This window comes from Paenibacillus algorifonticola (genome assembly GCF_000971975.1).
In the GTDB taxonomy this organism is placed as follows: Bacteria; Bacillota; Bacilli; order Paenibacillales; family Paenibacillaceae; genus Pristimantibacillus; species Pristimantibacillus algorifonticola.
The window spans coordinates 1-204,892 of sequence record NZ_LAQO01000015.1 but is presented as its reverse complement, the minus strand read 5'-3'; the positions used below and the strand labels follow the sequence as shown (position 1 = coordinate 204,892).

Genomic DNA, 204,892 nt, shown 5'->3' with positions numbered 1-204,892 from the left:
ACACTGAATGGTTATTTGAGTCTAACTTCATTGATAACACAACCTTTTATCGTATACGACTGAATACTAAAATTATATTATTTTAAGTTGTAAGGGTCAATGTAAATCAGACCGTTGCCATTCATCCCCCACTTTAGAAGCTATGCTTGACCCACATTGAATACAAAAAATGGGCATTTTTCTTTGATTCTTGCGGATGACATTCATCCTACTCATCTATGCTACGAAACGTTATGATGATATCAAAACGATTTCTATGGCGAGGAGAGTTTAAGATGTCATTAACTATGAAACATGAGGATGCGAATCATTGGGCTTATAACGAATTCAAACATTTAGGGATATCCTGTGGAAGAACTATAAAACGGTTTGTGCGATCTATGATAACTCTCTCCAGAAATATCGGCGAATCCATTGCGGGAGCCAGCGACAATAAAGCAGAAGCCAAAGCCATCTATCGCCTCATTGACAACGAAAAGTTAACAGAAGAAGTTGTATTGCATGCTCATAGGAAAGCCACGATACAGCACATAAAGGAACGTGGCGAGCCCGTCATTTTAGCGGTTCAGGACACCAGTATGCTGAACTACACTTCACACGAAAAAACCAAGGGGCTAGGCGATTTTGGCGCAGGTGTCCATCACAAAGGATTAATCGTACATTCTGCACTAGCTGTTACTCCTGACGGAATTGCGCTCGGATTGTTGGATCAATTTGTGTGGACACGCGCCCTTGAGGAGCGCGGAAAACGGGCAACCAAACGGCAGAGACCGATTGAAGAAAAAGAAAGCTTCAAATGGCTTAAGAGTATGGATAATAGTCGCACGGGAATGCCAACTGACGTTCGCTTGGTTCACGTTGGTGACCGGGAAGCGGATATCTTTGAGTTTTTCGATCATGCGCTCGCTTGCGAGCAAGATTTTTTGGTACGCGTTGTTCAAAATCGAATGACGACGGAAGCCTGCAAACTGTTTGGTCAAGTCAAACAGGAGCTGTCAGCGGGCCACATCGTCGTTGAGGTTCCCCGGGATACACGCAGGAACTTGTCCAAGAGAGAGGTGACATTGGAACTCCGGCATAGCCGGGTCGAGATCGAAACCCCTGTGAACATGCCTAAAAAATGGATTAAATCAGTACTTAGTTACCAGTATGGACGTCACCAATCTGGATGAAGCTGTAGAAAAAGTGCAAGGGTACATCCACAGATGGAAGATTGAGCGATTCCATTACATTTTGAAAAGTGGCTGTGAAGTTGAGAAGTTACAAAGTCGCACAGCCGAACGTCTTGAAAAATTAATTCTGTTCTACTCGATCATATCCGTGCGTATTCTGGGTATGACTTACCTGGCTAGGAAACATCCAGACGAATCATGCACCACGTTTCTGGAGGAAGAGGAGTGGAGAGTGTTATACTGCATTTCCAATCGAACTTCTCTCGCTCCCTCTATCCCACCAACGATCAAAGAGGCTGTATCTTATTTAGCAAAGCTTGGAGGTTTCTTGGGACGCAAGGGTGACGGTGAACCTGGTGCTAAGGTGATTTGGAAAGGGTTGAATCAACTCCATACGGTACTCAAGCATTATAAGTATTTATCCCCATAATTAGGTTGTGTTGTGGGTCAAGCATAGCTTTAGAAGAGGGGGATGAATGGCAACTAACGGTTAAAATTTTATTTCTTTGTCAAAAGGTAGCATAACATGATTTTAGCAGGAATCCAGTCTGAAAATAAAACGGCGGAGGCTCCCGGGCAAACATTCGGGAGCTTCCGCCGTATTTTTATTTCGCTGGTTTCTCAGCTCATTCCCATTGCTTATTCTACGAATGCCGCCAAAATCGTCGCGACTTCCGCTCGAGTAATGCTTCCCTGCGGTTTGAGCGTGCCATCATCGTAGCCGCTCAGTACATTTGCTGCGGACAAGGCAGCTATCGCCTCCTTCGCCCAGTCTGAAATCACTGCATCGTCAGTGAATGAAGGTTCATCGCTATCACCACTTAGCGCAAGCTTTTCCTTCACGATGCGATATACGAGCACAAAAGCTTCCTCCCGCGTAATCGCATCGCTTGGCCTGAATGTGCCTGCGGCATCGCCGCTAACGATACCCGCTTCATGCAAGGCATGAACCGCCCCGCTGTACCAAGCATCCGTCCCCACATCGCTGAAGGCTGCCGTTGTTCCAGCAGCAGTATCCAGACCAAGCATGCGATAAATGACCGTCACAAATTCAGCGCGGCTCATCGCGGCATTCGGCTTGAAGCTGCTGTCCGGATAACCCTTCATTAGTCCTTTTTCCGTCAGCTTTGCAATCGAAGCACTTGCCCAATGGTTCGCTGTATCGCTAAAAGGGCCAGATGGCGGTGTGCTAGGTGCTATACTCGGCGTTGGACTCGATGTTGTTGGTATCGAACCCGGTGCTGTCGACGGAATCGATATGATCGGCGTCGGTGTTGGACTTGTCGTTGAGCCCGGTATTGTCGGTGTTGGACTCGGGTTCGATGTTGTCGGTGTCGGTTGTGCTGGTGTTGGACTAGGTGTCGGTGTTGGTGTCGTACCTGGCGTCGGTGTCGGTGTCGGCGTCGTTCCCCCACCGTTATCTTCGCCTGCCGTTACCGTTACTGCCGACACGGCGATAAATCCGCCATCTACCGTTGCTACGCTAATGTAGGCTGCACCTTCTCCAACCCCGTGCACATAACCTGCTGCATCCACCGTTGCCACAGCCAAATTGCTGCTCGACCAAACGACAGACTTATTCGTCGCGGCCACAGGCGTGACATCTGCCGCAAGCTGCGCTCCTTCCCCTGCTTTCAGTGCAAGCGCTGAAGGCGCGAGCTGCACACCGGTTACTTTCGTTCCAGCCTCAGACTGACCTGCCTGCGGCACGCTTACAAGCAGGCGGTCATATTCCGCTTGTGTCACTGGAATGACCGTGCCGTGGCGCGGCCTTGACGGCAGCTCATAGTTCGTCGATATCTTCCACTCACCCGAATCGAGATCTGTTGTCTCAAACGGCACATAACCTCTGCCGCCGAATTCATCGATGAACATATACCATTTTTCCTCAGTATTGGACTTGAATACGGTCGGACCTTCGCCTTGTGCAATTTGTCCGCGCCCAATACCCTCCTTGATCATCTTAAAGCTGCTGTCAAAGACGCTGCTGCCTGACTCCTGATAAATAAACTTCCCATTCGGCGTCGCATTGGTATTGCTGCGCTCATCCTTCGTAAAACGATAAACTTTGCCATCATGTCCAATCATCGTCGTATCAATAATCGAGTAGCCATTATTCATATACTCGACCGGCTCCGAGAACGTATAGAAGTCGCGTGTTTTCGCCACCATCATGCGCTGATGCGTGCCTGTGCTGTGGCTCTCGTCGGCATACATTTTCGATGCCCAAAATACGGCATATTCACCTGTCTCTTCGTCATAAAATGCTTCCGGAGCCCAAGTATTCCCAGCCTCTGGCGGAGATACCTCTACCATTCGCTGGTTCGACCAATTCACAAGATCCGTCGATTCCCAAACCATAATCGAACGGCTTCCACTCGTTTGGGCGGCACCCCAATCGCCATTGCCGTAAATTTTCAAATCGGTCGCGATCAGATAAAATTTGTCGCCCTCCGGTGAACGGATGATGAACGGATCACGCAACCCTTTTTCACCCAAATTCGACGTAATCGCTGGCAGCCCGCCATTCAGCTCCTGCCAATGCAGCGCATCGTTTCCTTTGCTGAGTGCAAAATAAATTTGCTCGCCGCTTGCCGAACCTTCTCCTGTAAAATAAGTGAACGCATAGCCCTTATAATCGGCTGGCGCAGGCAGCGGCTTCACTGTAGCTATGAACGCCTTCGATATCGAGGTTGCACCATTCGTAATGATGGCGGTCAGCTTAACGGTTACGTCCTGAGTGCCATGCGCGGGACGTGTAACCTCCCCTGTTGCCGTGATGACATTAGGCTGCTCGCTGGCCCATGCAATGGCCGATCCGTTTACACCCTTCACAGGCAGTGTCAAATGCCCGCGAACATCGGCCAAGTTGTGGACGATTAGACTTTGCGCATCCAGCAGCGCCTTCTCCATGAGACTGGCATCCTTCTCCACGATGACCGTAAAGCTGCGGGTCACTGATTTGGCTCCATCTGTTATCGTGGCTGTTAGCATGACGCTCTGATTGCCTGCCTCATAGGCAGGACGGGTCACAATACCCGTGTTCGAAATCACGTTCGGAGTGCCCGAAATCCAAGTTATCGTCGTGCCATGTCCGCCGCTTGCCGGAAGCTTCAAATTCGTGCGAATGCTGTCCTTGCTCGCATTGCCATTCAGAAAAGCGCTGTAATCCAGCCGGTTCGCCGCATATTCCAGCGTGAGCCCATCCAGCGCAGCGACCTTCGTCGCAGCCTCCCGTTGAAGCGCACCGACCTCGGCCCCGCTCAAGGCGCCGTTGAACAGTTTAAAATCGGCGACCATGCCGCCAAAATAAGGATCAGACGCATAAAAGGATTTGCCGATATAGCCGCTGATGCCGCCGGCATTTTGAATTTGAGCCATGGTCATGCCGCCCGTTGCTGTTGCTCCTACCATTACGCCATCCACATAGAGCGTTAGCGTCTGCTCCTTTTCGGATAAAACCGCCGTCACCAGCTTCCACTGATTGGTCGAAAGACCCGTTGCATGCTGCGCGGCTACTTCGTTGTTCCATGAATTTGTCGCAATGCCCGCGCGCGCATTCGCCGCCGATGTATTATAGCGCGGTGTAAAATACATATATTTGGTGCTGTTCTGCCCTAAAGCGAAAGCCCATTCTGCCCCGGCCTTACCGCTCCAGTTCATCAGCATGGACACCGTCGTATCGGTAAGGCCATCGGTCACCCCTTTTGGCAGCTCGATATAGGAGCTGGTCGTGCCCCCTGCGAAGCTGATAACGCCCGTCTGTCCGGCATGAATTCGCTCTGCATTTTGCGGATTGACCCAAGTGCCGTTAAAGCTTCCGGCCAAATCCTTCACCGTCGTGCCGTCTATTTGGCCCATATCATAATGGACGATCGCCTTCGGAGTTTCCGGCTGCTCGCCGCCTCCCGGCGTTTCCGGCAAGTCCGCTGCAAGCGCAGCAACCTGCTCCTTCGTCAGCGCCCGATTGTAAATGCGGAAATCGTCAAGCTTGCCGTCAAACAAGCCGTGGCTCGCATTCCGAGATTTCCCAATATCGTTCATCGACGTTTGCAGCAGCATGCGTGGCTCGACGTTAAAGGTGCTGCTGCGCGACACTTCTTTCCCATCCACGTACATGACCGCCTCGAAGCCGTCGATGGATACAGCTACATGATGCCAAACGCTTGCCGCTGGCGTCGCTGCGCGAAGCGCATATTTATAGCTCGCACCGAGCAGCGTCGATTCGCTTGCGAACTTCTCCGTGAATGGCGTCACGATAGCAAACTCAAGGCCGCCAGTATCGCCTGTGGTGCTCAAATACATCGTATTGCGGTTAGCGGCTCTGCCCGTGTCTGAAGCAAAGTCAAAAATCCGCTGGTTCAGCTTGTTCTGGTCCGCCTTCACCCAAGTGGCGATGGTCGTCTTCTCCAAATTCAAGTCGCGCACCAGATTGTCTGGCAGCTTTACATAACCTGTTGCGCCGTCCAGCTCCACCGAGCTGCCAGAGCTGCCTATTTTATCCGTCTCGTTAATGGAGGCTCCGCCAACTAGCGTCGCATGATGCCCCTGCCCGGACAGATCCTGCACAAGCGTGCCGGTTACGCTGCTGCTGTCGAATGTATAATGCACCACTGGCTGCTCCTTCTCCACTGGACCGGATAAGCCGTATTTCGCTTGCAGCGCATCATATTCCGCCCGCGTCACCGGAATGACCGTGCCATGGCGCGGCCCAGGCGGCAGTGCATATTGATCAGCAGCGAGCAGATTATCCCTAAACTGCGCTCCGTCCTCCAGATTGCTCGACACGCGCACATGATACGGCCAGGAATCGAGGAACATATACCATTTATCCTCCCGAATATCCTTGAATACGGTCGGCCCTTCATTGTTGCCGCCATGGCCAATTCGTCCCTGGTTGCCATTTTTCGTCCCGGCAATCGCCGCAAACTGGTAGCCATTGGCCGCAATGCCGTCAACATCGTCAAAGACGTTAGCTGCCTTCTCATAAAATACTTTGTAGCCGATTTCCGATTTCGTAAAACGATACAGGTCATTGCCCTCCTGCAGCATCGTCGTATCGATCGTCGGGAACGCTTCATCCATATACACCTTCGGCTCGGAGAATGTATAAAAATCCCGCGTCGTCGCGTAATACATCACGTTGTATTGCCCCGATGGGCGACCGCTTGCGTATTTGCCATACGTATCGGCAGCCTTCATCGAAGAAGCCCAGAATACGACGTATTGTCCCGTCTTCTCATCGTAGACCGCTTCCGGCGCCCAGGTGTTGCCGCCGTTTTTCGGCGCAACCTCAACCATGCGCTGCTCGCTCCAGTTGACGAGATCGTCGGATTCCCAAATCATAATGGAATGGCTGCCCGTTATTTGCGCCTGATCAAAATTCGTGCTTTCGCCCATGCGCAAATCCGTCGCCAGCAAATAAAACTTATCCCCCTCATGCGAGCGCATAATGAAAGGGTCGCGCAGCCCCTTCTCACCGAGTGTCGATTGAATAATCGACTGGCCGTTATTCAGCGCACGCCACTTCAGCGGGTCCTCGGCTGTCGCAAAGGAAATTTCTTCTCCGCCCTCATATTCCCCGGTAAAATAAGCAAAAAAATACGCGTCATAATCAAGGCTCGGCGGAGCCTGCTTCACGGTCAGCTCGAACAGCCGCTCCGCGCTTGCGCTGCCTTTTTTCACCGTGGCCTTCAGCGTAACGACAGCATCCTTGTCCGCAGGACGCACCACTCTGCCCAGCTGCGCCGCATCGCCCGCTGCCTGCGCCGAGCCTTTCACTACCGCCGGGTCGCTCGACTCCCACTCGATGCTGGAGCCATTCAATCCAAGCTGCGGCAGCGTCAGATTGCCCTTCACCTGATCTATACCATGGATGACCAACGCCTCCGCATCCGCCTGGGTGATAGCGCTTTCAGAAAACTCCTTCAATACCTTAAAGCTCAGCACTCGCTGCATGGAAAGCCCCTGATACGTCAGGCTCGCAGTTAGCTGTACCGACTTATCCGCTTCCGATGCCGCTGGACGTGTCACCTTTCCATCCGCGGCAATGACCGCCGCATCGCTGGAGCTCCATGCAATCGCTACGCCGTTTCGCCCCGTTGCCGGCAGCGTCAGATTTTTCGTAACCGCATCAGCGCTCGCATCGCCTACAGCAAGCATAGCTGCTGGAGCAAGCGCATCCGCTGCCGCTGTCAGCACAAGCTGCTTGAGATCCGCAATCGTGCTGGAAGCTTGCGTATAAAGCTCAGCTGCCTGCTGATCGTCCAGCGCATAATTGTAGACGCGGAAGTCGCCTACCAGACCGCGATAGAACGCATCGCCCGAGAAAATAGACTTGCCTATATAGCCGGAATAGTTCGTCCCCGTATTGATAATATCGGCAAGCTTAATGCCCTTCGCCGAGCCGGAGGCCGCCTTCACGCCGTCTATATAGAGCGTTATCGTATCGGCTGTGCCCGAAAATACGACCGTCACTTGCTTCCATGCTCCTGCTGCAAGCGTGGACGTTCCTTTCCAAAGCGCTTCATTGCGCCAGCCGCTCTTCGATAGGCCAGCAGCCGCATAATTGCCCGTGCTGCCATGGCGCGGTGTAGCAAACAAATATTTGTTGCCGTTCTCGGCATCGCTCGTCGTCGTTCCGAACCCGAATATCCAGCGGTTCGTGCCGTCATTTTCCCAATTGACGAGCGAGGAAATCGTGACATCGGTTAAGCCGCTCAGCAGATCCTCGCCGCCTGCGCCTTTCGGTATTTCAATATAGCCGCTGCTTGCGGAAGCGGCGCCTCCATTAAAGCCAGCAAAACCGGTAGAGCCACCAGCTACCAGCTGACCGTTCGACGGATTGCGGAAAATGCCGTCATACGCGCCTGTTCCGCCAGCTACATTTTTGACAATGGTCTGCCCTGCATCGGTCGCCATCGTTTTCATATCATAGTGCAAAATCAAGCCGGATTGGTAAACCGACTCCGCTGCCGACATACCTTCATTCGAATTTACAGGCTCCTCCTCAATTGCCCACACCGCGCGCGGTGCAAGCCCCGTCAGCGTACTGAGCAGCATAGCTGCAACCAGCAGCACCGCTGCTATTTTTCTTCGCTTCATGTTCCCCCTCCTAAATGTATGCGTTTTCATTGTTTCGTAATAATTAAATAGCATAGCGCCCCTCACCTCAATGGGATTATTTATGCCAGTCGTTTAATTTTTTGTTCAATTTAAGACGATCGATATCCGAGTTAGAATAAGCAGGCTGAAAAGTACGTTTTTCGCCTTTATCGCACGGCAAGCGCGGCGCAAAAGACCCCATTCCCCTGCTGCGTTCGGCTCAAAGGGGATCCGCTCTTTTTGTCATGGCTATGAAATGAATTGAATAATTTAATTTAACAAGGTAAAATTTTCATATTGCTAACTATACAATTTCATCATTTTCCGGAGGAGACCTGCGCAATGAAAAAAATGCTGCTCAGCCTGCTGGTCATGTGCCTGCTGCTGACGGGCTGCATGTCAGATGCCGCCAATGGCTTCAACGCCAGCATTAAACTGCTTAAGTATGCTTGGCAGACGCCGGAGAAGCTGTCCGTGCAGCACTTAAAGCAAAAATACGGTGAAGACCGCAGCAAACAAATTATGCCGCTCTACAATGTAGCCAAAGATATGAAATTTGAGTTCAATTTTCAATCCGATCTGTCGCAAATCGACATTTTAAAGTGGGAAGAAATGATTACCGTTCATACGGACCGGCAGGCGCTGCCTTCCAGCCAAATGGCTTCATTCAACCGGGTCGCTGCTGCGCCTGACAGCAAAAGCATCGTTACGGTCGAGCCGCTGGATTCCGGCGTGCTGCCGCTTCCTTCCGCTTCCTCCAATGATCAATTAAGCTGGGGAAATGCGCCGATTTATTATCTCCGCATTAATTATGACATGGCGTCCGCTACGCCCCAGAAGCTGGAGAAGCCGTTCATTATCCCGTTTACGGTGGAGTCCAAGCTGCCCGTTCCGAATCTCAGCTATGAAATTAGCGAGGATGGCAGGCTAAAGCTCGTCTGGGACAAAATAACCGGGATCAGCGAATACAAGGTGTACCAGACCTTCCCCGAAGCTCGGGTAAAAGATGGCACAACAAGCGCCGCTGGCAAAAAATCCGCTTTTTATTTGGAAAACCCTGTCCTCATTGAGCGGGTAAAAGGGACGGCGCTCGTTGATTTTGGCGATACCGCCTATGACCAATTAGAGCTGGATAGCGGTGAGAGCTTTACACTCGCGCAAAATACCGGGGTGCAGGGCAATTTTTATGTTACCGCCGTTGCAAACGGCAAGGAATCCAACTTCAGCGCTCCCGTCGTGACGGCCGATCTGTCGAGCCAGCTCCCGACGGAGGTTTCCGACGAATATGAAGGGGATTTGTTCGGCAACACCTACGAATACGTGGATGATCTGCCGTACAGCGTCGAGGTGAAGCATACGGATGGCTCTATCAGCTTTAAGGACATTATGTATGAAACGGAACAGCTTGTCCTTGAGCCATCCAGCCCCCTGCGCATTCCTTATTCCATTAAAGGCACGGCGCTGACAGGCGTCGTCTGGGTTGAAGACGTTACCCTTGAGGATATCGATTATGTCGCCTCCTGGTATGAGGACGAGGATGGGGAATCCGAGGGTACAGCTAATACCGGCTACGTCCAGCCGGAAAATACGACCTATTTTATACCGGATGCCAACGTGCCGACGATTATTACTCGCTTCACCAAAGCGACTTCGGCTACCGACAACCTGATTGATCAGCAAATCGAAAATACGCGCCGCGTCGTCGCCAAGGGCGATAAAGCAACGGTTCCAACCGATAAGCTGATGGAGAAGCTGCATATTTCCGCCGACTCGGCACTGGAGGAATATTTGGCCCGCAGCTTGATGACCGGAGAGGAAGACATTTCGCTGATGTCTTTTCCCGAAGCGCAAAATACCGAGGTTCTCATTGATGTAGTCGAAAAGGTGATGTACCAAAATCCTTATATTATCGGGCTTGCAAGCTACGGCTACGATTATCGTACACTTACGCTTTATGTGTCTTACGAAAATCCGGTTAAAGAGATGCGTGCGAAGCAGCGGGAAATTATGCTGGAGGCTCAGCGCATTGTTGCAGCCACGATTACACCTGAAATGAGCGATGAAGAAAAACGGTTGGCGATTTATGATTATTTGAACGATACGACGGTGTACGATGATGATGCGCTGGATAATGCGTATAAATATGATTTTCGCAAGGTGGACCCGGCGTTTTATGATGCTTACAGCACCTACGGCATTATGATTAATAAACTCGGCGTCTGCATGAGCTATGCCTACACCTACAAGCTGCTGAACGATCTCGCTGGCGTGGAGACCATAGTCGTAACCGGCTATTTGGATGGCGTTCCCCATGCGTGGAACAAGGTCAAGATTGGCGGAGAATGGCTGAACGTCGATCCGACCAACAATGCGACCAATTCAGACGTTCCTTATTTGCTCTATAACGCCAACGATGCGACAGCCATCAACGAGGAATATGTAGAGGATGTCTCTTATTGGCTGGACGATGAGCTGAACCAATATACCGGCGACAGCAATAAATACGACTACTATGTGAAAAATGGTCTCGAAGTAACCTCCAATAAGCAGTTCCGCATTGAAATGAAGAAGCTCGTGCAAAGCGGGCAGGATCAGATTATTTTACGCCTCTCCCCTGAGGTCGATTATTCGGAAATGCTGGATGACACCTGGGATATTGTGTGGGAGGAAGCACGCGATCAATATGACGATGCCGAAATGTATTATATGGGCAGCTACGTGCTGCTGGAATTATAAAGCATGGCGAAACACGGCCTTGAAAAATAGTGCCCAAGGTGAAACGGCTGTCGCCGTCCTTTGGCGGCGCAGCGCGTTTCATTCCGAGAAATATAGAGAAAGGATAGAACAATCATATACTTTCCTATATTTGCAGCAAAGCCCGCTCCTTCAGCTATCGTTGAAGGGCGGGCTTTTGTTGATTTACTGACGTTTACCGCTCTTCCGCGACTGAACTTTGCATCGTATGATGCGTCAGCTTCATGAAGGGCTGGAGCCCCAGCGATTCCGCGAGGCGGATCGAGGCGGCGTTCGTTTCCAGCACATGGTACCTCGGCCTCAGCCCTCCCTGCCGCAAATGCTCCAAGGCGGCGGCCACAAGCTGCCGCGCCAAACCTTGCCCACGCCAGCGTTCTCGCGTATGGACGCCCGCCACTTCCCAAATTTCATTATAATTGCAAAAAATAAAGCAGCCGGCAGCAGCTTCATCTTCCCGGTATATCACGAAGGCATAGGCGCCTACGGCAAAATAGCCGCGCAGCTCCTCCGGCGTATAACCGTTGCTGCAAAGCAGCGGCAGCAGTTCCTCTGCCAGCGCCTCTTGCTTCACAACGTCCTCATTCCTAAGCCCCTTATGCTGCTGCGCGTTGCTGCTGGTAAGCTCGTTTTGGCTCGTATAGGAAATATAAGCTCTCGCCTGCTCCAGCTCGTAATAGTGGGCAAGCTGTTCCCGGTACTCATCCTTCTGCAGCTTGAACACAAGGCGGGCGCCTGCGGGAACCGCCTTAAGCAGCTCGGGCAGCAGCGACTGCTCCGTATACGCGACAAAAGCGATAAAGTCGGCATCGGGATAAGTTTGCTGATCATAAGGATACGCTTCGACTGGCAGCAGCAAAAGCAGCCCCCATTGCGTGGGTTCAGAGCCCTTGATGAGCTTGCTGATGATGGCTGCCTCATAAGCCTCGATCATTTTCAGCAGCGTAATGTTCGTAAGCGTGTCCCGTTCCAGAAGCGGCACGATTTGATCCAGATGCTGCATGATTGCTCTCCCCTTTTATACGAACCATACCATAGCTGCACAGGGGCTTCAAACTATCCTTTTAGATGAAGCCGCCATTCTACCCGCATCGTCTGCCCCGTTACCCACTGCGACTCCCTGCTTGCCAGAAACAGCACCACTTGAGAAATGTCTTCCGGCTCGCCTAGCCGTCCAAAGGAGTTGGCATTGCTGATTGCCGTTATCTGCTCCTCCGTCTTTCCAACTTTAAACAGCTCCTTATTAACGGGTCCTGGTGCGATGGCATTAATCGTAATGCCTTTCGATGCGCCTGTAACTAAAGCCACTTTACTCGTTAAACTTTTCTCCATTTGCGTTCCCATCCTTTGTAGCTAGGAGCTATGCCTTGTTGTTATTGATTAGAGTATAGGCTTGACGGATGGCTCGTAACTCCTACGCTATCTCACGGCCCATCAGACTTACTGGGTTTGCTACGCGGCAATCGATAGGTGCAGAAGGCGCGTCCCATGAGTTTCACCCTACTAGGGGGACAGAAGGGAAATTCCTAACAGGATCATGCATGCTTGGCAATGATCTGTATCTTGCCGTGGGGGATCTGACAGTTCTCAACGGCTAGCCTGTGAACTTTATGCTGCCCTATGGATCTGTGTGCGGCCCGTCTGTTTTTGCATACCGGGTTTGGGAGACTGGCTGCACTGTAATTGGCTGGACGTTTTTAGTCTGGAAGCGTTTCAAAAAAATTTTATGAAAGTATTGAGAGAGAATTTCCAATTTAATTTGAAAAAATTAAATTAATTGCAACTATTTACTAATTAGCTGTGTCTATATAGTGAATGGATTTTGTATGCTTCCATAGCAGCAGAATAGAAAGGGGGAGGAAATCAATTGAATGGTTAATGAGAATTAGTAAGAGGCAGAGCAAGATTATATTTATAACAATATAATTGGGAGGTTGGGCTGTGAAGAATCATAAAATGAGATATGTATATTCGATGACATTGTCTTTTTTGGCTGTATTTTTATTTGGAAGCGTAGTCAGTGCGGATTATTTTTCGGGGAATAGAAAAAACGGTGCAAAGCCACTTGCATATTATCATTCATCTGTAGCTGATAATGGTTATACAAGTCACTATGATGCGGGTAGAGCATATTGGAATGGTAATTCAAAGGTCAATATCGTTAAAACCGAGACCAATTCCGTTGTAAGCCGTCCCGATGTCTATTATATAGGAAATACTTCTATAGCTGGTTTCTTTGGGCAAACTATTGCATATACTAGCTCTGGGGATATTACTACAGCGGATAGTTACTGGGATTATACAACAGTATTTATGTATGATAATACAATGAGGGCAAAGGGTTCTGACTATTCAGCCCCTACTGTAAAGTATAATGCTGCACATGAAATTGGACACTCTATTAAAATGGCTCATGTACCGTTCCCATATAATTCAGTAATGGTGCAAGGTTGGAGATCCGTTCCTTCTGCAATAACAACATATGATTCCGAGCAGGTTGACAGTAAATGGGCTTCGTTTCCATAAAGATGAGAAAAATGGGCTGTAAAATGAGTTGTTCTTTTTTAAACAGTTTTGTATCTACTTAAATAACGAAATTTTTAGGAGGGTTCACATGAGAAATGTTAAGCTTTTGCTTTTGCTTGCATCGTTCTCTTTGTTTCTTTTTGCGTGCAGTAATGGTTCACCTGTGGACAATGCCGGTAAAGAAGTTAGCAAAGAAGACACTGTAGTGACAGTTGTAACTCATGGTAATTATCAGGAGTTTGATAAAGAAAACCGATTGTTTGATGATGCAGAGCTGGTTGTGATAGCAGAGACGGATACCAATTTCTTTGATCGCGAACATGTTGTCAAGTATGCTGAACAGGATGCTGCTGGAGCAGACTTACCACAAGCATTGGAAGATTTTTACACTAGAACTCCGATTAAGATCCTCAAAGTGTTGAAAAAACCAGAATCCGCGTCGGTCATTGAGAATGAAGAAATGAATATTATTGAACCTATTTCTCTTATCAAAGAAGACACTAAGTCAAAGATACTTTCCATTGAAAATTATAATGAAATAAACGAGGGCGAACAGTATGTTTTATACCTCAAACAGAATGCATATGGAGAATATAGCGTTATCAATATGAATAACGGCAGATTTAGTTTAGATTCTGATGCATTGAAAATACAATCATTAGATCATGGTCATGAAAACGATCAAGATAAACATAATGAAATCAAACAAGCTGTTGAAGAAAGATTCAAGGCTGAAATTGAAGAAGTTAAAAATATGTGAGGTATTACCCTACACTTAGATACCAAACCGAGAGCGGCCCGTATTATAGGGGCCGCTTTTTGAGACGCACAAAATCCCAACTTATATTCAACGAACGTTATATTTATAATCAACATGCCAGTAGCATTTAAAACCCGAATAATCCATAGTAACAGGGGGTTATCCTATCAAATACGATTAGGTATTATTATATAATGAGGTGAAAAATAGGGTAGGCTTTATACTAATCCTTCTCCTGTTGCTGAAGCATGAGCAGCAGGTCCCCCATTTTAAACGCAAAAAAATACGCCTGTTAGAAACGGCCGCCGGAGTAATCCGATCTGTTTCTAAAGGCGTATTTATTGTAATCCGGCAAGCAGCAAGCTCCATACGGCATCAAAATCCTGATCTATGTCCTTACTCGACCATTCGCGTACAAAAGCCGGATGATGAAATTTCGTCGTCGCGAGAAAAATAGCCCTTGCCATCGCATCCGCCTCACCCGGCTTAAACTCGCCGCTGTGCATGCCGCGTTCTACAATGACGGCGATCTGCTTGACCAGGTGGTCGATATGCGCCGCAATTAAATCAACGGCTTCCAGCGTTACCGCTGAGTACATCGCAAACATCTCTGCATCCTCCAACGCATACAACCGCTTCTTCTGGATGAGCGCCTCAAGCCATGAACGCAATTGTACAGCAGCGCTGCCGTCCGTTGCAGCCGCAATGCCTTCCAGAGGCTCAGATACGCATTTATCCAGCCATCTCTCCGTAACTGTCTCTCGAAGAGCTGCTTTGCTCGCAAAATGCCGATATAAGGTGCCATGACTGACCTGTAGAAACTTCGCAATGTCCGTAACCGACGTTTTATCCGGGCCGTATCGCCGAAGCACCTGTTCCGCGGCGTCCAATATTGCTTCTTTCGTGAGTGGTGTTTCATTCGCCATTGCTATCTCTCCTTTGCTGCTTCAACCATAACATACGGCCTGAGCCAATACAAATGTCAATATCTCAACTTTGTCAGTTGATCTTTTTTGCCTCTTAAATAATTAAAGCCGATAACGATGCAGCGCGGTTGCTTGGAGGAGCGCTTTGCTTGGTGCGCCCTTCCCGCTACGTTTGCTGATCGCAATCGGCTCTACCTGTTATTTCCGCGCAGGCTGCACCTTAAGCAGCTTGCCTTTGACCGTCGTGTTTTTCATCGCTTGCAGCACAAGGTCGCCTTTGCCATTCAAAATCTCCACATAGGTCTTATTGTCCTCAATCGTAATAATACCGATATCGACAGCTGTCATGCCTTCGATCTTCGCAATCGTGCCAACGAAATCAACCGCTCTGAGCTTATTTTTCTTGCCTCCGTTGAAATGCAGCTTGAGGATGTCCGCGCTCAGCTGTGACTTCTTGTCCTGTTTCAATTCGGGACTTGCTTTCAGCTTCAGCTCAAAGCTTTCCCTGCGGCTGTCCACAACATCTTCGGGCGGGGCTTCCGCTTGCCGGATTTTAAACCCAATGTACGCCTCAACATTCGCGAGAAAAGAATCCTCATTTGGCGTCACGAACGAGATTGCCTTGCCTTTGTTGCCTGCTCGTCCAGTTCGGCCTGCGCGGTGGACATAGCTTTCCTTCTCCATCGGAAAATCATAGTTGATCACATGGGAAATCCGATCAATATCAATGCCTCGCGCCGCTACGTCAGTCGCCACCAAATAACGGAACTCGCCTCTGCGGAACTCGCCCATTACCCGATTGCGGTCATCCTGCTCCATGCCGCCATGGATTTTGCCAATCGGATAACCGAGCTGGGTCAGCTCATCGTGCACCTCATCGACATTCACCTGCGTCCGGCAAAAAATGATGCAGCTGTCCGGGTTTTCCATTACCGTCACATCTTGCAGCAATTGCAGCTTGCGGTTATCCCGTACGATAAACAGCGAATGGTCGATTTCGGCCTTCGTGCTGCCCTCTCCTTTAATCTCAATATCAACGGGATCGTTCATGTAGCGATGGCACAGCCGCTCTACATCCTTCGGCAGCGTAGCCGAGAACAGCAGCGTCACCCGATCCTTGGGCAGCTCCTGAATAATCATTTCCAGCTGCTCAATGAAGCCCATGCTCAGCATTTCGTCCGCCTCGTCAATGACGAGAAAGCGCAGCTTCTCCAGATCAATCGTATCCTTTTCGATATGATCCATAATGCGGCCTGGCGTACCGACGACCACATGATTTTTTTGCGTCAGCTGCATGCGCTGCGGTGCAAAGGGCTGCTTGCCATAAATCGCGGTCGCTTTAATTCTTTTGTAACGGCCAATGTTCGTTATGTCCTCGGTTACTTGATCGGCAAGCTCCCGGGTCGGTGTTAGAACAAGCGCCTGCGGGCGATTTTCGTCCCAATCAACCATTTCACAGATCGGAATGCCATAGGCCGCGGTCTTGCCGCTGCCGGTGTGCGACTTGACTGTAAGATCGCGCTTGCCCAGCGCAATCGGAATCACTTCGCGTTGTACAACGGTCGGCTGCTTGTAGCCTAAGCTGTCCAGCGCCCGGGTAATGTCTTCACTTAATTGATAATCGTTAAAGCTTGCTTCACTCATCATAGAGCTCCTTTGGTGACTGTTAAGCTAGTCAATTAAATATCGTTCTTTCAATACGTTCAAATGGTGCAGCTCGTGACCGGCGATAATGTAAGCCAGAGCCAATGCCGTTACCTCGGAGCTGCTTGCGTTGCCGCGCCGTGCCAGCTCCTCATCGGAAAGCTTGCTAATCAGCTTAAGCGTCGATTGCCTGATCGCCCGATACTCGTCAGCAAGCTCCGCAATCGTATACTCATTAAACCTCGCACCCGCTATAAACAAATCCTGTTCAAACCCAGGCAGCGGCGTCGAATCGCCCCGCGAAATCCGCAGCAGGCGATAGCTCATGACGCGCTCGGTATCATTAATATGTCCAATGACTTCCTTAATGCTCCATTTGCCTTCTGCGTATTTATAACTGCCGCGCTCCTCCGGAATGCTTGCCAGCAGCCCGCTTGTCGTATCATACGCCTCAAGCAGCAGATCCTTAATGCTGCCTTCCGGCACTTTGCTAATGTACGTTTCAGAGAAAGTACTATAATCATTAATCGTAGGTCGATTGCTCATATTCGTTACCCGCCTCTCCTTATTTTCTGAACCTTAGTTTCAGAGATTGTAGCATTCCCGCCCCCGTTTGAAAAGGGTGCTGCCGCTTTTGCCCATCCCGCAAAGCTTCAAGCGCAAAGCAGGCTGCCCTGCCCAGACCGATGTTTCGGTCTGGGAGAACAGCCTTCGCTTCGCTGGCGGATGCTAACGTCCATCCACCCTCTTTTTCGCTACTCTAAATCTTATTATACGCTACTTCTCGGCTACAAACGGTTTATCTTGCGATACAGCCAGCTGATGCAAATAAATGCCGGTGCCATCGCCGATTGCATAGTTCATAATGCGCTTATTCACCGGAACAAGCTCGGAGCGGTACAAGGTCGGGAATACCGGAACCTGATCAACCATATACTGCTGCCATTCTTTATAAATGCCTTGGCGTACCGACACATCGAAAGCTTTCTCCGAGACACCCTCGGCAAGCAGCCTGCTATTCTCCTCCGTCTCAAAACGCGGGAAGTTATAAATCGCATCTTTGCCATATAAGCCAGCCGGGTCAACGTCGATCCCCACCTGCCATGCCGCTTGATACACATCGACCGCAGGATCATCATCGCCATTGGAGCCTACCCGGTCATAGAAGGAGTTGAACTCGACCATTTCCAGGTTCACATTGAGACCGATTGCCGCCCAGGATTGCACATAATAGCGGGCCAGCGGCTCAGCAATATCTCCGCCAGTCATCGAAATAAAGTTAATGACCAGCTCGCTGCCATCTGGATTGGTGCGGAATTCGCCGTTTAATTTGTAGCCTGCGTCATCCAGCAGCTTTTTCGCCGCTTCCGGATCGTAGGTTACACCTTTGTTCGTAGAATCATGGAACTCTGGGTGGGACGGCGGGATTAGCGTCGTTGCATTCCAGCGCAGGCCGTGATAGAACTTTTTGCCGACCGCATCATTGTCCACCGCCTGCCACATCGCCTTGCGCAAATTCACATCGCCCATTTTCGCCTTGTCATTCGGCTTAACCACTTTTGCTTCTTTATCCCATGTACCAAGCTTAAAGCCGATATACGTATAGGCACGGTCGATCATGCCGAGAAACTCGACGTTCGACATACCCGCATTGTCCGGATATTGGTCAACCGGGAAGGAATCGACGAGATCAACGCCGCCGCTCTCAAGCTGCTGCACGACCGTCGTCGGGTTGATGACCTTCAGCATAACCTCATCCAAAGCAGGTTCGCCGCGCCAGTAATCGGCATTTTTCTCAAATACGACCGACTCGCCTGGTACGATTGATTTAACTTTAAAAGGTCCGAAGCCGATCGGCTTCTCGCGCACTTCCTTGGAAGACGAAATTTTAGCAACATCCATATCTCCAAAAATATGCTTCGCCAGCGGATACGTCCAAACGCCGCCCGTCAGTAGGGACGGAGTAGATTGGATATACGTAATTTGCAGCTGCTTGTCTCCAAGCACCTTAATGCCGGAAATTGTTTTGGCTTTGCCATCATGATATTCCTGCATGCCTTCAATGTTCGTAAAATTGGAGTCGTAACGCGGACCGTCATAGTCCTTGTGACCGATTATTTCATGCGCAAACAGCCAATCCTCCGCTGTCACCGGCTGGCCATCCTGCCAATTGACATTGTCGCGAATGGTGAAGGTGAACGTTCGTCCATCCTCTGATACCTCATAGGTCGCTGCGCCATCATTCGTGTAGACGTAGTTTGCATCCCAAGTCAGCAGTCCCTCGTCGAACCACTGCAAGACCATCGCATCCGGGTTGCTCGAATAGAAATTGAAGTTCAGCGTACCTTCAAATGGCGTATCGGACACCAAGCCGTAAGTGACGGAGCCACCCTTCAGCGCCGTTCCTTCATTAATTTTAACCTTGTTGAAATCCTCAATTGAATAAAGACCATCATCTTCAGCTGGTGCTGCACTTGCACTAGCCGTAGGTTCAGCGCTGGCTCCAGGACTTGCGCTTTCTGCCGCCCCATTTCCGCCATTTGATGTACATGCCCCCAGCATTAGCGCGAGCACAAGCATCAGCGAAACGAATACATACCTTGACCCCATAACCTTTCTCATTACACCATCTCCTCCTTTTATTAGCCTTTTCTTTGCCTTGCGTCCGTCGCGCGCTTCAGCGCTTGACCAACATTATTTATACTCAACATCAATACCAAAATCAGCACTGACGCGGGTAACCAGATCCACCATCTGCTCTCCAGGGTTTGCGGGTTTCTCGCATAGCTGACTAAGGTACCGAGGCTCGGCGTGCTTTCGGGAAAGCCAAAGCCAAGAAAGGAAAGGCCGGATTCAAGGCCGATGTTCGCTGCCAGATTCAGCGTCATGGTCACAATAATAATGGAGCTGAGATTCGGCAGCAGCTGTGTAAACATAATTTTCAGATGGGAGGAGCCCAGCGTTCTGGACGCCTGAATGTAATCTAGCTCGCGCTCCTGCAGCGCCTTTGAGCGAATCAGCCGGGCAATGCCCATCCACAGGAATGCCGTCATAATGAGTGAAAATGAAATAATGCTGTATTTGGGCACGGCGGTGACGAACGCAATAACGATCATGAGCGTCGGCAAAATCATAAAAAAATCAACGAAGCGCATAAATACATTGTCTACGCTGCCGCCAAAATAACCCGACAGCAGCCCGATTAGAATGCCGATGATCCCGGTCATCAGCGTCACAATAATGCCGATGGACAAGGAGTTGCGCGTGCCAATAATGAGCTGACCGAACACGTCGCGCCCGCCATAGTCTGTCCCCAGCCAAAACTCGGCGGAAGGCGGCTTGTACAGCGAAAACAAATCGACGGTCACGATCTGCTTCTGATCCAGCACAAGCGAAATGCCATACACAAAGACGATAATGAGTCCTAGAAAAAGAAAGGAAGCAAACGCCACCTTGTCGCGGACAATTTCCCGCCAGATGATTTTCCAGCCGGAGGGGCTTCGGTCCGCCTCGGCGGTTGCAAGCTTGCTCATATTTAAAGCCTCCCTGCGTGCTTATTTGATTCGAATCCGGGGATCGACGATGCTCAAAATCAAATCAGAAATTAAAGCTCCCAAAATCGATGCGAGCCCATACAGCAGCACCAGCGCCGTCACGACGCTGAAATCCCGCAAGGAGATGGAGCTGAGGAACAGCTGGCCCATGCCAGGATAGCTGAAAATGCTCTCAATAAATACGGTGCCGCCGATCAAGCCCGTAATCTCATAGCCGAAAAAAGCAGCAATCGGCAGCAGCGAGTTGCGCAATATATGGCGGTTGTAGACGCGGGACTCCGAAGCCCCCTTAGCCCTTGCGGTCAAAATAAAATCGCGCTGCTTCGTATCAATAATTTCGCTGCGCAGCAGCTGCACCGTCGTCACTGTCGTGATTAGCGCCATCGATAGCGCCGGGAGCAGCAAATGATAGATTTTGCTGAAGACATACGCAGCCGTGCCAGGCTCTACCCCCGGCTTCACGCTGCCGCCTGTCGGGAACCAATCAAAGTGGAAGCCGAACAGCCACAGCATGACCAAGCCAAAAATAAACAGCGGCGCAGCAAAGCCCAAATAGGTATAGCCCGTAATCAGGCGGTCCGCCCAAGTATCGTTGTAGCGGCCGCTCGTAATACCGAGCGGAATCGCGATTAAATAAGTCAAAATCAGCGTCGCGACAGACAGCCAGATCGTATTAAAAATGCGCTGGCCAATGAGCTCGGACACGGGCATTTTGAAGCGGAACGATTGTCCAAAGTCGCCCTGCAGCGCATGGATCATCCAGTTCCAGTACTGCACATGCCACGGATCGTTCAGACCAAGCCGCTCTCGCTGCGCTTCAAGCGCCGCTGGATCAAGACTCGGATCAACAAGACCTGTGAGCGCATCGCCGGGCATCGCTTTAGCGAGCAAAAAGACGAGAATGCTAAGTAAAAATAATTGCGGAATCATAATGAATATACGGCGAACAATCGTTTTCCACATCGCTATCCACCTTTCCCAGGCAGAGCTACTAGATGCGTGCTTGAGATAGGCCTTAGAGAATAGGCCAGGCCCTCTTCGTCAAAATAGTCTCTGTAGGCTTGATCATATTCAGCTTTTACCGCTGCTCTAAACTGTCGCTGTTTTTCTCGCTCGGTAGGGTCGATATCAGGAATGGCTGCAAGGAGCCTCTTGGTGTAAATATGCTGAGGGTTATGAAAAATATCTGAGGTTGTGCCTTGCTCAACATGTCTTCCCTTGTACATAATGCCGATGTGATCGCACATATGCCGGATAATGCCAAGGTCATGGCTGATAAACAAGTACGTGAGGTTTAATTCCTTCTGGATGTCCTGCATAAAATTGAGCACCTGCGCCTGCACGGATACGTCCAGCGCCGATACAGGCTCGTCGGCAATAATCAGCTTCGGCTTTAAGGCAATCGCCCTCGCGATGCCGATCCGCTGCCGCTGCCCGCCGGAAAACTCATGCGGATATTTATAAATCGTCTCCGCGCTTAAGCCCACCTGCTCCAGCAGCTCGCGCACGCGCCGCTTCTCCTCCTGCGCAGACAGCCGCTCGAAGTTGCGCAGCGGCTCCGCCACAATGTCGATGACGCGCTTCTTCGGATTAAGTGAGGAATACGGATCTTGAAAAATCATTTGGACATCGCGGCGGGCATTCAGCAAGCTGCGCTTGCCTCCTTCGTTCAAGTCCTTTCCTTCAAACATAACGCGGCCGGACGTAATCGCATTGAGGCCGATGATCGCCCGCCCCGTCGTCGTCTTGCCCGAGCCGGACTCTCCAACAAGCCCGTAGGTGCTGCCCTGCTCAATGGACAAGCTTACGCCGTCAACCGCTTTAACCTCGCCAACCGCTCTTCCGAATAAGCCGCCGCGAATCGGGAAATGCACCTTTAAATCCTTAATATCAAGAAGCGCCATAGTCAGCCCCCTTCCCGTCCACTTTAGGAAAATAAAAAGTCCGATAACAGGTGCAGCGGACGAAATGACCGGGACTTACTTCATGCATAGCTGGCACCGGCTCATGCGCTGCTTCCTGAATCCACGGAATGCGGGAGCGGAAGCGGCAGCCCTCGCGGGGCAGCTTTTGCAAGGACGGCACGATGCCCTGAATGACATGCAGCCTGGACTTTTCAGCGCTGGCCGCCGGAATCGAGCTGAGAAGCGACTTCGTATAAGGATGCTGCGCATTCGAAATGAGTGTATAAATATCGGCGATTTCCACGATCTGTCCCGCATACATTACCGCCACACGATCGGCCATTTCCGCCACAACGCCAAGGTCATGGGTGATGAGGATAATGCCTGCACCGATATCACTCTTCAGCTTGCGGATCAGCTCCAAAATTTGCAGCTGAATCGTCACATCAAGCGCCGTTGTCGGTTCATCGGCAATAAGCAGCTCTGGCTCATTGGCAATCGCAATGGCAATGACGACGCGCTGCCTCATCCCGCCGGACAGCTCATGCGGATATTGCTGATACGTATGCTCTGGGCGCGGGATGCCTACCTTATCGAGCAATTCCAGTACCTTCGCCTTGCGCCGCTCCGCCGTCAGCATGTCATTATGCAGCAGCAGCGCCTCCTCAATCTGGCTGCCAATAATCATAAGCGGATTAAGCGCCGACAGCGGGTCCTGAAAAATCATGCCCATCTCCTTGCCCCGCAGCTTGTTTAATTTGCTTGGAGGCAGATGAGCCAAATCCTGCCCCTTATAATAAATATGCCCCTCGATTTTCGCCCGCGTATGGAGCCCCATAATCGAAAAGGCCAATGCGCTTTTTCCCGAGCCCGATTCGCCAACTATCGCTAAAATTTCATTTTTTCTGACCGTCAGCGTAACGTCATCCACTGCTGCATAATAGCGGTCAGCAATACGAAAGGACGTCGTTAAATGCTCCATTCTCAGCAATTCCTCACTCACATTTAATCACCCTAACGAATTATAATTTCGAGCGTTAATTAAATTGATAATTCTGAAAATAATAACGAGCTGTGCCTAGCGTTTTCATGCGAATCTAGCCGTTCGAATGTGACATCATGAGACTCAATCTATGTCACATTTTATATCATTAAGAATAGAGTTACAATACTTTTTATTTATCTTTCTCTCTTTTTTTAACATCTAGTTCTATAATAGAGGTAATGTTAGTCAAGTATTAACAAATAAGAGTTGAATATATTTATTTAAAATTGTAAATATATATTCATGGATATAAATTAATTATAAATTTAATTTAATATATTTTTTAATTATAATTCTTCCTGAATTTAGATATTGTGAGGTTTTCATAAAAAATAACGAATTTCCAATTTGCGACGTCAGTAAAAAATTGTAAATTTAGCTGAAACAATCGTATTTAATCATTCACGGTATACTGATCTTTATTCGCAGACATGTATAAATACAGCAAGCCAGCCCACGCAGCGCAAAAAAAACCGGCATCCATCTTCGGATACCAGCCTGCTAGAAGCCTATTTGTGCCATCTGCACCTTGTCTACTCCTCTCTCCCTCCAGATATAGCCTAGAGGAAAATCAGCAGCAAGATGCCAGCTATGAAGCAATAATACGAAAAATATTTTAAATTGCCGCGCGCCATAATGTTCATGAACCAGCGCATCGAGAAATACGTTACGATTAACGTTGCCAGAAAGGCAATTATATATGGGATCGCCAGCGAGGAGCGATTCGGATCATTCGCAATATCCGAGATGCCCAGCACCAAGCCGCCCAGGCTGATCGGTATGTACAGCATAAAAGAAAACCGCAGCGCCGTCTCCTGCTTCATCCCGACTGCGATCGAAGTAATAACCGTCGAGCCGGAGCGGCTAATGCCGGGAATGAGCGCTACTGCCTGCGCCAAGCCTACAATTAAGGCGTCCTTGACCGTTAGGTCGCCATCCCGCTTGCGCCCCTGCAAATTGCGGATGAGCCAGAGCGCCACACCCGTTATGAGCAGCGATATTGCAACTGTACGAACAGAGGAGAAATACGCTTCAATCTGATCCTTGAACAGCAGCCCGATGATAACGGCTGGCACCGTTCCAATGACGACATACATGGCGAACAGGAAGTCGCTTTTGTAAGCTTTGTCCCGTGTTCTCATGTATTTGATGGTGTTTACAATCAGCCGATTAATATCCTGGCGAAAAATGTAGCCAATCGCAATAAGCGATGCCGTGTTCGTTAAAATCTCGAATGCCAGCCCTCGCTGATCTACTCCCAGAAGCTGCTGGGCAATTATTAAATGTCCGCTTGATGATACGGGAATCGGCTCCGTAAAGCCTTGAATGATACCGAGAATCAAATACTTCAACCATAAGATTAGATTATCCATTTCGTCTCCTTTTTCATTTATTTACCGATTCTATCATAACGCACTCTAGCAAATATGATCAAATCGCCTCGGTTGCCCGCCTCCGGCAATCATGGTATAGTGACCATAATTTCCAGTGAGAACGTGTGAATAACATGAACGGCATTCGCCAAAATCATCAACAAGGAGGCTACCTTGGCTGCTATGAAAATCGAGCGAATACTTCCCGAACCTCTTGAAAGCTTCCCCTATCAAACAGCGTCGGCCGGCGGTGGTATCGCACAAGCCCCCTACCTGTCTGGCTCGCTTTCCGTGAAGCATTCGGCTGGGTCGCAGGCGTAGCGGGCAACCATGATATAATAGAGTCTACGGATATGGAGCTGCTGGCTAGAAGCGATTGTATGCATTTGATAGAACCACTAGTTCTGGCCGAGATTTGTGGGCTTCGCCTTGCTGGTCTTGGCGGCATTATCGGGCATCGCGCTGCGCTCGAACAACTGCCCGAGACGCTCGTATTTTGCGGGCATTCGCATTGGGAGCTTCCCTATACTACGCTTAGCAATGGAACCCAGATTATGAACGCTGACGGTAAAGCCTTCATCCTGCTGCCCGCTTAGCAGAAACACTATTAATAACGTTTTTATTATAAATGACAACATGAGGAGATGGACCGCATTGAAGCTGGTTTCATGGAATGTTAATGGGCTGAGAGCCTGTGTAACCAAAGGATTTATGGACTATTTTACAGAGATGGATGCGGATATTTTCTGCCTTCAGGAGACGAAGCTGCAGGAGGGGCAAATTACGTTGGAGCTTGGCGAGACGTATTCGGATTACTGGAACTACGCCGTAAAGAAAGGTTATTCCGGTACTGCTGTGTTCACGAAAATCCCGCCGCTTTCCGTTCGGTATGGCATCGAAGAAAATGAAGAGCCGGAAGGACGCATTTTGACGCTGGAATTTGAAGGCTTTTATTTGGTTAATGTGTATACGCCCAATGCCAAACGCGATTTGCTGCGGCTGGATTATCGACTGGAGTGGGAGAATCGTTTCCGCACTTATTTGCAGCAGCTTGATGCGGTGAAGCCCGTCATCGTCTGCGGCGATCTCAACGTCGCCCATCAGGAAATCGACCTCAAAAATGCCAAAGCCAACCATGGCAATTCCGGTTTCACCCCAGAAGAACGCGGCAAAATGACCGAGCTGCTGGCTGCTGGTTTTATTGACAGCTTTCGCCATCTCTACCCCGATCGCACGGATGCGTATACGTGGTGGTCCTACATGCCTAAAGTACGCGAGCGGAACGTCGGCTGGCGCATTGACTATTTTCTGATTTCAGAGCGACTCGCCCCAGTGTTGAAGGATGCAGCCATTGATTCCGCCATACTAGGAAGCGATCATTGTCCGGTGCTGCTCGATATCAACCTTTGATAATGAAGAAATAACGATTTGAGCCGTCAAATTCTGTTCGCAGAAATTGACGGTTTATTTGTATATAAGCTTTCATTTTCAACTATATTTGACGTTTATCGATGACTTTCTCCACCATTTGACATCTCCGTTCAGAATCGGTTCAGCCATGTTCAGTAGAATAGAGAAAAGTATCTCATATTCAGAAACGAAGGAGACTCAGACAAATGAATAACTATTTGCGTAAAATGGCTGTTTTTTCCCGCAGCAAAGGTCCCTCGCTATTGTTGTGCACTGCTGTACTAGGAACAACCTTGTCATTTTCAACTATGGCGGAGGCTGCATCTGGGCCATCGAACTACTTCCTGCCTGTCGTGAACAACGATATGCAATGGGTCAAGCCTTCTTCTAATTACGGCCCTGGCTCGGGGTCAGAGATTATCACTTCCGACTCCTCCATCAAGCTGGATACGACGAAGCTGTTCACTCAAGCAACAGTCGTCATTCTGTCCGCATCGTCCAGCGATGCTAATGTTGCATCGGTTAATGTGCAGCTGCCTTACATAGACATCGAAATTTTAGCTGCTGGAACAACCGAAATTAAAATTGAAGGTGTTACAACCGGAAATGAAAAGCTGATCGAGCATTTTCGCGTGACGGTTGACCGCTTCGCGGATACGAACAGGGACGGCATGGTTACATCTGCGGATGCGCTTCTGATCGCAAGAGCCGTGGACCGGAATACCGTATTAACCCCTGGCGAGGCCAATTTGTTCGATATTAATCGCGACGGTGCCGTCACTGCGGCTGATGCCACTGCTTTGATGAATCTCTATACCGGCAAAACCGCCCTTAACTCAACTGAAAAATACATCGTCACTTTAAGCTCCATTGACGATGCTCCCGCCGTATACAACACTTCCTTAAGTGCCGACTCATGGGCGCCAGGCGAGACGGCGACAGCACAATACAGCTATTTTGACGCTGAAAATCATCCTGAAGGCAATACCCGCATTAAATGGTTCCGCGGCACGCTGGCTGATGGCTCCGACCGTACGGAAATCAATGGCGAAATGGCACATGTCTACAGCCTTCAGCTAGCCGACGTGAATCATTATGTCTTCGCAGAAGTGACGCCGGTTGCCGCATCGGGCGATCTGCTGACAGGCCAGACCGTTCTCATAAAGTCCGATTCTATCGTAATGAGCGCTAATCCTATCATTGTTAGCCGTACACCTGAAAATGAAAGTGTAAATGTCAATAGAAATAACGATATTGTTTTCACTTTTGATAGAGAGGTCACTGCCGTTCCCGGAAAACTTATTCAGTTTTATTATGTGGGACCGAATAGCCCTGGGCTAAATTATTTAGCCAATGATACATCTAACATTGAGGTTAACGGAAAAACCGTTACGATCAAAAATTTAACAGGGAAATTGCCATGGGAGACACAATTTAGCCTCGTCATTAGCGCGGGTGCCTTTGAAGATGCAAGCGGAAATGAATTTGCAGGCATCGCATTTTCCGAATGGGTATTCACTACTGGCGTACCGGATTAACGCTGTAACGGCTTTCGGACTTAAAAAAAGATCAAGCTTCGCACATCTATCCTTACATTCATGGAGGTTATTATGCAAACATTATTGAAGCAAGCTCCTGCAAGACGCCTTCTGCTGCTCATGTTGAGCTGCCTGCTCGTTTTGCCAGCCGTTCTTCTGCCAGCTGCCGCACACGCTGAATCAAGCGCCCCTGCGCAGGTTACGATTACGAACACCAATGTTACAGCCGGACAATCGGCAACTGTGCCTGTCATGCTGACAAGTCCGGGAGACGGCGTTGGCGCATACAATATGCAAATCGACTTTGATCCTTCCATTCTGAGCATCGTCAGCATTACGCCTACGCATGGAGAAGCTGCTCCGGAAGACGGCGCTCCGTCGGCTACAGGCTATTTTCAGTCTAATTTTGACAACACGGCGGGATGGGCACGCGTCATCTGGATTGACTCTACGGGCGGAAGCTCGCGTATTATTGAGCCTGTCCAGCTGTTCGCCATTGAGGTTAAATCGCTCAGCAGCGAAACGACAGGAACCTATCACCTGACTGTAGATACCTCGAACGATGAGAATTGGGCGTTCTACCGAAGCTCATCGTATACGATCCCGTCTACCGTTGATGGAGGAGAAATTGTCATTTCGAAGGAGCCTGTAGCAACACCAACACCAACACCGACACCAACGCCAACGCCAGGCGGATCAGGAGGCGGTTCAACAACGACTCCTGTAGCAACACCAAGTGCTACACCAACCGCAACATCGACACCTGTCATCGTCTACATCGATGGCAAGGAACAACCGCAATTTGCGACTTCCAAAACCTCTGAGCAAAATGGACGTAAATCCATCCTGCTTGAAGTGGACAACGATAAAGTAATCAAGCAAATCAGCACTTCCGGCATTAATGAACTGGTGCTTCCGGTTCAAGATACAACTGCCGCTATTGTGACTGGCGAACTGAATGGTCAGCTCGTGAAAGAACTGGAAGGCCGCGGCGCATCCGTTAAAATCCAAACGCCAACGGCTGCCTACACGCTGCCTGCCATCGACATCAACATTGACAGCATTTCCGCACAGGTCGGAGCTTCGGTTGCCCTGTCGGATATTAAAATCACGATTTCCGTCAAAACAGCGGACAGTGCAGCGGCAAGCGCCATCCAAGCCCAAGCTTCCAAGCAAGGCTTGAACGTTGTTGGTGCTCCAGTAGACTTTGAAGTTATCGCACATTACAACGGAAAAAGCGTAGTTGTTAGCCAATTTAATCATTATGTAGAGCGTACGATCGCTCTGCCTGCTGGCTCTAACGGCAAAGCGATTACAACAGGCGTTGTATTTGGCTCAGATGGTACGCTGCACCATGTACCGACATATATTTCCGTGACAGGCTCCACGTACTGGGCTAACATCAACAGCTTGACGAACAGCAGCTACGCGGTCGTTTATGCTCCTGCTTCGTTCAAGGATGTTGAAAATCACTGGAGCAAAAATGACGTCAACGATCTGGGCTCCCGCCTGATCATGAAAGGCGTATCGAGCACTGAGTTCGCACCGAACGCTTCCATTACACGCGCTGAATTTACAGCGACACTGCTTCGCGCTCTTGGTATTCACAAGGCTTCCGGCAGCACTTCGGTTTCCTTCTCCGATGTGTTGGCAGGCAGCTGGTACGAAAATGAAGTGAAGCTCGCTGTATCGAACAAGCTCATTAGCGGTTACGCGGATGGCACATTCCGTCCAAACGGTTTGATTACCCGTGAAGAAGCGATGATTATTTTGAACCGCGCTCTTGCACTTACAACTTTGGCACAAGTCAGCGATGCCGCTGAAATCGACAGCCTGCTGGCTGCTTACGGGGACAGCGCATCCGTATCAGCTTCGGCGAAAGCCGCAGTGGCTGCTGCCTTGAAAAACGGCATTGTGCAAGGCGCTGACGGCGCTCTGAACCCGGACTCCAATATCACCCGGGCGGAGACAGCTGCTATCGTGAAACGCCTGCTTGTCAAAGCTGGGCTAATCAACGGCTAAGCCTCATAGAATGATTTCAAAAAGGCTCTTCGGAAAATTCAAAGCGATAAAGCGATTCTCCATACTGCTTCACACGCCATAACGAACAATAAGAAAGTAGTTTGAACAAGCCCCATATGCTTTGCTTGCATCAGGCTGGAGTCCGTTCTGCGAACGGCTCCGGCCTATTTTTTCATCTGTCTGAAAAAAAGCTTGCCATCCTCTGCCGAACTCGGTAGAATCGACAAGGATTATAGACATAGAACACGTGGGAGGTTCAATGGTTTATGGAAAAACGCAATACAATTGGAATTATGGATCGCCCTCCGCTGGGGCAGAGCCTGATGCTGAGCTTGCAGCATCTATTCGCCATGTTCGGCTCCACCGTACTGGTACCGAATTTGCTTGGCGTCGATCCGGCTGTCTGCCTGCTCATGAACGGAATCGGCACCTTGCTTTATTTATGGATTTGTAAAGGAAAAATCCCGGCCTATCTCGGCTCCAGCTTTGCCTTTATTGCGCCTGCCGGAGCGGTTATCGGCGAGCGCGCCGCAGGTGATCCGGACAATTACGCCGCGGCTTTGGGCGGCTTTATTGCCGCAGGCGTTATTTTCACACTTGTCGCCTTGATTATTCATTATGCGGGAACGGGCTGGATTAATATTGTTTTCCCTCCTGCAGCGATGGGTGCGATTGTAGCGATTATCGGGCTTGAGCTCATTCCGGTGGCAGCGAAAATGGCTGGCTGGATTATGCCGGATAACTATGCGGAACCAGCGAACTGGAAGATGGACGGCCCTACGGTTGCGCTGTCTACAATTACGCTCGCCGTAACGGTATTCGGCTCGGTGCTTTTCCGTGGTTTTATGAAGATTATCCCGATATTAATCGGAATCGTGACTGGCTATATCATCGCTCACTTCATGGGCCTGACCGACTTCGCCAATGTTGGGGAAAACGGCTGGCTGCAATTGCCCGAATTTACGGCGCCTGTGTTCCAATGGGCGGCCATTCTGGCCATCGCTCCAGCAGCGCTTGTCGTCATTGCCGAGCATATTGGACATCTGGTCGTCACAAGCAACATCGTGGACAAAGATTTATCCAAGGACCCTGGGCTGAGCCGCTCTATGCTCGGCAACGGAATCTCGACGATGATTTCCGGCTTTGTCGGCTCCACACCAAATACAACGTATGGTGAAAATATCGGCGTACTCGCCATTACGAAAGTGTACTCGACCTTTGTAATTGGCGGTGCTGCTGTTATCGCCATCCTGCTTTCTTTTTCAGGAAAATTCTCGGCGCTGATCTCCGGCATCCCCGTTCCTGTCATGGGCGGCGTGTCGCTGCTCCTGTTCGGCGTTATCGCCGCATCCGGCTTCCGGATGCTCGTGGAATCGAAGGTCGATTACAGCAAGCCGACCAATCTGTTTCTGACCACCGTTGTCATGGTGACCGGACTCAGTGGGGTCACCATCAAGCTCGGCGAGTTCTCGCTGTCTGGCATGGCGCTCGCTACAGTCGTTGCGATTTTGCTAAGCCTGCTGTTCAAGCTGTTTGATGTGCTGAAGCTGTCCAACGATCATGAGGCATCGGGACACTAATCGCCCAATGACAAGCAGAATCAACAGCAGATTGTTTTTAAAAAATAGAGGGCTGCCGTTTATTCGGCGGCCTTCTTCCATTTTTGGAGCGCAATAAGCCTGGGACCCTCCGTATTTTGTGCATTTATTCCTGAGAAATGGAGTGCTACAATAAATGTTGTCCACTTCAACCAATAGCCTTATCCGATAGAAAAGAGGTTTAACATGACTTTCCAACAGCTTGCCACGATAATGCCCTATCCCGAGCAAGTGACGCTCCATCACAGCAGCCAGCAGCTCAACTGCCCATCCGGGCACCATGCTATTATCGTGGTAAGAAGAGGGCATATCACACTGACATCTGCCAACAACAGCTCCCCCATCATTTGCTCACAGGGCTTCGCCTGCCATCCCCAATTTAGCCCCTATAGCATTGAGGTGCCCAAGACGAAGGAAGCCGAATATGCCATCATTGAATACCGTGCCCTGCCAGAAGACAGCAGTTGGCTGCTGGAAGGGCTGCTCACCACCTACAGTGAAGTCAAAATTCACTATATGGTCGATGAGCTTCTTCGAGGGGAAAATCAGACGAATGGGCTGCTCTCACAGGATGCCGAGCAAACCGCCGAGCAGGCTGCCGCCCAAAGGGTTAGGGAGCGTATGATGCTTGAGCGGATATTATATATTTTTTTGCGTGAAACACTGATGAAGGAAGCTGATCAATCCACCATACGATCGATTACGGAATCCATTTCCTATATAAATGAGCATTATATGCTCCCCTTGTCGCTCCCGATGTTAGCCAAGCGGGCCGGAATGAGCGAGGGGCATTATACCGTGTTGTTCAAAAAAGAAACGGGACGAACGATGACCAGCTATTTGCGCAGCCTGCGAATTGAGAAAGCCAAGCTGCTACTGCTGCAAGTCAAACTCCCTGCCAAAGAGGTGGCGCAAAAGGTCGGCTTTGCTGATTATTTCTATTTCAGCCGCATGTTCAAGCAGGAGGTCGGCTGTTCTCCCACGTTGTTCAAGAAACAAGCGATGAATGAAAAATAAGCAGCCGCAGCCTCCCGTCCGGGTTGTATACGGACTCAATGTCTAATAATAAGACATGTACATTCTTAATATTAGATATGTTCGAACAGCCACTCAGCTATTACAATGTGATTGATAATAATTATCATACTCATTATTTGCGGGAGGAACCTTACATTATGAAGCAGCACCAGCTTACAAAAGCACTACTCTTTACTATCATTGGATTGATTACGCTTATCCTTTCGGCATGCGGCAATTCCAATAGCACGACCGAGGCGGTGGCATCACCGACTGCTACTGCGGCAGCAGCGTCACCATCTCCATCAGCAGAGGCTGCGTCCCCTATCGTTATCGAGCATCAGCTTGGAACGGTCACGCTGGATAAGACGCCTGAACGCATCATTGTGCTTGAGTTCAGCTACACCGATGCGCTAATGACGCTTGGCGTACAACCGGTCGGCGTTGCCGATGACAGCGATCCAACGCTGTTCATGGATGCCGTTAAGGCACAGCTCGGCGAATATACATCGATCGGCTCGCGCTATGAGCCTAATATTGAACTTATCAGCTCCCTCCAGCCTGATCTCATCATCGCTGATCTAAATCATCACAAAAGCGTATATGAGCAGTTGAACGCCATCGCCCCGACTCTCGTGCTGAATGATCACCAAGCAGATTACAATGAAATGCTGAGCAACTACAGCATCATTGCTAAAGCCGTAGGCAAAGAAGCAGAGGGCAAGCAGCGTCTGGAGGAGCATGAAGCGAAGATCAAGGCAGCACAGCAAAAAATAACGGATACGAATTTGACGATACTGCCAGCAGTCGTCAATCCAAAAGGCTTTTTCGCTCATTCGGATCATTCCTACGCCGGTTCCTTCCTAACGGCGCTTGGCTTCACAGATCCCGTTGCTAATGAAGAGTCCTATCCGCAGCTTAGTCTAGAGCAGCTGGTTGAAACGAATCCCCAAGCCATCTTCCTGCTTCCGACAGAGGAGATCACGATTATTAAGGAATGGGAGAAAAACCCGCTTTGGCAGCAGCTCGATGCTGTCACGAACAGCAAAGTATTCACTGTAGAGCGCAAAGATTGGGCATTATCACGCGGGCTTATCGGATCTGAGAAAATTATTGAGGATCTAGTGAAATACTTGGGAGCGTAAGCCATATGATGAAAAAAATCTTTAAAATGAAGCAGAAACCTCATACGTTTCTGCTCTTTCTATTTCTTTTTATTCTGATTATTGTGAGCATCGTCAGCAATCTGAAATGGGGACAGGCGCCTATATCCTGGCGCGTCCTGTATGAGGCTGTTGCCTATCAAGGCGACAGCAAAGCGCATCTCTATATTCAGACGCTGCGTCTGCCGCGTACCTTGACAGCCTTCACCGTCGGCGTTCAGCTTGCGCTTGCCGGATTGCTTACACAGTTGATTACGCGCAATCCGCTGGCCTCGCCGCATATTTTCGGCATTAACGCCGGCGCTTCACTGGCGGTTGTCCTTGGACTCGTCGCTTTCGCCGGACTTTCGCTAATCCAGTCCATGCTGCTAGCCTTTGCAGGCGCGGCCTTCGGGGCTCTGCTTGTCTGGTCACTTGCCGGGTCGCAGCAGAAGCAGCATGTGCAGCTGGCACTTGCGGGCATCGCTGTACATTTTCTGCTTTCATCGCTGACGGAAGGAATTATCATATTAAACCAGCATTCAACCGACAGCATGATGTTTTGGCTTGTAGGCTCGGTGAATAGCGCCGGATGGGCAGAGCTGAGGGCTCTGCTGCCTTTCACTATTACAGGCTTAATTGCAACGCTGCTAATGCTTCCGTCATTTAAGCTGCTGCTGCTTGATGATGCGGTAGCCACAGGACTCGGGTCACGCATCATGCTCGTGCGTTCACTCGGCGTTCTGCTGGTCATTTTGCTAGCCGGTTCAGCTGTGGCTGTATGCGGCCCCATCGGCTTTCTATGCTTGATCGTGCCTCATGTCGCCCGCGCCCTAATGGGTGGCAAGCTTCCGCTGCTCATACCGTTTACCGCCTTGGCTGGAGGCTGCCTGCTCGTTAGCGCCGATTTTCTCAGCAAATTCATCGCATTTCCATTTGAATCACCTGTTGGCATTATAACCGCAGCCATTGGCGGCCCCTTCTTCATTTATTTGGCCCGCAGGCAAGGAGGAAAAGCTAGATGAGAAAATGGTATTCGCTATTTATCGCCCTGCTGCTGCTCCTGTTTCTAATCGTCATGTCACTTCGGACCGGAGCGGTTCCCGTTCCTTTCCGCGAGCTGTGGGCGAGCCTGCTGCTGCAGGATTCCCCCTCGGCCTATATTGTGCTGCAATATCGCTTGCCTCGTATCCTTACCGGCATTCTTGCAGGCTGCGGACTCGCAGCAGCTGGTGTCATTCTGCAAAGCATCATTCGCAATCCGCTGGCGAGCCCTGACGTTATCGGGATAACGAAAGGGGCAGGCTTTACAGCCGCGGCGGTTATTTTTCTGTTTCCTGGAGCACCGGGCTACGTATTGCCGATGGCCGCTTTCACCGGAGCGCTTGCCGCGCTGCTGCTCTTGCTGCTGCTGAGCAAGCGCATGACCCTTCCACCCGCTACCTTCGCTTTAGTCGGCGTGGCGATCGGTGCCATTTTTCAAGCGGGCATTCAATATTTGCTGGTGAAGCATCCTTCCGACATCAATATGGCGCTTCTTTGGATGTCTGGCAGTCTTTGGGGGCGCGGATGGGATGATGCCCTCTCACTGCTGCCGTGGATGGCTCTGCTGCTGCCTGTTGCCTGGATTCAATTTGCCAAGCTGAACGTGCTTCAGCTCGGTGATGAAGGAGGCACTGCTCTTGGACTGCGCATGGGACGCGAGCGCCTCGTTCTGCTCTTGCTCGCCGTAGCACTCACCGGAAGCTCCGTCGCTGCGGTAGGCTCGATCGGCTTTATTGGCCTCATTTCGCCGCATATTGCCAGACTCATTGTAGGTGGCCGCCATCAATGGCTCGTTCCGCTTGCCGCCTTAATCGGCGCAGATTTAATTTTACTCGGCGACTGCCTCGGACGAATCCTCATTATTCCGCGTGAAGTCCCGGTAGGAATTATGACGGCTGTCCTTGGCGCTCCGTATTTCATCTACCTGCTGCGCCGGGAACGAATTAAGGCACGATAAAGATGTTAGGATGATAAGAATTTAAGGATTACGACAAAGAAGGCCGTTCCGATAAGCAGATGCCTCTGCGAAGGAGCGGCCTTCTTCTAATTACTGTTTTCTCAGTCACCTCCCATTAACCCCCCGGCTATAATAGAAGCAAAGGAGGGAAACCTTTTATGGCTTCATACCGCATTATCGTTGATTTATCTGACCGCAGGCTGTATTTGCTGGATGGTAATACCGTCATACGCGCCTATCCGGTTGGCATCGGCAAAATGCTGACGCAATCACCCGTCGGGGAATTTACGATTATTAACAAGCAAGCCAATCCCGGCGGACCGTTCGGCGCTTTCTGGATGGGATTATCCAAGCCGCATTACGGCATTCATGGCAATAATGATCCTTCTTCCATTGGACGCATGGTGTCCCACGGCTGCATTCGCATGTACAACGACGATGTTGTAGCACTCGCTGCTATGGTTCCGATTCATACTCGTGTGACCATTCGGGAATAACGATTGCCGAGCCTTCTTTTGCCGATATGGATGTGTATTTCATTAATGCCAAGAACCCTGCACAGTCAGAAGCTCTCGCCCAGGATTTGAATACACGCTATAAAGATTCGGCTAAGGTTGTGATGCAGCAAACGCTGCTCGACTCGGTGTTCAAAGAAGCAACCGCTTTTCTCATCTATCCGATGAGCCTTATGGGTCTCTTGTTTTTAGTGGTCACCTTTCTAATTACGCACAGCACCTGCCGCATCCATATGCGAAAAGAAAGCAAAACCTACGGGATTTATAAATCCCTCGGCCTGACCTCATTCCGCATTCGGCTCTCCATCGCCATGGGAATCGGGATTTTATCAGCGCTAGGTGCTTTGATCGGATTACTCGCGGGCGTTTATGCGCTGCCGCTGCTGCTTGAAACGATTTTGTCCGGCTATGGCATTGTCGCTTTGCCGCTAACCTTCAGCTGGGGTGGCGTGCTCGTCGTCTCCTGCCTGAGTATTTTCTCAGCCGTGCTTGGCTCATGGGCCTCGTCGAAAGCGATTAAACAAGCTACGCCGCGTATTCTCGTGACGGAGTAGACGTTTGGGCATAGATAGGCATAGATGCATCAAAGCTGTAGGCTTACCCGTTTGGATATGTATGCAGAGACTATATTAAGTGGCTTAAAAAACAAGAAAAGTCGGCAGCGGAAATTTGGCGGATACAGAAGACGCTATTTGAACCAGATTAGGGTTTTTGGCGGTACTTGCGGACTCAGGAGCCGTTAATGAACGCCTCTTATTGAATTTAACGCAATTACGGGGACAATAACGGATTTCCTGTCCGCTCACAAGCTAAAATCGCATAAAATGCTAAAATAGCGGAACCTCAGTCCTCCAAAATGAAGGATCCCCTACCCGCGCTGCCAAAATCAAACTCCCCCTGCTCGACCACTTCATTTAAATAGGAGAAAAAGGGGTTGCCCTAGTAGCTTTTAACTACAGAGGGCAACCCTCCTTTTGCTTAAAAGCGGTGATTTTCAGCTTGTCATCAATAAAGTCTAGCACCTGCTGCAAATCTGCCATTTGCTGCTGCATTTGCTGCTTGTGATTCAGCATTAATTGCATCAGTTCGGAGTAATCCGACGGTTTATCGTCGAAAGATACGCCTATAAATGGCCTTATCTCGTCAAGCGACATACCTGTTTTCTTCAGGCAGACCAGCATCTTCATCGTTTCAACATCCTTCATCCGATAAAAACGATGGGTATTATTTTTGCGCTCCGCCTGCGGCAAAACGCCAATTTTCTCATAATAACGAATCGTATCCTCCGACAAGCCGCCAAGCTCGGCTGCTTCCTTAATCGTGTATATCTCTCCACTATCTTGTACACCTTGCATTTCCCGTGTTTCCTTTAATTCCGTCATCACGATTCCCCCTGTTTCAACATGGATATAGAGAGAGTAACAAGGTTTCGGGGAAATTGCCCGTTCACAAGATGGGCTGAGATATACATGTCTATCGTCCGTCGGACGTTCGTTTGTCTTATGTTGGTTTCCAGCATGCTTGGGGGAAGCATCGCTGCTGCCGATACGCACCTACCTAGTGACCACTGGTCAGATACATTAATGCAATGGGCCAGCGATAATGGAATCATTGAAGGTTATTCGGATGGAAGCTTTCAGCCGGATCGTCTTATAAGCGAGGCAGAGTTTTTGAAAATATTGTATGAGGCGTTCGATAATGGGTTGTTGAGGAACGCTGAGACGGATGGAACAATTAAAAGTCGATCTCATCATGTCTTTTTGGCTGCCTGTAATCAGCGGGAATGATTCATAGCGTATTTGTTCACATCTAATTACAAAAAATCCCCTCTGGTTTATCCCTCTTCCCTACGATTTGTATGGGAAACGGATAAACCAGAAGGGATTTCTGTTTGTGATTGTAAAGCTTAGTAAGCCGTCCAGCCCGCATCCGCGGTTACAACAGTGCCGTTGACGAAGCTTGCGTCATCCGAAGCCAGGAATAGAGCAACCTTCGCAATTTCCTCAGGCTCCCCCGTACGCGGGTTGAGACCCATGCCTGCCATGACGCGCGATGCTCCGAAAGGGTTAGGCTCATTAATCGTCGCCGAAATATTCGTTTTCACACCGCCTGGTGCAATCGCATTGCAGCGAATGCCGAGGTCGGCATATTGGAACCCGATATTTTTCGTAAGACCCACGACTGCATGCTTGGAAGCTGTATAAGCAGCGCCCGCTCTAGAGCCTTGCAGACCTCCAGCAGAAGCGACATTGACGATAACGCCACTCTTTTTCTCGGTAAAGAGAGGCAGCACTTTCCGGATGGTACGCATCGGTCCCGTTGTATTAATAGCGAAAACACGCTCCCATAGCTCGTCCGTTAGGTCCCCCGCTGGAACAAAGTTGTCCATAATGCCCGCATTATTTATTAAAATATCCACTGTCCCGTAAGTCGCTACGGTCGTATCGATTAATTGCTGGACGTCCTCTTCTTTCGCTACATTGGCAGCGATTGCAATCGCTTGTCCACCACTTGCTTCAATAGTCGCAACAACCGTTTGCGCCGCGTCTACGCGAAGATCCGAGACGACAACCTTAGCTCCTTCTGCTGCGAACAGCTCCGCAATCGCTTTACCCATACCTGATGCTGCGCCAGTTACGACAGCCACTTTTCCTGTTAGTCTCACGGTTCATTCCTCCATCTTGAATCAGGGATAAAATAAACACATGCTCATTACAGAACATCTGTTACTTCGAGTATAATAAATTGTAGAAACCGCTGACAATCAGCAAAAAAACCGCATTTGCCCGTTAACGAACAAAAGACGGTTTTTTGTATACTAACTGGTAGAAGGAGCGGATACTTATGTCCGAAAACCATTTAAAAATCGACCGCCGCATCGTTCGAAGCAGATACGCCTTGCGGGAAGCTCTCCTCGCCTTGATGGCGGATAAGCCCTTCCAAGCCATATCCATTACCGAGATTGTGGAGCATGCAGGCTACAACCGGGGAACCTTTTATGCCAACTATGAAAATAAAGAAGCGCTGCTGGATGAGATTACGACCGAGCTGCTCGACAAACTGCTGCAATCGTTCCGAGCACCCTACGAGCATGTAGAGGTCTTTAACGTTAGTGAGCTGCCTGCCCATGCAGTCACGATTTTCAATCATATTTACGAGCATTCCAACATCTACACGATTCTGATGAAAAATGATGTGCTGCCCAATATGAAGGAAAAAATGCTTCATGTCCTCAAGCAAATTTCAATGGCGGAGCTGCTTTTTCCTACGGATGATATTGATCGGGAGCTGCTAGCCACCTATAGTATGAGTGCCGTACTAGGCCTCGTATGGCACTGGATTGAAACCGGCTTTAAGCATCCGCCCGCTTATATGCAGGAACAGCTTGTTAAGATCATTCATTTATATCCCAATATTGCCGATGCGGCGCGTACAGGCAAGCCGCTTTAATTGCTGCTCTTAACATATAACGCAGCTCCACTTAAAAACCGCTGTATAGGCTTGTCTGAGATTGCCCTAGGCAGCGGTTATTACGTCGTTCTCCGAACCCAGACATCCTTATAATTGATGTTGCCCCAGGCATTCAAGGCAATGCCCTGCAAAGACTGGTGATGGCCGACCAACTGCCTGCTATGATGCAAAAATAATAGGCTGAATTGCTGTTTGAGCCGCTCTTGAATACGCATTAAAATGTCCAATCGGGCCTCCTGCTGCTGCTCCCGCAAACATAATGAAATATGCTCATCGACAAATGCGCGGTCTTCAGGGCGGAGACCGCTAGCTACGAAGCTCGTATCCGACTTATACAGTTCAATAAGCGTCATATCCGGCTGCTCTCCAAGCACCTCTCCGCCCAAAATAATATCGGCTTCCTTCCTATGCTCAGCGCACGCCACCAGCTCCTCAATTGGAAACACCCCAATCTCGATTCGAATACCCAGCTTCTCGCATGCCTGCCGGGTCCATTCCGCACTTTGCTCATTGCTGGGCATTTCATACGTGTACAGCTTGAGCATTTCGCCTGCGTAACCCGATTCGCTTACCAGCTGTACAGCATAGGAGAAATCATAGCTGGAGCCATAGTCAGTATCCATCTCATCTTCCAAGAAGCCCGTTGACGCCTGCTCGCGAATGCCGCCCAGGTCGGCAATCATCTGCTGACGGTTCAAGCCGTAATGAATCGCTTGGCGCAGCTTAAGCGACTGCAGCGTTCCTTTTTTGGCAAGATTAAAGGCTAAATAGGTACTCCCCTGCTCCAACTGCTCTAATTGTTCCAACTGCTCCCGCTTCCCATCCGCCTGCTGCTTTAGCTGCGCTTCAAAATAGGCAAGCTGTGAATCCTGTGCTGGAACAGACCACTCCCCGCTTGACTCATAGTTCGGCCACACCCACATTTCAATACGATTCAGATGGGGGCAGCCTTCGAAATACAGCTCATTCGCCTCAGCAATGAGCATCGATTCATCATTTCGAGTCAGGCGGAAGGGGCCTGTTCCGATTGGCATCCTGGAAAAATCGTCCGCTCCCCCCAGCTCGACCGCATGCTCTGGCACAATGCTGAAGCGTTCCGTGCACAAGCTGTGAATAAACAAAGCGTTCGGCTCCTTCAACGTAATGGTGAGGCTATATGTTCCGGTTATCGTAACCGATTCAATCATCGAGGTCTGCCAATTCGCAGGAGAGCTTGCCATCAGTCTCTTAAAAGTAAAAGCAACATCACGCGCCGTCATCCGCTTCCCATGATGAAAACGCACGCCCTTGCGCAGAAAAAATGACCACTGCGTATGCTCCTCATTGCTCTCCCAATAGTGGGCCAGCTGCGGCTGAAACGCCCCCTGCGTAAATTTCACCAGCGTATTAAATATTTGCTCGACCCAATGCGATTCCGTGCGCCGGGATACATAGGCAGGGTCCAGCCGTAGGACAGGCCGATAAAAGGGGAACCGCAGCACATCCTTCTCCTCCGTATCCTGCCGCAAGCCAAACTGCCGGGTCAGCCATGCCATGAACTCGGCTTTAACCGCTTGATCCTCAAACTGCTCCATGAGCTTCCATGCCTCATTGATTTTTTCCTTTTCAACCAGCTCCTGCGCTTTCGCAAACGCCAGCTCCCTATAGGATTTCAGAAAAGCCAGCTGCGATAGATTTCCCCGCCCGCGCCCCGGAATCCATTCCACCAGCCCAAGCTCCGTCATTTTATGCAAAAGCATTTGCGTGTTGCGGCGTGTGCATGAAAGCAGCTCGCTCAGCTCCTCCATCGATACAGCAAACCGCTGCCGTTTCGGCACGGCAATATAATGCTTCCTTAATTGGCCGTAATAGTCGTGGACGTCCATTTAGACTCCTTTTCCAATAGGCAAAAGCTAAAAGGCGAAAAACAAAATCAACACCTTTCGCTTTTCCTTCGTCTTTTTCGAAAGTATACTTTGATCCATAAATACGGTCAAGAGGAGCAGCCCTGCATGATCATAAAAACCAATCGTCTTCCCCTATCGCAGCAGCAATCGCACACGACGATATGGGGCCATCGGAACTTCCTTATCCTTTTCTTTACTAGCGGTATCATTGCCTTCGGCAATAAAATCTATGAGCTGGCGCTGCCGCTCATTTTATATGATTTGACGCAGTCGGCCGTCGCCATGTCTACGATGAGAGGCATCGAGTTTCTGCCGAACTTATTGCTGGCCGTGTTCATTGGCGTATTAGTGGATCGGGTGCATAAAAAGAACTGGTCGCTCGCTTCGATTTTGCTGCAAATGCTCGTTCTGCTCGGCTTGTATGCCGCACTTGCCTATAGCGAGCCTTCGCTGTATGTTCTGTACGCAGGCGGCTTCCTGCTGATGAGCTTCGGCTATGCCTTCTCCAATGCACGGGTAGCGATCGTCAAGCAGGCGATCCCTACAGAGCTGCTGACCTCCGCCAACGTCTCGCTCAATTTCATTACGACGCTGATCGGCATTATTGGGCCAGTACTGACGGGGCTTATGCTCATGCTCCCGCGGCTTCATGACGGTTTGTTCGTGACGGCGGTGGCGTTCGGCTTTGCTTTCATCTTGCTATTATTTCTAAAATCCAATGAACAGCCGCGGGCTCAGCGGCATACAAGCTTTTGGAAAGAGCTGCTGGAGGGCTGGCGCGAGCTGCGCCGCAACCGCTTATTGTGGCTGATTACGTTAACGGTTATTTTCCTCAATTGCGCCTCAGGCATGGTCGATACAACGGTCATTTTTTATGCCAAGGATGCTTTGCTGCTGAGCAATTTTGAGCTGGGACTCGTATGGTCGGCGGCCGGGGTTGGCGGCCTTCTCGGCAGCTTCATCATTAGCTGGCTGCGCCGCAGGCTTAAGGTGGGAACGCTAATTACGCTAACGACCTTATGTTTAGCTCTCACCTATTTAATGATGTATCTTTCCCACTCTGCCATCATGCTAGGCGCGTCGCTTTTTCTAAACGGCTGGTTCGAGACCATCAGCGTCGTCTGCATCTGGACCTTCCGCCAGGAAACGACGCCGCAGCATTTGATCGGGAGGATTAGCGGCATTACCGGGTCGCTGTTCAAGCTTGGCATGCCCTTCGCCATCGCGGCGGCTGGATGGATTTCCGTTTTCACCGCGCCATCCATCGTCTTTCTTGTGGCTATGCTCATTAACTTGATTTTGTTCGTCTGCTGCCGCTTTAGCCCGCTATGGGAAAAGCAGCAAAGCGTGCTTTAAAAGCTGAATATACTTGTGAGGATCAAGCCTTTATAATAAAATTAAATATAATTAGATATAAAAAAATATATTTAGTCACATTAGGAAATGGGGAAATCATGTGATACAAAAAGCAACGTTTGCCGGAGGCTGCTTCTGGTGTATGGTCAATCCGTTTGAAGAGCAGCCCGGTAAAGGCAGCCCGCATTTAGGGGCTGCCTTTGCTTTTGAACGCGAACTTCCCCATTGTCGCGCGGCATACGTCCGTGACAGCTGTTCTATTTTTTCAATGCTTGTCTAATATTTAGTAAATCTTAACAATTCAAAAATCACCTGTTATATATTTATTAAATTCCTGTATCATTACTTTTTTCTTGTAAAGGCTTACATATTGAAATTGAAAATAAATCAAAAATACGAGCAAAACGTGAGAAAAGCAGTAATAAAATAGCATGTATCAACCGATATTAATAGGACACACACTTTATATAAAGGAGAATAGTAATGCCATTGAAGAATTCACGTTTTATTAGCAATTTGCTCATTCTTGGCTCGATTCGTCAGACCGCAGGTAGAATTGTATTGTCCACGCTGCTCATTATCGTCGTTTGTGTCTCCGTGCTCTCTTACACCTTCTACGTTCCAACCTCCAGGGAAGTCCAAAACCAAGCCGAAAAACAAATGGAGCTATACTCCAGCTTGCTAGCTAAAGAAATTGATGCCAATTTAGTAGAAAAGCAGGCTATTATGAAGGTCATCGCTGAGCAAGGCTCCAATGTGGAAGCAGATCGGCAGCAGCAGCTTGATTTTATCATTCAAGCCCATAATCAGCATCCTGAATTTGAATCGCTTTATTTCTCGCTTGATTTAATCGGCGCCAACGCCGTTAACGTCAAAAATACGGACGTCGATCTATCCGATCGGCCTTACATCAAGCTTGCCCAGGAAGGCAAACCGTTCATTTCTGATCCGGTTATTTCCAAAACGAGGGGCACCATGGTTGTTATTGTCGGCGCTCCCTTAATAAAAGACGGCAAAGCCTATGGATTTTACGGAGCCTCCTATTCGATTAGCGAAGCGGTGCAGGGTGTCAGCACGGCTCAATTCGGCGAGACCGGAAAAGCTTACATGACGTTAGCTGACGGAACGTTCCTTTCGCACCCTGATGAAACGTATCTATTAAGCAAAAAACTGTCCGACCTGGGCATCGCCCCACTTGATCAGGCTCTCGCAAATGCGACCCAAGGCAATACCAGCGCGATTCATTTTACGGAAAATGGCGCTAAAAAAATTGGGTTTATGAGTGTGACCGGCCTCAACTGGGTCATTACGATGTTCGCGGAAGAAAGTGAAATTTTAAAACCAGTCAATACTTTGCTAAATTTGATCGTCTTGGTCGGTTCAGGCATTATCATCCTTGCCCTGATCATGACAATTCTGATTGCTCTGCGGATTGTGTATCCGATTCGTCAATTAACACATGGCATTGATGTTTTGGCGCAAGGCGATTTAACGTATCGCATTCCGGTTAAAGGCAAAACCGATATTAGCAAGGCGCTGCATTCCTTTAATGCCGCTGGCGACCAAATACAGCTGTTGATGAAGGAGGTTAACGGCTTATCCGAGCAGCTAACGGATTCGGCGAAGCAGCTTGCTGAGGGAGCGGATCAAGGCGCGCGTGCCGCGCAAAGCATTTCCGAAGCCATTCTCGTCGTAGCCGAAAGCTCGGAACGCCAAACATCCAGCTTGCAGGATGGAAGCCAAGCAGCCGACAGCATCGCTGTACAAATTGATGGTATTGCTTCTTATAGTACAAATGCGGCTGATATCGCTTCCGAAGCATCCAATCTTTCCGATGATGGAGCGGCTTCCATGGATCAGCTTAATGGAAAAATGGTCGAGATGGAGCAAGGCATCGGAGAGCTTGCCCAAACGATTCATGCGCTCAGCGGTTTGTCCGGCAAAATCGGCGATGTCGTGGGCAGCATCAGCCAAATCGCCCGCCAAACGAATATTTTATCGTTGAATGCAGCGATTGAGGCTTCACGCTCCGGAGAAGCGGGACGCGGCTTTGCCGTCGTAGCGGATGAAATTCGCAAGCTTGCAGGGCAGTCGATGGAGTCAGCGGAGCAAATTGCTGGATTTATCGGAAGTATCCGCTTGGAAATTGATCGGACGCTGCAAGCCTCCGAACAGACCGTCACCCAAGCGGCTGAAGGAAGACATACGGGTGAAGAAGCCCGCGAGCTATTTACCCGCATTCGTTCTTCTATCCAAGAGGTAGCCGCGAGCATTCAAGGCGTATCAACAGCATCCAGTGAAATGGTGTCCGGCACAGCCACATTGGTGGAATCCATTCGCCTCATCTCCGACTCAGCCAGTGAAACTGCAGCAGAATCACAAAATGTTTCCGCTGCGGCAGAGCAGCAAATGGCTTCGATGGAGGAAGTGGCCTCGTCCTCCGCAGAGCTGGCTAATATGGCAGAGAAGCTGCGTATTCAAATTAATAAATTCAAGCTGTAGCATTGAGTTGAAAGAACAGTCCCGGTGCATCGTCAAAAACAGCAAAAGCCTCGTGCTCTTGCTGCTGACGATTCATCGGGATTTTTTTGCTGCTTATTTTTTTTAGGAGCCAGCCAGCTGCTTGCTTAGCGCTTATTCGAGGTCAATCTCATCTGATGATTCAACGCTGGTGAATCGCAACCTGCGATTGTTGCTGAAACCCTACAGCTGGCGACGCTAACTGCTTTTTTGGAGGACTGAGGTTCCGCTATTCTGGCTTTTGACCCGATTTCAGGCTGTAAGCGGACAGGAGATCCGTTATCGCCCTGTGTCCACCAAGTCTATCTTTGCGGAGGAAGTAAACCCTTGAAACGAAGAGCATGAAGCTGCCTTTCGGTACGTAGGTCTACATTCATGAGGTGTGATATTCCCGGTAGGAGAGGCGATACGTTTGACGCTGGCTTCTATCAGGATTTGGTTCACTTACATTTGCTACACGCCCTAGCATACCAAAAAACCTCTTCCGATGGAGGAGGTTTCATGAGCAAGCCAGTCCCTTTGAAGGGGATGGTCACTCTCTTTTAGAGTCGTGCTTATACCATTTCGACGGTACAATTTTTATAAGCCTGCTGCTGCTTTGATATGTGCCCGTTGCTCCATAATTAATGTCTTCAGGCTTTCTGTTCCGAATGCCCCGGCAGTAAAGCCGTTCCCCTCGGGATAATAAACGAGCCGGAAAGAGGTGCCGTCCAGCAAGTATACCCTTAGAAAAATACCGGATTCATGCTTGGTTTTTTCATAAACCTGATTAAACCCCACATGTTGTAGAGGAAGCAGCTCCTGAATAAATTGTGCGGACGCTTCTGCACTAAAGTCGCCGATCGGACTGCCATCCTGGGCACTTTCCAGACCAACTTTATCAACTTTGCCTTCGATATCGAATAATTGTCCCAGCGTTGCTGCATTTGGATTATCGCTCACTTCATAAATTTTGCTGTTCGCTATGACACGAAATTCCGGTTTGTAGCCCTTCATCGCATAGATCGCTGTACCGATTGGCAGAAAGGCGGCATCCCCATCCTTCTCCTCATAATCCGTGCAAGCATGATCGTTCAGCATATAAGATACCTCGCCTAATTTTTCTCCAAGCTGATCGTCAGATACCTTCCCAGACCCCTCGTAGTTGTAATGATATTTGATGCCATTAATCATCAGAAAATCGACCCAATCGATAATCGCGTTACATGATTCGGCCGGTTCCTCGGTTTCTGGCCCCGCAGCCTTAACCTGAACCTCGGGTACCTCGGGCGATCCCCTTTCTATCGCGATACTCCCACCGCCGCAGCCGACAGCTGTCAGTATAAGGAGCATCAGGATTAATGTCTGGCTCATTCGTCTAATCCCATTCATTGTCTATCACCTCAATTCCATAGACGCACCCGCAAATCACAATGTTTCAGAAATCTGGGAACGGCTGCGCTGTCCTCTAGCTTCATGCCCTATTATTTAAGTCTGTACACTTCTCCATAAAAATAAAATAGGGCTGCCCTCAGCCATCAATCATGGCTTCGGGACAACCCTCGCAGCATAGTGCACTCAGCTTAGCGCTCTATTATCGACCTAATTTAATTAATTGATCAAATCCTGCCTAAGCGGCGTGAAGGTGTCGAGCAGCTTGCTTGCTTTCAAGGCGCGGCAGCCATGCTCGGCATTGCTAGGAATGAAGATCGTCTCGCCCGCCGAAATGACGGTCTTTTCCCCATTTATCGAAAACTCCAGCTGTCCTTCCAGGCAGTAGGAAAACTGCTCATGTACATGGCTGTGCAAATAACCTTCCGCTCCTTCCTCAAAATGCACCTCCATCATCATAATCGTATCGCCCGGTGTGAAAATCTTCCGTTTTACGCCCGGCTCGGCATTTTCCCAATTGTTCAATCTGCTCATGATTCGTCATTCCTCTCAACTATTATCGTATTGGTTTACACATATTGTGGTTAAACATATTGCGTTTTGTTGCTGCTGCGGACGAAGCTCAGCTCATAATCATCCGCTGCGGTCAGCTTGAGGGCAGCGGAATCGAAGGCAGGAGCAAGCTGGTAGCATGCCGCTTTAAACTCATCCCAGCTGCCGAACTCCTGCTCCGAGCCCAGCTTGCAGAAATACGCGTTCTTGCGGCTGTATGCCCGGTATTCGCAGTGGAACAGGCGGTCGTGATGGGGAACCATCTGCTCGCTGCACCAGATCGCGGCGTAGCCGCTTCCTTTTTGCCCAAACAGCCAGTGTCCGTCCTGGTCAAACTCATCAAACTTCGCTTCCGGGAAAAAGAGATGCGTAAACGTTACCGGATGGTCCTCCCCGATTTCATAAATCGCGCCCAGCGCGCTGCCCTGCTGCTTGACCGCCGGCATGATGCCATTTCCATACCAGTAGCCTGGTCGCATGCCGCCATCGTCGGTCAGCTCTCCTGGATGGTTCGTATACAGCACCGTATCGTTGTCCAGCGCCGCATACCACATATGCTGCTGATACCCGTACACGCCCGGCTCAAAACGCGATGTGCCGTGAAAACGCTCATTAAACGATTTAACATAATCGCCCGATTCGATGTCAGCAGACTCGTCAAAGCTAATATTTTGCCAGAAGGACGGGTTAGCATCATATCTCGGTGATTGAACCGAGGTCAGCATATAATTCGGCTGCTTGTTGAGCTTCACCCATGCATTCCCGGTCTGGTACTCCAGCTCCAAAGACTCATTCATCAAGCTTGTGAAATGCTGCGGCATCACGTATTTGCTGTTCATCAGAAAAACGATCCATTCGCTGTTGCCCATAGGGGATTCAGGATTCAGCAGATGAATTAAAGACTGGGCCGACTGGGTAAACGGCAAAATGACAGAGCGATAAATGCGTGCTTGCGGCGCAATAATTGAGCCGCGGAACGTATGATAAGCAAAGGATTTCAGCATCTCGTCAATTAATCGGCTTGCCCGAGCTGATTCCTCTTCCTCCATATAATCGACGACATTGAGCAGCGCCCCCAGTGTCACGCACATATAATCCGCGCTGAGAAACTCCTCAAAGCCGTATTCCTCGACATCATCCAGCCACTCGCGGATTCGGCCTATCGCCACTTCACTGACCTGAACGCCCGTACGGCCCGATCTAGCGAATAGCTGATCCGGGTACTCGCGGCCCGCCATGTAAGCGCAAATATAGAACATCAGCGCGTGATTTTCGCTCCAGAAGCACATACCGTCTGAGCCGTTCTCTGTCATCCAGAAGCGGTAATTTAAAATAGCCTGCTCGGTGCGTTCCGTTAAATGGGCCGGAAGCTTATGCTGCTGCATGAAGCGCAGTAAGCCCGCGAGGATAAAGTCCGAGCAATCCTCGCGCCGCTCAATTTGTCCAAGCGCGTGCAAAATATGCTGTTCATCATTAACGCCGGGTTGTCCCAAGTTCCAGCGCGCCAGCACGTAAAATAAACCAAAGCGCAGCGGTTGAAACGCCTTCTCTGTGCCTATTGTGGCAATCTCCTCAAACATAGCGACTTTAACCTCGGCTGCCGCTGCTCCTTTGCGGTAAATCGGCTTTTTGTTTTGCAGCAGCTCGATTTTGCGAATCAGCTTTCTTGGTCCGATTTCACCGTATACAATTACCATTGGCGCACCCTCGTCAAGCTTCACGCTGCTCTTGCCGCTAATGTCCTCGCCAATCAGACGATCATTCACTTCTTCACCGTACGCTAGATAGATGCTGCACGGCGCTTCCGCCGGGAAGCAAAGCTCGCTGCCCTTCAGCGTAATGCCCGACAGGAAGCGGTCCAGCGCAAGAAACGGCTCGGCCTGCTCCGCATCTGGCAGCGTCACCGTAATCCGGTCCAAATGCTCCAATAATTGAATGCCGAAAATATTCCGCGTATCACGTACCGCCAAATTTTGCATGCGGATGACCATCGTGTTGCTGCCTTTGCGCAAAGGCAGCTGCATTTCCTGTTTATTAATCGGCTTATATACAGGCTCGGCGACGGAGCTGACCTTCTCCCCATTGAGCCATACTTCTATCGCTGTATACGTCCATAGATTTGCCAAGACGACAAGGTCTTCTTCCGCAACAAGCACGGTAGCGGCAAGCAGCTCTACTTTCTGGGGGGTAAACGAAAACTGGCTGAAATTAACGAAGCCGCTGCACGGGTAAAGATATTCCCAAGGCAGCCCCAGCTCGCTCTCGGCGCCGATTTGGATGGCTTCTGAAGCCACAGGTGCCGGAAGATCCCTGTCCGCGACAATCGAGCGTAAATATTGCTCATAGCGTATTTGGTTTTTATCGGTTTTGTCAGATATAAAGTCACTCAACCGCATTCCTGAAGTCAGATAATGAGTAATAAATCCGTTTTGCTTATCCACATGCTTCACTCCAATCGTTTCATTCAGGCATAGCGAACACGGTAAGGTGCCCGTCACGGTTTAAACTCAGAACAGGGCGACCATGCTCGCCTATGCTGACGCTCCATTCCGAGGTCTGCATCTGTTCCGTGCCAAGTGATGGCTTCATCACGGTAATAAACCATGCACCATCATTTTCTGTTGTCAGTAAGCCCTGAAGCACCTTCAGCGGCTGCATCTTCATTTGGTGCACCGATTCCCAGCTGTCCTCCACATCAAACTCCAGCTCCGGTGGGCCAAATACGAGCAGCTCGCAAGTCAGTGGCGAAGTGGAAGCAGCTTCTACTCCGTTGAACAAGCCGCTGCCTTTAGCATAGTAGCAGGCAGGCTCATCATTGGAGCCCGTTTGATTAGCCGCAACAGCGCTGCCCGCTACCCGTTTTTGCGTCTCCCACTCCAGCAGCCTAGTGTGCAGCCGATGTTGATACGTATGCTCGCCAGCAGAAGTCAGGCGGTCATAAATGACCCATTCCCCACTGTCCAAAAACCATAAAGCGCGCCTGTGCGTTACGCCGCGGGAAGCATAACCGTCATGCTCCGCGCAGATCATTTGCTGATTCGGCTCCCAAGCAATTAGGGAAACGGCAGCCTCCGGCAAGCCCCATCTTTGCGTACGCAAATAAGGCGTCTGATCTTGCCCGTCTACGAGAACGGTGTTGTGGGCGGATGTGCTTTTGAAATAACGGCGCCAAGGATTTTCCATATACGTGTACGTGCCTGGATCGACGAACAGCGCTTCGCCATAGGCGCACCATTCGAAGGACAGCGCATCGGCATGACCATGAGGTCCGCCAAGTGCAGCCGCATCGAAAATGAGCTGCTGCTCCGTATCGCCAAGCCCGTAATAGCCCGCCGCCGGAAAAGCAAACGGCAGCTGCTCCTGTGCATGAGCACCGGGCACTTCTGCTATGCTTGCCGTTGAATCCGACTGCGATGCTGCTGCTGGCGACTTAGCTGCCGCTGCCAGCAGGCGGTCGATGGCCTCAGGTCCGACCGTCCAAAACTGCTCATACAGCTGATCCTCCAGCAGCAGCCCCGGACGATCATAATACAGCGCCGCCGCATTCAAATCAGGCGGCTGGTTCGCGAAGGAATCGGCAAATGGCGCCATGCTGCCGTCCTGCCTGATCATCAGGCTTGCGAAACGCGTCATGCCGGCTACAATGCGCTCGTATTCTCCTGAGAACGCAAGCCCGCGCTTTTTCGCCATAACGGCACAATCGACGAATAGCTCCAGCGATACCATATGGTAGTGCGGCGTAAGCTCCGAATGGACGCCATCTGGCAGCACCTGCACGCGTATGCATTCCTCAAGCCGCTTCATCGCTATGCTGCGCCACTGCGCGCTTTCCTCCCACGTCACAAAGGTCAGCCCCGCGCCCAGCAGCCCGATCATATGCATAATCGAATGATTGATTTCAATACTCGCTTTGTAGGTAGAGAGAAACCAGGCATGCTCTTTCACCGATTGGAGAAACCGTTCCTTCGCCTCGCCATTCCAGCTGTCCGATTCATCGAAAAAATGATACGCATAAATCCATTGGCGCAGCCGGAGCCCTGTTTCGAGCAGCCGCCATGGACCCGGTCTTTGAAAATAGGTCAGTTCCACTGCCGGTACGTCCCGCGGACATGGCTGCGTATCGATCCAGCCTAAAATATGCTCCAGCGCTTTAGCTGCATATTTCTCGTCCCCGGTGCACGCATAGGCGGTGCCTAAGGAGCGAAGATGCTTAAAGCGGTTAATGCCCCATGTAAACTCCTTGTCCCCGGTTGGATTGTAAAGCCAATTGATAGGCTGGCCCAAATTGATTTCAATGCCTTTCCAAATCATAGGCCTATTCTCGCACCAGCGATCCGCCTGGGTAATCGCAGCGGCAGCCTGCTGCGGAAAATACTGCTGAAAGCTTTTTCCCCACTCGCTTCGCTGCTTCGGCCTAAAATACAAATGATCCATTTAAGCACTCGCTCCTCCCTCTGTTCATCCCCATCCACAAGGTGAAACGGCTGTCGCCGTCCTTTGGCGGCGCGGCGCGTTTCATTCCGAGAAATATAGAGAAAGGATGGAAAAATCATATTCTTTCCTATATTTCAAGGTGAAACGGCTGTCGCCGTCCTCTGGCGGCGCGGCGCGTTTCATTCCGAGAAATATAGAGAAAGGATGGAAAAATCATATTCTTTCCTATATTTTAAAAGCAGAGGCTGCCCGCAGGCAGCCCCTCTTTTCCTTCAGCTATACGGCTACTGGCCGAGCGAGCCTTGCAGGCTCTTGGCGCTGAACGACGGATTAGCCTGAATATTTGTCAGCCCTTCCGTACGAGCCGCTGCTAGCGCTTTGTTGTATCTCGTATTCAAATCTTTAATCGCTGCTTCCAAGTCTTGATTGCTGGTCAAAATGTATTCAATAAATACGTCGCTTGCTTTTTTGCCTTCCAGCTTCGTTTCTGTAACTGAAATCGGAGTTGCTGGATAGATGCCGTCATATTTCGTTGGAAGGAAGCCTTCGATGCCTTTCAGTTCAGGCTTGCCTGCCGCCTCATTTACATAAGGCAGAACGGAAAGTCCAAGACCCTTCTCTTGATATTCCGTACGAAGCTCCGTGTTGTACAAGTATTCTAAAAACTTCACAGCTGCTGCTTGCTTGTCGGATTGTGCATTGATTCCGATATAACCGCCTGCATTAACCCAAGTTACGCCGTTGATTTGGCCATCCTTCGTCGGCACAAGCGTCGATGCCCAGTTGATGTCCGTCGGGAATTGCGAAGTGTAGACTGCCGGCTCACTGGAGTGGTTCACATACATCGCGATTTTGCCTTGTGCAAACTGTGCGCGAAGCGGATCAATATCCAGTGATTCAGCGCCTGGAATCATGCTGCCATCCGTTTTCATTTGGTGAAGCGCCTCTGCAATATCACGGTACATGCCGAAATCAAATTCTCCGGTTTGGTAGTTAAAGCCCTCGTGGCTTGTTTCCGAGCTGAGCGAGCCCGATGCAAATGCCGGACGCGTAAAGCCGGAGCCATTTTTGAAATTGCTGGCGAAGCCGTAAATGCCTTCAGCCTTGCCTTGCTCGGTCACTTTTTTCGCGATCTCTACCATTTCGTCAAGCGTCTTTGGTGGCTCCATGTAGCCCGCCTTCTCCAGCAGGTCTACATTGTACAGCAGACGCCAGAACTGGCCTGTATTTGGAAGCGTATACACATGCCCGTCTTTTGTATATACATCCTCTACCAGCAAACCATCGAATTTCGCCAGAAACTCTTTGCTGAGCAGCGTATCGAGTGGGGCAAAGTAGCCTTTATTTACATAAGTCTGGAAGTCGCCGCTGCGGAAAATGTCAGGAGCCTGGTTGCTTGCAAACGCAACCTCTACCGCCTGATTGTAGTTATCCGCCATAACCTTCATTTCCACTTCGATGTTATCTGTATTCGTTGCGTTATATTTGTCCACCTGCTCCTGCATATAATCCATGTCATGACGATCTATCGTCCAATAGGAAATTTTCGTCTTTGCTGCGCTGCTTGCACCGTTTGTGCCTGCGCTTGCTTCTGGTGCGGCATTCGTTCCGTTACCCGTTGAGCATGCCCCTAGCATCAAAGCCATTACCAGCAAGCTGCAAAGCAAAAACGAGCGTTTCGTTGCGAATCTTTTTTTCATCTGTCGTACCTCCCCTTTGTTTGGCAAGCGGCGTTATAGCGGCGTCTACCGCCCAGCTCCTCCTGCTGACCCCATTGTAGCACCGTTGCACGCTTGCCCATGAAGGACAAAAACACGATTCTGGGAGGGCAAAATCACTATCATTCCGCTTCCGTTGTCCGGCTTTCGTATTTGCTGCGAAATTCCGTAGGCGTCAGCCCGGTATGCTTTTTGAACAGCTCGGTGAAATAAGGACGGTCCCGATAACCAAGCTCATACGTAATATCCTGCACCTGCATCCCTTCCAGCAGCAGTCCCTTCGCCTTGTCCATCCGTGCGGAGGTGACGTATTGCATAAACGTCATGCCTGTCTCTTTTTTAAACAAATTGGAAAAATAGCTCGGGCTCAAATGCACAACATTCGCACATTCCTGTACCGTCAAATCGGTGCCGAGCCGTCCGCCCACATAATTCATAGCCTGATGGATGAGCTGGCCGACATTATTTTTCTGGCGCTTCTGGAGCCAATCACAGCCGGTCAGTCCCAGCTCCTTCACGTCATTAATCAGCTCGGAGGTGGATAAATACCGGCCTTTCTTAATGATGCTCAGCCGTTCATCGAGCCACATGAGCTGCTTGCTGTCTGCCTTCTCGGCAATGACGCGGTAGATGGAGAAGGCTAGTCCATAAAATAAATTCGTCATCACATCAGGATCAGGCGGCGTCGGATAACGAAGGCATTCCTCAGAAATGCTCACCAGCAGCTTTTCTGTCCCTTCCCGGTTGCCTGAGCGCAAGCAATAGAGCAGCTCCACTTCCTTATCTGCGGAATAATGCGGTGAAATATGGTTTTGCCGTTCAATATCGCTATACGAAATGACGCAGCCGCTGCCGGAATAAAACTGGTAGCTGAGCGCTGTTTTCGCCTGATTATAGGAAAGCGCGATTTCGTCGATTCCTTCCACGCAGCTTCCGACGCCGATGGAAATGTCCCGCTTCGCGTAGCGATTCACATTATCCCGGCACGCCTCTGCCAGCGCCAGCATCTCTTCCTCCTCATTCGGATTGAGCAAAATGACAAATTGGTCCAGATGCTCTCGAAATACGACACCCTTTGCCTGCTTTTTAATCGTTTCCTCCATAATGTTTTGCACGGCGAAGCGGGTTAGCTCCACTTCCCGTACGGACAGGGAATGCTCATCCATTAGGCCCTCAATCAGCACGGACATCGCAACGAAACGGCGGGTATCCATATCGATGCTGAGAAACTCCCATTTGTCATAAGCCCGCTCGGGCAGCTCATCATGCCGGATCAGCAGCCGAAAATACTCTTGACGCAAATAAGGCAGACTTTCCCTCACTTTGCGCTCCAGCGTCAACCGGTCCAGCTGCTCCAGCCGCTGCGTTTCAATCTGCGCTTTAGCGCGCAGCACAACCTCTACAATTTGCTGCGTCGTAAACGGCTTAACCAAATAATCGAATGCCCCAAGCCTGACGGATTCCTGGGCATAGGTAAAATCGGTAAAGCCGCTGAAAAAAATAACCTTCGCCTCCGGCTCACCGCTCTCCTTCAGCTCACGAACCATATCAATGCCGCTGCGCATCGGCATCCGAATGTCAGTCAGCACAATATGCGGATGCTTCTCTTTAATGAGCTGCAAGCCATCATTGCCATTAGCGGCGGTTCCCACAATTTTGATTCCATGCTCTCCCCAGGGAATTTTGGACACTATGCCATCGATAACCGTCTTTACATCGTCTATAATGCACATCGTAATTTCGCTCATTCGTTTATCACCTCTTGAATAGGAATGATTAGCTTAACGGAGGTCTGCACGCCCGGCTCGCTTTCAAGCTCCATGGAAGCCTTGTATCCATAATACAGAGACAGCCTTGTTCGTACGTTCGCCAGCGCGTAGCTCGTCCGTTCCACCTCTGGACCGCTCAGCATTTTTTCCACTCGCTCGGCATCCATGCCAATACCATTGTCAGAAACGGTTAGCATCAGCAAGCCCATGGCAGCATCGGCTTCCACCTCAATGCGGATAACCCCCTCATGGGGCAGCTCCTGAAAGCCGTGCAATATCGAGTTTTCCACGAGCGGCTGCAGCAAAATTTTGAGCACGGGAGTATCCAGCAGCTTCTCATCGACCGTCTGTATGCTGTAACGGAATAAATCCGGATAGCACATTTCCTGCAAATTCAAATATTGCGCCACATGCTCCAGCTCCTGCCGCAGCGTCGTAATTTCCCGGCCATTGTTAAGGCCAAGCCGGAACAATAGGGAAAGCGACACAATCATGCCGCTGACCGCCTGCTGCTCCTCCATCTCGCTTTTCCAATAAATCGTATTTAACGTATTGTACAAAAAATGGGGATCAATCTGCGCCTGCAGCGCTTTGATTTCTGATTTACGCTTGTCCTGCTCGGATGCTTTAACCTCCTCGATTAATTCGCCGATTTGCTCCAGCATCCGGTTAAACTTGTAGCCAACCTGGCTGATTTCATCCTCAAATACGCTCTCGAACCTGACGTCCAGCTTATTCCGCTCGACCTTCACCATTAGATTACGCAGCTTGAATAGCGGCTGAAGCAGCAGCTCCGACAGCATGCTGGACATAACCAGTGCCAGTACAACGCAGCCGCCCATAATCGTAAGAATCGTCCAGCGCATGCGCTGAACAGGCTCCAGCAGCTCCGACTTGGATTGATACCCAATCAATACCCAATCTGGATTCATCCCAAGCGCCGCGTAATTAAGCAGATAAGCGTCTCCACTCTCGGTTGTAAATTCGAAGTTTCCTCTCGTGCTAGACCCGACACGCTCATAAATTTGCTGATTGCTTTGCGGCATGCCTCCTGTGGAAGCAAAAACGTTCTTTCCAGTGCGGTCAATGACAAGCTGACTGAGGCTGGCGCTCTGCATATCCGCCTGAATTAAATCCAGCAGGTGATCCTCACGGATGTTGACAACGACATACACACCCGGCAGCTGGATATCAAAAAACGGTTTAATAATTAATGTAATAACGGAGCTTCTCCGGCTGAACAGCTCATCGGCATGCCCAGGCACCCACAGCTTGCTCCATCTTTCCTGCGTATCCGTTATTTTCTGATTAATAATCGTGCTCTCAAAATTGCTGTTCAAGCTGCGCCGATTTCCCGTCGGATAAAAATCGCCGATCGGCGTATGCACCAGCACGGAGTCAATCGACTGCTCGGCCAGCATCAACTGGACAAACGGCGTCTGCAGCCCAGAGAGCCGATTATAATATTCCTTTTTGCTGCTCGACTGCACATCCTTCAGCGTGCGCTGGAAAGGTTCGCCCATCATGAGGGTGGAGACCAGCACGACGATATTTTTCAAGCGCTCATCCAGCACCCTCGCCGACTTATTGAGCGTATCCTGGCTAGTCTTCGTCGCCTGTGATTCCATTTCACGAGAAAAAAACACGGAAACATAAGTTCCCGTGACAGAAATACAAACGACGGTCAATAAAACGAACGAAACCCACAGCCGTCTTTTAAGCGACATTTTTCGAAATAAACGTTTCATGTTGTTCATCGCCTCAATGCATATGGAGTTTGTTAGCCTTTAACCGAGCCAACCGTAACCTGCATAAACGAACGGTTCGCGAAAATATAAACGATGAGCAGAGGGAAAATGGAAATACATGCGCCAGCGAGCATCAGCTGGTTTTCAACTGCGGCTCCCGCCCCGTAGCGCAAATTCGCGAGTCCCACGGGCAAGGTCTGAAGATCGGGCCGCGAAAGTGAAAAGACGAGCGGCAAAATATATTCATTCCATGCGTTACGGAAGGTAAATAGCGATACGACTGCCAGCGCCGGACGAAGGAGCGGCAATATAATGAGCCAGAAGGTGGAGTAGAAATTACAGCCGTCAATGAGCGCCGCTTCATCCAGCTCCCGCGGAATGCCGCGGAAAAAGCCGATTACCATAAAAAAGGCAGTCGCATGCGCGCTAATTAAAATGATTATGACGCCCCATAATGATTTTTGCAAACCAATGGATACCATTAGATCGAACTGCGGACGCAGCACGACGGCGCCGATGGAAATAAACAACGTAAACGATTGAAGCAAAATAAATAGTTTCTTTCCTCTAAAAGCAACGCGGTCGACCGCATAGGCCGCCATTGAAGAAACGAGCAAGGTACCAACCGTAGCGAACACGGCTACATATAAGCTATTGAAGGTATAAGCGGAGAAATCAGCTTGATTCCACGCCTGCAAATAGTTTTTAAATTGCCATGTGGAAGGGAGAAACGTCGCTCCCGTCGTCAGCTCCAGGTTCGTCTTGAAGGAGCCGAATAGCGCGATTACGATTGGAAAAAGCATCAGTGCTCCCGTAACAAGCAGCAGCAGCCATACTGGCGTACGAAGTAGTATTTTGCGAATGGTCATGATCGTTCCCCCTTTTTAATAAACGTTATTAAGCTTTTTCGACATCCAGAAATACAGCCATGTGACGATACCGACGATAACAGCCGTTGTGAAGCCGACCGCGCTACCGTAGCCGATATTTTGCACGGAGGTGCCTGACGTCGTTAGCGGGAAGAACAGCTTGTACAGGTATAAATACATAACCTCGGTTTTGCCGAAAGGACCGCCCTCCGTCAATACCATAATGCTCTCATAGCCTTTAAGCGAAGTTGTAATCGCCAGCATAATAATCATTTGCAGGACGGGGCCGAGCATTGGAATCGTAATGTACCACATCCGCTGCACCGGGTTTACACCATCCAGCGACGCCGCTTCATACACATCCTCTGGAATGTTCTGAAGACCCGCGATAAATAGCAGCATATAGTTGCCGACTGCTCCCCACACCGCAATAATGACGATCGTCGTCATTGCATGTGCAGCGCCCAGCCAGTCTACTGGAGCGGATACGATATTCAGCTTCATCAAGTACTGATTAATAATGCCGTTGTAGGAGTTGAACACAATATAGAAAACGATGGACATAACAGAGGCGCTGAAAATCGTTGGCAGGAAAAAAATCGCCCGAAACGCATGGCGTCCCCGCAGCTTCCGATTCAATATAACCGCCAATATGAGCGATAGCGGCAGCGTAATTATTAATTTTCCACCCGCATAGATGAAAGTATTCAGAACCGAGTGCCAAAATTCGGCATCCCTTCCCACTCGCGCAAAGTTCTCAAGTCCGATAAACTTCGGCGTCCCAAACCCTTGATATTCGAAAAACATATATCGAAGCGCCCATACAACCGGATAAATGCCGAGCGCCATGGTTAGAAAAAAGCTTGGAAAGCTGAACAAATACGCCCCGATTCGATTTTTATGCATGCCTTCATCTCCCCTTCTTTTGTAGCTTCATTGTATAGGATGCCGACTTCCATACGGGATGGGGCAATCAATGATGCTGGGGGGACGAAACGACTATTGTCGTTGTTGACTTGCGGACAATTGTCCGATAAAATGGTTTTCAGCAGTGCGGACAACTGTCCGCACGTAATGGGCGGCATGCGCTGCCTGAACGGAGGCTGAGTGAACCGATGGGAGCGGGGACATACTGATTTTAAAGAGAGACAGAAGCCTAGAGGAGGAACGATTTTGAACACAGCAAGTCTAGATACAGCACCCAAGGATTTGAGTGGAATAAAAAGAGGACCTATTGTAGCGGCACTTATTATTGGCGCGTTTGTCGCGATACTGAACGAAACACTGCTTAATATTGCGTTCCCCGATTTAATGAAGGAATTTGATATCAGCTACGCAACCATTCAATGGTTGTCGACCGCTTATATGCTCGTAGTCGGCATATTGGTTCCTATTACGGCACTGCTTCAGCAGTGGTTTACGACCCGGCAAATGTTTCTGTCGGCGATGATTTTATTTCTTGTCGGAACCATCGTCTGCGGCACGGCAACCGTCTTTCCTGCGCTGCTTGTAGGCCGAGTTATTCAGGCGCTTGGCACCGGGTTAATGCTTCCGGTCATGATGAATACGATTTTGGTCATCTTCCCGCCGGAAAAGCGTGGCGGCGCTATGGGCATGATCGGCCTCGTTATTATGAGCGCGCCCGCTATCGGCCCGACGCTGTCGGGATTGATTATTGAATCCTTCAACTGGCGCTGGTTGTTTTTCTTAGTTATTCCGCTCGCCATTTTTTCCATTTTGTTTGCGGCGGTTTATTTGAAAAATGTTTCGGATATCACTCGTCCAAAGGTTGACCTGTTATCGATTTTATTGTCATCAATCGGCTTTGGCGGCCTGATTTATGGCTTCAGCAAAGCTGGCGAGGATGGCTGGGACAGTCCAGTCGTCATTTGGTCTATCGTCGTCGGCGCAATCGCCTTGCTGCTGTTTATTGTGAAGCAGCTCATGTCGAGCCAGCCGCTGCTGGATTTGCGCGCCTTTAAATATCCGATGTTCAGCCTTGTCGCCCTGCTGATGCTGGTGATGATGATGACGCTGTTCTCCACGATGATATTGCTGCCGCTTTTCCTGCAAAACGCGCTTGGCAAAACCGCTCTGGCAGCCGGACTTATTTTGCTGCCTGGCGGCATAATCAACGGCTTGATGGCTCCGGTTTCCGGCGTGCTGTTCGACAAGTTTGGGCCAAGGGTGCTCGTCATTCCGGGGCTCGCTATTACGGCGGCATCGGTATGGATGTTTACTGGCATCGACGAGCTGACAAGTATAGGTTATATTATCTTTATCCATATCGTGCTGCTAATCGGCGTTTCTATGGTGATGATGCCGGCGCAGACGACAGCACTCAATCAGCTGCCCCGCCCGCTGTATCCGCATGGCACAGCGATCATGAACACGTTGCAGCAGGTTGCCGGCGCAATCGGCACCGCCTTATTCATCAGCATTATGTCATCCGGCTCAAAAAAATATTTGGAAAGCTCTGCTGATCCGGCCTCCCCGCTTGAGCAGGTCAAAGGCTTCGTATCAGGCATGCACAGCGCGTTCCTGGTTGGACTTATTATTGCCTTTATCGCCCTTGGGCTGGGCTTGTTCATCCGGCGCACCAAAGCACCTGATGTGGAGGAGAAAAGAGCGGCTTAGGGAGTAAAATAAAACCGGGTTTTTCGGTTTTATTTTACGACCAGGGATTAACAAAAAAACGGGCTTTTTCGGTTTTTTGTTAATCCCACGTCGAAGCATAATGCTGAGAAAGTTAGTTTTGTGTTTCGACCTCAGAGCAGCCTCACAGTGAGCTTAAAGGAAGTGAAGGTTAGTTGAATTTTGAAACGGATGTGGTGGGCCGGGATATTATCGAGAAGGCCCGCCAGCTGTTTAACGAGCATGGCGTTGAAGCAGTCAATATGCATCAGATTGCGAAAGGAGCAGGAATCGGACAGGGCACGCTTTATCGGCGTTTTCCGAATAAAGGCACGCTTTGCGTGTGCGTGCTGCACACCCAATTCGAGCAGTTCAAAGCGATTACGACGCAGGAATTAATAGAAAATGCCGCGCAGCCCGTCGTCAGACGCCTCTCGGCCTTTATACGTAGCCTGCTGTTTTTCGCCCTTGAGCTGCGAGAATATATACGTCCTATTCTTTCCGCTATTTGTGCCGACGAGAAGAACATTCAGGGCTGGTTCCAAGCTGAGCCATATGCCTTCATGCATGCGACGGTCAGCAAACTGCTGGAGGAAGCCGCAGCAGCAGGGCAGCTGCGGCCACAAATTTTGCCGACCATCGCCGCCTCCCTGCTGATTTCCTCGTTTTCACCGGAGCTGATGGCTCATTTCAAAGAACAGGGCTACAGCAAGGAATTCATTTCCGAGCAATACAGCGTGACTTTTATTGAGCCTTTGTTTATAGAAGCGCCAAAGGCGGAGAATGACGGGAACTGATAGCCTGATTGCAAAGAAGAGGGTGTCCTATCGGCTTTAATGGCCGTGGACACCCTCTTTCTGTTATATAAGACGGTTTATATGTGCTTATTGTATTTTATGTGCTTGCTCCGTTCGTACCCGCCGAAGCTCTTCTATACAGTTCTAGGCTCGTAGAAGCTGTTGTAAAAGCATGGTTAGCCCTGCCACTGGAATAGTAGATGTAGCACGTTTTTTCGTCAAACCTGTGAATCCGGGCGGCTAGAGCATGAAAAACAGCTGGGCAGGGAATTATTTTTAATAAAAGAGGTGATCTCCTGCGCTGCGAAAAAAAAGCCGTGGGCACGATTACAAATTCAGTATTCCGCTTTATATGGACAGCACATAGTAGCAACAGATTGGAAGGATGGGACGTCATGGATCGCCAAGTGAGCACCATGCAAGTAGGTGAATATGTGCTTGAATACTCCATTGTGGGCGAAGGACCGCCGCTGCTGCTTTTTCATGGCGGGCACTCCAACTGCTATGAAGAGTTCGGCTACCAGAACCTTGTCGCTTCGGGGTATTCCATTATTACCCCCTCCCGATCAGGCTATAGTCAGACCTTCCCTATTCCCGAGCTGCAGCAAGCCTGTGATCTATACTTGGCTCTGCTGGATCACCTGCATATTGCAAAAGTACATGTTATTGCAGCTTCAGCGGGAGGTCCAACAGGTATCCTTTTTTGTGCACAATTTCCTGAACGAGTGGCAAGCCTGACCTTACAATGCGCAATCTCCATGCCCTGGCTCTCTTCAAACGATAAAGCCTATCGCATGGGAAGGCTGATTTTCAAACCCGGGGTGGAAAAAGGAACTTGGCTCATACTAGCTGGGATGAATAACCTTCTGCCGCGACTCATGTTTAGGATGTTGCTTTCTTCCTTTTCTACCCTATCACCAGCTGAGGCGTATGCCAGGCTGGATAATCTTGCTATTGAATTATTTCGCGAAATGAACAACAGACAGCGTTCACATAAAGGCTTTCTTATTGATCTCGAGCAAACCCAGAAAGATTATACGAGAGAGTTATGTTCCATCAAAGCTCCTACGCTAATTATGCACAGCAAAAATGATCGTTCCGTTGCTCCCAGCCATGCTGAGTATGCCAAAGCCCATATTGTGCATTCGGAAGCCTTTATTCTGGATTCATGGGGCCACCTGATATGGATAGGCAAGCACGCTGCCGAATTTGATCGTAAGCAGATTGCCTTTTTAGCTGAAAATCAATAGCAGCCCTCTTCCTCCTTAAGACAGGTGGATTAAGACGGAAGAGGGCTGTTCGGGCAGCTTTTAGAAGCTAAGACAGCGACCCTTGGCTCCCGTGGGCTGCCATCATCTTAAGCTGCTCCCGGTACTGCTTTGGCGTAATGCCTTCATATTTTTTGAAAATCCGGATGAAATAGCTCGCCGTCTGCAGGCCGATTTGCTCAGAAATACCGTCCAAGCTAAGCGGAGAATGATAGAGCAGCTCCTTAGCCCGTTTCATTCGAAGCCGGATGACATAATCGCTGAAGCTTACGCCCGTCTCCTCTTTGAACAACACGCTGAAATAGCTTGGATTCAGATGGACATGCTGGGCGACCTCCTTGATCGACAAAGGCATGCCGATACTTTCATGGATATACTTAACGGCACTAAGAATATAAGCATTGGTGGAAGGCACGCCATAGGAAAGCCCGTTTGCCGCTTCCTCCGACTTGGACTGAATAACTTTTCCGACCGCCCGAATCAGCTGCTCCTGCCGAATCGGCTTCAGCAAATAATCGACGGCACCAAGCTTCAGCCCTTTCTGGGCATACTCAAATTCCGCAAAGCCGGTGAGTAAAATCGTGTTTATGCCATTCTGCTCGCCGCGCAGCGTCTCAAGCAGCTCGATGCCCGTCATGAGCGGCATCCGGATATCGGTAATGAGCAGATCATATGGCTTCTCCCGAAGCAGCCGAATAGCCTGCTTTCCATTGTCAGCCATATCGATCTGCACCTTGTCCTCCCCCCACTGCTCCAGGGTGAATGCCACCCCCATGCGCGAGTTGTACTCATCATCAACGACCAGTATGCTGTGATTCATCGTCAGAAGCTCCCTTCTCCGGCTCGGGCTTTAGCGGAATTTTCAATACAATCGTCGTTCCGGCGCCCGGCGCGCTGTCAATGGTTAGGCCGTATTGCTTCCCGTAGTGAAGCTGGATCAGCTTGCACACATTGAACAGGCCGATCCCGTTTTTGCCCGTTACAAAAGCAATGCTCAAATCATTCTGTAAGCGTTCTCTTATTTGATGCAGCTGATCTGGCTCTATGCCAATGCCGTTATCGTGCACCGTAAAGGAAATGACTCCTGCTTCCTCCCTTACGCGCAGCTTGATGGTGCCGCCATGCTCCATAGGCTCTATGCCATGCACAATGGCATTTTCAACCAGCGGCTGAATCGAGAGCTTGGGAATTCGCACGCCGCCAAGCCGCTGCTCGCAGTCTATTTCAATGGCGAGCCTGTCGCGCCAGCGCATTTTCATAATATCGCCATACCGCTTGACCTGCTCCAGCTCCTCATCGATCGTGACAAATCCGTCCTGGGTGCTTGAATGAATCGTATACCGGAACAGGTCGGCAAGCTGAATGACGGTCTGCGCCAGCTCCTGCTCTCCTTTGCGGATATGATCCCAGTAGAGCGAATCGAGTGTGTTGAATAAAAAATGCGGATTGATTTGTGAATGAAGCGCTTTAATTTCGCTTTTGCTCTTCACAATTTCAATCTCGTACACCGATTTAATCAAATAATTAATTTGCTTAACCATCTGGTTATACGTCAAATTCAGCTGATTAACCTCGCGGTTGAAATACTGATCGGGGTTTTCCCGCGGACTGCCGTGCTTGCCGCCCTGAATAATGCGCGTCAGGCTTCTGATTGGCGATGTAATAAACTTGGATAAATAATAAGACAGCAGGCCAAATACGAAAATGCTTAGCACGCTCGCCCAAAGCAGCACATCGCGCAAAAAGTAAATATCAGCGGTCAGCGTTTGCTTGGGAATCATAATTTGCAGCTTCCAGCCTGTCGATCGGATGGCCCGCTCTACCGTTACATAATCGCCGCTCTCTCCTTCAACCGCGCCGACAGACAGGAGCAGTCCGCTGTCTTCCCCCACGTTCATGCTGTTATTGTTCTCATCAAGAAGCCGCATCACACGGCCTTTGTCCTTCGCCTTGTCCGTAGTGGCCAGCTCGATAATCGAAGGCTTAAGCCGGATGAGCAAATAGCCGCCCTTCGCATATTTCTCCTTCTCCAGCTTTACCTGCCTGACGGCCAGCAAATATTCCGGATTGTCTGGATCGCGTCCGATCCATATAATCGCTCCGGCCTGATGAATTTCATCCGTCTGCTGCAAATAACGCTCCTCTATCCGCTCTCCAATACTCTTCTCCACGATGGGGTAGAGGCTTCGAGACAAGCTATAAAGCTCAATATCCTTTATCGTATCTGAGTAAGCCGTCTTCTCAATGAGCAGCTTCCTCAGCTTCATTCGTTCGTCATAGACCGCCCAATGCCCCTGCTTCTCCAAGCCGAGTGCTTCTTGTATCCGGTCATCCATTGCCAGCTGCAGCGTTAGAACGTTAACCTCGTTAAGCTGCGATTCCAGCCTCCCGCTTGCTTGCAGCGCAATCTCGTCAATATACAGTGCCGCATTTTCCCGCTGCACCTTGGACAGCAGCACATAGAGGCTGCTTACCGTAATCAGCAGGACAAGCGACATGGTCAAAATAAAGCCAACAAAAATTTGACCTCTCGTCTGATCCAGTCCCATTTTTTTGAAATATCCCACTTCTTCTTCCTCCAGTAAAACTTGCACAAAACCTACCCTCTCGTCGTTCATGAAAGGATAGGCTTTGTCCGCATACGGTTATTTATTAGGGTAGATCATTATTTTTATACTAGTGTCCTTCTGCGTGCGGGCCATTTCAACCGCTTCCTTCGTATCCCGCAGCGCATATTTATGGGTAATGACCTTCTCGATGTCAACGCTGGACTGGCTGAGTGCTTGAATGGCGCCCGGGTAGGTGTTGGCATAACGGAACAATCCGAGCACATCCACCTCTGCATCGATGATCGCGTTCACATCAACCGGAATTTCAGAGGCCGCCGGCATCCCGACAAGCACGATGCGTCCGCCGCGCTTGACGGTACGTACCGCATCGGCGATAGCCCGCCCGTTTCCAGATGTCTCGACGATAACGGTAACGCCTTTTCCGCTGGTCAATTCGGCAATGCGCGCCTGCACATCCTCCTTCATCGGATCGATAACCGCCGTAACGCCCATTTCCTTCGCCAGCTCCTGGCGGAACGGCACAACGTCCGTCGCATAAATTTCACTAACGCCAAACACCTTTGCTGCCTGAATCGCAAGCAGGCCGATCGGGCCAAGACCCGTTACGAGCAAACGGTCTGCCGGAGTAACCTTTGCGCGATTCATCGCGTGAAGGCCTACGGACAATGGCTCCAGAAGCGCCCCCTGCTCAAAGCTGATTTCATCTGGCAGCTTGAATAAGAAATCGCTGCGTACCGCTACATACTCGGCCCATGCGCCGTCAACTGGCGGCGTTGCCATAAAAACAACGTCCGGGCACAAATTATAACGGCCCGATTTGCAATATTCACAGCGGCCGCATGCTACGCCCGGCTCTACGGCTACCCGGTCGCCAATCGCGACATTGGATACGCCCGCGCCGACAGCAACTACCTCGCCAGCCAGCTCGTGGCCAAGAATAATCGGCTTTTCCACGACATACCGGCCAATTCTTCCGTGCTCATAATAATGAACGTCCGAGCCGCATACGCCAATACAGTATACTTTGACGAGCGCCTCATCGTCTTTCGGCGTCGGAACGGGTACTTTTTGAATCTCGATATCCAGCGGTTTGTTCATTACGGCCGCATCCATTACGTTCATGCTCATCATCAGCTCACCTTTCAGAATACTTGAAATAATCAAAGTCCGCATACTTGCCTCGTCCGCTTAAATCCTGTACGCAAATGCCGATAAATGCCCCGGTGAAGCCTTGATCCAGCGCAATGCCATCCTTCACCAGCTCGGCGTTCTCATCCGATATTTTGCTGGCGTCCAGCACAGGGCCAATCGGCTGCCAAGCCGCTCCATCCACCGAATAGTGGAATTGCAGCGCCTCATGGCGGATTTCCGCCTTCAAATAGCAGCGCTCTACCCCATCAATCGATACGGGCTGCTCAAGCGGCTCATCATATACAGCGCGGTCGCTCGACATAATGCCGAGGCATTTGCCCAACTGCTCATCATGACTGATCCATAAGTAATAATAATTCTTTGTATTGTAATAGTATACAAGCCCAGCAAGCTGCTGATAAGTGTCTGGTTCAAATTCTACCACCGTTTCAGCATCCACTGTGAACGACTGCTGGCGGCGTGCAATCAGGCTCTGCCGGTGAGAGGAATACAGCGACTCTCTTCCCTTCAGCCTCATATGGCCGGGACGCTCCTTCAGCGTTGCCCATTGATCGGCCCGTGGCTCGCGCAGCGTATGAAGATGAATGCTGATCGCATCCCCGTCAAAATGCTCGACTTCCGGCTCCGCCTCAAAACGATGCTCCGGCAGCGCAGGCGCGCTCACTTGAACTTCCGGCGAGTGGCTCCCGCCGATTAGCCGCAGCCAGCCGTCCTCCGTCCAAACGCACCGCTGAATGGCGGTTTCCCGTCCAAGCGTGCAGCTTCCCGAAGGGCTGAGCGGCCGCGCGCACAGATGGACAATGTATAACTGTCCATCCTGCGTCTCCACCAGGCTGGCATGGCCCGCCTTTTGCAGCGCTAGCTCTGGGTGGTCCGCCGACGTAAGGAGCGGGCCCGCCGGATCGGCCTCATAGGTGCCGAGCAGCGTCCGTGAGCGGGCCACCGTAGCCGCATGACCAAAACGCGTGCCGCCCTCGGCAGTGATCAAATAATAATAGCCGTCATGACGGTAAATATGAGGACCTTCCGTCAAACCAAGCGGCGTGCCGTCGAATATCGTTTGAATCGGTCCCGTTAGCGCCTTTAGCTCCTCAGAATACTGCTGAATGACGATGCCGCCGAACGGATTTTTCCCTTTCCGGTGATCCCATGTTAAATTGACCAGCCATTTGGTGCCATCCTCATCATGGAACAGGGAAGGGTCAAAGCCGCTGCTGTTCAAATAAATCGGCTCTGACCACGGCCCCATAATATCAGTTGCCGTAACGACATAGTTATGCGTGTCCTTGAATGGGCCCATATGGCTTTTCACATCGGTAAACACCAGATAGAAGGTGCCGTTATCGTAGCTCAGGCACGGCGCCCATACTCCGCCGGAGTCGGGATTGCCGATCATATCAAGCTGGCTGGCCCGGGCAAGCGGATGCGTAAGCACCCGCCAGTTTTTCAAATCGCGAGAATGATGAATTTGGATACCGGGAAACCATTCGAAAGTCGAGGTCGCAATATAATAATCGTCTCCGACACGAATAATCGAAGGATCGGGGTTAAACCCCCGCAATATCGGATTGTTAATTACGTTAATCGTAAACGCCTCCTGTCTCGTATGCTCTTGCTGCTGTTACTTAATTTTCGCCAGCTCGTCTTTAACACTGCTTGAATTTTGGCCAACAATCGCACCGACCGAGTTCAGGAACTGCTCGGCACGCTTCGCGTCAAGCGCTTGGTCGTAGTAGCTGAAGAAGCCTTCCAAGCTGCTGCTGATAGAGCTGTCGTATGCAAACGCGAGCGGATTCATCTTCGCCTCGTCTAGTCCTGGGTTTTTCATCGGGCTGATGTTCGCGCCTTCGTTAATTTCCTTCCGTTGCAGGGAGTCAGTTAGGAAACGGATCGCTTCATAAGCAGCTTCTTGATTCGTCTTGGAAGAAATCGCCATGCCTGCGCCGAAGCCGCCTTGGTAAATGTTAATGCCGCCTTGGCCGCCATCTACTGTCGGGAATGGTACGAAGCCTACTTTATCGGCAAAATCACCATCCAGGAAGGAGTTCATTGCCCATTCACCCTGCAGATACATCGCAGCTTTGCCGTTCGTAAACAGCGATTCCGCAGCTGCATAATCAAGACCAAGGAAACCATTGATGAAGCCTTTATGATCGACGGCAAGCTCACGCAGCATTTCGCCCGCTTTCACAAAGCTGTTTTGTGTAAAATCGGCTTCGCCTTTTTTCGCTTTCTCGAACGGCTCCATGCCGCCGATACGCTGTGCCAGATAAGAGAACCAGTGCAGAACCGGCCAACGATCTTTGCCTGCAACTGTAATTGGAACGATATTTTTAGCATTCAGTTGATCCACAACACTTAGCAGTTCCGCGTAGGTTGTCGGAGGAGTCAGACCATTTTCATCAAAAATTTGTTTGTTGTACCATAGGGATACTCCGCTGAACAGAACGGGAATACCGTAGTTTTTGCCGTCGTAAGAGAACGTTTCCAATCCGCCGTTAAGCACATCGTTTTTGAACGCTTCATCCTTGCTAAGCGGCTCGGTAATATCGCCCAGCATGCTGTTGGATACAAGCGTGTCGAAGGTTTCACCGCTCCAGTACGTAATAATATCCGGTACTTGGTTGCCTGTAATCGCTACTTTCATTTTTGTTTTCAAAGCTTCGTCTTCAAAAAACTCGGCCGTAAGCTCCACATTCGGATGCTCGTCGTTGAATTGCTTGATCGACTTTTCAATAATATCCTTGTTTCTCGTTTCCATGCTCCACATGGTCAGCTTCGTTACATCGCCCGATGATGCCTCCGTCGATCCGCCTTCCGCCTTGTTTCCGGCGTTTGAGCAGCCTGCCATTACTACCATCATCATTGCCAACAATAAGATAAGACCCTTTTTCATGTTTGTTTCCCCCTTGGATAGTGTCGAATGCCGCAGCTCATAAATAGATGTTTCTATTAGCCTTTAACCGCGCCCGCTACAACCCCCTTTTGAATATACTTTTGCAGAAACATGTATAAAATAATGATAGGAGCTGTCGTGATGACCAATGCCGCGCTAATCAGCGAATAATCGGCACTGAAGTTGCCTTTGAACATCATGAGGCCGAGCGGCAGCGTTTTGAGTGATTCTTTGGATACCATGACTAGCGGAAAGACGAAATCATTCATAATGTTGAAAAAGGAAAGAATCGTAATCGTCGCCAGCACAGGCTTCGCAATCGGAAAATACACTTTGAAAAACGTCTGATAAATCGAGCAGCCATCAATCATGGCCGCCTCCTCCAGCTCCTTCGGCACGCCCTGAAAGAAGCCATGGGCAATAAAGACAGCGACCGGCAGGTTAAAGGCGATATACGGGAAAAACAAAGCCCAGAACGAATCATACACGCCAAGCTTGTTCGCCATCGTAAACAACGGAATCAAGGTGCTGTGGATTGGGATAAGCATGCCGAGAAAAAATGCTCCCAGCAGCAGCTTCGAGCCTTTAAACGGCCGAATCGATAAATAAAAGCCAATCAGTGTCGATACGATCAGCAGCCCGACAACCGAGAAAAAGGTAATGTACAGGCTGTTGAACAAATAGCCGTTGATGCCTTGGTTCCAGGCCTGCACAAAATTATCAAAATGCCACGATTCCGGCAACCCCCAAGGGTTCGCGAAATACTCCTTGTTGGTTTTAAATGACGAAATGACCATCCATACGAACGGATATCCTGTAAATACGAGATGCACCAGTAGCAGCACATACAGCAGCAATCGGGAAAAACCTTTGCCGCGCGTCCCCGCCGGCTGCATCGTTTGAGTCGCGCTCACCTTCATCTCTCCTTTCTCTTATTGGAATCTGGCGCCAGTGCGGCCCAGAAGCTTTGAAATAATAAATGCGAGACAGAGCCCGAACAGCAGCAGGAAGGTGGAGATGGTGCTGCCATAACCGAAATCCATCATGCGAAATGCATTTTTCATCATATAGCTTGCTAGCACTTCGCTGCTATTATTCGGCCCGCCGCCCGTCATAATATAGATCAGGTCGAAATATTTCAAAGAATTGATCACACAGTTCAGCACCGTGAACGTAATCGTCGGCCAGATCAGCGGGATTTGAATGCTGAAAATAATTCTCCACTCTCCGGCGCCTTCTACTCGTGCCGACTCCAGCACCTCTTCAGAAATGCCCTGAAGCGCACCGATATAGACGATAATATAAAAGCCGATAAACTGCCAAGCGACAACCGCGATAACCGACCCTAGCGCCGTTGCTTCCTCTCCCAGCCAGGCATGTGCAAAGCTGTCGAGTCCAAGCTGCATAAGCAAATTATTCAGCAGCCCGAAATTCGGGTCGTAAATTTGCCCCCACAAAATGCCAAGCACAGCTGTAGACAGCATAACCGGTGTGAAATAAATCGTTTTCAAAAAATTTGATCCTCTCAGCTTGTAGCCAAGCACAATGGCAAAAAACAAACCGACCGGCAGCTGAATTAAAAGCGCTCCCAAAGTTAAATACACCGAATTTTTGAGCGAGGTCCATAGAACCGGATCATGAAGCAGCCGATTGAAATTGTCCCCTCCGTTGAAAATCTTTGCCGAAACTCCGTCCCATTGGAAGAAGCTATAATAAATACTCATACTGATCGGCACAATAATGACTGCCAAAAAAATCAACAGCGCAGGTCCCATGAAAAATAGCCTGCTGCCCAAGCGTCCGACGCCTGTCTCGTTCATCCGTAACACCCTCTCCTAGCTTAATGCGCATGATGCCTTATTGCGTTGTATCCGTTTTCATTATTTTATCAATGACATAAATCAATGTAATGACACGATGATTAGGTAAAATAGCACTTTCATTGGTTCATCCGGCAGGGCGAGGGAATATAACAAAAAACCGCATTCGTCTGAATGCAGTTCTTTGGGATGATGCTTTTAGTTGGTGCTGACTATTGTAGGCCGTGTATGGAAACGTAATCCCGCCAAATCCTGATCGAAGCCAGCGTCAAACATATTCCCGATAGGCTTGGTGGACACAGCAGACCCTATTTCAACCGAATCACGGGTTATGGTATAGTTCGCGGACTCAGGAGCAGCTATTGCGCTCCCAATCGCTATTTTAACCGGATAATGAGGGCAATAACGGATTTCCTGTCCGCTTACGGCCTAGAATCGGATCAAAGGCTAGAATAGCGGAACCTCAGTCCTCAAAAAAAGGAGAGAGTGTTGCGATCTGCGAGGCCTCGGCAACAGCGGTCTTAGACACAACCACCTGCTACGTTTTCTAAAGCCTTGAATCGTCAGATGAGTTTTGCCTCGAATAAGCGCTGTGCAAGGCGCAGCGGGCCGACTCCACTTTGCATAGACACCCCGGTTCCTTTAGCTTTCAGTTTGAATGCTGGACGGTGCATATTCCTCTCTATAATTATAATCCTGATCAATATCAAGGTCAGTTCTATAGTTCCAATGACCATTTGCATACTCTAAGTAAATGAGGGCTTCAAACACCACATCACCTTCCGCTACGCCTTCCGTTGAATCACTCCAATCCAGCATACCTTGCACGACTGCATCCTTTTCTCCAATGAAGACCACGCGTTCTTTAGAGAGCTTGTACCTTGTTTCTGAATTGTCAAAGTTAAACCTCAAATACTTCTCCCACGTTGAATCTATCTTCATCATTTTTGCATCCCAACGTCTAATAAATGAAGGGGACGTATATTGAAGCGTGAGATCCAGGTTTTCTTCGTTATATGCTTTATAATAGGTTTTTAAATCAGACAAAACGGCGAGCTGTGCTTTATTTTGTTTTTCTACTATGTTTGATGCTGTATTATCGATGTCCGTTGGAAGATCCATTTGTTGCGACATCCAAATAGAATGCGAAATCTTCCACTCTCCACCTTCATTTCGGATTTCGAATAACATTTCATCTTTTTGATTTAATACTTGTGAATTTTGAGTATAAGTAACTTGTAGGGACGCTTCATAAGCAGAAGTATATTTAATACTATCGATCTTTACGATGAATTCCCTATCAGGAACTTCACTGACATATCGGTATGCATCATAATCAAATTCGTGATCAAGATACAGCCACTCACGATTGTCCCCTGTTAGTAATTTTGGGCTATGAGTTTTGTAATATTTTTCAAGAAGCTCATTAATGGCCTGTTCTTGACCATAACCATATTTCGTCATATGTATCGTTTTCTTTTGTTGAATGCTTGGTAAGTTGACCCACAAGTCGAATAGGCAGATAAACTTGTCCATTCATTATAGAAATAGGTTTATCTAATAGGTAGGATCCTTCGTTAGATTCTACGATATCCTCACCCGCCCAGAAAAAAATCTCAGAATCATTATTTGATGCAGATATCTCCTCAGTGTCCGAATCATAAGCAACCTTATAACCTAGTACATTAAAGAGCTTGCGGTACGGTACATACATGACACCTGCTTCTAAAACAGGATTAATCCCAATAAGCTTTTCATTATTCAAATACAATTCAAAAGTCTTGTCATCAGCAAAAGCAGGGACAGGTATACTTAAACCTAAGCAAAGAACAAGCAAAATACCGATAAACCTTTTAATCATATAACACTTCCTATTCGCAGGTTAAAAGCAATGCAATAGCATTGCAACATCGTCATTCAGTCCCAATCATCCTTAAATTCTTCTGGACCAACATCCATTTTAAAATCGCCTTTTTCATAAAGAAGCGGACTGCGCTCCACCCCATCATTGGAGTATTTTTCTACGTGGCTGACTCGCATTTGCTTGGCATCTGTGAAATCGATATGGACAATTGCTACCCAATAGGCATAATTGTTTTCTTCAAGCAGTGGTGCTGTTACGGTATGGCCCTGATGATTTTCAACAACTGCGCGAACCTCCATCGATCTAAAGCTGCCCGATCCATTGCTTATTGCGCTATAGGCAGCAAATAAAACGAAGCTTAACGCTTCTGGCCGATGAATAACTATCGTTTCTTTACCCTGCCCCATAGCATCCCCATCCAGTTGAATGTACGGTGCAATATGTTTCGATCCAAGGTTGCGATAATAGACTTTGCCAACCTCCCTGTCCTTTGTTACATAAAAACAGTATAGATCCAAATCCCTGTCTGTTTGCCATTCCAGAGTCGCCGTAACCTTGGCTGACTTTTGAATATTAATGCTCTCTTTCTTCTTGAGCTCCACTTTTAGCAGTTGGCTCGGCTTGGCAGGGACAGCGGCAGGTTCAGCAGCGGCTGCTGCTTCCACATGTGATTCGCTCGATACCTTGAGTCCAAAATTTCTAACAAGATCGGCGAGCCCTCCCTCAAATCCGCTTCCGACAGCGTTAAACTTCCACTCCCCTTTATGGAGATAAAACTCCCCAACAACGATAGCTGTTTCTATGCTAAGACCTTCACCGAAATTGAATCTTCCTATCTCCTCGCCGTTGATTGGGTTATAGATTCGTCCTACGGCGCCACGAACCTGGGAAAAGGCTTGGCCGTGCAGTTCCCCCTCATGAATGGTGAGTGTTACCGCGATTTTGTGTATATCACTCGGTACCTTCCCTACCGAAATTTTTATATGCTCTTGATCTCCATTCACCGGGCCTGCGTGCGTAACGGCATGCTGCCGGCTGAATGGTTGATTGTAGAAGATCATATCTTCATCTTGGGCACATACACCTGCTTGATTTAAGAGAAAAGCTGATGCATTTATATCGATTGCTGCATCTGCCGTCTGCCAAGAAAGCCCAATGACAACATCAGAAATCCCGCGACCTTTTGTAACATCGATTTTTTGACCTTTTGTTAGGATCATTGAAAACCACCCTTTATTGATCTCATATTTTACAAAATGACACATTTTTAGTATATCATACGAATCAAAGACTATAGGCCAGTAACATCTTCTTAGATTTCTCTTCACCCAAGTCATGCAAAATCAATGAACCAAAACACAAAAAAATAAAATAACAGGATTGACATTACGCTTAGAAGTAACTATGATAGTTACAACGGTGGTGATAACAATGAAACAATTCAGCAGCCGCTTCTCGATGGGCGTCCATATTCTTACGTTGATTGCTGTTATGCCGGGAGATTGCACAGGGGATATTATTGCTGGCAGCGTGAATACGAATCCCGTCGTCATCCGAAGAATTATGGCCCAGCTGAAAAAAGCCGGTTTGATTAGCGTCCGGCCCGGTGTCGGTGGTGCTACTCTATTGAAGGACCCCGCATCTATTAGCTTATTGGAAGTGTATGATGCAGTTGAAGTCATTGATGAGGGACCCTTGTTCAATTTTCATCAAAATCCTAGCCCGCGATGCCCTGTAGGCAGAACCATTGAAGCCTCGCTTACGGCAGAACTGGCTGAAGCTCAAGCCGCTATGGAGCAGAGATTGAGCAGCGTGAGCATTGCGAAGATACTGGGACAAGTCTGTTAAAAAAAGCTCTTGCAACGGCTTTTTTTTACGCCCTCGTTGTAACTACTTAGGTTATAACAGTGAAAGTTTCAAAAGTAACTAAAGCTAGGCTACAAGGGGAATTCAATAGTTGAATCCCGTTTTATTTCACACAAACCCAACCAATGGAGGAATGAATCATGAAAATTTTAGTAACTGGCGCAACTGGACAATTTGGCTCCCTCGTAATCGATACACTATTAAAAAAACTGCCCGCTGAACAGCTTGCAGTAAGTGTGCGTACGCCAGAAAAAGCCGCGCATTTGCAAGCACAAGGCATTGACGTACGCCACGGTGACTTTGATCAGCCCGAAACCCTCGATACAGCATTTGCTGGTGTGGACCGTTTGCTGATCGTTTCCGCTGATGCAGATAATGCTACACGTATTCGCCAGCATCAAGCCGCTATCGACGCCGCCAAAAAAGCAGGCGTAGGCTTCATTGCTTACACAAGTGTTGCCAAAGCAGATAAGAGCACGCTCTCCCTCGCAGAAGTCCACCGCGCTGCGGAAGAAGCGATTCTTGCAACGGGAATTCCATATTCTCTGCTGCGGAACAACTGGTATGCTGAAAACGAAGCTGGCAGCGTGCAAGGCGCCATCCACGGAGCACCTTGGCTGAATGCCGCTGGCACTGCGCGTGCAGGCTGGGCATTACGCAGCGATTATGCCGAAGCGGCAGCAGCAGTTCTGGCTGGCGAAGGACACGACAATACCGTCTACGAGCTGTCGGGCAAGCCTCGCACGCAAGCTGAGCTCGCAGCTATCACTGGTGAAGCATTGGGCAAAGAAATCAACGTTGTGGATGTAGACGACGCTGCACTCGGTCAAGCTTTGGCTCAAGCAGGCCTGCCTGATTTTGTCGTAGCGATGTTTGTTGATATGCAAGGCCCAATCCGTGAAGGCTCCCTCGATGTGGAAAGCAATGATCTGGAAACGCTGCTTGGACGTCCAGCTACCCCATTGAGCGCATTTGTTACCGCTCTTTCTGAACGTTAAGCTATCGTCGCCAATAGAATAGTCAGGACAGGAAAATGAACGAGGCTGTCTCGAAAGGTCAGAAATGATCTCCGGGACAGCCTCGTTTTAAATTTTGATAGTTGGCAAATGGAAGCTTCATGCTCTTCGTTTCAGGGGTTCACCCTTAACAAAGCTAGACTTGGCGGACACAGCAGCAGCTATTTCAACAGGATCAAGGGTTATGGCACAGGCTGCGGACTCAGGAGACGCTAATGCTCCGCAAATGGTCATTTTGACGGGATGAGGAGGACGATAACGGATTTCCTGTCCGCTTACGGCCTGAAATCGGGTCAAAAGCCAGAATAGCGGAACCTCAGTCCTCCAAAAAAGGAGTGACCGTCCCGAGCTTTGAGATCTCAGCAACAGTGCTCTCAGCTACAGAGCTCTCAGCAAAAATCACAAACTGCGGTTCCTCGGCCTTGAATCGTCCGATAAGATTGGCCTTGAATAAGCGCTAAGCAAGGAGTTGCACCCCGGCTCCGGATTGCATACACACCCTAGTCGCTCCTGCTTGGCAGTTCATGATCCTGCCTTCAGCCGATCGAAGGCTTCTTGATTGATGCTGATCTTCACTGCTTTTACCTTTTCCGCAACGTAACGCTCGAATTTATGATGAAGCACTTCGCTTTGCAGCTGGGATTCAAGAGTCGCAATGGGAACCGCATACTGTTCATTTTTGTTAATCATTTGAATAATGGAGAAGCTGCTGCCTCTGTCAATAATGGCAGAATGCTCGCCAGCCTTTAATTTTTCGGCGGCTTGCTTCAGCATGGAGTCGGCCTTAAGCGGGGAGGCTTGCTCGTTTAGAACGAGCGTGCTCTGACGTATGCCGTCTTTGCCGTACTTCCTTCCTACTTCTTCAAAAGGAGTACCGGAGTCTAGCAGCTTAAGAGCCAGCTTTATTTTTTCGCCTGCTGCTTCCCTTTCTTCATTGCTGTAGGAGACGGACAGTTCATTGAAGGTGATTTGGGTTTGATTTTCAAACTTTGCAGCATGGAATTGATAACGGTCCTTCACTTCCTCCTTCGTCACCTTCAGTGCCTCTTCTCCCAGCTGCTCCTCAAGGTCCAGCCTTAATTGGCTTAATGAATAGAAGTAATACTGGCTGAGATCGTATTGCGCCAAACCAAAAATCGCCTGCCCCTGATCTAAACTTTCGCCCCGCTCTGTATTATTTTTTTCCCATTGGTTAACAAAGCTTTGAAAGGAGCTGTCTGTTACAAGCCCCTTTTCTACTGCCAGCAGCTGCAATGTTTTTCCTTTGACAGCCTCGTTCATTGCTTGCTGTTTAAGCTTATCAATCGGGCGCTCTGCTCCGAATGTTTCCGTCCAATAGGCTTCACTATCTTCGGCCCCATAAGTTACGTTGAAATAGTTGGTAACGGCTCCTCTTTCCTTATCCATATAAAGCAGAAACTCGGCTTCGGTTACCGGCAAGCCCCCGACCTCCATGATGACTGGCTCTTCTTGCGGCTCGGAGGGCAAAAAGGCCGCCATACCTACAGCGGAAATAGCCGCTAATAACCCAACAACGGCAGCGATTAGCACCATTCGAAACTTAGCCCTGCGGAAAACCGTCTTATTAGCCCCTGTCCGGTTCATTTTTCTCCTCCATTCGGAATCATTATCCCCTAAGCAGCCCTAAGTCCCTAATTCTCCTATCGCTTATATTAGCCCGAATCAGCTTATCGGTTAAAGCTGCACCTAGCCTTTTACTCCACCAAGCGACATGCCGTTTGTTAATTTTTTCTGCAGCAGCGCATAGACGATAATAGTTGGCGCAAGCACAATGACCAAGCCGGCGAAAAGGGCGCCCCAATCTGTAGCAAATTGCTGGATTTGCATCAAATTAGACAAACCAACCGGTATCGTCTTCTTGCTGTCGCTGGTAATGAAGGTCATCGCCAGCACATATTCATTCCAGAAGTCAAAGAAGCTGAAGACAGTCAGCGTAATAATCCCCGGCCGTGCCATCGGTACAATAATGCGCAGCAAAATCCCGAAATAGCCGCAGCCATCCATCATGGCCGCTTCTTCGTAATCTTGCGGGATCGACTTCATGAAGCCGGTAAGCAAATAAATAGAGAACGGCAAGCTTCCTGTCGCATAAACGGTGCTTAACCAAAAGCGATTATCGAGCATCTGCCATTCATTCATTAAAATGAACAGCGGCACGATAATGTAGACGCCTCCGATAAACAGCCCAGCCATATAAAATTGCGATATAAATCCACGCAAGCGGAATTTCATCCGCCCCAGCACGTAAGCAGAGGGAACCGCCGCAATCAACAGCACAGCCATCGATAATATAACGATGATAACGGAGTTGATCATGTAATCGCCCATTTTCGCCGTCGAAAAAGCATGAACATAGTTGCTCCAATTTAGGCTCGACGGCAGCCTCCAAGGATTTTCCATAACCTCTGTATTGGTTTTGAAGGACGCCAGTACATTCCACACAAGAGGATAGACGACTAATAGGGCCTGCACGAGTAAAAAGAGGCGAAGAACGGTTTTTCCCGTAATGGATGTTAAAGAGGACATGTTAATACGATCCCCTTTCGGTTAATTTATTGCTTACAAGCGCGAGCAGCATCGAAATCATAAATACGACAACCCCGATCGCCATCGCATAGCCAAAATTCGAGTTGGTGAAGGCTTGGGCATACAAATAAGTCATAACGACTTCCGAATGCCGGTCAGGCCCGCCCCCTGTCATAATCGAAACAATGATAAAGCTAATGCTAAGGACACCGTTAATGCTGAAAATAATCGTGACGCGAATAATCTCCCAAAGCATCGGAATCGTAATGCGGAAAAATTGCTGTATGCGGGTTGCCCCATCAAGGTCGGCAGCTTCATAAAGCTCCGGTGAAATGCTGTCGATCCCTGCCATATACATGACCATGTAATACCCGGCCGCCTGCCAAATTAACGTAATCGCCAATGCCCAAAGGACGGTGCGCTGATCGCCCAGCCACGGCTTCGCCCACTCTTCAAGTCCAACCATCTCCAGGCCAGTGTTTACAAATCCCATCGTAGGATGATAAATAAAGGACCAAAGGATTGCGATGACAACGAACGACAGAATGCTTGGAAAAAAGAAAACCGTTCGGTAAAAGCCACGTTCCTTGAGCTTCGATTGCGTTAAAATGGATGCATTAACTAAAGCGATCATAATCGTAACAATCGGCACGACCAGCATTAAAAAGCCCGTATTGCGCATGGACAGCAGAAACGTCTCATCGTGAAGCATATCGGCAAAATTTTTAAACCCGATATATTTCGGCTCATCACTTAACCCCGTCCACAGGTACAGCGACTTTTGAAAAATTTGAAACGTAGGATACACCTTAAACAAGGAGAACAGCAATAGTCCTGGCAATAAACATACGAGGATGAAAAAGGTTCTTTTCGTTTTCATGGTCATCGTTTTCATTCCTTCCCCCTGCCGCAGGTGATGCGATCATGCTTGCCGGCTTTTTGCAGCACAATGGTCTATAATGGGCTTATTATTTATTTGCAGGAGCCGCCGTGCCAAGCGTAAACGGCTGTCGCCGTCCTCTGGCGGCAAAGCTACCGTTTCGAGGGTGGAATATAGAGAAAGGATAGAAAAATCATATACTTTCCTATATTTGAACGATAAACGGCGGCCCCTGCCTTCCTTTTTACGTGAACAAACCAATTTCAGCGAGCTGGAGCTGTGCTGCACCGCCGCTATTCGCCGTTACGTTCAGGCGATAATACGAGTAAGCAGTTGAATTGCTGAACGTATACGTTTTGGTTAAGAAACGGGTGGCAAATGCTTCATTCGTGCGCGTATCCAGCGTCGTCCAGCTCGTTCCGTCGTTTGAGCCCTGCAGCGTCCAATTTTTCGGGTCCCTCGCCGGCACATCGTTAGCGGACGTTATCGCATACGAGGTTACGGTATGAGAGACACCGGTTACAAATTTGTACTGAATCCAGCCTGTTCCCGTTGTGATTAGCCATTTGGTCGAAATATTGGCATCGAAGGCTTTTTCCTTCTCTTCTCCTGTCGGGCTGCTTGTAGAGCTTGCCGTTACCGTTCCGCCTACCGTGACCGATGTCGGGCCTCCTCCACCCCCGCCTGTAACGGTCGATTCAAAGGCACCAATATCCGGAGCCGCCCCATTAAATAATGCATTTCCATAAAAATCGGTCGTTCCTAATTGCGGCACATTATAACCGGCATTAATGAGTGGAGAAGTGGCCTGCAGCTTGTAGCCATCCCATACGGTGGCGCCACTTGTGAAGCCATTGGCCCCTAAAGTTGGCGCCTGCCCAGGGCTGACCATTTGAGGAGGTGCGATCACTTTCGCCGGATCATTCGGTTCGCCAGCCGCATGGCTGCCATTGGTCACATAAAACGCATTATTTCTAAATACAGCCGTTCCATAGCTGCCGGAGCTGCTCGGCCAAAAGCTGGAGGAAGGGGTATTTTTGTCATAAAAAACGTTATTGTAAAAATAATACGGCACACTTTTGAAATAAGTGGAGGCCAGATTAGCGTTGGAATTCGTGAATTTAGTTACACTGCCGTTATAAATAAAGACGTTATTCAGGAAATACGTAGCCGAGCTATCGACGTCGAACCAACCAAACTTGATCAAATAGGCAGCGTTATCGTCGCTGATATTATATCTCGCAATATTATTGCTGCTTCTTCCCAGATAGGACATCCATCCCATTGGGTTGTTATGGGTATAGTTGAATTGATAGACGATATTGCTATTGGGCGAATCAAAATCAAAGGCTGTTCCATCTCCATTGTTAGCACCCGTCGTCGTCGGTCCGCCATAAACCTCGTTATTTTGGAACGTTACATTTTGAGATTTCCACGGGTAAATGCCTGCGCTTTCCGCGTTATAGCGCTTGGACCAGCCGTCTACGACGTTGTATTCGACGATTGCATCCTTCGCATCGCATACGTCAATGGCGCCTTGGCCAATATTACGCATGTAATTGTGACCGATATAAATGTTCGTTTGCCACAAGTTATAAGGTTCAATTTCATCTTGGAAGGCCGTTGTCGTCGTGTAATTAAAATTGGCAATGGCGAGCAAATCGACTTTCTCGATTGTGTTATTTTCAATCCTTACGTCATTGAACGTCATGTTGGCCTTTAAAGCGCCAATGACATAAAACATAATGCCGCCATTGAACGAGGCGTTGCCATACTGGTTCGGCCATTCGTTCGGGCTATCGACATCATGCACATAATTATCATGAATATAAATATGATCCATGATCGTGTCGCCGCCTGCCGCCACTTGATTCGTATCCAGCACAACCAGAATGCCGTCTCTTATGTTGGTAGGCTTGCCGTTTGCATAAGTAGTCGTTACCAAATCTACGTTAAAGTTGTCGTCATTCGTGACTTCAAGATTGCTAATTTCCCAATACTGTTGATTTCGCAGCATAACGGCGCCGGTCGCTTGATAATCCCTTTGCGTTCCGCCGCCATTGATAATGGGCTTTGCCGTTCCGCCATATTTATCGATTGTGATGGGAGCGCCCGCTGCTCCTGAGCCCTTAGGCCACAGCTGGCCGTTCCATACCCCGCCCGACTTAAACAAAATTTGGTCACCTGGCTGGAACGTCGTGGCATTCACTTTCGTTAACGTTTTCCAAGCGGTGGCTGTGGAGGTGCCGTTATTTGCATCGTTCCCTCCGGAAGAATCAATATAATACGTCGTATTTGCTGCACTTACCGCTACAGGCCCAATCATAAAAATAGAGGAACATAAAAACAGCAATACCAATAAGCTTGACATGCGTTTTTTCATTTCATTGCTTCCTCCCACATTTATTTGATTCAGACGCAAAGCTGAGCAATGGATTGCCTACGATCTTTCAGCCTTTTGGTCCCAGATATCGCTACATGCTAATCAGCCCCTCTCCAATCGATAACCTGTCGATCATTGAATGAGACGGTGAAACCCTGCATTTGGAGCGTATGCTGCTTTACCAGCTGAGCTTCATTATAAAATCATAAGAGCGTTAACCAAATGAACAAAACGGCAGATTTATATAGAGGATTTTTAGGTGTTCATCGGAAAATGCAGGGAATCATAAAATCCTTCAGGTTTATGAATCTGCAATCATGAAAAAAGGATGAGGCTGAGGTAAAAACCTCATCTCATCCCGTTTTTAGAGTTATGCGCCATGCAACGCATTCCCGTCGTTCAGCCTCACAGCTTACTTCCTACTGTGCCCCAGCAGCCTCCAGCTCCTTCTGAATTTCCGAATACACCTTATACAGCTTTTCAGCATATTGATCCAAAGTCATCTGCTTGCTCATAATCGAGGAAAATGGCTTGTAGACTTCATCACTAGGGTTGAATTTGCTGCCCTTGGCCACAGGCTTAAATGCGCCATTAACCGCAATCATGCCGTCATCCGCAGCCTTATAAACGTTGTAAGTCGTCTCCGTAATATACGCTTTAACGAGATCTGGCGCGCCTTTTACCGCCATAACCGCTTTTGCCTTGTCGCCATTGAGCTGAACGATTTTATCCGTGTACAAATACTTTAGGAATTCTTTGGCAAGCTCTGGATTTTTAGCTTTCGCTGGAATGACTACCGTTTCCACATTCGTCAGGGCCGATACCGGTTTGTCTGCTCCGAACGAAGGAACACCCAGATAACCGAAGCTGAATCCATCCTCGCGCGGCGCATCCTTCATTTCATCCTCAAACCAGCTGCCGTTTGGAATAAACATGGCTTTGCCTTGAAGGAAAGCCGTCTGCGATTGCGTGTGGTTAAGTGCAACGGTGCCCGTCATCAAAGCATTGTCTTCCGTTGCGATTTTTTCCATGAGGCCCCATACCTGCTTAAACGTGTCGCTTTTCCAAAACTCAGGATCGTAGTCGAAAAATTGCTTCAGCGCCTCTTGGCCGCCCGCTGCATAAATGGCAGGAACAATCATTTCCTCCAAGTAGCCTGGATAAATGCCTTGGTACGTCAATAATGCGCGTCCATTCTCTTTCGCCGCCGCATTTGCAGCAAAGAAATCATCCCATGTTTTAGGCGGGGTAATCCCTTTCGCCTCGAACAGCGCTTTGTTATACCACAGGCCCATGACGCCGAAGTTATAAGGTGCCAAATACACTTTGCCATCATCATACGGGGACGTTGCCCGTGAATTCAAAACACCATCGAGAATTTTATCCTTGAGAGGCGCACCCTCTGGCGTTAATTCCTCGAACACCTCCGTCAAATCAAGCAGCGCTTTGTCTTTAATCAACCCATTTACGAGCGGGGTATTGTCGCTGCCGGAAATGTACATAAAATCGGGCGGATTGCCCGCAACGATTTTTGGTCGAATGAGCTCGCCGATTTTCGGGCTGGCGGTGATGTTGATTTTGGTGCCAGGGTAATCCTGCATAAAGGCCTCAGCGGCGCTATCCCAAAATTCCCTTCCATAGCCGCCTTGGAAGACCGCAACGTCCAGCTCTGGGTTTTCAAATGTTTTGCCTGCTGGCGAAGCACCTTCAGACGGGGATGCAGCAGCTGTATCCGAAGCCGATGGGGATGCAGAGGATGGCGGTGTCGATTCATTGCTCGGGCTGTTGCCCGACCCACAACCGGCTAACGTCGTAGTAAGCGCAATAGCTACAGCTGCAAAAGTAAACCAATTCTTTTTTTTCATTGATTTAGTGACCCCTTTCGTTGGTAATGAACTTTATTATAAGTTCGCAAGGAGCATCGCTAAATGAACAAAAGAGCGGATGATTATGGACAATTTTAAGATTTTTATTTTTAAACGGGCGGAGTTTTTTTTATGTTTTTAGGGGCATGGCCGAAGCGCTTTCGAAATAGGCGATTAAAATAAAAAGGATCTGGAATGCCCACCTCGATGGCAACCTGCTTCACTAGATACTTGCCAGATAGGAGCATTTCATAGGCTCTGTTCATACGAATTTCATTGAGCCTGGTCAAAATGCTGCTTCCTGTCTCTGCTTTGAAAAGCTGGCATAGATAAGGTTCAGAAAGTGCTACATAGGAGGCTACATCTGAAATCGACACTCGATCAGCAAAATGTTTATCTAAGTAGGCTAGAGCTAGCCGTATTTCCTGGCGTAAAGTAGAAGTAGAAAGCTGCGTTCCTTTCCCTAAAGAGCCCAAAATCTCATCCGAAATCTCTTTAATGAGCAGCTTGAGGCTGGAATCCGAGTCCGCTGCTTCGACTTTTTCGAGCCAGCCCTTTTCGTCCCAAGGCATGTCCATTTGCAAGGCTGCCACATTAGAAAGCCCCCAAATGCCCCCTGCTAATATGCGCTTCAGCGATTTCGAATGAATACGATGCTTGGCGGCAGATTCCATCAATAAAAATGCGCTTTCCACCCAACGTTCAATTGCACTGTCGCCAGAGCCGCGCAGACTCTCCCGCAGTTTAGCTTCAGCTGTACGAAATCCCTCATTAGTATCTACGGCAAGCCTGGCATTAGACTGGCAGCCTTCTTGATACGCCGCATAAAATCGAAGCGCCTCTGCCTCCCTATTTAAGCTCATTTGCTCGATGAGATTTTTAAATGATGTTGCGGCTTGCCCATAAATGACGCTAATATCTAGGCCATAATACATTTCCGATAGTTTGATCAAACGTTGAGCTATTTCTTCGGGATCGACCATGTTTTGGATCAAGGGAGTAGCGATGATTATTATGTAACGGTTCGGACGGGGATGAAATACAAATAAAAAATGTTTGTTCGGGAACAGCCCTTCGGCTAGCTTTTCTAACGTTTCATGAAAGTCTATCGTCTGATGATTTTGGTGCTCGCCATCTGGCATATATAACGTAAATGTATAACAGCATAAGCCTTTAAGCAGGGAGATTGCTTGCCGTTCCTTTTGATTTAAAATATTCGGACTAAGCTGAAGCTCTTCCCCTAGATCATGCTTTTTCAATAAATCATACAGCTGCTCCAGCTCTCCATCGGCCTGCTCTACCGTTGTTGTTTGAGGTTTAAAATGGCTCCTCTTGGCATCCAGCTTTGCTGCCATTTCTTCAAGGGTTTGCATGAAGGTTTCGGTCTTCAATGTGAGCTTGAGCATATAATCGTAGGCGCCGAACTTAAGTGCCTCGCGTACTAGATCGAAATCATTATAGTTGCTGAGAACGAGAACTTCGCCTTTAAATCCGTCCGCCATCAAGCCTTTAATCAGTTTAAGGCCATCCATTTCAGCCATTTTAATATCGGTAATGACGATATCCGCATTGGTTCTTCTTACAAGCTCCATGGCCGACACCCCGCTCGAAGCAGAGCCCGCGTATTCGAACCGGCTATCCTCCCATTTAATGATGGTTTTGACGGCATGACGAACGATCATTTCATCATCTACGATAATGACTTTATACATGTCTTTCCCCTTCCTTCATCGTCATTGGCAAGCTGATTAAGGTTTGCGTCCCAAGGCCCAGCTGGCTTGAGATTTCAATCCCGTATTGCTTTCCTACATGAAGGCGAATTCTCTCCTCCACATTGCTCATCCCTATCCCTGACAGCTTCTCATGGGAATACTTCCGCTCTTGAACCTCTGCCATATCGAAGCCTTTGCCATCATCGGAAATTTGAAGCAGCAGCCTTCCCTCGTTAATAGAGCCGTCTACGGTAATGTGCACTCTGCGACCTTCCCCGCTGCCCGCGTGCAAAATCGAATTTTCTACAATAGGCTGAAGGATGAATCGCGGAACAAGACATCGATAAAGCTGATCATCACTCATGCGGCATACGAGTTTAAACGAGTCGCCATATCTAATCCGCTGAATGACGGCATAGTGCATTAAATTGTCGATTTCCTTTTCCAGCGTAATCATTTCTTCGGTGTCCAAAATCGTATTATGAAGCAGCTCGGATAAAGACGCGATCCCTTGCTCCACATTTTCGTTCCCGCTCATCATCGCGCTCCACTTCAAGGAGTTTAAGGTATTGAACAGAAAATGAGGGTTGATTTGAGCCTGAAGCATCTTAAGCTCCGCCTCTCGCTTCGCCTGCTGCTCCTCCTCCACCTGATAAATAAGCATTTTGAGCCGAGCGACCATTTGATTGATCGTTTCAGATAACCGCCCCATTTCGTCAGAATGAGTAAGACCGAGTCTAGTTTCCAGCCTTCCAAGCTTAATTTGGGTCGCGTATTGGAGCAAATCGCGCATTGGTCTATTAATACTGCGATAAATCCACATGGCAAGCAGCCCAGCCAACAGAAGAATGAACAAGCAAATATACAGCAAGCTTCCTCTAATCGCCGAAAGCTCCGAAATAATATACGAGTGCGGAATAAGTCCAATCATGTGCCAGTCTGCTGATCGGATATAAGCGCTGCCTACGAGTACGCGTTCCCCATCGACATTCGCATAAAAGGTTTTGTTAGGCGCATTCGAAATCATGGTGCTAAACACCTCTTGTTGGTTATACGTTTGCCCATGGGGAATCGAAGGAGATACGGAGGACACGACAACTCCGCTATTATCCGTAATATAGAGCCTGCCTCCTTTTCCGAGGTCCACATGTTCAAATGTATTGCGCGAAAAAACCTTCTCATCAATAACGATAACGAGGTAGCCTAATGTTTGATTCAGATTATCTTGGGAAAAAATAATCCGGCTCAAAGCAATTTTATCCGAGCCCCGGTTGGAATGCAGATATGTCCACTTTATGTTGCCGGCCGTACCCGTTATGCCTTGCAGCGAATCAGCGATTTGGTTTTGCGGATACCATTCATACCCCAGATCAAAAAAGATATGGCCCTCATTTGTCAAAATCACGACATTCGAAATATTGCTTAGGCGAAAGACTTGCTCCCCCAGAGCATCTTTAATATCGGTCTGCAAGCCGTATTTCTCAAAATCAGTCATGCTGTTCATATGCTGGAGCCCGCTTTGTATCAGGCTATTAATAATAATGGATTCACTAAGGGTCTCGTATTGCGCAAGTTCTCTGGAAGCATTCGTCGCGGATTCGGACAGCACTTGAAGGGTGGACGTGCTTAGCTTTTCTGAAATAGACGTCTCATATCTAATGTTCGAATAAAGCGCTACGGAGAAGACAGGCAGGAGAGAGGTGATCAGGAAGGCAATTAACAGTCGATGCTTAATGGACAATTTTCGTAAAAACGTTGAAGCCCGTATATTTCTCAGCTTAAAATTTCCGTTCATCCTACACCCCCGTTTGTTGCTCAAAGCGTGCATCCGATTAGGAATAGCTTTATCTTAAGGGCAAATGAAACAGCCGTCTATACAACCAAACAACAATAACCATTTTGGGAGTGCCATGAAAGGTAATGACTAAAAAAAGGCGACCGACTTGATCGTCGACCACCTCAATGGATATGGATTCAGCTCTAATGAGCCGCATTTACTTTTTTTCCATGACAGCGAAGTAATTTTCTTCATTATCCGCAAAGTTAAATACTCTGCCAGACGGCATTTCTACCACTTGTCCGACTGTGACCTGTTTATTGGACAAGTCGCTATATAATTGATCGAGATTATCTGAGAAAAACATTAGCGAAGGCGTACCCAAATTTAACCCGGGAGACATTTTTTCGACGAATTCCTTATTGTGGAGAATGATCGTTGTGTCTGCACCCTCGGCCGGAGCAATTTCAATCCATCGCATGCCTTGACCATTGTCTTCTTCAGAAACGACATGAAACCCAACCTTTTCTGTCCAAAAATCCCGTGCCGCATCTTGGTTATTTACATACAGCATAATTTGCCCGACCTTGCTAATCATTGATTTCTCCACTCCTTTGTATAAGTCATTGCCAAGTTCGATGGTGCCATAAAAGTCGATCAGCAGCATGCAATATGTGCATAATCCTCATAATAGCTTGTCCTCGCAACTTGGTTTTATTATAGCATGTGGAAAAAGAATAAGGCTGCCCGCAGGCAGCCTAGAAATAATAGCATGTTGTTTGTTCCTAATGTCGAAGCTTTAAAATTAGATAGACAGCGGAAGTTCTTTAACTCCGCGTACAAGCATGCCTGGTCTCCATTCCAAATCGGCAATATTAGCCTGAAGCTCAAGCTTGGGAAAACGCCGAAGCAGCGTATTGATCGCGATTTCTCCTTCCAATCGGGCGAGAGGTGCCCCCAGACAGAGATGAATTCCTTTACCAAACGCTAGATGCTGGCTTTTGCCCCGTGATATATCGAATACATCTGGCTGGCTAAAACGCTCTGGATCACGGTTCGCGGAATCAAGCGCTACGATGACCAGATCATTTTTTTGTATCATATGGCCTTTGAATGCCAGATCTTCGCTTGCCCAGCGGGCCGTACTGAATTCTACAGGGCCGTTGTAACGCAGCATTTCTTCAATGGCGCCATGAATATATTCAGGATGCTGAATCAACTGCTCGCGCTGCTCCGGGTGTTCTAATAGCGCAAGCACGCCATTGCCGATCAAATTGACCGTTGTTTCATGACCGGCAATGATGAGCAGGGTAACTACCCCGTACAGCTCCCCTTCCGATAACTGATCTCCCGTTTCATCTGCAACTACCAGTTGGCTAATTAGGTCATCTCCGGGGTTTTCCCGCACAATGGCGAAGCGCTCACGAAGATACTCTACGAATTCATCCTGGGCTTGCAAAGATGCTTCCCGACTGCGCTCCTCAAAGGAGGCTTCGATAATGGAGTTTGACCAGCTTCGAAATTTCTCACGATCTTCAGTAGGAATCCCCAGTATTTCACAAATAACAATAATGGGAAGGTGGAACGCGTAATCGTCTATCAGATTCATTGTATGCCCAGCGGATACCGCATCGAGAAGATCATCGGCAATTTTCTGAATGTGCTCTCGCTTTCCCGCAATGATCTGTGGAGTGAATCCTTTTTGCACAAATCCACGTAATCGTTTATGATCCGGCAGGTCGGAGAACAGCATGTTTTTGCCTATTACACTCGTTTGCTCGATGCTGCTGACTTTGGCTATGTCTTTAATAAAACGCTGGTCCTTGAGCACTTCCACAGCGTCTTCATATTTGCTTATAATCCAGCCATAATGGCCATTCGGGAAAAACTGCTTAAAAATAGGATTGCTTGCTCGTAATTTTTCATAGACGGGGTAGGGGTTCTGCTTAAACTCCGGTGTAAACATCATCTGCTCTAGCGTGTCTCTTGAATTCAATGCCACCATCTCCTTCCAACATATAGAATACGTGTGGTAATCTACGATTAGGCTGGGGACAAAACTAGTGAAAATTGATGAAGAGCAACTCATTTATTCCGACAGCAACCCAAACCCTTTTAATCCAAATTTTAATAAAAAATCCTTTTTCTGATTCACGAAAAGTATACCTCACCCGTTGAATCAAAGTCAATTGATGCCACAAACGACAAAATAATAGGCTGGACTGCCGATGTGCTGTTGAACGATTGTATCCCGTTAACGTAACAAAAAAGCTGATCGGCAAATTATGCCGGTCAGCTTTTTTTTGATGCTCATTCTTCTCGAATGACTAATAGTACACCAGTAAAAATGAATATAGTACCCATCCAAAAAGACAAGCCAATTTGTTCACCTAGCAATAACCACCCTAAAAAAGTACCGACTATAGGCTGAAAAAAGAAAAATAATCCGCCACTTGAAGCATTAAGCATTTGCAGTCCACGATTCCACAGTAAAAAGGCACATGCTGTCGAAATAACGCCCAAGTACAAAAGACCGCCCCAAATAGATGGATGCATCATGGCTTGAACATCAAGCTCAGGTAATCGGCTAATTGTAAAAGGGGTAAGTAAAACAATGGCTACAAGGGTTGTATAGAACGTTACGACAATTTGTGAATATTGCCCGGGTACCCGTTTAATAAGAACAGACATAAGCGCCCAAGTAAGTGCTGCAATAAGCAGTGATACACCACCAAGTTGAAGAGTTGGATCGATATCGGCATTTCCGACAATAATGCCGACACCGATTGTTGCTAAAATAATAGAAGTTGCTTTTTTAAACGTGATTTTTTCTTTTAAGATGATGCGCGCAAATAACACCATGAATGCAGGTGTCGTTGAAGTAATAATGGCACCCATTTGTGCAGTAGAAAGCATCGTACCAACTTCTTGGGTTATGATAGAAATAGTATTTCCAATAAGTCCAATCATGAAAATTAATAGCAAGTCTCGTTTTTCAATACGCCATGATTGTTTTGTTACAACGCCAATAATTAGCAATGCAAGAAACGCAATTACATAGCGAATCCATACTAATTCAAGTGGTGGCACAAAGTCTACCACGTGTTTTACCACAACGTACATCCCGCCCCAAATACTAGCAGCGAGTGATAAATACAAAGAACCTAATAAGGTGTTTTTCATTTTGTACCCTCCGTTTTTCTAGACCATTCCTGTCCTTAACGGAGATGTAGTTTTTCAACCGTTAAGGGAGAATAACTACAGGTACATCATTTTCAAATAGAGGTGACCACATCATCAGTTTTCAGCTCACTTTCAAAAGAATACTTTTATTTTATACGAATTTTGTTGTTTAGGGTATAAACTGTTTTAACCATAACTAGCCTGCCCTAATTCTATCATTTCCTTTAGCGTTTTTCCTAAAGCATAATGATTTTAATAAGTGTATTTACTTTCCCCAAGCACGAAAATCTTCACTGCACTTTGTGAGGGTAATGGTCAGATCGTTATGTCTTGTGATGCTTGAACCAATCTCGGATGAACCATTTCCTCTGACATGGACGCAACGTTCATCTATCGGAGTTCGCCGTCCGTCATGGTCATGGCTGACATAAAAATATTGGTCTGTCACTAGCCCGTATTCCATATCAGGTTTTGAGGTATCGTAAGTCCCATCGACTCTAATTGGAATGACATCATATTTACCATCCTTCTCAAGTGCCGGTGCACCTTGAACGTTATAATTCACCCTAATGTCACCCTCAAAGCCCTCAGGGATTAAATAAATATCATTCGTTGAAGAAGTTCTGGTGAAAAACAAGCTTGTAATAAACCACAACACAGCTGCGATTCCAATTAATACTGCGACCATTTTCTTGTCACTCATCAACTTGCTCCCATCTCCTCCATCTTATCTAAAATTATATTCCTTTTCTCTGTTCTTAATCAGTTCTAACATATGTAGTACCCCCACAGAATCCAAAATAGCCATCGCCGGCTTTGAAGGCCGGCGATGGCTGTTGGAATTATCCTGGTTTACTTGTCAATCAGATCCGTTGTCTTGAGAAGTCTTGCCACGAGCGCCGCCACTTCGGCACGCGTAATGTTCGCTTTCGGGTTAAGCTGCATTTGCCCTTGTCCCTGCAAAATGTCGGCTTCGATCAAACGCGCTACATCCTGTCTTGCCCATCCGGCTACGCTTGCCGCATCGCCGTAACCGGCGAGCAGCGAATCGATCCGCTCCTCACTCAGTGCAGGCTGCGGGTTAATCAGATTATATGCGCGGGCAATCATCACGATGCCCTGTTCACGCGTAATTTCCTGATTGCCGTTGAACAAACCGTTGCTATAGCCGCGAACAATACCAAATTCGCTCGCAATCGCTACCGAATTTTCGTACCAAGCCGATGCCGGAACGTCGGAGAAGTTGTTTTCTGGGATGTCCAGACCCATCAGACCAAGACCCACTACAACAATTTCCGAGAACTCGGATCGCGTAATGTCGCGATTCGGAGAGAACGTGTTATCGCCCGTTCCTTTCAAATCCAGCCTCGCCGCAATTTCAGCGTATCACGGCTAGTGACGCTTCATGCATCCATGCAGGGCAATTCGTCTATGCCCTAAAAAAACTGCAAAGAACGCATCTGGATGAATCTGTGCGATCTTGCAGTTTTTCACTCTCTACTTTAGCTTTCATCGTCATTTTTACCATTCCGCATACTAAACGCCAGCCATCAGCTGTCCATGATAAATTGCCGGCTTTACGCTTCAGCAGTATATATTTTATTTCTGCGGAGCCATGTTGTTGTAGATGCGCGTTGCATTCACTTTTCCTGTGCTTACATCCTCTGTCGTAAATCCGGATACGATATTGCCGACTTTAAATTCCTTTTGCAGCAGCTCTTCAGACGGCTTGGCAGCCGTTGGCCCTTCAATGCCCAGTTCGGTTTCTGATGTTACGTTTACCCATAAGCCGCCAACCTTGAAGCTTTTTCCATCTGCGCTTACTTCCGTAATCTCGCCCTCAATATTGACTGCAGCTTTGCCTACAATAGGTGGGTTCGTTGCATTGTCCTTCTGCGGAGCCATGTTGTTGTAGATAACATCTGCAGTCACCTTACCGGTGCTGGCATCCTGAGAGGTGTAGCCGGATACAATATTACCGACTTTAAATTCTTTTTGTAGCAGCTCTTCAGATGGCTCCGATGCTGTCGGTTCTTTACTGCCCAGCTCCGTTTTATCTGTTACCTCCACCCACAGGTCACCGACCTTGAAGCTTTTGCCGTCCGCACTCACTTCGGAGATGGCTCCATCAATATTGACTGCCACTTTACCCACAAGAGGTTTCGTTACAACAGCAGAGGGCTCGGGTGTTGTATTTAATGTGTTCTGGTTCATCGCGAAGATGCCAACCGATAATATCGCACATGCTGCAATACCGACTGTCCAACCTGTTAACGTTCTTTTCTTGGCTTTTTCCATTTTTAACAGCTCCTTTTGATTGATCCTATTGGTTTGTGTTGTCTTTTCCATTTCCGACCTCAACTTCTGATACGTTGCCTCTTGAAAATCCTCACTTGTTTTCACACGGGACATCGCAGATTTATAAACAGATTTCTTCATCCTCCAGGCCTCCAATCTTCTCTTTTAAGATAAGACGTCCTCTTGCGAGCCATGTTCCTACCGTTGCCGACTTGGACTGCATGATACCTGCAATTTCCTGGATAGAATATCCCTCATAATAGTACAGATGAATCGGAATTCGATATTTCTTGTCCAAGGCCAGCACAGCCTGTAACACCTCATTTTCTTCCTTCGGGAGATAGCTAAGATCTTCGGGAACAGGGTTCCTGCTTTTGAACCAACCCGTTTTCAGCATATTTTTACTTTTATTAATGGTTGTTCGAATCAGCCACGCTTTTTCATGTTCACTGTTTTCAAATATAGGTCGCTTCTGCAAATAGGTGAGAAATACTTCCTGTGTTACTTCTTCTGCATCAGCTATATTTTTCAAATACGCAAAGGCAATTTTGATCATGCTCTGTGAATATAGATCCAAGGCCCGCCGCACAGATTCATTGAGCTCATATGAATTGTACACCTCCGCACCCCCTTTCACTTTTAATACAACTGAGAGTTCTAATATTTTTCATTGCGGCCAATATTTTTTTAGCATTAGCATCAAGTTATTGCATCACGACGATTCGGGCGAGGCGTTCTTTCATTATTTTGCAACAATCATACGCGAAGGATTGCAAACAAGGTGATCACCGATACCCTTGTTAACAGTCTGAATATAGACGCTGGACGTTCGGAGGTTGCGAGGGATTTTGGGCAAGGGATCGACAATCTTCTCGCCCGTGCAAAGCAAAGCGGCTCCGTTCGGGAGTAATCAAAAATAACCGCTTGCGACTCCCGAGAGCGCAAACGGTTAAGGCCCAAATTTCGCCCTACTTGTGATACGGTTCCCCGCAATTGATTTGGAACTATCCTGCCGGTTAAATTTTTGTGTATAAATATGTGTTTTGCAGCAAAAAATAAACTCGGTTGAAATTCTAATTAGGAAAGGGGCTTGTGAATGAGAAAAGTAATTTTATTAATTTGCTTCATCGGATGTTTGATGATGTATTCTGCTATACCTGCATCTGCAGATAACATGGATCGTTCCAATAACGGAACAACGATGAATGCAAACAATTACAGAACCAACGCAACAACAGATGATGATGGTTTCGATTGGGGTTGGCTTGGCCTTTTAGGTCTAATTGGTTTAGCTGGAGCGAGAAATCGCCAACGTGATCGTGACCATGCATAAGCTTTAGAACCTGTATGCACATACACACTAACACCTCCGTAACAGGGGGTGTTATTCATTTCACATCAGACCATACATTTATTTAAATACTCATGGACATAATAAACCAGTCAAAATTGAGAATAAAAGGAGCATAATTAAATGGGAATTTTAAGCGGTAATTCAAAAGATGAGCCTATGCACTATGGTGAAATCTTTAGTGTATGGCAAGCCTCAACGGTGGCCAAAGGTGCTGTATCTTGCTACCAAGCATATTCAAACCACGCCGGTGACAAGGATCTTAAAAAGGTGCTGGACGCTCTCATTGATCAAGCTGAGCTTGAATGTAAAGAATTAGATACTTTGCTTACGGATAACGGGATTGCTCCAGCACCTATGATGCCTGAAAGACCAACTGTAAAACTCGAAGATATCCCGGTAGGTGCAAGATTTACTGATCCTGAAATAGCTGCTAAAATTGCAGCCGACACCTCAGCGGGATTAGTAGCTTGTAGTCAAGTCATGGGTCAATCCATAAGAGAAGATATCGGAGCTTTATTTGCTAAATACCATATCACTAAAACAGCATTAGGCGTTAAAATACTCAAGATGAGTAAAGAAAAAGGCTGGCTAATTCCACCTCCACTGCAATTAAAGAGACCTGAGACAGTTAATGCTTAAATTTAATCTAAAATCCTGCCCAGTGGGTGGGATTTTTTTATGTATCCTTATGAATGAAACGATTCTTCAATACAATTACTTCATCTTAGCAAACGAAACATTCTGGAAGTCTGCAAACTCGATCCGATTGCGTCCATTTTGCTTGGCTTGATAAAGGGCCTTATCTACTGCAGCAAAAAGTTGGATTAAATACCCTTCTGGATTGTCCGGTACATGTTCATGATCAAAATCCTCAATGGATAACCCCCCCACACTTACAGTTATAGAAACCTGTTCGATTTCATGATCCACTAAAATGTGGTTCGACTCTACCGCTAATCTCACTCGTTCCGCTAATTGTTCAGCTAACTGGCGTTCTGTATGCGGAAGGTAGATCATGAACTCCTCCCCACCATATCGAGCTAGAATATCGGTACCACGAATGGATTGTTTGACTGCTTGAGCCGTACGATAAAGAACTTCATCCCCTATTACATGTCCATAGCGGTCATTGATCGCTTTAAAGTAATCAATATCAAAAAGGATGAGTGAAAACGGAATTTTATATTGAATATTGGTTATGACCTCATGAGTCAGCTGTTGAGTCAAATAACGGCGATTGTAGCAGTTTGTTAAACTGTCAGTAAGAACTAATTCTTCAAGCTTTCGATTGGCTGTGGATAGCTCATTACGAATGCGATCAAGTGAATGATTGCGTTCCTGAAGGATCTCATTTTGCCGATTCATTTCTTTAACAAAAAAGCGCTCTTGTGAGACATCCTGAAACGTAATGATATGACCGATTTGCATTGGGTAAGAATCAACAATCGGAGAAGCTTGTAGTATAAAATGACGCTCGATGTCGCGCTGGGCGATGATTTCAATTTGAGACAAGGTATTTTCTTTTTGCTTATAATGACTCAGAAACTTCTTGCTACTGCCCTCTACACGAACAGACCCAAGAAACGTCTCCATATCAAAATAGTCACCTACATTTAGATCTATAAACAATCGTAAAGCTTTGTTGACTTCAATAATGGATTCATTCTCATCTAGTACAAGTATTCCATATGGAATCGTATTGATCACATCCTCATGAGCGATGGAAACAAGATCAAACACATTGTATTTTTTAATGACATATACGAAAAATAGAGCTGAAAGAAAAATTCCCAGAGAAGTCAATCCTGGAATGATCGGTAGCGACTCCCTTAGAACCACATTAAGAAGTGCGTCAATACTTGCAAAAGTGGCCAGCACGAATATTCCCCACAGCGTTATTTTCACTTGTTTTTTTATCATTGGTGACGTTTTGGAAGAATTCAATGCCCCAAACAAAACAGAGAGGGAAGCAAAAAAGTAGCTCAATAGAATAACGATCACCATCCAGAACCATGTGCCGTATGCTCTATCGACGTAACCGCCCCCCAGCGGAGCTACAAAAAGATTAAACGGGTTCATGATCACACCAACTGCTGCAATAACTGCTGGCGCAAACAACAGGAATAATCTTTTTTTTCCTAATTTATCAGCATTTCCAGTAAGAAAGACGGTAAGAAGAAGCCAACCGCTCCCCAACATAGAGAGTGCGACAAAAGACATGGTCACATCAAACAACTGTAACCGCGGATCATCAGTCAGATCTATGGCAAATTGACACAGTGGCCAAAGCATCATAAAAAAATGAAATAAGAAGTAAACTTTATGTAAGTTTGTAATCCTAACGGTAGCAAAAACATAAACATATAAAGCAAACAACAGGAGGAATAAAAAGAGATCATACCATGCTGATGGGCTCACAAATCTTCTCCTTTTTTGATTCGACAACTACGATATCACAGAAATAGTATATTCCTTAAATGAACCTTTAAAAAATAATTCTTTACTAAAATGTGTTGGTTAAATTAACCATATCTTATCATACAGTAAAGAGAGTGAGCTAGCCCATACGATGGCAGTCTAACCAACGGCTGACCGATTTCTTAATCCATTCCTTTGTATTGCCAATGACTTTGATATTAATGATCCAAGGGATTATTATCCGAAAACAACTCCGGATTGTCCTTGAGCATTTCAGTTATTACTTTCGCCACCGCAGCCGCATCACAAACCCTTACAACGGCATCGCCAAGCCGCCCCTTGTGCATCGCACCTTCACTTTCAAGGACATCATCTACTTTCCAAAAATGCTGCGACCACGACAACCCACAATGTCTGCGGGAAGGTACTGAAATTTCTGTTCCATCGGGTAAAACCGTGTAAAGCATCTCATGGTCATCCGTTAGCCTGCCCGGTATGTCCACCCATTCTTCGACTCCATGAATAAATGTGTTGCGCCTTAAATCGACCCCAACTAACAATAGGGTCGCCCTTCGGTCAAGCATCTTCCCCCAAGCGGAGCCTCTAGCGCATGGCGTATCGAAACGATGATCGTCGTTTGTGAGCTCTATTGCATCTCGACCTAATGCTGCCACCGAATGAGTGGGGTGCAACGAACGAACCACATCAGGCCGTTTGCGAAAAAGTTCGGGTAGTATCCCGACGCAGGAAGGTGACCGATCAACGTAAAATCTCGGATTATCCGCATTTATATAGGACCACGTATGGGTGGGTAACACCAGCAGCCCATCCTTCATATAGGCTGTGAACGCATCCAAGACTGTGTCCGCGCCACCCTCGACAGGTCCCATACTTTTCATCGAAGAATGGACGAGCAACGTCCCTTTGCTGTCAATGCCCAGCTGCTCTAATTGCTTCATTAAGCTCTCTATCGTGTGCATGTTCTTCACCCTCCTCGGCCATTATATCAAAACTTGCCCTTACTTAAGATACGCTAGGGAAGCTGTATGTGACGAATTTCTGCCCCTTCTTTGCCATAACGCAAAGCACCCCCTATTGTATTCATCGGTTTAAACACCAAGGTGTTTTTCCAATGTCTACTATAAGGGGTGCACTTCACTTCAAAATGGAGTGGTTTTCTTTGAGGAACTGCTTAAATGTCTATGTTTTTAATGACTTTTGCAGGATTGCCACCTACGACAACATTGTTAGAGTTACAGGCTTTCCAAACTCCGCCCTGGAGACTCGTTCAATCACAGCGAAACGTCGGTTCGATATAGATATTTTCCTCTGTTGAGCCGAAAAGCTGTTTGAGGAGTTCAATCCGTTTGACATGCTCCGTCTCTAAGTCTTGATTCAACAAACGGGTCAGTTTCCTAGCATTTTCTCGGTCTTAACCGTTAAATTCGATCTTCCTTTCATTTGGCATGTACTTATCTTAGCACCTACATGTATTGAGTGGTTCACAGCCTTGATAACCACACGTCGACAGGTACCACCTCGGCCTGTTGGGGAAACACCTTCTCGGTTAGAACGCGATGCACCTCAGGGTCGGCGTCGATACAGGCGTCGGAAAGCACTGTAATGGCAAAGTCTTTATCTGCTGCTTCCCGTAAAGTCGATAGAACGACTCCGCTTGTGGCGATACCGCTGAGAATGAGCGTGTCGATCTGACGGGAGCGAAGGATGACCTCAAGGTCACTTCCAGCGAATGCGCTCACTCGAACCTTCGTCACAATCGGCTCGCCTTGTCGAGGCTGCACGGATTCATGAATTTGCATCATCGCTTCTGGAGCCGCCACGGCTCCGGACCGACTGGCAATCCCCCCGAACATTTTGTTTCTGGCACTAATCTCGGGATAACCTGCGCGAAAGGCGACACGTACGTAAATAACGGGAATAGCGTGACTACGAGCGGCTTCAATAGCTTTTTGGAACGGAAGCAGTGCCTCCTCGCCAGCTACGAACCGCGACACAACGCTGTTTTGCATATCCATGACTAACAGCGCGCTTTTGCTCGGTGAATTTTGCATATGTTTTAATCTCCTTTTCATCTAGTGTCCACTTGCATCGTTCGCAAATCGCCTCCACGCCATAAACGGAGAACTTATTCCGTTTATAATTATACGGAGAACATTCTCCGTTTGTCAATGAATCGCTAGTGATGTAATATTTATAAAGAGGTGTTATTCCAAAATGTCTAAAAAGAATATTTCAGCGGGAGACGTTGACACTACGGTGTCCTTCGTTGCCACGCCTCCCGAGAAGGCATTGCGTGCAGATGCCAAAAAGAATCGGGATAAGCTGCTCGATGTCGCCCATAGGGTTTTTACGACCGAAGGCATCGCCGTCTCGATGGATGAAATCGCAAGGCGTGCTGGTGTAGGCGTGGGAACCGTCTATCGGCATTTCCCGACCAAGGAAGATTTGTTTGGAGCCGTCATTGTCAGCCACAAGGCGCGGCTTATGGAAGAAGCAAATCAACTGCTTTACCACGACAATCCGGGCGAAGCGTTCTTTCATTATTTTGCAACCATTATACGCGAGGGAATTGCAAACAAGGCGATCACCGACGCCCTTGTCAGCAGTCTGAATATAGAAGCTGGACGTTCGGAGGTTGCGAGGGATTTTTGGCAAGGAATCGACAATCTGCTCGCCCGTGCAAAGCAAAGCGGCTCCGTTCGGGCTGATGCTCGCCTTGAGGATATCAAAATGCTGCTTAGCGGCATCCTGCAGGCAGCCGGGGACGGCGGGAGTTTTCCGGACCGCGTCGTGTCGATCCTGTGCGACGGTCTTCGCGGGTAAGAAAAATAACCGCTTGCGATTCCCGAGAACGCAAGCGGTTAACCATTGCAGAGCTATTTTTCCAGTTGAGTGCTCTTCATCTGTTTGCATTGAACAGTACTTTCCCGTTAACTGAAAAAGGCGGCCGACTTATTGAATAAGCTCCAGCAGCTCTGAAACGCTGGCTTCGTACTGGGGCTTGAACTGATCAGATTCCATATATTTAATCACACTGGACAGAAATTGTTTTCCTTCCGGTGTTTCTAGAGCTTTATCCGCGTCGAGCGAACAAATAAGCAGCTTCCCTTTTCCTACGCGGCACTCGAACAGAAAGCCTAATTTGTGGTTGCGCTCAAAATTGTCGATGGTCTGTACGATAGGGCTCCATTCCCTGCTCGTTCCGTCCATAATGATTGACTTTGAATGAGAGACAATGCTCCACCAAGGATAAGTAGAATGCGGCTCGCAGGGAAAATCCCGGAAGACAGGATGGCTGTTGTCTATGAGAAGCCCCATCGTGCCGACGGGAACCGGACGGTTCATGCTCTCCGAGATGGAGCGGAACATCGGATAGCACCAGAAGTCCGTACTATAGAAGCCTTCGATTGCATGGTTAATACATTCCGGATTCGGCATTAGCCATACCTTCTCTCCTTGCTCCAATAAAGCGATAGCCTCGGCCGAAAGCGACTCAAAACGATGGACTTTAGACAGATTCGCTTCAACATGCTGCGGATAAATCCAGAGATCGTATGACTTTCGGATATCCGTTTCCAAAATTCGCAGGGAAAGCACGGCTTTGGTCATCGCGTCGACAGCGGGCATATCGATGACCAGATCGCAAATATCAGTATAATTCTGCTCCTCCGTCAGCGCTACCTCAGCCGTACCGGCCACCAGTGTCACATGGCCATCAGCCAGCTCCCACTCAAGCTTGATCAATCCAGGCAGTTGATTTCTATACGAGCATAATTCCACATGAGCCTCGAAGCGTTCATGCGACGTATAGTTGTATTTGGGGAACCTCGCCATAAGGACGGCATCACTGCAGAAGGTACGCCATTCTTCAGGCGTAATCAGCCCTTTGGAATCCATAAAGGCATCAAGTATGCCCACTAGCGCTGTTCCTTGTCCGCTGAAATCCTGAAGATCGAGCAATTGAAAACCTGCGAGCTTTCTGGAACGAAAAGCGGCTTCCAGCTCTTCCTTATAACAGGCCACTGCCAGCTGCCCCGAGCTCTCAAAATATTTGGCGGCCAAATGATCTAGCCCTTTCTCCTTTAGACGCTCCTGAAAAATAATGAAATTTTCAGCTTTCAGCGGGCCTGCATACTTCTCTATCTCACTATAATTCGGATACGTCGCATACTGTCCAATCTCATGAGACACGACTGGAATATGGGGAATCCATTCCTCCGAGGCGTCGCCGAGCTGTACGGCCTTTGCTTCCGTTCCGTACTGAATTTGAATGACGCCTCCAGCTTCTCCAGACGTGCCCTCGTTGCGATGAAAATCTGGCGGCACAATCTGATCGTCATAATCCTTTAACGTTCCTGGAAGATCGGTCTGAACATGGCCCAGCGGCGCATCGCACATCGCATAAGAGCCTCTAAACAGCCGATCCTTCGAGAAACGCACCCCGCAGAAGAAATCGTCATGTTCAAGAACAGCAGGCGAAAATTGATGGTTATTGGAGCCCTGTGTATACAGATGCCTGCTGTCGAACGCTTTATAGGCTTTCAAAATCGAATCGATTTTGGCTCTGCTGCCCCACAGCTCATTGCCCAGCGACATCATGACAAAGGACGGATGATTGCCGAATGCCTTCAGGATGGCATAACCCTCGCTGATCAAATAGTCCTGCTCCGCTTGATTATGGCGCTCATCCGCTGCTTCGGTGATCGTCCCCCAGAAAGGCAGCTCCGGTTCCATGTAAATACCTAGCATGTCCGCTGCGGTAAACGCGGCTTCAGGCGGACAACAAGTATGAAAACGATAATGATTTATGCCGTAGGATTTGGAAATACCGAGAATGCGAAGCCATTCCTCGACATCGGTCGGAGCGTATCCAGTCAGAGGAAAAATCAATCCATCATGCTTGCCGCGCAGATAGGTTCTGTCACCGTTGATTGTAAATTTATCTCTGTCCGTCTTAAATTCCCGCAGGCCGAAGGACAGCTCGTGCTGGTCAACGATCTCGCCTGTCTCATCTTTCACACAAATGCTCACCATATACAAATGGGGATTAGCTTCGCTCCATAGCAGCGCGTCATGACCAAGTGAATATTCAATAGAAATATCACGCGAGGTGAGGCTGTACTCCTCCTCCGCCACCGTATGCACGGTTTCAGCGTTCCAACTGGCTGCTGATATGGCTATGCTGCCCTTGAGCTCTCCTTGCAGATTGGCTTCTATTTTCACAGAGCGCGCGGACAAATTCGGATAGAGCTGGATATCGGTCAGGTACGCTTCGCTATAGAATTGAAGCTCGATGCTGCCTGTAATCCCGTTCCAATTTGTCTGTGTATCAGGAGAAGTCATATGGCCTCCCTTCGTTGGATAATCCGTATTGTCGACACGGACGGTAATCGTCTGTGGGCCGCTCTGAAGCAGTCCCGTCAATTCGTAAAGATGTGGCGTGTTCAAGCTATCTCGCGAGCCGACCTCGCGGCCGCCCACCCATACCGTCGTCATTCTCGTTCTTTCCAAATAGAGAAAACAAGCTTTTCCAGCAAGCGCATCAGGAATGTCTATCTCTTTCGAATACCAAGCATAGCCTTCGAACGAATACTCATCGGTCAAGGCCCCTACTAATTTCGCTTCATTTCTCGGCCCTTTACGGGCGTATGATGTCGTTCCGGGCAGCGTAATGGAATCTGTAAACGGCAGCGACAAGCCGCTCTTGCCCTCATCCAGCTGCAGCTTCCATTCGCCCTCTAGGTTCATTTTGGTCAGCAAAATATCACTCCTCATAATAATAATCTCTGAATTCCTGCGGGGTCGTTCCAGTCAGCTTCTTGAATAAAAACGTGAAGTAGGCCGCCGTTTGAAATCCAACCTGCTCCGACACTTCGTATACCTTGATGTTCGGGTCCCGGAGCAGCTCCTTGGCCTTGTTCATACGCGCCTCTTGGACAAAATCAGATATCGTTCTGCCCATTTCTTTTTTGAATAGCACGCTCAAATAGCTGGAGTTCAGATGAAACTGCTCAGCAAGCTGCTTCACCGTTACGTTAGCCTCCAGATGCTCCTCAAGATAGCGGGCTACCCTCTGGATCAGGTTGTGCTGCTGAACGGTCTGCTCCTTCTGCTTCAACTGGATATACTGGGCGAGAAATGCCATTACGACCGTTCTTATTTCCTCCACATCTGTACAGTCAATCATCCTCTGCCACATGAGAATGTTCATTTCGGCATCCGTTTCCTTCGTTCGCTTCAATTTGCGGATCAGTTCACTGATTAACCCCATGCCAAACGCCTGTACATAGGAGAAGGATACGGGCTTCTGTGCAAGCAGCATTTCGTACGCATGGTTGAAATAGACGACGGCTTTCTCACTCTCCCCGCTATCGAGCAGCTTTAAGATCTCGGGAAAATATTCTTCGTACAACCGAAAATCATGGTATTCGTTCATCTCAACGTGGTCGAAATACAAAATTTGCCCGTATCCGGCCATTCTGGCGCTCGCCATCATATGCTTTATTTCTTTATATAACAGCGGAATCTCTGACCAAGTCTGGCATTCCCTACTGACTCCGACTGTAACGGAAGCGTTGTACTGCTCCTTGAGAATATCCTGGATAAAAGAAAGCTGCTTCTCCAGCTTCACACGGTCAGCAGGAGAGGCATTCAATAGAATGACCGCCACCTCGTCCGCCCCTGTTTTTCCGATATACGTGCCCGCAAACTCGGACAGGCCCATTTTGACACATTTTATGAGCCCTTCGCTGAGCATAATTCGCTCCTTGGCATCGTGCGGATTGGACAAAAACAGACGGTCATAGCCGAACAGGAACAGCGTGGCTTGCCAATTCTCTGACGGCAAATCGAGCAGGCGGCACCAGGATTCTAGCAGCTCGTCACTCTGAATCGACCCTTCTATCAGATCCTTGACGTAATGCTCCTGCAGAACTTCATAGCTTTCTGTCATTTTCTCTCTGAGCTTGCTCGTCTCCTGCTCAATGTGGTTCTTCTTTTCAAGCGAATCCCGAAATGCCGCAAGCTTCGCTTCCAGTTCATCCGTCTTAATCGGCTTGAGAACATAGGCCTTCGCCCCCAGATGAATCGCTTCCTGGACAAATTCGAATTCGTCGTAACCGCTTATCATCACCGTTTGCATAGCCTGTAGTTTCGGATAGTCCGACTTGCACTTGGCCAGCAGTTCAATGCCTGTCATCCCTGGCATCGACACGTCCGTGATCAACACATCCACATGAGTGGCTGCCAGTATGGCCATGGCCTCCTCACCCGATTGAGCGGTCAGTGGCTGCTCATACCCTAGCGCTTCCCAGTCAATATGACGGACTAGTCCCTGAATCTGCATCGGCTCGTCATCGACGATCAGTGCTTGCATCATGCTCCATCCCCCTTTTTAATTTCAGGAGCTTCCTTGCATATGGGAATATGAATGGTCACAGCCGTCCACTCATTTTCCATGCTGTCTATTTCAAAACGCCCTTCTTGGCCGAAATATAACGCCAGCCGATCGCGTATATTGTTCATTCCGAATCCGTTTTTGGTACCGATATAGCTGCCCGTCTTTATGAGCTCCAGCTTCTCGCGCTCGATGCCCTTCCCATTATCAAAAATCTGGAACTGAATGGCATCCTCGGTTTTGCTAATCATGATCTGTATAAAGGCACCCTTTCTTGTTGTAATACCGCCATGCAAATAGCAGTTTTCCACAATGGGCTGCAAAATGAGCTTAATCGTATACAAATCAAGAACATCAGCCTCCACCTGCCATTCTACGAGCACTTGATCGGGATAACGCAGCTGCTGGATTTCGACATAAGCCTTTAGATGCTCAAGCTCATCACGAATTCGAGTCACATTAACGCGGTTATTGAGTGCAAGCCGATAAAAGGTTGTCAGAGCATCGATTGTCCGAATTTGGATCTCATCCTTCACGTCCATGGCACGCCAGCGGATCAGACTTAAAGAATTATAAATAAAATGCGGATTGATCTGTGCCTGCAGCGCTTTGAAGGACTGCTCGCGTTCTTTTAAAATAACCTCTGCATGCTCTTCCACCAGCTTTCTGAGGCGTCCAGACATGGAATTAAACAGAACCTCTAGCTCACCCAGCTCATCGCTGTCCCGGTTCCTCACCGTCGCTTCAAAATAGCCTTCGGAAATATCCATCATGCGGGTTCCTAGCTTGCGTATCCGCCAGATGACGTTTTTGAGCACGACCATAATAAGGAAAGTGGACAGTAAGAGAAAAAAAGCGATTCCGCCAACTATATAGTAGAAAATTCGTTTGGACTGCTCCTCCAGCCGATCAAGATGTACAAGCGCGGCAACCGTCCAACCTGATTTGATTTTCTGCCTGATTAACACCATGCCATCAACGGTTACCGCCGTTCCTTCCGGACTGCTCCAATACTCGCTTAAAGAGGATTCGGACAAGCGGCTGCCGATCTCATTGGACTCTGATGAGGCAATAATCTGCTCATCGCTGTCTACGATGAACATTTCCCCCGCACCGTCAAACGGATGATCGAACGATTCAGCAAACACTTCATTATAATTAAGCCGTAGATAGACGATCCCATAGACGTCCCCGTACGGGTTTAAAATTTTGTGAGAAACAACCAGCCGGGTTTTATCGTCCAAAGCATTAGTCCAAGCTAGGTTATCTGGCGAGCGAAGTCTCCCTTCATACCAATCCTGTTCGATTAGGCCCGAAAGAGTACGCTGCTTCCCCGGTTTCCACAGAAGCCCGCCGTCCTGCACAAGCGTGTCGTTCGTGTGGTAAATTCTGAAATTTTCGATTCCGGGCAAATATTTGCTCGTAAATAAGAAAGCTCGATCCACATATTGAACGGTCGCATACTGTTCGGAAATGTCCTGATAGTCTCGCGACAATCTGGAAACCAGTTCACCGTCAGTCGCTGTTCGCGTAGCAAGCAGATCATAGCTTTGCTTGCGGAATTCAATGCTTTGCGCGCTCTGGCGAACCGCCTCTTTAATGGTGAGCATATAGTTGCCACGAACAATATGCAGCGTCATATAGCCTGCACCGATGGCCAGCAGGACGGTCGGAAGAAACACAATGACACCATAAAACAATACAATTTTCTTCCTCATACTCATGGAGCGGGTCATACGAATGATCCATTGCTCTAAACGTTGTCTCAGCCTCATCTGCCACTCCTCCATGAACCGCAAAGGGAGCCCCCTTCCTAATAGGAAGGGATGCTCCGCCAATTTTTCATTTTATTTGCCCGCTTTTACTTGCTCATTGTAAGAGGCAAGCCATTCCTGCTTTACCTCGCTCCAGTGGCCGCGTTTCTCAAGAGCTTCTTGGAACTTCGTCCATTCCGTCTCAAATTGGCCGCTATCTTTGGCCATCAGCAGCTTGGCTCTATATTCCTTGCGAATATTCTCGATTTCCGGTGAATATTTCTCCCATAGACCGCCAGCCTTCATTTCAATCAAATCATACGGCTCGGCAACGCGGATACTTCCCATTTTGCCAATGGCCTCTGTGAATTGGATCGTTTTGGCCGCTCCTGCCTTCCCGCCATCTGCTGTATTCCACCATGGGTACCATTCGTTACTGTAGGATGCAGCCATATACAGCTCCGGCGTAACCTTCGCTTTCTGGGCAGCGTCACCCGAATTCCGGCTTGTTTTATAGGCTTCATCCGTGAACTGCCATTTGCCTAACGGCTGGTCAACCCAATTCCAGTACAGTCCAACTGGTCCTTCATTGATCACATGCTGTTGTTCAGGCTTCGGCTGCAGCGTGTAGTCAAAAAACTTTAAAATCGCTTCCAGATTTTTTGTGTTTGAGCTGATATACACATCATAACCCGGATTCGGATTGACGACCTGGTTGATGCCAACCTTCTCTACGCCTTGAACTTTAGGGAAAGGAACCACTTCATAAAACCATCCTGGCTCCGTAGGACCGTCCAGCGTCTCCCATGTGGAAGTCGGAATATTCCAGAAGCTTCCTGCATTCAGGGCGACACGTCCCGATTTATTCTTTTCATTATACTGTTCTTTTTTATTGGTAACGACCTCTGGATCAATCAGCTTGGCGAGGTACATCTTATTCATCCACTCGTACGCAGCCTTAAAGTTCGGATCATCGTAAGCGAATACAAAATCGTCGCCTCTTTGCTCCACTCCTCTGCCGCCCGTCGTTACGCCATAGGCGGTGAGGATGGCGTTCTCATCGCTCCAGCTCAGCGTATCATTCGTATCCATCAGAAACGACAGGGGAAGCAGCGATTTGCCTGACGCATCCTTTTGCTCAGCCGCTTTTTTCAGAAACGCCTCTACCCCTTCTATTGTAGCCAAATCAGCTGTGGTCATGCCAACGCTTTCCAGCACATCCGTTCTGACTGTCCATCCTTGCGATGCCCAGCCTGGCCATGGATCGTCGGGGTTTTGGTCAAACCATGTCGGAATCGACCATATATGTCCATCTGCATCCTTCATCAATTCGAGATACTGCTTCGGAATCGAAGCCAGTCCCGGATACTTATCCGGCATATCGAAATACTGCTCTAAAGACATCAGCTGTTTAGAACGGTTCATGGCGCTCTTAACCGTTTCATTTCGGCCAAAAATAGCCGCGTCTTCAAAGCCGCCTGTGTTAATTTTCAAATTAAGCGCTGTCATTGCATCGCCCTGTGTCGTTTCCAGCTTAACATCGACACCAGGCTCTTTCTCGCGCCAATACTTCTGGACCAAGCTGTCATTATTCGTTGTTGCTGTCCATCCAAGCCACAGATTGAACGAGGTTGAACCGCTAGCCGCCGCGCTGCCCGTATCGGTGCTGCTTGGCTGATTGGTTCCGGAATTAGAACAACCCGCCATTACTGTCAGCGATACGGCAACGGTTAATGCCGTTAAGAAACGCTTTTTAGATTTCACTGTCATACTCCCCCTATACAAGATTGTACTTCATATCGGTATATAAATGTTGCTCTAATACCCGAAGAATCAGCCTTTGACCGAGCCCACAAGGACTCCTTTGACAAAGTATTTCTGCAAAAATGGATACACGCAAAGAATAGGAATCGCACTGACCATCACAACGGCCATTTTAATCGACATCAGCGTAATATTCTGAAGCTGCGAGCTTCTCGCCAGCGCCTCCTGATTGGTGTTCGAGCCAAGTACAGCGGACAAATCCGACGCAGCCAGCAGCTGCTGCAGAAACGTTTGAACGGGTATCAATTCCTGCTTCGTAACGAAGAAGGCGCCCGCGAACCAATCATTCCAATGGCCAACCGCCGTGAACAAGCCTAGCGCAGCCAGCATCGGCTTGGACAGTGGAATAATCATCTGCATTAAAATCCGAAGCGGGCCCGCACCATCCAATTCAGCGGATTCAACCAGCGCCTCTGGTATGCCCTGAATAAATTTCAGCATGACAAACATGTTCCAGACGGAGAATAGGCCCGGCAGGACATACACCCAGAACGTATTTATCAAGCCTAGATTGTTCAGCTGAATGTAGTACGGAACTAGGCCGCCGCTAAATAACATCGTAATCAGAATATAGCCGAGAATGGTGCTTCTAAAAGGAAGTCCACGGTAGGACAAGCCATACGCCACAAGCAGCGTAACGAGCAGTCCGCCAACCGTTCCGATGACGGTCCTTCCAATCGTTATCAGATAAGAATTACGAATAATCTCATTGCCAAGAACGATTTCATAATTAATAAGTGTGAAATTCCGCGGCCATAAATATACCCCGCCCTTGGCGGCATCCGCTCCGTCATTCAAGGATATGGCCAGCATATACAAAAACGGATAAAGCACGGATATACACAGCAGACCGAGCAACGCTACGATGACGTATTGGGCAATATTTTCACCTTTGCTCATCTTCATACGCCATCACCATAATCCTTCGCCGTTTATTTTTCTTGAAAACTGATTCGTCCCTACGACTAAAACCAGACTGATAATAGAGGAGAGCAAACCAACCGCGGTAGCCATGCCAAAGTAGCCTTGCTGCAAGCCGCTGCGTAAAATATACGTATCCAGCACGTCAGCAACTTCCTGGTTAGCCGAATTCATCAGTGGATAAATTTGATCCATGCCTACGGTGATCAAGCTTGGAATGCTCAAGATCAGCACAATCGTTATCGTCGGCAGCATACCCGGAATTGTAATGTGGCGGATTTGCGAAAGCTTGCCTGCGCCCTCGACCTTGGCGGATTCATAGAGCTGGGGATCAATCGTCGTAATGGCCGCCAAATAAAGAATTGTGTTCCATCCTGTTTCTTTCCACAAGCCGCTTAGCACCACCATGGGCCGGAACCATTCCGTCGATCCCAAGAAGAAGATGGAGTCCCCACCCGCTTGGTTTATAAACTGGTTGACCAGACCACTGTCGAGTGTCAAAAAGGATTGAAGAATATAGGCCACTACAATCCATGAAAAGAAATGGGGCAGGTAGCTGACCGATTGCACGAATCGCTTGAACACCGGCCGCGTCACTTCATTAATCAGCAGGGCCAGCAGGATCGGCGCCGGAAAGCCGAAGAAAAATTTTAACACCGATATATAGAGTGTATTTTTGACTACGGTCAAAAACTGAGGGTCTTGGATAAAGGAAAAATTATCAAAACCAACCCATGCACTATTCCATATGGATGTTCCGATTTGGAAATCCCGGAATGCAACCTGTATCCCTGCCATAGGGATATAGTTGAAAAGTAACAGCAGGACCACGCCCGGTAAAATCATTAAATATTGCCATCGATACTTATAAAGCTTAGCGTACAATCTGCATCCCTCCTCGATATTTCTATCATAAAGGTAATTACAGATCACTCCTACGCAACAGCGATTGGATATCTATCGTTCTGATTAGAATTCATAACGAAAATCAGAAGACGTTTTCGGCTAAGTGATGAATACGTATACGACCGAGCATAAATTCATATATTCTTTATGGAGGTCATGCATTAGAATGTGATATAGTCTAAATACATAATTTAGAAATGAATCGAATGAATTGCAGAGGTCATCAGTCCTATGAAAAACTACATCGCTAATCATGCGGAAATCTTTATTCTCAGTAAATATACTAGCCGCTCCTTATTCGGAATCGCATTGTTTGCTGTTATTGCGGCTGACCTTGCTTTTGACAATTATATATTGTTCCAGTTCGCTTATTTAATGCTAAGCTTACTGGTCGGTCTTTCTTTTTGGAAGGAAACCTGGATTCGAAGCGCACTCGTCGTTCTCATCGTTTTCTTTAGAGTTAATTTGGAGCAGCAGGCGGTTTTTCTCATTCATGATGAATTCCTCTTGAGAGTCTTCACCTTGATCGTTACGTATTTCCTGACTTCCTCATCCATCTCGTTTATGATTCTGTATTACATCAAACAGAAGCAAAACACACTTCAGCTTACCTTTACATTAGCTAAAGCCTTGGATTCAAGAGATCATTATACGGCCGATCACTCGGATAACGTGGCTTATTACTCGAAGAAAATCGCCGAAGAAATGAACCTGTCCAAGCTAGCGTGCGAACGCATTTATATTGGCGGAATCCTTCATGACATTGGGAAGATCGGCGTGCCCGAGCATATTCTCCTCAAACCATCAAGATTAACGGACGGAGAGTTTGAAATTATTAAGGAGCATCCTCTTACGGGTTATGAAATGTTAAGTCATATCTCCCATCTTAAACGGTCCGGCATTCTGGATATGATTCTTCATCATCATGAAAGATTTGACGGACGAGGCTACCCGAGCCGCATTGGACATAATGAAATTCCGATTGCAGCTAGAATTATGGCCGTTGCGGATACGTTCGATGCGATGACCTCTAAGAGGGTGTACAGAGGGGAGCTCGATGTTGAATATGCAGTAGCGGAAATTCAGAAAAATGCAGGAACACAATTCGATCCCGACGTAGTCAAAGCCTTTATGAACATCTGGCAGCGTGAAGGACCTAAATTATTATCCAAGCACTCTGCTAAGTCAACCATAGGACAGCCTTCGAATAAAGAAACAGCTGTAGCCTCGGACCTGAAAATAACGTCCTAGGTTACAGCTGTTTTATTTTTCCTGCTCTAACTTTACGAGCTGTTCATTTTCATGAATATGATTGCCTGCCTGATTGCTTTTCGCTGCAAAAATCATAGCTTTGGCAACAGAACTGGCCTGGACAGGGGCATACTTTCTCAACGCTCCCGAAAACAGCGGAGAAAGCAAGCCAGACAACGATGCGGCGATTCGTTCCCCGAACCGGAATTCCTCCCGCTTGCCAAGCAGCAGAGAAGGGCGGAAAATATGCAAAGCCGGAAGCTCAAGGCTCCGCAGCGCTTCCTCTACTTCCCCCTTCACACGAGTATAGAAGGCTCGCGATGATGGATTGGCCCCTATTGCAGATACAAGCAATAGCTGCTTTGCTCCTTGCCTGCTTGCCAATTGCCCGAGCGATAGCGGGTATTGATAGTCCACTTTTCGAAAAGCCTCTTGGCTCCCAGCCTTCTTGATTGTCGTACCAAGTGTGCAAAATACATCTGCACCGTCCAGTTGTACATCGACTTGCTGCAATTGATCGAAGTCGATGACTTGCTCCATAAGCTTTGGATGCACAATATCCGTTCGTCGTCGAACAAGCGACGTTATGGAGGTGTACGCCGGATCGTTAAGCAATAATTGGACAAGCTCTTTACCAATTAAGCCTGTGGCTCCCGCAACTACAGCTCTTCTATTCATTAGGCTGCCTCCCTGTAGAAAAACGCTATTCTCAACTGAACACCTGATCGTTCATTATATATGACTCCACTTTAGAAAAGTTTAAATTACTTGCCTTCTTGTACGAATTGTTCGATGCGATGTTTAATCGAATCGCGAACAATACGGAACTGAGACATCATTTCTTCCTCTGTTCCGGTTGCTTTTGCCGGATCATCAAATCCCCAGTGCCATTTGGTCACGTTCGGATTGGAGACGACAGGACAATGCTCGTCAGCGTGCCCACAAAGGGTAATAACATAATCAGCACGATTTAAAATTTCAGCGTCAATGACATCAGAAGTATGGCTGCTAATATCAACACCCGCTTCTTTCATCACTTGAACGGCACGAGGATTTAGCCCATGTGCTTCAAGCCCCGCACTTTTCACTTCATATTTCTCCCCGCCAAGTGAGTTTAGAAAACCATCGGCGATTTGGCTTCTGCAAGAGTTTCCTGTGCACAAAAAATAAATGAGTGGTTTGTTTTCCATTTTCTTATCCCCTTTTCAATATGGATGGTTTGTTTTTTTTGCCCAGCCATTTCACCAAAACTACTGTAATCAACAAGATGACGACAGCCACCAAAATAGTGGAAATCCAGACGTTTATGTTTACTGTATGGATGAAATAAAGCCATGCAGACAACCCCGCAAGCGTAATAAATAGGGTCGGTACAGTTAACAAAATACCGATCTTAAAATAATAACCCCAGCTAATTTTCACATCTTTGCGCGAAAGCACATGAAGCCATAGAAGAGTGGCAAGTGAACCAATCGGTGTGATCTTCGGTCCTAAATCAGAGCCAATCACATTAGCGTAAATTAAGGCTTCACGGAGCATACCTTCCGTTTGCGTTCCGTTTATAGCTAACGCATCGATCATGACCGTCGGCATGTTATTCATAAAGGAAGACAAAATCGCGGCAATGAAGCCCATTCCCACCGTTGCAGCAAACAATCCTTTATCTGCAACAGCCTGAATCACCTCTCCAAGGGCATCCGTCAGCCCCGCATTTCGCAAGCCGTATACCACAACATACATGCCCAAGGAGAAAAGGACGACCGTCCATGGGGCTCCCTTTATAAGCTTTTTCGTATGGATGACTGGACTCTTACGGGCTGCAATGAGAAATCCAATAGCCGCCATACCTGCTACAATTGAAACCGGAATGGAGAAAAATTCGCTGCCGAAATACGCAATCAGTAAAACAGATAAAATGATCCAAGAAAGCTTGAATAGCCCTTTATCCTTTATGGCATCGACTGGCTTTTTTAATTGAGATACATTGTAATTTTTCGGAATGCTGTTTCTAAACAACAGATAAAGCACGATTAAACTTGCCATAATCGAGAAGAAGTTGGGAACGATCATACGGCTTGCATACGCTACAAACCCGATTCCAAAGTAATCAGCAGATACGATATTAACCAAATTACTCACAACTAGAGGCAGAGAAGCTGTATCTGCAATAAACCCACTCGCCATAATAAAAGGCAAAATCATTTTATCTTCAAATTTCAAAGCCCTCACCATGGAAAGAACGATCGGGGTAATGATTAATGCGGCACCATCGTTTGCAAAAAGCGCAGCTACAGCAGCCCCAAGCAGAATGACATACACAAACATAAGCTTGCCATTCCCTTTTGCCAGACGTGCCATATGCAGTGCTGCCCATTCAAAAAGACCAATTTCGTCTAAGATCAGCGAAATCAAGATGATCGCTACAAAGGCAAGGGTTGCGTTCCATACAATCCCTGCAACCGCGCCTACATCAGCGAAGCTCACAACCCCAAAGAGGAGCGCCAGAACAGCACCGGCCGTTGCCGACCAACCAATGCTTAATCCTTTCGGCTGCCAAATGACAAAGGTAAGGGTAAGCAGAAAAATTAAAACGGCAATGACTGTCATGCTTCCTCCTGTACACCGCAGCTGTTATTTTTCAAGCCCGCTATTTTTTCTTTCGTGGAAGGCAAATATTCATAAACGCATTGTACATAAGCTTCAGCTTCTGGGTTTAATGAATAATAGACCCACTGCCCCTTTTTCTTTTCATTCAGCAGCCCTGCTGCTTTCAGCTTTCGAAGATGCTGACTGGCGTTTGGTTGCGACATCCCAATCATTTCGGTTATATCACAGACACAAAGCTCCTTTTCTTTTAACAAAGCAATAATCGTTAACCGTGTTTTATCCGCTAACAATTTATAGGATTCCGCCATATCTTGAATTTTTTGCTCCATATATTGCCCCCCCGATTTATCTTGGTGACTGCATTTCATAATATAAGCATATAATGAATAACTTATATAATCAACGGCGAATATATGAAGCTTTTGTAAAGTCAGAGTTTTTTTATGAGCTCTCGAACAACCGCTTTTGCATCTCTTCCGGAGCCTCGAATCGTAGCCGAAGAAAATGACGTTTGCCAGGGCAATCCTACGAAATGTATATTTTCAGAAGTTTGCTTTAAAGGCGCTCCTGATTCATCCAATATATTTAGTTCGGCGGCGAGATAATCAAAATTCGGAACATAACCGGTTGCAAATATAACAGCATCAATCTTTTCTTGCGTATGATCCTCCCAAACCACACCATCCCTTGTAAAAGCTTTAAACATAGGTTTAGCTTCAGGTTTCTTCTGATTAACGGCTTTTTTATAAATGCCATTATCAATTACGCCATCACTAGTTTTCTTCAACAAACGCTTCCCCCAAGTTGACTTGTCTAATCCCGTAATGGTCAGCCAGAAATGAATATCTTTCCCTCCAATGATTTGGGGAACGAATTTAAGGGGACTTCTGGAAGCTAACGTCACATTTGCCGTCCTCGCCAGCTCCACTGCGATCTGGACGGCGGAGTTCCCTCCTCCAACAACAATAAGCCGCTGCTTTCTAAACGCCTCATCATTTCGGTATTGTTTGGAATGCAATAATTTCCCTTGATAATCAGCACTCCCTGGGATGTGCGGAATATTGGGTTTAATAAAAGCTCCACTTGCACAAATGATTGAACGCGTACGGAGAACGTCGTCATTAGAGGTTTTAATGATGTAAATCCCATTATCTTTTTGTACCTTTATGACCTCTTGATTATATTGGACTTCAAAATTAAAATGAGCCGCATATGTTTTTAAATACTGAACAACTTCATCTCTGTGTGGATAGTAACTTCCTCCCCCTGGAAACTTAAGTCCCGGCAATGAAGAATAAGCTGCAGGCGAAAATAAAGTTAAGCTGTCATAATAGTTTGCCCATGATCCCAAATGCTCTGAGCTTTTCTCCAATATCATAAAGTTCAGCTTAGCTTTTTGTAAGTAATATGCCGCGGCTAAACCAGACTGGCCTCCACCTATTATGATCGAATCATATACAACATTAGTCATTTTCAAGCCTCCGTATCTGATGACGTCGTCGTTTCGGGTTTAGCTGTTGTGCCGCAGCAAGTATCCTTTGGCGCCTCAATATTTACAGGCTCGCAGCAGCTGTCTCCACCGCCTCTTCCGCTACCGGCACCAATACTGCAAACACCTGTCTCCGGTAATTCCAGCTCGACTTTACGCGCGGACTCCATATCCCCCACTAATGCAGCCACTACCGATCTCACCTGCTCATACCCTGTTGCCATTAAAAATGTCGGAGCTCTCCCATAGCTTTTAGAGCCAACGATATAAAAATCTTTTTCGGATTGTCGAAGCTCCTTTTCTCCATGAGGTCGAACCGTGCCGCAGCTATGAACGTTTGGATCAATTAGCGGCGCAAGCTCATAAACACTTTCCAGACTCGGATCCGTCATCACTCTTACTTCACGGATAAATGATAAATCAGGACGAGAGCCCGTGTTGCACACGATCTCGTCGACGCCATCAATAAAGGCTTTCTCTGAACCAGCCGTACCGATCACTTGGATTTTGCCATTCGTCTGTTTTAATTGTTCAATATAAAACGAGGTCATCACTTTCACACTTCCCGATTTCACCAACTTTTGAATTCGAACGCCGAGTTCGCCCCTGGCTGGCAATCCATCTAACTCACGTCCGCCATAAACATCGTCCAAATTTTGTTTCCTTATTGCCCATGTCATTTCGGTCTCATTTCCCTGGATTTGAAGCTCAGCCAGGTCCAACAGTGTATGAATGGCGGAATGCCCGCTCCCGACTACAAGCACTTTTTTACCGTTGTAGCGAGCTTTGTCCTTACCTAATACGTCAGGTATGCCATAATTAATTTGGCTATTCAGGGATTGTTCCTCAGCTGTAAAAACACCGTCCGAATGAATGGGATTCGGATTGGACCATGTTCCCGTTGCATCAATAACCGCTCTTGCCTCAAAAACGAGTTGTTTACCCTGTTGATTGACATAGATGACAAAGGGAAGCTCTTCACGACCGTATGTTCTGACTTTACTTAAACCTTTACGGCTAATCGCCGTTACCTTCGTATTTAAATGAATATACGGACTTATTTCAGGGAGCTCCGAGAAAGGCTTGAGGTATTGCTCCACCAGCTCTTTGCCTGTAGGAATATCCGTAAGGCCTGGGGCAACCCAACCAGCCGAAAGCAATAAATGTTTAGCGGCCTTATCCATATTGTATTGCCACGGGGAAAATAGCTTAACATGGGCCCATTTTTTAATATTGGCTCCGACTTCGTTCCCAGCTTCAAACAGTAGAAAGGACTCTCCTTTAGAAATCAAATGTGCGGCGGCTGCAAGACCTACCGGTCCAGCTCCAATAATGGCGACTGGCAAATGGTTTTTTTGGTTGACAGGAATACTTCTAATCATTTTTATTTCCTCCTCTATATTATTTGCAATTTGCAAGTATTAATTATTTTTAAAGGGATAAATATTTATCCCAATGGTGTGCAGCATACGCTGGATTTGGCCATGCTTTCGTTAAGCAATTTGATCGAGTTAATGACCATTTCTTGCTCAAATTCAGACATGTGCGAAAAGACCTCTTTTAAATATACATTCATTTGACCATCAATAACCGTTGCGATGTATTTGCCTTCAGTGGTCAAATTTAAAATGTGGATTCTACGGTCTTCGGGAAGCGGCGTTTTTTTTACTAATCCCATTTTCACGAGGCTTTGAACCTGACGGCTAAACGTTGTTACGTCTATTGCCAGCGAATCCGCTACCTGCTGAATAGAGGGGTTATGCTTGCGATCAATTTCATAAATAATATGGCTTTGAACTAAAGAAATATCCACTCCCCCTGCTGTGCAGCAGTTTTTATCCAATAATCCAAAACGACGAGTCATGATTTGAAAAATCTCTCTCAGGTTTTCCACTTGCTTCACCTCTTGTTTTATTTATACTCTAAACATTTGCATATTGCAAGTTTTATATTAACAAGATTGAAAACGTGGTCCTGACACTCGGCAGGACTAAAATTACTAGGTGAGCTTGTTTCAAAAGGCAAGTTAGCACCTAGAATCGAAGTAGAGGCATCGTGGAAGGATATTGGAACGATTGCTCAACAATTAATGGAGCGGAAGTTTTCCGGTAAAGCAGTGCTCCAAATTGATTAGATGCTTGCTTCCCCATATTGAAAATGAGGTTAACCAGTGTAAGCTGGTTAACCTCATTGGTTAATCTCATAAAACGATTAAAGCACTAGACTTCCGGTGACTTTTTAAAAATTGTATAAATTCATGCAGTAAACCTGCTTGATGGCGCGGAAGAAGATAAGCTGTGTCATTTCCTGCGACAAGCCACACAGCGCCGAGCCAGCGCGGAACAGTCCCATGCCCTTGTAAAGACTTACTGTACAGATTAACATAATCAGCAAAAAATAGAGCCTTGGCCGACTAACGGCCAAGGCTATTTGCATACGAGCGAATCGGAGCCGATTCGCGATTAGTGACCCATCATCGCCGGGTCCGGATTGTGCCCGCCGGCGGTTCCGTCTTCTTCCTGCTGCTTCGGTTTACGCAGCAGGAGCGACAGTGCGACACCCGCGGTCGCGAGACACGCGGACAGGAAGAACGCATCGCCGTAACCCGCGACGACGGCGTTCAGCGGATTTGCGTCCGCTCCCGCGCTTGCGGCATGGGAAGTGATTTGCGACATCAGATAACCCGTCAGGCCCGCGACTGCGAACGAGACGACGACTTGCTGAGCCGCTGTTGTCAGCGGTGTAACGCGGCTCACCAGACGACGAGGCGCAGAGTTCAGGACATGCGTGTTGAGCGGCATCATGGAGAAGCCCATGCCGAGACCCATGATGCACATGCACAGGATGATAACCCACAGCGAGGTATCCACCGATATGCCGGACAAGATGAACAGGGAAATGGATACGACGGAAAGACCGACGAAGGCGAGCGGACGCGCGCCGATCTTGTCGAACAGCCGGCCGCTGACCGGCATGCCGATTCCTGCGCATAGCGCATAAGGCATCATGATCCAGCCCGTTTCAAGCGCGGTGTAGTGCATGACGCCTTGCAGGTACAGCGGCACGATCAGCATAGCACCGAACAGCCCGAGCTGTACGATCCACGTCAAGATGATGCTCCGTGTAAAGTCGGACGACTTGAACACTTTCAGCTCCAGCAGCGGCTGCTTCTGTGCCAGTTCCACGAAGATGAAGAGGATGAGCGCAATACCGCCGACGGTCAAGCCCGTGATCGTCGAAGCCGAGGACCAGTTGGTGCCGCCTTCGCTTACGCCGTACGCCAGCATAGAGAAGGCAATCGGCGCGAGGCACATGCCGAAGAGGTCCAGATGCGGCGCCGCATGGCGGTCGGATTTCGGCAAATATTTATACCCGAGAATGAAGGCGATAATGCCGATCGGCAGATTGATGATGAAAATCCAGTGCCAGCTGACAGAATCGACCAGCCAGCCGGATAGCACCGGACCGAACGCCGGTGCTATCAGCATGGGGATGCCGAGTACACCCATGATGGATCCGCGGCGCTCTGGAGGAGCGAGCTTGAACACCATGGTCATCCCGATCGGGCCAACCATCCCGCCGCCCAAGCCTTGAATGATGCGGTAAATGATCAGCTGTTCCGGCGTTTGCGCGATGCCGCACAGAACGGAGCCAATCGTGAACAGGGCGATTGTAATCATGAAAATTTGCTTGGAGCCGAATTTATCACTCATCCAGCCTGCAAGCGGGATAACGGCGGATAAGGCCAGCGTATAGCCCGTGACGGTCCATTGGATCGTCTTCAAATCGGTGTCGAAGTATTCAACGAGTTTCGGAATAGCATTATTGACGACCGTGCTGTCCAGAATAACCATGATCATGCCGACAACAATCGCCGCGAGCGGCGGCAGAATGGCTTTCAGCGAGAAGTCGTCCCCGCCGGCTGACATCGTTTTTGTTTGCGTAAGTTTTGACATAGGTTCCTGCTTTCTGCTCAACGAGCTGTGTATGTGAAGATTTGCCGAAGCATGAGCGCAGCTTATCGCGGCCGACGTCACCCCGATCCGTCAATATGGCGCTTTCTCGTACAAATTCGCAGGCAATGCCTGCACGAACGGCGACCAATCACCCGTCGTGTAAAGATGAAGCTGGTGCATGGCCCGCGTACACGCCGTATAAAGAAGTTTGCGTTCGTTATCCCGGCCGTAAGCTTCGGGCGAAGCATCATAGACCAAGACTGCATCGAACTCGACACCCTTGGCAAGATATACGGGAATGACCATCACTCCTTTTTCAAAGACCAGCGTCTCCTTCGTAATGAGCTGCAGAGCTTCGCCTCCTTGAATTCGTAACGCTTCATGGGCCTCACGGCTTTCGGCTGCGGTCTTCGTAATGACGGCGATGGAATCGAAGCCCTCGGCCCTGAGCGCCGCGATGTCTGCCAGAATTTGCGCATCACGCTTCTCCCCGCCGTCCAGTCTCGTCAGAAGGGGCTTTTGGCCTCCCCTTTCAAACGGTGCAATTTCTTCCCCGTCTGGAAGCATCCATTTCGTAAATTCAACAATCTCCCTGGTTGAACGATAACTGCGTACAAGGCACACAAGGCTTGTTTCGGCTTCGCCGAAAAGGCGGACCAGCGGCGAATCGGATGCAGCCAAACTTGTAGCCTGCATGAAAATCGCTTGCCCGAAATCGCCTAGCACCGTCATCTGGGCACGGGGAAACAGCTTTTTTAGATATTCATATTGAAACGACGAATAATCCTGACCTTCATCAACGAAGACATACCGGATCTCCGTGTTCGTCCGGACGCCTTCAATCATTTCTTTTACATACAAATACGGAGTCGCATCCTCGTGGAACAACTCGTTTCGGAGCAGCATTTCCTTGGTTTGCCTACATATTTCAGGCCACAGCGGGGGGATGACGGCCCCATTCGTCTTCTCCCGATAATCGGCTTCGTCGACAAACAATTGGCCATATATGCCTTTGACATCTACAAACGAAAATTTCTTCACACTTTTCCTTAGCGGTTTAAAGCTTTCTTTCACGATCCTTCGGCGAAGCAGATCTTCCTCCCTCCGAGCGAAGTCAAAGTCGCCTTCATCTTCCCGTCGCTTGTTGTTCATTTTCTCGCGAACTACGGCGAATTGTTCCGCAAAGTCGAATACTTCCTTCTCTTTATGCAGCATTCCGAAGACTTCCGCGTACTGCTCGGTGTCGAGATAATTCAACTCTTCCTGTACCCAAGGTGCTTCCCGTTCCATGCGTTCCAGCGAAGCCAGTTCATCCAGCAGCCATTCCTGCAAGAGAGCGACACGATTGAATAGCGGCAGGGAACGGTCATAACCGTAAAATTTCGCTCTCATTCGCTTCGCGGTAATCAAATCGCGGTCCCGAATCCGAATACCGTTGAATTGCATGCCCTCCCTTCCCAACCACATTCCATAGTTCTGCAGGGCTTGCAGGAAAGCCTCAGAAGCTTTATACTCGATCCCCTGAAGACGTGCCTCATACCCCGGCGCTCCTTGTGCGGTCAGTACAAATTCGATCTGATCAAAGGTATCCTCCGGTCGTAACGAGGAACCTAGCCAATAGTCGAGATATTCTTGAAAAGTCGTCTGCTGCATATTCTCTTCACCGAGCTCCGGAAGGACGGTGGATATATAACTGGTAAACATCGGATTCGGTGAGAAAAGAACGATTTGATCGGCCCTGATCGTCTGGCGGTGTTTGTACAGCAAGTACGCCACCCGCTGCAATGCTGCGGAAGTCTTACCGCTGCCGGCCGCCCCTTGTACGATAAGCATCCGGCTTGTGTCATTACGGATGATGGCGTTTTGTTCCTTCTGGATGGTTGCTACGATACTCTTCATTTGCGAGTCCGCACCTTTGCCGAGCACTTGCTGCAGCAACTCGTCTCCGATCGTTTCGCTCGTGTCAAACATGTTGCGGATTTGCCCGTTTTCAATCTGAAACTGTCGTTTGAGCTCCATCGTCCCTTCGATTCGTCCGGCCGGCGTGACATAAGACGCCAGGCCGGGGGAATAGTCGTAGTACAGGCTAGCGATTGGCGTACGCCAGTCATAGATCAGAAAGCTCAATCCGTCTTCGTCGACGAAGGAAGATACGCCGATATAGATCTGCTCGCAGAGGTCCAGGCCATCCTCCTGAAAGTCGATGCGTCCGAAATAAGGAGATCGGAGCAGACGGTTCATGCTTTTCCATTGCTGCGTCAACAGCTTGTGGCCGCGCTCCCGTTCGGCCAATACCCCGGACTGCTGGTTAATCGTGTAGAACGACTCTTCGAAATCTTCGTTCGTACTTGTGTTGATCGTAACTTCTTCCCAAAACCGCTTGCGGATGTCCGTAGCCTGATCACGCAGTCCGGCAACTTCCGGCTCCAGTTCGGTGATTCTCGCCTGCAATTTGTTCCTGACCCGTTCCAGCCGCTCCTGTTCCTGCCGCCAATCGTTCGCTTCCATCTCTCCTGAACACACTCCTTTTTCCATTTTATTGGGATAAAAAAGAGCATTGACAAATCAAAGTTCCAGATGTACAATTAAACTGGGAATAAAAATGAATATACTCTTTGATTTAATTTGTCAATAACGCTATCGATTATATCATAGTGTTATTTTGCGTTCAATTTATTTTTTTGCCTCCGGAAGAGACGATTCTTTCCGCGAATTGCCCGTATATTACCCGTTGCTTCAACGCAAAGCAGCCGATCATTTCGACCGGCTGCTTTTCTTCTCCCTTATTGTTCAACGATAGTTTCCCGTTAGTACGATACGGCCGTTTATTCATTTAATCCTTAGTGTCTTTGTCGCTTTTATATTCTAAAATATCTCCAGGCTGACATTCTAAAACCTTACAAATCGCCTCTAAAGTTGATAAACGAATCGCTTTTGCCTTTCCATTTTTCAATATAGAAAGGTTAGCCATCGTTATTCCAACCCTCTCCGCAAGTTCTGTTACGCTCATTTTTCTTTTAGCCAACATCACATCAATATTGATTATAATCGCCATGTTATTCACCTCAGACCGTCAAATCATTTTCTGATTTTATATCAATAGCCTCTTTCAAAAGCTTTTGGAGAACAGCAGCAAACACGGCAATCACCATGGAGGCAAAAATCATGACCATTCCGATTACTATGATACCCGGGGCATCGTCTTTCTCCGCCAAAAGATAGAAGAGTGGCATGGCTTGATACAGAGCAAAGTAAAAAGGTAGTGCCGTAGCATACAAATCGATTAAAACGAGATATTTCATATAAGCATCATCTGGATACAATTCCGCTGCAAAAGTATTCATTTTTAAAAAAAAGCATTCTACATACGAGGTTCGATATACAAAGCACAAGCCCCATCACCTTGTAGGTGGATGGGGCTGTGCCAGGGAAACGTGCTCTCATTCCATTGAAATCTAACTTGATGCCTCTCAACAAATGTCCTTTCTGAATCAAAATCTATTTAGCAATTGTCCCTATCTTCCAAGTACGCTCTAAGTTCCTTTAGTTTTTCGTATTCTTCCGTCGCGTCTCCAGGTACTGTATCGGATAACGACATCCGATCTGCTTCTTGGACGAAAGTATTCACAATAGCCCGTTCATCCATAGAGACGGCGATATCGGCACGTAATACATACGCTCTATATCGAAGCGATGCCGATGCCTCTTCGGCTTTTGGAAGAACAAGATCCAGCACTTTGGCTGCAGCCGCTGGTTCGTCTTTGGCGTACATCAACCGGTATGAGGTTTCGAACGCGCTTGCAAATTTAGAGGTCTCTTCCACGATTAACCTTGGGGCGGCATGCTTAGTTCCAATCAACAAGCGGTTACCGGCAGGATCGATGATGTGGAATCTGCGATCTTCCATCAGGTTGCTCGGTTTAGAAATTCTGGGAAATCCCTTGGTAGGGATTTTCCGGTACGCTTTTTTTAAATTTTCGCTGAATTCCTTATACACGGCATCCACGTCAGGAATGTGGACGTAGCACATGCTATAAGAATTTGCTGGATTCAATTGCTTGAGTACAAAGAAATGCAGTTCTACAATACTGTGGCGGACGCAAGCGTATAGGTTTGGTTTGGCTTGACGATAGGTCACTTCGAAGCCTAGCGCTTGGTAGAAATCCAACTGTTCGTCCATAGATCTGCTGGGTAAAATGGGGATCGCGGTTCCGAAGCGTTTTGTTGACAAGTGATCAACCTCCTCGTTTAAAGGGCTTATTAACCCAGTTACCCCCTTATCGTACAACATTAGCGCAAATGCTAATGTTTATTAAAATTTATCCATGTATTATACTGATTTTAGAGAAAAAACCGTCATTTGGTTTAACTATTAATTGTAGGTTAAAAGAAGGGAATCGAGATGAAGGGTATTGAGATAGCAAAGAAATTGAAGATAAGTACGAGTGCATTAAGGCATTATGAAGCTTGGGGACTTATTCCTAAAGTCGAGAGAATGGCAAATGGGTATCGCAACTATACAAAGGAACATGAGGCTTATTTTCAATGTATACGTGCGATGTACGCTGGTTTTGGAATGAATGTGATTCGAGAGGTTATGCCACGCATCGTAAATGGGGAAAAACTTGATGCTTTATGGATCATTAACAAGGCACAAGTAAACCTTCATGCAGAAAAGGAAACCGTACAAAGAACAGTCGACATGCTTGATTTAAAAGAGTGGACAGATTTCCCAAAGTACCGTAATAAAAATTCGTTTACGATTGGAGATGTAGCTAAAGAAGCGAATGTATCTGCTTCCGCTATTCGGCATTGGGAAAAGGAAGGGTTAATTAGGCCCGAGCGCCATAAAGAGAGTGGATTCCGTATATATAGCCCTTCTGATATTCGCAAGGTGCTTATCATCCGAACGGTTCAAAGAGTCGCTTACTCCTTGGATATTGTTCGTGAAGTATTGTCTGGGCTTGATAAAAAAAACATTGCCCAAGTTAAGCAAATTGCCATTGAGTCTCTTCAATACATTGATAATGCATTGGTTGAACAGATACGCGGTATCGCTTATTTGCATAATCTTCTTGATGTTGTGTCAAATAAGGAAGGACAGTAGGTAAAATCCTTTTAACGTTATCTGTTTCCTGCTCCAAATCAAAATCAAATGAGGCTGCCCGAAGGCAGCCCCAAAATAATGTCATGTTGTAGGAATTGTCATGTAATGAAAGTTGGGATATTTTCATTTCATATCGTTTAGATCAGCATACAAGTCTGTCTTAGAATCCTGTAGTATACTGTTTAGGAATGGCTGTTTCTTTTCGCAATTTCGATGCGGCTTCTAAGGTCCAATATGGATTTCTCAGCATTCCTCTTCCGACAGCGACCAAATCGGCCTCTTCATTTCCGATGACTGCATTCGCCAAAATGGGATCATCCAGTCTCCCAACAGCGATCACCGGAATATCAAGGGCTTGTTTGATATCTTTAGCGAGTGGTACTTGATAAGCCGCGTGAGTTCCTGGTCTGCCCCATGCAGCAATAGGTCCCTCTCCACCAGATGAAATATCAAACATGTCTACCCCTGCATTTTGATATTCCTTGGCAAAAGCCATACTTTCCTGAATCCCATATCCACCCTCAACGTATTCCTTGGCCGAAATACGCATGATCAGCGGCATGTCTTTCGGCATCTCGGCCTTTGCAGCCTGAATGATCTCCCGACCAAATAACGTAAGGTCTTTACCATATTCATCGTCCCGTTTGTTTGTAATCGGAGAATGGAATTGATGAATCAAATAGCCGTGAGCACCATGAATCTCAATCGTATCGAATCCAGCTTTGACAGCGCGAGCTACAGCAGTGCGGAATTTCTCTACCATTCCATTAACCTCGGCTGTTGTAAGCGCCCGGGGTTGTTTCGAATTTTCATCAAAAGCGATCGCGGATGGCGCTACAGGAATCTCGGCATCTTCCGCCTTACGTCCTGCGTGTGCGATTTGGATTCCCACTTTTGCACCATAACTGCGACAAGCATCTACAATCCGTTTCAGAGCTGGAATCTGCTCGTCTGACCATAAACCAAGATCATAATCGGAAATGCGGCCGTCCGGATCTACATCTGTCATTTCTATTATGATAAAACCAGCTCCACCTATGGCACGGCTAACATAGTGCGTGTAATGCCAATCTGTGGCAATACCATCTTTCTTATCGACCGAGTATTGACACATTGGAGACATCACAACACGGTTTTTCAGCTCTAAACCTTTAATTGTATATGGACTAAACAAATCTTTCATTAAGAAATACTCCTCTCTCGGATCTTATATTTCAACAACAATAAGATGCATGCACAAACATATATTTACTATCATGTGTGTTGCTTTTGTCAACCTCCAAGTCTTTGTCTAAATCACATGAAAAAAACTAGTTTATTATTTTACCTGCAAAACTGTCTTATATTTAATTACATGGAGATATTCAAATCCTCGCTTTTTTAAAATTCGCACAGCTTTTTTTGATTGAAATACCCCAGTAGACAATATAATGACATGATCTTCGCGAGCAAGATGCTTTTTCCATACGTAAGGAAGTCGCCCTAGCGAGATATTAATCGTCCCAGGCGTAGGATCAGCTAAATACTCAAATGCATCCCGAATATCAATAACCTTGTAATGGCGAAATTGAATGCGCCGTTTCAAAAAATCTTGGTAATCTATATATTTAAGGTTTGGTAAAGGCCATAATTGACGTACCACGGCAAACAAACCGATTATAATGGATAAAAACATCAAGTCAAACATTTCGAAGCCCTCACTTATCTCAAAAGGTTACATTCCACCACAAAAGCTTTACTTACTGAATTTCTCAGACCTTTTGCAATGCATCAGGAATCGAATCATCACCAGCAATCAAATCAAATGCCCGCTTATAAGTGTGCCGCTCATTCAGAGCAGCCAAAATGGCAAGAGCTACATCTTCACGAGGGATACTACCATATGTGATATTTTCAGCAGCATATACTTTTCCGGTTCCTGGTTCATTCAAAAGAATACCCGGACGCATAATCGTGTATGTCAAACTGCTGCTTTCCAGCACTCTGTCTGCATAATGCTTCGCTGCATAATATGGAAGGATATTCTCGTGCCAGCTCTCTCGGTTATTCGCCTGAATTGCACTGACCATGATAAACCGATCAATGCCTGCTTTTTCGGCCGCTTCAATTGTTTTTCCTGCACCATCCAAGTCAATCAACAGTGTTTTATCATCACCCGTTTTTCCACCTGAGCCAGCCGTAAACACAATGGCATCACAGCCCATGGCGGCTGCTGCAATGGAGTCGACTGTCCCTTCCAAATCTGCTAGAACCGTTTCGACGCCTTCCTTTTCAAATGATTCGGCCTGTTCCTCTTTTCGTACCATTGCCCGCACAGTATGTTCTTTGCTATCCTTCAAGAGTTGAATCAGACGCTGTCCGATTTGCCCATTCGATCCCACTACGAACACTTTCATTACCATCACTCCTTGTTCATAAGTTATTGTTTACGGACCTTCTCAATCAATTAAAAGCATGCGCATGCATTTAATTTAACGAAAAAAAATCATTATGTCAAGTCATCTTATCTACCGATCTCAATTATATTTTAGCTGGATCGTGTAGGGTAAAATCAAGCTCCTGTAAAGAGCCATTTATAGCACAACGTTCAGGCCACCTATTACCCTAAAGAACCAAATAAAACGATATCCACTCAGGTCATAGCTATAAACAGCTTTTTTGTAAGGTTCTCTACTTCTGATTTGAATCCCACTTTTTGAAGTTCTGTTTGTAAGACCTCATTAAAAGTCTGAAGAGCTCGCTGGTATTTATTCTCGCCTAGCTCCGTAATTCGGGTATAAATACCACGTCTATCATCCTCGCATATATGTCTTTCTAAAGCTCCACATTCTTTGGCTTCCATTCTAACTACAAGTCTCGATGTAGCACTTTGGCTTAATCCCACCAGTTCTTGAAGTTGCTGAAGTCGTAATTCCCTATCCTCGGAATTAGATATAAAATTCAAAACATAAAACTCCTTCAAAGATAAATCGAAGTTTTTTAGCAGTGCTTGTTCTAACTTATCATTTAAAGAGGAGTGGATATGAGACAAAGACAACCATACATCCAATAGTTCGTTTTCATGTTGCAAGCTTAGATCACCCCACTTGATATTAATGTAATTCCACATTGTTTGTCTTATTGTATCAAGCTTAATGAAAATGGTCAAAACAGCGGCAGCCATTCATCATTGTGATGCTCTTTGTGAATAAAAAACTGCGAAGCATGAATAAATCTTATTAGAATTGAAAACCATTAAAGCATAGTTCTTACTTCTGGAGGTTAACAGCATGAACCAAACGAGCTTTGCCAGTACCCGCTCAGAAACGGATATCCAACCGATTTCACCCGTATTGGAATCTAATTTAAAATGGCTCGAAACGCATTTTGAATACTGCGAAGACTTATCCGTTTTTCAGTGGCATTTTGGACCAGAGCTCCAATACACAGCATTTTCCGTTTATTTCGATTCGTTATTTGAAAATAAAGCATTAAATTATATGAAAGCATCGCTTCAGGACCTTGTCCCCCACGAAGTAGGCCCTGCCATTTCTATCACTCCTGAAGATGTAATTCGCTTTTTCAGCAACCACGGTGTTTCCTCGCAATCCTCCAAGCTTGTAAACGATCTAATAGAAGCTAGTGATGATATTGTTACAGGGCATCTTGTTATCTTCATTAATGGCTGGAATCAAGCTTTGTCTTACAAAGTTGCTTCACTAACAACCAGGCAAGTAAGCGAACCGAGTGCAGAATCCGTAGTTCATGGTCCACGTGAGAGTACAGTTGAAAATTTGCAAAAGAATATCGGTATGTTAAGGCAGCGGTTAAAAACCCCTAATTTTAAATTAGAAAAGTTTACGCTTGGGGTAGAAACCAAAACTGAAGTCAATATCGCTTATTTGATAAATGCAGTTAACTTGGAAGCCTTAGCTGAGTTAAAAGAGCGAATTTCCAGAATGAAGAAAGTTAATGTTCTTGACACCTCTTTTATTGAAGAGTGGATTGAGGATTCGACTTATTCTCCATTCCCTCAATACCGCTATACAGAACGGCCGGATACCGCTACTGCGGCTTTGTTGGATGGTAAAATCATCGTGCTAGTCGAGGGCACAGGTTCGATTTTAATATGTCCGGGGCTTTTTACAGAAATGTACCAATCCTCGGAAGACTTTTACCAAAGAAGTATGATTGCCTCCCTAATTCGCATAATGAGGATATTTGCATTTTTTATTGCTTTAAGCTTGCCCAGCATATATATTGCTTTAACGACTTTTCATCCAGAATTGATTCCTACCGTCCTTTTACTTGCCCTCATGAATGCGCGTGAGGGCATTCCTTTCCCTGCATTTTATGAAGCCGCGATAATGGAATTCTTCTTTGAACTTCTTCGGGAAGCCGGAGCGCGATTGCCAAGACAGATTGGCTCCACTATAAGTATTGTTGGCGCTCTCGTTATTGGTGAAGCAGCCATATCTGCAGGTATTGCCTCTCCATCGATGGTCGTGGTCGTTTCCTTAACCGGAATTGCTTCTTTTGCCATTCCTCAATATAACATGGCTACTGCTTTAAGAATTATAAAGATTCCGCTCATGATTTTAAGCACATTCCTGGGTGGATTCGGTCTGATGATAGGTTTTCTCTGGATCCTGCTGCATTTAACAAGTCTTAGATCCCTTGGGCAGCCGTATCTAAACCCTGTAGCGCCTCTTCAACCTAAGCAATTACTGGATACACTCATTCGTGCGCCGTTAAAAATTTTACTGCGTTCACCGCGCAATAAGCTATTCGGATCTAAAAAATAAAAGGCAATTTTTTTGAGAGAAGGCTCTTTTATGCGAAAAACCGCATTTGCCGCCTGTCTGATGGTGTGCGTTCTATTGTTGCCGGGTTGCTGGGACAAGACAGAACTTACGGATCGCTCCTTAATCCTAGGCCTTGCCATCGACAAGGCCGATAAAGGAATGATTGAACTTACTGTGCAAATATACAAGCCGGGACTTTCCGGCGGTTCACAAGGAAAGCAAAGCGGAGATGTTTCATATATCAATGTGCAAACTAAGAGTAATACGATGTTTGATGGGATTCGTGATATTATCCTTCAAATTGGACGCAAAGCACAATGGAGCCATTTGCGGACTATCATTGTAGAAGATCAGTTAGTAAAACTATATCCTATCGGTGAGGTTTTGGATTTCTTTTACCGGGATCATGAGGCTAGACTTAGTTCTTCGTTTTTTATTGCCCACGGGAAAGCATCGCAATATTTAAAAATGAAGCCTTTAATCGAAAAAACAGTAAGTCAGCAGTTGTTGCAAGTTACAAATAAATCCGATCAGCACAATTACAAAACGACCAACACTTCGTTACTTGAACTTTTCATCGGTCTACGCAGCCAGACGGGGATTTCGTTAGCTCCTTACATCACTAAAGGCGGAGACAAAGGAGAGCATCTGGTGGCCACCGGAATGGCAGTCTTACAAAAAGGAAAATGGAAGGGGATCGTTTCTTCTCAAGATTCGCAAATGATACATATGTTAAATAATAAGTTCAAGAGTGGAATTATCCGCGTGCCGTGCGAAACTCAAAACGATTCGAGCGTTGCAAGCAACAATTCCCTGGAAGTATTATCTTTCCACTCCAAACTAAAACCACAAATTGAAGGCAAAGCAGTCAAACTTCAAGTATTCGTTCAGTTGTCAGGAGCTATTGGAGAGATGAGGTGCATGACATTAAAAACTCCGAAAGATGAAAAAAAATTAACCGAAGCCGTGGCTCGGACAGTTGAACAATCTTTAAGAAAAACTTTCAATCGAATGAAAAAAAAGGAATTAGACCTAATTGGTTTAGGAGATCGGATATATCGTAAGGATCCTGCCCTATGGAAACAGTGGAAGAAGAATTGGGGAGAGCGTTTCGCTCATACTCAAATCGACATTAAAGTAAAAGTTGAAATAAAGAATAGCGGAACTGCAATACCAAAACCGCTTTCTATAGACAAGTAGTAAAGGAGCACGAACGGATGGCTGAAAAAATGATTGTCGTGATTTCGAGTTATTTGTTAATGACGTTCTATAATTTAGCCACTATAAAGAAAATGGTGCTGCGCGACAAGATCGCATATGGAGTGACCGTTTTTGTCACTATTTATCTTTGTATTGAGTATATTGGAGGGTTTGGAATGCCGTTTCTTCATGACCTCGCATCATGGCTGTTTAAAGATTTCGCTCATCGTATAATTGAGTATTTAGACTAAGATTGTTAGAAAAGGAGCAGCATAATCTTTATGAATAAACAAACCATAAGTCAAGATCAATTGATCGTATTGTTTTTTGTTTATTTGACTGGCTCAGTTATTGTGAACCTTCCCGGTCCGTTAATTGGATTCGCCCATAACGGTGTGTGGATATCTCTGCTGCTCTCCGGCACGGTTGCCATGATTCAATTGCTGCTTGTTCTTTACTTGGATAAGGAATATCCCGGACAATCTTTTAGTGAATATAGCCAAGCTGTTTTGGGAACCTGGCCCACCATTGTGATTGTGATCCCGTTTATTTCGCTCTTATTTGAAATGAGTACTGATATCGTACATGAAGTAGGTAAATATGCTAACAGTTCTTTAATGAGGCAAACTCCTCAGTACATATTTGATATCTTTATCTTCACCACAGTGGCCATAACAGTACGTGCAGGAATTGAAGTCATGAGTAGAATGTTTACCATTCTCATCTTTATCATGATGCTGTTCATCGTCTTGACTTTGTTGTTTTCTATTCCTAATTATCACACAGAATTTCTGTTTCCTATTCTTCCTGACGGAATAAAACCTGTATTACATGGCGCCTACCTTTCATATGGTTTCACCCACGCAGAACCGGTTTTACTCGCCCTACTCCTTCCTTTTGTCCGTCGGCCGACCCGGAATTTACATAAAAAGCTGGTTATTGTGTTTGGTATCAGCATCATCCTATTGATTGCGGTCGCTATAGCAACCATTCTTGTTTTCGGACCCTTGGCCGGGGAAAGAAAGTATTCGATGGTAGAGGTTGCACGAATGATTGATCTACAACCTATTCAACGGGTCGAATTCATTGTTGGGATAGCTTTAATCGTAGGTTCCTACATGAAAGCTTGCATTACAATTTTCATATTAAATCAATTAGTTGTACGTATATGTAAATTAAAGGATGAGAAAGTGTTTATATTACCTCTGACTTTTATCAATATGATAAGTGCTTTTCTTTTACAAAGAAGCGAAGCAAAATTGTCCGAGCACATCACGGTAATCCTTCCAATTTGGAAGTTGACCGGATTTACAATTCCTTTGTTACTCGTGGTTGCCATTCATCTGCTGAAGAAAATGCTTGGCTTACAAAAGACGCCAACCAAATGAGAGGATCCCGATGTAGAAAAGATCTCATCGGGACTGTTTGTGTAGTGCGTTCGTAATAATCTTTGTACCGGTCTTATCAGCGGTTCACGACTTTCTTTACTGGTTCATGACTCTTTTTACTGGTTCACGACTTTTATTTCACTGGACAAGTGTTCTACTTGACCGTGGTGGTTCCATCTATGTTTGGAATAGCATAAGTAATAAGTACGAATTAATTGTTGAAAATAAACATCCTACAATGATCCAAGAGAACGTCATCGCATTATGTGAACATGGGGGATATAACATTCCTGGTGCCGCTTTGTTGTTCAACAAACGTTCTCCGATAGCGTAATGCTAATTCTTGATTTTGTCAGGAAAGTCGGTTTAAAGAAACTGATTGCTACGCTTCCGTCATCTTTAAAAGCAACCGCCATCGTCCTAATTTTGGAGTATTTCTCTCCCAGTTTCCAATCGATCCCCGGCTTTCCCACGACAAGCGCCGTAATTATCCTTCTTGGGAATTTCTTTCATTAATTGCTTCTTCAGTTCGTGGGATAAGAAACTCTACGCCAAATTTTTCCGCATTCGCTTGCACTTCCTCGATGAAAGGACGGAAACTCTTATTGTATTCTTGGAATGCAAGTTCATAGTTGCCATCACATTTTTGGAAAGCATCGGCCAAGGCGGATGCCCCATCTATTGCCAGTGATCCACCCATGCCGGCAGCCGGAGAAGCGCAGTATCCGGCATCACCGACCAGCGCTACCCTGCCTTTTGTCCACGACGGCATTTTCATTTGGCACAGTTTGTCAAAGTAAAAAGTCTTTGAGTTCTTCACTTCTTCCAACAATTCCGGCGTTCGCCAGCTTACTCCAGAAAACTGGTTCAATATGATATTCCGTTGCTGCTCTTCGTTTCGGTAGTCGTAAGGGATTTCCTTCTCCGAAAAAAAGCCGAGGAGGATATCGGTTTTATTGTTGTAGGCGTTCAGCATGACCGTCTTGCCCGGCTCATTGTACATCTGTGTCGTATTCTCCCGGATCAACAACTTATCCACGATCGTGATAGAGAAATAAGAATTAAGGAAATGCGAAAATTCCATCTCCTCGCCGAAGCAAAATTTTCTGACGGTCGAATGAATACCATCGCAGCCAAATACCAGGTCAAATGATCGATTTTGACCCCCTTTAAAAGCTACTTCGACGCCGTTACCTTTTTCCTCTAACGACGCTATGCTCTCTCCGAAAATAAACTCGACATCATCTTTGACAGCTTCGAACATCATATTCAGCAATACATCTCGCTCAATTTCGTATTCATCTTCCGCGAACTGCTCACTGTCTTTTTTAATGAAGTGCAACTTTTCAGTGACATCATCGGAATTCTTGAATTCCACCACTTCCATGGTTATTCTGTTCGACAGGATTTGGTCGAACAGCCCCATACGTTTCACGGTGTCGATGGTATTTTCGCGGATATTTACAGGCGTTCCGCCTTTTTTGAGACCTTCGGCGATCTCAATAACGGTCACGTTGTAGCCTAATTTATTCATCCAGTAGGCTGTTGAGAGGCCGGCGAAACTCGCTCCGCTGACCAGGATATTTTTTTTCATATTCAATCCTCCCGTGATAAACAACTTAGATTAACTTCTCCCCCAGTATATAACGTGTTAAAATTACTATAAATGTATTTTAGAGACGGATTTGTACAATAGCGACTTTTTGGACAAGGAGGCGAAGCGGTATGTTGACTGTGAACATGGATATTTTGCCCAAGATCAGATTGGCCGGTTTCGTTTCGTATCGAACGCCCTGGATTCATTTCAAGAGGAAGCTCGACGAGTACGTGCTGATCTTCATCAAAAGCGGAGAGCTTCACCTATTGGAGAACGGAACCCCGTATATTCTGAAGAGAGGCGACGTGTTCCTGCTGGAACCGGGCCTCCATCATGAAGGGTTCGAGAAGCACGTATGCGCCTACTACTATGTCCACTTCAGCCACGCCAACATCACATCCAGACCGGTCGGCGATAGGAAGGCACTCGCCAGGCATTTCCTTCTCGAGGAGAAGCAGGCAGACGCGGACGACTCCAACCTCTGCTATCTCAGCAAGCATTTTACGCTGACCGGCAAATCCGCTTTGCTGCAAGCGTTTCACGCGATGGACGAGCTGCGCGAGCTGTATTGCCGCAAGCAATACAACCAGAATCTGACCGCTCTCCAGTTTTCCCGGTTGTTGATCGAATTGTCCCGTGAACATCTCCTCGCCGAGCTTCATAAGGAAAACAACCTAAACTCCAAATCGTTCATGAAGGTCCATGCGCTGCTTGAATACATCCATCATCATTACGTCGACAAAATTGCTAGCCCTGACATTGAGCGCTTATTCGAGTGCAACTTTGACTATCTGAACCGTATTTTCAAAACAATCACGGGTTATCCGATCGCCCAGTACATCATTAAAGTCCGAATCGACCACGCCAAAGAACTGCTCCAGGCTACGAGCCTAAGCATCGGTGAGATCGGGTATTTATCCGGGCTGAACGACCCATACTACTTCAGCAAGGTATTTAAAAAACACATTGGTCTTTCCCCTCTCCAATACCGGGCCGAGGAAGCTATCTCGACATGATGACAAATAGCATCTCTGCCGTGTCCGCGGTATAGAATTCGAAGATACACCGGACGAGCTAAGATTGCTCGCCAACAATGCCCTTCCATATGTTCTAATTTCTTGTCATGATTTGCACCAACGATCTCCGCAACCACCACGGCTGCGGAGGTAATAAGTGAAGAGTAGACGAGTATGCTTGAAAAAAACCAACCGGTTGGTTGCTTAACCGCTTTACGACCAGCAAGAAACTGGCTTATTCCCAAGGGCTAAAAGACGTTACAGTAAGCTTTTTCGAGAGCGAACAGTTGAGCAAGCGCTTGGCTCTACAGCAGCACATAGCGCTCGTATACAAAAAACGCCTGCAAGCACCGTACAACGGATGCATAACGAGGCTCTTCCTTTGGCAAGCGAACGACTTTCCGAGCGAGCATGGAAACAAGCGATCGAAAGCACGGGGTTAGTCTTAGGTGTCGATGACTTCGCCATCAAGAAAGGGCATACCTACAACACGGGTATTCATGATTTGAGAGGTGGAACGTTACTCGATATTTTACCCGGACGAAAGCTAGAAGAATTACGTGCTTATACCCGGCAGTATCCTGGCTTTCTATTATTAACGCCAAAAGCAGTTGTGATGGATTTGGCCCGGGGCTATCACACATGGATCAGTGAATGCTTTCCGAATGCCATTCGGATCGCGGACCGATTTCATATTCATGGTTATATCATTGAGGCCATTCAAGAAGTTTGCAAAACGGTGCAAGGAACGCTTGCCCCACGAGCGAAGGCTATTCTTAAGGCAAATCATGGCCTCTTGCATGCACAAGAGAGAGCTCTTTCTGCCGAAAGTAAAGCAAAGCTAGATGAGTTGCTAGGCTACTCCGACCTCCTTCGCGAGGTTTGGACATGGAAAGAAGAAATCATCAATTACCATCGTTGCCGCTGGACTAACGCGACAGCAGAGGGTCGCCATAATCGGATTAAAGCTTTTCAACGCCGACATTATTTCACGCGAAACCGAGACCATTACAAAGCGGGTATTTTAGTCGAATATAATCGCAATCGTATTCCGAGTTAAATCGTCAAGCACTGATTTTGAGGTTGAGCCAAAATATGGAGACTTTATTTTTAAAGAGCATACTTACGGAAACACAAAGAAAACAGAGGCGGAGCGTCCCGCCTCTGTTTTCTTACTTATGAATATCTGTGATTTGAAGCGTTCCGTCATTCATTATATAGATCGCCTTCTTGGAATCGGAGTTCGTAGCGTCACCTGGAATGACTGGAGCTTTGTCAAAGCCTCCGCCTGTGGAGTAATAGAACTCATTCGTATCATCGTTATGCCAAAAAGTAAAAGATGAAGCATCGTCTCGCGTGAATGTCATGTGGTGTTCATCGTAATACCCTTTAGCACTGCATTCCGGAATGTCGCATCCTTCGTTGTGCTGTCCGTGCGTAAGATTAACGCTAGGCAGGTTAGTTGATGCATAGGCTTGGATTACTTGAGTATCGGCTTTACATTCAGTGTTACTGAAAGTGAATTGATGATTGGTCTGGTTGATAACAATAAACAGCTTCATAATATCCCTCCAATAATTTAATCTTACAAATACTAATGAAAAATCCAAGATATCCCTCGGCGACTCCTGCTGACTTGCTCTTTATTATAAAGCAAGGCAGAACCGAATTGACCTACCCGCTAGGGTGAATCGAAGCTAAAAATCGGGTAGGTATCTCATTAAATTTGAAATGCTTTTTCCAGTTCAGGTTGCGGTTTTAATAAAAATTCCCCCTACAGAAGTAGGAGGAAAGTAGTTTGGATGGTACAAGAAAATCCTAAGAGCCCGTTCTTCTTCTCTAATTAAATTGTTCTGTTCAATGACGGGGGCTCAATACTCCGACATCGCTAAGAGGCTCTCTCCCTCCCGACATGAATTCAGCCTTACGCCGTTCAGGGCTCCGTTCCCCATTGGAGAGCACCTGCGATGTAGCCGGTCGTTTTGCTCCAATCGGCGTAAGTCGTATCGGTCGGGTCGAAGGAGTAATCCCCCGTCTGCGAGTAGTTCGTCCAATCGGTCTTGGACACGCGTATCTGAATCTCAATGCTGGCTCCCGCAGCCAAGCTTCCGGCTCCGCTCGTAAAGCCGATCTCCAGATAGTGGTCGGCCCCGGTCAGGGGAGTCACCAACTTGACGAAGGTGCCCGTTACGTTGCTGCTGCCGACATGCGACCAGTCGCAGAAAAAGTTCTGGGCTATCTCCCCATCGATCGTGTAATAATAACGCAGCTTCACGTCGGACATATTGATGGTGGAAGTGCCGATGTTCGTCAGCTTTATCCGCGGGTTCAGCGTATTGCTCGTTGCCGTAACGGTAGAATTGTACTGCTGCACCTTGATTGCCCCGCTTCCGCTGGAGGTGGTATTTACCACGGAAACCGCCAGAGTCGCACTCGCTCCCGCGCTGAAGTTGAACGTCAGCGTCGTTGTTCCCACCGGCTGGGCGGCCAGATAGGCCTTCTGGATCGTCACCGTCGTGCCCGATACGGTGTAGTCCGTACCAACAGCCAGGGTAGCTGTGCCATTCTTAATGCCGGTAAACGTGTTACCGTTCAGTGTCAGGCTAACCGGAAGATCGGCCTGTATAGCGGTATTTTTGTCAAAAGCAGCGGTCGTCGGACTGATGGCCGAGTTGTTGCTGTTCCCCGTTGCAAATGCGGCAACAAACACCAGTCCCGAATTCCAATAGACGGTATGCTCGTTTGTTGTCCATTCCTGGAAGTTATCATGATAGTTTTTGGCTGCAAATCTCGATATCTGGTTGCCTACAGTCACATCGTTGGAGTATCTATTCGGCCCTCCTACCAGATACCCCTTCGGCACCCCAGGCAAGCCATCCGTTCTGTACATAATACTGAACGGATACTGAACGCTGTTATCGCCATACCCCGATACGAAAGATATGCCTACCGGATTTTGACCAAGGATCCAGCCTAACTGGCTATAGGTAATTTCATTTATAATAGCGCGGTTGTTCTCGAAGGTTCCCAGCAATTTGGTACCAATGATCATTTCCATCGGCGTATCGGCATATTGCATGGTGATTCCCCAATAATAGTTGCCGTCTTTTACGATACTTTTCCAAGCGCTTTCGTTGTATCTGCTCACTTTATCATTGAACCACTGCTGGAATTTGGTCGTATACCAGCTTACGACTCCAGCATTCTTATTAGCAGCCTTCATATAGCTGAAGAAGCCCGTATTCCAGGTGTTCTCCCAGCCGCTGGCGAAATCAAGGGGATGCTCGAAAAATTCTCCCATATCCGCGTAGTTTGCAATAAAATAATCGTTGTATTCGGCAGCGCCGGTCGATCGATACAGGGAGCCGGCAGCCCAAAGACGGTTCGCAGAGTCATCCGTCACATCGTAAGGCCACCTGCCTGTGTTAGGCGTTTTGATAAGCTCGGGATGCGCCTCCAGATACCCCCATGCAGCTACTGCCGCATCTAAGCATTGCTGAGCAAAAGTCGGATCGATATTTTGATAAATCAGGTAGGCATGTGCCAATGCGCCGGCTGCAGTAGCCGTATCCGCGGTCGTTTTGATATCTGTCCGTGGACTTACCGTATCTGCATCGATAATCTCTCTGTCAAGTAAATTGTCGTCGTCCTGGAAAGTTACACGCGCATAGAAGCCGCCGCTTGCTTCATCCTGCATTTTGAGCATCCATTCCAGTTCCCACCGTGCCTCATCCAAAATATCAGGAATGCCGTTTCCGCTCTCAGGTATATTAAATTGATTGTCTGTAAATTTCTCCGGCATCACTTCATAGGCCCAGAAGAGATCGGATAATGCTTTGGCTCCAGCATTTACGTACTTGCCTTTATCGCCCGCATCATACCAGCCTTTGGAAACATCCTTCTTGATGGAAGGGTTGGACATTAAAGGTACCGCTGTGTCTGGCGTAAAGTCCGTTCTCTGATAATCTTGCGTGTACGGGCTAGTAATATCAATTCCTGTCCTCTGGTAATAAAAATATCTGGATACGTCAACTAGGAAGGGTCCATAAATATCATTCGGATTGCCAATAGAGAATTCGGGAGAATTTTGAAGCCCCTGCACCGCAACATAATATTTTCCCGGTACCGTTAAATTTGTAAAGTCGGCAGTAAAAATACGCTCTCCACTGTCTACGGCATCATAATTTTCGGTGAGCACAAGCGTTCCAGAGTGAGCTGTGGAATTATTGGCCGCGTTAATAACGCTAAACGGAGTCCCCTCATCGACCGTGAGGACATCCTCAAACCCTGTCACGAGTGCCTGCTTTTCCCCATCTACGGGATATCCCAGTTGATTGACCTTGATGGGTGCATACTCTTTTTCCTTATCGGGAGACGTAACCCTAATATCATTGAGCCACACCTTTAAGGGTTGAAAACCATTATTTTTGATGGATAACGTATCTATGGAGGAAGGGTCAATTCCTTGCGAAACCTGCATAAGATCCTTTAGCGGTATTTTCACATGGGTCCAGTTCGTCGTAATGTTGACGTAGCTGTTAATGTTTACTGTAGTGGTAATTTCTTCGCCAACAGCCCTTTCGAATACTCTGTCTTTAAAGCCAATGAGGAAGGACTCTCCGCCTGCATTCCCCTTAATATTAAACTCAAGAAAACCGTTTGCATAATAAGGCGTAAAGTTATACGCTTTCCAGCCGGCAACCGCGACCAACGCGTTGAACCAGGACGGACTGGTAGGCGTCTTCGTATTTAATAGTAAGGAAGGCAATCCATTATGCGTAACCGTCCAATCGATCGGCAGCTTGCTATTCTCCGTCTCCAATCCAAATCCGCTATCTCCTGCCCAGCCGTCCGTTGTATTGCTGAATATACGGTAATCCAGCAAGTTTCTCCACCCTGCAGGCGCTTCGGGGGTAGCAGCGTTCGTCTCGATTGGATTGGAAAATAAAAGGGTAACGAACATCGTTAACGCAAGGACTAAACTTACTTTTTTCCTCATTAACTCTCCTCCTTTAAATGTTTGACGGTTTGCTCCCTATGAATCGGATTTGCACTCGACTTCTTATCGGTTTCTGCTTGCCATCACCTCTTTTTATTGAAAACGCTTTCTAATGCAATCATTTTAATTCGTGAGGTTGATGCCAGTATATAGAAGAAATAAACGATCATAGAAGAAAACAAGCAATTGCGTTCATCGTCCTATCAAAAAGAGAAGGAGGCCGCATCCAATGAGCCGAATGCGACCTCCCTTCTGCTTTGTGACTCAAACGCCATTATTGCTTGTTGTCCTTATACCAATGGTTAACTTCCTTCGTAATCTCGTCGCCGCCATACTTGTAAAATTGGGCCACGAACTCATCGAAGTAGGAGAGTGGCTTCTCGCCATAAATGATGCTCAGGTAGCTCTCCGTTGCGAGTTTCTGCAGGAACACGCCGTGCTTCTCCATCCCGTCCGTTAACGGCCCGTGGTACCGGTTCGGGATTTCGAGCTCCTGTTCGGAAATCGCGACCCCGGCTGCCATCCGTTGGGCCGAATTTAGCCCCTTGATGCCCTGTTCAATCGGCGTCAGCACTTCGGCGTCCGAATTCTCCAATAATTTTTTTAGCGCATCTGCGTTCATATACGGCAGCGCCGGTGCGCCGCCGGTCAGCGGAAACAGCATCCAGCGCATATCCATGGATGACCCGTCCGCAAGCGGCCATTCGTTAGTCGGCACGCCTTCGGCTTCGAAATTGACGGTGATGACCTTGTCGTCCTTGATTACATAATCGTAGCCTTCGTGAAACCCTTTTTCGAAACGAGGATCGAAGTACGGATCCTCCGGACCTAAATTGTTGGCAAGCAGCTTGTTATAATAGGCAAACCAGGCTTCAATATGGTTAAAGTCCTTGCTGAATACCGTGTAGATGCCGTACAACGGTTTCTGCGCCTTGCCCTTTAGTCCGTTCGGTCCGGCAGGAAGGGGATAGGCCTGCCATTTCGCTTTTGGATCAACCTTCACCGTATCTCCGAGCGGCCAGGCACCCATCCAGAACGGGCCGAATATAACGCCAGCCTTTCCTTTGACCGCAAGCTCAGACGCATTGCTCGGGTCCTTCATGCCTGCGTTTTTGTCCATGTAGCCCTTTGCCATCCAGGACGCCATCGTCTCCAGGTATTTCTTGGCATCCGGGTGAACGGCTCCATAGACCAGGCTGCCATTTTCGTCCTCATTCCAGAACATGTTGATGTCGATTGTGCTGAGCATCTGTTTGGAGAAAGCGCCGGCGATCGCGTCGGTCTGCCCCATCCAGTTCCATGGGCCTTCCTTCAGCGGAACCGCCAGGCCGACTTCGTCGTCTTTGCCATTCCCGTTAGGGTCCTGCTCAGAAAATGCCTTCAGTACGTTCTCCAACTCGATGATCGTCGTCGGCGGTTTCAGTGAAAGCTTCTCGAGCCAATCCTTGCGGATCCACATGACCGTTCCCTCATCTCCTACGTTGAAGCGGGGAAGTCCGTAAATCTTGCCGTCTTTGGTTACCTCCGTCATCGTATAAGCATACTTCTCAAGTGCTTCCTTTAGCTTAGGATGCGCGAACTTCTCAATGGCTTCATTCAACGGAAGCAGTTTGTCGGCTTTGAGCAGATCCTTCAGGATGTCTCCACCTGCCCCGAAGGTGTCCGGCAACTTGCCGTTCACGGCCAGCGCCAGCCGAATTTTTGTATCCGCGTCCTCGAACTTGCTGACGATCCAGTCAAACTTCGTGATGATACCCAGGTTTACTTCCATCCAGCGGGTATGCACGTTGTCCGTAAGGCTCTCGCCTGGCTTGAACGCGTTAGGCCGATTCTCGTCCACGATTGCCGTTGTAATCGTAATCGGCGGAGCATATTGAAAGTCCCATATCGGCTTCGTTTCATCATTGGCTGTACTGTTCTTGGTCGTCCTCCCACCGCTATTCAAATAGCCGGCAAGCAACAGACTCCCTATCAGAACTGCCAATAGAAAGATCGTCCATCTTCTTTGCCTCTTCACCAGCCCGACTCTCTCCTTTGGCTATAACAAGGTTATAGAACAAATCACTCCATTCCCGATCGGTATCTGTCCCTGAATTCCTGCGGTGTCACCTGATAATAGTCACGGAATTTACGAATAAACCAGTTGGTATTAGGGTAACCGATGCTTTCTCCAATATGGTAAATTTTATAATTCGTATGCTTTAGCAACTCGCAAGCCTTGAGCATGCGCTGTTCGTAAATATACTGGGAAACGGTAGTATCCGTACATTGCTTAAAGAGTTTAGACAGATGGTTAGGATGTACGAAGACGCGCCTGGCCAGCATGGTAAGCGACAAGTCCTTGTCAAGTTCCTTCCGGATGTAAGACTGCGTCTTTCGGACGATCGCTTGGCTGTGGTCCTCGGATTCTTCGCCCAGCTTATCGCGAAGCGTGCGCAGCGAGTCTAGTGCCCAGCCTTCCAACTGCGACGCGTGCAGCATCGCTTTCCCCTTTATATAGGCGGACTGCCCGGGAGTGAGCATCTGAGCCAGCGTCCTGCCGCTGCGATTCGCGATATACTGGAATGCATTTGACAGAAAGAAAAAAACGTCGCGCATGAGGTCGGACGAACCCGTATGCAGCAACGGGGACACGAATGCGCGGATTTTAGCCTCCGCCTCTTCCCATTTCTCAGACTCTAAAAGATGCGTCAGAAGAGGCGTTTCATATAGCTTTCGCATGAGGCGCGCTTCCTCCTCATTCCTCTCAGGCACCTGCCCGGACGAACGCCCGTCACTGTCCAGGCGCGTTATGGCCGCCATATAACTGGCTTGCAGCCCTTCCGGGAAGACACAGTCAGCTTCTCCCACGGATATTTCACCTTTAAGAAAGTTCTGTACTTCTCGCTTTAACTGGTCTATCCGCTCATGCACCCATTTCGGATCTGGTGGCGCGCCCGATAGGTCGTACACCAGGACTAGCAGGGTTCCATCATCGTCCGCAGCCGACCAGCAATCATACCGCTCCATCAGCAGTTCTTCCAGCATGTTCGTTACCGCAAACCGAATCAGGGACTGCGAGTAGAGATCCTGTCCGTCGAAGGGGGGACCCAACCGAACGAGGCACAGTGAGACGTGACCTGGTATCAGAAGCGGGAGGTCGAACAGCTTCAACTTTTCCGCAAGCACCTCTCCGGTTATGGTGCCGCTGAGCGCCTTGAGCAGCAACCCTGCCTTCAGCTCTGCGCTGTTGTCCCGGTAGATACGAAAGCCCTGTTCGATCGCTCGCTCCTGCTCGAGCTGCTTAATGATCCGGCCCATTGCCTCCAATAGCTGCTCGTCCTTAGCCGGTTTCATCAGGTAATCGAGCGCTTGAAGCTCAATCGCTTTGCGAGCATAATCGAAGTCCGCATAACCCGTGTGCAGCAAGCATTTCAATTGGGGAATGCGCCGCCGTGCCTGCTCGATCAGTTCTAGGCCGTTCATGCGCGGCATACGAATATCCGTCATGAGGATGTCGACAGGAAAAGATTCCATCAGTGCAAGCGCCTCGCTTGCACTGTAAGCTTTCAAAACCTGGGAGATGCCGAGCCTCGTCCATGGAATCGTATCCGCCAGACTGTCTGCATAGTGTTTCTCGTCATCAACCACAAGCAGGCTATTCATTGCTCTTCCTCCTTATCGTTTCGTCTCCAGTATCCAGTCTCCAGACCAACCTCACGGTTAGCCCACCCAGCTTGGACGGAATAACCGCGATTTTGGCGTCTGCGCCGTAGTTGCCTTGCAGTCGCTGATATACGTTCCATAGGCCGCAACCGGCATATTCGCCGGCCGGGATACGAAGTTCCATGTGCAGACGATCAATCTGCTCCGTATTCAACCCTTTGCCGTTATCCTCCACTTCCAAGTGCACCCAGCTATCCTTGACGTAGACCCTAATTTCCACCCGGCCCGGGTATTCGACGTTCTCAAGTCCATGCACTAGCGCATTCTCCACGATCGGTTGGATAAGGAGCCGGGGGACGCGGAGCTCCGCCAACTCTTCCGGTAGCTCGATGCTATAGGTCAACGTCTCATTGCGAAGCCTGAGAATCTCCAGGTGAATGCGTACGAACGCAAGTTCTTCGCCCATGCTGACTCCCTGATTGTCCATACGTGTTGTATACCGGTAATAATCGGCCAGGTGATACGCCATGTCCATGACTGCCCGATCCTTTCCCATCTTGGTCATGTTAATGATGAAACCCAGGCAGTTGTACAGAAAATGGGGATGAATCTGCGCCTGTAGTTGCTTCAGTGTTGCATCGCGAGCAAGGATACGAGATTGCAGGTCATTCTCGATTAGATCTTGGATCTGCGTCGCCATCTCGTTGAAGTTTTGCATCAGGAACGCGAATTCATTGTTCGATTTATTCGGCAGACGGTAGGCGTAATCGCCTTGCTTGATCCGCTGCACCGCGGCCACAAGACGAAAGATCGGCCTCTGTACGTTCCAGTACAAGGCGGACGCAGCGGTGATACCTGATAGGAGCAGAATGACCGAAGACGCTCCAAACAACACCCTCTGCTGCTTGATCGGTCCTATTATCTGGTCGAGCGGAACGGAATCGATGAGATGCCAGTCAAGAAGATTAGAATAATAATAGGTAATCAGATAAGGCCTTCCCTCGAACGAATGGATCAAGAAACCCGAAGTACAGCTATTGACTCTGTCGCCCAGCTTTGTGACGATTCCGTCCATCTTCACCCCTTCTACGGACCGGCTGGCGATGATGGCGTGCCCCTCTTTGTAAAAAAACGGATTGTTGGAGTGGCCAGACTTGTAGGTGTCGAGCAGATTCTCGAAGCTCCACTTGTACAGGTTAATGCGAACGGCAACATCTAGATCGTCCGGACGGGTCGGTTTGTAACCCGTAGTGACATAGGTTCGAGTAAAACCGGATCCTATCCCCAAATCTTCATTGTAGCTCCACCCTAATGAGAAGCGGCTCTCAAACTCTTCAAGATCATATTCATAGGAGGGAGAAGAAGATATGCTATCGCCTCGTTGCGGGAAATAGATGGTCACATCATTGCGCCAGTTGCCCGACGCGCTGGCCAGCGACAGCTTCTCCTGAATCAGCAGCCTTGTTTTCATTAAGGAATAATCACTCATGTTGAGGTTGTACAGGTACTCCAGCACATTCGTGTCAACGAGCATGGGGGCGGAGACCAAATCGAACTTCTCTATGCTGCCATCCAATTGCGCCATGAAAAGCTCCATCTGGTTCAGGTTCGCCTTGATGAGTTCCTCCTGTATGACGTTGATGCTCTTGTACGTTGAAGCGCCACGACCGGCGTCAGCAGAATCAGCAGCAACACAAGCAATTTCTGAAAGATGTTGAATTTGATCCGCATGTCATTTCCATCCTTGTTTCGAAATTACACTTCAACCGATATATTACATTAATTTGGAAGCGTTTACAATATTGATTCTTTGCTTATAACATCTCTATCATGATAGATCCTACCTTCCATTCATCAAGCCATTCTCCCAGTCGTAGCCACATCCACATCTAATCTACAACTGGACACAAACACTCGCTAATTTTAAAGTTGCCGCCATCATATGACGCCTAAGCAAAAAAGGCCTACCAAATATTTCTGGTAGACCTAATAATACGAATAATAGCGGGTTTCCTGCATCACATAAAATAGCTTCTTTGAGGTCATAACCCATTGTATTTTAAAATTAGTATTTCCCAAATCCATCCTCACACGTAATGTCCAATTTAAGAATGTCGTAAAGGTCTTGTTTGGAATTCTCTAATTTTTTTTGAACGTCTTCAATTTCTGATATTTTCCCTTTAATAATGCGTGTTTGTTCATCTTTTGATATTCCTTTTTTCGAAATCATGGATTTTATATCATGAATCGAAAATCCAACAGCTAAACAATTTTTAACAGTATTTAGATGATTAACGATTTCCAAAGCATAATTCCGATAATTATTCTGTTCTCTCAATATATATTCATCCGTAATAATGCCTATTTTCTCATAGTAACGGATAGTTGATATAGGAAGATCAACCATTTTTGCTACTTCACTAATCTTCATATTAAACACCTCGTTTTTCTCTTGCTATAAAGTATACTTCATAGTTTACAATCCTCATAGTGCGGATAAGTTGCAGCACAATTTTGAAACCAATAGATAAAGGAGAGAAATTTATATGAGTAAAATTACCAGAAAATTCCACGAAACAAATGATTTCAATAAAATCATCTTGGAGCGCCAATCCGTTAAAGTTTACGATCCTGAAGTGAAAATCAGCCGGGAGGAAATGACCGAAATGTTGGCGAAAGCTTCCCGTGCCCCTTCTGCCATTAACATGCAGCCGTGGCGTTTCCTTGTCATCGACAGTGCTGAAGGCAAAGAAAAACTTGCACCGCTAGCCTCCTTCAACCAGACGCAAGCTCTAACCTCCTCGGCTGTCATTGCAGTATTTTACGATGCAAACAATATTGAATATATTGACGAAATTTTCGGCAAAGCAGTGGAACTTGGATACATGCCACAGGACATCATGGATATGCAATTGCAACAAGCGAAACCTTATTATGAAAACATGGCCGCATCCGACCTGCGTGACATGAACCTGATTGACTCGGGCCTCATTTCGATGCAGCTGATGCTTGTTGCCCGTGCTCACGGATATGACACCAACCCGATGGCCGGCTATGAGAAGGATCAGATCGCTGAAGCTTTTGGCCTGGACAAAGACCGGTTCCAACCGGTCATGTTGATTTCTATAGGAAAAGCAGCCAAAGAGGGCTATCCTTCCTACCGCCTCCCGGTTGAAACGATTACAACTTGGGCATAATCAACCGTTACTCTCAAAGACTAACATAACTATGGATGTTGTTATTCATCATTATCATTTACGAAAAAAGATCGGTTTCGGGTCACGTCCAAGTGATCCAAAACCGATCTTTTTTTGTTTTAAGCGATAAATATGCAAAAACGGACATCCGTTGATAAAAACTAAGGAACTACCACTTTTAAAGCGGGACGCACACCGTCACGAGCTAAGTTAACACGACCATAACTGCGTACACTGCTGCGTGGACCAATAAAATACGCACGGGAAGAACTAACAAGTTGAGTTCTCAGCCACCACCAAGAGCAGCCTAATTCTTCACCATTCTCGATGATATAGTCAGCTTTGACTGTTTTATCATACACATACAGGTGACAACCATCTTCCTTTTTTATTTTGGAAAATTCCGTTCCTATTGCCCGACGTTTCGCGCTTAAAGCGACTTCATCAAGTTTATAGGTCAGTTCTTTCACCTCCGAAACACTGAGCAAAAAAACCATGTCATAAGTGTTTGCACTCCCCTCTCCGTTGTCAGTGCAATGTGTAGTCTTGATGAACCTCTTCTCGGAGTCATTGAACGCGGCATAATAAAACTCATCGTTCAGCCACTTTCGCATATCAGAATTACGCCATGTAATATCGACAAATTCATCATGATACCGCCTGCAGTCCAAAATGTACTCGCTCAAAAGGAACAGCTCGCTGCCTGAATTTTGCAGCACCCGCCACATGATCGGCGTACGGTCTGCGCCGCCCGTCGTCTGCGGATAAGTGCCGAAAGTAATGATTTCGCCGGGCTCTGCGCTCTGGAACTGTGTAGAAGCAAGATTAACATTTTCCAAGAATATCTCCTCCTTTCGTTTTTAGTTCAATTGTACAACATTGATGCAATAACTAAGGTATACCCCTCAAAGCCTTGATTTACCGCACTATCCATTTCAAAAAACTTAGCACACGTACTTTAATGTTTTACTTTAAGTAAAGATGACAATTGGAGGAGCTGCTGTGACACTTTTGCTCCATAAAAGGGAAGAAACCTTTATTCTCACTGAACATTATTGTCCAGTTATCAAAAGAAAATAAAGTTTTAGACTCGCAAGCCATCTGCAGCTTCGCCGCGCAGCTGGCCGCTGACGGCACCAAGTTGCCGATCGAGCCGAATCGTTGAAAATTTGTGAAGGTTCTGCAATACTATCTATAAAATTATGAATTAAGGGGGATTCGATTATGGAAACCGTTGCTCCCAAAAGCTGCGATACACTGGTCGGCGCGCTGGCCTCCATCGCGGCGGGTTATCGCCATACCGTCGGGCTTAAATCGGACGGCACGGTTACGGCTGTGGGTGACAATAAATATGGCCAATGTGATGTAAGCGGCTGGCTCGATATGATGGCGGTTGCGGCGGGTAATGCCCATACGGGTAATGCTCATACAATCGGGCTTAAATCAGACGGCACGGTGGCTGCTGTGGGTTGGAATAAGCATGACCAATGCGATGTAGGCAGCTGGCGCGATATTATGACGGTTGCGGCGGGTTGGCGTCGTACCGTCGGGCTTAAATCGGATGGCACGGTGGTGGCTGTGGGTCGAAATAATGAAGGCCAATGCAATGTAAGCGGCTGGCGTGATATGGTGGCGGTGGCGGCAGGTGACTGGCATACTGCCGGGCTTAAATCGGACGGCACGGTGACGTTTGTGGGTAATAATCGGTATGGCCAATGCAATGTAAGTGGCTGGCGTGATATGATGGCGGTTGCGGCGGGTTACCTTCATACCGTCGGGCTTAAATCGGACGGTACGGTGGCTGCTGTGGGTTGGAATAAGCGTGACCAATGCGATGTAAGCGGCTGGCGCGGTATTGTGGCGATAGCGGCGGGTAGTAATCATACCATCGGCCTTAAATCTGACGGTACGGTGGCTGCTGTGGGTTGGAATGAGCATGGCCAATGCAATATAAGTGGCTGGCGCGATATTGTGGCGGTTGCGGCGGGTTGCGCTCATACCATCGGTCTTAAATCGGACGGCACGGTGGTGGCTGTGGGTGATAATCAATCTGGCCAATGCGATGTAAGCGGCTGGCGCGGACTCCAACTACCCGGCAAATAGTTTTCAATAATAAAATATATAATTATGAAAGCCATGCGCCGATTTCCCTCGCATGGCTTATGTTTTGTGTCCAAGAAAAATAAAGTTTTAGACTGCCGTTCCCTTATTCAACTAACGTGCCCGTTAGCAAAATGGGGTATAGTTTGGCAACCATTCCTTACAAGTATCTGCACGTAATTGCAGCTCATTATACAGCATCCCGGCATGGTAACCGTCGCAAATGGCATGGTGGAATTGCCCTGATAATGGCAACAGTATTTTGTCGTCATGCTGAAAATATTTCCCCATTGTAAAGATGGGGAGTAAAAAGGTTCCCTCGTTATAGATATTCAGGTTAAAGCCTGTGAAGCTAACCCAAGGAATGCTAGAAATAGGGAAAGTGTTAGGCGGTTCGTTTGTTTTAGAGGCAAATTGTTTAACACTACCGTACTTTTTCATATCATCCAGATAACGACTGTAGAAATCATTAAAATCTTCACCGTACAAGGTCCATATGCTTGAAAAAGTCTTATCATCATCATGGAAAATGGTAAAGCTAGGAGATAAATGATCCCAATAACCTAATGTCCCATCCGAATTGAAGCATGTGCGAAATTCATAATGGCGGTTTACCACAGTAGTTATCATGTGGATTAGTGCAGGATACAGCTTTATCTCCTGACTCTTGAGTTCTTTCAGCAGCCGGGTAATATCAATATTTGCCGTCATGCTAAAGGTACATCTGACCTTGTTTAAATAATGCTCAAAGTAATGTTTTCTACTCCAGTTATCCATAATAATCGGATTGAAGTTCATTTGTTATAACCTCCTAAAATGATTGCTTTTTCGTTTTAGGAGGTTTGATCCACTGCTTTAACCATATCCTCATCACAATCCCTTTATTATTTTCCCACTGCCACTACGCATTAGTTTTAAAATGAATATCCATTCATTCATAAAACTCAACAAGAACAACCTCACTAGCGTAAAAGCTCAAATCGTTCTAATGTAACAAAGGGGCACCCAAGGAGTAGCCGACGATCATAAGCAGCAGCACCGTGATGTGGTTCAGCGAAAAAATGAACATCGAACGGGCCCACTTGTCCTCCGGCTTCCGGCGATATCCGTCGATGCTCAGGATCAACCAGCCCAAGCTCAGGAGCGCATTCGCCGCCGCGATGAACGGATTAAAGGACCAGAACAAGAAGCTGCACAGGAACAACGCAACCAGATACACATTCATCTGCACGTACGTTCTCCGAATACCCTTGACGACCGGAAGCATCGGGATGTTAGCCGCCCGGTATTCCTCCATACGACGAATCCCGATTGCATAAAAATGTGGCATCTGCCAAATCACCATTAACAGGAACAAAGCAATAGCACCGGGGTGCAAAATGTCAGGTGAGATCGCGGCCCAACCGATCAGCGGCGGCATCGCACCTGACAAGCTTCCCACCTCCGTATTATAGATGGTTCTGCGCTTCGTCCACATGGTATAAGGCACGACATAGAGGAATAGCCCCAGAAAGCCACAGTAAGCTGAAAGCGGAGAAGAAATATACAACGCGACAAGGCCACCTGCCGCGATCCAGATCCCCATGATCAGCCCGCTCCCGACGTCAACGATTCCGGATACAGTCGGCCTATTTTTCGTCCGTTCCATAATGGCGTCGATATCACGGTCGTATAAATTATTGAAGATGCCGGCCGCTCCGATCACCAAGGCAGATCCGATCAAAGCGAGCACGATGTTGCCGATCTTATCGAAGAACGATAAGTTATGAACGTACAGCGCCATGCTAAGCCCTGCGATCATTGCAATGAGATTCGACTTAATAATGCCAAACTTTATCGTCTCAAAGAGCACCTTCGTAATGGAGGTCGGAATTCGTTCAATACTATTTGTATTGCTTTGTATCAACATGAGAATAACACTCCCTGTATATGATTTCATTTCTATAGGTTACCATAAAGCGTCATTTATGTGCCGCTACTCAATCAACCCTCATTATTCTGTCAAAAATCCTTGTCGCTTTCGTGAACAACCTGGCTGCGGGCCCAAAACGGTACTGTCAACAACGAACCGTTCTCAATCTAATCATGATAATTGGCGTATTCCATCCCGGCTGACTAATCCTTTTGATCGTTAATAATGATGTCGCCCGTCATCAGCGCTTCTCCCTGTACCTCTAACACCTCTTGCTGTTGTTCGATTATCTGGTGGCATAATCTATACCGTGGAATCTCTTCATCTTCCCATTTTTTCAATAATCGGCCTGCGTTTGAATATAGCTATTTCATTATTACTGAATTGATCTGTCCGTCCAAATATCTTTTCAATACTGTCTTTAAAATTGGTTATATCATCAATATATAAAACTCTTAAATTCTTAATGGCTAGAGCAAGAAACATACTAATAATCTCACAAAGATAAAAACAAGGGTAGCCCTATAAAATAACTTAGGGCTACCCTTGATGAATAATAAAGTTTTAAGTTTCCAAATCGAAACTTTATTGTTCAGAACAACACTTTATTATAATGAATCAGCGGCGGACTAAAAAAAGGGGGCTCCACCGCCAATAGGCACTAAAAAAATCGTCGATAAAGTTCTCTCCGACGCTCACCGCGGAGCTGTGCGTAGATTTGCGTGGTAGGGGTTTTTGTCATATAGAACATACTCAACAGTCAATGAACATTATGGCTTTATCTTCGCAATAACAACGTAATAAGCAGATCTGGCTACGTTCGATGGATTCCATGCAGTGAAGAACCATGTGCTTTCTCCCGAGGAATAGTTATTGAGCACATAACCTTGTTGTGTGCCAGTTAAAAACCAAGAACCACTAATAATGTTGTAGCTGTTGCCATTAACCGTATAGTTTCTAGAGCTAAATGCAGGAATTGTCACTGGTGCAAAGGTAAACCGCGCAAAACCATCGCCAAGTTGCGTAATTCGAACGGCTTTTTTAATACTTACAATGATACTTTTACGGCTTACGATCTTCTTCCCCGGCTTTACTGCTACCTTTTTGTTTTTCAAAGGTACTTTTCTCATAATCTATCATCTCCTTATTCAACATACTTTAGATTATGAGATGCGAGATGATATGGAGTGGACGAAAGCATGGTGTCAACTTGCTGAATTTTCAATCGACCAAAAAAGAGACAGATACAGCGATTACGCCTCATCTGTCTCTTCGATGCCTTCATCCGTGTCCGTATTACACGTGATCCAATGGACCGCCCAGCTTCAACACCCTGCAGATGTTCTGTACGGCAAAGCTAAGGTTATTGCTTCCTTGGCTCAAAGCCTCCTCTATTAATGACAGAGGGAGCAGCTGCCTCGGCGCAAACTGCTCCCTGTCAGATCTTTTGATAGACCTCTGCATACGAAAACTTAAGCTGTTCTCGCAACTTTTTATTTTCTTCCAACAGCCGGGGCAAAAACCAGAACTAATCCAATCAATCCGTAAGCCCCCCTCTCTTTTCAGGAGGAATAATGACTAGGAGCGTGTTGTACATAAGAGGTAACAATACCCTGTGGTCAACCTATGGCATCAGATATCTGAAAAATATTTACCAGTTCATTTAAAGCTACATTTAGAGATGTCTCATTGAACATACCTACAGTAAATACCCGAGGACATCGTAAGAAGGTGACGAATCGTTATTGCATGGTGGTATGGATGAATGCACTGCCGAAATTCAGGCAAATAAATGCTAAGGCTTTTGAGGCTTCTTAATCATTTCTACGCCGTCAAAGGTAAGGCTTTCAATTTCCGTTTCCTTTTTCAACATATATCTATCAAAAAACGCCTTTGTATAAGAGGTAATAATATTGCGCTGTTCCATGGCGTCCCGGGTTCCTCTGGAGGCTTCATCCTTAATAGTAAACAAGGAATCGGAGAAGTCACCATGAATCACATTATCAATAATGGCAAAGTAGGTTTCCTGGCTGTTGGATTCAAGAAGAAATGCATTCGTATTATAGGCAAGCACGGTGCCGAGCTGCATGAAGGGTTTCTTAAGGTCGCTATCCAGGGCACCTAACATATTACCGTCAAGATTTACACCGCCGACAAATCGGTCATCGTCACGGCTAACAATTGCCGCTGTAGTTCCTCCAAAAGAATGTCCAAACACACCCATACCGATTTCAAGCTGCAATCTGCCTTTAAACATGGATTCAATGTCACCTATATTCATTTTGTACAGACTATCTGCGACATATCTAATATCCTCGCTCTGTAAAACGGCATATTTTGCAAACTTCACTGCTTCAGGCGCCGAAGTCAATTTGCGAGCAATCTCAATCGCTTCTTCTTCCTCGAGCTTCTCTGTCACAATTTCAGGGGGAGTTAGGGCGGCCGCTTCCATTCCGTATTTCGTTAATTCGTCCATAAATTCCTCTGTCATACCAACAGTTCGTCCATCCTTGAGTTTGTACACACCACTTTCGGCATGGCCGATTGATACCACAATATAGCCGGAGCTTGCCAGGTCTTGAGAGAACAAAGTGCCTTGCTGCGGGTAAGCGCCTGCGCCATGAACAAAGAATAAAACCGGATATTGTTTTTTCTTTTCAGACAAGGCCAGATCGTCGTAAGACCATGTCTTAAAATTGGAGTCAAAAAGCTGCTCACCACCCGCTGTAGCCCCTAATCTAACCAGAAGCTCATCCCTCAATGAATGAAACTCCGGAAATGCATATTCTGCCGTTGGCTTGCCTTCACTGCTGTCGGACGGATAGAAAAATAACGCCGTCAGTTCTCTTTCTGAATTGTCTGATGCTTTGTACTTGAAGTCCATCTGTGTACGCCCGACCGTATAACTTCCGACCGGTTTCGGAAATTCCTCATGTGCGGAAGTGCCGCTATTTTCCGGTTTCGGAGATTCCTCATGTGCGGAAGTACCGCTATTTTCCGATTTCGGAAATTCCTCATTTGCGGAAGTGCCGCTATTTTTGCCGCAGGCGGAGAGCATGGTCAGTGCGAGAACAATTGCCAGAATCGCTGTCAGTAGTTTTTTCATAATTTCTCCTCCAATTTAAGTTATTGAATCGTGTTGACTTGTCCTGTGAAGAAGCAGATGTCGGTTAATGGAGCCGAAGAGTCCCGCCGTGTACGGGTGATGCCGCTCGTTGACGAAAAAGTCTACAAAGGTGCTGGCCTCTACAATCTCCCCCGCTGTACATGACGGCCACCCGGCCGCAGACTTTGGCCATAATGCCCAAATCATGGGTGATTATGAATGATATATCGCAGCATTCGACTTACTCCTCTTCATATTCAGAGTCTTTTATTAATCCATGAAGGAAAAATTTATCAAAATATTTGCGAACCTTGATTTGCAGATCTTCTTCCTCAATGCCGGCCTCCCTGTAAAATAAAATCAGATTAAACTGTACAGTCGCATATATAAAGGAAATTAGGTCGTCGTCAATGTCGGGCCGGAGCTTGCCGTCGTACCTCAATCGGCGCAAACTGTCCTTGAATATGGCGATGGATTCGTCTTTGAACAGATCCAGGTATAAGTGAAGCAAGACATCCACGGGAAGATTTATTACTGTTTTAACGAACTTGACTTCCAATTCATTCAATGGCTCAGCCGTGTTGTCACGAACCATAAGTTCGAAAACGTACTCTTGACCATCGTTTTTTAAAAAATCCTTTTTTTTCTGCGAAACATTACATAATATCACATAATAAAGATCATCCTTATCCTTAAAATACCTGTAAAATGTTGCCGGATGCAGAGACAATGTTTCAAGAATCAGCTTTATCGTGACGTCTTCGTACTTGTGATCGATAAAAAGTTGCATGGCCTTATTCAGCAGCTCATCCCGCTTCTCTTTATCCAAATTAAGAAATGCCTTTTGGAACATGTGAATCACCTCTCAAATAATTGTGAATTAATTCATATTATAATGATAAAACATTATCAAGTCAAGTCAATTTCCACTAATTTAATGCCTACTGAACAAATGCCAATTTTCTACTGGGCAGTACCCACTGCAGCAAGACCATGAGAATTTGAAAAAGAGCGCACTGAATCTTCCTGAGATACAGCACCAGAATAGACATGGCAATGCTGTGGGCGATGGTGTCGCTCAGCTAGGATTGTTCGTCCTATTATCACAGGCCCTTCGTGGCCTACGATGCCAATACGATGTTTGAATTATACGATGATAATGACGCCGGGAAATGTCGTATGGTTTGTCGACCTAGACCGAAAAAGAATAATCGAAAACGCATTGCCGATAGTAAGCGGACGTAATCTATTGATTCATTCGTCCGCTTGCACTTTTTTCATCGGTGTGTTTTAGGAAGCTCTTTAACACGTCGGTAGAAAGTTGATTTTGATAGTCCACTCCGATGCATTGCCGCTGTAGCCGTAATATGGCCAGCCTGCCATTCCTGATACGCACTGAGGAACATGTCATCAACCTGAAGATGTGGTCTTCCAAACAAAACGCCCTCTGCACGAACTACTTCAATACCTTCTATTTGTCGTTCTTACTGGAGACTCGTGCATATGCCAGTTCCATCGATATTCCCTCCCACAAAGTGTTTCAAAATATACCAGATCAAAACGACACGTATCAAGACGCTTTTTCACATTTTTTGAAACGGTAAAAATGGGCAAAAAAATACGTCTCAAAAAGCATGCTTTTTGAGACACTCCATGATTTTTAGAAATATTTGATTTTTAATTAAATTCTAAGGTCTCTGAAGCCTCTAATTAATGATTTTTCTATCTCATTAAGGTGTTCGAATGTTTCATTTATTGCGCTCTCACCAAATAAGAACCATAATGCATTGACATCAAACTCTTTGATACTCGCTAGTATTGTCTCTAAAGATGGATTATATTTATTTTGTTTTAGCTCACTTAAAGTTCCTTGAGACACACCAATACGCATTGAAAATTCTGTTTGGTTTAGTTGATTTGACTTTCTAATCTCTCTGATGCGCTCACCAAGCATTACCAACACCTCCTTCTTAATAAAGAAAGTCCCGATGATTAAACGCCATCATCGGGACTTTTCTAGCGGTTCCACACTTTTATCACTGGTTCCACACTTTTCACATTGGTTCCAGACATTTTTATCTAGTTCCACACATTTATTTCACTGGACAACAGGTGTATGAAGAACATAAATTATTAGACTAGATTTGCTGCTCCAAGCGGCTTTTCAATTTTAAAAACCGACAGATCACATGGAATAAGTATTAGACTGGCTCCAACAAAAAAGACAGCGGCAGCCCTAGACGAGAAAATATAGTCTTAGACTACCGCTGTTTTATTAAACTAACGTTCCCAGTTAGCTTAAAGAATGAACGTAAATAAACACTAACCAATTTTCCCTATTGCTACAAATTATAAAGCTGACTCAAACTTCGGTAAACTTGAAGAATGCTCCCCCGTATCTTTAGATAGCTCCGATTCGTTTATATGGTGAAAGAGATAAAAAAATATAAAACGGAGACAAATAAGAAGAGTGTTTAGGGCGAAGTCCAACCGAAAGAAGCTAGGCCTTGGTTTAACAACTGGCCATCGGTACAAGTCATGTAAAAATTCATATAATAGGAGAGAAGAAATGATGAAAATTTCGAATGGAGTAGAAATGCTGGAATTGCAGGTTGAAGTATTCGGCAGTCGTCAAGAATTGAATCCTACCCTGATTTGGGACGATGAAACTGCTATTTTAATCGATACCGGCACGCCCGGGCAATTGGAGCAAATACGTGCAGCCATGACCGAGTGTGGAGTCTCCATGGACAAGTTGAAAGCAATCATTTTGACTCATCAAGATATTGACCACATCGGCAGTCTTCCTGAAATTCTGCAGGAATCTGATGGAAATATTAAAGTATACGCTCATGAGATGGATAAACCATATATTGAAGGAAAATTGCCCCTTATGAAAGTGAATCTCGATAGTATGGCTTGGCAATTAGAATCCCTTCCGGAAGACGAACGTCTGAAAGTGGTGGCCTACTTGTTGGAGAATTCTCCTAAGGCCAAAGTTGACAGAACGTTGGCTGACAGACAAGAGCTTCCGTATTGCGGGGGAATTCACGTTATCTTTACACCTGGGCATACGCCTGGACATATTAGTCTTTATTTGAAACAAAGCAAAACCCTTGTTGTTGGTGATGCCATGTTCAGTGTGGAAGGCATCTTGGAGGGGCCCCATCCGCATTCCACGCCGGATATGAACACAGCTTTCCGTTCCCTAGAAAAATATTTAGACTTCGACATTAAATCGGTTATTTGTTATCACGGAGGATTAAGTAGGGATAATGTTAAGGACCAGCTCCAAGAGCTTTTCAGGAAAGCGTAAACGGCTTAAAACGGCACATTTAATGTGCCGTGCCGTTTTTTTGAACTAATCTACCAGTTAGCTCCACTACTTTATTTTCTTTGGACAACAGTGTTCAGTGACATTATAGTCGGTGTCTGATAAACCCAGTAAAATCAAGTGATCTTGGAATTTTAGCCGTCACTAAATATTACATTATAGTTTGTGTCATCAAAAATCGTTCTAACCACACGCTTACATTATAGTTTATATCTATGGTTGACATTAAAGTTAGTTCCTGAAATATCAGCTGCAAGCCATTTTTGCTGATGATACTTACCGACATCCCTCTCATTCCCGCGTCTTCTATCGCCGTCCCAACGATTACCTGTATTTACTTCGATTGCTCGAAATAAGCATCGTCGATTTAGGACGTGTTTCTGATTGGATGTCATGAATGCTTTGGTCAAAGTGAAACGTAGTATCAGGATAAATCTTTTTTTACTAAACTGCTTATTAAGAATGTTTATGTGAGTATTTCCAATCAAAGAATCAAAGTATAGGGACATAATAGTAGTCGGGAACCTCAACATGAATCTAATGAAAAACTGTAAGTACAAACCGGAATCGTCCGGTTCGTTCTCCTTGCCGCTGTCTTCCAACAACCCTGGGTACTAGCGGCTCTCTTGTTGATCCAGATTATCGGATTGGCCACGAAGGGCAAATTCAATCTGTTCGTCAGTATCACGAAGCCGTTCCTCCGTACGGAAGGACGGGAGGAGCAAGGTGTGGAGCTGACTCGCTTCAATAACTCTCTGGCGATTCTGTTCCTCACCATGTCTCTCCCCTCCTTCGCTCTTGGATGGATCGTTGCCGGATACGTCTTCGCTACCTTCCTGTTCGTCGCCGCAAGCGTCGCCCTTCTCAGTTACTCCATCGGCTGTACGTTGTAATTCCAGCACAAGAGATTCGCCCGAAAAGCCAAGCTCCTATAAAATATGATTTTCCAATTTAGAATCCCCCTCCTCCGCGGTCAAAGCCGCTGGAGAGAGGGGGATTTTGATTCGATGGAAACAGCAAGAGGGCCTCATTACGGAGACCCTCCTGAAACCACGTACATACCGGACTACTTATTTAAGAATTCGACATACTGAAGCAGCCTCTTAAGCATGACTACCGCTTGAGCACGGGTCGCATTCGCAACTGGCTCAAAAGTGCCCTTGTCCGTTCCGGTCACGATTCCCGCTTCCACGGACTGTCCGACTGCTTCCTTCGCCCAGGTCGAGATCTTGGCCTGATCGCCGAATGGCGAGAGGTCGGCCGTCTTGGGCGCGGTCTTGCCGGCTGCGACGATCGCCTTCGAGATCAGAGCCGCCATCTGCTCGCGGGTAATCGCTTCGTTAGGACGGAAGGTTCCGTCGTCGAAGCCGTTCACCAGATTGGCTTTCACGGCAGCTCCCACCGCTCTGGCATACCACGCCGTACTCTTTACGTCTTTAAATACGTCAGCCGAAGCGGCATCGCCAGGAAGCGCGAGCGCCCTGACGAGAAGAACGGAGAATTCGGCCCGGGTAATCGTCTGATCCGGCGCAAAGATTCCTTCCTTCACTCCGTTAACGATCAGCTTGGAAGCTAGCAGCTCGATATCGGCCTTCGCCCAATGCTTGCCCAGATCACTGAACGTCTTGCTCACTTTCGCAACCGCATAAATACTATTGCCGTTGCGGTACAAGGTAGCCATCGTCCTCCCATTCTCGTTGCCGAACGTTGCCGGGACGAACGAGAATTCCCCCGTTGCCGGGTCGTACAGCAACCCGGTCGCCGAATCCGGGCTCTCTTTCGTCGGAAGAACGATCGTCCTCTTGACATAAGTCGTACCGAAGTCGTTCAGCTCGATCGATCGGCCGTTCCCTTCGGCGATGACTTTAAAGTCTAATGCGTTGCCGACCAAGCTTCCTCCAAGCTCACGCAGATCGGATTCGATCTGATCGCTCATCGCTTCGGTAACCTTCGTGACGCTAATCCTGATCGTCACTTTGTCCAGAGTCGTACCCAATCGATCGGCCAACGAAACCAGATCCAGAACGCTAAGCGGAAGCGTGTAGCTTCCCGCGGCCGTCTTGATCACGATTTTTGCCTCGGGAACCTGCTTGGAGCCGTCCAGAAGCACGGATGCCGGAATCTCGGCTACCATATCCGCGATCGCCTCCTTGCTTAAGTCGACCAGAAGCTCGGCGCTGCCGCCTTGACCGACAAGTTGGGAGAACTGAGCCTTCAGCTTCTCGGCATCGAACGTCACGACATTCGTGGCGCTGCCCGGAGTTACCTTGTACCAGTTCGCGGTCGTGTCGCCCGAGGAAGAAGCTCCTCCTCCTCCTTGAGGCGGCGTTCCGGTGGTATCGCCGGCGACCGTAAACGTAATCAGATCAACCGACACCCCTTGCCCCGCCACGACCTGATAAGTTCCGGCTTTCTCCACGTCGGCTAGGGTAATCGTGTCCGTGAACTTGCCTTCGCTAACCGGCACGATATTGAAATAAAGAATGCTGCCGTCCGGCCGCAGAACCTTGATATTGACCTCGGAGAAACTAGAGGTGCCCTTAATGGTCACCGCTTGTCCCGTCTTCGTCTCGGCGATCGCCTCGAGTTCGACGGGATCAGCGGCAGCCAGCGCCGTTATCGGAAGCACCGACAGCAGCAGGGAGAACACAACAATCAGACTTGCTATTCGCAGCTTCACTCGCTTATTCCTCGCTTTCCTGCATCATTGTAGGTCTTGACTATCCATTTACATTAACGACGACTGTTTAAATATAGTATATCGAATTCTTCCTCCGATACCACGGTAGCCAGATTCAAGCCGACATTATCGACGGCGCCGCTATAGTCGTCAAGCACGAATGCCTTGACCGTATAATCGGATGGATTGCTGACGTTGAAATAAGCGGACACTTTGCCGGCATACAGATACGTGTAGACTGCCGTATTAGCAACAGGCTGGTTGTCCTTCATCAATTGGAATACAACCGTTTCGAAGTTGCTCCTGGCATTCGGATTCGCTATGACGTTAGCCGTAACGATGATTCCGCCCGATGAGGAAAGAACCGAAGGATCGGTCATGTAGTACGTTTCATGATGAGAAATAGCGTCGTGGCTACCATCGGTATTACGATTCTCATAGCCATAGGAGTACACTTGGATGGAATAGCGCTCGCCTTCGCTGAACACTCCTTGTTTGATAACGACTGTATTGTTCACCACTTCGTATTTGTCTTCCGAAAGGGGTCTAGTGGCTTCGTTGCCTTTCTTAATAAGCACTCGGTAAACATTGCTGCCCCATTGGCTGTCGGAGAAGGTAGTCAGCACCGTTTCCGCATCGGTGTAAATATTGCCTTGGAGGTAATTATTGCCTTTCGCCTCTCCTATCGCCGTCAGGTCCTTCGTCGCCACGTTGCCGAACAAATCCTTCACGGCGTTCGCCTTTACCTTGACTCTGTAATCAGAATCGACTCCGGCACGATATGAGAACACGATATAGTTCCCTTCGAGACGAACCCATTCGTTAGCGCCAATACCGGAGAAGGTGTTCCCGCCGTCCGTGGATACCTCGATGTAATCCTTCAGATGCGAGACTCCGTTAACGACGGTATTATCCACGATCGTTTCATTGAAAGTAATGTAGATAATAGATTTACCCAGTTCCAAATCGGAGGATGCTTCAAGTTTAGCAATCTCCGGATGGGCGAGATCAAGATCAGCGGGTTTCAACTCCGTTACCGTTATCTCCTCTTCAAGCACGTTTCCTGACAAATCTGCTAGCGTGCCGGCCGCAATGGAGAATTTGTAATGATTCTCGATCAGAGCGTTCGGAAAATGGAGGATAACCTTATTGTCTTCGAACGACACGGTCGCATCGGAATCCAAAGCAGCCAAAGCATTGTCGTTAGCCGCGTAGGTGAAGGCTCTGTGAAGATCCACGTTCGGAGCTGCTTGAACCGGCTCGTCGAACTTAAAAATAACGTCATGGTTATTATTATCGAATTCGGCCCCCCCATAGGTAGGGGACCCTTTACTTTCTATCGCTAGAGCGGCCGTCTCAATAGCCTCATCAATTGTAATTAAATTCCAGGGATCTACAATAGTTCTGGAATCTACTTTGATCTTGAGAAAAGTTCCGTTTAGCTTCTTGCCGAACGTGACGACGAGTTTGTTGTCTTCAAAAACAACGCTGTCTTCAGCGCCAAGGTTATGCGGAATCCAGTCTTCTCCCACCTTCAAAGAATAAGTTATACTCCTCTTCAGGGCTCCCGGATTATTTTCCTCCGTATACCATGTATCAATAGGCCGATCAAAGACAAGGGAAGCGACCGTCTGGCCGGAGGAATTCTGCGATACTTCCGCTCCTTGGTATTGCGGTCCGGTACCGACGTAACCCGACCAGGTGATCAACTCTCTTGTCGTTCCGATTCCGCTGACGTTCTTCAACGAGTTGGCGGGGAACGAAAGCCGGTAGTAGCCCATGGGAAGTTCCGATGCAAACTTTAGCTTAAAATAGCCACCATCATAGCTACTAAACATGGTAACTATCTCAAAGTCCCCGTCGAACACTACTGAGTCTTTATATACCGTAATGGCTGCCTTTAAAGCATCTAGATCGGCCAAGTTGTTATATATGCCTGCTGAATCAATTTCAAGAACATAGAGATCACGATCTTGTTCGGCAAATACATCGAGAGATCGGCGTTCACCGACCGGTCGCAGGTTCACATAAGTGCTAAGTGACCCAACAGGGCCGTGTGGCGATTGAAGAACAGAAGAATTAACGTATACGCCCGTGCTCCACGGCAAAGGCTCGTCCAGGTGAATGATTACCTGCTCGCCGGATGCGGACAACTCGGCGGTATCTTCAGAAGCAAGAGGACCATCAGACGTAGTGATAGAGTTCTTTAAATCAACCGAATCCCGAAGCACAGCCGGTTGACTCAAATTCAACGTTATTGTATGCCCCCCGTCGCTCACCACGTTGCTAACAATATAGAATTCATCCAGTTCCAGAGCCGATACGACGATCGGGTTCGCGCTGGACAACGACAGCGGATTGCCGCTTGGATCCGCCAGATAATCGTTCGCGATGCGAATGAGATTCGTATTGCCGGATAACGGATTGTTCAAATGAAGAATCAACTTGCCTTCGTCGAATTCATAATTCCCTTGGCTGCTCAACCAGTTGTAATGGCCCTCGCCCGTGCGCTTAATCTCGATTCCTTCTAACAGATCCTTATCCAGATAAGTGGAATCGGACAAGCTCGTCTTAAAGCTGATCGTAACGTCCCGGTTATTGTTCGAGAGCGCCACGTTATCCACTTCCACCATTCCCGGAACGACCGAGACCGGTTCCGCGCCCGCCGAGCTCGGCTGCAGGAACGCACCAGATCCGAAGATCAGCGATACCGCAAGCGCCAACGCGAGCAGCTTGCCCATTCCCTTCTGACTAAATTGCCACATCAATATAATACACTCCCTACCCAAATAATATGATTTTAAGACTATCGTCTTGATTATAGTTGTTTTACCGGCAAAAGAGATGTAACTAAAGGGATATTGAGTTCTAAAATTCGAGCAAAAAGAAGTTGTTTTACTCGCTGTTAATTCTTTTTATTCGGTTTTAATAGTGATATGATGAGTCTAGTTGTGTAGAATCGGTGGGATTGGAGTTTAACAATGTCGTTAAGAGTCGAGGAATTAAGCGCGGAGCTCGCGAATTGGATTCGAAGAGAAGAACGTCGCGCGAGGCAATGGGCTATCTCTTCCGATAACGAAGGATCGCCGGACGAAGCAGAAGATCCCGTTATACGAAAGTATTCTCAAGGCAGGGCGTTGGCGCTGTGGACCGACCGGAAGGAGGAAGCTTACTTCCTCCTCTTCCAAGCGGCGTCCGGCGACTCGCCGCTAGGCTCTAGGCTGCATACCGGTCTATCCATGGTCGAGCATATCCATTTCACCTGCGCCAGGGGGCGTCTTCAAGAAGCCGAGAGCTTAATCGAACGCTATCGCAAGCTATTGGCGCCCGGCGAACGATCGTTTAGATCTGAGTTGCTGGATCAAGTCTTCGGCTTCATTCATTTAATGCGCAGTGCAGAGACGGGCGCGCTTGAGGAAGTAGTAAGGGAGACCGTCGTCACCAAGGACTTCGAAGAAGACGTGCCGGCAGTCGGTCCCGCGAAGTCCGAGGCCGTCTTCCTCTTGTTCAACAAGCATGCTTACGGCGCCTTGCTCCATTTCTTGTTCCGCGACTTCCCGGCCGCCTTGCGCTCTGCGGACAAAGCGTTTAAACGATTGCCTTCGGCAGACATGCAAGCGATCGTTCCGGAATTGCGCGTGTACGATACGATTGCAATCTCCGAATCCTGGGATAAGCTCAAGGATTCCGAACGAGCTCGATACAAAGCGCGATTGGGCGAACACCATTCCGAGCTGCAATCGCTCGCCGCCGCCAATCCGAAGCATTATGCCATACACTCGCTGCTCGTCGCGGCCGAGCTTCAGCGCCTATTCGGGCAGCAAATCGAGGCGCTCCGTCTATACGACCAAGCGGTTATTGCCGGGGATTCGACCCGCCATTACGGGTATGCGGCTTTAACCTTGGAACGGATGGCCTTAATGATCGCTTCGGGCGGAGCAACCAAGATCGCCGACACGATCCGCAAGGAAGCCGGCCTCCGGTACCGGAAGTGGGGAGCCGCCGCCAAGGTCCGCGCGCTGAATCGAACCAAGGATGCCGCAGACCAGCCTCCAGGATCGGCCAACGGCGAGAAGAGCCGTTCATCCTCTCGTCGTCCAACTTCCTCCTCTTCGATCGGTAGCACGACTAAGCCGAAGCTGCTGTCCCTCCGCGAGCTCGAGGTTCTGGAGTGGATCGCCAGAGGACTGTCCAACAGCGAGATCGCTAGCGAGCTCGGTCTCGTAACCGGAACGGTCAAGAACCACATTAAGAGCATCTACGAGAAGCTGGGCGTAAACAAGAGAATGATCGCGGTCCAACGAGCCAAAGACCTGTGCCTTCTCCAATCCGAGCTCTAAGCTCCTCCTCCCCACCCTCATCTCATCAAGTCATAACCACCAGCTTAGCCGGGTGGCTTCCATCAGAGCCCCTATAAGGGTATGGTACAAGCAAGCGCCTCTAAGGCGCATTGAAAGTCTGCCACGCGTGTTATCACGGGCTTGCCCCTGAAAAGGGGCCTTTTTACTTGCCTTTTTTCACCGACTCACCCGTAAACGGGTCGATTAGCTCTTTCATAGACAGTTGTTCATATCCCTTGTTTTCTGTCAGTTGGTTGCGGATGTACTCTTCTGTGACTTTTTTGTTACTTCCTACGGTGTCTACATCGTACCCTCTGCACCAAAATTGCGGTACTTCATGTTTGCAAATTTATCAAAGATCATTAATGAGCTTTTTCCCTTTAACCTGAATTACGAAAGCCCATAAAAACAGTCACTGGAAATGGGCTGATCAGGAAACCCTCAACCAGTTACGGGTGGCGAATTAAGGAAATGCTGAAATGAGGATACAGAATCTCCCTCCCCAATCGAAGAGGCAACGGCATTCCCAAGACTAATTATGGGATTATTGATCATTCCAATAAAATACTTTTCCGTTCCATTTGCAGCCACGCCCATCGGTTTTGTTCAAATCATGGCATTCTGAAACGTAAAAAATGGGCAAAAAAAGCATCTCAAAAAGCATGCTTTTTGAGACACTTCAAATAAAAAAGCTCAGCTGATTAAATACCATTATCGGGACTTTTCTAGAGGTTGCCGATTCCATAGTCTTGGAGTTTACTCCGAATATTGCAAATACATAGACAATTATATTTTTTCAAACTGCTCGGTATCAACTTCTGTACTCACATTACTGTCGACATGCCAACTTATTGTCATTGGACACTTTTAAGTTTTTTTGAATCAACACTTAAATCATATCAAAAATCCTCATCTGCTCATGAAATGTTGTTAGACTAAAAAGTAGACACGGAGAACCGAGAATCGGATAAAATAGACCTATCCAAATTTGAGGTGAACGAAGTGACAAAGAAACATTATGATCAAGCATTTAAAAGACAAGTTGTCCAGATGATTCAAGAAGAGGGGAAAACCGCCCCTCAGGTTGCAGAGGAATTAGGGCTGCACGTCAATACCGTTTATAGGTGGGTATCCGAAATCAAACAAGATGGTGGACAAGCCTTTCCTGGCAGTGGACAACTGAAAGAAGAGGACAAAGCCGTCAAAGCTCTACAAAAGCAAATCCGTGACTTGCAAGAGGAAAATGACATTTGAAAAAGGCCATGCACTACTTTGCAAAAGACCGGCGCTGATCTATGCTTTCATCCACGATCACCGCTTCTAGTTCCGTGTCGCGAAGTTATGTGCTGCTATGGGCGTTTCCAGAAGCGGTTATTACAAATGGACCACACGTAAAGTCAGCAAACGAGAGAAAAGCCGTAAAAAACTGGAACAGCGTATTCGGCGCATTTTTCTCGATTCCCGGAGGCTTTATGGAAGCCCAAAGGTTACACAGATGCTTCATAAACAAGGCAGGAACGTCTCGGAGAAGACCGTCGCTCGAATGATGAAGGAGCAGGGTCTGAAATCCCGAACCGTTAAAAAATATAAAGCGACACTCCAAACATAACCTGCCTGTCGCCGAGAATGTACTCAAACGCCAATTCAGGCCTGAGGCACCCAATCAAGCTTGGGTAACCTACATCGCCACGGATGAAGGATGGCTCTATTTGACGAGCGTCATGGATTTGTATAGCCGCAAAATTGTGGGCTTTCCAATGAGTGATCGGATGACAAAGGAATTAGTCCTTCAGGCGCTTGATCGGGCGCATCAGCAGCAGCGTCCAACTGGTGAAGTGCTGCATCACTCTGATCGAGGCAGTCAGTATGCTTCTCATGACTACCAAGCCCGTCTAAAAACCTACAAAATGAAGGCGAGTTTGAGTCGCAAAGGCAACTGCTATGACCATGCTTTCATCGAAGCATTCCATAGCGTTCTTAAAAAGGAACTCATTTATTTGGAGCGCTTCAAGACTCGGGAGCAAGCATGCAAACGCATCTTTGAATACATCCTCTGCTTCTACAATGCTAAACGCATTCACTCGACCATCGGGTATCTCACTCCCAATGAATGCGAACGCAGGTACCGAAAGGCCGCTTAATTCTCTCGGTTTCTTGTGTCTACTCTATTGACAGAGGTACACATTCCCATTCCCGAAACAAAAATCCGCTAATTTAGCGATTTTGATCGGAAAGGATTTTCTTTTCATCAACCAATTTTGATGGGGTGACATCATTACCTTTAGAATCTACCACGGATACCGCAAGCATCGTTGTTTGAACTTGCCCTCGAATCATTTTCAAGTAATTTTGCCGAAGCTCCTTCTGTTCTGATCTCTCCTGGTCGGTCAGACCACTATTACTTTGTTTTCTGCTTAATTCATTAATTCTGTTCAGATATGGGATCAGCATGTTCATACGCTCCTCTGTTTTTATTTGTTGAACCAAGCTTGATTATGCTTAGCAAATTTCATCATGCATATTTAGCAAGCTAAGTATATATCGAAGAAATAGAGAGTCATACTATATTCCTCTCCATTTGTTGCATTAAATGTCTTAATATCAACCGATCTTCCTTAGAAATGGTTTGAAGCAATTTCTCCTGCTGCTCCCTCCATTTAATCTCAACCGGTTTTTCTAATTCTTTTCCTTTGTCCGTTAGAAAAATACGCATGATTCTTGCATCTTGCACATCACGTTTACGATATATAAATCCGTTCTGCTCCAGTGATTTAACCATGTTTGTTACCGTTGGTGGCTCGCACTTCAAGTGCTCACATAGTTGCATTTGTGTTACCCCATCACCCAACCACAGACGATACAACAAGTTATCTTGCCCTACATAGAGATTAAGCTCCCTAAGAGATTCACTATAGTTTCTACGCATTTGGGAGGAAATTCGATCTAACGACTGTCGAATATCACAATCTACTGCATCTGTCATGAATTATCCCTTCCTGTCATCCAAATGATATTTAGCAGACTAAATGTATCACGGTGAACTACAGGTGTCAATTTACCTTAGAGCTACCGCCTATTGGTGGCAGCTCTAAGGTCCAAATGTTTGGCTCCGTCTGAAACTTATTTTTTGGCAAACCCTTGTTTGTTCAAATACTCCATCATTTGAGGCTGAATACTTCTCTGAAGATGATCCTGGATGTGGTCACTCCATCCTTTTACTTTTTTCACGGTGAAAGGGGCTCTCGTCGGACGATTTTCATAATACTTCAACATGGTTTCATCATAGATAGCTAATTTTTCTTGATCAAGAGATTGATACTGATTTTCAAGTAAAACCATGGATTGAGGCAGCCGAGGTTTCAGCTCAGGCTTATTTTCAGCTGGATGACCGATGCATAGCCCCACTAAAGGAATCACATACTTCGGTAAACCCAATACGTCAGATAGTTCGTTAATATTTGCTCTGATCCCACCAATATACACCCCGCCTAGCCCCATGGATTCGGCAGCGGTCAACGCATTTTGTGCTACCAGTCCGGCGTCGAATGAACCGATTAACAGAAATTCAATATATTCGATATCCACTTCCGGAGCAATTTGATGATTCTGGTTAAAATCTGCACAGAAAATCCAAAACTCAGCCGCTTCTTCAACATAAGGTTGATTGACAGAAAGGTGTCTGACTTTTTTTCGAAGAATCGGATCGGTGATTCGAATAATGGACACGGCCTGTAGGAGACTGAACGATGAAGTTTGATTCGCTGCATGAAAGATCGCATCGATTTGTTCCTGAGTCAGGGGTTGAGATGTGTAAGAACGAAATGATGTATGGTTATGAAGCAATTCAAGCGTATGATTCATTAAAACCCTCTCCTCTATTCGTTTATTCCATATTCCCGCATTCCATATTCGTAAGGAATGCTCATATTCTCGCGTAGTGTTTTTCCTTCATATTCCTTGTGGAACAAACCACGCTCCTGCAAGATGGGTATAACCTGATTTACAAAATCCGCAACACCATCAAAAGATACATCGGGTACGACTGAGAACCTGTCACATGCTTCAGCCAAAAACCATTCTTCTAAAAAGTCAGCAACCTGTGTGGGTGTGCCTGCAACGACGGGATGATAGTTGATTACCCCGTGAGCGAGAACATCCCGAACGGATAGACCTTGCAACAACAATTTCAAGGCTATTGGAGAACGTGGGTCCCTTGGGTTGGCATATGCATTTTTCAACAAGTCAGCCGGTATTGGCTTATCGATATCAACCAAGTTTACCGATAAGGGTACACCAATCATGGAACCGAGATAACTTACCCTATTGGGGATTTCCTGGGGATTGAAGTTCATAAGCTGTTTCCGACGATTCAGAGCTTCTTCTTCCGTTGAAGCCAGAGAAAACATAAAACCTGCAAACATCTTGATATCATCAGGGTTTCGACCGAAACGGACAGCACTTTGTCGGATTGCTTGTCTGTGTTCACGAGCAGACGCTATATCATAAGGATTGGCGTAGACACCCGAAGCATATTTCCCCGCCAATTCTAGTCCTTCTCTTCCTCCACCTGCCTGGAAAATAACAGGCTGTCCTTGCTCGGAAGGGGGAATGGGCAGAGGACCACGAGAGGCATAATATTGACCCTGAAGGTTTATAGGCTGGATTTTGTCCATATCGGCAAATTTCCCTCCTTCTACATCTAACGTCCATGCGTCTGATTCCCAACTCCCCCACAAGGCCTGAACAATTTGTATGCTCTCATGTGCCTTGTCATATCGTTCTTTGCGTTCGGTAACCCGGGCACCGAAATTTGCTGCCGCTAAGGGGTCGGATGTGGTAACCGCATTCCATCCCACACGTCCATGACTGATTACATCCAGTGCTTTGAACTGACGTGCGATGTTGTATGGGTAATTAAATGTCGTAGAGAGAGTAGCAACAAGCCCAATGTGTTTCGTCTCTCTTGCTACAGCCATCAGTGCCAACATAGGATCCATAGGGAACATAGGCGTCTGAGGACCTAAGTTGCTGGATAATACGGGAGTAACGGCAATGAAGATCATTTGAAATTTTCCTTGTTCAGCTAATTTAGCCCGCTCCACATAACTATCCATATTGGTGTAAGCTGCAGGGTCCGTGCCAGGCATCCTCCATGCGCTGAATTCAGCTCCGTATCCAGAAATCATCTGTAAAGCCAGTTGCATCTTACTTCTTTTTTCCATAACATTCTTCTCCTTCATTACGGATGGGCCAAGAGTGGAATCACCCTTTTGTAGCGCTATAATAATTAGCCTGCTAATTAAATGTTATATGATTTTGTTCTGTTCAGTGACATTGACACCATCATAAATTTATTTGTTACATCTGCAAAGAGGGCAATTTGAATGAACATAGTACAACTTTTTGTACCTTTAGATTAGGAGTGTTTGCAAACGGTCAAAAATCCGCAGCTGCAATGTGCTTGCTTGTTCGCCGCGGATTCGAGTTTTTAAACATTAAAAATATTGACGTTCACCATTTTGTGCTGATTTTTCGACGGCATCAAGTAACTGATGAAGCTTGACCGCATCCGCGAATGTAGGTGTTAAGGACGTTCCTTCTTGAATATCTTGGGCGAACTTACGATAAGCCTGTGCCATATTCAGAACAAATCCTGAGTCGTCTTTGAGGGAATCTGGGACCCGGTAATAAGAAACCGGAATGGTTAGTTCACGAAGTTCTTTGTCAGTAGGTCCTGCACCGCGTAATTGGTGTGATCCGAATTGAATAGATGCAGGCGCACTCAGCACGATTGTGCCCTTATCCCCAAAAATTTCAAGTGTTAATCCTGTTTGATGAATTAGCTCAATAACTGCATGATATCCATAGGGAATGTCTCTTCTGCTTGTATTCTACGCTCGTATAGGTCGTACCAGCCTCTGGCCAACTCAATTACTATTCCAATTACTGTCCTTAATCCCCCTCAACTTTTTGGTCAAATCGGTCTGCAAACTGCAGGCGCAGGAACAAATCTCAGAGTTCAATTTAAGGGAACAGTTTCTGTACAACTCCCCTTAGCCCTTGTAGGAATTACTATTACCGTTGTAAGAGGAACCTTGGCAACCGATACTGTTATTTATTCTGCAACTTCTACATTTGGTTCTGACTAACTCTAAATTATGATAATAAGAGACATTTTACTCTATCAGTTTATTTACTGGTAGGGATTTCTAATTTGATAAGTTCTGATTACACACAATGTCTGGATTGCTACATATCATATTAAGTTAAATTGGCGAGCAGAAATTAAGTAGATAGATGACTAATCGATAATCGTTACAAGTTCTTGCCCTTGGCTCGGGACAAGAACTTGTAACGAAAAAATAAAAAAGCCGCTATAATAGCGACTTCAATGAGACTATGTTCTTGTCCCTCGACACACACTTCTTCTTATTTTTTTCATTGCAGTCTGTTAAAGTTAACCTTATTGCATAAATCCATCATATGTGTGCCAGAGGATAAGAACTTATACCGATTGTCTTATTTATTGCCTCAGATCATTTCTCACGCATAAAAAACGATTATTACATTGTAACGATCCATGGCTTTCATAACCGTGGATCGTTACAAAAAATATTAATCTTCAAACGTGACCCCCGTCATTTCCTCACTCATTATCCACAAGCGTTCAGCCATCTCTGGATCAACGGTCCAAGGCAAAACGCCTTTCAAGGGTATTTTATCCCTTTATGCGAGGAGCCTTCGGGAATATAATCCGCAATATCGTAGTCCATGAAGTAAATACCGCCTTTTCCCTCCAACTGCGGGCTCGTTGCACTCCAGATACTAATTGCTGCACCCTGCTCCGCAGTTTTGCATTCCACATCAACGGCACGTTCCTGGACCGATAAAACCGAGCGAGATTTCTCTTAATACGCCCCGGATACACGGAGAATGCTCTTATGCCATCCAGATAACCGCGCTTATCAAGTCCTACTGTAAACAAAGCATTAGCTGATTTCGATTGGCCGTAAGCTCTCCATTTATCATACTTTAAAGTTAGGATCTGAGAAGTTCACCCCGCCGAAACGAATCTCTAACGAAGAGAATGATACAACCCGAGCTGCGCCCACTCTCTTTGAGGCTGGCCATAGACGAAGTGTCAATTGAAAATGACCTAGAGGATTTACAGCGAATTGGGACTTATAACCCCATAGATTTCGGACTAATGGAGGTGCCATTATAACCGCGTTGTTGATCAAGATGTCCAATGATTTGCCTGAAGCAAGGAAACGTTGGGCAAAAGTATCAATAGAAACGGGGTCCATCAGAACATGGTCAATCGCAGAACTTGCTTGCTCAGGTGAACAAGCAAGTACGGTGACAGTAGCACCTGCTGCAGCCAATGCAAGGGTAATCTAAAAACCAATTCCGGAATGTCCGCCGGTTACAATCGTACGTTTACCATCAAGCTCAAACCGATCAACGACTTCCAGAGAAGTCGTTCTTGCACCAAAGCCCGACATTAAGTGCCTGTGGAGTCTTTTGATAATTATTGCTGATCAGCATATTGACTCTCTCCCAACGATATTTTTTATTTGCTATCAGCTTTAATTGAGGCATAGCTTGGTAACAATGAAACCGACAGTCATAGAAGGATGAAATTAATGGTCTGTTGCTGCTTGGGTCGCCATATCGTTAAGTTGCATTACAAAAGCTCCTTCATTCGGGCCTTGATTATCACGAATCATTTTCGCTTGTTCCACTAGAACCTCTTCAGCATCCGTACCGAGTAATCTTATTGTTTCTTCAATGAATGCTTCAAGTGGCATCGCATGCGGATTGTCACTAAGATCTGTCATGAGTTCCGTTTGAACCCCAGGTGGTATGATTTCTAATACTTTTACTGTTGTATCTTTAAACAAATAACGTTGTGATAAGGTATAGGAATGGAGCGCTGCTTTGGTCGCCGAATACACCGCAGTCGCTGCGTACGGAACAAACCCGACCGCAGAAGTCGTATTAATGATCACAGCTTCTTCTTTAGACTTCAAATGTTCGATTAATGAAGACGTCATTCGAATTGGTCCAAGCAAGTTTGTTGAGACCGTTGAAACCAGAACCTCTTCATTAATCACACCCGCAGCCTCATCGAAAAGCATGATGCCAGCGTTATTAAATAAGACATTCAAATCAGGGAAGTCCCGAATAAGTTGCTTAGCGGTTGCCTCAATACTGGAAAGATCCTGTATGTCCAGTTCAACTGAAGACATTCCGGGATTAGCACTTAGTACTTCCTCCAGACGCTCTTTTCTTCTACCTGAGATGATTACTTTGTTTCCAAGGTTGTGTAAAGCTTCTGCCAATGCACGTCCAATTCCTGAACCGCCACCTGTAATGAAGATCGTGTTTCCTGTAAGTTTCATTTAAAATTCCTCCAATATTTGGTTTTTAATTACTTTGAAATTTTATTACATTGTTAGATGAAATCTGTACTTACTATTAACCTTGCACTTTAAAGTTTCTGAATGGACTAACCACCTTCTTAGTATTATACTATTACAACAATAGTTGCTTTAGTAGTTCAATTGTATCCGGAACATCATTGAGGAACAACCAACAATGCGAGCCATTTGTTGGTTTAAAAAAAGGAGCTAGATCCATGGGACTTAAAGTAAGAAATATTCGTACAACTCGAACAAGAGAATCCATTTTTGAGTCACTTTTTGAACTGATGGAAGAAAAAGATTTTGATAAAATAACAATACAAAATTTAACGGAACGGGCCCAAATCAATAGAGCAACTTTTTATGCTCATTTCCAAGATAAATATAAATTGTTGGATGAGATTATAAGAAAATCAGCGGAAGAACTTATTCAACAACATACTAATGGTGTGTGTACATTTACAAAAGACAATATGATGCAATTAGTATTCGCAGCATTTGAGTATCATCAACAAGTCAAAAAGAAATGTCGCCGGAACTATAACAAAATTATTCCTCTACTCTCTTCAAAATTAGTCATTGCACTAAAGCATTATTTGAATCTTTGTATGCAGGAAATATACTCTGATGAACGTACTTTGTACGTACAAATCTATGCCAACATGATTAATGAAGCAGTTACTCTGCATACTGCTGAACAAACTAAACTAACAGAACAAAGTATAGCTGAGCATATTGTTCAAATGATACACATTGACTAATCGAAAAAAAGGAGCCATAGTTATGTAACAACAGCTACGGCTTTTTTTATTGTATTTTATACAACTGGCCTATAAAATACTGGACGGATAAATGGGAAGTTGGGGAACTGTACGTAACGCAGGACTTTCCTCTTGAGCAATTCTTAAACTTAATCCAGCATTTATGATGGGGAATTTCTTATCTCCTAATGCTGTACATATGTTTCCACATTTACAACAAGGCAACTCTAAACAGTTAGACGTCTGATACTCGTTTAGATCTAATTGCAGCCACTAATGTCGCTTCTTTTACTTGTGCAGCTGTTACTAATCCTGGAGATTTCAATAAGAAGAACATCGAACTAAGCATTAAAAGTATTGACGTTCACCGGTCTGTGCTGATTTTTCGATAGCATCCAGTAACTGATGAAGTTTCACCGCATCCGCGAAAGTAGGAGTTAAGGATGTTCCCTCTTGAATATCTTGGGCGAACTTACGATAAGCTTGAGCCATATTCAGAACAAACCCTGAGTCATTCTTTAGAGATTGCGGGGCCCAGTAATAGGAATCCGGAATGGTTAGTTCACGAAGCTCGTTATCAGTAGGTCCTGCACCGCGTAATTGGTGTGATCCGAATTGAATGGATGCAGGCGCACTCAGCACGATTGTGCCCTTATCTCCAAAAATTTCAAGTGTTAGTCCTGTTTGATGTTTGACTCCTCCTTGAATATGAACACTGGCTGCGGCACCACTCGTTAATTTTCCAGTAATCAGTATTTGATCATCTGTCGTCTTCTTGATGACTTTCTGAATATCCACCAATTCGACTTCAGGAAACTGCTGTGCTGTGAGAGCAGAAAGTTCGGTAAAGTCCCCAAGCATGTAGGTAAATGCATCCAGATTATGTCCACCTACAATGGTCAGCAAGTTCCCTCCAATCTTCCGATCAAACAAGTACTCACTGGACTTGTCACCCACGCCACCCATGCCATCAATGGAGATCTTTAGATTGGCAGACAATACTTTCCCAACATAACCTTCTGCCAATAAATCTTTCACATACCGAATGGCTGGGGCTTGTCTGGCCTGTAATCCAATCGCATTTGGCAAATTTGCGGAAGCTACCCATTCTTTCATTTCAAGTGCTTCATTCGTATTTGATCCCAGTGGCCATTCGCAATAGATCGGTTTTCCAGCAGGCACAATGGCTTTAACCGCATTATAATGTTCCTTGACGTTAATACTGACGACGACCATGTCCACATCAGGATGTTGAGCCAGTTCCTCCATATTATCAAAGCCGTGATCTGCATGGAAAGCTTCTGCGCTCTTCTTTGCACTCGCCATATTACTTGTCCCCACTGCAGTAAGCTCAAACTCATCCAAATGCTCAATGGCTGGAATATGTGTACCACTCGCCCAACCATTATTAATTGAAGCACCTATGATTCCTGTACGAATTTTTTTATCCAATGAAAACATCTCCCTTATTTTTAAATGTACTAATTCAGCTGTATCCTGTTCTTAAACAGATCAATCACTTATGAAAAAATCTTGATATGTTCTACTGTCCCAATCCATCCATTAACTCATCAATTGCTTGATACTCTTGGGAAAGGTCTCTTCTGCCTGTGTTCTGTGCTCGTATAGGTCATACCATGTGCAGCGACCTGATCCGGATCAAAACCAGTATCTTTCTTCATAAGTGGACTAATAGAAAGATGCCCAACGAATACGCCTTGAGGTAGTAATGCATCATGCAAATTAAGAATATAGTTCCGCTATCCGGACATGGCTATACCTGAATTTCCAAACATGGAACTTGGAAACATGGCAGATAGTTCACTTGTAAAAAGAAGCGCGCCTTGACCACGTGCAATCATTTCCGGAATAACTTGTCTAGCGGTATTAATAGCTCCAATGACTACATTACTGAAAATATGATGTGCGCTTTCGTCTGTCGTTTCCAGGACAGGGGCCACTTGCACATTTCCGTTATGGGGACTGAATTCCACTACATCGATTATGCCAAATATATTTCTAATTTGATGAAATGCTGCGGTTAGTTGCATCTTGTTGGTAATATCCGAGTCGAATCCCTTGGCCTCTATTCCCATCTCATTCAACTATTCTGCGTATTGATTAAGCTTGTCCTGGCTTCTGGATACCATAGCGATGCGAAAAACATGTTTTCCAAATGTTTTGGCCAGTGAGAAACCCAGGCCTGGCCCAGCGCCAATTATAGTAATTGTTTTCAAATAGTAACCTCTCTTCTATAGATCATAGTGCATGGGAAAGGCAACCCCAATAATCCCCTTTGCTCATGTTCATACTAAATCACAAATATTTAAATTTCTTAGAATACACCCGGTGATGAAGGATTCATGATAAATTCCTCTCCAATTTCTGAATTAATTGTCGGAGGTTCAAACGCTCTTCTATAGTAACGGCCTGTAGCAATTTTTCCTGTTGTGCTTTCCATTTGATCTTAACAGGAACCTCTAATTCTTTTCCTTTGTCGGTGAGATAAATTCGCATGACTCTTGCATCTTGTTCATCACGTTTCCGGGTTATAAACCCATTTTGCTCTAATGATTTAACCATATTGGTTACCGTAGGAGGTTCGCATTTTAGATGTTCACTGAGTTGCATTTGTGTGATTCCATCATCTAACCACAAGCGACACAGTAAATTATCTTGACCCGCGTAAAGGTTTAGTTCTCTTAGAGAGTCGCTATAATGTCGACGCATTTGAGAGGAAACTCGGTCTAACGACTGACGAATATCACAATCCACTTGATCTGTCATTCATTCATCCTCACTCTCATTTTATTTAGCGGGCTAGCTATATCGAGGGAGATGGATGTGAAAATTAACGTATGATGAACTTCCTTCAAATTTTATTAACATAAATAAAAGTGATAGTATATGAGGCTTTGATTATAGCTGGCCTCATATACTAACTTAATACAAGGTTACATTACTTCACAGACAATCCTCCATCAATTACATGATCTGCCCCCGTTATATAAGAGGCTTCATCACTCGCAAGGAACAAAGCTAGATTTGCAACCTCTTGAGACTGCCCTAATCTTTTGATGGGTATTTCTTGCGCGCGTTCTGTAATTTGGTCTTTGCTCAGAGCCTTGAATAAAGCTTGAATAGCACCTTTGCTGGCAGTATAAGCATTAAAACCTCCTGCTGAATGCAGCTTACTTGCCAATGAACCAATGTTAACTATTGAACCGCTACATTTTCTTTCATGAACGGCACAATTGTCTTAATACCTACAAATTGACTCCATGCATTGATATCTAGTGCCAAGTTCCAATAATCAATGGTTGTATCCTTGTAGGACTTCGTAGCTGCAATTCCAGCATTGTTGACTAAAATATCAACTTCCCCATAAACTTCAATGCTTTTTTCTGACTACCTCATTCCAATCGTTCTCGGAAGATACATCAGTCGATTAGCCATGTCTTCTGCACTCGTTGATTTTTCCGTTTGGCCAGCATTTGGCCCCAACACACCCATTCCACCTGCATTGGATACTGCTGCAACAAATTCAGCCGAAGTCACCCATGTCATTGCAGCTGAGATAATGGGATACTCTATTCCTAGTAGTTCAGTAATTTGGTTTTTCACCGTTCATTTCTCCTCTTTTTTATGTGATTTATTATTTTTTATACCTGTTTTCAGGGTATGGCAGTTCTAAATTACCTCGTAGTGTGTTGTCCTCATATTCCTTTCGGAATATGCCCTTATCTTGCAAAATAGGTACAACTAATTGAATAAAATCCTCAAATCCTGCCGGATAGTCTTGTCTAATCAGCAATATATCCATAACGCCTGCTCTATACCAATGTTCTATTTTTTCTGCAACATTCTCAGCTGATCCCATCAATGTAGGTTTTGGCATGCGATAACCTTTAGGCATCCATGATTCCATTTCCCTTAGCTTTTCTAATGCTTCTTTTTCCGTTTCGCCAACTATGGGGCTATGAGAAGGCATAATCAGTAGATCGTTTGGTGAACGTCCTTGATTTTGCACTCTTTTTTTGAGTTCAAAAACGAATCCTTTAAGATAATCAAAATCACCTGGCGCCATGATGACTTCGGCATGCTTTGCAGCTACATTCATGAAGTCCAAGGAGGTGCCGGCTTGAAAGACGACCGGTCTTCCTTGTCGAGATCGACTAACATTTAATGGCCCCTCCACTGAAAAGTAATTCCCGCTGTAATTTATCGGATGCATTTTACTAGGATCAAAAAATATCCCGCTTCCTTTATCACGTATGAAAGCATCGTCCTCGTACGAATCCCATAGGCCTTCAACGATCTCTAAAAACTCTTTTTTCATGGGATAAAGATCTGCTTTACTTAAATGGGACCGACTGTAATTGGCTAATCCTCCTGGATTGGAGGTGATCGCATTCCATCCTGCTCGGCCTTTGCTAATCTTGTCCAGCGAGGCTATCTGCCTGGCAACCGTAAATGGATCAGCATACGAAGTAGCTATTGTTGCGGCCAAGCCAATGGAGTGAGTCACCATACTTAATGCAGACAATATAGATACGCCCTCAAACATGCTTAGATAGTGTGGTATCATGCCAGGTCCAATATGGCTGACGTCAGCTAAAAAAATGAGATCAAACTTACCCTGCTCAAGCTGTATGGCTTTTTGAACGTAATAATCAACATTTTCACTGGCATCTGCAGGAATATCGGGGTGGCGCCAACCCGTGTGATTCCAACCAACGCCATCAATGATACCACCTAATTTAAGTTTTCTTCTTTCCATTGTTGGGTGGTCTCCTTTACGCAAGTTCATTGCTCCCCCTGCGATAAATTTAATTCCTTTGCCAATAATTCATGCCCTTTCTTTCGGCTTTCTTGATTAGGATAAAAGTCTGCAATCATGATTTCATCCACTAAACTTGCTTTCGCAATTTGTTGCAGTTGCTCAGCAACCTGTCCAACACTTCCAATCACAAAACGTTCTTTATTTCGTTCCCTCGCCAGCTCTTCATGAGGAGTGTATGTGTGATTTTTGGCTTCTTCAGGTGTAGGAAACGTAAGATTTCTCGTCCCTGTACTCATCTGTGCCCACATTAACTCCGCCGGTCCTGCTATATATTTAGCCTCTTCTTCCGTCTCAGCTGTAATAACGATCGTCGTTAACATACTTTGGGGTTCACTTAAATACGAGGAAGGTTTAAAACCCGAATGATAAGCTCTTAACATGGGAATAGCTAGTTGTGGGGCCAAATGAGCAGCAAATACAAACCCTAATCCTTTTTCCAAGGCAAAATGCAATCCACCCTCGCTAGATCCCAACATAAACATATCTGGAACCATTGATTTATCACCAGGAGGATTGATGTGACTAAACGGGTGGTTTTCTTTAAAGTTACGTTCAAAAAAGGAAAGCAGGTTATCTAATTGCTCAGGAAAATCATTAACCTCCATTAATTCTCGTGATCTTAACAATGCCAACATGGTTCTGCCATCAGTACCCGAAGCCCTGCCAATCCCGAGGTCAATACGCCCTGGATATAATCCTTCGAGAAGAGTAAAGTTCTCCATCACTTTCAAGGGGCTGTGGTTAGGCAACATGATCCCCCCGGAACCTACTCGAATGCTTTTGGTGTGAGCTGCTGCATGCAGGCTCAGCAAGTCTGGTGAAGTACCCATCAAAGTTGTTGTGTTATGGTGTTCAGTGAACCAATACCTGTTGAACCCCCACTGTTCTGCGAATTGAACCATTTCCGTCATGTCTTGAAGACTTTTCGTAGCCGCAGTTCCTTTATAAATATGAACAAAGTCCAAAATCGAAAGTTTTAGTCTATTGGCTGTATTCACTTATCAATTACTCCTTTCTGTGTTATATTTAATTAGCTTACTAAATATAAATCCAAAATTTCATTTAGCTTACTAACTGTTTACTTGTGTTTGATGACATAATCATAAAGTCATTAGGTTTATTTGCAAAGAGGGCAATATAGTTGAACCTAGTACAACTTTTTGTACCTTTAGAATGGGAGTGATAATAATGAAGGTTTGTAATGAAGGATTTGAGCAAGAATTTATGGATGAAAATAGAGACATGTATGCGATAGCCTTAACTCAAAATGTCCTTTCAGGACGTTGGAAATATTTTATATTATGGTATCTAAAAGGAGAAACACGCCGTTACACGGATATAAAAAAATTTCTTGGAGATTTATCACAAGGCTCTCTCACAAAGCAGCTTAAAGAGTTGGAGAACGATGGAGTTATAAAACGTGATGTTTATCCAGAAGTTCCTCCGCGAGTAGAGTATTCGTTAACAGACAAGGGAAACAAATTACTACCGATCCTTGAAAAAATGGAGGACTTCGGTAAAGAATACGGTGAAAAACCTTAATCTCGTTAGAGTTCCGAACTATAGCGTATTCGCAAACTTATTTAGGCCATAAACGAATGGAATGCAGCGCCAAAAAAGTCATGAGCATATTCCGGCTCCATCACCATTTTTGTCGCCATCTGGACGACGCTTTCTTGGAGAGCAGGAATGCCTAAGGGGCGCATCTTCCCGTCCGACTTCGGTATTTCCTTTCTCCTTGCTGATAAGGAATGTTACTTCCCTACTTTCAGACTGTTTTGGACTTCGTTTACAAATCCTTCTTCCCCGTAGTCGTCTTTGACGATATAAGTGATGCTTATCCCATCCAAACCACCGCTCCGCCCCTTGCTTTCACTCGCCTACATGCTTGCCAGATGATATCGTCACGGTGCACTTTGTGACTTAGCTCCTACCTCGACCGAACTCTCACCGGCTAGTTGTGCCTAGCTTCGCTAGTCATACTATTTAGAAAAAGGCTGCCGAAAATTTCTCGACAGCCCGTATCCTCTCTAACCTTCGCGTATTCCTGGTATGCTTGCTCAACTGGTAAGTCTTGCCATTAGTTCAATGGGGAACATCCTGTCGACAGGATGAGCAGATTCCCCCTTCGTTTCAATAGATTGAATTATTAGCTCAGAGGCATTCTTCGCCAGATCGTTAATCGGATGCCGGATCGTGGACAGACTGAGCAACTCGGATACAGTCGGCATATCATCCACACCCAATACCGCAAGCTTCTCTGGTATGGACAGATTCAGATCCTTACAAGCCTTCAACACCCCAATGGCAGTGATATCATTGAGGCAGAACAACGCCTGCGGTAGCTGGCCATTCTTGACCAACTGCATCACAGTTTCGTACCCGAAGCTTTCTGTCATATCTCCTGTAATGACCGTCGTCAGATTCCCTTTCTCCTGAAGAGAGCGGGAAGCACCGTTCAACCTATCGTCGAAACCGGGAACCTCACCATGTGGATAGGTCAGAATGATAATTTTCTGATATCCCTGAGACATTAAATGGTCCACTCCCGTTTGGCCGCATTGATAGTCATTCACCCGGACAATATGGGCGCCGTAGGATAGATTGTGCCTGCCAATGGTAATTACCGGAACGTTGAGTTCCATGAGTCTGGGCATGAATTTTTCTGTCTCCGAGGTGGCCTTTACGATAATTCCATCGACCATTTGGATATTCATGAATATCTCATCAAAGTCCAGGAGGATCAGCTTGTAGCCCATAGTCTTCAGTTGTTGCTTCAACACCTTGGCAAAATGCAAGAAATACAAATCTTCAAAATAACCATCGTATGTACTGTTTGACAGAACCAGTCCGATGGTATGCATTTTGCCGGTAATCAGGCTTTTGGCAACGGGATTTACCTGATATCCGAGCTTGGTGATCGAGTCGCTTATTTTATCTCGGGTCTCCTGACGCATCCGATGAAAATTGCCGTTCATGAAATGAGAGACAGTTGCAGGCGATACGCCCGCGTCTTTGGCGACCTGAACTACCGTAACTCTTTGTTTTGCCATTTGATGCACCTCTGCGAATTTACTTGGACAACGCCTGCACCTCCGCAGTTATCGCGGACGCCTGTCCATTACTGCCGGAAATTCTGGGAACGACTGATGCGGTTCAGTCTGATACCAGTAGCTTACCGAACTAATATCGTCACTTCGTTCAAATAAAGCTTGGCCATCATGTCCAATTTGCTGTACGGTCACCCTCAGATCCTCTTCGAACAGAATTGGATCAAGGATATGCCAACGATAGAAGCCCCGCATCGGGCAAGCCGCCCCATCATAAATATGTGACCGGGTATTGTCTCTCGTCTCAAAATAAGGAAAACCCATAAAGGGAGTCGAGTAGGTTTGCTCATGTACCGGGTTTCCGTTATCATACTTTACAAACCCCCATGCACCGCCGAAATAATCCTCGGCCCCGGTACCGCAAATCGTCGGCCAATCTTGGTCGCCGTCAATATAGAATTTCACTTCTCCCTCACCATACCAATAACGGGATAGAGAAGTCCAGGACATATAGGTACCGATAAATTTGCCTCTTCCTTTAATTCCATCAATAAGGGTGTAATCCTGCCTCAGCACAGTAGGATTTTCTCTGCGAAATTGGGCGTGAAAATACTCGATATCCTCATCCAATTCATCAACCAGCATATAGTCGAATTGATAGAAAAACGCCTCAATACTCTGCGGATGCTCATTCGTAATCGTTACTTTCGCGGCTTGGCGGAAGGGCATGGCAAAGTAGCTGTTCATACCGCCGACCGGATTAACGACAATCGGCAGTGAATTGACAACCGTACGTGCCCCAAAGCCATTGCAGAAGAAATCGCCCAGCGGTACTTCAACGGATGGATGTTCTTCATTGTCCCAGTACATGCGCAGCACAAGATCGCGCAGGACGAACCAGCCCGATTCGGTCTTATCTGTAACGGTCATCCAGATATGCTGAATGATTCCGGGTCCTTCAATATCAACAAGCGTTGCGGATTCTCCCTGCTTGAGGGAGATGAACGCTTTTCCTTTGCGGGCAACGCCAAGGGGGCCTTCCGCTTTACCGCCCTCCCCTTTGAGACCCTGCGGATTCTCCGCCGTAATCGCTCTGCTCCTACCTTTCATTCTACCAAACAGCTGATTCATGGATTGCATGGTTAATCGTCTCCTTATCCTTTAACTGCACCATCAGATACACCGGCCATCACATATTTATTCAAGAACAAGTACGTAACAATAATGGGAATAATGCTGATGCTGATTGCTGCAAAAGTCTGGCCCCAGTCTGTAGCCCCAAAGGCACCAATAAATTCCTGCAGCCCAACGGCAATTGTCTTGTATGCCTTATCATTCGTGAACGTATTAGAGAACACGAAATCATTCCAGATGAAAATAAAGTTAATAGATGCCACCGTAATGGTGGTATTAACCGTAAGCGGCGAAACAATTCGGAAAAACACCTGAAAAATGTTGCATCCGTCGATTACTGCAGCCTCTAGGAGTTCACCCGGCACATATCTGTAGAAGCTGGTGAAGATCAGAATAGACAATGGCAAGGCAAAACCAACCTGAGGCAGGATCAGCGCCGCATACGAATTGAGCAAACCATAATCTTTGTACATAATAAACAGAGGAATCAGCGTAACCTGAATCGGAATCATAATGCCTATCGTGAAGAACAACAGCAGCTTCGAATTCAGTCGGTTGATCATTTTGACAAGGGCAAAGCCTGCCGTCGCGCTCAGAAACACAATCAGTGCGAGACAGGTAAACGTCACAATAGCGGTGTTCTTGATATACAGCAACAGACTGCTCTCCCGGAATACACTCGCATAGTTTTCGAACGACCAGGACGAAGGCATTGCAAACGGCTGTGTAGTCAACTCGATGCTCGACTTAAAGCTGGATAGCATCAGCCAGACTACCGGATAGATTTGAATCAGCAGAATCGCAATGACCAGATAATACAAAAGAGAATAGGAGAGCTTTTTCTTCTTGGACATGTCAGGCATCTCCTTTTCTTGAATTAAAAATAGCCCGTATGAGCAATACTGCAAGCAGACTTTCAATAACGATGAACACAGCAATCGAACTTCCGTATCCATACTGGATGGTGGAGAACGCTTGTTTATACATATAGGTGGTAACCAACTCTGTTGAAGACCCTGGCACACCGATAATGTAAGGAATATCGAAGCCCCTCAGAGCCCCTGTGGTACACATAATCAAAGATAGGCTTAGCACATGCATGATGCTCGGAAGCTTAATATAACGAATAAGTTGCCAGCCGTTTACACCGTCAATCTTAGCCGCTTCTTCAATTTCTTTGGGAATTGCAATTAGCGCCGCATAAAAGATAACCATATACATCCCGATAAATCGCCATCCCTCAGGGATGGATACAGCGATTAATGCAGTATCGGGATTGGAGAGCCAGGCGGACTGAAGATGGCTCAGGCCCACCCAATCTAGAAACATATTCAATAGACCAAGAGGCTGAAGGGAATAAAAATTTCGGAACATTTGCGCAATAGCTATGGTTACAACAACTGCTGGCAGGTAATACAGTGTTCTGAAGATTCCTGCACCTTTGTTAACATAGGAGAGCAACAGGGCAAAAAACAAGCCGATAAACACTTGCATAAATACCACTATTACCACATATACCAGATTGTTTTGCACAGCATTCCAGAAATACGAATCTTTGAACATTGCAATATAATTATCAAAGCCGATGTAACGCGGCTCCTGAATGCCATTCCATTGCTGAAACCCGTATTTAAGAGACTGGATAATGGGGACAAAGACCGTTCCCAGATAAAATATCAAAGCCGGCAATATAAAAATTAACCATGCTTTTTTGTCTTTAAGCACATTCATATAGGGTCACCCCGCTTCTGTAATCACGCTACTGTTGATAAAGATCTCCGCCCGGCCCTATGTCCGGGCGGAGAATTATCAAAGTATAAGAAGAACTACTATTCTTATTTGCTGGCTGTATTCTTGGTAATGGCATTATCAATCTGCTTGGCAAAATCCTCTGGAGTCATAAAGCCCATGGTCAGTTTGGTAATCAGGTCGCTCATCACCGAGTTGGTGTTCGGATCAAGCAGAGTATCCCAAGGCTTGGCAAACTCTGAGCCATAATTGTCCATATCCCTTTTAATCCGCAGGAATAGCTCAGAAAATTTGGATTCGTCATCAATGGTGAATTTAAGCGGTGACATTTGTTGTTTGGCTACATAGACATCGCTGTAATTTTTCAGCACATAACTAAGGAATTCTTTAGGCAGTCCATCGAATGTTTTCGCGGAAGCTCCGAGTCCGATGCCACTGTTGCCGAAAAATTCATTAGCCGGTGTGAGCGCATTGCTGGTGGTTGGCAGATAGAAGTAATCCACATTGCCCTTGAGTCCTTCCGGCAGGCTGTCTTCCACAAAGGATGGTATTTCCCAAGTTCCCATGTTGTACATGGCAGCCTGGCCGTTCAGAAACAGATTTTTGGCTGTCGTATAATCGGTGGTAGCGAATCCATCCTGAAAGTATTTTCCGATTTGAGAAGCAAAGTTCGCCGCCTGCATGCCTGTCGCATCGGACATTTTGGTTTTGCCTTGACTCAAATTCCGGATGAACTGATTGCCTGTGGTCCGGAACGGGTACATAGCCGCATAACGCAATACTGGCCATACATCAACGCCGTCAACAGCGATAGGTGTAATTCCCTTGTCTTTAAGCGCATCGCTGACCGCAAGCAGATCATCGAGGGTTTTGGGCACTTCAAGGTTGTTGTCAGCAAATATTTTTTTGTTATACCATGTCATTTCCATATGGTATTCCATCGGCAGAAGATACAGGCTTCCATCCGGCAACTCCTGATATTTTAGCGCAGGCTCATAGAACTGGTCGTACACTCCCTCCTCCTTCAGGAATTTCTCCATGTCCACCAGGTAGCCTGCGTTTACAAGTTCCTGAGCGAAAGGATCAGCATCACTATCAATGAAGTCCGGCATATTTCCTGAAGCAACTAGCGTTCTCAGTTTGGTCAGGTAAGAAGGTCTGTCCGCTGTTACCTGAATATCCAGCTTAAAGCCCGGATGATCGGCGGTGAATCGGTCGGCAAGCTCACGAACCGTCTGAACAATAGCCCCATTCTCCGGTCTGGCCGAGAGCCAGGTCAGCGTTTGCTCCTTAGGTGAATTCGAGGAACCAGCATTATCTGAGCTATTGTTGTCTGCGGAGCTACCGCAGCCTGCCAGAACAGTTGCTGCCAAGGAGAAAACTGCAAGACCAGTGATAACCTTTGACAATTTTTTTGTCATATTAAAACCCCTCCAATAAATTAATCCCTATAATTGCCGTGAAGCCTTTTTGCCAGTTAAAGCTCAACATTTGTCTTCATGGTGATGTCCTGAACCTTTACAGCTCCTTCATTTACGAAAAAACCAAAATGACCGTCCTTGAAGTTATAGATTCGCGTTGTCATGGCGACTTCATCATTTACATACAGGCATAGGATATCTTCTTCGAGAATCAACTGAAAATGAATCTGGCTGTGACTCGCAAAATCAAATGGACGCTCCAGCTCAATCATTTGCGGCTTGTCCCCGGCAATTTGCCATTGAAAGAATCCCGGTTCTGTTCTTGGCCACATATCAAAGGCAATCCGGTTGTGAAAAGGATCAAATTTGATGAAGTAACCATTGTCCAGCGCCTTGTCCGTGCGAACTGCGATGCCAAAGTCCTTCACACGCTGCCAATCCGTAAAGGAAGCCTCAAGCATGACCTGAGAAGGCAAAGAGTTAAGCACACTATAAGCTAGACCATCCGGAGAAGAAAGCTGAAGCCAGTTATCCTGCTGAATGCAATTTTTCTCCTCTTGCAGCAGAATTCGCTCTTCCTTGTTAAAATGTCCATAGATGGAAGACGGCATTCTCACAAGAAGTTCTCCGTGTTCGTTCTGGTGCAGCTCATGGGCAACCAGAGTGCCCGCCCACTCCCAATCCCCAAAATCATTCGAGCCCTTCTTCGATGGAACCCAGCCAAAGGCGTACCGCTTCAAGCCGTCGGAAGCTGTTTTGGCTGCATAAAATCCTCTGCCGTCAAAGGTGTCCAGCGTCGGTGATGTGTATAAGCCATCGATTGTTTTGCTCTTTTTATAATGGGTGACGAACTTCTCACTGAAGGTGGAGTAGATCAGGTAGTGCCATTCCCCCATCTTGAAATAATCGGGACATTCCATCGTAATGTATTTATCCGGGCTGTAGAAGGGTTCACCATATTTCCAGTTCACAAGGTCATCAGAAGTCAGAAGTGCGATGCACCCTCCTCTTTTCTCAGAAGAGTTCATTTCCCTGGTGGTGACCAGCATCCAATATTCCTGCTTCTCTTCGTTGAAGAATACAAAGGGATCACGCCAATCAAATTGCTCATAAATCACTTCATCCCCGTACAGTTTAAAACCGCTATCCTTCGTCCAATGAATGCCGTCGGTACCCGTAGCCCGCAGCACAACTTGTAAGGGCTTACCATCCTTGCAAAACGCAGGGTTGGGATTATGTCCCGTGTAGAAAAGATGGTACATACCTTCCTTGTCCTTGATCACAGAGCCGGTATACGCATTCCGGTCTAGAGCGGTTTCATCTCCGTTCGGCAGAACCTCTCCATAATCCTTAAAGTCAAGTCCATTTCTGGTGGCCAGCAAATTCCATGAGGTATGGTTGCCATAGTCTCCCCCCTCTCTCTCGTCGTGAAGATAGTAGAGCTTGTACTCCCCATTGTCATAAAACGGAATCACATCACCAACCCAGCCATTCGCAGGCCTGTAGAACACTTTCCTCATTTGCATCATCTCCATTAGTAAAACGTTTTACAAACATATGGTAACACAAATTTTAGTCTTGTCAACGGTTTCATTTGTTTGTATATTAGGAATATTGATGTGAACGACATTCAATTATTTTATACTTTGTAAAACGTTTACTAATAAATAAATACCGGAAAGTCCATCCTTTCCTAACAAAGGAGACGTAACATGATTATTGGAGCAATGGAAGCAGGAGGAACAAAATTCATATGTGGAGTAGGCAATGAGGAAGGTGAAATTCTGGACCGGATCAGCTTTAAGACGGAGACTCCGGATAAGACATTGCAACAGGCGGTTGATTATTTTAAAGATAAAGGGGTGCAGGCTATTGGTATCGGGTCATTCGGGCCGATTAATATGGATCTATCCAGCCCCTTGTACGGGCATGTGACCACTACACCCAAGCCGGGCTGGGGAGGTTTTGACTTCGTGGGGGTTATGAAACAGCATTTTCCAGTGCCGATTGGGTTCGATACGGATGTGAATGCTGCCGCCCTTGGTGAAGTCCAATGGGGCGCGGCCCAGGGGTTGGACAACTGCGTCTACTATACAATCGGGACAGGTGTTGGAGTGGGCGTATATGCAGAAGGCAGGCTGATCCACGGACTTGTTCATCCCGAAGGCGGTCATGTCCTGACTCGGCGGCATCCAGAGGATCGCTTCGAAGGCCTATGTCCATATCATGGCGACTGCCTGGAAGGATTGGCGGCTGGACCGGCAATCGAGAAGCGCTGGGGCGTCAAGGGTACTATGTTGCCAACGGAGCATCAGGCATGGGAAATGGAAGCTTATTATTTGGGCCAAGCCATTGCGGGCGTGATTCTTTTGCTGTCTCCGAAGCGTGTGATCCTGGGCGGAGGCGTGATGCACCAGAAACAACTGTTTCCACTGATCCGCAGAGAAGTCCGTCAGGCTCTGAACGGCTATGTTGCAACGCCAGCAATTCTGGAGTCATTGGATACTTATATTGTACCTCCTAGCCTAGGTAACAATGCGGGCTTATGCGGGGCTCTGGCGTTAGGGATCAAGGCTATAAAGGGATGGGCTTAAGAGGTAAATTATATGAGTGCAGGTGTACAAAACCGGAGGCTGCCCGTTATTAGATACGGACAGCCTCTCGCTTGAATCAGAAAGCCTATTCGAATCAGCTTTCCTCCTTGGCGTGTATTTTATCATTCTGGGGAGTTTCAATCTTAACCCGGTTAAATTCCGCTGTGCCCTGGCTGACGAACATGGCCAGCTTTCCATGTTGAATGTCGTACATTCTGGCACTCATTGCTACTTCTCCGCCAACATAAATTTCGCAAATCGTGCCATCAATAAATACCTTTAGCTCATATTCATGTTCCGGCAGCAGCTTGAACGGACGTTCCAGTTCTACCTCATAGGGGAAGGTTTTGCCCCCTTCTTCAGATTGCATAATTGGCCCGCGGAAGGTAATTCGGCTACGTTGGGGCTCAAGCGTGATGTAATAGGCAAAATCCAGACTTTCGCCTGCCCGAACCATGAACCCGAGACCCTGGATCGACTCCGAGAAACGAACTGCTGCAGAAATCTTGCACAAATCGGGGAGTTCCTCCTTTGTGATACAACCGGCAAAGTTATAAGGAGATACGCAGAGTAGTGCATCGTCCGTGATCGACCAATCTCCAGTGATTCCCTCAAAATTCACAGTTAACTGTTTGGTAAAGGCTGAGTCAACCGTTTCGGGTACGTTGACGCCAAGCGTTCCATCCGGACGCTGAATAATTTCGTGCACAATCATATTCCCCCCCCAATCCCAAGTGTCATAATCTTTGCCTGAAGCTTTTGGCGGGTTCCAACCGAACAGATCGTCATTTTTTGTTGGATTCCAGCCGAACAAATAACGTTTCTGACCATCGGACGCCGACTTGGCCGCATAATAAGCGCGTCCATCAAAAGCCTCTTCTTCTGGAGTTATCCAAGGGCCATTTAAAGATTGACTCATCCGATAAAAGGTCCCGAAACGCCCCGTATAAGAAGAATAGATCAAATACCACCAATCTCCGATACGGAACAAGTCCGGGCACTCATGCGCGCCTACATGCAGGTTCGGAGCATACAACGGCTCGCGGTACTCCCAATGCTTGAGATCTTTGGAAGAGAGTAGACCCGTACAGCCTTTTCGGTTTGTCGGTCCTTTGGCCAGAGCAGCAATTAACATCCAGTATTGACCTTCTTCTTCATTCCAGAAAACAAAGGGATCACGCCAGTCTGCCAGCTCATAAATCTCGCCATCCGGACCAAAAGTATCTTCAGGAATGGGCTCCCATGTTTTTAAATCCTTGCTGACGGCATGACAAGCAAACTGCTTTCCTTCAGGAAAGATACAGTAGAACATATGATAGACATCGTCAACTTTTAGAATATGGCCGGTCCCACCTTCAATCTTGCAAGCTCCATCTTCTCTGTAATGCACGAAATCTTTCGTTCCAAGCAAATGCCAGCCATGATCAAGGCCTTCCTTGTGGTTGTCTCTCCACCCATGCAGATAGAATAGCTTAAACTCTCCATCTTCATAATAGGGAATAACGTCTCCTACCCAAGCATTATCTGGACGATAAAAAAATTCCTTCATATATAACCCTCCTCTAAGTGGCTAAGCGTTCATTCAACGAAACCGGCATATAAGCATCTCTTGTATCCCGCTCCTGATACCAATATACGGTTGCGGCATATAAACACTGGTTATTAATGCCCCACTGATTTCCTTTAGCAGTTATTGATTGACTTTTTCAAGCAACAGTGATGTGGCTTGTGCACTTTCTGCACGGCTTACTTTTTCATGCGGCATAAATAATTGGTTCCCGCGGCCGCTGATTAATCCAAGCTCCTGTAGGACAGCAACAGAATTTGCAGCCCAACTGCTGATTGTACCGGCATCCTTAAAATTACTCAAGCGATTAACGGCGTTGCTCTGTTTTGTATGGAATAGATATGCTTTGTAAAGCATAGCCGCCATTTCTTCACGGCTTATGCTTTGCTCCGGTGCAAAGGTGTTTATGCTTCTTCCGGTGACAATTCCCGCTTCATATGTTGCAGCTATAGAAGCAGCGTACCATTTCGTTGGTTCCACATCCTTGAATATGACTGAGTGAGCCAGTGTTATTCCGAGTGCACGAGTGATCAAGGAAGCAAACTCAGCCCGTGTCACGTTTTGTTTTGGTGCAAATGCCGTATCGCTTACACCAAAGACAATTTGTTTGGCAGCCATCTTTTGAATCACCTCATGGGCCCAATACGATGCATCAACATCTTCAAATGACTTGTCATAGATAAGGACGCCAAATTTACTGAAATGATTCACTTTTGAAGTCCATTTATCCCTTGAATAGCTTCCGCCCCTATACTCCAGCTTCCCTTCATCGGCGATGGAATAAATGCCTGTCAGGTGCTGGCGCGAATTCGCCTTTGCACTCATCCTGATTGTGACGAATGTAGAGAATTTATTAAGCGTAAGCGCGGTACCGTCGGCCTTCACGATAGATAATTTAAATTCATAAATCTCCCCGGTTGCAGAGATGTCTGCGTGGTTTTTCTGTACTGCCCGTGCAAGTAGTTCCTTGATCTGCTCGGAAGACAAAGGTTCTATTCCAAAAGAGATTTTTGCATGTTCAAGCTCGCTGTCCGTGACCAACGCCTGTAATTCCTTTAATACGTCTGAGGGAATTTCAATTTCCACATCTGTGCTTTTAATCTTTAAAGCATTTTTGCCGTCATTTGCCGGAATGGTGACTGGAAACAGCACCTGCCGCTCTCCCTTCGCCATCTCGAATGACAAGCTACTCTGACTCTCCGGCTTGTTTACAGAAATTACAGGCTGACTTGGAGGAGGGTTTGGATTAACCGGATTCTCCACCTTAATCGGTACATTGAAATCATCGACATTAATATGTCCGAAACCGCCTGTGGATTGGTCAACTACCTTGATGTAAAGCTTCTGGCCGATATATTGCGACGCATCCCAAATCTTACGTTGGTACTCCTCATAATTTGTAGCAGTCTCTTTAAACAGTTCTTTGCCGTCCGAGACTCGAACCAACGCAACATACAGCTTATCCATATCACGCCCGCCGCTGACCAGGAAGTTGATCTTGCCATTCCCGCCAAGAACGAAATTCTGTGATTTTAGCGTTCCCGTTAAGCTGTCACCGCCGGCTTCCTCATTGAAGCCCCACAGATGATAGCCGCCCGGAATTTTTTGCGACGGATTGAAGTAGATCGTCTCCCAGAAAAACTTGGCATCGGTCACATGCACATCATGGAAGGCGTCTCCTTCTGCAATCCAGCCTGTTAAGTCCCCTGTAGCAAAATCATGGTTAGGTAGCTCCGTAGTATCGGTGTACACGGAATTGTCCCAGTTATCAGGTACATCGACCGGAACTGCTTGTTCACCCGTCAAAGCATTCATATTCCATACTTCCATCGACTTGACCGTAATATCTTTGTCGGCCCATACCTGTAAGCCCAAGGAATCGTATCTTCCTACATAGACGCGTGTGGTCAATTTTTTCTTGTAATTGGCAAAAGCTTCGATAACTGAGCGATCCAGGAAGATATGCAACTTCAGGTTCTCTCCGTTCAGATCCACATATCCGCCTTGGATGCCATCCACACGAACATCTGGATCAATGCTGCTCTTGGTCCGATCTACATTGAAGGTCCCGTTCATCTTGTCATAGTAAATCATTGTTTCTTCTTGGCCATTATCGGATCGCCGTACCTTAAGACCGAATTTTTGAGCTTCGCCCGGATCTATCTCCATTACAATTTCCAGCATGTCACCTTTGACATTTTGGATCAATTGATTGGCAGCCTGCAAATTTTTGTCTGCAAAATCAACCAATTTAGCATCTCGTAGCCCCTGTAATTCTTGAATCGGCTCAATGCGTAATTCATCATGCTCATCCAGGCTTAGTGAAACCGGCAGTGCCAAATTATGGGCCCATCCAGCTTGATATTCAGCCTGCGGTGTTCTTACATTCTGCACCATGGAAAAAACAACCGTTCTTCCGTCTGGGGTAACCATACCGCTCTCTGCGGTTAAATAACCGTCACCCACATCCATTTTGGAAGGCGCCTCCTGATCGGGTATAAATTTAAAGTTATCCCGGTCCCAGGTGCCAATCCAGTAAAACACTTCAACATCTCTTTGCACATCGTTTGCCGGAGGAACATGCTCCGGCTTTTCATGAGGATTGACCATGAAGATATGCTTTTGCTTGCCCTTGCTATCCTTTCCTAACGGTAGTAGTACCGGCAGTTCCCACACCGTCCCAAGCTCCGGATATAGGCTTCTGTCACTGACATATAAAGGCCCCTTATACTCCCAGTTGTACATATCGTCGGATACATACACCAAAGCTGTGCCGCTGCTGAAGTCTTGAAGACCGGATGTTACTAACTGATACCACTTATCCGTCTCTTGGTCATACCATACAAACGGGTCCCTGAATTCATTGTGAATACCGTTTCCATTTTGTTCTGTAACCGGTTCAGGATATTTATCCCATTTTTCTAAATTAGCGTCCGATAAATCAGCCGGAGTTGCTATCCCTGTTCTTTGGTTCGGAGACAGCGAGTCATTACCAGCGGTGTAAAACAGAACAGGATTGCCATCGCGGTCATATGCTGCACTGCCTGACCATGCACCATCCGGGTCAAGGGTACCCGCTTCAGGCGCAAGAGCAGGTCTCACATTTTCCCAATGCACCATATCGTCGCTCACCCAATGTCCCCAGTGGATTTGATGCCAGTATGGACCTTGCGGGTTATGCTGATAAAATAAATGATACTTGCCTTTATAATAAATCGGTGCATGCGCTTCATTCATCCAGTTTTGCGGAGGCATCGCATGGTACTGCGGACGGTGCTGATCACCGTCGAACACACTGGGATCCTCGTCAATATCACCATTTGGAATTTCCGGAATCGATCCGCCGTGAAGCGTCTTCACATTTTCATACTCGGCAAGGATCTCTTGACCCGTGAGCGCTTTGTTCTGCAGCTTCACTTCATCGATAAGTCCGCTGAACATATTGTAGGAGAATAATCCTGCAAACTCTGCAGGTCTGTTATTTTTTCCGATAATCAGGTTTTCCGTAGAAGGTGTGATCGGAATGTTGACAGAGGTTGCTTGAGAAGCTACTTCCTGACCGTTCAGATAGAGCTTAATCATTCCGGTTTCTTTGTCGAAGGTGGCAGCTATATAATTCCACCTGTATTTTTCAAGCGGGTGATCTTTAACCCATACCTGAATCCACTGGCCGCCAATTCCCACCTGCATCGACCATGTGCCGTGCCGGTACATGCCAAGCGCGAAGCCTTCCGCCTTATCCTGGTCGGACTGATTTACAATTGTAGACAGCTTGTTGCCGTCTCCCCATTCATAGCTGCGTGGAGCAACCCAGGCTTCAATCGTTAACGCATCGCCTACTGGAATGGTATCCTTAGCATTGGCCTCAATATCATTCGAGTAGCCGTCAAACAGCAATGCGCCGCCTTTTACTCCGCGCGGAGTCCATCTTGGATCTTTGGAGTCCATATATCTGGCGTTGTTAAATACATAGTTCACATCATGCTCTAGACCGCTTACTTCCTCAAGCGCCTTTTTTCCTGCGCCTTCATCAAGATTCATGTAAAAAATAGTGCCCGTATTATTGGCTTGAAAAGCATCCACGGAAATACGGGCTTGACTGGATTGATCGACAACCTTGATATAAAACTTCTTATTGTAGTGTTTCTGCATTTTCCAGGAAATCTTCTCATTCGCACTGACATCCCCGGTCTTCTCAAGTAGCGCATTAGTGCTGGCATCATATAGCGCGACGTAAGCATCTTCTGGATTGTCGATGCCTAAAACGGTGAAGGTAATCGTTCCGGTTCCCTGAAGCATGAAGGTACTGGAGATTATAGAGCCGACTTCTTCCAAGATAGACTTGGCAAAAAAGCTGCCTTCTTTGCCAGCCCCGGCTTCATCAGTCACTTGAAAAGCATCACCATCAATCGTCCAGCCCTCGAAGTTTCCGTTTTCAAAACTGCGGTTTGCGATTTCGGTCGGGATAATGTTATCCACCATGATTCCATCTTCTGGTACGAGTTCATTGAAGGTGTTGAAGGCATCCGCAAAGATCACTCCCCAATCCGAAGCTGCATGATCAACGACTTCAAGATACAGTTTTTTTCCGATATGCTTGGAGAGATCGGCTTTATATTGCTCCATATTCGCAAGTCTCAAGCCCTGTGCCGGTTCTGGGAAACCCGACTCGTTAAACTCTGTATTTCCGTACCTGGCAATCAATTCGCCAGTGTCCGCTTCGATGACGCTCACATATACTTGATCCATATGCTTGCCGCCGCCTAGTCTGAAAGTAATCCATCCAGTTCCCCCCAATTCAAAGGTACTGGAACGAAGCACGCCAGTTGCAGCTTCGGGATACTTCCAGCCATTTAAATGATAAGCGCCTTCCTGGTTGTACGGGATTTGTTCATCCCACCAGGTAGTTTCATCGGAAACGCTGTTTGGCCCGAATGCTTCGCCTTCTACAACGGTCCATCCGGTCAAATCCCCAGTTTCAAAGCTTGGATTGTCTATCCGGTAGCGCGTGAAATCTGGCTTGATATCCTTGGCAATGATGCCCTCGGCAGGCTCGGATTCATGATACATAAAGAATGCATCTGCAAAAATCAATCCCCAGTCTGAGGTTGCATTATCTACAATCTCTATGTACAGCTTCTTGCCTAAATAATCGGATAGATTTGCCTTATACTGCTCCATATTGGCAAGCCGCATACCCTGAGCGGGATTCGGAAAGCCTACGTCAGCGAATACGCTATTGCCATACCTGGCAATCACTTGGCCCGTATCTGCTTCCACGATATTTACATATGCCTTGTCAGGATTTTTTGCAGCGCCAAGCTTAAAGCTGATCCAACCGCTGCCTCCCAGCTCGAAAGTGCTAGAACGGAGCACTCCTGTCTCAGCCTCATTATATTTCCAGCCGTTTAAATGATAATTCCCCTCTTGGTTATAAGGAATTTGTTCCGACCACCAAGTACCCTCGTCCGATACGCTGTTCTGACCGAAGGCTTGACCTCTGATAACTGTCCAGCCTGACATGTCACCAGTTTCAAACCCTGGGTTCTGTATTTGGTAGACATTATCCGTGACAGATGTTCTCAAACTACTACTTGGACTCTGATTGACCGCATCTGTAACAGACGATCCCATATCCGCCATTGGAGCAGAAGTATCTGTTTCTGCTGCGGCTGAAGCTGTAATCCCCGGAGTCACTAGCTGAAGAAACAAAACCCCTATAATCAAATTGGAGATCCATGATTTGCTTCTTTGTTTGTCTATCACGAATAAGCCTCCTATGTTATTAAATTGTAAAATAAAACGCTTCCAACAAGGTTTTTTTGCTTGAGTATTGCCCGCATTTATAGGGTAAGGAGCGCCAAGGCGCTCACATTACCATATAGAATGCATATTCCATATTTCCATCGATTTTACCAGCGGTTCGCCATCTCCCCAGAGTTCAAGACCCAAGGCATCCTTACGGCTCGGATATACCCGGGTCGTCAGACTTTTCAAGCCGTTGGCGTAAGTTTCAACCATAGAGCGGTCCAGATAAATATGCAGCTTAAGATTCTCCCCTGACAGCTCCAGCTTACCTCCTTGTACTCCTTTACATTTCTCACCGGAATGCAGTGTCGTTTTGGTCCGGTCAGCGAAGAGCATGGATTCATTTATGTCATAATACAGCAGCGTTTCTTCCTCTCCATCCGGCGATCGCCGGATTTTGATTCCAAGTTGTTTGGCACTACCAGGCTCCAGCTCTAATTGAATCTCAAGCATGTCTCCTTGAACATCCTTGAGAAGGCTATTTGCTTCACTTAATGACTTGTCCCTGAGCGATAGCCTCTTCTTGTCGCGCAGCGATTGAAGCTCCTCAATCGGCTCGATACCCAAGCGCCCATCCTCTCTCAAATACACACTTATCGGCAGGCCGCCGTTATGGGCCCAGCCCGATTGATACTCCAATTCAGATGTACGGTCACCTTGAGCAATAGTAAAAATAATTTTTCTGCCCGTCACAGGATCAACCATTCCACTTGGACCTGTAAAATGGAAATCGCCGACATCAATTAATTGAGGTTCCTCTTGATCGGGTTTGAACGATAGATTGTCTTTGTCCAGCTGTCCGATCCAGTAGAAGACCTCTACATCTGCCCCTGCTCCAACAGGGCTGACCAGCAGAAGATGCTTGTAATCTCCCTGCTTGTCAGTTCCAAGAGGGAGAAGGACAGGCAATTCCCATATAGGACCAAGATAAGGGAATTTACGAATATCTGCTTGATAGAAAGATCCTTTGTATGTCCAATTCAACATATCTTCTGATACAAATGCCAGCGCTGCTCCGCCCTCCCCTTCAATTCCGGAACCCGAACCAACCAGGGCATACCAGCCGTCCTCATCCTTCCATACAAACGGGTCACGGAAATCTCCGAATACCCCCATTCCATTTTTTTGTACAATAAGCGGCTCGGGATGTTTGACCCATCGGACCAAATCAATATCTTTGTCTTCGGAGTAGGTGCTTCTAGCAAGCGCGACGCTTTGATTTGGTGAGGCACTATCATTACCTGCTGTAAAAAACAAGACAGGAAGGCTATCAGCATCATAAGTCGCGCTCCCAGACCATATTCCGTCCGGTGCAAGCTGATCCTTCTCAGGCGCTAGAGCAATAGGTAGATCACGCCAATGCACCATATCCTCACTCACCCAATGTCCCCAATGAATATGATGAAAGTAGGGCCCTTGAGGATTATGTTGATAGAACAAGTGGTATTGCCCCTCAAAGTAGATCGGTGCGTGAGGTTCGTTCATCCAATGAGCCGGCGGGCTAACATGATACTGTGGTCTGTGCCGATCTGTTAGCAAAAGGGTACGATCCAGCTTGATATCATCATATTGTAATTGTGGATGGACGCCTCCATGTTCTAAATCCAGCACTTCTTGATAAGAAGTGGCCACCTCTTCCGCACTCAGTACCCGGCTGTAGATTTTAAGTTCATCAATAATGCCGCTAAACATATGAAGGCTGAATACTCTTGCCAGCTTGCTACTATGATTATTTTTAGCGATGAATAAATCTGTGCCTACTGCCTCAGTTATACGCGAATCGCGAGGTAAAGCTTCCGAAGCGATTTCTCTGCCATTCAAATACAGCTTGATTTCACCCTCGTGCCCATTGAACACAGCGCTCACGTAGGACCATTCATTCTTTGGCAATTCGTAGCCATCCGGCGACCAGATTTCCTTCCACTCTCCACCTTCCAGCCCTACTTGAAAGGACCATGACCCGTGGCGGAACATGCCAAGTAGATACCCCTGTCTGCTATCCCTATTGTGGCGGTTCACGATGGCAGCCAGCTTGCCTTCATGACCCCATTCATGGGTTCGCGGGGCAACCCATACTCCGATACTGAGAGCCGAGAGGTATTCCGGTTCGCCATTACGCTCTTCCCTATGAACGCAATGGGCAATGTATGATGAGTAGCCATCGAACAGGAGCCCGCTTCCTTTAACCCCGTGTCTCCACGGCGGAGTAGATGGTTCGGTAAACTCCGCTTGGTTAAATACGTACTGGATATTATTTATGGATTTCGATACGCTCTCCAAAGTGCTTGCCCCGGTTCCTTCATCAAACGCCCAATGCATAATTAATCCCCGGTTATCCGTTGTATTGCTCATACATCATTCCTCCCTAATATCACCTCTGTGCTTTCATCTGAAGCATGAATAGATTTAAGCGAATGGATTTGAAGCGATTTGAGGACAACCTGTCCTGATTTTGCGCTTACCTCAATATTCTCTATCGGTGCATCAGGGAAAATCTGATCGGTCAGCACAACCAAACCATTATCCGCGTACACTTCTACCGCATTGCGGTCCAACCAGATATGCAACTTCAGCTGTCCATTTACCGCAGCCAGGCTGGCTCCGTGCTGGCATGCAAACGCCGGGTGGAAATTGGTCTCACCTGATTTCGAACGGTCGGTGAACAGCCACTCCATAGCAGAGTCGTACCCGATAACAATCTCGCTCTGTCCAGAGGATTTCAGATGGAAACGCACTTCGTCCCCTAACCGGACATCCATCTCCGCTTCAATCTCTAGCAGATCATTATTCGACTTCTGCATAAAAGAGGTCACTGGCGTAACTGTGATATCATTCCAGCTCATGGATTCTTTGCGTAGCTGCCCGATTTCCCTGACAGGCATTTGGATCAGCACTATACTGCCATCCTTGCTGGTGAGTGACAAGGTGCGCGGCAGGGTCATTGCGCCTCTCCAGGAACCGGTAGGCGTCTCATTGGCATACTTCCAGTTGCTCATCCAACCAATGACCACACGGCGTCCGTCCTGCTCAGGGATATCTGACCAGGTAACTCCTGCATAGTTGTCTCTGCCATAATCCAGCCACATGATATGATCAGCCGGATTATCATTAATGAAGGTATTTCCGTCGAACTCTCCAACAAAATATTGTGTACGCGAACCTTCTGGACAATTGGGATTGTCTCCGATGCTTATGATCAGTACCCATTTGGAACGCCCGGTGTCATCCACCGGCAACTCAAACAGATCCGGGCATTCCCAAACACCATCATGTGAGCCTTCTTCTCTGCCGAATTCACCCGTCAGTGACCATTCACGCAAATTATCGGATGCATAGAACCGGGCGTGGTCTCCCGCAACAATAGTCATAATCCACCGCTCACTTTGCGCATGCCAGAACACCTTCGGGTCACGGAAGTCTATCAAATTATCCTCGACAAGCACTGGATTCCCGTCATACTTGTGCCAGGTTTGGCCTTTATCACTGCTGTAAGCTAGGCTCTGACGCTGGCGTGGCTGTCTCGTCTCCGGATGGATATCCGCATGCGTAAAGATTGCAACGAGTCCATGGGAATCTTTAAATAAGCCGCTGCTATTATTCCAATCCACTACACAGCAGCCAGAAAATATCGCTCCATGCTCATCCGGGAATAGAGCAACAGGTGCGTGCTCCCAGTGAACCAGGTCTTCACTTATAGCATGGCCCCAATGCATCGGCCCCCATTTATTACTGTAAGGATGATATTGATAGAATAAATGATAGCTTCCCTCATAATAGACTAATCCGTTTGGATCATTCGCCCAATTGGAGGGTGGTGAAAAATGAAATCCCGGTCTGAAACGATCATCATTGTACGGTTTGCTGGACTCTATCATCTGATTAATCTCATCTGTCGTCGGCATGGATCCAAGAGCCCCCTTTCGTGTTGTTACTAACGCGCCGCCGGCATTAGCAAAAGTCAGCATGCTAATGATTTGCTGCTTGGTCAGATCTTTCAATGAACTTCCGCCTTCCAGGATCTTATATAACAAGCAGCCCAGAAAAGCATCGCCAGCTCCTGTTGTGTCGATGGCATTCACCTGAAATCCAGACACATATCCATCCTGACCAGCCAAACGGTAATAACAGCCTTGTTCCGCTAAAGTGACGACGACCAACACGATACCGAATTGTTGTTGCAACTCTAGCGAGCCCTGTTCCATATCGCTAGTCCCAGTTATAAAAAAGAGCTCTTCTTCCGATATTTTCAAGATATCGGCGTACTTCATCCCCCAAAGGATATTATGTTTTGCTTCCTCCTTGCTCTCCCATAAAGCAAACCGGATATTCGGATCGAACGAGAGCAACACTCCTGCTTCCTTGGCTCTGAGAACTGCCGTCCTGGTTGCGGTACGGGCCGGTTCATGGGTCATGGACAATGAGCCAAAATGCAGAGCTTGGCAGGTTTCAATCCGATCGAGCGGGACATCCTTCGAGTGTAAGAAGGTATCTGCTCCCGGCTTTCGGAAGAAGCTGAACGATCTGTCTCCCTTATCATCCAGATGGACAAAGGCAAGCGTTGTACTCGCTTCATTTGTGAATGAAACTTCAGACACATCAACACCACTACTTAGCAGTGTGTTGTGCAGCAGGGAGCCGAATTGATCCTCCCCGACCTTGCTTATCAATGCAGTTCTGGCTCCTAAACGGGATAGCGCAACGGCTACGTTAGCCGGAGCACCTCCTGGATTGCATTCAAACTGCTCGTTCCCCCCAGTTGTATGGCCTGCTGGAGTAAAGTCAATCAATGCTTCTCCAATAGTAATAACATCAAGCACAGTATCTCTCCACCTATCATCTATTTATTTGTTTTTAGATTTGCATTATAGCGATCCAGTCCGTTTTGATAAATCTCCATTAATTCGTTTAGGCCCATCTTTTCCAGTGTTTTCACATAGCTTTCCCACTGCTCATCCGCGCCGCCATTAACAATGAATTTTCCCCTTTGGGTATTTACATACTTAATCAATTCAGGCTCGATCTTGTTGATTTTGTCCAGTTCGTCTGGTTCAAAGAAAATACTCGGATAGTTTTCCTTTTCCATGTATGGATCGTAATATTGCTTTAAATCTTCAACACGCTGTTGAGCTCGTGGTTCCAGATCAACAACTTTCCCCAAGTCCTGTATGGTAATGACGCCAGGTCCGCCTGCGCCTGGAGCAACTTTTTGACGGAATTCACCTGCAGAAGCTCCCTCAGGAAGCGGCAGGTTTACCAATTTCCCATTCTCGTCTTTCTTGTATACAATATCTAGTGGACCCCAATGAATTTGAGCTGCCATGTATGGTTCATACTGTTCATCAATCCAACGCATCGTGATTTCCGGATTACTGTTCTCTTTTGTAATCACAAAGGCTCCGCGCCCCGGACCACCGCCATTTCCGCGTCCGATTGTTTGATCTCCATTTGGTCCTTTCAGCGGGGATAGTAGAACATAATCCTTACCGCGTTCAGTTCCGACAACCTCTTCAATTTCCCACCAGATATAAGATCCAAGCGACTCATCTGTCGTTTTTCCTTTTGCCAGATACTGTGCCGCATCTTGCGTGAAAGACTCGGGGTCAATCAGTCCCTGCTTATACCATTTTTCATGGAAGTAATTCAAGGCTTCCTTAAATTCAGGCTGAGTAGCAGTAAAAATAACTTTTCCATCTCTGACTACTCGATGCTCCATATTATCAGGAAGACCAAATGCTCCAAAAATTCCTGCAATATCCATGCACCACTGCATATGCATGAAACTCAACGGGATTTCATCTTTCTTACCATTACCGTTTGGATCCTTTGTTTTAAAGGCAAGCAGAGCTTCCGTATATTCATCCAGTGTTTGTGGAACTTCCAGACCCAGCTTATCTAGCCATTTTTTATTGATGACATGGAAAAAGGGGTTGGTTCCAAGGTTATTCTCTTCGAATGATGGCAGCCCATAAATATGTCCATCCGGTGCTGTAATCGATGATTTGATGTCGGGTCGGCGATCAAGAAGCGCTTTCAAATTTGGCGCATATTGATCAATCAAATCCTCCAGTGGAATAATGGTTCCGTCTTTACCGTAATTGATCAGCTCGTAATCGGTGAATCCAGCTCCGTAAAATGCATCCGGCAGATCTCCGCTTGCCAATAACAAATTTTTCTTTTCAGCAAAATCAGTATCAGGGATGTTTTCCCATTCTATCTTTACGTTTGTTTGCTCTTCCAGCCGCTTGAAAATTTCCATCTCCGAGTATTTCGGAGCCAAGGCAGCTTTCGGGGACACCATTCTCAACGATACTGCTTCTTGAACAATCGGAAGACCGGTTTTATTGAAATTGGCTTCTAGATCCGTATTTTCTGCCTGATTCTTTGATCCGTTACTGTTTCCCGAACATCCACTAACCACAAACGCTCCGGCCAACATAAGAATCCCCACATTTTTAAATAAAGATTTCATTGTACATAACCTCCCTTAGTTGTCATCCAACATGCTGAAAATCACTTTCTTACATGCTTCATCTGAATACTACTTGTACATCCCCCCTTTCAAGCATTACGTCCACATCACCCCTTGATTGATCCGATCATCACGCCTTTAACAAAGTACTTTTGCAGGAATGGATACAAAATCAACAGCGGCAGACTGGATACAACAATAACACCGTATTTGATTAGTTCTGTGACGCGCATCTTCGCCGCGTAAGATTCAACATCTATCATCATGCCGGAGTTAACCTGATTCTGAACAAGAATGTTGCGAAGCACCAATTGCAGCGGGTATTTGCTTTCATCGCTAAGGTAGATCAAGGAGTCAAAAAAACCATTCCAGAAACCAACGACATGATACAGCACCATTACGGCTAGGATCGATTTGGACAAAGGCAGAACGATGCTCCAAAAAAATCTGGTGTTGGAACATCCATCAATAGATGCGGCTTCCCACATTTCATCCGGTATGGACGACTGAAAAAAAGTCCTCACGATAATAACATTGAATACACCGCCCGCTCCGGGAATCACGAGTGCCCATATTGTATTTAGCATGTGAAGATCCTTAATCAGCAAATAGGTTGGAATCAGTCCTCCGCTAAAAAACATGGTAACCAACAAAAACCACATAATCACAGACTTACCTGCCAGATTTTTGCGTGCTAAAGGGTAGGCTGCACAAACAGTCACGGCGACTCCAATAAATGTTCCAAGTGTCGCGTATAAAATTGAGTTGGCATACCCAATCCATATAGATGAATCATTGAAAATTCGTTCGTATCCATCTAATGTAAAGCCTTTCGGAAACAACCAAACTTCACCTGAGTATATATAATTGGGGTCACTGAATGATGCTATCAGCACAAAGTACAACGGAAATAATACGAGCAGCATGATGATGGTTAACAAGAAGTAGTTGACTAAGTCAAACCATGCATCCCCTGTGCTCTTTCTCTTCAATAATTGATTCAAAATGAACTCCTCCTTACCACAGGCTAGTTTCAGTTACTTTTTTGGCGATCCGGTTAACGGTGAAAATTAGGATGATATTGATTAGAGAGTTAAACAGGCCAATCGCCGTGGAAAAGCTGTATTGAGCCTTCTGAATCCCCATTTCATACACGTAGGTGGGAATAATATTAGAGGTGGCGTAGTTCAGATCGCTCTGCATTAGAAACGCTTTTTCAAAACCAATGCTCATTATGTTGCCGAGTGCGAGAATCAGCAGAATGACGATCGTCGGCAGAATGCTCGGAATGTCCACGTGCCATACACGCTTCCTTTTGCTCGCTCCATCCATAGTTGCAGCTTCATGCAGTTCGGGATTGACTCCCGCAAGGGCAGCAAGATAAATAATCGTGGCAAATCCGGTCTCCTGCCATATACCTGATAAGATATACAAGGGACGGAACCAGCCCTCATCGGCCATAAAGAGCACGGGGTCCCCTCCAAACCAGGTGATGATGTGATTCACGATCCCGCTATTCGGAGATAAAAAAACATTAAGCATACCGATAAGTACAACGGTAGAGATAAAGTGCGGCGCGTAAATCACGGTCTGAACAAATTTCTTATAGGTCTTCCCAAGCATCTGATTCAGCATGATTGCGATAATGATGGGAGCCGGGAAGCCAAACAGCAGGGATAGAAAACTGAGTGTAAGCGTGTTCGTAATGATTGTCCAGAAGTTATAGGAATTGAAAAAATCTATAAAGTGCTGAAATCCCACCCATTCACTACCCCATATCCCTTGACTTGGTGAAAAGTCCTTAAAAGCAATTTGTACCCCGTACATCGGATAATACTTGAATACGAGATAAAGAATAATGATCGGCAGTAAGAACAGATACAGTTCATAGTCGCGTTTGACTCGGCTCCATCTCTTTCGATTTGGTTTGATCATAGAAAGATCCAGGCTACTAATTTTTGAATTCACTCTTGTACACCCTTTCCAGTAAAGTATTCTTCGTTTTGAAACGTTTCCAATTTAGTCTGTGCGAAGGGATTTATAGATGAATCGACATCATAAACCGACCGAATAAACGGATACTTTTCAGCCTGATCATAATTTGAAACGTTTCCAATTATGGGTAAGAAAAACGCCAGAGGGTCAATTCACACAGTTGAATCGACCATGAGCTGATGCTTTTCCTACCAATCATAATCACGTAGTTTCGCCTTGCCTAAAAGTAACCGGGAGTCGATACACTTGCTGTTCTAAATCCTTGCCTTCAATCTTCTCATAAAGCAGTCTGATGGTCATGCGTGCCATTTCCTCCACCGGTTGTCTGATTGTTGACAACAAAGGATGGAAATAGGGATGATCCTGGATGCCATCGTATCCAATGACCTTTACATCTTCTGGGACCCGAATACCCTGCCTGCCTGCTCTTTCAATATATTTGGCGGCAAATATATCGGTAATGGCAAAAACGCCGTCCACATCGTGATGCTCTTTTAGTAACTCATCAAAATAAGCGTCGTCATCCTCAACGGGGTCTGGCTTCTCGTATACAACGTACTCAACACCCATTGTTTTCGCCTCTTGAATGAAGCCTTCTCTACGATTCATGGTTTCACTGTAAACTGAAGTGACGCTTCCTATAAATGCCGGTTTTCTAGCACCCGCTTTTACTAGCTCCCTTAAGGCCAAACGCCCGCCTTCGTAATTATCCGAAGTTACGCAGGTAATTTTCTTGTTAAAATGCCTGTCGATACTTACAATCGGAATGTCGTTGCTCACATTGTTCTCTATATCGTTGTAAGTAATGCCGACGATACCAGCCACTTTGTTTTGCTGAAGCATTTCCAAATAATAAAGTTCTTTTTCAGGCTTGCCTCCGCTATTACAGAGCATGAGCTTATAACCCTCAAGGTCCAACTCATCCTCAATGTAATACGCCAGTTCAGAAAAAAATGGGTGCCAGATGCTTGGTAACATCAGTGCTACCATCTTGGATTTACGCATTTTGAAATTTCGGGCAATTTCATTAGGGACATAATTCAGCTCTTGTATGGCTTCTTCAACTTTTCTGCGTGTAGCGGGTTTTACAGCACCTGATTTATTAATGACACGGGACACGGTTCCTACTGCTACGCCAGCTAAGATGGCTACATCTTTAATACTCGACATCTAACCCCCCACTTAAACTCTCAATAAAAATTATAATATCACCAAATTGGAAACGTTTCAATATTTTTTTGAACGTTTCAATCAGAGTTCAATTCCTGCGGAATGTAGTTGTCCTTGAAGAATTGTCTGACCAATAAGCCTCTAAGTCAAAAGCATTTCTGGCGGCATGTAATTTTCATGCGGTATGTTTACCATAGTTCTCCCTAACTCTCTTATCATGCAGACAGGAGCCCTTCTGATACCTAAATCAATACGGTTTGGTGCTACTTAACCCAGTCGATTCGGAGTATTGTCACTAAATAATGTATCAGGAAAAAGTTCAATTATAATCGCTTTTTTAGACGCATAATTTCAATTAATTCAAATTTATCAGATTCTTTTAGGTCTCTATACCCTTCAAGTAAAACTTTTTCATTTGTATCCGCGTATAACCCTCCTTCTTCAAAACCATCCCCCATTAGTAACCAATTCAAGTTCACCATATAATTTCGCTTAATTGATATCAGTGTTTCAGCGGAGGGATTACTGTTTCCCATTTCGATTTCACTTAGATTACCTTGGGATATACCAATTTTTTTTGCAAATTCAGACTGATTAAGATTGCTCTGCTTACGAATATATTTTATTCTATACCCTATCTCATTCATATAATTTCACTACCTTTTAAATTATTTGAATTTCATAAAGCCAATTTAACGGTGACATTAGAAAACCATTATCATTTTAACAATCTCGCAAAGATAAAAATAAGGGTAGCCCTATAAATGACTTAGGGCTACCCTTGATGAATTTTAAGGTTTTAAATTTCCGTTTCGTCACTTCCTATTTAGAAGAGAACAAGACTTTATTGTATTAATTTTAAAAAAACAAAACTTTATTGTTCAGAACAACACTTTATTGTAATGAATCAACAGGGTGTACAAAGAAAATAAAGTATTAGACTGGAGTTGTTGATATGACGCGGTTTTTGAGTTTGAAAATCGTCAGCTTTTGAGAAATAAGTTGTAGACTGATATGGAACATTAATTAGTATCAACATACAAAAAGAAAAATAAAGTATTAGACTGCTGCCTTTTTCAATCTTGATGCAGTTTCTCTAAATATAACCACAAAATACCAGAATTATAGTAAGATCAGATAATCTAATTCTCATTTCTCTCGTAACAACATTCCGCATAAATAAAATGGAAGAAACAAATTAAATAAATAGGATTTCGAACTTTCTGCTATATATTTCCTTTGTTTCATCACGATTATATAGATGCTGATCAACATTTTCTAAAAATTTTCAAGCATGTTGGACCACACCACACTAGCGTTGCATTAATGTTCTCTGAATCTTCCTAATTTTCTATCACGGCTACTTTTGTGCATAAAA

161 protein-coding genes and 7 pseudogenes are annotated in these 204,892 nt (G+C 46.8%); 47 read left to right on the top strand and 121 right to left on the bottom strand.

Translation table 11 applies throughout. The features are described from left to right. Positions 1 to 275: 275 nt before the first annotated feature. Both WH37_RS36580 and WH37_RS37470 read left to right on the top strand, forming a co-directional pair. Positions 276 to 1,172, top strand: a complete 897-nt coding sequence (locus WH37_RS36580; RefSeq protein ID WP_046232428.1) for an IS4 family transposase — start codon at positions 276 to 278, stop codon at positions 1,170 to 1,172. Continuing rightward, on the top strand, positions 1,150 to 1,602 hold the full coding sequence (locus WH37_RS37470) for an IS4 family transposase (protein WP_046232427.1): 453 nt from the start codon (positions 1,150 to 1,152) through the stop codon (positions 1,600 to 1,602). Before WH37_RS36580 ends, WH37_RS37470 begins: the two co-directional genes overlap by 23 nt. 209 nt (positions 1,603 to 1,811) lie before the next feature. Here WH37_RS37470 and WH37_RS33825 read toward each other — a convergent pair whose 3' ends face one another. Next, on the bottom strand, positions 1,812 to 8,276 hold the full coding sequence (locus WH37_RS33825; RefSeq protein WP_052737099.1) for an immunoglobulin-like domain-containing protein: 6,465 nt from the start codon (positions 8,274 to 8,276) through the stop codon (positions 1,812 to 1,814). A gap of 342 nt (positions 8,277 to 8,618) precedes the next feature. Here WH37_RS33825 and WH37_RS20225 point away from each other — a divergent pair, with 342 nt between their 5' ends. After that, positions 8,619 to 11,012: a transglutaminase domain-containing protein gene (locus WH37_RS20225; protein WP_046232426.1), complete on the top strand. Its 2,394-nt coding sequence runs from the start codon at positions 8,619 to 8,621 to the stop codon at positions 11,010 to 11,012. A 193-nt stretch (positions 11,013 to 11,205) separates the two neighbouring features. Here WH37_RS20225 and WH37_RS20220 read toward each other — a convergent pair whose 3' ends face one another. After that, the gene (locus WH37_RS20220; protein ID WP_046232425.1) at positions 11,206 to 12,030 is read right to left on the bottom strand and encodes a GNAT family N-acetyltransferase; all 825 of its coding nucleotides are present in this window, start codon (positions 12,028 to 12,030) and stop codon (positions 11,206 to 11,208) included. A gap of 61 nt (positions 12,031 to 12,091) precedes the next feature. Next, positions 12,092 to 12,314, bottom strand: a pseudogene (locus WH37_RS20215) (SDR family oxidoreductase); the annotation flags it as partial. Positions 12,315 to 12,968: 654 nt separating this feature from the next. Here WH37_RS20215 and WH37_RS20210 point away from each other — a divergent pair. Together WH37_RS20210 and WH37_RS20205 are read left to right on the top strand one after the other, a co-directional pair. After that, complete coding sequence (locus tag WH37_RS20210) at positions 12,969 to 13,553, top strand: hypothetical protein (RefSeq protein ID WP_046232423.1); 585 nt, start codon at positions 12,969 to 12,971, stop codon at positions 13,551 to 13,553. Positions 13,554 to 13,641: 88 nt separating this feature from the next. Then, on the top strand, positions 13,642 to 14,313 hold the full coding sequence (locus tag WH37_RS20205; RefSeq protein WP_046232422.1) for a hypothetical protein: 672 nt from the start codon (positions 13,642 to 13,644) through the stop codon (positions 14,311 to 14,313). Between the two features lie 338 nt (positions 14,314 to 14,651). Here the strand turns inward: WH37_RS20205 and WH37_RS20200 are convergent, their stop codons facing one another. From WH37_RS20200 to WH37_RS20160, 9 genes are all read right to left on the bottom strand, one after another. Continuing rightward, positions 14,652 to 15,239: a TetR/AcrR family transcriptional regulator gene (locus WH37_RS20200; RefSeq protein ID WP_046232421.1), complete on the bottom strand. Its 588-nt coding sequence runs from the start codon at positions 15,237 to 15,239 to the stop codon at positions 14,652 to 14,654. Between the two features lie 198 nt (positions 15,240 to 15,437). Continuing rightward, positions 15,438 to 16,883, bottom strand: a complete 1,446-nt coding sequence (locus WH37_RS20195; RefSeq protein ID WP_046232420.1) for a DEAD/DEAH box helicase — start codon at positions 16,881 to 16,883, stop codon at positions 15,438 to 15,440. 27 nt (positions 16,884 to 16,910) lie between these two features. After that, positions 16,911 to 17,429 carry a DinB family protein gene (locus WH37_RS20190; protein WP_046232419.1) on the bottom strand — a complete coding sequence of 173 codons (519 nt, stop codon included), beginning with the start codon at positions 17,427 to 17,429 and terminating at the stop codon, positions 16,911 to 16,913. Between the two features lie 231 nt (positions 17,430 to 17,660). Continuing rightward, the gene (locus WH37_RS20185) at positions 17,661 to 19,505 is read right to left on the bottom strand and encodes an oligopeptide ABC transporter substrate-binding protein (RefSeq protein ID WP_143088575.1); all 1,845 of its coding nucleotides are present in this window, start codon (positions 19,503 to 19,505) and stop codon (positions 17,661 to 17,663) included. 20 nt (positions 19,506 to 19,525) lie between these two features. Beyond that, positions 19,526 to 20,416, bottom strand: a complete 891-nt coding sequence (locus WH37_RS20180) for an ABC transporter permease (RefSeq protein WP_046232418.1) — start codon at positions 20,414 to 20,416, stop codon at positions 19,526 to 19,528. A 21-nt stretch (positions 20,417 to 20,437) separates the two neighbouring features. After that, positions 20,438 to 21,400 carry an oligopeptide ABC transporter permease gene (opp4B, locus tag WH37_RS20175; protein WP_046232417.1) on the bottom strand — a complete coding sequence of 321 codons (963 nt, stop codon included), beginning with the start codon at positions 21,398 to 21,400 and terminating at the stop codon, positions 20,438 to 20,440. A gap of 2 nt (positions 21,401 to 21,402) precedes the next feature. Continuing rightward, on the bottom strand, positions 21,403 to 22,341 hold the full coding sequence (locus tag WH37_RS20170) for an ABC transporter ATP-binding protein (RefSeq protein ID WP_046232416.1): 939 nt from the start codon (positions 22,339 to 22,341) through the stop codon (positions 21,403 to 21,405). After that, positions 22,328 to 23,344, bottom strand: a complete 1,017-nt coding sequence (locus tag WH37_RS20165; protein ID WP_046232415.1) for an ABC transporter ATP-binding protein — start codon at positions 23,342 to 23,344, stop codon at positions 22,328 to 22,330. Before WH37_RS20165 ends, WH37_RS20170 begins: the two co-directional genes overlap by 14 nt. 602 nt (positions 23,345 to 23,946) lie before the next feature. Continuing rightward, entirely contained in the window at positions 23,947 to 24,759 is an 813-nt protein-coding gene (locus tag WH37_RS20160; protein WP_046232414.1) for an undecaprenyl-diphosphate phosphatase, read from the bottom strand. Between the two features lie 380 nt (positions 24,760 to 25,139). Between WH37_RS20160 and WH37_RS20155 the strand changes: the two genes are divergently transcribed. The 11 genes from WH37_RS20155 (at position 25,140) to WH37_RS20105 (ending at position 36,557) form a co-directional block, all read left to right on the top strand. Next, positions 25,140 to 25,355 (top strand): hypothetical protein, encoded by a 216-nt coding sequence (locus WH37_RS20155; RefSeq protein WP_156182343.1) that lies wholly within the window; start codon positions 25,140 to 25,142, stop codon positions 25,353 to 25,355. 58 nt (positions 25,356 to 25,413) lie between these two features. After that, positions 25,414 to 26,169 carry an exodeoxyribonuclease III gene (locus WH37_RS20150; protein ID WP_046232412.1) on the top strand — a complete coding sequence of 252 codons (756 nt, stop codon included), beginning with the start codon at positions 25,414 to 25,416 and terminating at the stop codon, positions 26,167 to 26,169. Positions 26,170 to 26,375: 206 nt separating this feature from the next. Next, a complete protein-coding gene (locus WH37_RS20145; RefSeq protein WP_046232411.1) occupies positions 26,376 to 27,707 on the top strand; it encodes an Ig-like domain-containing protein in 1,332 nt (443 codons plus the stop codon). 72 nt (positions 27,708 to 27,779) lie between these two features. Beyond that, positions 27,780 to 29,729: an S-layer homology domain-containing protein gene (locus tag WH37_RS20140; protein ID WP_052737098.1), complete on the top strand. Its 1,950-nt coding sequence runs from the start codon at positions 27,780 to 27,782 to the stop codon at positions 29,727 to 29,729. A 266-nt stretch (positions 29,730 to 29,995) separates the two neighbouring features. Further along, positions 29,996 to 31,309 (top strand): uracil permease, encoded by a 1,314-nt coding sequence (uraA, locus tag WH37_RS20135; RefSeq protein WP_046232410.1) that lies wholly within the window; start codon positions 29,996 to 29,998, stop codon positions 31,307 to 31,309. Between the two features lie 204 nt (positions 31,310 to 31,513). Beyond that, on the top strand, positions 31,514 to 32,344 hold the full coding sequence (locus tag WH37_RS20130) for a helix-turn-helix transcriptional regulator (RefSeq protein ID WP_046232409.1): 831 nt from the start codon (positions 31,514 to 31,516) through the stop codon (positions 32,342 to 32,344). Positions 32,345 to 32,502: 158 nt separating this feature from the next. Next, positions 32,503 to 33,489, top strand: a complete 987-nt coding sequence (locus WH37_RS20125; protein WP_046232408.1) for an ABC transporter substrate-binding protein — start codon at positions 32,503 to 32,505, stop codon at positions 33,487 to 33,489. Between the two features lie 5 nt (positions 33,490 to 33,494). Then, complete coding sequence (locus WH37_RS20120) at positions 33,495 to 34,511, top strand: FecCD family ABC transporter permease (RefSeq protein ID WP_046232407.1); 1,017 nt, start codon at positions 33,495 to 33,497, stop codon at positions 34,509 to 34,511. After that, positions 34,508 to 35,488, top strand: coding sequence for a FecCD family ABC transporter permease (locus WH37_RS20115; RefSeq protein WP_046232406.1), 981 nt, complete (start codon positions 34,508 to 34,510; stop codon positions 35,486 to 35,488). The genes WH37_RS20120 and WH37_RS20115 overlap by 4 nt, the downstream gene beginning before the upstream one ends. A 158-nt stretch (positions 35,489 to 35,646) precedes the next feature. Beyond that, complete coding sequence (locus WH37_RS20110) at positions 35,647 to 35,985, top strand: L,D-transpeptidase (protein ID WP_046232405.1); 339 nt, start codon at positions 35,647 to 35,649, stop codon at positions 35,983 to 35,985. 86 nt (positions 35,986 to 36,071) lie between these two features. Continuing rightward, a complete protein-coding gene (locus tag WH37_RS20105; protein ID WP_231594297.1) occupies positions 36,072 to 36,557 on the top strand; it encodes an FtsX-like permease family protein in 486 nt (161 codons plus the stop codon). A gap of 399 nt (positions 36,558 to 36,956) precedes the next feature. Here the strand turns inward: WH37_RS20105 and WH37_RS20100 are convergent, their stop codons facing one another. Beyond that, positions 36,957 to 37,385 carry a MerR family transcriptional regulator gene (locus WH37_RS20100; protein WP_231594296.1) on the bottom strand — a complete coding sequence of 143 codons (429 nt, stop codon included), beginning with the start codon at positions 37,383 to 37,385 and terminating at the stop codon, positions 36,957 to 36,959. 87 nt (positions 37,386 to 37,472) lie between these two features. Between WH37_RS20100 and WH37_RS20095 the strand changes: the two genes are divergently transcribed. Continuing rightward, positions 37,473 to 37,790, top strand: a complete 318-nt coding sequence (locus tag WH37_RS20095; RefSeq protein WP_046232403.1) for an S-layer homology domain-containing protein — start codon at positions 37,473 to 37,475, stop codon at positions 37,788 to 37,790. 119 nt (positions 37,791 to 37,909) lie between these two features. Here WH37_RS20095 and WH37_RS20090 read toward each other — a convergent pair whose 3' ends face one another. Next, a complete protein-coding gene (locus WH37_RS20090) occupies positions 37,910 to 38,668 on the bottom strand; it encodes an SDR family oxidoreductase (protein WP_046232402.1) in 759 nt (252 codons plus the stop codon). Positions 38,669 to 38,847: 179 nt separating this feature from the next. Here WH37_RS20090 and WH37_RS20085 point away from each other — a divergent pair, with 179 nt between their 5' ends. Then, on the top strand, positions 38,848 to 39,453 hold the full coding sequence (locus WH37_RS20085) for a TetR/AcrR family transcriptional regulator (RefSeq protein ID WP_046232401.1): 606 nt from the start codon (positions 38,848 to 38,850) through the stop codon (positions 39,451 to 39,453). Positions 39,454 to 39,533: 80 nt separating this feature from the next. Here the strand turns inward: WH37_RS20085 and WH37_RS20080 are convergent, their stop codons facing one another. Next, on the bottom strand, positions 39,534 to 41,339 hold the full coding sequence (locus tag WH37_RS20080) for an ABC transporter substrate-binding protein (protein WP_046232400.1): 1,806 nt from the start codon (positions 41,337 to 41,339) through the stop codon (positions 39,534 to 39,536). Positions 41,340 to 41,465: 126 nt separating this feature from the next. On the opposite strand from WH37_RS20080, the gene WH37_RS20075 reads away from it, so the two are divergent. From WH37_RS20075 to WH37_RS20070, 3 genes and pseudogenes are all read left to right on the top strand, one after another. Next, positions 41,466 to 42,716: an MFS transporter gene (locus WH37_RS20075; protein WP_046232399.1), complete on the top strand. Its 1,251-nt coding sequence runs from the start codon at positions 41,466 to 41,468 to the stop codon at positions 42,714 to 42,716. Positions 42,717 to 42,819: 103 nt separating this feature from the next. After that, positions 42,820 to 42,888: pseudogene (locus WH37_RS36575) on the top strand (peptide-methionine (S)-S-oxide reductase); the annotation flags it as partial. Positions 42,889 to 43,199: 311 nt separating this feature from the next. Continuing rightward, complete coding sequence (locus tag WH37_RS20070; protein WP_046232398.1) at positions 43,200 to 45,218, top strand: methyl-accepting chemotaxis protein; 2,019 nt, start codon at positions 43,200 to 43,202, stop codon at positions 45,216 to 45,218. Between the two features lie 597 nt (positions 45,219 to 45,815). On the opposite strand, the gene WH37_RS20065 is transcribed toward WH37_RS20070, so the two are convergent. From WH37_RS20065 to WH37_RS20025, 9 genes are all read right to left on the bottom strand, one after another. Beyond that, positions 45,816 to 46,607: a hypothetical protein gene (locus WH37_RS20065; RefSeq protein ID WP_046232397.1), complete on the bottom strand. Its 792-nt coding sequence runs from the start codon at positions 46,605 to 46,607 to the stop codon at positions 45,816 to 45,818. A gap of 219 nt (positions 46,608 to 46,826) precedes the next feature. Then, a complete protein-coding gene (locus WH37_RS20060; protein WP_046232396.1) occupies positions 46,827 to 47,141 on the bottom strand; it encodes a cupin domain-containing protein in 315 nt (104 codons plus the stop codon). Positions 47,142 to 47,191: 50 nt separating this feature from the next. Then, complete coding sequence (locus WH37_RS20055; protein ID WP_046232395.1) at positions 47,192 to 49,600, bottom strand: hypothetical protein; 2,409 nt, start codon at positions 49,598 to 49,600, stop codon at positions 47,192 to 47,194. Positions 49,601 to 49,619: 19 nt separating this feature from the next. Next, entirely contained in the window at positions 49,620 to 51,593 is a 1,974-nt protein-coding gene (locus WH37_RS20050) for an alginate lyase family protein (protein WP_052737097.1), read from the bottom strand. Between the two features lie 284 nt (positions 51,594 to 51,877). Beyond that, complete coding sequence (locus WH37_RS20045) at positions 51,878 to 53,293, bottom strand: ABC transporter substrate-binding protein (protein WP_046232394.1); 1,416 nt, start codon at positions 53,291 to 53,293, stop codon at positions 51,878 to 51,880. 140 nt (positions 53,294 to 53,433) lie between these two features. Beyond that, positions 53,434 to 55,059, bottom strand: coding sequence for a helix-turn-helix domain-containing protein (locus tag WH37_RS20040; RefSeq protein WP_046232393.1), 1,626 nt, complete (start codon positions 55,057 to 55,059; stop codon positions 53,434 to 53,436). Next, positions 55,056 to 56,828, bottom strand: a complete 1,773-nt coding sequence (locus WH37_RS20035) for a sensor histidine kinase (RefSeq protein ID WP_046232392.1) — start codon at positions 56,826 to 56,828, stop codon at positions 55,056 to 55,058. Before WH37_RS20035 ends, WH37_RS20040 begins: the two co-directional genes overlap by 4 nt. 32 nt (positions 56,829 to 56,860) lie before the next feature. Next, positions 56,861 to 57,697: a carbohydrate ABC transporter permease gene (locus tag WH37_RS20030; RefSeq protein WP_046232391.1), complete on the bottom strand. Its 837-nt coding sequence runs from the start codon at positions 57,695 to 57,697 to the stop codon at positions 56,861 to 56,863. A 15-nt stretch (positions 57,698 to 57,712) separates the two neighbouring features. Then, a complete protein-coding gene (locus WH37_RS20025; protein WP_046232390.1) occupies positions 57,713 to 58,603 on the bottom strand; it encodes a carbohydrate ABC transporter permease in 891 nt (296 codons plus the stop codon). A 267-nt stretch (positions 58,604 to 58,870) separates the two neighbouring features. Here WH37_RS20025 and WH37_RS20020 point away from each other — a divergent pair, with 267 nt between their 5' ends. The 3 genes from WH37_RS20020 to WH37_RS20010 all read left to right on the top strand — a co-directional run bounded on the left by WH37_RS20020 (position 58,871) and on the right by WH37_RS20010 (position 62,378). Next, positions 58,871 to 60,334: a DHA2 family efflux MFS transporter permease subunit gene (locus WH37_RS20020; RefSeq protein WP_046232389.1), complete on the top strand. Its 1,464-nt coding sequence runs from the start codon at positions 58,871 to 58,873 to the stop codon at positions 60,332 to 60,334. 173 nt (positions 60,335 to 60,507) lie between these two features. Then, positions 60,508 to 61,128, top strand: a complete 621-nt coding sequence (locus WH37_RS33820) for a TetR/AcrR family transcriptional regulator (protein ID WP_052737096.1) — start codon at positions 60,508 to 60,510, stop codon at positions 61,126 to 61,128. Between the two features lie 395 nt (positions 61,129 to 61,523). Next, positions 61,524 to 62,378 (top strand): alpha/beta fold hydrolase, encoded by an 855-nt coding sequence (locus tag WH37_RS20010; protein ID WP_046232388.1) that lies wholly within the window; start codon positions 61,524 to 61,526, stop codon positions 62,376 to 62,378. A 67-nt stretch (positions 62,379 to 62,445) separates the two neighbouring features. On the opposite strand, the gene WH37_RS20005 is transcribed toward WH37_RS20010, so the two are convergent. The 10 genes from WH37_RS20005 to WH37_RS19960 form a co-directional block, all read right to left on the bottom strand. Next, positions 62,446 to 63,216, bottom strand: a complete 771-nt coding sequence (locus WH37_RS20005; RefSeq protein ID WP_046232387.1) for a response regulator transcription factor — start codon at positions 63,214 to 63,216, stop codon at positions 62,446 to 62,448. Further along, a complete protein-coding gene (locus WH37_RS20000) occupies positions 63,191 to 64,990 on the bottom strand; it encodes a sensor histidine kinase (RefSeq protein ID WP_046232386.1) in 1,800 nt (599 codons plus the stop codon). Before WH37_RS20000 ends, WH37_RS20005 begins: the two co-directional genes overlap by 26 nt. A gap of 51 nt (positions 64,991 to 65,041) precedes the next feature. After that, the gene (locus WH37_RS19995; RefSeq protein ID WP_414812033.1) at positions 65,042 to 66,097 is read right to left on the bottom strand and encodes an NAD(P)-dependent alcohol dehydrogenase; all 1,056 of its coding nucleotides are present in this window, start codon (positions 66,095 to 66,097) and stop codon (positions 65,042 to 65,044) included. A gap of 4 nt (positions 66,098 to 66,101) precedes the next feature. Beyond that, a complete protein-coding gene (locus tag WH37_RS19990) occupies positions 66,102 to 67,703 on the bottom strand; it encodes a glycoside hydrolase family 43 protein (RefSeq protein ID WP_046232385.1) in 1,602 nt (533 codons plus the stop codon). A 36-nt stretch (positions 67,704 to 67,739) separates the two neighbouring features. Then, positions 67,740 to 69,014 (bottom strand): ABC transporter substrate-binding protein, encoded by a 1,275-nt coding sequence (locus WH37_RS33815; RefSeq protein ID WP_052737095.1) that lies wholly within the window; start codon positions 69,012 to 69,014, stop codon positions 67,740 to 67,742. A 56-nt stretch (positions 69,015 to 69,070) separates the two neighbouring features. Beyond that, positions 69,071 to 69,928, bottom strand: coding sequence for a carbohydrate ABC transporter permease (locus tag WH37_RS19980; protein WP_177218024.1), 858 nt, complete (start codon positions 69,926 to 69,928; stop codon positions 69,071 to 69,073). 18 nt (positions 69,929 to 69,946) lie between these two features. After that, positions 69,947 to 70,834 (bottom strand): carbohydrate ABC transporter permease, encoded by an 888-nt coding sequence (locus WH37_RS19975; RefSeq protein ID WP_046232384.1) that lies wholly within the window; start codon positions 70,832 to 70,834, stop codon positions 69,947 to 69,949. A gap of 642 nt (positions 70,835 to 71,476) precedes the next feature. Continuing rightward, complete coding sequence (locus WH37_RS19970) at positions 71,477 to 72,298, bottom strand: hypothetical protein (RefSeq protein ID WP_046232383.1); 822 nt, start codon at positions 72,296 to 72,298, stop codon at positions 71,477 to 71,479. Beyond that, complete coding sequence (locus WH37_RS19965) at positions 72,261 to 72,695, bottom strand: copper amine oxidase N-terminal domain-containing protein (RefSeq protein ID WP_046232382.1); 435 nt, start codon at positions 72,693 to 72,695, stop codon at positions 72,261 to 72,263. The genes WH37_RS19970 and WH37_RS19965 overlap by 38 nt, the downstream gene beginning before the upstream one ends. Before the next feature lie 56 nt (positions 72,696 to 72,751). Beyond that, on the bottom strand, positions 72,752 to 73,918 hold the full coding sequence (locus WH37_RS19960) for a TerD family protein (protein WP_046232381.1): 1,167 nt from the start codon (positions 73,916 to 73,918) through the stop codon (positions 72,752 to 72,754). 211 nt (positions 73,919 to 74,129) lie between these two features. Here WH37_RS19960 and WH37_RS19955 point away from each other — a divergent pair, with 211 nt between their 5' ends. Both WH37_RS19955 and WH37_RS19950 read left to right on the top strand, forming a co-directional pair. Then, the gene (locus WH37_RS19955; RefSeq protein ID WP_046232380.1) at positions 74,130 to 74,546 is read left to right on the top strand and encodes an Rrf2 family transcriptional regulator; all 417 of its coding nucleotides are present in this window, start codon (positions 74,130 to 74,132) and stop codon (positions 74,544 to 74,546) included. A gap of 158 nt (positions 74,547 to 74,704) precedes the next feature. Further along, the gene (locus WH37_RS19950; RefSeq protein ID WP_046232379.1) at positions 74,705 to 75,562 is read left to right on the top strand and encodes an SDR family oxidoreductase; all 858 of its coding nucleotides are present in this window, start codon (positions 74,705 to 74,707) and stop codon (positions 75,560 to 75,562) included. A 540-nt stretch (positions 75,563 to 76,102) separates the two neighbouring features. Here WH37_RS19950 and WH37_RS19945 read toward each other — a convergent pair. From WH37_RS19945 to WH37_RS19880, 14 genes are all read right to left on the bottom strand, one after another. Continuing rightward, positions 76,103 to 77,185 carry a peptidylprolyl isomerase gene (locus tag WH37_RS19945; protein ID WP_046232378.1) on the bottom strand — a complete coding sequence of 361 codons (1,083 nt, stop codon included), beginning with the start codon at positions 77,183 to 77,185 and terminating at the stop codon, positions 76,103 to 76,105. A 102-nt stretch (positions 77,186 to 77,287) separates the two neighbouring features. Continuing rightward, a complete protein-coding gene (locus WH37_RS19940) occupies positions 77,288 to 78,127 on the bottom strand; it encodes a carbohydrate ABC transporter permease (RefSeq protein ID WP_046232377.1) in 840 nt (279 codons plus the stop codon). Between the two features lies 1 nt (position 78,128). Next, positions 78,129 to 79,022: a carbohydrate ABC transporter permease gene (locus WH37_RS19935; RefSeq protein WP_082110917.1), complete on the bottom strand. Its 894-nt coding sequence runs from the start codon at positions 79,020 to 79,022 to the stop codon at positions 78,129 to 78,131. Between the two features lie 229 nt (positions 79,023 to 79,251). Then, positions 79,252 to 81,390: a discoidin domain-containing protein gene (locus WH37_RS19930; RefSeq protein WP_046232376.1), complete on the bottom strand. Its 2,139-nt coding sequence runs from the start codon at positions 81,388 to 81,390 to the stop codon at positions 79,252 to 79,254. Between the two features lie 419 nt (positions 81,391 to 81,809). Further along, the gene (locus tag WH37_RS19925; protein ID WP_046232375.1) at positions 81,810 to 83,255 is read right to left on the bottom strand and encodes a carbohydrate ABC transporter substrate-binding protein; all 1,446 of its coding nucleotides are present in this window, start codon (positions 83,253 to 83,255) and stop codon (positions 81,810 to 81,812) included. Positions 83,256 to 83,365: 110 nt separating this feature from the next. Next, positions 83,366 to 84,967, bottom strand: coding sequence for a response regulator transcription factor (locus WH37_RS19920; protein ID WP_046232374.1), 1,602 nt, complete (start codon positions 84,965 to 84,967; stop codon positions 83,366 to 83,368). Further along, a complete protein-coding gene (locus WH37_RS19915) occupies positions 84,960 to 86,762 on the bottom strand; it encodes a sensor histidine kinase (protein WP_231594295.1) in 1,803 nt (600 codons plus the stop codon). Before WH37_RS19915 ends, WH37_RS19920 begins: the two co-directional genes overlap by 8 nt. Positions 86,763 to 86,961: 199 nt before the next feature. After that, a complete protein-coding gene (locus tag WH37_RS19910) occupies positions 86,962 to 87,342 on the bottom strand; it encodes a VOC family protein (protein ID WP_046232444.1) in 381 nt (126 codons plus the stop codon). Positions 87,343 to 87,549: 207 nt separating this feature from the next. Beyond that, positions 87,550 to 88,749: a cytochrome P450 family protein gene (locus WH37_RS19905; protein ID WP_414812007.1), complete on the bottom strand. Its 1,200-nt coding sequence runs from the start codon at positions 88,747 to 88,749 to the stop codon at positions 87,550 to 87,552. Positions 88,750 to 89,054: 305 nt separating this feature from the next. Next, the gene (locus tag WH37_RS19900) at positions 89,055 to 89,927 is read right to left on the bottom strand and encodes a DMT family transporter (RefSeq protein ID WP_046232372.1); all 873 of its coding nucleotides are present in this window, start codon (positions 89,925 to 89,927) and stop codon (positions 89,055 to 89,057) included. 265 nt (positions 89,928 to 90,192) lie between these two features. Further along, a complete protein-coding gene (locus WH37_RS19895; protein ID WP_052737093.1) occupies positions 90,193 to 90,630 on the bottom strand; it encodes a DUF6843 domain-containing protein in 438 nt (145 codons plus the stop codon). Positions 90,631 to 90,779: 149 nt separating this feature from the next. Beyond that, positions 90,780 to 91,286, bottom strand: coding sequence for an S-layer homology domain-containing protein (locus WH37_RS19890; RefSeq protein ID WP_046232371.1), 507 nt, complete (start codon positions 91,284 to 91,286; stop codon positions 90,780 to 90,782). 240 nt (positions 91,287 to 91,526) lie between these two features. After that, positions 91,527 to 92,366: a DUF5666 domain-containing protein gene (locus WH37_RS19885; protein WP_046232370.1), complete on the bottom strand. Its 840-nt coding sequence runs from the start codon at positions 92,364 to 92,366 to the stop codon at positions 91,527 to 91,529. Beyond that, positions 92,347 to 92,844, bottom strand: a complete 498-nt coding sequence (locus WH37_RS19880) for an RNA polymerase sigma factor (protein WP_052737092.1) — start codon at positions 92,842 to 92,844, stop codon at positions 92,347 to 92,349. The genes WH37_RS19885 and WH37_RS19880 overlap by 20 nt, the downstream gene beginning before the upstream one ends. 162 nt (positions 92,845 to 93,006) lie before the next feature. Here WH37_RS19880 and WH37_RS37110 point away from each other — a divergent pair, with 162 nt between their 5' ends. The 3 genes from WH37_RS37110 to WH37_RS19870 all read left to right on the top strand — a co-directional run bounded on the left by WH37_RS37110 (position 93,007) and on the right by WH37_RS19870 (position 94,218). Beyond that, positions 93,007 to 93,135: a hypothetical protein gene (locus tag WH37_RS37110; RefSeq protein WP_269431335.1), complete on the top strand. Its 129-nt coding sequence runs from the start codon at positions 93,007 to 93,009 to the stop codon at positions 93,133 to 93,135. 186 nt (positions 93,136 to 93,321) lie between these two features. Then, entirely contained in the window at positions 93,322 to 93,558 is a 237-nt protein-coding gene (locus WH37_RS19875) for a WGxxGxxG family protein (protein ID WP_046232369.1), read from the top strand. A gap of 141 nt (positions 93,559 to 93,699) precedes the next feature. Beyond that, on the top strand, positions 93,700 to 94,218 hold the full coding sequence (locus tag WH37_RS19870) for a DUF3231 family protein (RefSeq protein ID WP_046232368.1): 519 nt from the start codon (positions 93,700 to 93,702) through the stop codon (positions 94,216 to 94,218). A 75-nt stretch (positions 94,219 to 94,293) separates the two neighbouring features. Here the strand turns inward: WH37_RS19870 and WH37_RS19865 are convergent, their stop codons facing one another. The 4 genes and pseudogenes from WH37_RS19865 to WH37_RS19855 all read right to left on the bottom strand — a co-directional run bounded on the left by WH37_RS19865 (position 94,294) and on the right by WH37_RS19855 (position 98,069). After that, on the bottom strand, positions 94,294 to 95,997 hold the full coding sequence (locus WH37_RS19865; protein WP_046232367.1) for a GGDEF domain-containing protein: 1,704 nt from the start codon (positions 95,995 to 95,997) through the stop codon (positions 94,294 to 94,296). Between the two features lie 218 nt (positions 95,998 to 96,215). Beyond that, a complete protein-coding gene (locus WH37_RS19860) occupies positions 96,216 to 96,977 on the bottom strand; it encodes an AAC(3) family N-acetyltransferase (RefSeq protein ID WP_046232366.1) in 762 nt (253 codons plus the stop codon). Between the two features lie 311 nt (positions 96,978 to 97,288). After that, a pseudogene (locus tag WH37_RS34870) lies at positions 97,289 to 97,429 on the bottom strand (maltose acetyltransferase domain-containing protein); the annotation flags it as partial. Positions 97,430 to 97,499: 70 nt separating this feature from the next. Next, complete coding sequence (locus tag WH37_RS19855; protein WP_046232365.1) at positions 97,500 to 98,069, bottom strand: cysteine hydrolase family protein; 570 nt, start codon at positions 98,067 to 98,069, stop codon at positions 97,500 to 97,502. A gap of 163 nt (positions 98,070 to 98,232) precedes the next feature. Between WH37_RS19855 and WH37_RS19850 the strand changes: the two genes are divergently transcribed. Beyond that, on the top strand, positions 98,233 to 98,841 hold the full coding sequence (locus WH37_RS19850) for a TetR/AcrR family transcriptional regulator (RefSeq protein ID WP_052737091.1): 609 nt from the start codon (positions 98,233 to 98,235) through the stop codon (positions 98,839 to 98,841). Between the two features lie 129 nt (positions 98,842 to 98,970). On the opposite strand, the gene WH37_RS19845 is transcribed toward WH37_RS19850, so the two are convergent. The 6 genes from WH37_RS19845 to WH37_RS19820 form a co-directional block, all read right to left on the bottom strand. Beyond that, positions 98,971 to 101,778 (bottom strand): glycoside hydrolase family 2 TIM barrel-domain containing protein, encoded by a 2,808-nt coding sequence (locus tag WH37_RS19845; protein WP_143088578.1) that lies wholly within the window; start codon positions 101,776 to 101,778, stop codon positions 98,971 to 98,973. A gap of 4 nt (positions 101,779 to 101,782) precedes the next feature. Next, positions 101,783 to 103,396, bottom strand: coding sequence for a response regulator (locus tag WH37_RS19840; protein ID WP_231594294.1), 1,614 nt, complete (start codon positions 103,394 to 103,396; stop codon positions 101,783 to 101,785). Beyond that, on the bottom strand, positions 103,393 to 105,189 hold the full coding sequence (locus WH37_RS19835; protein ID WP_046232363.1) for a cache domain-containing sensor histidine kinase: 1,797 nt from the start codon (positions 105,187 to 105,189) through the stop codon (positions 103,393 to 103,395). The genes WH37_RS19840 and WH37_RS19835 overlap by 4 nt, the downstream gene beginning before the upstream one ends. Before the next feature lie 72 nt (positions 105,190 to 105,261). Next, positions 105,262 to 106,932: a type 2 periplasmic-binding domain-containing protein gene (locus tag WH37_RS19830; protein WP_231594293.1), complete on the bottom strand. Its 1,671-nt coding sequence runs from the start codon at positions 106,930 to 106,932 to the stop codon at positions 105,262 to 105,264. A 69-nt stretch (positions 106,933 to 107,001) separates the two neighbouring features. Then, on the bottom strand, positions 107,002 to 107,898 hold the full coding sequence (locus tag WH37_RS19825) for a carbohydrate ABC transporter permease (protein WP_046232361.1): 897 nt from the start codon (positions 107,896 to 107,898) through the stop codon (positions 107,002 to 107,004). A gap of 6 nt (positions 107,899 to 107,904) precedes the next feature. Next, on the bottom strand, positions 107,905 to 108,798 hold the full coding sequence (locus WH37_RS19820) for an ABC transporter permease (protein WP_046232360.1): 894 nt from the start codon (positions 108,796 to 108,798) through the stop codon (positions 107,905 to 107,907). 252 nt (positions 108,799 to 109,050) lie between these two features. Here WH37_RS19820 and WH37_RS19815 point away from each other — a divergent pair, with 252 nt between their 5' ends. Next, positions 109,051 to 110,070 (top strand): HD-GYP domain-containing protein, encoded by a 1,020-nt coding sequence (locus tag WH37_RS19815; protein ID WP_052737090.1) that lies wholly within the window; start codon positions 109,051 to 109,053, stop codon positions 110,068 to 110,070. Between the two features lie 12 nt (positions 110,071 to 110,082). On the opposite strand, the gene WH37_RS19810 is transcribed toward WH37_RS19815, so the two are convergent. The 12 genes from WH37_RS19810 to WH37_RS19755 all read right to left on the bottom strand — a co-directional run bounded on the left by WH37_RS19810 (position 110,083) and on the right by WH37_RS19755 (position 122,353). Then, positions 110,083 to 110,748 carry an NAD(P)H-binding protein gene (locus tag WH37_RS19810; RefSeq protein ID WP_046232359.1) on the bottom strand — a complete coding sequence of 222 codons (666 nt, stop codon included), beginning with the start codon at positions 110,746 to 110,748 and terminating at the stop codon, positions 110,083 to 110,085. An 86-nt stretch (positions 110,749 to 110,834) separates the two neighbouring features. After that, positions 110,835 to 111,260: an arsenate reductase (thioredoxin) gene (arsC, locus tag WH37_RS19805; RefSeq protein ID WP_046232358.1), complete on the bottom strand. Its 426-nt coding sequence runs from the start codon at positions 111,258 to 111,260 to the stop codon at positions 110,835 to 110,837. Positions 111,261 to 111,264: 4 nt separating this feature from the next. Next, complete coding sequence (locus tag WH37_RS19800) at positions 111,265 to 112,677, bottom strand: arsenic transporter (RefSeq protein ID WP_082110915.1); 1,413 nt, start codon at positions 112,675 to 112,677, stop codon at positions 111,265 to 111,267. Next, positions 112,674 to 113,006, bottom strand: a complete 333-nt coding sequence (locus WH37_RS19795) for an ArsR/SmtB family transcription factor (RefSeq protein WP_046232357.1) — start codon at positions 113,004 to 113,006, stop codon at positions 112,674 to 112,676. Before WH37_RS19795 ends, WH37_RS19800 begins: the two co-directional genes overlap by 4 nt. A 101-nt stretch (positions 113,007 to 113,107) precedes the next feature. Then, complete coding sequence (locus WH37_RS19790) at positions 113,108 to 114,148, bottom strand: flavin-containing monooxygenase (RefSeq protein ID WP_046232356.1); 1,041 nt, start codon at positions 114,146 to 114,148, stop codon at positions 113,108 to 113,110. A 2-nt stretch (positions 114,149 to 114,150) separates the two neighbouring features. Next, positions 114,151 to 115,548 carry an NAD(P)-binding domain-containing protein gene (locus WH37_RS19785; protein WP_063838031.1) on the bottom strand — a complete coding sequence of 466 codons (1,398 nt, stop codon included), beginning with the start codon at positions 115,546 to 115,548 and terminating at the stop codon, positions 114,151 to 114,153. A 65-nt stretch (positions 115,549 to 115,613) separates the two neighbouring features. After that, on the bottom strand, positions 115,614 to 116,060 hold the full coding sequence (locus WH37_RS19780; protein WP_046232355.1) for a MarR family winged helix-turn-helix transcriptional regulator: 447 nt from the start codon (positions 116,058 to 116,060) through the stop codon (positions 115,614 to 115,616). A 568-nt stretch (positions 116,061 to 116,628) separates the two neighbouring features. Next, a complete protein-coding gene (locus tag WH37_RS19775; RefSeq protein WP_046232354.1) occupies positions 116,629 to 118,122 on the bottom strand; it encodes an MDR family MFS transporter in 1,494 nt (497 codons plus the stop codon). Between the two features lie 90 nt (positions 118,123 to 118,212). After that, positions 118,213 to 120,630 carry an RNA polymerase recycling motor HelD gene (helD, locus tag WH37_RS19770; protein WP_046232353.1) on the bottom strand — a complete coding sequence of 806 codons (2,418 nt, stop codon included), beginning with the start codon at positions 120,628 to 120,630 and terminating at the stop codon, positions 118,213 to 118,215. 325 nt (positions 120,631 to 120,955) lie between these two features. Continuing rightward, positions 120,956 to 121,177 carry a helix-turn-helix domain-containing protein gene (locus tag WH37_RS19765; protein ID WP_046232352.1) on the bottom strand — a complete coding sequence of 74 codons (222 nt, stop codon included), beginning with the start codon at positions 121,175 to 121,177 and terminating at the stop codon, positions 120,956 to 120,958. Positions 121,178 to 121,187: 10 nt separating this feature from the next. Then, positions 121,188 to 121,466 (bottom strand): DUF2975 domain-containing protein, encoded by a 279-nt coding sequence (locus WH37_RS19760; protein ID WP_052737100.1) that lies wholly within the window; start codon positions 121,464 to 121,466, stop codon positions 121,188 to 121,190. A gap of 158 nt (positions 121,467 to 121,624) precedes the next feature. After that, the gene (locus WH37_RS19755) at positions 121,625 to 122,353 is read right to left on the bottom strand and encodes a bleomycin resistance protein (RefSeq protein WP_052737089.1); all 729 of its coding nucleotides are present in this window, start codon (positions 122,351 to 122,353) and stop codon (positions 121,625 to 121,627) included. Positions 122,354 to 122,524: 171 nt separating this feature from the next. On the opposite strand from WH37_RS19755, the gene WH37_RS19750 reads away from it, so the two are divergent. Further along, positions 122,525 to 123,229, top strand: coding sequence for a MerR family transcriptional regulator (locus tag WH37_RS19750; protein ID WP_046232350.1), 705 nt, complete (start codon positions 122,525 to 122,527; stop codon positions 123,227 to 123,229). A 160-nt stretch (positions 123,230 to 123,389) separates the two neighbouring features. Here the strand turns inward: WH37_RS19750 and WH37_RS19745 are convergent, their stop codons facing one another. The 4 genes from WH37_RS19745 to WH37_RS19730 form a co-directional block, all read right to left on the bottom strand. Then, positions 123,390 to 124,412, bottom strand: coding sequence for an NADH:flavin oxidoreductase/NADH oxidase (locus tag WH37_RS19745; RefSeq protein WP_046232349.1), 1,023 nt, complete (start codon positions 124,410 to 124,412; stop codon positions 123,390 to 123,392). Positions 124,413 to 124,547: 135 nt separating this feature from the next. After that, positions 124,548 to 124,916, bottom strand: coding sequence for a rhodanese-like domain-containing protein (locus tag WH37_RS19740; RefSeq protein ID WP_052737088.1), 369 nt, complete (start codon positions 124,914 to 124,916; stop codon positions 124,548 to 124,550). Between the two features lie 64 nt (positions 124,917 to 124,980). After that, complete coding sequence (locus WH37_RS19735) at positions 124,981 to 125,625, bottom strand: SDR family oxidoreductase (protein ID WP_046232348.1); 645 nt, start codon at positions 125,623 to 125,625, stop codon at positions 124,981 to 124,983. A gap of 236 nt (positions 125,626 to 125,861) precedes the next feature. Continuing rightward, the gene (locus WH37_RS19730; RefSeq protein WP_046232434.1) at positions 125,862 to 126,338 is read right to left on the bottom strand and encodes a MarR family winged helix-turn-helix transcriptional regulator; all 477 of its coding nucleotides are present in this window, start codon (positions 126,336 to 126,338) and stop codon (positions 125,862 to 125,864) included. A 160-nt stretch (positions 126,339 to 126,498) separates the two neighbouring features. Here WH37_RS19730 and WH37_RS19725 point away from each other — a divergent pair, with 160 nt between their 5' ends. The 4 genes from WH37_RS19725 to WH37_RS19710 are packed head-to-tail and all read left to right on the top strand — an operon-like array spanning position 126,499 to position 130,601. Further along, positions 126,499 to 128,013 (top strand): spore germination protein, encoded by a 1,515-nt coding sequence (locus tag WH37_RS19725; protein WP_046232347.1) that lies wholly within the window; start codon positions 126,499 to 126,501, stop codon positions 128,011 to 128,013. A gap of 30 nt (positions 128,014 to 128,043) precedes the next feature. Continuing rightward, positions 128,044 to 129,213, top strand: a complete 1,170-nt coding sequence (locus WH37_RS19720) for a Ger(x)C family spore germination protein (protein ID WP_046232346.1) — start codon at positions 128,044 to 128,046, stop codon at positions 129,211 to 129,213. A 17-nt stretch (positions 129,214 to 129,230) separates the two neighbouring features. Beyond that, positions 129,231 to 129,464 carry a hypothetical protein gene (locus WH37_RS19715; RefSeq protein WP_046232345.1) on the top strand — a complete coding sequence of 78 codons (234 nt, stop codon included), beginning with the start codon at positions 129,231 to 129,233 and terminating at the stop codon, positions 129,462 to 129,464. A 30-nt stretch (positions 129,465 to 129,494) separates the two neighbouring features. Next, positions 129,495 to 130,601: a GerAB/ArcD/ProY family transporter gene (locus tag WH37_RS19710; RefSeq protein WP_046232344.1), complete on the top strand. Its 1,107-nt coding sequence runs from the start codon at positions 129,495 to 129,497 to the stop codon at positions 130,599 to 130,601. A gap of 487 nt (positions 130,602 to 131,088) precedes the next feature. Here WH37_RS19710 and WH37_RS19705 read toward each other — a convergent pair whose 3' ends face one another. Further along, complete coding sequence (locus WH37_RS19705; protein ID WP_046232343.1) at positions 131,089 to 132,195, bottom strand: FAD-dependent monooxygenase; 1,107 nt, start codon at positions 132,193 to 132,195, stop codon at positions 131,089 to 131,091. Positions 132,196 to 132,326: 131 nt separating this feature from the next. Between WH37_RS19705 and WH37_RS19700 the strand changes: the two genes are divergently transcribed. Next, on the top strand, positions 132,327 to 133,214 hold the full coding sequence (locus tag WH37_RS19700; protein ID WP_046232342.1) for a helix-turn-helix transcriptional regulator: 888 nt from the start codon (positions 132,327 to 132,329) through the stop codon (positions 133,212 to 133,214). 238 nt (positions 133,215 to 133,452) lie between these two features. Further along, positions 133,453 to 134,274: pseudogene (locus WH37_RS19695) on the top strand (ISL3 family transposase); the annotation flags it as partial. Between the two features lie 112 nt (positions 134,275 to 134,386). Here WH37_RS19695 and WH37_RS19690 read toward each other — a convergent pair. From WH37_RS19690 to WH37_RS19665, 6 genes are all read right to left on the bottom strand, one after another. Next, positions 134,387 to 134,776: a hypothetical protein gene (locus WH37_RS19690; RefSeq protein WP_046232341.1), complete on the bottom strand. Its 390-nt coding sequence runs from the start codon at positions 134,774 to 134,776 to the stop codon at positions 134,387 to 134,389. Between the two features lie 371 nt (positions 134,777 to 135,147). After that, positions 135,148 to 138,213, bottom strand: a complete 3,066-nt coding sequence (locus WH37_RS19685; RefSeq protein WP_052737086.1) for a glycoside hydrolase family 9 protein — start codon at positions 138,211 to 138,213, stop codon at positions 135,148 to 135,150. A gap of 274 nt (positions 138,214 to 138,487) precedes the next feature. After that, positions 138,488 to 140,230 carry a type 2 periplasmic-binding domain-containing protein gene (locus WH37_RS19680; RefSeq protein ID WP_156182341.1) on the bottom strand — a complete coding sequence of 581 codons (1,743 nt, stop codon included), beginning with the start codon at positions 140,228 to 140,230 and terminating at the stop codon, positions 138,488 to 138,490. A 44-nt stretch (positions 140,231 to 140,274) separates the two neighbouring features. Beyond that, entirely contained in the window at positions 140,275 to 141,858 is a 1,584-nt protein-coding gene (locus WH37_RS19675) for a response regulator (protein WP_046232339.1), read from the bottom strand. Then, positions 141,851 to 143,443, bottom strand: a complete 1,593-nt coding sequence (locus WH37_RS19670) for a sensor histidine kinase (RefSeq protein WP_177218022.1) — start codon at positions 143,441 to 143,443, stop codon at positions 141,851 to 141,853. Before WH37_RS19670 ends, WH37_RS19675 begins: the two co-directional genes overlap by 8 nt. Before the next feature lie 480 nt (positions 143,444 to 143,923). Then, positions 143,924 to 144,289, bottom strand: coding sequence for a helix-turn-helix domain-containing protein (locus WH37_RS19665; protein WP_046232337.1), 366 nt, complete (start codon positions 144,287 to 144,289; stop codon positions 143,924 to 143,926). Positions 144,290 to 144,404: 115 nt separating this feature from the next. On the opposite strand from WH37_RS19665, the gene WH37_RS19660 reads away from it, so the two are divergent. After that, positions 144,405 to 145,055, top strand: coding sequence for a nitroreductase family protein (locus WH37_RS19660; protein ID WP_046232336.1), 651 nt, complete (start codon positions 144,405 to 144,407; stop codon positions 145,053 to 145,055). 161 nt (positions 145,056 to 145,216) lie between these two features. Here WH37_RS19660 and WH37_RS19655 read toward each other — a convergent pair whose 3' ends face one another. Next, positions 145,217 to 145,894, bottom strand: coding sequence for a DUF6273 domain-containing protein (locus WH37_RS19655; RefSeq protein ID WP_046232335.1), 678 nt, complete (start codon positions 145,892 to 145,894; stop codon positions 145,217 to 145,219). A gap of 385 nt (positions 145,895 to 146,279) precedes the next feature. Here WH37_RS19655 and WH37_RS19650 point away from each other — a divergent pair, with 385 nt between their 5' ends. Beyond that, a complete protein-coding gene (locus WH37_RS19650; RefSeq protein WP_046232334.1) occupies positions 146,280 to 147,158 on the top strand; it encodes an RCC1 domain-containing protein in 879 nt (292 codons plus the stop codon). Between the two features lie 123 nt (positions 147,159 to 147,281). Here WH37_RS19650 and catA read toward each other — a convergent pair whose 3' ends face one another. The 6 genes from catA to WH37_RS19620 all read right to left on the bottom strand — a co-directional run bounded on the left by catA (position 147,282) and on the right by WH37_RS19620 (position 154,127). After that, on the bottom strand, positions 147,282 to 147,953 hold the full coding sequence (gene catA, locus WH37_RS19645; RefSeq protein ID WP_046232333.1) for a type A chloramphenicol O-acetyltransferase: 672 nt from the start codon (positions 147,951 to 147,953) through the stop codon (positions 147,282 to 147,284). A gap of 187 nt (positions 147,954 to 148,140) precedes the next feature. Further along, positions 148,141 to 149,064: a heme o synthase gene (cyoE, locus tag WH37_RS19640; protein WP_046232332.1), complete on the bottom strand. Its 924-nt coding sequence runs from the start codon at positions 149,062 to 149,064 to the stop codon at positions 148,141 to 148,143. Between the two features lie 773 nt (positions 149,065 to 149,837). After that, positions 149,838 to 150,197: a hypothetical protein gene (locus WH37_RS19635; RefSeq protein WP_046232331.1), complete on the bottom strand. Its 360-nt coding sequence runs from the start codon at positions 150,195 to 150,197 to the stop codon at positions 149,838 to 149,840. A 665-nt stretch (positions 150,198 to 150,862) separates the two neighbouring features. Continuing rightward, a complete protein-coding gene (locus WH37_RS19630; protein ID WP_231594292.1) occupies positions 150,863 to 152,173 on the bottom strand; it encodes an alpha/beta hydrolase in 1,311 nt (436 codons plus the stop codon). A 241-nt stretch (positions 152,174 to 152,414) separates the two neighbouring features. After that, a complete protein-coding gene (locus WH37_RS19625; RefSeq protein ID WP_177218021.1) occupies positions 152,415 to 153,002 on the bottom strand; it encodes a TetR/AcrR family transcriptional regulator in 588 nt (195 codons plus the stop codon). 852 nt (positions 153,003 to 153,854) lie between these two features. Continuing rightward, positions 153,855 to 154,127, bottom strand: a complete 273-nt coding sequence (locus WH37_RS19620; RefSeq protein WP_046232329.1) for a helix-turn-helix domain-containing protein — start codon at positions 154,125 to 154,127, stop codon at positions 153,855 to 153,857. A gap of 618 nt (positions 154,128 to 154,745) precedes the next feature. Between WH37_RS19620 and WH37_RS19615 the strand changes: the two genes are divergently transcribed. Together WH37_RS19615 and WH37_RS34865 are read left to right on the top strand one after the other, a co-directional pair. Further along, on the top strand, positions 154,746 to 155,489 hold the full coding sequence (locus tag WH37_RS19615) for an MBL fold metallo-hydrolase (protein ID WP_046232328.1): 744 nt from the start codon (positions 154,746 to 154,748) through the stop codon (positions 155,487 to 155,489). Between the two features lie 584 nt (positions 155,490 to 156,073). Next, positions 156,074 to 156,400: a DUF4395 family protein gene (locus WH37_RS34865; RefSeq protein ID WP_074904889.1), complete on the top strand. Its 327-nt coding sequence runs from the start codon at positions 156,074 to 156,076 to the stop codon at positions 156,398 to 156,400. Between the two features lie 173 nt (positions 156,401 to 156,573). Here the strand turns inward: WH37_RS34865 and WH37_RS19600 are convergent, their stop codons facing one another. Beyond that, a complete protein-coding gene (locus WH37_RS19600; protein ID WP_143088571.1) occupies positions 156,574 to 157,974 on the bottom strand; it encodes an S-layer homology domain-containing protein in 1,401 nt (466 codons plus the stop codon). A 266-nt stretch (positions 157,975 to 158,240) separates the two neighbouring features. Then, on the bottom strand, positions 158,241 to 160,952 hold the full coding sequence (locus WH37_RS19595) for a hemoblobin-interacting domain-containing protein (RefSeq protein WP_046232324.1): 2,712 nt from the start codon (positions 160,950 to 160,952) through the stop codon (positions 158,241 to 158,243). Between the two features lie 216 nt (positions 160,953 to 161,168). Between WH37_RS19595 and WH37_RS19590 the strand changes: the two genes are divergently transcribed. Beyond that, complete coding sequence (locus WH37_RS19590; RefSeq protein ID WP_046232323.1) at positions 161,169 to 162,527, top strand: helix-turn-helix transcriptional regulator; 1,359 nt, start codon at positions 161,169 to 161,171, stop codon at positions 162,525 to 162,527. 163 nt (positions 162,528 to 162,690) lie between these two features. Here WH37_RS19590 and WH37_RS36570 read toward each other — a convergent pair. After that, positions 162,691 to 162,911: pseudogene (locus WH37_RS36570) on the bottom strand (transposase); the annotation flags it as partial. A 666-nt stretch (positions 162,912 to 163,577) separates the two neighbouring features. Here WH37_RS36570 and WH37_RS37465 point away from each other — a divergent pair. Next, positions 163,578 to 164,668, top strand: a pseudogene (locus WH37_RS37465) (IS3 family transposase). Positions 164,669 to 164,741: 73 nt separating this feature from the next. On the opposite strand, the gene WH37_RS19575 reads toward WH37_RS37465, so the two are convergent. The 7 genes from WH37_RS19575 to WH37_RS19545 form a co-directional block, all read right to left on the bottom strand. After that, the gene (locus WH37_RS19575) at positions 164,742 to 164,978 is read right to left on the bottom strand and encodes a DUF896 domain-containing protein (protein WP_046232322.1); all 237 of its coding nucleotides are present in this window, start codon (positions 164,976 to 164,978) and stop codon (positions 164,742 to 164,744) included. Positions 164,979 to 165,084: 106 nt separating this feature from the next. Then, positions 165,085 to 165,510: a MarR family winged helix-turn-helix transcriptional regulator gene (locus tag WH37_RS19570; protein WP_046232321.1), complete on the bottom strand. Its 426-nt coding sequence runs from the start codon at positions 165,508 to 165,510 to the stop codon at positions 165,085 to 165,087. Positions 165,511 to 165,647: 137 nt separating this feature from the next. After that, positions 165,648 to 166,388 (bottom strand): oxygen-insensitive NADPH nitroreductase, encoded by a 741-nt coding sequence (gene nfsA / locus WH37_RS19565; RefSeq protein ID WP_046232320.1) that lies wholly within the window; start codon positions 166,386 to 166,388, stop codon positions 165,648 to 165,650. 14 nt (positions 166,389 to 166,402) lie between these two features. After that, positions 166,403 to 167,749, bottom strand: a complete 1,347-nt coding sequence (locus WH37_RS19560) for an NtaA/DmoA family FMN-dependent monooxygenase (RefSeq protein ID WP_082110911.1) — start codon at positions 167,747 to 167,749, stop codon at positions 166,403 to 166,405. Positions 167,750 to 168,022: 273 nt separating this feature from the next. Beyond that, positions 168,023 to 168,367 carry a Gfo/Idh/MocA family oxidoreductase gene (locus tag WH37_RS19555; protein WP_331458065.1) on the bottom strand — a complete coding sequence of 115 codons (345 nt, stop codon included), beginning with the start codon at positions 168,365 to 168,367 and terminating at the stop codon, positions 168,023 to 168,025. Between the two features lie 867 nt (positions 168,368 to 169,234). Beyond that, entirely contained in the window at positions 169,235 to 169,390 is a 156-nt protein-coding gene (locus WH37_RS36565) for a hypothetical protein (protein ID WP_231594291.1), read from the bottom strand. 780 nt (positions 169,391 to 170,170) lie between these two features. Then, positions 170,171 to 170,932, bottom strand: a complete 762-nt coding sequence (locus WH37_RS19545) for an SDR family oxidoreductase (protein WP_046232317.1) — start codon at positions 170,930 to 170,932, stop codon at positions 170,171 to 170,173. Between the two features lie 236 nt (positions 170,933 to 171,168). Here WH37_RS19545 and WH37_RS19540 point away from each other — a divergent pair, with 236 nt between their 5' ends. Continuing rightward, complete coding sequence (locus WH37_RS19540; protein WP_046232316.1) at positions 171,169 to 171,714, top strand: TetR/AcrR family transcriptional regulator; 546 nt, start codon at positions 171,169 to 171,171, stop codon at positions 171,712 to 171,714. A 348-nt stretch (positions 171,715 to 172,062) separates the two neighbouring features. On the opposite strand, the gene WH37_RS19535 is transcribed toward WH37_RS19540, so the two are convergent. From WH37_RS19535 to WH37_RS19510, 8 genes and pseudogenes are all read right to left on the bottom strand, one after another. Beyond that, on the bottom strand, positions 172,063 to 173,166 hold the full coding sequence (locus WH37_RS19535) for a Gfo/Idh/MocA family protein (RefSeq protein WP_052737085.1): 1,104 nt from the start codon (positions 173,164 to 173,166) through the stop codon (positions 172,063 to 172,065). Positions 173,167 to 173,474: 308 nt separating this feature from the next. Next, the gene (locus tag WH37_RS34845; protein ID WP_143088568.1) at positions 173,475 to 173,810 is read right to left on the bottom strand and encodes an SDR family NAD(P)-dependent oxidoreductase; all 336 of its coding nucleotides are present in this window, start codon (positions 173,808 to 173,810) and stop codon (positions 173,475 to 173,477) included. Between the two features lie 265 nt (positions 173,811 to 174,075). Beyond that, positions 174,076 to 174,501, bottom strand: coding sequence for a MarR family winged helix-turn-helix transcriptional regulator (locus tag WH37_RS19525; RefSeq protein ID WP_046232314.1), 426 nt, complete (start codon positions 174,499 to 174,501; stop codon positions 174,076 to 174,078). A 172-nt stretch (positions 174,502 to 174,673) separates the two neighbouring features. After that, on the bottom strand, positions 174,674 to 174,820 hold the full coding sequence (locus WH37_RS36560) for an SDR family oxidoreductase (RefSeq protein WP_269431336.1): 147 nt from the start codon (positions 174,818 to 174,820) through the stop codon (positions 174,674 to 174,676). 60 nt (positions 174,821 to 174,880) lie between these two features. Continuing rightward, a pseudogene (locus tag WH37_RS34840) lies at positions 174,881 to 175,110 on the bottom strand (SDR family NAD(P)-dependent oxidoreductase); the annotation flags it as partial. Between the two features lie 12 nt (positions 175,111 to 175,122). After that, positions 175,123 to 175,338: a nitronate monooxygenase gene (locus WH37_RS33800; protein ID WP_052737082.1), complete on the bottom strand. Its 216-nt coding sequence runs from the start codon at positions 175,336 to 175,338 to the stop codon at positions 175,123 to 175,125. A 31-nt stretch (positions 175,339 to 175,369) separates the two neighbouring features. After that, entirely contained in the window at positions 175,370 to 176,494 is a 1,125-nt protein-coding gene (locus WH37_RS19515) for an NtaA/DmoA family FMN-dependent monooxygenase (protein ID WP_046232313.1), read from the bottom strand. Positions 176,495 to 176,520: 26 nt separating this feature from the next. After that, the gene (locus tag WH37_RS19510) at positions 176,521 to 177,555 is read right to left on the bottom strand and encodes an LLM class flavin-dependent oxidoreductase (protein ID WP_046232312.1); all 1,035 of its coding nucleotides are present in this window, start codon (positions 177,553 to 177,555) and stop codon (positions 176,521 to 176,523) included. 190 nt (positions 177,556 to 177,745) lie between these two features. Between WH37_RS19510 and WH37_RS19505 the strand changes: the two genes are divergently transcribed. Next, on the top strand, positions 177,746 to 178,099 hold the full coding sequence (locus tag WH37_RS19505) for a winged helix-turn-helix transcriptional regulator (protein WP_081418719.1): 354 nt from the start codon (positions 177,746 to 177,748) through the stop codon (positions 178,097 to 178,099). 518 nt (positions 178,100 to 178,617) lie between these two features. On the opposite strand, the gene WH37_RS19500 is transcribed toward WH37_RS19505, so the two are convergent. The 6 genes from WH37_RS19500 to WH37_RS19475 form a co-directional block, all read right to left on the bottom strand. Next, positions 178,618 to 179,610, bottom strand: coding sequence for a LacI family DNA-binding transcriptional regulator (locus WH37_RS19500; RefSeq protein WP_046232311.1), 993 nt, complete (start codon positions 179,608 to 179,610; stop codon positions 178,618 to 178,620). Positions 179,611 to 179,658: 48 nt separating this feature from the next. Further along, positions 179,659 to 180,747, bottom strand: coding sequence for a glycoside hydrolase family 172 protein (locus WH37_RS19495; protein ID WP_046232310.1), 1,089 nt, complete (start codon positions 180,745 to 180,747; stop codon positions 179,659 to 179,661). 14 nt (positions 180,748 to 180,761) lie between these two features. Next, positions 180,762 to 181,595 carry a carbohydrate ABC transporter permease gene (locus tag WH37_RS19490; RefSeq protein ID WP_046232309.1) on the bottom strand — a complete coding sequence of 278 codons (834 nt, stop codon included), beginning with the start codon at positions 181,593 to 181,595 and terminating at the stop codon, positions 180,762 to 180,764. 1 nt (position 181,596) lies between these two features. Further along, entirely contained in the window at positions 181,597 to 182,472 is an 876-nt protein-coding gene (locus WH37_RS19485) for a carbohydrate ABC transporter permease (RefSeq protein WP_046232308.1), read from the bottom strand. A 104-nt stretch (positions 182,473 to 182,576) separates the two neighbouring features. After that, positions 182,577 to 183,911, bottom strand: a complete 1,335-nt coding sequence (locus WH37_RS19480; RefSeq protein ID WP_046232307.1) for an ABC transporter substrate-binding protein — start codon at positions 183,909 to 183,911, stop codon at positions 182,577 to 182,579. A gap of 56 nt (positions 183,912 to 183,967) precedes the next feature. Then, positions 183,968 to 185,431, bottom strand: a complete 1,464-nt coding sequence (locus WH37_RS19475) for a glycoside hydrolase family 32 protein (RefSeq protein WP_046232306.1) — start codon at positions 185,429 to 185,431, stop codon at positions 183,968 to 183,970. Between the two features lie 192 nt (positions 185,432 to 185,623). On the opposite strand from WH37_RS19475, the gene WH37_RS19470 reads away from it, so the two are divergent. Next, a complete protein-coding gene (locus WH37_RS19470) occupies positions 185,624 to 186,505 on the top strand; it encodes an ROK family protein (RefSeq protein ID WP_046232305.1) in 882 nt (293 codons plus the stop codon). A gap of 94 nt (positions 186,506 to 186,599) precedes the next feature. Here WH37_RS19470 and WH37_RS19465 read toward each other — a convergent pair whose 3' ends face one another. The 9 genes from WH37_RS19465 to WH37_RS19425 form a co-directional block, all read right to left on the bottom strand. Next, a complete protein-coding gene (locus tag WH37_RS19465) occupies positions 186,600 to 188,054 on the bottom strand; it encodes a glycoside hydrolase family 32 protein (RefSeq protein ID WP_046232304.1) in 1,455 nt (484 codons plus the stop codon). A gap of 141 nt (positions 188,055 to 188,195) precedes the next feature. Further along, positions 188,196 to 193,838 (bottom strand): S-layer homology domain-containing protein, encoded by a 5,643-nt coding sequence (locus tag WH37_RS36555; protein ID WP_082110908.1) that lies wholly within the window; start codon positions 193,836 to 193,838, stop codon positions 188,196 to 188,198. A 108-nt stretch (positions 193,839 to 193,946) separates the two neighbouring features. After that, positions 193,947 to 196,232, bottom strand: coding sequence for a GH32 C-terminal domain-containing protein (locus tag WH37_RS19455; protein ID WP_046232303.1), 2,286 nt, complete (start codon positions 196,230 to 196,232; stop codon positions 193,947 to 193,949). After that, on the bottom strand, positions 196,229 to 198,697 hold the full coding sequence (locus WH37_RS19450; protein WP_046232302.1) for a PfkB family carbohydrate kinase: 2,469 nt from the start codon (positions 198,695 to 198,697) through the stop codon (positions 196,229 to 196,231). The genes WH37_RS19455 and WH37_RS19450 overlap by 4 nt, the downstream gene beginning before the upstream one ends. 20 nt (positions 198,698 to 198,717) lie before the next feature. Beyond that, the gene (locus WH37_RS19445; protein ID WP_046232301.1) at positions 198,718 to 200,349 is read right to left on the bottom strand and encodes an ABC transporter substrate-binding protein; all 1,632 of its coding nucleotides are present in this window, start codon (positions 200,347 to 200,349) and stop codon (positions 198,718 to 198,720) included. A gap of 107 nt (positions 200,350 to 200,456) precedes the next feature. Next, complete coding sequence (locus tag WH37_RS19440; protein ID WP_046232300.1) at positions 200,457 to 201,353, bottom strand: carbohydrate ABC transporter permease; 897 nt, start codon at positions 201,351 to 201,353, stop codon at positions 200,457 to 200,459. Between the two features lie 13 nt (positions 201,354 to 201,366). Further along, on the bottom strand, positions 201,367 to 202,284 hold the full coding sequence (locus WH37_RS19435; RefSeq protein ID WP_414812029.1) for an ABC transporter permease: 918 nt from the start codon (positions 202,282 to 202,284) through the stop codon (positions 201,367 to 201,369). Between the two features lie 261 nt (positions 202,285 to 202,545). Then, complete coding sequence (locus tag WH37_RS19430) at positions 202,546 to 203,514, bottom strand: LacI family DNA-binding transcriptional regulator (protein WP_046232298.1); 969 nt, start codon at positions 203,512 to 203,514, stop codon at positions 202,546 to 202,548. Positions 203,515 to 203,837: 323 nt separating this feature from the next. Then, entirely contained in the window at positions 203,838 to 204,161 is a 324-nt protein-coding gene (locus WH37_RS19425; RefSeq protein WP_046232297.1) for a helix-turn-helix domain-containing protein, read from the bottom strand. Between the last annotated feature and the right edge of the window lie 731 nt (positions 204,162 to 204,892).

Excerpts from the sequence above, each read along its gene's own strand:
- WH37_RS19760 (WP_052737100.1), bottom strand. The coding sequence starts at position 121,466 with ATGAATACTTTTGCAGCGGAATTGTATCCAGATGATGCTTATATGAAA.
- uraA (WP_046232410.1), top strand. The coding sequence starts at position 29,996 with ATGGAAAAACGCAATACAATTGGAATTATGGATCGCCCTCCGCTGGGG.
- WH37_RS20110 (WP_046232405.1), top strand. The coding sequence starts at position 35,647 with ATGGCTTCATACCGCATTATCGTTGATTTATCTGACCGCAGGCTGTAT.
- WH37_RS19495 (WP_046232310.1), bottom strand. The coding sequence starts at position 180,747 with ATGCAATCCATGAATCAGCTGTTTGGTAGAATGAAAGGTAGGAGCAGA.
- WH37_RS20220 (WP_046232425.1), bottom strand. The coding sequence starts at position 12,030 with ATGCAGCATCTGGATCAAATCGTGCCGCTTCTGGAACGGGACACGCTT.
- WH37_RS19685 (WP_052737086.1), bottom strand. The coding sequence starts at position 138,213 with ATGAGGAAAAAAGTAAGTTTAGTCCTTGCGTTAACGATGTTCGTTACC.
- WH37_RS19500 (WP_046232311.1), bottom strand. The coding sequence starts at position 179,610 with ATGGCAAAACAAAGAGTTACGGTAGTTCAGGTCGCCAAAGACGCGGGC.
- WH37_RS19660 (WP_046232336.1), top strand. The coding sequence starts at position 144,405 with ATGAGTAAAATTACCAGAAAATTCCACGAAACAAATGATTTCAATAAA.
- WH37_RS19870 (WP_046232368.1), top strand. The coding sequence starts at position 93,700 with ATGGGAATTTTAAGCGGTAATTCAAAAGATGAGCCTATGCACTATGGT.
- WH37_RS20080 (WP_046232400.1), bottom strand. The coding sequence starts at position 41,339 with ATGGACGTCCACGACTATTACGGCCAATTAAGGAAGCATTATATTGCC.
- WH37_RS20045 (WP_046232394.1), bottom strand. The coding sequence starts at position 53,293 with ATGAAAAAAAGATTCGCAACGAAACGCTCGTTTTTGCTTTGCAGCTTG.
- WH37_RS19925 (WP_046232375.1), bottom strand. The coding sequence starts at position 83,255 with ATGAAAAAAAAGAATTGGTTTACTTTTGCAGCTGTAGCTATTGCGCTT.
- WH37_RS19425 (WP_046232297.1), bottom strand. The coding sequence starts at position 204,161 with ATGAATGAGATAGGGTATAGAATAAAATATATTCGTAAGCAGAGCAAT.
- WH37_RS19710 (WP_046232344.1), top strand. The coding sequence starts at position 129,495 with ATGAATAAACAAACCATAAGTCAAGATCAATTGATCGTATTGTTTTTT.
- WH37_RS19965 (WP_046232382.1), bottom strand. The coding sequence starts at position 72,695 with ATGATTAAAAGGTTTATCGGTATTTTGCTTGTTCTTTGCTTAGGTTTA.
- WH37_RS19930 (WP_046232376.1), bottom strand. The coding sequence starts at position 81,390 with ATGAAAAAACGCATGTCAAGCTTATTGGTATTGCTGTTTTTATGTTCC.
- WH37_RS19465 (WP_046232304.1), bottom strand. The coding sequence starts at position 188,054 with ATGAAGGAATTTTTTTATCGTCCAGATAATGCTTGGGTAGGAGACGTT.
- WH37_RS37470 (WP_046232427.1), top strand. The coding sequence starts at position 1,150 with ATGGACGTCACCAATCTGGATGAAGCTGTAGAAAAAGTGCAAGGGTAC.
- WH37_RS19560 (WP_082110911.1), bottom strand. The coding sequence starts at position 167,749 with ATGGAAAAAAGAAGTAAGATGCAACTGGCTTTACAGATGATTTCTGGA.
- WH37_RS20190 (WP_046232419.1), bottom strand. The coding sequence starts at position 17,429 with ATGAGCAATCGACCTACGATTAATGATTATAGTACTTTCTCTGAAACG.
- WH37_RS20145 (WP_046232411.1), top strand. The coding sequence starts at position 26,376 with ATGAATAACTATTTGCGTAAAATGGCTGTTTTTTCCCGCAGCAAAGGT.
- WH37_RS19745 (WP_046232349.1), bottom strand. The coding sequence starts at position 124,412 with ATGAAAGATTTGTTTAGTCCATATACAATTAAAGGTTTAGAGCTGAAA.
- WH37_RS19795 (WP_046232357.1), bottom strand. The coding sequence starts at position 113,006 with ATGGAGCAAAAAATTCAAGATATGGCGGAATCCTATAAATTGTTAGCG.
- WH37_RS20180 (WP_046232418.1), bottom strand. The coding sequence starts at position 20,416 with ATGAGCAAGCTTGCAACCGCCGAGGCGGACCGAAGCCCCTCCGGCTGG.
- WH37_RS20160 (WP_046232414.1), bottom strand. The coding sequence starts at position 24,759 with ATGGATAATCTAATCTTATGGTTGAAGTATTTGATTCTCGGTATCATT.
- WH37_RS19470 (WP_046232305.1), top strand. The coding sequence starts at position 185,624 with ATGATTATTGGAGCAATGGAAGCAGGAGGAACAAAATTCATATGTGGA.
- WH37_RS19905 (WP_414812007.1), bottom strand. The coding sequence starts at position 88,749 with ATGGTGGCATTGAATTCAAGAGACACGCTAGAGCAGATGATGTTTACA.
- WH37_RS20085 (WP_046232401.1), top strand. The coding sequence starts at position 38,848 with ATGTCCGAAAACCATTTAAAAATCGACCGCCGCATCGTTCGAAGCAGA.
- WH37_RS19485 (WP_046232308.1), bottom strand. The coding sequence starts at position 182,472 with ATGAATGTGCTTAAAGACAAAAAAGCATGGTTAATTTTTATATTGCCG.
- WH37_RS19690 (WP_046232341.1), bottom strand. The coding sequence starts at position 134,776 with ATGAAGCTGTTTATTGTTATCAACCAGACCAATCATCAATTCACTTTC.
- WH37_RS20010 (WP_046232388.1), top strand. The coding sequence starts at position 61,524 with ATGGATCGCCAAGTGAGCACCATGCAAGTAGGTGAATATGTGCTTGAA.
- nfsA (WP_046232320.1), bottom strand. The coding sequence starts at position 166,388 with ATGAATCATACGCTTGAATTGCTTCATAACCATACATCATTTCGTTCT.
- WH37_RS20195 (WP_046232420.1), bottom strand. The coding sequence starts at position 16,883 with ATGAGTGAAGCAAGCTTTAACGATTATCAATTAAGTGAAGACATTACC.
- WH37_RS19575 (WP_046232322.1), bottom strand. The coding sequence starts at position 164,978 with ATGCTGATCCCATATCTGAACAGAATTAATGAATTAAGCAGAAAACAA.
- WH37_RS19505 (WP_081418719.1), top strand. The coding sequence starts at position 177,746 with ATGAAGGTTTGTAATGAAGGATTTGAGCAAGAATTTATGGATGAAAAT.
- WH37_RS19595 (WP_046232324.1), bottom strand. The coding sequence starts at position 160,952 with ATGTGGCAATTTAGTCAGAAGGGAATGGGCAAGCTGCTCGCGTTGGCG.
- WH37_RS19705 (WP_046232343.1), bottom strand. The coding sequence starts at position 132,195 with ATGAAAAAAAATATCCTGGTCAGCGGAGCGAGTTTCGCCGGCCTCTCA.
- WH37_RS19590 (WP_046232323.1), top strand. The coding sequence starts at position 161,169 with ATGTCGTTAAGAGTCGAGGAATTAAGCGCGGAGCTCGCGAATTGGATT.
- WH37_RS19725 (WP_046232347.1), top strand. The coding sequence starts at position 126,499 with ATGAACCAAACGAGCTTTGCCAGTACCCGCTCAGAAACGGATATCCAA.
- WH37_RS19630 (WP_231594292.1), bottom strand. The coding sequence starts at position 152,173 with ATGAAAAAACTACTGACAGCGATTCTGGCAATTGTTCTCGCACTGACC.
- WH37_RS19850 (WP_052737091.1), top strand. The coding sequence starts at position 98,233 with ATGTCTAAAAAGAATATTTCAGCGGGAGACGTTGACACTACGGTGTCC.
- WH37_RS19740 (WP_052737088.1), bottom strand. The coding sequence starts at position 124,916 with ATGTTTGACTTGATGTTTTTATCCATTATAATCGGTTTGTTTGCCGTG.
- WH37_RS19700 (WP_046232342.1), top strand. The coding sequence starts at position 132,327 with ATGTTGACTGTGAACATGGATATTTTGCCCAAGATCAGATTGGCCGGT.
- WH37_RS34845 (WP_143088568.1), bottom strand. The coding sequence starts at position 173,810 with ATGGGAATAGAGGCCAAGGGATTCGACTCGGATATTACCAACAAGATG.
- WH37_RS19825 (WP_046232361.1), bottom strand. The coding sequence starts at position 107,898 with ATGAAGATGAGCAAAGGTGAAAATATTGCCCAATACGTCATCGTAGCG.
- WH37_RS36580 (WP_046232428.1), top strand. The coding sequence starts at position 276 with ATGTCATTAACTATGAAACATGAGGATGCGAATCATTGGGCTTATAAC.
- WH37_RS19995 (WP_414812033.1), bottom strand. The coding sequence starts at position 66,097 with ATGATGAGCATGAACGTAATGGATGCGGCCGTAATGAACAAACCGCTG.
- WH37_RS19920 (WP_046232374.1), bottom strand. The coding sequence starts at position 84,967 with ATGTATAAAGTCATTATCGTAGATGATGAAATGATCGTTCGTCATGCC.
- WH37_RS19765 (WP_046232352.1), bottom strand. The coding sequence starts at position 121,177 with ATGGCGATTATAATCAATATTGATGTGATGTTGGCTAAAAGAAAAATG.
- WH37_RS20005 (WP_046232387.1), bottom strand. The coding sequence starts at position 63,216 with ATGAATCACAGCATACTGGTCGTTGATGATGAGTACAACTCGCGCATG.
- WH37_RS19955 (WP_046232380.1), top strand. The coding sequence starts at position 74,130 with ATGAAACAATTCAGCAGCCGCTTCTCGATGGGCGTCCATATTCTTACG.
- WH37_RS19950 (WP_046232379.1), top strand. The coding sequence starts at position 74,705 with ATGAAAATTTTAGTAACTGGCGCAACTGGACAATTTGGCTCCCTCGTA.
- WH37_RS20115 (WP_046232406.1), top strand. The coding sequence starts at position 34,508 with ATGAGAAAATGGTATTCGCTATTTATCGCCCTGCTGCTGCTCCTGTTT.
- cyoE (WP_046232332.1), bottom strand. The coding sequence starts at position 149,064 with ATGTTGATACAAAGCAATACAAATAGTATTGAACGAATTCCGACCTCC.
- WH37_RS20185 (WP_143088575.1), bottom strand. The coding sequence starts at position 19,505 with ATGAGAAAGGTTATGGGGTCAAGGTATGTATTCGTTTCGCTGATGCTT.
- WH37_RS19910 (WP_046232444.1), bottom strand. The coding sequence starts at position 87,342 with ATGATTAGCAAGGTCGGGCAAATTATGCTGTATGTAAATAACCAAGAT.
- WH37_RS19960 (WP_046232381.1), bottom strand. The coding sequence starts at position 73,918 with ATGATCCTAACAAAAGGTCAAAAAATCGATGTTACAAAAGGTCGCGGG.
- WH37_RS19435 (WP_414812029.1), bottom strand. The coding sequence starts at position 202,284 with ATGATCAAACCAAATCGAAAGAGATGGAGCCGAGTCAAACGCGACTAT.
- WH37_RS20050 (WP_052737097.1), bottom strand. The coding sequence starts at position 51,593 with ATGGATCATTTGTATTTTAGGCCGAAGCAGCGAAGCGAGTGGGGAAAA.
- WH37_RS20075 (WP_046232399.1), top strand. The coding sequence starts at position 41,466 with ATGATCATAAAAACCAATCGTCTTCCCCTATCGCAGCAGCAATCGCAC.
- WH37_RS33825 (WP_052737099.1), bottom strand. The coding sequence starts at position 8,276 with ATGAAGCGAAGAAAAATAGCAGCGGTGCTGCTGGTTGCAGCTATGCTG.
- WH37_RS19785 (WP_063838031.1), bottom strand. The coding sequence starts at position 115,548 with ATGATTAGAAGTATTCCTGTCAACCAAAAAAACCATTTGCCAGTCGCC.
- WH37_RS19480 (WP_046232307.1), bottom strand. The coding sequence starts at position 183,911 with ATGACAAAAAAATTGTCAAAGGTTATCACTGGTCTTGCAGTTTTCTCC.
- WH37_RS33815 (WP_052737095.1), bottom strand. The coding sequence starts at position 69,014 with ATGAAAAAGGGTCTTATCTTATTGTTGGCAATGATGATGGTAGTAATG.
- WH37_RS20140 (WP_052737098.1), top strand. The coding sequence starts at position 27,780 with ATGCAAACATTATTGAAGCAAGCTCCTGCAAGACGCCTTCTGCTGCTC.
- WH37_RS19815 (WP_052737090.1), top strand. The coding sequence starts at position 109,051 with ATGAAAAACTACATCGCTAATCATGCGGAAATCTTTATTCTCAGTAAA.
- WH37_RS20035 (WP_046232392.1), bottom strand. The coding sequence starts at position 56,828 with ATGAAACGTTTATTTCGAAAAATGTCGCTTAAAAGACGGCTGTGGGTT.
- WH37_RS19445 (WP_046232301.1), bottom strand. The coding sequence starts at position 200,349 with ATGAAATCTTTATTTAAAAATGTGGGGATTCTTATGTTGGCCGGAGCG.
- WH37_RS19855 (WP_046232365.1), bottom strand. The coding sequence starts at position 98,069 with ATGCAAAATTCACCGAGCAAAAGCGCGCTGTTAGTCATGGATATGCAA.
- WH37_RS19545 (WP_046232317.1), bottom strand. The coding sequence starts at position 170,932 with ATGAAACTTACAGGAAACACGATCTTCATTACAGGTGGCGGTTCAGGA.
- WH37_RS19885 (WP_046232370.1), bottom strand. The coding sequence starts at position 92,366 with ATGAAGAAATCTGTTTATAAATCTGCGATGTCCCGTGTGAAAACAAGT.
- WH37_RS19570 (WP_046232321.1), bottom strand. The coding sequence starts at position 165,510 with ATGACAGATGCAGTAGATTGTGATATTCGACAGTCGTTAGATCGAATT.
- WH37_RS20205 (WP_046232422.1), top strand. The coding sequence starts at position 13,642 with ATGAGAAATGTTAAGCTTTTGCTTTTGCTTGCATCGTTCTCTTTGTTT.
- WH37_RS19970 (WP_046232383.1), bottom strand. The coding sequence starts at position 72,298 with ATGACGAAATATGGTTATGGTCAAGAACAGGCCATTAATGAGCTTCTT.
- WH37_RS19775 (WP_046232354.1), bottom strand. The coding sequence starts at position 118,122 with ATGTCAAAACTTACGCAAACAAAAACGATGTCAGCCGGCGGGGACGAC.
- WH37_RS20070 (WP_046232398.1), top strand. The coding sequence starts at position 43,200 with ATGCCATTGAAGAATTCACGTTTTATTAGCAATTTGCTCATTCTTGGC.
- WH37_RS19935 (WP_082110917.1), bottom strand. The coding sequence starts at position 79,022 with ATGAAAACGATGACCATGAAAACGAAAAGAACCTTTTTCATCCTCGTA.
- WH37_RS19615 (WP_046232328.1), top strand. The coding sequence starts at position 154,746 with ATGAAAATTTCGAATGGAGTAGAAATGCTGGAATTGCAGGTTGAAGTA.
- WH37_RS19945 (WP_046232378.1), bottom strand. The coding sequence starts at position 77,185 with ATGAACCGGACAGGGGCTAATAAGACGGTTTTCCGCAGGGCTAAGTTT.
- WH37_RS20120 (WP_046232407.1), top strand. The coding sequence starts at position 33,495 with ATGATGAAAAAAATCTTTAAAATGAAGCAGAAACCTCATACGTTTCTG.
- WH37_RS19635 (WP_046232331.1), bottom strand. The coding sequence starts at position 150,197 with ATGAGAAAAGTACCTTTGAAAAACAAAAAGGTAGCAGTAAAGCCGGGG.
- WH37_RS19735 (WP_046232348.1), bottom strand. The coding sequence starts at position 125,625 with ATGAAAGTGTTCGTAGTGGGATCGAATGGGCAAATCGGACAGCGTCTG.
- WH37_RS20040 (WP_046232393.1), bottom strand. The coding sequence starts at position 55,059 with ATGAGCGAAATTACGATGTGCATTATAGACGATGTAAAGACGGTTATC.
- WH37_RS19715 (WP_046232345.1), top strand. The coding sequence starts at position 129,231 with ATGGCTGAAAAAATGATTGTCGTGATTTCGAGTTATTTGTTAATGACG.
- WH37_RS20125 (WP_046232408.1), top strand. The coding sequence starts at position 32,503 with ATGAAGCAGCACCAGCTTACAAAAGCACTACTCTTTACTATCATTGGA.
- WH37_RS19835 (WP_046232363.1), bottom strand. The coding sequence starts at position 105,189 with ATGAGGCTGAGACAACGTTTAGAGCAATGGATCATTCGTATGACCCGC.
- helD (WP_046232353.1), bottom strand. The coding sequence starts at position 120,630 with ATGGAAGCGAACGATTGGCGGCAGGAACAGGAGCGGCTGGAACGGGTC.
- WH37_RS20100 (WP_231594296.1), bottom strand. The coding sequence starts at position 37,385 with ATGACGGAATTAAAGGAAACACGGGAAATGCAAGGTGTACAAGATAGT.
- WH37_RS20225 (WP_046232426.1), top strand. The coding sequence starts at position 8,619 with ATGAAAAAAATGCTGCTCAGCCTGCTGGTCATGTGCCTGCTGCTGACG.
- WH37_RS19430 (WP_046232298.1), bottom strand. The coding sequence starts at position 203,514 with ATGTCGAGTATTAAAGATGTAGCCATCTTAGCTGGCGTAGCAGTAGGA.
- WH37_RS20060 (WP_046232396.1), bottom strand. The coding sequence starts at position 47,141 with ATGAGCAGATTGAACAATTGGGAAAATGCCGAGCCGGGCGTAAAACGG.
- WH37_RS20130 (WP_046232409.1), top strand. The coding sequence starts at position 31,514 with ATGACTTTCCAACAGCTTGCCACGATAATGCCCTATCCCGAGCAAGTG.
- WH37_RS19670 (WP_177218022.1), bottom strand. The coding sequence starts at position 143,443 with ATGGCGCAATTGGATGGCAGCATAGAGAAGTTCGATTTGGTCTCCGCC.
- WH37_RS19790 (WP_046232356.1), bottom strand. The coding sequence starts at position 114,148 with ATGACTAATGTTGTATATGATTCGATCATAATAGGTGGAGGCCAGTCT.
- catA (WP_046232333.1), bottom strand. The coding sequence starts at position 147,953 with ATGAACTTCAATCCGATTATTATGGATAACTGGAGTAGAAAACATTAC.
- opp4B (WP_046232417.1), bottom strand. The coding sequence starts at position 21,400 with ATGTGGAAAACGATTGTTCGCCGTATATTCATTATGATTCCGCAATTA.
- WH37_RS19475 (WP_046232306.1), bottom strand. The coding sequence starts at position 185,431 with ATGAGGAAAGTGTTCTACAGGCCTGCGAATGGCTGGGTTGGTGATGTG.
- WH37_RS19490 (WP_046232309.1), bottom strand. The coding sequence starts at position 181,595 with ATGTCCAAGAAGAAAAAGCTCTCCTATTCTCTTTTGTATTATCTGGTC.
- WH37_RS19810 (WP_046232359.1), bottom strand. The coding sequence starts at position 110,748 with ATGAATAGAAGAGCTGTAGTTGCGGGAGCCACAGGCTTAATTGGTAAA.
- WH37_RS20025 (WP_046232390.1), bottom strand. The coding sequence starts at position 58,603 with ATGCATAAAAATCGAATCGGGGCGTATTTGTTCAGCTTTCCAAGCTTT.
- WH37_RS19665 (WP_046232337.1), bottom strand. The coding sequence starts at position 144,289 with ATGAAGATTAGTGAAGTAGCAAAAATGGTTGATCTTCCTATATCAACT.
- WH37_RS19915 (WP_231594295.1), bottom strand. The coding sequence starts at position 86,762 with ATGAACGGAAATTTTAAGCTGAGAAATATACGGGCTTCAACGTTTTTA.
- WH37_RS19800 (WP_082110915.1), bottom strand. The coding sequence starts at position 112,677 with ATGACAGTCATTGCCGTTTTAATTTTTCTGCTTACCCTTACCTTTGTC.
- WH37_RS20030 (WP_046232391.1), bottom strand. The coding sequence starts at position 57,697 with ATGACCATTCGCAAAATACTACTTCGTACGCCAGTATGGCTGCTGCTG.
- WH37_RS19975 (WP_046232384.1), bottom strand. The coding sequence starts at position 70,834 with ATGAACGAGACAGGCGTCGGACGCTTGGGCAGCAGGCTATTTTTCATG.
- WH37_RS20170 (WP_046232416.1), bottom strand. The coding sequence starts at position 22,341 with ATGGCGCTTCTTGATATTAAGGATTTAAAGGTGCATTTCCCGATTCGC.
- WH37_RS19750 (WP_046232350.1), top strand. The coding sequence starts at position 122,525 with ATGAAGGGTATTGAGATAGCAAAGAAATTGAAGATAAGTACGAGTGCA.
- WH37_RS19840 (WP_231594294.1), bottom strand. The coding sequence starts at position 103,396 with ATGATGCAAGCACTGATCGTCGATGACGAGCCGATGCAGATTCAGGGA.
- WH37_RS19720 (WP_046232346.1), top strand. The coding sequence starts at position 128,044 with ATGCGAAAAACCGCATTTGCCGCCTGTCTGATGGTGTGCGTTCTATTG.
- WH37_RS20065 (WP_046232397.1), bottom strand. The coding sequence starts at position 46,607 with ATGAATGGGATTAGACGAATGAGCCAGACATTAATCCTGATGCTCCTT.
- WH37_RS19515 (WP_046232313.1), bottom strand. The coding sequence starts at position 176,494 with ATGGAAAGAAGAAAACTTAAATTAGGTGGTATCATTGATGGCGTTGGT.
- WH37_RS19900 (WP_046232372.1), bottom strand. The coding sequence starts at position 89,927 with ATGAAAAACACCTTATTAGGTTCTTTGTATTTATCACTCGCTGCTAGT.
- WH37_RS20200 (WP_046232421.1), bottom strand. The coding sequence starts at position 15,239 with ATGGCGAATGAAACACCACTCACGAAAGAAGCAATATTGGACGCCGCG.
- WH37_RS19895 (WP_052737093.1), bottom strand. The coding sequence starts at position 90,630 with ATGAGTGACAAGAAAATGGTCGCAGTATTAATTGGAATCGCAGCTGTG.
- WH37_RS19540 (WP_046232316.1), top strand. The coding sequence starts at position 171,169 with ATGGGACTTAAAGTAAGAAATATTCGTACAACTCGAACAAGAGAATCC.
- WH37_RS20155 (WP_156182343.1), top strand. The coding sequence starts at position 25,140 with ATGCATTTGATAGAACCACTAGTTCTGGCCGAGATTTGTGGGCTTCGC.
- WH37_RS19675 (WP_046232339.1), bottom strand. The coding sequence starts at position 141,858 with ATGAATAGCCTGCTTGTGGTTGATGACGAGAAACACTATGCAGACAGT.
- WH37_RS19860 (WP_046232366.1), bottom strand. The coding sequence starts at position 96,977 with ATGCACACGATAGAGAGCTTAATGAAGCAATTAGAGCAGCTGGGCATT.
- WH37_RS19525 (WP_046232314.1), bottom strand. The coding sequence starts at position 174,501 with ATGACAGATCAAGTGGATTGTGATATTCGTCAGTCGTTAGACCGAGTT.
- WH37_RS19875 (WP_046232369.1), top strand. The coding sequence starts at position 93,322 with ATGAGAAAAGTAATTTTATTAATTTGCTTCATCGGATGTTTGATGATG.
- WH37_RS19620 (WP_046232329.1), bottom strand. The coding sequence starts at position 154,127 with ATGCTTGGTGAGCGCATCAGAGAGATTAGAAAGTCAAATCAACTAAAC.
- arsC (WP_046232358.1), bottom strand. The coding sequence starts at position 111,260 with ATGGAAAACAAACCACTCATTTATTTTTTGTGCACAGGAAACTCTTGC.
- WH37_RS19650 (WP_046232334.1), top strand. The coding sequence starts at position 146,280 with ATGGAAACCGTTGCTCCCAAAAGCTGCGATACACTGGTCGGCGCGCTG.
- WH37_RS19455 (WP_046232303.1), bottom strand. The coding sequence starts at position 196,232 with ATGAGCAATACAACGGATAACCGGGGATTAATTATGCATTGGGCGTTT.
- WH37_RS19940 (WP_046232377.1), bottom strand. The coding sequence starts at position 78,127 with ATGTCCTCTTTAACATCCATTACGGGAAAAACCGTTCTTCGCCTCTTT.
- WH37_RS19730 (WP_046232434.1), bottom strand. The coding sequence starts at position 126,338 with ATGTGGAATTACATTAATATCAAGTGGGGTGATCTAAGCTTGCAACAT.
- WH37_RS20095 (WP_046232403.1), top strand. The coding sequence starts at position 37,473 with ATGTCTATCGTCCGTCGGACGTTCGTTTGTCTTATGTTGGTTTCCAGC.